Consider the following 230,686-nt stretch of genomic DNA (forward strand, 5'->3'; position numbering starts at 1 on the left):
CGACGATTTATGGTTTAACACTGCCTATAGTTAGTAATCACTAACATAGCCGACACGGGATGACCAATGACTGAACGATTGAACTTGGTAACTGGCGCCACTGGATTTACCGGCTCGTATGTCGTGCGTGACCTGGTCGCGAAGGGCCAGAAGGTCATCGCGACCGACCTGCCCAAGGCGTTCGAGGACGAGGCCCACCTGGAGGCGCTTCGCACCTACGGCGTCGACTTCGACCATCCCAACGTCGAGGTCATCCCGGCGAACCTGCTCGACAAAGAGACGCTCGCGCCGCTGTTCGATCACGACATCACGCACATTTTCCACGTCGCCTCACTGTACGACTACAGCGCCTCTTTGGAAATCCTGCGCAAGATCAACGTCGACGGCACCCGCAACTTCTTGGATTTTGCCCTCGAGCTCGACAACCTCGAGCGGTTCATCCACTGGAGCACCTGCGGGGTGTTCGGCAAGCCCTACACCGCCGCCGACGGCCACAAGGTCAACGTGCCGTTCGACGAGAACTCCCCGTCGCCCAAGACGATGCCCTACGGCGCCAAAGAGCCCGACAACACCCACTTGGTCAACGACTACTCGATCTCGAAGTGGGAGCAGGAGCAGATGGTCTGGAAGGAGCATCGCGACAACGGCCTGCCGGTGACGGTGGTGCGCCCTGCCCCGATCTACGGGCCGGGCAGCGACTACGGCCACGGCGGCATCATCCTGGCGATCGCCCAGGGCTGGGTGCCCGGTATCCCTGCGGATGCCAAGAACTACATCACCACTTCGGTCCACGTCGAAGATATAGCCGGGTTCGCGGTCTACGCCGCCGAGCACGACGACACGATCGGTGAGGACTACAACGTGGTCGACAACAGCATCATCAGCTACCACGAGTTCTTGCACTATATCGCGCTGTTGACGGGCCGCTCGCTCAAAGACATCCCGCTGCTCAAGCTCAAGAGCCTGCACCCGATCCTCGAAAAACTCGCCTACGGTTGGACCTGGCTCGAGCGCGCCTTCAGCGTGCCGCGCATCCGAGTCTTCGAGATCCAGTCGGCGACCTACATCAGCTCGAGCTACTGGCTGAGCAACCGAAAGAGCATCGAGGCGGGCTACGAGTACAAGTACCCGGACGTACGTGAGGGGTTGAAGGACACGGTGGCGTGGTTCCGCGAGATGGGTTGGCTGACCGACCCGAAGCGAACGTTGGTGGTCAGCCCGGGTGGGTCGAAGGCGAATAAGATTAGTGCGTAGGTGGAAGGTTGTTGAGGCCCCCCATCCGCCCTTCGCTTCGCTACGGGCACCTTCCCCCAGGGGAAGGGCTTTCCTTGCTACAACCAGATAAGTAGCTTTCCGCAGGGTAATCCCTTCCCCTGGGGGAAGGTGCCGAGCGCGTCGTACAGCGCGAGGCGGATGGGGGGCCTCACCAACCCACACGTCCCACTATTCCCGCCCCCGATGCCCCTTCATCAACTTCGTCACCCCGAACTTCTCCAACATCGTGTCGAGCACGCCCGTGGGCAGCGTGGCGCGCAGCAGCGGCGTAAGCTTGACCATGAACGGCTCGCGCACGTACAGCTCGTCGTTTTCGACCGCCTCGATGACCTTGTCGGCCACGAAATCGGGGTCGAGGATCGGCGACAAGATCGGCTCCTGGGCGCCGTCGAACATGCCCGTGTTGACCAAGCTCGGACAGATGATGCTGATGCCGATGTGGCTGATGCCCTGATCGCGGAACTCCTGGCGAATCGCCTCCGACAAGCCGATGACGAACCACTTGCTGGCGCAGTAGACCGCCTGGTCGGGCACGCCCAGCATGCCGGCGGCGCTGGCCATATTGACGATATGGCAGTCGCGACCGGCTTTGAGGTCGCCCATGAACTCTTTGGTCATCCAGTGCACCGCGTCGACGTTGACGCGCAGCATCAGGTCGTCGAGCTCGGGGGCGATATCTTCGTAGTGGCCGCCGGCGACCACCCCGGCGTTGTTGACCAGAATGTCGATGCGCCCCAGCCGGTCGAGCACCTCTTCACGAAGTGCCACGATGTGCTTGCGCTCGGCGAGGTCGCAGACGAACGGCTCGACGTCGAGCCCCTTGGCCCGCAACTGCTCGGCGGCCTCCTCGAGCGCCGGCTCGTTGATGTCGACCATGGCCACCCGGGCTCCGTGCTGGGCGAACTTCTCGGCCATGAGCAGGCCCATTCCCATCGCCGCGCCGGTCACCAACGTACGTTTGTTTCGGATGTCGGTCATAGTGTCTCCGCTATGTTGCTATCGAACTCCGCTAACGCCGGATAAGTTAGTAAACATTTACTTACTTGACCAGCCGATTCGGTACGGGAGCAAGGATTTGCTCGTGTCGGTGCGAGCAACTACACATCTACGACGATCAACCGGTCCCCCTCCTGCGGTTCGAAACGAAAGTCCCGCGGCGGATTCAGGTGCACGCCCTGCTCCAACTCGTCGCGTGGCTCAGCCAATTGATAACCAATCGCCACTCGCCCGACGCTCAGGCACGCCGCCTGACACTCGTCGAAGTCGACGTCGGGTTGGACGACCGTGTCGATGAAATCATCGAACGGGCGGAAGCTAATCTCGGAGCCGCCGTAGGTGAACAATTCCTCGTAGACCCAGGCGAGCGCGCGGCGCACGGAGACCTGTGAGAGGAGGTGGCTGACGATCTCTTGAGTGATGAGAATGTCGGCCGGCCGGTTGAGTTGCAACAGCGGCTGGTTGTCCTCGTCGTTGAGTTCGGCCAAAAACGCCACTTGTGCGTCGGGGGCCACCTCTTCGAGGTAACGGTTGATGAGCACGAACGCCATGACCGTCTCGGCATCGGACAACAGGGGGTCTTGGATAAATTCCGGGCTGAGCAGCGCGATATTGTCGAAGTGCTCGGCGCCGATCTGGCGCACCTCGTCGATGGAGTTGAGCCCCGATTGCACCGCGTCGACGGTCAAGTTGTCGAGGCGCGACTCCAGCGAGCGGAGCTGGGCGAGCACGTCACGGGTGTCGCGCTCGGTGACGATGGTGATGGCGAATTCTTCGCGGTGATAAGCGCCCAACTCGCCCAATAGCGGCCGAACCAGGTGGCTCCAGCCAATCAGGAGCACCTCGCGCGGCGCGCGCTCCCGGGCCTGACCGCCATCTTCGAGGCGTCTCGACGAAGCCACCTTGTCGAGTTGGGTGCGCAACTCCTCGCCGCGCCCGGCGGCGTAGCCGTGGCGAATGCTGCGAATGGTCGGGGCGATGCAAATCAACTCATCTCCGGCCTCCAGCGGCTCGTCGAGCTCCATGAGCCGAAGGCGCTCCTCCTTTTCGAACGGCCCCTCGAGCGCCTTCATGTACCCGATGGGAACCGCCTCCTTCATGCAGTGGATAACCTCGCGAAGCGGCTTGCCGGTCACGCCGAGTTCATCGGCCTCCACCAAATAGATCGACTCGCCGTACATGTCGGTCAACAGGTGCAAGTACACCTGCGAGAGGCCCGGCTGGCGGATCGACTGGCATAAGAGCCGGCTCATGAACTCGACGTTGGCGATCGCTTCGGTGCGGTGCCAGCCGACCGACTCGGCCAGCAACTTGTTGGCCGGCACGGCGATGTCGAGCACGACGTTGGGGAGCTCTTCCGGCGGCACGTCCTGAGCCTGGGCGCGCAGACTCATCAACACCTTGACCAGCGTCATGTCCGAGAAATGCCGGGGCGTCTCGAAATCGGCGTGCGACAACAAGATAATCGCCGAGGCCCGCGCAAAGTCGACGCGCTCGAGGCTCTCGGCCTCCAGCGGGTTGCCCGAGCGCACCAAGATCCGAGCTTCGTCACGCACCTCTTTGGGAAGCTTGGTGCGCAATTCGGTGAGCAGGTCGGGTTGATAATCGTTCGTCAGAATGACAATGGCCGGCAGACGGGCGCGACCCAAGCGAGTGATCACACGCTCCTCAGAGCGGATGAGCTCTTCGACGATGGCGTGAATGCGCGCGTGCCACCCGATGATCAAGATGTGCTGTCTCTCGAAGATCTGGCTTCGGCCCGACGCCAGATAGCTCATAAAGCGGCTCAACCCGTTGGTCATGATAGCGACCAGCGCGCCGAAGAAGAAAACGCCCCCCGAAACCGTCAAGACCGTCGAGACGATCCTTGGGAGTGTCCCCTCGTCGTCACCGAGATAGCCCGGGTCGGTCAGCCGTAAAAACGCCCACCATACAGATTTGGAGAAGTCCGTGAATTGGGGGCTGAACTCGAAGACGACCCAGCCGCCGGTCACCGACAAAATGACGAGAACCAGCGCCAAGGCGAGCAACTGATACGCCGCCCCCCGTTGAAAGAAGGTCTCGACAAAATAATAGAGGCGATTGAAAAGCCGTTTCATGACTCGATCATTAATCGAGCTATTGCGGCCACGCAACCTCAACAGTTGAAATGCGTTTTCAACAACTCGCCAACATCCTGCAAACGTTGACCTTTACAAAACTATAGTTCCAGCACCCTGAAATTGAAACTGATTTTCATTTACAAGCCATTGAAACTTCTTGGGTTTTCTCGAATCATAACCTTGACCCCGAGCCTCGTTTCCCTACAATCAACTTCGATGTGGCGACGCGCCACACTAAATGAAAAGACAACCTCAACTCGAGGAAGCTGAAAATGGCCACGAAAGAAGAATTCATCGACCGCCTCAACGACGCCCTCTCCTGGGAACTCGCGGGCATCATCCAATACATGCAGCACAGCGTGATGGTCACCGGACCGTTGCGCGAGAGCCTCGCCGACTTCTTCAGCGACGGCAGTGAAGAAGCGCGCGACCACGCTGAGGACGCTGGCAAGCGCATCGCAGCGCTGGGTGCGGTGCCGACCGTCGAGCCGGCCAAGATCCGCCAGGCCACCGACGTCGAGGGTATGCTCGAAGCCGCGCTGGCCCTCGAAGAAGACGCGCTCGCAGCCTGGGAAGACGCACTCGAAGCGTCCGACGCCGTCGCTCCGGGCTACGGCTTCTGGATCGAGGAGCAAATCGCCGAGGAGCAAGAGCACGTCGACGAGCTTCGCAAGATGACCAACAAGGTGTCGTTCTCCGACGCCGACGTCAGCGGTGGCGCCGAAAACGCCGGTTGATCGCCGCACCGTAGACACACCAAAAGCCCTGCACGGCCAACCGTGCAGGGCTTTTGTTTTTGCTCCTCTACTTCTTTACTCCTTCCCCTGTTTTACTCCTTCCCCTGTTTTACTCCTTCCCCTGTTTTACTTCTTCACTCTTTTTACTTCTTCACTCCTTTGCTCCTTCACTGCCCCTTTGCTCTTTCACTACCCCATTACGCATTACGCGGCGTGGTCGTCGTCACCCGCGGCTTCGTGCTGCGAAAGCGCTGCGGACGACGCACCCAGCCGATGATGGCGACTGCACAGAGCATGACGGCCGGCAACACGGCGTAAGCGGCTACGCCCAGCGCCACGTGGGTGTAAATCGCGCCGAGCATGATCACGGCGAGAACACCGGCGGCGTAAAACGCGGTGGTCGGGATGATTAGGAAGATCGCGCTGACGACCTCAGCGATGCCGACGCCCGTCTCGAACCAACCCGGGTAGCCCCACTCTTGGAAGCGCTCCGCGAAGAACGAGTAGCCACCGCCCAGCTTGGGTACGGCCGCAGCGATGAACAGGGCGGAGGTCAACATGGTCAGCGCCCAGACGCCCACCGTTTTCAGAGACCGGTGCGGTACGTCTTTTTGGCGGGCGATCAGGTCGGAAGGTGGCGAGTCCATAGGGTGCACCTCCAAATTCACTGCAAGAACGTTAGCCATTCAACTGCGTTGGTACTCAGTTGAATGATTAACGCCCTCCCCTGACTTTCAATCGCCCCGTCACTGCGGGTCAGTCGCGCTCGGCCGGCTCGCCGCGGCGCGGAAGTTCGCGATATCGCTCGAAGAGCTTGTGCTGGCGGTTGTTATCGAGGCTCGTCTCGGCGCCGTCGACGTAGAGCCGCTCGACCCGCGTCGACAACTCGAACGGATCGCCCGACCACACGACCAGGTCGGCGGCCTTGCCGACCTCGACGGTGCCGATATCGTCACGCCCCAACGCCCGCGCCGGCGCCGCGGTAATCGCCTCGAGGGCGTCGGTGTGGCTCATACCCGCGCGCACCGCGTTGCCCGCCGCCTGGCGCAGTTTACGCACGTTGTGGGTCGAAAACGTCGACAAGACGACCGGCACGCCGGCCTCGGCGAGCAGCGCGGCGTTGTCGGCCCGCGCCCCCAGCTTCTCGAAGCGCTCGGGCAGATTCAGCGTGGGCTCGACGACGACTGGCACCTTGCGCTCGGCAAGCTCGTCGGCCACCTGCCAGGCCTCCGCGCCGCCGACGATGATGGGCTTCAACCCCACCTCGTCGGCAAACTTCAACACCACGCGAATATCGCTGGCCCGGTTGACTCGAAACAGCACCGGCATGCCCTGCTCCAACGTGGCGCCGAGGTTTTCGAGGTCGAGCCGACTCGCCGCGAGCTTGCGTGAGCGATTCTGGTCGTACCCCTCTTTGTTGTCGCGATAGAAGACTACATCGTCGTACAACTCGCGCAGCGACTCCATCGCCGCGCCACGCGAACCACCGGCGGCCCGCGCCCCGCGCTCGCCGTGGTTGACGACCATGGCGACCGACGCGTCGTCGACGAACGCCGCCTGCTTGGCTCCGTTCTCGGCCCCGAGCCGCGCCCAGGCAGCCTTTCCGCTCACCAGCCCGCCGCCCGGGACGACCACCACGGAGGTGACCCCGCCGGTGCGCGTGATGGGAATCAATACGCTGTTGGGGTTGAATCCGTCGCTCACCGAAAACGCCGCGCGCACCGCATCTCCGCTGCCCGCGTGGTCGACCGTGCTGCCGGTCTGCCAGATCTCGACGACGCCCAGGCTCGTAAATGCGTCGACCAGCCCCGGCGTGATGACCTTACCGGTCACATCGACGACCTCGGCCCCTTCGGGCACTTTCGTGTCGGGCCCGCCGACCGCCGCGATCTTGCCGTCTTTGCCGACCACGATCACGGCGTCGTCGATGACCTCGCCCGCGACGGTGTGGACCTTGGCGCCGCGAAGCACAGTTTGACCGAGCGCCGTCTGATCGGGCGAAGTCTGCGCCGAGGCGCTCGTCCCCCAAAGGCACAGCGCCAAGACGATGAGCAGCGTTCGAATTTGTCCGTTAAGCAGTCGCATCACTGGACCTCCTCATCGTCCGCAGACGCATCGTCAGCAAATTGCCCCACCTCGAAGTCACTCCACGGCGCGGGGTCTTCGGCGCGGTCGTACTCACGCACGCCCTCGACCCACACCATGTCGGCCTCGGCGTAGACGCTGAAGGGATGCTTTGACCACAGCACGACATCGGCGCGCTTGCCCGCCTCGATCGTCCCGGTCGCCTCGTCGATGCCCAGCGCCCAGGCCGGGTTGGCGGTGATCCAGCGAAGCGCGTCGTCCTCGCTCAACTCCATACCCTCGTGCTTGGCCGCCCAGTAGGCCTTGGCGGCCTCCTGATTGAGCCGTTGGATATCGTTGGGCGAGTCGGAGTGAATGATGGCGCGGCCGCCGGCGGCGTGGATGAGCGCGGCGTTTTGCGGGATGCCGTCGTGCATCTCGACCTTGTAGCCCCACCAATCCGCCCAGGTCGACACGGCGACGTTCCATTCGGCGAGCACGTCGCGGATCTTGTACGCCTCCAGCGCGTGGTGGAACGAGCGAATCTCGAAGTCGAACTCGTCGGCGAGTTCGAGCACCTGGATCATCTCGTCGGCGCGGTAACAGTGGATGTGCACCAGGATATCGCCCTCCATGGCGCCGATGAGCGTCTCCATACCCAGGTCACGCGATGGCGGCTGCGGCTTCGACTTCGGATCGGGCTCTTTCGCGCTCTTCCAGCGCGCCAACGCCTCGCGGTACTTCTCGTACGCACGCCGGGTCTCCCGCGCCTTCTGCAGCGTCTGACGCCACACCGCCATGGTCCCCATGCGCGTCGACGGCATGCCGCCGCGGTCGCCATAGACGCGCTTGGGATTCTCCCCGCACGCCATCTTGAGCCCGTCGGGCGCCCCGTCGAAGTGCATCGCCTGGGCCGAAATCCCCGGATGCAACTCGAGCGTCACCGCCCGCCCGCCGATGATATTGGCCGAGCCGGGCAAGATCTGCAGCGCGGTGACGCCGCCGGCGAGCGCCTTCTGGAAGCCCGGATCTTGCGGCCAGGTACTGTGCGCGGCGTCCACCTGCGGGGTAGTCGGCGCGCTCGCCTCGTTGCCGTCGGAGTGCGCCTTCACGTAGGGCGTCGGATAGACACCCAGGTGCGAGTGAGTGTCGATGAGCCCGGGCGTGACAAACCGGCCGGTCCCGTCGATGACCTTCGCCCCCTCGGGCGCGTCGAGCTTTTCCTCGGAAACCCGAGCGATCTTGCCGTCTTCGAGCAGCAAAGAGCCGCCCTCGATGACCTCGCCCGTGGCGGTCATGATCGTCGCGCCCTCGATGAGCACGGTCTCGGGCTCGACCTCCACCGGGGTCAGATCACGCGGCTGCGCGTTCATGCCCTCGGGCCAGTCGATGTCCTCGGCGGTGAACTCGGGGGCCTTGTCGCCGGCCGAGCCCGTCGCACAACCGGCCAACAGCGCCGCGGCGAGCAAGAAGAGAAGGGATTTTGGATACTGCATGGTGGCTAATTGGCTCACACGTAGCGTAATTCGATTTGCAGCAGCAGGTCTTTGTTCGTGCTGCCAAGAGAGATGGCGAAGTCGATCGCCTCCGGTTCGCCGTCGAGCTCTCCGTCGAGCAGGGACTCGAGCTCGCCCGAGAACGCCTCGCCGGCGTCGAAGTCACGCTTCGCCCCACGCAGCGCCACGTAAATCATGCCCGGATCTCCGGCGTCAGCGCGCACGTCGTGGCCGCCGTAGGTCGGCCACTCGCTGCGAATACGCTCGGCGAGCTTTTCAGACAGATGCTTCAGGTGCTCTTGTTGTTCGTCGGCCATGGCTCCGGAGGGCGTACGTGGGATGTTCTTGCAGGGGTTATGGATAGTTGGTGGGGGTGGGGGTTGGCAAGGGGTGGAGATTGGAGTCCCTTGCTTTGCGTGGGGTCCCCATCGCTTCGCACACACCGCTCGGCACTTCCCCTTGCGCTGGAGGACGCGCCGGGGAAGGGGATTGCAGGAAAGGCAGGTGGTTCAGACGCGCAATCCTCCTCCCCGGGCCGTTTTTCAGGCGTGGGGAGGTGGGGGCGACGCGAAGCGAGCCCCCGGAGGGGACCTCTCAGTTGGCAAGGAATAACCCACTCATCCCCGACACGCCCGCCCCAAACTCTTGCCCGCCTTCGTCACCGGCGTCTCGTCCTCGACCTTGATCGACCCGCAGCTGTTGCTGCGAATCTTGGCGCCCCACTCGATGTGCAGGCCGGCCGCGCCGCTGTGGCGGCTGGTGACGTCGTTCATCGTCGCCGAGACCAGGCCGAAATAGTCGTCGAACATCAGGTTGGCGGGCTCGGCGCCCTTGAAGGTGCGCGGGCTGCCGCCATACTCGATGACGACGTGCTCGAAGACGTTCTCCACGCTGGAGGTGTCGACCAGGTGGATGCCTTTCCAGAAGCCGGGCTTTTTGCTGGCGCCGGTGAACGTGATCGGCGCCTCTTCGGTGCCGCGCGCGGTCAGCCGCGAGCGGTAGACCGACAGGCCGGCGCCCTCGGCAAAGGCGACCGTGGCGCCCGGGGAGATCGTCACGTGCGAGTCGTCGCGCAGCACCACGTCGCCGCGCACCACGTACCGGGCGTCGATCGCCGGCCAGGTCGACTCGACGCCGTCGAGCTTGGCTCCCAGGATTTCGACACGGCCCGGCCCCGCCTGCTCTCCCGAGGTGATCCCGTAGGTGGTCTGGTCGTCCAGATACCCCACCACTACCGGGTGCAGCAGCGCGGCGGCGCGCTCGTTGTCGACCAGCTTGTTGTTGCCGAAGTCGACGTCCATCTTCTCTTCGGCGTAAAACCCGTACGCGCCGCTGCGGGACAGTTCGACGTTATTCATCTTCAGGCGCACCTTGCCGTAGTAGTCGTCGAGCATCAGGTTGGCCGGCTCGACGCCCTTGTAGGTGGGGCTGGCCCCGCCGTAGCGCACCGCCACGTGCTCCAAGACGTTGTCGACGCTATTACTGTCGATGTAGCGAATGCCGCGCCAGTAGCCGGGCACTTCCTTGATGCCGGTGAAGACGACCGGGGCGTCCTTTTTGCCGCGCGCCGAAAACCGCGACCGGAACACCGACACGCCCGTGTTCTCGTGGAACTTGAAGACCGCCCCGGGCCCGATATCCACAAACGAGTTGCCCGTCAGGCTGATACTGCCGGTGACCTCGTAGGGTACCTTCAGCCCCGGCCAGCGCAGTGTCTGCTGGTCGAAGGTCGCCCCGGCCAGCTCGACGACGTCGCGCCCGTTGCCCGTAAAGTCGCTGCCGGTGTCGATCTGATCGACGAAGACCGGGTGCAGGTGCGCGGCACCCTTTTTGTTCTTCGTGAGGGTGTTGTTGGCGAATTTCGAGTGGATCTCCTCTTCGGCGTACAGCCCATAGCCGCCGCTGTGACGCATGGTCACGTCGCGCAGCACCACGTTGACCTTGCCGTAGTAGTCGTCGAGCATCAGGTTGGCCGGCTTGACCCCCTTGAAGCCCGGCGTCGCCCCGCCGTACTCGATGACCGCGTGCTCCACGACGTTCTCGGCGTGCGGAGAGTTCATAAACCGGATGCCCGACCAGGCGCCCGGCTCCTTGCGGTTGGCCGTAAAGATGATCGGCTGGTCTTTGGTCCCCCGCGCGATCAACCTGCCCTCGTGAACTGTCAGACCGGCGTCGTCGGCGAAGACCACCTTGACCCCCGGCTCGATCTCGAGGCGCACGTCGGTGCCCACGGTGATCTGCTCGGGCACCATGTAGCAGACGCCCGGGCCACTCTCGAGGCGCTGGCTCTTGTGCAGCATGCGGTTGGTCAACGTGGTGGTGCTTCGGCACTCCTCGACAGTGGCCGGCTGCTCGCCCTCGTCGCCGTCGTCGCCCCAACAGGCAGCAAGAAGCCCTGTTGCCAAGGCGATTGCGATCAATTTGGCTCGGTAGCTCATTTGGGCCTCCGTGTATCTAGCAACAGCTTTGAAATCTGAATCACAACCGAAACTCATACCCCACCAACGTCTCCGTCTGGTCGTAGGTCTCCCACTCCGACGAGTCTTGGTCGTTTCTCTGCGTCACGCTGATCATGAACCGGTGGTTGGGCGTGAGCATGTAGCGAAATCCGGCGGTGACCAGCCAGTGGGAGTCGGCGTTGAGGTCGCGCGGCTCCAGGTAGTCGCTCTTGTCGCCCAGGCCGCCGCCCACGTAGACCTGGGTGAGGTTGGAGATGAAGTAGAATCCGCGCAGAAACGCCGAGTGCGAGAGGTCGTCTTCGCTGAAGGTCAGGAAGTAGCGCGCCTCGAGCATGAACGGCTTGAAGTACAACTCGACGTTGGGGTTGAGCACCTCGTTGGGCTCGCTGGGAAACTGGATATGCCAGAAGCGGGCGCTGACCTTGAAGTGCTCGAATTTCCATCCCGGCTCCACAAACGCGTTCCACTCCGGCGAGAAAATCGGGCTGGGGCTGAAGCCGCCGCCGCCCTTGAAGTTCAGGCCCATGTCGAACTCGTAGTAGCCGTAGCCGTTGAAGCGCCAGTCGGACTCGCGCTCGTCGAAAAAGGGCCTGTGCATCCACTCCCAGGTGCCCATCAGCGTCAGGTTTTCGTTGAGCTCACTGCCCACCGCTCCGCGCAGCCGCCAGCCGTCGAGCCGGTTGATAACGCGGCTGTAGCCGTAGAAGACGTTCGTATACAGCTTCGGGTAGGCGCTCTCGGCGAAGGAATCGCGCGCCTTGCAGGCGTTGGTCGCCTCCGGGGCGATCTCGCACGACTTGCGCAGGTCGGCCAGCGCCTGGGAGTTGCGCCCCATCCCCTTGTAGGCCATCGCGCGCTTGTAGAGCACGATGGGGTTGTCGGGGTCCTTCTGGTCGTAGCGGTTGTACCACTTGACCGCCTGGGTGTACTGCTCGCCCCACAGGAGCACGTCGCCGCGAAGCCGCATGGCGTCGGGGCGGTCGTAGACCTGCTGTGGCAGCTCGCCGAGAAGCTTTTGGGCCTCCTCGGCGCGGTCGGTCCACGCCAAGAGGCGGGCCTTCAGCAACTTCAAGTCGGCGCTGTCGCTGTACTTGCTCAGCGCCTTGTTCGCCCAGTCGAGCGCCTCTTGGTGTCGCTCGCGTGCGGCCAGCGACCGGGCGAGCTCGACGTAGGCGTCGGCGTTTTCGGGCTGGTCTTCAATGCACTTGCGCGCGGTTTGCTCGGCCTCGTTAAAGCGCTTTTGCATGCGCAAGTAACGTGCTTCGGTGGCACAGCCGATCTCCGCGAAAACCTGCACGGGTACCGCAAGGGCCAAGACGATCGTGGTGATTGTCAGGATCCAACGCATGATGATCCCCCGTTGACCGGAAGGCGAAAAACAACTCTAGCCGGTCGTATCTAGAACTATCGATTCGAAGACGGGCGCGTTCTGACCGGTGGCCATCTCGCGGTCGAGAAACAGAAACCAAATGGTCGAGGCGGCCGCCGGGCGCGTCGAGAAACCGGGCACCTCCACATTGGAGTACGGCAGCCCGTTCTCCCCCCGGCAGCTCAGCGCCACGCCCGTGGCCACCACCTTTTGGGCGGTGTCCCGGTCGCCGAGCCGGTGGGCGGCTAGGCCCATGCTCATCGTCCCCTCGACGAAGATGTGCTCGGGCGCCTGCACCGGGTCGTAGCCGTCGACCGAGTCTTCGTAGGGCCGAAAGCCGTACAATTCGCCGGCGTCGGTCTCGAAGTGATCGAGGGCGTAGCGGTAACTCTGCACGGCGCGCTCGCGCTCGCCGGTCGACAAGAGCCACAGCGCCCCCCAGGCGCCGGCGGCGTCGAGCGCGCGGTTGTCGTTGAGCCGATCGCTGGCGACGGCCACCGCAAAGCGGCCCTCCTCGTCGAGCCACAGCACCTCGTTCATCCGCTCGGCCAGGCGCTCGGCGGTGCTCGGCTCCCAGCGCGCCAGCACAAAGTGGGCGTCGAACTGGTGCTCGGTGACCGCGTACTGCAGCGTGGGCCCCGGCGGGGCGTCGTACGGGGTGCTCGCCGAGTTGTAGCCCGCCGAGACGAGCCCGCGATCGAGGGTATTGCCCCCCAGGCGCATGCGCCGAAGGAAGTCGGCGCCGCGCCGCGCCGCGCGGATGGCCCGCGGCTGGCCGTAACGCTCGCCAAAATAGCCCAGCGCGTGCGCCGCCCAGGCGACCGTGCCATTGCGCACATAGCTTGCGTGGTAGTCGGCCGGGTATTTCGTGCCGAAGCTAAACCCCCAGCTTCCGTCGGGGTTTTGCAGGTAGATGAGCGTCTCGGCGATCCCGCTGGCCTTGGCCTGCTGGCCGCTCCATGCAAACCACAACAGCGCGAGCGCGTCGTCGTACACGAAGCTTCGCGACCCGAGGCTCCCCTCGGCGCGCGGATAGGAGAGCACGGCCAGCGCCTTCGACGGCCCGAGCGTGGCCGGGGCATACTCGACGACCTCCAAGAACTGGTTGGCTCGCTGGCGAGCGGCCTGGCGCACTTCCTCCACGTTGGCCTCCGTGGGCTTCGGGCATTCGACGGGCTTTTGCTCGGCGCGCTTGACGCTGGCGGTGTGGCACTGGCAGCCGAAGCCGACCGGGGCGACCACCAGGACGAAGAACGCCAGGAGCGCCCATCGACCGACCTGGCGAAAGCCAGTCCGCCGCAAGCCTCTATGTGGGACACGAGTGGCCATGGGCTACTCACCTCCGTCGGCCTGCAGCATCGCCGGCTCCAACTCGGGCGCTTTGTCGTCGCCGTCGTCGCCTGCGTCGTCGGCCTCGTCGTCGGAGTGGCGCTCGAAGCCCTTGCGGGTCATCTTGCCCCACGACTTCTCGCCGACCAGGTACTTGATGAGCCCGCGGATGCGGTACCACAGCGTCAGCTGGCGGTAGCCCAGGTTCTCGAGGACGGCGGCGGCCAGCAATTTGAGCCGCGGCTTGACGCCCTTGAACAGGTTGAAGCCCCAGTTGTCGATGACCAGCGCCTGAATCGACATCAGCGCGCCCAGCCAGAAGGCGACGACCAGGAACAAGAGCGCGAATTTGACGTCGACGAAGCCAAATGACACGCCGGCGACGAACCAGAAGTAGCCGAACATCTCGATGATCGGGCCGAACAGCTCGAACATCAGGTAAGCGGGGAACACGAACGTTCCCACAGGGCCGAATTTCGGGTTCAGGAACATCGACTTGTGCCGCCACATCGCGTCGGCCATGCCCCGGTGCCAGCGGTCGCGCTGGTTGCTCAGAAGCTCGAGGCTCTCGGGAGCCTCGGTGTAGGCGATGGGGTCGGAGATGTGGACGACCTGGCGCGGCGGATCTTCTTGTTGGACGTGGCGCTGCAGCTTGACCACAAGCTCCATGTCCTCGCCGACCGAGTCGGACTCGTAGCCGCCGACTTCGACGACCGCCTCGCGGCTAAACAGCCCGAAGGCGCCCGAGATGATGAGGTTGCCGCCCAGGCGGTTGAGTCCCATGCGGCCGAATAGAAAGCCGCGCAGGTACTCGACAATTTGGAAGCGGGCGACCCAGGAGTCGGGCACGCCGACCTCCTGCAAGACCCCCTGCTTGAACTTGCAGCCGTTGGCCAGGCGCACCGTGCCGCCCACGGCGACGACGCCCTGCGGGTCGTACAAATACGGCTCGACCATGCGCAAAAGCGCCTTGGGCGTGACGATGGTGTCGGCGTCCGCGCAGCAAATCAGCGGATAGCGCGACACGTTGATGCCCACGTTGAGCGCGTCGGCCTTGCCGCCGTTCTCCTTGTCGACCACGTACAGGCGCGCGTCCTTCTTGGACTGGTAGACCTGGCGCACCGGCTCGGTCTCGAGCTGGCGGCGCACGATCAAATCGACCGGCTCGAGGTCGAACTCCTCTTTGAGCCGCTCGAGGGTGGCGTCGGTGCTGCCGTCGTTGATGACGATGACCTGGTGCTGCGGGTACTCGAGCTGCAGAAACGCGCGCACCGAGTCGACGATCGTGGCCTCCTCGTTGAAGGCAGGCGCCAAGATCGAGATCGGCGGCGTACTCGTCTGCGAGAGCACCGACGCATCGAGTTCGGGTAATTGGGCGGCTTTTCGACGCGCGATCTCGAAAATCGAGAAAAAGATCAACAAGCCGTAAAAGCCATTGAGCCCAATGAAATAGCACAGAACAAAAACATCGACCCATTCTCTCATGCCGGAGCACCTCGCGTCTGGAGGAACAATCGGTAACGCTGTAGCTCTTGGCCGGCCGACTCGGCGGCGTAGCGGTCGTCGGAATGCTCGGCCACGTGACCCAGCCGCTCGAGGCCGGACTCGCCGATCTCGCGAAGGGCCATGGCCGCGTCTTGGCGCACCCAGAAGGCGCGGTCTTTGAGCGCCTCGGCCAACGGCTCGATCGCGGCGGTCTCACGCCGACGCCCCAGGGCTTTGGCGGCGCGCGCACGCACCTGCCAGGCCGGGTCGTCGAGCGCCTCGATGAGCCACTCGAGGCTCGATTCTTCGGGGAGGCTCGCCGCTGCGGCGCACGCGCCGATGCGCACCTCCATGTCGTCGGACTTGAAGGCTCGCTCGAGCGCGCCCAGCACCTCGCCCAGGCCCTGCTGGGCGGCGACCATCAACAAGATGCGCCGCACCCGGCCCGACTCGAATTGCTGCCAGCGGGTAAAGACGTAGCGCAGCTGCTCGGTCGACAACTCCTCGAGCACCGCGTGCACCGGCGCCTCCATCATGGGCGTGCTCAGATCGAGGTCTTTGAGGATGGCCACGATATCTTCGGGTTGGCCCACCCGCGCCAGGGTCTGCGCGGCGAGGATGCGCGACAGGTAGTCGCTGTCGGCCTGCTCGAGGAGCACCTCGCGGTCGGCCTCGGTGGCGACCACGTACAGCCGGCGCATCGCCTCGAGGCGCTTGCGCTCACTCATCGAGCGCGCCTGCTGGTGGTCGTCGGCGGCGTAGCCGAACTCGTGGTACAGCTCGACGAGGGTGTCGTGCGAGCGCCCGCGCGTCTGCAACAGGTAGTCGGCGACGAAATCGCGCACGAACTCGCGGGGGTGGTCCTGAGCGCGCTGCATCCACTGACGCAGCGCGTCGGGGTCCCCCAGCGCGTCGTAAAAGGGCTCTTCGAGCTCATCGAGGAAACGTTTGTGGGCGTACTCCTTGTGCAACTGGCGTCCCGACTGCACCCACAGCCATACGATCAGCGCTGCAACCAGCGCCATCTCGACAACAATGGCGATCATCAACCCCCGATACAGCGGATTTGCCCACAAAACGTTCCATAACTCCAAAACATACTCAGACATCAGTCCTCCCCTCAGTGGCCGCCATCAGAAACAACCAGCCGACTGCATTATTGACCGGCGGCCGGGCGAACCAGCCGCGCGATGCGTGCCACCAAAATGTCCGGGTTGACCGGCTTACTGACGAAGTCGTCGGCGCCCAACTCGAAAGCGCGCACCACCGACTCCTGTTGCCCTTCGGCGCTCAACACGACCATGTAGGGTCGCTTGGCCGCGGCGGCTCCCCCGAGCTCGCCGAGCAACTCGAATCCGTTCTTGAACGGAAGGTTTAAATCAAAGACCACCAAATCGAATTGACGTTTGGCCGCCCGGTCCAAGGCCTCGCGGCCGTCGTTGGCCTGGGTGACCGTCCAGCCGCGGCGCTCGAAGGCCGAGCGCAACACGCGGTGGATGATCTCCTCGTCGTCGACCACCAGCACCGACAACGCCGCGTCGTCGACGGGCGCGCCGGCGGCCGTGGCGGCCAGGCTCGGCCCGCTGCCTCCGTCGTTGTGCACCGCCGAGGCGGCCTGCCGAGGCAGACTCGGCGGGCCCGGCCGCGTCCGGTTCAGGCGCAATTGCGCGCCCACCCGTGCGACCAACTCCGAAGGCACCACCGGCTCGAGCACGAAATCGTCGATGCCCGCCTTGAACATGCGCCGGCGCATCTCCACGCTGCCATCGGCGGTGACCGCCACCAGCGGCACGGGTACCTCGGCGCGCCGGCGCAGCGTCTCGACAAATCGCTCGAGCGCGCCAGGCGCGGCCAAGCTGTCGGTGCTGCCGAGCACCAAGTCCGGCCGACGCGCCTCGAAGCGCTTCCACAGCGCCTCGGGGTGCTCGAACCGCTCGCATTGCGCGCCGACCTCGGCGAGGACCGACTCGAGTCGCTCCCCGCGCGTGTCCGCCCCCAAGACCCACACGAGTCGTCGCGACAGATCCTGCTGCATAAGTACTTCCCCGTTTGCATCGAAACCTTGCACTTGCGAAACATCACCACCCGGGCTGCATCGAACAACCTCAGTGACTTCTAACACCGGCCCACGCCCCATTTTCGCGTTCTACGCTGGACCAGACCGTCCCATGCCAACTCATTGAGCGCTCTTGCGAGGCGGTTAGAATTGGTCTCAGACGGATGAATCATCACTGAAGCCAACTGCTTTGGCCTTATCGGGGGCTGCTATGAAATCTAATCATTTCTGTGGTGCGTCCACGCACTGCGCTGGTTTTTCCACAGTTTTGATGGGTGGATCTTCAATGACGCGAAAACCTAATGAATGCGATCAGACGCCGGCTCGGCGCACTTCACCTCATCATCGGGCCAGCCGGTGGTGGATCAGCCTTGTAGTGCTGGTGCTGGTGGGACTGGTCGGCTGTGAGGACGTCAATCCCGACGACCCCTCGACCATCAACAACCAACCGGGCCAAACGGACGGGCCCGACGCCGGCCCCACCGCGCCGTCCGACCCGTGCGGGGGCGAACAGATCTGCGTGCTCAGCGACGAGCCGGAGACCTCCGGGCCGCGGGTGCCCTACTCGACCAACAGCGATTACGTGACCGTGCGCACCGGCTCGGGCTACCGGCCCATCTTCATGAAGGGCGTCAACCTGGGGGTGGGCGTGCCGGGCACCCGCGCCGGCCACCTGGCCGCCACTCGCGAGCAATACGCCAAGTGGTTCGACCAGATGACCGACATGGGCGTAAACACCCTGCGCATCTACACGCTGCACTACCCGCGCTTTTATGAGGCGCTGGCCGAACACAACCGGGAGAACCCCGACAATCCGCTGTACATCTTGCACGGCATCTGGCTGCACGAGGAGTTTGAGGGACTCGATTTGCTCGAAGACGGCTTTCGCAACAATATCCGCGAGATCGTCGACTGCACCCACGGCAACTGCCACATCAATCACCGCTACGGCAAAGCCTACGGCACCTACGAGACCGACATCTCCCAGTGGATCATGGCCTGGATCATCGGCCGGGAGGTCAACCCCGAGGAGATCGAGCTGACCAACGAGCATATGGACGGCCAGACGAGCTGGGAGGGGGCGCATGTGCGCGTCACCGACGCCCAACCCTCCGAGGTGTGGTGGGCCCAACAGGTCGACTACCTCATCGATTACGAGCTCAACGGCGGCGAGAACTCCAGCGGCTACAACCAGACGCGCCCCATCAGCGTGTCGAGTTGGCCGACGCTCGATCCGCTGAACCACCCCACCGAGACCGAAGACTTCTCCTCGGAGGACATCAACAGCTTCGACATGCTCGCCCTGGAGGCCAAAGACGCCCCGGGCGGCTTCTTCGCCACCTTCCACGCCTATCCGTACTACCCCGACTACATCGTCGACGACCCCGACTACCGCCAGTCGGCCGACGCCCAGGGGCCGAACTCGTATCTGGGGTATTTGACCGACCTGAAGAGCCACTACGCCGACATGCCCCTGTATATCGGTGAGACGGGCGTCTCCTCGAGCTGGGGCTCGGCGCACTGGGGTTACGAGAATATGGACCACGGCGGACACACCGAGGTCGAGCAGGGAGAAGTCGGCGCCCGACTCTTTCGCACCGTGCACGACACGAACTGTGCCGGCGGCGCACTCTTTGCCTGGATCGACGAGTGGTGGAAACCGACCTGGATCAGCGACCCGCGCGGCTCGGACGCCGAGCGCCGCCCGTTCTGGCACAACGTGACCGCCGCCGAGCAGAACTTCGGACTCATCGGCTTCGACGTCGCCGAGCCCGCCTGGGAAGACGGCGTGACCACCGAAGGCAGCGGCTTTGTCGAGAGCGCCACGGTCATCCACGACGTCGCCTATTTCCACGTGCGCCTGCAGACCAGCGGTAGACTGAGCAGCAACCAGAAGCTGATTATCGGCTTCGACACCTACGGAAGCGAGGCCAGCGGCCAGTTCGACGAGGAATTGGGCGAGTCGACCCTGCCCGTCTTCGGGGCGCTGGGCGAGGAGTCACGCAAAGTGGTCGACGTGAGCGTCCCCGCCGAGGGGCCGACCACCCAAAACCGCAACGAGTTCGCCCTGATGCTCGACGGCACCAACTCGGCCAACATGATGGTGACCACCGCCTACGATAGCTTCCGCATCTGGTACGGCGCCCGCTTCGCCAACGGCCAGTTGTTCCAGTCCACCCAGACCGACGGTGTGCCCTGGAAGCTGGTGCGCTGGCTCAACAGCCAGGAGCACGGGGTCAAAGACGAGCAGGGCAACCCCGACTCGGAGTTGTGGTTCGAGGAGACCGTCCACGAAATCGGCCGGCTCACGATCCGCCGCGCCGACGAGCAGGCGACCAGCCACGACGCGGTGGTCGTCCACGACGACCGCATCGACATTCGCATCCCGTGGACGCTGCTCAACGTGACCGACCCGAGCAAGCTCAAGGTGTTGCACGCCAGCCCCAACGCCATTCGCAAAAAGAGCCCGCAGCACGCCGAGACCCGGGGCATCGCCATCAGCGTCGCCGACGAGAACAGCGTGCTCTTCGAGACCGAGCGCTACCGCTGGGAGCCCTGGGGGGTCCACGAGGATATCAACGACATCTACGGCTATCCGGTCGACGAGGAGACCGGCACGATCGACTGGATCGAGTACGAGCGGGACAAGCCGGCGCTGTCGATCTTCGGGGATGCGTTGAAGGATTTGCCGTACTGGATGGATTGAGTGGAGTTGCGCGGAGTGTAGGCAATGGGTTGCCGGGGCGTCGCCCCGGCAACCCAAACACCTCAATTCCTCGCCTCCTTCACCCCGCCTCCCGTGAACAACAACCGCACCGCCGGCACCTCATCTTCGGCCACCTTCAGATAGTCGACGATGACGTCGCTGCTGACCCCACCGGCGCGTTTGATCATGTCGAGGTCATAGGGCTGATAGTCCCTGCGATACCGCGACGTGTTCGCCCGAATGACACTATCCCCGATGGCTCGCGCGTGCAGCGACAGGTACATCGCCACCGCGTAGTGCTCGTCTTGGAGCGCTCGGCGCGAAGCGGCCTGGTAGACGAGCGCTCGCCGGTATTTGTAACGCTGGCGTTGGCCGGTCAGCGCCACGCGATGCGCCGTGGTCAACACCGCCGCGGTCGCAAAGATCTCGCGCTGGACCACCGACAACTTGCCCTGCGGAAAGGTCTCGGCAAACGCCTTTTGCGCCACGTCCTCGAACGCCTCCTGAACGTCGAGCGCGGTCGAGGCCGTCTGTTCGACCTCGGGGGTCTGCAACGGCGCGTCCGCCACGTGCGGCCCATCCTCTCGCTCCGCTGCGTTATTCTCCGCTGCGGCGCCGGCCAAGCCCAATAACATCGTCCCGGCGAACGCCGCCCCCGATAGCCACTTGAGATAAGTGCGTCTCATCGTCTCCCCCTCTTTTCCAGGTCACTGCACGGTCACCATACATGTAAGAGTGTGTGCCCAAACATCTCACCAACGCACACACATGGCCGAAGATCGACACGGGGGGAGAAGAAGACAACGCATGGGGCGACGGGAATCAACGCACGCCGTGCATCCACTTTTTGAGGATCGGGGTCATCATCGCGCACACCACACCGACCACGATGGCGATAATCGCGATCGTCTGGAACACGTCGGTGTAGATGGGCAGCGTGTCGGCCGGGCCGAGTTCTTTGACGTCGACGCCCTCGGGCGGGCTGGCCAGCTTGGCGAAGAGCGCGGCGATATAGTGGGCGAACGAACTCGACAAAAACCAGGCGCCCATGACCGCGCCGACGAGCTTCTTGGGGGCCAGTTGCGTGACCTTAGAGAGGCCGACCGGAGACAGCGACAGCTCACCGGTGGTGTGCAACAGGTAGCCGAGCATCAAAAAGACGACCGGCACCAGCCCGTCATCGCCGGCGAAAGTGGCGCCGGCGACGATGACCGCAAAACCCAGCCCCAGTTGGATGAGACCGAGGCTGAACTTGATCGGCGTGGACGGCTCGAGGTTCTTCTTTTCGAGCTTCTGCCACATCCACGCAAAGACCGGGGCGAGCAGGATGATGTAGGCAGGGTTGACGCTCTGGAACCACGAGGCGGGGACTTCCCAGCCCAAGATCATCCGGTCGATATTGCGCTCGGCGTACAGCGTCAGCGAGCTTCCGGCCTGCTCGAAGAATGCCCAGAAGGTCGTGGTGAACAAAATGAGCACCAGGATGACGAAGATGCGGTCGCGCTGGACCCTGTCCGACTTGAACGCCACCACAAGCATCCCGGCGAGCACGACCAGGCCGAGCACGCCCAGCAACAAGCTCATGATCCCCTGGGCGGTGACCACGAAGGCGACCACGGGCACGGCCAAAAACGAGCCGATATAGATGGCGTGGGACATCTTGAGGCCGGGAAGCACGTTCTTCTCGAGCTTCTCGGGATCCTCCGGCTCGCCCATGCCGTACAGCAAGTCCTGAAAGTAGAGGAACAGGATCAGGCCGAGCGTCATGCCGACGCCGGCCAGCCCGAAGCCGTAGTGCCAGCCGTAGGTCTCGCCGAGATAACCGCAGGTCAACGGCGCCAAAAACGCGCCGATATTGATGCCCATGTAGAAGATGGTGAAGCCGCCGTCGCGCTTGGCGTCGTCGGCGTCCTCGTCGTCGTACAGCCGACCGACCAAGCTCGAGATATTGGGCTTGAAGAAGCCGTTGCCGAGGATCAACAGCGCCAAGGCCGAGTACAAAAACCAGGTGGTGTCGAGGGTAAACTCGAAGCCACCCAGAGCCACCTGCAGCATATTGTCGTCGAGCGGGGTCGCCGCCGAGCCCAGAAGCCAGGCCAGCGTCGACTGGTCGAAGGCCATGGCGAAGTGGCCAAAGACCATCAGCACCCCGCCGAGTACGATGGCGCGCTTGAAGCCGAGCAGGCGGTCGGCGATCAGCCCGCCGATGATAGGGGTGGCGTACACCAGCGCGCCGTAAGCGCCGTAGATGCCGTAGGAGAAATCGTCGCCGAACAACAACTCCTGGGTCATGTACAGAACCAGAAGCGCCCGCATACCGTAAAAGCTGAATCGCTCCCACAACTCGGTGAGAAACAACACGAAAAGGCCGGCCGGGTGGCCCAAGAATTGTTTGCGTTCTTCTGCTCGACTCGCGTCCGCCATGAGCGACCACTCCTAAAAAGGCTCGATTCCACAACCGGTTAGAACTCTCACCGGCCCTTGCGGCGTGCCTTCAAGTAGGGGATAAATCCGTGGTCGGCAAGCCTCGACTTGGGGTTTTGGCTCGAGCAAGGTATATCGAAGCCCTCCAATTTTTCATGACTCCGGCGAGCGCAGTTCGGTAAAGAGAGTCCGACGCGCACGCAGACGATCGACGACGACGAACCAGCGAGAAACCCATGACCCAACCATCCACCTCCGGTGAGCTTCCCAAAGACGGCCGCATGTCGCGATGGCTCAAGCGCATTGCCGATATCGGAAACCGCCTGCCCGACCCGCTCACATTTTTCGTGTTGTTGGCCCTGGCAGTGGTCGCAGCTTCGATCGTGTTCGACGGCATCGCGGTCGACGTGGTCCAGCGCGACGGCTCGACGCAGACCAAAGCCGTCGAGAGTCTGTTGAGCGTCGACGGCATCCGCTGGATGCTCTTGAGCGCCATCGACAACTTCATCGGCTTTGCGCCCCTGGGTCCGGTCCTGGTGGTCATGTTGGGTATCGGCGTGGCCGAGCGCACCGGCTTTATCACCATCGGGCTGAGGATGCTCATCCAGTCGGTGCCCAAGAGCCTGATCACCTCGACGCTGGTCTTCGCCGGCGTGATGAGCTCGATGGCCGCCGACGCAGGCTACGTGGTGCTCGTGCCCCTGGGCGCGGTGCTCTTTGCGGGCCTGGGCAGACATCCTCTGGCCGGCCTGGCGGCGGCGTTCGCCGGCGTCTCGGGCGGCTTCTCGGCCAACCTGCTCATCACCGGCCTCGACCCGATGCTCGCCCGGCTGACCGACCAGGCCGCGCACACCATCGACCCGGCCTACAGCGTCACCGCCGTGTCCAACTACTACTTCATGGTCGTCTCGACGGTGCTGGTGACCGTGGTCGGCACCTGGGTGACCACCAAGATCGTCGAGCCGATGCTCGGCGACTGGTCGCCCAAAGAGGCCGGCGGCGAGGTCGACACCGACGCCAAAGAGCCCACCGCCAAGGAAAAGCGCGCGTTCATGGTCTCGATGGCCACCGGCGCCATCTTGGCCGGCGCGATGAGCCTGCTCATCGCCTTTCCCGAAGCCCCGCTCCGCGAAGCCGTCGGCCCCGACGAGCCGGGCGTGAACATGCTCGCGCCCTTCTTCGAGGCGATCGAGCTCTTGATCATGGTGCTCTTCTTGGTCCCCGCCATCGTCTACGGTGTGCTGACCAAAAAGATCAAAAACGACAAGGACGTCGCCGAGATGGCCGGCGAGGCGATGGGCGCCATGGGTGTCTACATCGCGCTGGCGTTCGTCGCCGGCCAGTTCGTCGCCTACTTCAACCACTCGAATCTGGGGGTCGTCACCGCCGTCAAAGGCGCGCAGTTCCTCGAGGCGATGAACTTCACGGGCATCCCGCTGCTGCTCTCGTTCCTCGTCGTCTCGGCGCTCATGAACCTGTTCGTGGGGAGCGCGTCGGCCAAGTGGGCGTTCATGGCGCCGATTTTCGTGCCGATGATGATGATGATGGGCCTCTCGCCGGAGACCGTGCAGGCGACCTACCGTGTGGGTGACTCGATCACCAACATCATCACCCCGCTGATGCCGTACCTGCCGATCATCATCGTCTTCGCTCAGAAATACGACAAGAAGGCGGGCCTGGGCACGCTCATCGCGGCGATGCTGCCCTACTCGATTGCCTTCGGCATCGCCTGGACGTTGCTGCTGGTCGGCTGGATGCTGCTCGGCTTGCCGCTCGGCCCGGGCGCCGAACTCTTCTACGAGGCCGCAGCGAACGCGGCGCCCTGAGCCTATCCTGAGCCCATCGCGCGATGGCCGAGCCTATTGCGCGATGGCCAGGACCGGATCGCTGAACAGCGCGCGCGTCTTGCCGGTCTGAACCCTTTCGTTGGCTGCCCAGAACTGGGTTGACTCGCGGTAGTTGTCCTTTTCGAGCTTGAAGCGCGCAACGTCCATCGCCCGGATGAGCATCGCATAAGGCATGTCCGGCTCGCCGGTGAAGACTACGCGCGTCTCTTCGGGGTGAGCCTTTTTGAGCTGGGCCAACTGGTTGTAGAGGCCGCGGAAGTCGTAGGCCTGCATCGCTCCGTCGAGGACGCTCTTGGCGGCGTCGGGCTTGCCGGCGTCGTACAGGCGTTTGGCCTCGTCGAATTTGCCGGCGACATCGACCGAGGTATCGGCCAGGCAAATGGTCGGCCCTTCCGCGGGGCAGCCGTCGACGGCAGGCAGCCGCTCCTTGGCGGCCATCACCTCGAAGCCGGCGTTCGACAGCGCAACTGTGAGCTCGAGGGCCTCCTCGCCGTCGTTCGGCGCCGAGTGCGTTCCCGTGGCCAAGTCGGTCGACACGTTGATGACCCCGGCGCTCACGAAAATCACCGACAAGAGCAGCATCGGGATCAGAATGACCACCATGTTCATGAACGGGGCGAGATCCAAGTTGGACGATTGTTCTTGTTCGCGGCGGCGCTTGTTGTGCTGGCGTTGAGCCATTTTGTCCTCCTCGTGGGTCGTGTGAGCTTCACAAGGAGGGACAACGCCACACCGTAGTTGTTCCACACCGCCCGTCCACGCTGATTGCCAACGAGGTTGACGCGTAACGGATCGCGTGCACAAATCATCCAACCCCTAAACCCTAAACCCTAAACCCCCAAACCCCCATGAACATCTTCATCACCGCAGGAAACCGAGGCATCGGCCTCGAATTCGTCCGCCAACTGCTCGAGCGCGGCGACCACGTCACCACCACCGCGCGCAACCCCGGCGAAGCCGACGAACTCCAAGCACTCGCCGACGAGCACCCCGACCGCCTGCAAGTCCTCGAGCTCGACGTCACCGACCCCGAGACGGTCGCCGCTGCGGCCGAGGCGGTCGGTGAGCGTCCCATCGACCTGCTCATCAACAACGCCGGGCGCCTTTCGCGCGGCGGCAGCCCGGACGATTTCGACTTCGACCAGATCGAGGCCGACTTTCAGGTCAATACGGTGGGCACTCTGCGCGTGATCGAGGCGATGCTCCCGCACGTGCGCCGCAGCGAAGAGAACCCCAAAATCGTCAACGTGACATCGAAGATGGGCTCGATCAGCGACAACGGCAGCGGCGGATCCTACGCCTACCGCATGTCCAAGTGCGCGCTGAACATGGCGACGCGCTCATTGGCCGCCGACTTGGCCGACGACGGCATCGTCACCTTTGTGATGCATCCCGGATGGGTGCAAACCCGTATGGGCGGGCCGAACGCGCTGATCACCACCGAGAAGAGCGTGACCAATATGCTCGAGGTTATCGACGGAGCCGGCCCCGACGACAGCGGTGAATTCTACGAATGGAACGGCAACCGCGTTCCGTGGTGAGTTCACCGGGCTCGGTGACTTAACCGGGCTCGGTGACTCAACTGGGCTCGGTGACTTAACTAGGCGGGTCGAGTTGCCAGCGCTGCATGAGCGCCTAGTTTATTGAAGCGCCGCGCTTCGCTTTTTTTGACACATGTGGGAGCCATGACAAGGGACCACTCTCAATCCCGGGGGGAAGCCAACGAGACCCGACGCGCCGAGCACGCCGACTCCACTGTCTGGTTCGGCCAAGACAATGCTCGACGCGAGCAGGTGCTGTGCGATCTCATCGGCGAACTCCCCGATCTCGTCTTGTGTGTAGCGCCCGACGGAGACGGGCTCCTCTACGCAAACCACACGACCCTGCGCGTACTCGGCTATGACGCCCCGACCCTCGCCCAGTTGAACTTTGTCGACCTGCTGGCCGACGAGTCGGTCGAGGAGTTCGAGGAGCTGCGTGAGGGAGCGCTCAACGGAGCTAGCGTCGGCCCTGTGGAGCTGACGCTGGTCGATACCGACGCCAAGAAGCTGACCGTCGAGGCCAAGCTCAACTGCCGCTTCGAGGGCACCGAGCCCGCCTGGCTTCGGGTGGTACTGCGCGACCTGCGCACCGATATTCCCGAGATGGTCGTGCCCGATTTCGAAGGGGAGATAGAGGCCGAGCCGACCCCTCGCATCCTGGTGGTCGAGGATGACGACTTGTGCGCGCGCATGCTCGCCCGTCTGCTCGAGCGCGGCGGCTATGAGACCGAACGGGCGGCCACCGGCTCTCAGGCCATCGAAATGCTCGAAGAGGGGCACTACGACGCGATGACGCTCGATTTGATGCTGCCCGACCGTGACGGCGTCGACCTTCTCCACCAAATCCGCGCCGACGAGGAGCTCGCCCAGTTGCCGGTGATCATTGTCTCGGCGTCTGCCGACGAGGCGCGCCACCGACTCACCGGCGACGCCGCCAACGTTGCGGACTGGCTCAACAAACCCTTCGACGCCGCCTCGCTTCGCAACGCGCTGACCCGCGCGGTCGACGTCGGCGAAGGCGAACTTCCACGGGTGCTGCACGTCGAAGACGACAACGCCTTCTGCGAAGAAGTCCGTCAAACGCTGGCCGAGTTCGCCACCATCGACCGCGCCGCGACGCTGGCCGACGCGCGACGCATGCTCAAGGACAACGAGGATTATGACCTGGTGCTGCTCGACCTGACGCTGCCCGACGGGCTCGGCGCCGAGCTGCTGCCTTACCTGAACCGTCCGCGCGGCCGCTCCGTGCCGGTCATCTTGGTCTCGGCCACCGAGACCGTCGACGCGCTGGCCGCCCACGTGGCCGACACGCTCAACAAGTCGCACGCCACCCAGCGCCAGATCTTGGAGACCATCCGCGCCCACCTGCGCAAGTAGTCAGCGCCAATAGACATTGACGCAAGTGCCGTTGACATCGCCTCGCCAACACGCGATCACTCGGGCATCGACTCGATTACGTTGGAAAGCACGTTGGAGAAGACGATGTCTCGCGAGTATATCTCCCGCCTCTTTCGCCACGTTCACTCCGGTTCCGATCGCACCGCTTTCGCCCTGGGGGAGCGTCAGGTTTCTTGGGCCGAACTCGACGCCCTCTCGCGACGCTACGCCGCCGGGTTGAGCGCGCTGGGGCTCGAGCGCGGCGACCGCGTCGCCGTCATCGTCGAGACCTCCATCGACATGATCGTCGCCCTCCTCGGCCACTATCGGCTCGGCCTGGTCCACGTCCCCGTCAACACCGCCTATCGAGACGTCGAAGTGGGTCATATCCTGCGCGACTCAGGTGCGCGTGCCGTGCTCGTCGACGCGGGAACCCCGTCGCACGAAGTCCTGCGCGGGCTCGACGCCCCGCAGCCCCTCGCCCACCGCATTGTGCTCGGCGGCGAGGACCTCGACGAGGCCGAACTGGGCTTCGATGCACTGCTCGACACCGAGCCGCTGGTCGGCGAGCCGGTCCCCGAGGACGACGACCTGTCGCTGTTCATCTACACCTCGGGCACCACGGGCAAGAGCAAGGGCGTCGAGCACACCTACCGTTCGGTCGTCTCCAATATCGACAACTTGACCGGCCTCTGGCAGTGGTCGACCGACGACCGCCAGGTGCTCGCGCTGCCGCTCTTCCACGTCCACGGGCTGGGCATCGGCGTCCACGGCACACTCATTCGCGGGTGCACCACGACCCTGCACGAGGCGTTCGACGCCGAACGGGTCGCCGAGGCCGTGGGCGACGGTGCCACGATCTTCATGGGCGTTCCCACCATGCACACCCGGCTGGTGCGCCTGATGGACGCCGATCCTACGGTCGCCGAGAAGCTTTCGGGCGCGCGCCTGTTTACGTCGGGCTCGGCGGCGCTGCCAGTCGACATCTTCGAGAAGTTTCGCGACCACACCGGCCACGCCATTCTGGAGCGCTACGGCATGAGCGAGACCATGCTCACGCTGTCGAACCCCTACGAGGAGGAACGCCGCCCGGGCACCGTCGGCTTTCCGGTGCCGGGCTGTGAGGTCCGGGTGGTCGACGCCGACATGAACGACGTCACGCCCGAGCAAACCGGCCAGATCGTGGTGCGCGGCGACAGCGTCATGCGCGGCTACTGGAAGCAACCCGAGCGCACCGAAGAGGCCTTCGAGGACGGCTGGTTTCTGACCGGCGATGTCGCCACGGTGGACGAGGACGGATATATTTCGATTGTCGGACGTCAGTCGGTCGATATCATCAAGTCGGGCGGCTACAAGATCTCGGCGCGCGAGATCGAGCGCGTGCTGCGCCAAAACCCCAAGGTGCTCGAGGTGGCCGTCGTCGGCCTGCCCGACCCGGAGTGGGGCGAGAAGATCGCCGCGGCGGTCGTGCCCACCGACGAGGCGCGCGCCGGGGCCGACGAGGCGGCCTGGCTCGACGAGTTTGCAAGCCAGGTCGAGGACTCGCTGGCGAGCTATAAGAAGCCGCGCGCCCTGGCGATCATCGACCAGCTGCCGCGAAACGCGCTGGGCAAAGTTCAAAAGCATCGACTGGTGGAGCGTTTTTCGAAGTGATGGAGACCAGGACGTACCACAACAACCGCACCACGCTGGCAGGCGACGGCACCTCGCTTGCGTGGCGAAGCGAAGGTGATGGGCCCGCCATCGTCTTCGTCAACGGGTTCGCCACGTCGAACTCGTACTGGCTCTACCTCATCGAGCGCTTCCGCCGGCGCGGCCAATTGGTGACCTGGGACCTCAAAGGCCACGGCCGCTCCGGGCCGGCGCGCGACCTCGAGCAGGTCAGCATCGAGGGCTCGGTCGACGACATGCTGCGCGTCATGGACGCCGCCGGCGTCGAGAAAGCCACGCTCATCGGCTTCTCGATGGGTTGCCAGATCATCTTGGAGGCCTGGCGCCACGCCCCCGATCGTATCTCGGCGATCGTGCCCATCCTCGGCCCCTACGAGCGCCCCTTCGACACGGCCTTTCCGCGCGGAGTCGGGCGTATCGCCTTCGAGCTGTTCAAGCGCACCGGCTCGCGCCTCGGCGGCCTCGCCCTCAAGAGCGCCAGCCTGACGAGCCAACACCCGGTCTCCTACACCATCGCCAAGCTCGCCGGGCTGGTCGGCAAGAACGTGCGCTACCGCGACATGGAGCCCTTTTTCGAGCACCTCGCCGAGATCGACGGGCCCACCTGGGCCGCGCTCGGCGTGGCCGCCCAATCGCACTCGGCGCGCGACGTGCTGCCGACCATCGAAGTCCCCACGCTCATCGTCACCGGCGGCAAAGACTCGTTCGCCCCGCCGCGGCTGGGCCAAAAAATGCAGCGCCTCGTGCCCGACAGCGAGCTCTTGGTGGTCCCCAAGGCAGGCCACACCGGGCTGTTGGGTCATAATGAAGTCATCGAAGAAGAGGTCGAGCACTTCCTCGAACGCCACGGATTGATCACCGATGAGTAATCGCCACAAGACGTACGAAGAGACCATCGAGCGCATCAAAGCGATCTTGGAGGGCGAAGACGACTGGATCGCGGCCATGGCCACGGTCGCCTGCGAGTTGCACCACGCCTTCGACCACTACCACTGGACCGGCTTCTATCGACGTACCGGGCCCCAGATGCTCACCGTCGGCCCCTACCAAGGAGGCCACGGCTGCTTGCACATCGACTTCGCCCGCGGCGTCTGCGGCGCCGCCGCGCGCACCCAACAGACTCAGCTCGTCGACGACGTCCACCAGTTCCCCGGCCACATCGCCTGCTCGTCGACCACCCAGTCCGAGATCGTGGTGCCCGTGCTCACCCCCGACGGCGACGTCTTGGCCGTGCTCGACGTCGACTCCGACGACCCCGCCGCCTTCGACGAAGTCGACCGAGAGCACCTCGAGTCGCTTTGCGCCTGGCTCGGCCGCACGTTCAATCATCAACCCCGTCACCGCGGGTAAGCTCAGTCGAGGTGCGCTCCCGCGCCTCGACGCTGCGCACCCGCGGAAGGGTCGACGCTCGACCCCGTCCCGATCTGGACCATCCTTACTCCACCCCCGGGCATCTGTGCCCGCATCCTACTCCACTCGGGCCCTCCGGGGCGTCCAACGCGCCCCCTGACACCGTGTCGAACGTCTTCCGACGCGTTGGCACGCCCTGTGCACCACCAGAACACGACAAGTTAATCGAATGCTGCGATTTTCTTCGCCCTCCAACGGGCGGTATGCTAAGAACGACGTCGAATTCTGGACGAGAACGGAGAATCCCAATGAAGAAGTTGATGAATGCCACTGTCGCCCTTGGCTTGTTGCTGGTCTCCAGCAGCGCGGCCGCCGCGGTCTGCGTCGAGGTCGACGAAGAACGCGACAACCTGGCCCCCGCCGAGCGACAAGCGACCAAGACGATGGTCGAGCAGGCGCTCGAAGGCGAAGACCTGAACGTCGCGCGTGACAACTGCACGACAACCTACACCATCTACAGCCTGCGCCTGGGCAACTCGGTCACCGCCAATATCTCCGGCCCCGAGGGCTCGCGCACGCAGAAGGCGCACTCTCTCGAAGAGCTGCCCGAGACCTACAACCAGATCACCCGCGCGCTGATCTCCGGTGAAGAGGGACAGAACGCCGGCGTCGACCGCCACAATGTCACCAAGAAGCAGTCCGCGCCGCGCCGCGTACTCGCCGATAATATCTACTACCTGCGCCTGGGCTACGGCCTGGTGGCCGGCGGCGATATCGGCAACGGCCCCGCCTTCGGCTTCGGCTGGCGCTACGAGCTCGACCAGTTCGGCATCGACATCTCGGGCTTCAACTTCATGTTCGACAACACCGATGCGGATGACGGCTTGAACTGGAGCCTGCTGCGACTCGGCGGGCTGTACTTCTTCGACCCGGTCAACAACAGCACCCCGTACGCCGGCGCCGCGCTGAGCTACGGCTGGACCGGACTCTCCGAAGAGGTCGCCACCAACGACTACAACTTCTACAGCGGCAACGGCCTGCAGGGCGAGCTGACCGCCGGCTACGAGTTCCTGCGCGCCAGCACCATTCGCATGTTCGTCGAAGCCAACGCGGTGCTCCCCTTCTACACCGTCGACCGCACCTTCAACGACGACGAAGACTCGAAGTACGCCCCGACCTTCACCGTCTCGATCGGCCTGGGTTACGACCCCGACCCCAACCCGGTCATCGAAGTGTACGATTGAGCCTTAACTCGGCTCGAGCTGCTTTCCCCCGGTGACCGTCTTGGGTTGCCGGGGTTTTTTCTATTTGGGCGGACAAACTACGATTTGGGGGGTCGAATATCGACGGTGGTCGGTTGTTGTTTTTCGAGTCTGAACCACGGTTGCCCCCGCAACCCTCAAATTGTAGTTTGACTGCCCAAATAGACCGCCGATCATCCCACGCCCCCCTCAGCCCCAGACGAACCATGCGACAATATCTCGACTTGATGGCCCACGTGCTCGAGCACGGCACTGACAAGGGCGACCGCACCGGCACCGGCACCCGCAGCGTCTTCGGCTACCAGATGCGCTTCGACCTGCAGGAGGGCTTCCCGGCGGTGACCACCAAGAAGCTGCACTTCAAGTCGATCATCTACGAGCTGCTGTGGTTCCTCAAAGGCAGCACCAACGTGGGCTACCTGCAGGACAACGGCGTGCGTATCTGGAACGAGTGGGCCGGCGAGGACGGTGAGCTCGGCCCCATCTATGGCCACCAGTGGCGCAGCTGGCCGACCGCCGACGGCGGCCAGATCGACCAGATCAAAGGGGTCATCGACAATATCAAAAACAACCCCGACAGCCGCCGCCACATCGTCAGCGCTTGGAACGTCGGCCAGCTCGACGAGATGGCCCTGCCGCCGTGCCACATCCTCTTCCAGTTCTACGTGGCCAACGGCAAGCTGAGCTGCCAGCTGTACCAACGAAGCGCCGACATCTTCTTGGGTGTGCCCTTCAACATCGCCTCTTATGCGCTCCTGACCCACATGGTCGCCCAGGTCACCGGACTGGAGGTCGGCGACTTCATCCATACATTGGGTGATGCGCACCTGTACTCGAACCACCTCGAGCAGGCCGAAGAACAGCTCATCCGCAAGCCCTACGACCTGCCCGAGCTTCGCCTCAACCCGGACGTCACCGATATCGACGCGTTCGACTACGACGACATCGAGATCGTCGGCTACGAGTCGCACCCGCATATCAAGGCGCCGATTGCTGTTTGAGAGATGTGATTCCTTGCTTGTTGTCGGGGCCCCTCCGTCGGCTTCGCTTAACGCTTCGCCGACACCTCCCCGTGGCGTTCCGCACGGGGAGGAGCCCCTCGCCAAGCTGCCACTGGTCGATTCACGAAGAAGCACCTCCCCGCGTCGAAGACCGTGGGGAGGTGCCGAGCGCGCAGTACAGCGCGAGGCGGAGGGGCGCGACAACAAGCAACCACTTGCCAAACCAGGACCAACACCATGAAAATCTCACCTATCGTCGCGTGTGCATGGAACATGACCATCGGCAAGGACGGCGACCTGCCCTGGCACCTGCCCGCAGACCTGCGTTTTTTCAAGCAGACCACCATGGGCAAGCCCATGATCATGGGCCGGCGCACCTTCGAGACGCTGCCCGGCGCGCTCAAGGGCCGCCTCAACATCGTGCTCACCCGCCAAGAGGACTTCTCACCCGAGGGCGTCGAGGTGGCGCACTCGATCGACGAGGCGCTGGTGATCGCCCAGGAGGCCTATCCCGACGCCGACGAGGTCATGATCTTGGGCGGCGCGCGCGTCTACGGCGAGCTGTTGCCGATTGCCGACCGGCTCTATCTGACGGTTATCCACGACACGTTCGACGGCGACACGTTCTTTCCCGCCTTCGACATCGACGAGTGGGAGATCGCCTCGGTCGAGCATCACGACGCCGACCTGAAGAATAAGTATCCCTACAGTTTTTATCGGTTGGAGAGGGTGGCTCAGAAGCCGGTGCTGGCGGTCAGCCAGGAAGAGGCAGGAGAGTTGCCGGGGGTCTTGCGGCAGAGGTGACACCTCCCCGAGCCGGGGAGGTGCCGAAGCGAAGCGAAGGCGGAGGGGGGCGACGCGAAACTGCCCCCTTCCAGGCCCTTCAAGCTACACCTTACTCCCAAGCGTACTCAGCCGAAGCCATCGTCAGGAAGCCGCTGCCTCCGCCGATGAAGTTCGGGCCCTGAGTCAGGAAGTTGTTCGAGAACGAGCCGTCGAAGCGGAAGTTGCCCGCTTCGATGCCGATACCTGCGTTCCAACCGAAGCCGCCGGGGCCGCTGGCCGAGGTCTCGTTGTCGTTGTCCTCGCCGGGCACTTCTTGGCTGGTGCCGTCGACAACCCACAGGTACTGGGCGCCGCTGCGGAAGTAGAGCCAATCGGTCAGCTCGATGTCCGAGGCGATGTTGAAGCCGGGCAGGATCGCCTGGCTGGTACCCGAGGCGGGCACGTCGTCATCATCGACGTCGGCGTCGGAGCTGGCCGACGCGTAGCTGAGCACGCCGTAACCGGCGATCACGGTGCCATTGTCCTCACCGCCAACTTCCCAGACGGGACCGGCGCCACCCTGGATGATGAAGTTGCTCTGGCCCGAGGTGGTCGTCTCGTCACCGCCGATGGGGGTGGTGTCGATGCTGACGCTGTTGTAAGCGACGTCGCCCAAGAAGCCGAGCTCGAAGGGCTGGCCGAGGTCGGCATAACCACGCGCTTTGAGGCCAACACCAAAGGCGGTGCCTTCCAGCGGGGTGTCGTCGCCGACATCCTGGCCGCCCGTCGAGAACGCGATGCTCAGCGCGGTGTCGATGGTCATCGGACCGGTCATCGAGTAGCCGCCCTGAAGCAGCACGAAGGTCTCGGAGGCCGAAGTCTCGTCGGCGTCCGGGTCGGCCGGAGTGGTCGACTGAGCGCCACGGCCCAGAGCCAGGCGACCGCCTGCCAGACCGCCACCGACGTCAAAACCGGCGAACAGGTCGACGACCGTGCCCGAGTTCACACCCAGCTGACTGGCCAGCGGGCCGGTGGTGTCGCCGAGCGCGGCGAGGCCCGGGTTGCCCGAGGCGCTTCCGCCGTACGGGAAGATCTCGTTGCCCAGCAGGTCGCCGCGGTGCACGGCCACGCCCATGGCGGCGGTGTCGCTGCCCCAGAACAGGTACGCGTTGCCGGCGTTGGCGGCCGGACCGTAGTCGAAGCCGACCAGGTTGGTGTTGTTGACCGTCAACTGCGGCCAGATGAACACGTCGTCACGGTCTTCGATGAGGAGGTTTCCAGAGAGGCTGTCGCGACGAGCGGCCTCGGCGTCCTGGACGCCCACGAGGCTCAACACCACGACGGCCGCTGCGACATGAATTAGACTGCGGTAAGACTTCATACATCACCTACTTCTTGTTGGTCGTGTCGCGTACATTCAACAGCTGCGACACAGGTTTTAGTTGACATCCCCGCGCTGACGCGCAACACAGGATTTGTGGGCGAAGAACCCGGTCTATCCTGGTTCCTCGTCGCGCGCGCTATCTAGCTCCCCCACAAGAGCCCGGCACCGCCGGTGCCGTGGTAGACTTTGCCCCGTGTTCAAACACATAATTGCAAAGAACTCAAGAAAGCTATTTTCTTTTCACAAATTCTTCACACACGCCGCGCGGAGTTTGCGGAATGTGCTAGCGCGCCTGTTGCTTCTCAGGTGAGAGGTACGCAGAAGTACCCGAAATATTCATCGCCCATCGTCTCCGGTCGTTCGGACTGAGTGTCGCCCGTCGGCATTCGAGTCGAGCAACCCACGACGGAGGGACTCTTCGGCGGCGAGCGCATCGTGCGCTTGGCGCCGACCGAGGAAAGACTAAGAATTGCCGCAAGGAAGGCAGTATGAACGAACGCATCGAAGCTACGCCGAATATCGCCATTTTCGCCGACACCGAAAACGTCGCCATCGGCGTTCGCGAAGCCAAATACGGCGAGCTCGACATCGCCCTGGTCCTCGAGCGCCTGCTCGACAAGGGCAACATCATCCTCAAGAAGGCCTACTGCGACTGGTCGAATTACAAGCAGCTCAAAAAGCCGCTGCACGAAGCCGCCTTCGAACTCATCGAAGTCCCCCACGTCAGCTATTCGGGCAAGAACAGCGCCGACATCCGCATGGTCGTCGACGCCCTCGACGTCTGCTACAGCAACGACCACGTCGACCTGTTCGTCATCCTGACCGGCGACAGCGACTTCTCCCCGCTGGTGACCAAGCTGCGCGAGAACAACAAGCGCGTCATCGGCATCGGCGTCAAGCACACCTCGAGCGACCTGCTCATCGAGAACTGCGACGAGTACATCTACTACGACGACCTGGTGCGCGACAAAAAGAAGTCGAAGTCGAACAAGCGCTCCAAGGGCCGAAAGACCTCCGGCGGACGCTCGTCCAAAGGTGGGCGAAAGAGCAAAGGCAGCAATCAGAAGTCCGAGGGCGGCTCCAAAGAGGAGGCGCTCGAGATGGTCCTCGACCAGGTCGAGGCGCTGTTCCGCGAGCGCGACGCCAACGTGTGGGCCTCGCTGGTCAAGCAGACCCTCAAGCGCAAGCGGCCGAACTTCTCGGAGACCTTCTACGGCTACCGCAACTTCAGCCACCTGCTCGAAGACGCCGAAAAGAAGGGCCTGCTCGAGATCGAAAAGGACGAGAAGTCCGGCGGCTACATCATTCAGGCGTTCGGCCCGAAAGCTTGACCTTCGCATCACGCGCACTGCGCAACTGACGGGCTCGCTCGACGAGCTCGACGAATTCGAGGCGGTCGGAGTCTTCTCCGGCCACCTCTTTTGCCGTCTGCGCGATCGCCTCGAGGCTCAGGTACCTGCCCAGGGGCGACTCGCCAAGAATCTCGGCAAAGCCCACCACGCTCGCCGCAAACCGAAGGTCGACCGACGCCTTCGCGAAGCTCGGCTGCATCACCTCATCGCTCAACGACGCCTCGATCTCGAACGCCTCACTCTTGTCGGGGAGCTTGTAGCGCACCTTGACCGTGCCGAGCGGCTTTTTGGGCGCCTCGTCGACCAACTCGACCTCGTAGAGCACCGTCACCCGGTGCCCGGCGCCAATCTCGCCGGCGTCGGCCGCCGCGTCGTGCCAGTCGTCCTCGCTGAGCGTGCGGTTGACGTAGCCGATGCGCCGATAGCTCGAGACGACGGCGGGGTCGAACTCGACCTGCGCCTTCACGTCGCGCGCCACGACCACCAGCGTCGACAAGAGCCGCTCGCCGAACAGGCGTTTGGCCTCGTCTTTGTCGGAGATGTAGAAGCTGTTGCCGTCGCCGTTGTCGGCGAGTTGCTCCATGAGCCCGTCGCCGTAGTTGCTGCGGCCGAAGCCGACCGTCGACAGGGTCACCCCACGCTCGCTCTCCTCTTCGACGGCGGAGAGCAGCGCCCGGTGCGTCTGGGCGCCCACGTTCGGGTCGCCGTCCGAGAGCAACACGACGCGATTCTCCTTGCCCTCTTCGAAGCCCAGACGCGCCAGCTTGTAGGCGCGCCGAAACCCCGCCTCCAAGTCGGTCGCCCCGCCCGCGCGCATCGACTTGATGGCCGAGACGATCCCCGGCTTCTGGTCGGCCGACGCGCGTCCCAAGACCTGGTCGACCCGGTCGTTGTACTGCACGATCGCGATGGTGTCCTCGGGCCCCAGGTTGCGGGTCAACTCGATGAGCGCGCGTTTGACCAGACCGAGGCGGTCGCCGCCGCGCATCGACGAGGAGGTGTCGACCAGAAACGTCAGGTTGATGGGCCGCCGTGTCAGCTCGTTCTCGCGCTTGGCCTGCACGCCGATGCGCACGATCTTGTGCTTCTTGGTGCGCCAGAACGGGCTCGGCGCCCCCTCCACGGTCACCGCGAACGGCTTGTCGGTCGGATAGGGGTTGTCGTAGTCGAAGTAATTGACGAACTCCTCGACGCGCACCCGCTCGGCCGGCGGCAACTCGTCTTCCTGCAGGTATCGGCGCGCCAGAGTGTAGCTGCCGGTGTCGACGTCGAGCGCGAAGGTCGAGCGCGGCTCGTCTTTCGTCGACTTGATGGGGTTCTGGGCGGCTTGTTCGAGCGCATCGGTCTGGCTGGCCAGCTCTGTTTTTGCGGGCTCCTTTGGTGGGTCGGGAGCAGCGAAGTCGACAGTGGCCGAGCGCTGGGGAGGGCCGGGGACGATTCGAGGCGCGCGAGCCTCCTTCTCGGACGTGGCCTCGGCATTGGACTTGCTCGCGCCGGCCGACGGACGACTCGACCCGCGATAGACCCGAATGGAGGAGTCCAGCTTCCTGCGCACACGCCGCTTCACACGCGTCTTCCGCGCGCGGTTGATCACCTCGAGATCTTGGAGCACTTGCTTCATGCTCTTGCGCCGCACCGATCCGAACTCGTGGTCCCCCTCGGGCCGCATCGCGATGTCGAGTTCGCCGTAACTCGCCCCCAGCGCCAGCAGCTTGGCCTCCTGCTCGGTCACCTCGACGACCACGTTCGTCGGCTGGCCGTTTTGGCCCCCGGAGGCCGCCAGCACCCGGACGTTCTGCAGCAACGACATCGCCAGGCTCCCGACCACGTCTTGCTTCGAGTCCAGAGTCGACTTAGCCACCACGCGATCCCTCGAGGTCATGGGAAGGGTGACGTCGATGTCGATCCACGAGCCCGCCTCCAGATGGCGCGTGACCGCCGCGGGCAGCTCGACCGGCAGCGCCATCGCGCGCATCTCGGGCGCCAAGCGCCAGGCGACCGGCGCGTTCGAATCGGTTCGCGGACGAGGCTTGGCCTCCTGGCGCTTCTGTCGCTCCCGGTTGAACACCTCGAGGTCCATGAGCCCGCTCTTGAGCGACAGGCGGCTCACCGGGCTGATCTCGTCGTTCTTGGGATGCCGCAAGAGCAGCGACAGCTGCCCGCTGGCCTGTGTCACGCGCAACAGCTGGGCCTCCTCGCGCGTCGCCGCGACCGCCAAGGACCATGTCCCCGGCTTCTCGGCGACCGGCTCGGTACGCAGCACCCTGACGTTTTGCAGGATCGTCGTCGCCAGCCAGCCTCCGCCGGGCCGCGACGCCCCTGCAGCGTCCGCAATAATCGGGTCGGGCGGTTGGACCGAATAGACATCGACCGTCAACTGGATGTCGACGTCGTCACCGGCCCGCACCGTACCTCCGACGGCCTGGCGTGCGTCGAGCTCCAAGAAAATCGCGCGCTCGCCGCGAGGAAGCTGCACCTCGAGGGCGTGGGGCGCGGGCGCCGAGCCCATGCCCCCCTCCCACAACGCCTCCGGCGCACCCGCGCCCGACTGCAAAAACGCCCCGCCCGGCTCGACCTCGGTCTGGCCAGCGCCGCGCTCGCAGGCCACCAGCGAGAGAGCCGCTGCGAACGACACGATCCACTTCGACAGGTATCCACGATTCATCTCGACATCCTGCATCATTGATATTGTCCGCGCTCCCCCAGAGTAGCACGTCGACGCCTCGGTGGCACCCGCTGTGCCGCGCCACGACACGCCATCGGCAACGGAGCCGTAAGCCGTGACCGTGACCGTGACCGTCTTACCGTCCCGCACTTCTTAGTTGATGCGCCACGTTGACGGTCGGGGCGCGGTCGTCCCCGGCCGCCGGGGTCCGTCTCGGGCCCCGCACGTGTCCGAGCAGGGCGTGCGCCCTGCCGAAGACACGCAAGCTGGGGCGGTGACGCCCCAGGGCGGGCGAGGACGCCGCGCGCCCCGGGCTGGTTGTGCGTGCAGCAAGGTCGGGGCGCGGTCGTCCCCGGCCGCCGGGGTCCGTCTCGGGCCCCGCACGTGTCCGAGCAGGGCGTGCGCCCTGCCGAAGACACGCAAGCTGGGGCGGTGACGCCCCAGGGCGGGCGAGGACGCCGCGCGCCCCGGGCTAGTTGTGCGTGCAGCAAGGTCGGGGCGCGGTCGTCCCCGGCCGCCGGGGTCCGTCTCGGGCCCCGCACGTGTCCGAGCAGGGCGTGCGCCCTGCCGAAGACACGCAAGCTGGGGCGGTGACGCCCCAGGGCGGGCGAGGACGCCGCGCGCCCCGGGCTGGTTGTGCGTGCAGCAAGGTCGGGGCGCGGTCGTCCCCGGCCGCCGGGGTCCGTCTCGGGCCCCGCACGTGTTCGAGCAAGGCGTGTGCCTTGCCTCAGACACGCAAGCTGGGGCGGTGACGCCCTGTCAACGGACGGGCAAACTGATCGCGCTCAGTTCGGCCAAAGTGATCGCGATTTTCGGGCGGATGTCATGGGCGATTTCTCGTCGTTCTCCTCAAGGTGCTGGTTCGGCCAAAGTGATCGGGTTTAGGCCGTCTTGGCTCGGGCTTTCGACGGCGGGTTTCGATACGAGTGCCCGTCGAGCGTGACGACGTGGCAGTGGTGTAGCAGTCGGTCCATCGCCGAGCTGGCGAGCAGCGCGTCACCAAACATGGCGTACCACTCGTCGATGGCGCGGTTGGATGTGATCACGAGCGAGCCCTGCTCGTAGCGGCGGCGTATCAGCTCGTACAGGTCGACCGGCTCGTCCTGGGCCAGCGGACGCAGCCCAAGATCGTCGATGATCAGGAGGTCGACCGCGCACAGCTTGTACATCAGCTTGTCCCAGCTGCGGTCGGCGCGGGCTGCTCGAAGCTCGCTCAAAAGCTGATGTGCGGCGACATACCTGGTCTTGTAGCCGGCTCGACAGGCCCGGTGACCCAGCGCCTGGGCGATGTGCGACTTGCCCGTGCCGGCCGGGCCGACCAGGAGCACGTTTTCTTGGCGCTCGACAAAGCTTGTGGTGCCGAGCTCGATGATCCGCTCGCGTGGGATCTTGGGATTGAAGCTGAAATCGAAATCCTGAAGCGTTTTGTGGGCCTCGAAATCAGCCTGGCGAATCAAGCGCGTCAGCTTATTGGCATCGCGGCGCTCCACCTCGTCGTGGAGCAGTCGATAGACAAAGTCGACGTAGCCAAGCTTGTCGTCGACGGCCTGCTCGGCGCGAAGCTCCAGCGTATTGAGAAGCCCCGACAGCCGCAGGCGCTTGAGGATGGGGACCAGATCATCACGAGCGCTCATGGTAGACCTCCTCGGCCAGGGCCAGCTCCTCGAAATTTCGGGCAAAACGCGGGTGGGCGAGCTTGCCGTGCACGTAGACGGCCTGCGGGATGGCAGGCTCTAAGTCGATGCCCTCCACCAGAATCCGCTTGATGCCTTGATAGGTGTAGTTTCCGAAAGCGCGAGCCCTTCGGCAGGCGCCCTCGGCACGCTCGACGGGGAACTGCTCGAGGTACGACACGATCGCCTGGACTGCGCGCAGCTGATTGAAGACATCGTCGGCCCCGAAGACCTCCTCGACATATTCGCCGACGATCGGGCTCATCCGGTCAGCCTTGTCCTGCCACCACTGACGGCTTCGGTGGCGCAGATCGCGCCGCCCCTCAGGAAGGTGTGCCTCATGGGTGCTCTTTCTGGGACCGCTTCGCTTGTGCGAGGTGCACAGCTCGTCGTCATAGAAGATATCGACGCTTGCGCCTCGAGCTCGGATCCAGACGGTCTGGCCGATGAGCCGAAACGGCACCGAGTAGAGCCGGCGCTCGAATTCGACGTGGCTGTCGCGGTGGACCTTGGCCTTCTTCCAGACCACCGGCACAAAGGGCGTCGGCGGCAGTGCTTTAAGTGCTTCTGCCTCCTCAGCGTCGAAGTGCTCGCGGGGCACCCTGTGAGTGGTGCCGTGGACTCGCCGATTGGCAATCTGGTCGAGCCACAGGCTCAATTGCTCCTTGGCCTCGTCGAGCTTCTCGAGGGCGCGCGGCGCAAAGAAGTTTGATTTGACGTACTTGACCGCCGACTCGACTTTGCCCTTCTTTTCAGGGGCATACGGCGGGGTCGGGTCAATCATAAAGCCGTAGTGGCGAGCAAGCTCACGGTAGCTTCGGTTGAGCTCCGGTTTGTCCTTGAGCCCGAAATAGCAGCGCACAACCGCCGCTTTGAGATTGTCCGGCACCACCGTCTCGGGCACGCCGCCGAAGTACTCGAAGGCGTCGACGTGCAGGCGAAGCCAGGTGTCGACCTTTTGGTCGAAAACCAGGTCGACGTACATCAGACGGCTGAAGCCCAGGACCATCACGAAGGCATAAGCCTTTCTGACTTTGCCGCTCATCGGGTCGAAGAGTCGGCCGACATAGCCAAAGTCGACCTGGGCAATCTCTCCTGGCGCGGTCTCGACGCGAATGACCACATCTTGCGGACGTGGGCCTCTGTCGGCTTTGATGCGGGCGCACATGCGCTTGACGGCGGACAGGCTGCCGTCGAAATCGGCGTGCTCGAGCCGAAGCCTGTCCCAGATGGCTCGGGGTGAGCGCGTGCGCTCGTACATCTCTTCAATCTGTGCGCGCCACGGCTCGACCGTGGAGGTCTCCTGGGGCGGCGTGCTCGTCGGAAGGAGCTCTGCGACCGCCTGCTTGAGCTCGTCCAGTGGGATGATCTCGGAAGGCTCGCCTTTGAGCAATCCAGCCTCATCGAGCGCGTGGCGGTATTTGCGCTCGGTATTGGGACTCATCTTTAGAAGGCGGGCAATCTCGCGGCAGCCAACGCCCTCACGGTGCATCCGCACCAGGTCTTGTAATCGATGCATGTCGATCCTCTCATTGCTCATCGGGTCCTCCAGAGCAGGGGCTAAAGCCATCTGCTCTGCATTCTCCCAGTCTGAGCGTTTCAGGTCATCGACATCCGCCCGATTTTGCGATCACTTTGGCCGAACCAGGGCCGATCACTTTGGCCGAACCAGCCGTGGTCACTTTGGGCGAACCAGCTACGATCACTTACCCCGGTCTGTGACAGACGCCCCAGGGCGGGCGGGGACGCCGCGCGCCCCGACCCGGTTGTTCGCCTCCGCCATTTGTGTTGGATGGTGAGCCGCAACCGTAGCCGCAACCGTAGCCGCAACCGTAAGCCGTAACAGCAACCGCGCCCCAACCTTGCCCTGCCGCGCCCCTTTGGATACGGTGAACATTGTCAGTATCTTTTCACCGTGAACGGCTTACCAATCCAATGAAATCTGCCAATCTTTCTCGCCTGCTCGGGGTGCTCTTGTTGTGCGGCTCGAGCGTGCTGTGGGGCGGGTGCGCCCAGGGCACCAAGCCCCTGCCGGGCGAACTCGACAACGCAGACGCCGGCGCCGGCGACGCCACCATCGGCGAGGACGCCGGGTCTGCGGACACCGGCATCGCCCAAGACACCTCGTCGCCCGATACGGGCACACAATGCCCGCCGTCGGCCTGCCAAATCGGAGAGCGGGTGTGCACGAGCCAGACCGCCCTGGCCAACTGCATCGACGACGGCAACGGCTGCGGCGTGTTGAGCTCGCCGAGCTCCTGCAGCAGCAATCAGGTCTGCTCGGCCGGCCAGTGCGTCCAGGATACCGGCGCCTGCGTCGACTCCGACGGCGACGGCTACGGCGCCAACTGCTCATCGGGCCCCGACTGCAACGACGGCGACGACTCCATCCACCCCAACGCCTTCGAGGTCTGCGACGGCCGCGACAACGACTGCGACGGCCAATTCGACGAGGATCACCCGCAAAAGGGCCAGTCGTGCAGCGCCGGCCAGGGCGCCTGCGCCCAAAGCGGCACCTACGTGTGCAAGGCGGACGGCTCGGGCGTCGAGTGCAGCGCCTCGGCCGGGTCGGGCTCGACCGAACTCTGTGGCGACAACATCGACAACGACTGCGACGGCCAGACCGACGAGGGCTTCTCGAACGTGGGCCAGGCGTGCTCGTCGGGGTCGGGCTCCTGCTCGGTCAACGGCACCATCCGCTGCGACGCCAGCCGCACCGGCACCTTCTGCGACACCGGCGGCGGCAGCAGCTCGGGCGGCTCGATGGAGATCTGCGACGGCGTCGACAACGACTGCGACGGCCAGACCGACGAGGCGCTTTGCTACAGCTGCACCGAGGATAGCCAGGAGCCCAACCAGCGAAGCTTCGAGGGCACCGACCTGACCTACGCGCGCACGATCGATGAGCTCGTGTTGTGCGGCGACAGCACAAGCTTCGACGTCGACTGGTTCAACCTGGGCAACCACAACCCGGGTGACCAGGTCACCATCGAACTGACCCAGGAGACGGGCACCAACGCCGCCGGCTTCAACTACCCGAACCTCGACGTCGAGTTCTTCTGCGGCTCACAATGGTGCGGCTGGCTGGGCGGCGACGCGGCGACGACCTCGAAGACCTTCGACGGAAGCTGCGGCTGCGCCTCGGGCGACCGCTGGACGGTCCGGGTCTACCCGCAGTCGCAGACCAACCCTGCCCCGGCCACGCCCTACTCGATTCGACGCTATTGAACTCGATTCGACGCTACTGACCTCGTTCGACGCCCCGAGACCCGATGGAACGCAAGTCCTGGAAGAGCAAGACCCAGAACGGCATCATCGTCGTCATTTTGCTGCTGGTCGCCTACTTTGCGCTGACCGACGAACACGGCAAGTTCAGCGTGCCGAGCGCCGGCGGCCTGGCCGTCCAACGCGTCGGCGACGGGTTCGAGTCGATGATCACCGCGGTCGCCGAGACCACCAAAGAGAAGAACCGCGAGATGCAGCAGGTCCACGACAACTACGAAAGGCGCACCGCCGACCGTGTCGAAGACAACGGCGGCGAGGCGCCTTGAGTTCGCCCGTGGCGGCGGCGCGATTTCCCATCTGCGCGACGATGTCCTAGACTGAGGGCGTTCTTCACAAAGAGCCGTCATTCTCGGACCGTCAGTCATGCTCGAGCACCACAACAAGCTCCTCGCCACGTTCGCCCTCGTCTTCCTCGCCTCCGGCACCCTCAACTGCGGCAGTTGTGAGGACGGCGCCATCAACACCAACAACGGCCGCGACGCCACGCTGCTGCCCGACGCCGACGGGGGCCCCTCGGACGTCTCCGACGCCGAGCCGAGCGACGTGCCGCAGAGCGACGGCGACGGCTACGACGACGCCGAGAGTTGCCCCACCGAGTTGTGCGGCGGGGCGTGTTGCGCGTCGGGCGAGGAGTGTGTCGAAGACCAGTGCCTGCCGGCGTGCGGCGGCACGCGCTGCGGCGACGATCTGGGGTTGTGCTGCACCGGCGATCAGTTGTGCCTGGGCGGCGGATGCGTGCTGCCGGGCGACGCCTGCGAGCGCACCGAGCAGTGCCCCGTCGACGCCATCTGCGAGCCGACCATCGGCAAGTGCGTGCCGCGCGACGCGGTCGACGTGTGCGAGTTCGTCCCGCCCGTGGGCGAGTTCTCCCCCGAAGTCGACTGCGCCTGGCCGCCGCCCGATCTGCAGGTCAACTCCGGGCGCATCCACGTGGTCGTGACCCCGGTGGTGGGCAACCTGACCGACGACAACGGTGACGGGCTGACCAATACCGACGACATCCCCGACATCGCCTTTTTGTCGCGCAGCCCCGGCTGCTGCAACAAGCCGGCGACGCTTCGCATCATCAGCGGCGAGTGCAAGGCCGACGGCACGACCACCGAGATTGCCTCGCTCAACGGCGCCCAGATGATCAACGACGCGGCGCTGGCCCTGGGTGATTTGACCGGCAACGGCGTACCCGAGCTGGTGGCCATCAGCTACAAGGGCGCCCTGAACAACAACAATCGTCAGACCCCTGAAGGCGTGGTCGTGTGGACGCGCACCGGAGACGACGGCAGCGCCTGGGACGTCTTGTGGCGCAACCCCGACTACCCGACCGCAGGCGTGCACACCAACGGCGGCGCCGTCATCAACCTGGCCGACCTCGAGGGCGACGGCAAACCGGAGGTCATCGTGGGCAATGTCGTGCTCGACGGCCAGACCGGCGACCTCAAGTGGGACGGCGTGGTCACCAGCGGTGGCGACGGCGGCATCGGCAACAACGCCTTCCTCGGGCCGAGCTCGGCGGTGGGCGACATCGATCTGGACGGCAACCAGGAAGTCGCCGCCGGCAACACGCTGTACGACTACGACGGCACCGTGTTGTGGACCTACGATTATCCGGCCAACCCGCCTTCGGGCTGCCAGGGAAGCCTGCCGTGCGACGGCTTCAACGGCATGGCCAACTTCGACGCCGACCCCGAGGGCGAAGTCGTCATCGTGCGCCGCGGCGAGGTCTTCGTGATCAATCACGACGGCACCCTGCTGTGGCAAAAAGAGATCCCGTGGGAGGACTGCACCAAGAACGGCGAGCCCGGCAACGAATCCGGCCCGCCCACCGTCGCTGACTTCGACGGTGACGGCCGCCCCGAGATCGGCACCGCCGGCGCGGACTTCTACGCCGTGATGGACATGGACTGCGACCCCAACGCCGCCCCCGGCGGCAGCGTCCAGCAAAACTGCGATGCGACCTTCGAGGGTGCGCTGTGGGCCAAGCCCAACCAGGACTGCTCGAGCCGCGCGACCGCCTCGAGCGTGTTCGACTTCGAGGGCGACGGCAAAGCCGAGATGGTCTACGCCGACGAGAGCACCTTCCGCATCCGCGCGGGCGCCGACGGCGCGCTGCTGTACGAAGACACCACTCACAGCAGCAACACGCGTATCGAAATGCCGGTGGTCGCCGACGTCGACAATGACGGCAACTCCGAGGTTGTCATCCCCTCGGCCACGGACAAGGGTCTCAAGATCTGGGGAGATGCCGACGACAACTGGGTGCGCACCCGGCGCATCTGGAACCAGCACGGCTACTCGGTGACCAATATCACCGAGGACGGCCAGATCCCGTCGCCCCCGCAGGCCAACTGGCGAAACGGCCGGTTGAACAACTACCGCCAGAATATCCAACCCGGCGGCGTCTTCGACGCGCCCGACCTGGCCGTCGAGAATATCGGCCTGGGCGGCGCGTGCGCCGGCGCCGACACCACCGACGTCACCGTGACGGTGGCCAACCGCGGCGCGCTGGGTGAGCCGGCCGGCATCGTGGTGCACGTCATCGCCGAGCACAACGGCAGCAGCACCCCCATTGCCACTCTGCAAACGACCACCCGGCTGCTTCCCGGCCAGACCGAGACGTTGTCGACGCCGTGGGATATCCCCGACGGTTGGTGGCAAGACGGGTTCGTGCTGCGCGCAGTGATCGACCCGGACGGCCAGGTCAACGAGTGTGACGAGGCGAACAACGAGCTCGACGGCGACAGCGCCTCGCTGGCGGTCAGCTCGCCGGGCCTCGAAGTCCAGGCCCTCGAGGTCAACGACGCCACCTGCGGTACGACCTCCGAGGTGACCGTGGAGCTGACCGTGGAGAACGCCTCGTCGGAGACGATCGCCGCCGATGTGCCCATCTTGCTCGAGGCCGTGGCCAACAACACCACCGAGACGATCGGCACCCTGCGCACCCAGAGCGCGTTGGCGACCGGCGAAACCGAGCAGTTGAGCACCACCTGGAGCGTGCCCAGCACCCTCTTTGGCATCAACTTCGAGGTGATCGCCACGGTCGATGCAGACGGCGAAGTCTTCGAATGTGCTCAGAAAAATACCGCCACCACCCAGGCCAGCTGCATCCCCGGTGGATGAGCTGTCGACGCGATCGGCCGACGCCTCCAGCGGATTTTGTGATATCTGGTTTGTCAACCGCGCGTTTAGGCGCTATTTTCAAGGGCGGTGAAGTTGCCTGGTAGGAGATCCGGGCGTCGAACGCGTCGGGTCTCCTTGGTGGCATTTTTGATGAATGTCGTCTGTTCATGGAGTGACGGTTGGTGGTTCAACCTCGCTCGAACAGACCGAAAACCTCAGACCAAGGGTGAATTACAATCGCTAGGAGAAGCAGAGATTCCAGAGGTGGAAGTGATTCGTATCGGATCAATCATCAGGTTCGCGCCCGTGAAGTGCGCCTGATCGATCCCGACGGCGAGCAGATGGGCATCATGAGCGCCGACGACGCGCGTGAGAAAGCCGAGGAATTCGGCCTCGATCTGGTCGAGGTCGCTCCCAAGGCGCGCCCGCCGGTCTGCAAAATCATGGACTACGGGAAATTCAAGTACCAGCAGTCCAAGAAGAAGAAAAAGGCGACCGACAACGTCTCGCTCAAGACGCTGCGCATGCGCCCCAAGACCGAGCCGCACGACCTAAATACGAAGCTCAATCGCGCCTCGAGCTTTTTGAAGAAGGGCAACCAGGTCAAGTTCGTCGTCCAAATGCGCGGTCGCGAACGTCAGTTCACCGACCGCTGGGTCGAGCAACTCGAAGACATCATCGACGAGTTGCGCGAGAAGGTCGACCGCGACATCAAGGTGGTCAGCGCCCCCGAAAGTCAGGGCTGGCAGATCACCGCCGTGGTCGAACCGGCCTGATCGGCAAGTGATCGAGTGATCGAGTGGTCGAGTAATCGAGTGGACGCGGCGATGCATCTGCGTTAACCGCGTACCACGCTTACTCCCGCTCGATTACGTGCGCACGTTCGTATTGGTTGTCGACTCGCTCACTCGATCCCCGATCATCCATGCTAAAGACTCTCGCCGGGCGCCTGCTGCATTTCGCGTGGCGGGTCATCAAAGCCTTCCTCTCCAACCAGGGCATCCTGCTGGCTGGCGGCCTCGCCTACAACAGTCTGTTGTCGGCCATTCCGCTTGTAGCCGTCGTCGTGATGTCGCTGTCGTACTTTATCGAAGAGCAGCAACTGCTCGAGACGATCTCGGCCGAGCTCGTCCTGCTCATCCCCAGCCACGCCGACACGCTGACCCAGACGGTGCGCACACTGCTCGAGAACCGCTCGCTGATTAGCGGTCTGGGCATCGTGGTGCTGCTCTTCTTCAGCTCGATCGCGTTTCGTATGCTCGAAGAGGCGATCGCCAACATCTTCCACGTCCCCGACCACGTCGAGGGGCGAAGCTTCTGGATGTCGGCGCTCATCCCCTACGCCTATATCGTGGTCATCGGACTGGCCATCGTCGGGGTGACCGGCGTGACCGCCTTCTTCGAGACCTTCACCGACGCCAGCTTCATGATCCTCGGCTGGGAGCTCTCCTTGGCCAACCTTCCCGGGATCATCTTGTACGTCTCCGGCTTTGTGGGCATGGCGGCGCTGTTCACCTCGGTGTACGCGGTGCTGCCGGTCATCCAGATTCAGATCAAGCGCGCGGTCATCGGGGGCGTGATTGCGGCCATTTTGTGGGAGGTCGTGCGCCGCATTTTGGTGTGGTACTTCGCGAGCATTTCGCTCGTGAACGTCATCTACGGCTCGCTGGCCACGGTGATCGTGGTGCTGCTGGGCCTGGAGATTGGGGCGATCATTTTGCTTCTGGGGGCGCAGGTGATCGCCGAGCTGGAGCACAGCGCCGAGAACGGTGTCCCGTGGTACGTCGACCCCGAAGACAAAGGCGAGTCGGCTACTTCGTAGGCGCCTCTTTGGCGTCGGCGTCGGTCTTCGCCGCGTCCGTCCCGCCGTCTTTCTGCGCCTCATCCTTGGCCTCGAGCGCCGAAATCGCCTCGGCCAAGTCCTTTCGAATGCAACCGTAACAGTCGGACTGCTTGAAAGTACCGCAGCCACTTCGCGGCTGCCGGTCGTAATAGCGCAGCACCTCGAGCCCGCGCGGGTCGCCAGCCTCGACGAGGGCGTCGATCTGCTCGCGATGCGAGTCGCACCCGTGGGCAAACCGAAGCTCGATAGAGGCGCGGTTCCACTTGGGCAGCGCGTCGTAGCGCCCGCTGGTCTCGAGCGCTTCTTTGGCTCGACGTCGGACCGCGCTCGTATCGCCGAGTCGGGCGAGAGCGCTCAACCTGCGCGTACCGACTGCCTCGGGGAGTTGCTCGAGCAAGATCTGCTCGGAGAGTTCGACCTGCGCGTCGTTCTCGGAGGTGTAACGGGCGACGACGTCGTCCACCAAGCGGTCTTCGCTGGCGTAACGGCCGTCGAGCTCGAGCGCGGTGCGATAATTTTCGAGCGCCGCGGTCCAGTCGCCCACGATGGCGTTGGCGCGGCCTTGGAGAAACGACAGGTGGGCGCTGGGTCCGTGGCGCTCGTCGAGCTTGTCGAGACGCTCGACGGCCTTCGTGGCGTCGCCGGTGGCCAATACGCTGACGATATTCGAGGCGTCGATGTCAGCCAGGTAATGATCGCGCTCCTCGGTCAGGTTCTTGGCCTCTTGGATGCGCGCTTCGGGGGTCGACGCACCGCCCTCGGGCCACACCAAATAGACCACCGGCCCGACCAGAAGCCCCGCCAAGAGCACCGCAAACGCCCCCATGGCGACCCCGCGCACGACCGAGTTTTCGTTGACCCAGGTGCGCGCCTGCTCGATATGCGGGCGCACCTCGTGGGCGACCTGACGAAAGGCTTCCCCGCTGGTGTCGGCCGCATCGCGCGTAAAGGCCATCCAGCTCTGGGTGCCTCCAGTCTGCTTGATGGCCTCGAGCTCCTCGCGCACCTCTTGCGCCGACGACGGGCGCAACTCGGGCTCCTTGGCCATCAGCTTTTGGACGAGCCGGTCGAGCCGCTTGGGGATACGCGCCTCGGGGATGCGCTCGCGCACCGAAGGGGGCGCTTCGGTCATATGCATCGCCATGATCTGCGCGGGGTTCTTGGCGACGAAAGGCAGCGTGCCTGTGAGCATCTCGAAGAGCATGACCCCCAGGGTATACAGGTCGGCGCGATGGTCGATGTCCTCGGCCCCGGCGGCCTGCTCGGGCGACATATACATGGGCGTGCCGTACACCCGCCCGGCCTGGGTGAGCTTGGCGTCTTCCTCGTCGCCGAAGCGCACGCGGGCGACCCCGAAGTCCATGATTTTGACGAAGTCGTTGTCCTCGTCGCGCTTGACGAGCATGATATTTTCGGGCTTGAGGTCGCGGTGGACGACCCCGAGGCTGTGCGCCTGGTGCAGCGCGGCCAAGATCTGGTCGGCGATATGGATGGCGCGGCGCGGCTCGAAGCGCTCCACGCACACCAGCGTCTCGTCGAGGGTGTTGCCCTCCAGGTACTCCATGACCAGAAAAAAGCCACCCTCGGCCATCTCGCCGAAGTCAGTCGCCACACACACGTTTTGGTGGTCGATATGCGCCGCGGCTTGGGCTTCACGGCGAAACCGCTCGACGGCTTCACCGTGGCCCACCACGTCCGGGTGGAGCACTTTGACCGCCACGGTCTTCTTCATCAGGGTGTGCTCGGCCCGGTAGACCGTGCCCATGCCCCCTGCACCGAGGCAGCCCTCGATGAGGTAGCGATCGGAGAGCACGCGACCGGTCAAGTCGCCGTCGTAGCGCGGCGGATTGACCGGCACGACCTCACTCGACTCCTCACTGAGTCCGGCCTGCTTGGTGGCTGTAGGCTGTTCGGAAGACATGCAAGATTCCCAGAGGTGTCAACACTCTCAAAGAAGCTACACAAGATTGGCGCACAGGTGAACCGGAATCCCGTTATTTGAAACGCTTCGGGTCGATCTCGTACTTGTCCACCCGAAGCCCCATCACCCGCTCGCTGACGCCGAGTTGGCGCGCGGCAGCGGCCATGTTGCCCCGGGTCGACTTGAGCGCGTCGAGCACCAACTCTCGCTCGAGGTTGTCGAGCGCGGTCTGCAGGTCGCCTTTGAACTCGGTGCCCGTCGCCTCGGCCGTCTGCAGGCTCGGCGGAAGGTGGTGGCCGTGGATGACCCCGTCGGTGCTCATGAGCACGGCGCGCTCCACGCAGTTCTCCAACTCCCGCACATTGCCCGGCCAGTGGTAGGCGAGCAGCATGTCGATGGCCGGCGTCGAGATGCGGCGCACCTCGGTGTCGTGCGTCTTCGAGTACTTCTCCACGAAATGATCGGCCAGCAACATGATGTCCGACTTGCGCTCGCGCAGCGAGGGCATGTGAATCGGAAAGACGTTGAGCCGGTAGTACAAATCCTGGCGAAACTTGTCTTCGGCGATGCGCTTCTCCAGGTCGCGGCTGGTCGCGGCGATGACGCGCACGTCGACCTCGATGGTCTCGGCGCCGCCGACACGCTCGAAGGTATGCTCCTGGAGCACGCGCAAGAGCTTGACCTGCATCGTGGGTGACAATTCGCCGACCTCATCGAGAAAGATCGTGCCGCCGTCGGCCAACTCGAAGCGTCCCTTGCGGCTCTTGACCGCCCCGGTAAACGCGCCCTTTTCGTGGCCGAACAACTCGCTCTCGATGAGATTCTCGGGCAGCGCGCCGCAGTTGACCTTGATAAACGGCTTATCGGCCCGGTCGCTGTTGTAGTGCACCGCGTTGGCAATAAGCTCCTTGCCGGTGCCACTCTCGCCCAGAATCAGCACCGTGGTGTGGCTCTCGGCGACCTGGCGGATCATGTCGAAGACCTGCAGCATCTTCTTCGACTTGCCGATGATATTCTCCGGCTGGAACCGATCGCGAAGCCGGCGCTGCAGGCGCGTATTCTCCTCGACGAGGCGTTGGCGCTCCTCTTCGGCCGCTTGGCGAAGGCGCACGGCCTGCGCGATCATCGAGGCGACAATCGACATCAGGCGCGCCTCTTTGACGAGCACCCTTCGACCCACGTGCGGCCGGTCACAGCTGAGCGTGCCGATCACTTCGGTCTCCTGACGAATCGGCACGCACAGATACGACACGTCCTCGGCTCGCGCGCGGCTCTCGGGTCCGGTGCGGTTCAAGAAGGCATCCGAGTCGGCGATCCGCTCGACAATCTGCGGCTCGCCGGTCTCGACCACCTGACCGGTGATCCCCTCGCCGATGCGAAACCTCCCGCGGGTCTGCTCACTCTCGGAGAGCCCGTACGACTCTTCGGTCACGATCTCCTGCGTCTCGCGATTCAAGAGCGTCAGCGCCGCGCGCGTCATCTGCGTCTGCTCGACGAGGTGGCGCACGACCGTCCCCAAGACCTTCTTGAGATTGAGGCTGCGGTCGAGTTCCTGGCTGATATCGAATAGCAGCGTCAGCTCGCGTAACGATTGGGGTTCTTTGTTCATAGCCTCTCAAAGTTGCTCGGTTCGATTTTGGGACGCGTCACGAGCCCATTCCTACAAAAATGTAGGATCCACCACCCGCCGCGCCGTGCCCTTCACGCCTCGATTCAACCAAGAACGCACGAAAAAAGCCGGCCCGCCCTCCCCGAATCCTACATTTTCGTAGGCTCGGTGGCCATATCCTACAAAAATGTAGGCTCCTTCACCAGCTTCGTCTTGTCACTCGAGGAGGGGCGAAGAAACTTTCGCCTTCTGCCGCCCCACACGACCCGATCTGCAAGAAATTCGCTGATATTTCGCGCCACTGGCATGGCCGTTGCTCATGGGCTCTGGCGAGGTGGCACAAGCGTGTCGCCGTTTATGTACTGTCGATTCTCGACATCAAACACCGAACGCTCAACCGACCGACAAAACCATGAATCTACTAAACAAACCGACCGCAACGCGGAGATTATTCGCCCTGATTGGTTTTCTCGCACTCCTCGCGGTGCCCGGCGCGGCGTTCGCTGCCGACGGCCAATCTCAAGCGCTGACCAGCGACGACGTGCTGTTTTACGTCAATAATACTTGGATGCTGGTGGCGACCATCCTGGTCTTCATTATGCACATGGGATTCTCGGCACTCGAGTCGGGATTTACCCGCGCCAAGAATACTGTGAATATCCTCTTCAAGAATGTCGGCATTTTGGCCATTGGCATTCTGACGTACGCGCTTGTTGGATTCAGCCTGATGTATCCGGGCGCGGAGGCCGCCGGCGGCGTCTTCGGGTTTGCAGGCTTTGGCGTCGATCCGGGCGCCGAGGGGCTCACAGCAGCCTACAACCCGGGTTACACCTACTGGACCGACTTCATCTTCCAGGCCATGTTCGCCGCCACCGCGGCCACGATCGTGTCCGGCGCAGTCGCCGAGCGTATCAAACTCAAGCCGTTTTTGCTCTTCTCGGCGCTCTACGTGGCGGTGGTCTACCCCATCGTGGGTATGTGGCACTGGGGAGGCGGCTGGCTCGCCGAGCTCGGCTTCTACGACTTCGCCGGCTCGACCATCGTACACTCGGTGGGCGGCTGGGCGGCCGTGGCCGGCGTGATGGTCCTCGGCCCCCGCCTGGGCAAGTACACCGACGACAAGATCAACGATATCAAGGGGCATAACCTGCCATTGGCCGCGCTGGGGGTCTTTCTGCTGTGGTTTGGCTGGTTTGGATTCAACGGTGGCTCAGTGCTCTCGGCCGACCCGGCGGCGGTCTCCACAGTCTTCGTGACCACAAGCTTCGCCGCGGCGGCAGGCATCGCCGGCGCGATGGTGACCTCCTGGATCGTGCAGGACAAGCCCGACTTGGGCATGGTGCTAAACGGCGCGCTCGCCGGGCTGGTGGGCATCACCGCCGGCGCCGACGTCATCAGCGCCTTCGACTCGATCATCGTCGGCGGCGTCAGCGGCGTCATGGTCGTCCTGGCGGTGCTGGGCATCGACCGCATCAAGCTCGACGACCCGGTGGGCGCCATCGCCGTCCACCTCGTGTGCGGCATCTGGGGCACGCTGGCCGTCGGCATCTTCGCCCCCGGCCAAGCCTTCTTGCCCCAGCTCATCGGCGTGGCCGCCACCGCCGCCTTCTGCTTTAGCACCAGCTTCGCCCTCTTTACGGCCATCAAAGCGGTGATGGGCCTTCGGGTCGACGAACAAGAAGAGCTCGAGGGGCTCGACATCGGCGAGCACGGCATGGAGGCCTACGCCGGCTTCCAGTTCGAGCCGCAGCCCGCCCTCGAGGTGCCGCGCCGGCCGGTGCACGAGCCGCAGCCCGCGCTGGCGCCGCTCGGCACCACCGCACAGGCCCCGGCAGGCGAATAAAGACCCCTTCGGAGGCAGACCAGGAAGGTCTGGAACCAGCGCTGCAAGCGCGGGCTCCGAAATCAGGATCCCGGTGAGATTCCGGGTACACAAGCGCCGGCTGACGTGACGGGGAAAACCTTGGTTGGTTCGTACAAGAACCGCAGGGGTCAAGTCAGCCGGCGCTTTTTTGCGTCTAATTACAAGGACGTAAGACGCGTGGCTTTTGAGAAGCGTCTGGCGTGACGAACCTCCACGACAGTTGCAACCGTTCTTGGCTCTTGGTTCTTGGTAACGACGTCGAGACATCGACCAAGAACCAAGACCTAACCACCAAGAACACGTGCATACTTGCCAGGCGATTCAACAGCCATGGAGCGACTCTTAAGATACAAGCGTCACGTGCCTGTGCTTAGGCAGGATACCGTCTTTGGATGAAGTCTACAAAGTACTGCACGGTCACGTCGCGGTCGTGGGCGATTTCGCGCGCGCAGTCACCGATCGAGATCAACCCCTGAACACTGCCATCGCGCACGACCGGCAGGTGTCGGCAACGCTTCTCGGTCATCAAAAAGAGACACTGGCGCATGTTGAACCCGGCCTCGATGACCACGACCTGCTTGGTCATGATTTCGTAGACGAAGGTGGTCTTCGACGAACGACCCTCCAACGCGACCTTGGTCAAGTAGTCACGCTCGGTCATGATCCCGACCATCTCGCCGCCGTCATCTGTGACGACGAGCGAGCCGATATTTAGATCGACCATCTTCTGGATGGCGTCGAACACGGTCGCCCCCTGTTCGATCGTATGGATAAACCAACCTTTTTGATTGAGTACGTCCCCGACTAAGCTGTCCATGTAGGCCCTCCCACGGCCACTGGTAGATGAGTGTCGCATGTTCGCGTACTTCATCTCCCCCGCGCACACGCACAGCGTTCAAAGTTAAGAACAGGTTGAAGCCGGTAAACCCTAGAAGAAGCTAGGGATTTGCAAGCTGCGCCCCGGAAACGGGCGAGGCAGGCTGCTTTGTCAGCTCGTCCGGCAAGGGCTCGCCGGTCAGGGATTTGAGGAAGGCGACGACATCGTCGATCTCTTGGTCGCTCAAGCCCAACGGCACAAGCATCTCTTCGCGGTGGCCCAGCTGAACTCGCTCGTCGAGCAGCGAATAAAACCGCACCACTTCCTCGAGCGTCTCGAAGTGACCACCGTGCATGTACGGCGCGGTCAGCTCGACGTTTCGCAGCGTCGGCGTCTTGAATTGACCGTGGTCTTCGGAGGTGCGTGTCAAAAACTCGATCCACTGGCCGCGCTTGCCGTCGATCTTGTCGCTGTAGGCTCCGGTGGCGTTGAACTCGCTCTTGGAGACTTTGGTCACCCCGTCCCAGCGCCCTTCGTCTTTGTCGAGCCAATCGCGCGGGCCCAGACCGAGGTTGTGGAAGGTGCCGTCGGTAAAATTTGGCCCCGTGTGGCACTGCACGCAGTTGCCCTTGCCCAGGAACAAGTCGAGGCCACGCTTCTGCGACTCGGAGAGGGCGGCCATCTTGGCCTCGTCACCTTCGCTCAGCCCCTCGACGAAGGTGTCGAACGGAGCATCCTTGCGCACGAGCTTCGTCTGGTAGGCCGCCATCGCCTTGGTCACGTTGGTCAACACGCGGTTGACCGCCTGACGGTCTTCGGGCGCCATCGCCTGCCAGGCTCGATCATGAGCATGCTCGGGCTCGGCGGGCACCGGGCGAGCCTCCTTGGGAAAGCGCTCGGCATCGGACATGTCGGGCAACTCGCCAAAGATCGCCTCGTAGGCGCGGCGAAGCTCGGCGTCGGCGTAGATCAAATGGGCCAGTCCGGTGCGGGTAAAGCCCATCTCCACCGGGCTCTCGAGCGGCCCGACGGCCTGCGCCCACAGGCTGTCTGTGCTCCCGTCCCAGTTGTACCAATGGTGGTAAGCGGCGTTGAGCAGGCTCGGCGGATGGCGCGGGGTGCCCGCGATGCCGTGGCCCAACGTGGCGGCGACGCTAAACCCGTGGTCGGGCTCGTGACAGCTCGCGCAGCTGATCTTGTTGTTTTGAGACAGACGCGTATCGAAGAAGAGGAACTGCCCGAGGGTCGCCGCGCGCTCGTCGCCGACCACCGCGTTGGTCTCGTCGACCGGCGGCTCGCCCAGCGGTGAGAGGCGTTCGATGAGCTTCTTCTCACGCTCGGAGAAGACACCCACGACAGAGTCGGCCGAAGCGCTCGAGGCAGATCGTTCGGCCTCGGGCGCTTTGTCACACGCCACACTCGAGCTGAGCGCAGCCGCCACGCCGACGATCCCCAGATATGTTGCTACTCGCGACAGCATTGGACGTCGAATTTCGCCTGGTCAATCGTGCCATCTTTGTTGAGCACCGTCTCGACGAGCCAGTACCCATGCTCACCCTCGCCCTGCATGTGGAATTTCATGCCGGTGACGGTGAAGCTACCGTCTTCGTTCTTGGCGACCTTGGGCTCGGTCTTCATCCCGTGCTTGTGCGCGGGCATCGTCGCACGCACCTGGTCGAGCTCAACGCCTTCGACGAGCTTCTCGGCCTTCTCGGTTTCGTAGACCTTCACGTCGAGCTCGAAGAGCTCTTGGAACGGGATCGGATTGGGCTTCGGCGTGACAACCACATAAAAGTTTCCGCCCTCGGTCTTCCCCTTCATCGTCTGATCGGCGGGGATGTCAGTCTGCGAAGCGCCCTCTTCTTGCTCTTCGGCGGGTTCGGCCTTTTCGTCACCTTCAGCCTCTGCGGTCTTCTCGGCAGCTTCGGTCGCCTCGTCCGCAGGCTGTTCGGCCTGCTCGGCGTCCTGCTTCTCACACGCCGTCGCCAACGCGACGAGCAGTAGGCACAAGATGGTCAATTGCTTCTTCATAAGACGTCCTCGTCGAGGCAAAAACTGCGTGTCATCACAACAACAAGTCATCGCGCCGGATCTTTCCCGACGCCGGTGGCGCTAACATAGCAGGATGGGGGTGGGATTCAATGGAGGTGATCGGTTTTTGGCACCCCGCCACAAAGCTGGTAACATTCGCGTCACCAACACGTCACAACACTGCCACCTCGGTCCAAGCGCCATGAAACCGACCCTTTCGCTCCGACCTCGCCTCCTCCTTGGCTCCGTAGCCATCGCGACTGTCGCGATGCTCACGATGGGAGCCACCTGTGGCTCCGACTCCAACGAGAATTTCCCGCTGATTGACGCAGGCGGCGACGTCAAAAGCGATATCGGTGATACGAGTCCGTCGACTCGAGTCGCGGTGCCCATCGCGCTGGACGACTACCTCGAGGACAATGAGTCGACCGATACCGTCAAGGTCTACCAGGTCGAGTCGAACGACGAACTCGCCGACGGTCCGGTCACCGAGGCGCGCGTAGGCGACTGGGTGCTCGAGAACGGCCGCGTCAAACTGTTCGTCGAGGGGACCGATCGAGCGATGAGCCCTTGCCCGTGGGGCGGCAATATCGTCGACGCCCAGTACAAACGCGACGATGGCACTTGGACCGACGACGTGACCGGCGAGATTTGTCTGATGGTCAACGTCGGCCAGACCTTCGCGCCCGAGGAGTTCGAGGTGCTGCGTGACGGCTCCGACGGCGGGCCGGCGGTGCTGGCCGTCAGCGGCCGCCTGGAACTGCTCGACTTTCTCAACATCAGCGCGATGGCCAACGACTACGCGCCCGGTATCCTCGACCGCGTCGCCCTCGATCCCGACAAGATCGTGCCTGCCAAGTTGACCCGGTATCTGATCTTGCACCCCGGCGACACCGGCGTGCGTGTGGTGACTGCGCTTCGAAACGACGGCGAGGAGACCGCCCACATGGCCGTCGGCCACCTGATGCGAGGCGGTGCTCACGGCAATTATTTCAACCCGCTCAACAGCCTTGGCGGCTGGGGCTACCGCTCGCTGGGGGCCGATAACCTCAACGGCGACACCCTCCCCTTTGTCGCCTACGCCGGCCCCGAAGGCGGCTACGCCTACCTGCCCAAGCCCGACCCGAACCTGCGCCCCTCCGCCGAAGCGTTGCCTCGCGGTGGCGTGCAGGTCTCCATCTCGGGCGTGACCGTGTCGCTCTTGGGCCGCGACAGCGTCCTGCAAACCCTGCTCGCCAGCGAGTCGCGCATCAAAACACTCGAGGGGCTCTACCACCTCGAGCCCCAGGAGATCGGCATCGTCGAGCACTGGGAGTTCTTCGGTGACGACAAGCTCAACTCGATGGTCGACCCCATCTACGATCGGCTCCAAATCGAGCGCGGCACTATCGCGGGTAGAGTCACCGACTCGACTGGTCAGCCGGTCGCGGGTGCCCTGGTCACTGCGATCGACGCCGAGGATCGCGGCATGAACCAGACGCGCACCAACGCCGACGGCGAGTACGAAATGACCGTGCCCACGGGCGCCTACACGGTGCGGGCCCGTCTCGACGGGCGAGTGAGCCGCGAAGCTCCTTCGCTGAGCATCGCCCACACCCAAAGAGGCGACGCCGATCTGGTCTTGAAGGATCCGGCACGTATCGAGGTGAACGTGCGTACGCCCGCCGACGAGCCGACCCCGGCACGCGTGATGGTCACCTGCGTGGACACCTGCCCCGACATGCCGACCTCTCAGGAGCGCGACGTCTCCCTCGACTCGCTCCCCTCGAACGTCTCGCGGATCGTGTCGGTCGGCGTCGACGGCCAGGCGAGCATCGAGCTTCCCGCCGGCGAGTACCGCGTGGCGGTCACCCGCGGCATGGAGTGGTCGATCTGGCCGCACAACGCCGCCGACGATGGCGGCTACCTGGTCGACCTCGCCGAGGGCGAGTCGATCGCGCTCGACGCCGAAATCGCCCGTGTGGTCGACACCTCCGGCGCAATCTCGGCCGATTTTCACGTCCACGGCGTCACCTCGCCCGACAGCATCGTGCGAAAGCACAACCGTGTGAAGAACTTCATGGGTGAGGGCGTCGACGTGCTCATCAGCACCGACCACGACTTCATCAGCGACTACGGACCCGAGATCGCCCGGCAAGGCGCCGGCCACGAGATCACCAGCGTCGTCGGAGCCGAAATCACCACCCCGCACTTGGGTCACTTCAACGCCTTCCCGCTGGTACGCGACCCCGCTCACCGCCGTGGCGGCGCGCTCGACTGGGCGCGCGGCACCGACTACGACATGACGCCCGCGGAGGTCTTCAAGTGGGTGGACGAGCAGGACGGAAACCCCGACAACGCCCAGGTCAAACAGATCAACCACCCCGGCAGCACCATCCCGCCGCTCAAAGCCGACGTGCTGCGCGGCATCACCCTGGCCGACCCGGAGACCAAGCGCCTCGATCCCAGCCTGACGGGCTCGGGAGGACAAGACACCGGGCTGTGGTCGGACGACTTTTCGGCCATCGAGATGATGAACGGGCACAGCATGGGCCGCGTCTGGACGGTGATGCGCTGGTGGCTGTCGATGGTCAGCCGCGGCTTCTCGCCGACCGCCACCGCGGTCACCGACACCCACAAGCTCTACTCCGACCTGGGCGGAAGCCCGCGGACCTTCGTCTTCGTCGGCGACGACCACGACACCCCGCAGACCTTCGACGCCCAAGCCTTCGCCGCCGCCTCGAATAACAACCGCGCCATCGGCACCAACGGGCCCTTCTTTCGCGTCGAGCTCGAAAACTCGAGCGGTGAGACCGCCACGCTCGGCGAGACGCTGGCGGCGGACGACGGGCAAGTGACCGCCCGGATCACCATCGACGTCCCCGAGTGGATGCAGGTCGACACCATCGACGTCTACAGCAACCTGCCGGCCGACGCGATCGTCACCGCCCCCGGCGGCTCGATCGACGATCCCATCGCGCCGACCTCGTCGCACCCGTTCACCTTCGAGCAGAGCGATCTGGTCGAGGTCGCGTCGGGCGACCACACGCACAGCCACTGGACCAAAACCGTCGACATCCCGCTCGATATCTCCGCAGACGCCTACGTCGTCTTCGTGGTGCGCGGCAGCAACCACATGTATCCGGTCATCCCCAGCACCGGCGTGATGCCCTTTGCCTTCTCGAACCCGGTCTTCGTCGACGCCGACGGTAACGGCTACGACAACCCGCCACTCGAAGCGCTGGCCCAGACGCCGCTGGAGCCTATGATGTTGCAGAAAGCAGCGCCCGCGCCTTTCGAAGGCCAACTGACCCCCGAAGAGCTGGGCGGGTTCATCGAGAAGTATGGCCACAAGCACTGAGGCTGACGCCATGACCAGATTGATCCCCATCGTCTCGTGCGCACTCCTTCTGTTGACCATGGGTTTGACCAGCTGCGCGAGCACCGCCGGCCAGACGGGCGCCGACGAGTACCGTTGTCCCGAAGGTCGCGAGTTGGATACGTTCTGCGCCAACCTGGTGCGCTATGCGCGCGACCCGGATACCGGCCACTGTTGCCGCTACGAATCCCAGTGTGCCGCGCCGACCGGCTGGAAGACCTTCGCGTCCCAGTCGGCCTGCGAGGGCGCCGGAGATGACGACTGATCCCTTTTGCACACCATTGGATTTGCCATGATGCGACTCTGCGCGACGTTGCTCCTGACCGCCACCCTCGCCCTGCTCTCCTTCGGCTGCGACAAGAAACCTCAAAAGCCTCAAACCGAGCAGCCTGCCGAGACGGGCACCGAACAGCCCGTGACCGACGAAGAGCAGCCCGGCAAAGAAGAACCCGGCGAGACAGCCCCGCAAGCTGACGCCGGCGCCGACGGGGAAGCCGACACCGGCGAAACGGCCGAGTGCCCCCAGCCTCGCCAAGCGCAGGGGATGTGCGCCCAGGTCATCACATGGGCCAAGAACCCGGACACCGGCGCTTGCTGCCAATACGCCACTCCCTGCGAAGCCCCGCAGAATTGGCAGACCTTCAATAACGAGCAAAACTGCCAGCAGGCAGGCGGACAGACTCCGTAAGAGCCAAACCCTCCAGGTCAGGTCTGGTCTGGTCTGAAAAAAACAACGGCAAGCCATCACTCCTGTTGGTTATTTGCTATAATTGCCAGATTGCCTACCATTTGGTAGAGAGAATAAAACCAAGTGGTAGGCAGCATGTCCAACGCACCAAAAAATACCCCCGACGTACGTACCCAGATTCTACATGTGGCGACGCAACTCTTTGCGCGCAACGGCTTCGACGGCACCCCGCTCCAGGCGATCTCCGACGAGGTGGGAATCGCCAAACCGTCGCTCCTGTACCACTTTCCATCCAAAGAGGAGCTGCGTCGGGCGGTGCTCGACGGGGTGATGTCGCACTGGAATGAGGTGATCCCGAAGTTGCTGCAGGCGGCGACGACCGGCGAGCATCGCTTCGAGTCGCTCATCAACGAGATCGTGGTCTTCTTCAACGAAGATCCGGACCGTGCGCGCCTGTTGGTGCGCGAAATGCTCGACCGTCCCGACGAGATGAAGCTTCTGTTCCAGCAGACTCTGGGACCGTGGATGAAGATCTTGTCCGACTATATCCGGCGCGGCCAGGAAGAAGGCATCATCCACGCCGACCTCGATCCGGAAGCCTACATTTTGCAGATCATCCAACTGGTGGTGGGCACGATCGCCATCGGCGACGTCGTCGAGTCTTTGCTCGACGCGTTGTCCGACGAGCGCTCTCCGCACCGACGCCAGGTCGACGAAGTCATACGAATCGCGCGCTCGAGTCTCTTCATCGAGCCCGACCCACCCGACCAAAACCCCTCGAACCCCGACCCCTAACGACGAGACGACCCATGGGAAACTTCTACAAAGACAACGACGATCTTCGGTTTTATATCGAAAAGTGGATCGACTGGGAGCCGCTCGTCCGGTTGACCGAGCACGACTACAACTACGAGTACGGCTTTCAGAACGCCGACGAGGCAGTCGACTTTTACAAGAACGTGCTCGAGATGATCGGGCGCTTCGTGGCCGAGGAGATCGACCCGTATGTGGCCGAAATGGAGCGCGAGGGGCCCAAGCTGGTCGACGGGGAGGTGATCTTCCCGGAGCGTTTCGACGAGATCTTCGAGCAGATCAAGCAGCTCGACCTGCACGGCATGTGCGTGCCCAGAGAACTCGGCGGCATGAATATGCCGCTGCTGGTCTACATGTTCCAGACCGAGATGATGGCGCGCTCGGACGTCTCGATCGCCGCCCACCACGGCTTCCACGGCGGTATCGCCATGGCGCTTCTGGTCTACTCGATCATGGAGGGCACCACCGAGTTCGACGAGGAGACCGGCCACATCACCAGCACGCGCTTCGGCGATGAGATCTCCGAGATCATCACCGGCCAAGCGTGGGGTTCGATGGACATCACCGAGCCGGACGCCGGCAGCGACATGGCCGCCCTTCGCACCCGTGCCGAGCAGGACGAGGACGGCAACTGGTACGTCACCGGCACCAAGATCTTCATCACCTCCGGCCACGGCAAATACCACGTGGTCATCGCCAAGACCGAGGAAGAGGACGAGGATGCCGGCGCCTACGCCGGCCTCGCCAAGCTTTCGACCTTCTTGGTGCCCACCTGGGTGGAGGATGAGGACGGCAACAAAAAGCGCGTGGCCACCGTCGAGCGCATCGAGGAGAAGCTGGGCCACCACCTGTCGTCGACCTGCGTGATGAACTTCGAGAAGACGCCCGCCTACCTCATCGGCGAGCGCGGCGAGGGCTTCAAGCAGATGCTCTTGCTGATGAACAACGCGCGTATCGGCATCAGCTTCGAGTCGATCGGGCTGTGCGAGTCGGCCTACCGGATGTCCAAAGCCTACGCCGAAGAGCGCGAGAGCATGGGCAAGACGATCGATCGCCACGAGATGATCGCCGATTACCTCGAGGAGATGCAGACCGATATCCAAGGCATGCGCGCGTTGGTCGTCGAGGCAGCCTTCCACGAGGAGATCGCCCAGAAATACCAGATCATGGCCGAGATGTCCGAAGATCCGGTCGAGGCCAAGGAAGCGCGCGCGAAGTACAAAAAGCACCAGTGGGAGGCTCGCGAGATCACGCCGTTGGTCAAGTACTTGGCCGCCGAGAAGGCCGTCGAGATGTCCCAGCGCGCCATCCAGATCCATGGTGGCGTGGGCTACACGACCGAGTATGGCGCCGAGAAGCTGCTGCGCGACGCCATGGTCATGCCCATCTACGAGGGCACCAGCCAGATCCAGGCGCTCATGGCGATGAAAGACACGATGAGCTCGATCATGCGCAACCCGCAGGAGTTCGTCAAAATGCTCGCCCAGAAACGCTGGCAGAGCCTGTCGGCGCGCGACCCGCTCGAGCGGCGCCTCGCCAAGCTCGAGAGTCTGCTGTTGAGCGCCGAGCAGCATCTGGTGACCAAGACCGCGGTCGATAAGTTCAGGTCGCTGTCGGGCGTGCCGATCTTCGATTGGCCTCAGGAGTTGACCCGCGAGTGGAATCCCAAGCGTGATTTCGCGTACGCCATGCTCCACGCCGAGCGGCTCACCAAATTGTTGACCGACGTCAAGATCTGCCAGCTGTTGTTCGAGCAGGCTCGGGAGTACCCGGAGCGACGCGATGTCTTTGTGCGCTATCTCGAGCGCGCCGAGCCCCGTTGCCGCTTTTTGTACGACGAGATCACCACCACAGGGGACCGACTGGTCTCCAAGCTGCACCCGGAACAGCAATTGGAGGGCGCGGCCGAGTAGAGCTCGACGAGCAGCATTCGAGGGGCGTCTTCAGAAAGATTCTAAAAAGTGTTTGACAGACGCTCACTCTTTGCTAAAGTGGGTCTTGCCTTCGGAGGACGGTCGCACGTAATTCCCCCCAGACCGTTAGCCAAGTACGTGTCCTATGGCTACGCATACGTCCTCTGAAGGCATTTTTCTTTTCTTGCAGTTCTCCCCGTCCGGGGAGGTGCCGAGCGTAGTTTGCGAGGCGGAGGGGTGGTCAACAATCGACTCACTCCGAGATTGAGACCATGTCTTCATCACTCCAGCATCCCAACGACAATCGACCGCACCGACCAACAGCACTCGCGATACTTGCTGCTGCGTTGAACGCCGTTGCGCCTGATCGACTATTGCGCGAAGCGTTATCATTCGACGAACAGACTCTGCGTTGCGGCGAGCAGATCTACGATCTCGACGCGTACGAGCGGGTCGTGGTGATTGGCGCCGGCAAGGCGAGCGCGCCGATGGCCCGAGCGCTCGAGCAGATGCTCGCCGACCGCATCGACGAGAGCTTCGTGGTGGTGCGCGAGGGGTACACGGTGCCGACCGAGCGAATCGAGATCTTCGAAGCGGCGCATCCGATGCCCGACGAGCGCTCTCGAGAGGGTGCGGCGCGCGTCCTCGAGATCGCGCGTGCGGCCGGTCCGAGCGATCTGGTGATCTGCCTGCTATCCGGGGGTGGATCCTCGCTTCTGCTTGCGCCGGCCGACGGGCTCACCCTCGACGACCTGCAGCAGACGACCGACGTGCTGGTAGGAAGTGGCGCCGACATCACCGCGATCAACACCATTCGCAAGCACTGCTCGAAGCTCAAAGGTGGCAGGCTGGCCGAGGCGATCGCCCCGGCGACGTCGCTCACCCTGGTCCTGTCGGACGTCGTCGGCAATCCGCTCGACGCGATCGCGTCGGGGCCGACGGTGCCCGACGCATCGACGTACGAAAACGCTTGGCAGGTCGTGGAGCGCTTCGAGCTCGAAGACAAGCTCCCCGATGCGGTCGTCGCGCACCTTCGCGCCGGCGTCGCCGGTGAGCGCGACGAGACGCCCAAGCGGGGAAGCCAAGCCTTCGAGAAGACGACGGTGGCTGTCATCGGCGACTGCGCCACCGCCGCCGAAGCCGCGCTCGAGCAGGCGCGAGAGGAAGGATTCGACGCGGCAATACTGACGACGACGCTGGAGGGCGAAGCGCGCGAGGTCGGCGTGGTCTGTGCCTCGCTCGCCCGCGAGGTGCGAGATCATCACCGGCCCATCGAGCCGCCGGCGTGCTTGATTCTGGCCGGAGAGACCACGGTCACCCTGCAAGGCGACGGAACCGGCGGACGAAATCAAGAACTCGCGCTGTCGGCGGCTCACGCGCTTGCCGGCGAAGCCGACATCTTAGTCGCGACCCTCGCGACCGACGGCACCGACGGCCCCACCGACGCAGCCGGCGCCATCATCGACGGCGAGACCGTCGGTCGTGGCCGACGCAAAGACCTCGACGCCGTCGATCACCTCCGGCGAAACGACGCGTATCCATTTTTGGAGGCGACCGGCGAGCTCATCCTCACCGGTCCGACCAACACCAACGTCAACGATCTGGTGTGCTTGCTCGTTACGGCCCTTTCTCCTTCGGACCCGACGCCTTGACCTCGTCGGGCTTGGGAAATCCAGGCCGAGTGATCTCCTGGTCGCGCTCGGGCCGAATCTGCTCCTCGACAGGCTCGACCATGACCGGCTCGCCCTTTCTGGCCGACTCGTAGATCGCCTCGATGATCTGCACGTCGGCCATGCCCTCGTAGCCGTCCGGCTCGGGGTGTTTGTTGTCCAACACGCAATCGGCGAAGTAGATGAGCTCGGGGCCGAACTGGTCGCGCTTGGGGAAGGTGTGCGACTGGGTATCCTCGTCGGCGGTCAGCTCGTACTTGATATGCGTGGCGTAGCCGAACGCCGGCTCCATGACCAACTCGCCGTCGGTGCCCACCAGGCGAAACGTATCGGTCTTGGCCGACCCGAAGCTCGACGTGAACGTGGCCAACCGATGCCCCGGAAACCGTAAGATCGCGCTCGTCATCTCGTCGCAGTCCGCGAAGCGCGGATCGTCGGAGCTCTCCGACCAGGCGCTGACCTCGAACGGCTCGCCCCGAAACAGAAACCGAGCCGCGTTGATGCAGTAGATCCCCATGTCGTAGACGCTGCCGCCCCCCTTCTCGATGGGGTTGAGCCGAATATCGCCCTCGACGACATCTTGAGTGAAAGTCGCATCGAAGAACCTCAGGTCGCCGAGCTTCCCCTGTTGGACCAGCTCGACCGCCTCGAGGTTGCCCGCCTCGAAATGCAGCCGGTAGGCGATCATCAGCTTGACGTCGTTTCGCTCGCACGCCTCGATCATCTCGCGGCACTCTTCGGCGGTGACCGCCATCGGCTTCTCGCACAACACGTGAACGCCGGCCTCGGCCGCCTGAACGGTAAAGTCGCGATGCAAGTGATTGGGCACCGCAATATAGACCGCGTCGACGAGCCCCTCCTCGAGAAACTCCTCGTAGTCGTCGTAGTGCACACTGTACTCGACGCCGTACTTGTCGCCGAGCTCGTCGAGCTTGTCCTGGTCGCCCGAGACCAACGCCGTCAGCTCGCAGTTGTCGGCGTTCTCGAATGCGGGCAGCACCGCCGCCTGGGTGATATGACCCAACCCGACGACTGCATAGTGGATGGTGTCACGGCCTCTTGTTGTCGATTGACTCATTTGCTCCTCCTCGCGCGCTTGGCATGAAACGAAATGCGTTCCCGTGCCAAATGTGAACACGAAGTGGAGTGCGGTCTCGGAGCCTCCCGTTCAGCCGCCCTCGTCGAACTCGAGCAGCCGCCCGTGGCGCCGAAGCTGGGCGAGGCTCTCCAGCAGGCGTGTCTCGACCCAGCGGCCCTGGTCGGGCCCGAGCCCGCCGGCGGTCACGAGTTCGTCGCCGCCGGCCTCGACGAGCAAGACCCCTTCGTCGCTCGTTTCAACACGCTCCAGCCCGGCGAGGTCTCCTTTGGCGAGGGTGCGGCCCTCTTCGATCAACTCGTAGGTCTGCGGGGTCAGCAGCAGCCGACGCTCGGCGCGCCGGTAGAAGAGCCGCGCGCTGACGAGGCCGAACGCCAACAAGAAGAGCACCGAGCCGATCTTGGCCGGCCAGGCCATCGGGATGACCAACACGAGCGTAATCACCACGACCAGCCCGAGCGCCGTGTACTCGGGCCGAAGCGTGGGCATGCCGCTGCGGAAGGTCATCTCGACGCGCTCGGGCATCAAGTCGAGCACCACGTGGCCGGGCGCTCGCTCCAGCCCCTCGTCGATCCGGCTCACGGTGGCGAGCGCGACGTCGAAGCGAAGCCTCGGCGTCGCCCTATGCTCCACGAGCACGGTCTCTTTGTGGCGGCTGAGCCACGCCTCCTCGCCTGCATCGGTTCGCGCCAGGGCGTGGTCGGCAGGCTCGCCGCCACGAAGCCTGCGCAGATAAGAGAGCGCCTCTTTGGCTGACTCGAAACGGTCCTCGGCCACCGGCTCCAACAGCCGGTCGATGAAGTCCCGCACGGAGCGCTCCACACGCACCTGCTCGTGGAACTGCAGCCGATTGCGCTGCATGTCGAACTCGGCCGGATGCCTGCCGCTGAGCAGATGCACCGCCGTCGCCCCCAGCGCGTACAGATCCGAGGCCGGTTGCGCGCGACCCATGAGTTGTTCGGGAGGCAGGTAGCCGGTCGTGCCGACGACGGTCGAGCCGCCGAGTTCGTCGGGCAGCACGCTCTGGACGGCGCCGAAGTCGACCAAGACGAGGTCTCCCGAGCTCCCCTGCACGATATTGGCGGGCTTGATGTCACGGTGGACGACGGGAGGGTTTTGAGCGTGCAGGTAGCTCAAGATCTCCAGGACCCCCTCGAGGATGTCGAGCAACTCGTCCTCGTCGAACCGGCGGCCCTCCTCGATCAAGTCGGCCAGCGAGGTGCCTGCGACGTACTCCTCGACGATAAAAAAGCGCGTCTGGCCGGTGTCCGGAAGATCCACGTGAAACGCGTCGACGTACGCCGGGATGCGCGGGTGGTCGAGCGAAGCCAGCACCCGCCCCTCGCGCTCGAACAACTCGACGGTCTTCCAATCGGGCGCTCGAGACAATTCGAGCTCCTTGACGGTGACCACCTGGCTGGTCTGGCTGTCGTAGGCCAGCCACGTTCGGCCTTGCCCGCCGCGCCCGATCGGCTCGAGCAGCTCGTAGCGCCCGGCGATCAATTCGCCCACACGCGCCTCGGCGCCCCTCTCCGCCCCGGTGCGCGCGGCCTTGTTTTCGTCCTCGGGCTCCACCTGTCATACTCCTGACGCAATTGCTCGAAACGCCGGCTTCGTGCTATCCAACGTAGCCACACAAAGCCACTACAATCGTGAGGTCGAACGATGAATGTTGCAATCGTCACAGGCGCCTCGTCCGGGCTCGGGTGGGAGTACGCCAAGCAGTTGGCGCCACGCCGAGAGGTCGACGAGGTGTGGTTGGTCGCGCGTCGCCGGGACCGGCTCGAAGAGCTGGCCGGCAAGCTTATCGGTGCCGAGGGGCGCATCTTTGCGATGGATCTGACCGACGCCGAGCAGACCCGGGAGCTGTTCGAGACCCTCGAGCGTGAACAGCCCAATGTCGCCTGGCTGGTCAACAACGCGGGCTTCGGGGCCATCGGGCCCTTCGAGGATATCGACGTCGACACCCACCTGACGATGATCGACCTCAACGTGCGCGCGCTCACCGAGCTAACCCAGCGCGCCCTCCCCTATTGTGTGCCCGGATCGCGCATTGTGCAGGTCGCCAGCAGCGCGGGCTTTGCGCCGCTGGGCAACTTCGCCGTCTACGCGGCGACCAAGGCCTATGTGCTTAACTTCGCCAACGCCTTGGCCGCCGAATTGGCGCCCAAAAATATCACTGTGACCGCCGTATGCCCCGGCCCGGTCGACACCGAGTTCTCCTCGGTGGCTCACCTCGACGGCGACGACAAGGCGCCCGAGTTTATCTACGCCAAGCCCGGCGACGTGGTGCGCAAGTCGATCGCCGACGCCCGCAAAGGCAAGCTCAACTCCGTGTACGGCGCGACGATGAAGGCCTGGTCGGCCCTCAGCGGCCTGGTGCCCCGACGGCTCAGCGCTTGGACCACCTCTCTCTATCGCGGGTAGCCAGCGACCGCAGCCAGATATCTGCATGCAAGAACACGCACGAAAAGAGCAGCTCTTCGAACTGCAAAAGGCCTGGGCGGTTGCGCTCAGCGGCAGGCCGCGCATCGTCTTTGTGGACGGCCCCGACGCCGTCGGCAAGCGCGCGCTGGTCAACTCCTTTCTGGACATGATCCGCGACCAGAAGACCACCGACAAGCGGCCCCTGGTCGGCCGCGGCTCCTGCTTCGAGATCGGCGGGTGGAGCGAACCGCTGCGGGTCGCCTGGGATGGGCTCGCAGGTCTGCTCGAGGGGCGCGCCAGCGAGTCGGCAGGCGTCGATTTCGGCTGCCTGTCGGCCGTCTCCGAGCTCTCGGCGGTCGTCCCCGACGCCCACATCTCGCGGGTGGGGACCAGCTTGGCGTCGGTGGTCTGCGATGACAGCGGCCACGTGCGCATCCCCCGCGACAAGTATCTGGCTTCGCCCGAAATCCTGATTCGCGACAGCTTGCTAACGCTGGCCTCGGAGTACCCGGTCGCGCTCTTTTTGGACGAACTCGAGCTCGCCGACGCGGCCACGCTGACACTCTTGGCTAACCTGGTCGACGTGCTCTGGGAGCAAGACCAGCCGTTCTATTTCATGCTCGTGCTGGCCCATCAGCCCGAGCTGGCCCGAAGCCGCGGGGTGCTCGAGCGCCTCGAGGACCATCTCGAGCGCCACGATCGCCCCAACAACCGCATCATCGCCCGCGTCTCGCTCAAGGGCGAGCAGACCGACGTGCTCGAGGTGCTCGACGAGCTCGACGAACTCGCCCACGAAGTGCTGTCGGTCGCCAGCCTCCAGGGCCGCCGCTTCAGCGCGGCGACGGTCGCCTCGGCCACCGGTCACGACGAGCTTGCTGTGATGCGCACAGCCACACGGCTGTGCGAGCGCGGCATCTTGCGCACGGCCAACGGCCCGGCGCCCTTCGACTACTTCGGCCACGGCGTCTTCGAATTTGCCAGCCCTCGGGTCGCCGCCGCCGTTCGGCGCCGCGTGAGCGTCGAGGAGCGGCGTTTGTTGCACGGGCGGATCGCCAATCACCTGCTCTTGCAGCGCAGCAAGCTTCGCGACGGGCGCGAGCGGCTCGACTCGAGCTCGGCGGACCGCCCCGATAGCCTATTGACCGACAAATTCGCCCGCGACGCCGACAAGCTCGACGCCGCGCTGCGCTCGCTCAACCTGATGCTCGCCGAGCACCTCGTAGGCGCCGAGCGATGGATGGAGGCGCCGCGCTTTTTGGCCGACACGGCGCGCGAACTCGAGAAGCCGGCGCGCCAAAACGACTTCGAGGAGGCCGAGCAGGCTCGCCAGACGGTGTGGCTGACGCACCTGGCCGAGCAGACGCTCCTCTCCTTGATGCGCGTCCAGCCGCGAAACGAGCCCGCAGATACCATGCGCGCCGCCTTCGACGTGGCGACCATCGCGGCGACCTGCCGCACGCGCATGGGGTGCTACGCGACCGCCCTGTCCCTGCTCGAACGCGCCCTCGAGTTCGCACGGTGGATGGAGGATCGCGAGCTCGAAATTCGTGCGCTCGGCCGCAAGCTCGGCGCGCTCTATCGCTCCGGACAACACGACCGGGCCCGCGCACTCTTCGAAGAAGTCCTCGACCAGTACAAGGTCGACGCCACCCCGTGGCATATCATCGAGGTCTTTCGCACCTTCCAGCAGTGGGAACACCCCGACGTCAGCGTGCGCCGACTCGAGGCGCTCGCCGAGACCTTCGAGCAGCTCGGCCGACAAGAAATCGCCGACGCGGCCTATACGCTGGTGCTGCGCGCTCACGCCGAGATGCTCTTCGAGCGATTCGAGACCGGCGAACTCGGCCACAGCGACTTGGCTGACGTGATCGCAGAGGCGGAGAAACATGGCTTCGGGGGAGAATCTCGGAGCATCCTGCTCGAGAAATTCGAAGAGGGCGTTCGCGAGGAGCTGGTCCGCCACGGCTGGTTCCATCTGCAGTCGCGCGAGCGCTTGGCCTTGGTGCGCGCGGCGATCGAGCTTCTCGAGCGCAGCCGGCGCATGCGCGAGCTCTTCGAGCTGTGCCGCAGCACCTCGCGCACGGAAAATGACACCACGACCGCTGACCGCGCCAAGATAGGCTACGCGCGGGTCTTCGCCCTGTGGCGTGCACGCGCCCAGACGGTTCTGGAGACGTGGGACGCCGCGGCCACCGGAGAGGAGCCCGCTCACGACGAAAAGCCGATCGCGAACCTGCGCCGAGAACTCCTCACCGGCAGGCTCGACCACAACACCTACTTCACGGCGCTGCGCGAGGGCATCGACGCAGCCGACCGTCAGAAGATGCGCCGCGAGGCGATCGCGCTGCGCAGTCGGCTCGCCGCCGAGGGCACCATCAAACGCGACAAGGCCGAACGCATCCTCGCCGAGGTCGAGCAGTTGGTCTCCCACGCCGACGACGAGAGCCTCAAGCTCTACGTGATGGCCACGCGGCTGCGCATGGCCCGCGGCGACGCAGACACCCTCGAGGCCCTGGACAAACGCGCCGAGGCGACGGCGGCCAAGTACTACGCGCGCGCCGCCGATGACGATCGCATCTGGTTGGCGTCGATCGCCGCCGAGATCGCCGAGACGAGCGGCCGCGACCGTGATCGCGATGCCTGGTTCAAGCACCAGGTGCGCACCCTGGGACGAGCGCGTCCCGACGCGCCCCCGGCGCCCTTCGAGCCGCTCGACCTCGTCGAAGCGGCCCGCGAGGCGCGCTCGCCGCTGCCCGACGCCCCCTCGGTGCGAAGCCTCATCGAGGCGGCGCGAGACGCGCACGCCGACGGAGATTTCGACCTCGCCATCGAAAAGCTCGACGCAGCGCGAACCCGTGCGCCGATGGCCCCCGAGGCCTGGCCGGCCGCCCGTGAGCTCGAGGAGGAGTTGTCACTCGCATGGGAGGCCAAGGCATCGAATGACGCCGACGCCGAGGCGATGACTCGCGCGATCGACGCGCTGTCGCGCTCGGTCGACTACTCGCGCAAGCTGGGCCAGTTCGACGTCGCCGTCGAATCCCTGGGGCGCGCCGTCCAGCTCGCCCGAAGAAACCAGACCGAAGTTTTCTGGGACCTGCACGCCGAGCTCCGCGCCATGGCCCTGGAGTTGGGAAGCGTCGACCAGGTCGACCGCGCCTTCGACATCTCCTTCGACCTGCTCGCACGCTCCCAACGCCGCCCCGTCTTCGGTGAGAGCGAGCCGCTGGAGCTCGAGGACGCGCTCGAAGAGTTCGTCGCCAACAACACGCGCATGCTTCGCCGCATCGGCGCCGGCAGCCTGTTATCGAAGTGGGACGCGATGCTCGCCCAAGTCATCGAACAGACCAAACAAATCCCCGGCCCCTGAATCGGCCGATTTGCACCCAAACACGCGAATATGACCAACCTTCAAAACGACCTGACCCGCCCCATCGAAATTTGGGTCGACGCCGTCGACTCTACCGACATCCTCGGCGCCCCAGAAGACTTTCTGGTCGGCTATGGAGCCGTCTGCCGCGCCATCGCCCGACTGCTCGAAACGGGCGACGCCGCCTACGCCCCGAGCCTCTTCACCGCACTGGCGGCCTGCGAGTTCGTGATGGCCGAACACCCATCGTGGACGAAAAAGGTGGGCTTGCCTCCGCTGCAGCCGCTCTCCGGCGACTGGCTCGAGTTGCTCGACGACGGCTCGGCCGAGTTGCGCCTCGCCGCCTCGCTCAGCTCGCTACACCCGGCCGGCTTGGCGTCGGACGGCGAGCGCATCCGCCCGCTCCGCACGCACCTCGAACCGATCGACTACCGCGACGAAGCCGCCTCGGTGCGCTGGGACTTCAAGGCGACCGACGAGGTCGTCTGGGACAAAGAGCCCGACGTCGACGGGCTCAACGCCATCTTCGCCCGGCGTCTCAAGCTGTGGGACGGCCTGCCGGCCGACTTCGGCCGCGGCGCCATCACCGCGCGCCTCGCCGACATCGACGCTTTTTTGCGCGGCGAGACCGACGAGGCCAAGCTCTCGCGGCTCTGCTTCTCTCTGTCGCTCGTCGACACCTGGCGGCTGTCGGACGACCCGTTCGAGGACGAGGCGGACGAGACAGACGTCGACCCCGCCTATGCCCTGCTACGACTCACCTACGCGGGCCGCCCGCTGGGTCCCGAGGTCCCGCTCAACCGCGACATCCACCTGCTCGCCGACCGCGGCGACCTCGACACGGCCCGAGAGTTCGCCGGCGCTCACCTACGCAAACACGGCTACACGATCGGCCGCGACGACTTCACGAACGAGCTCGACGCACGCCGCGTTGCCGCCGCGTTGCTCTTCCCGCTCAGCCTCGAAGACCGCACACGCTTGGCCCAGTCGGTCGACTTGTCCGCCTGACGGCCATCACCTCTCAAAACCCGCCCGCAACCCTCGCTTGCGAGAGCTGGAAGCACTCGCTCCGACAGCGCGCGATTCGTTCGGTGCGGGGGCATCTTGCCCTCGTCCGCGAGAGCTGGAAGCACTCGCTCCGAAAGCGCGCGATTCGTTCGGTGCGGGGGCATCTTGCCCTCGTCTGCGAGAGCTGGAAGCACTCGCTCCGAAAGCTCAACTCAACCCCAACAGCTCCGGCAACACCCTCTGCACGCCCTCCTGGGCGTCCGCCGGCGTCGCGCCGAACGAAATGACGTCGAGCTTGCCCTTCTTGGCGAGCGGACCGCAGTTGTAGAAGACGAACCGGCCCTCGCCGGTCTCCGGGTCGAAGAGTTCGTCGCCGACCGCCTCGAGAATATGCGGCAGGCCGACGCCGACGAGTTCGGGGTGGACGTAGTCTTGGGCGATATACGGTGGGCGGGCGCCGTTGACGAGGCGGTCGACCAGGTGCATGGGGGTGCTAGTGCCGCCCCAGCGACCGTTGCATTCGGTGACGCGGATGTCGAAGTCGCCCTCCGGATCTCCGACGACGATGAAGTCGAACGAGCAGCGGCCGACGTAGCCGAACTCCTGGAAGATCGTGGCCAGCACGAACGAGGCCTCGGCGAGTTGGCGGTTGACCTCGTCGGGCAAGGTCGAGGGGCGACTGCCGACGAAGACGCGCTCGGGGCCGCTCAAGATCTGTTGGTAGACGCCGTCGAGGCGTACCTCGCCGACATCGGCCGGTGGGATCCACATCTGGGTCGACGGGGACTCGTCGGTCTGGGCCCACTCGACGACGAGGACCTCTTCGCCCTCGTCCCACTCGGTCTTGGTCAAAAACTGGCGCACTTGCCGGTCGAGCTCGATGGGCTCGACGCGGCGGATCATCGCGCTCTCGAAGACGATATTGCCCATCGCCGAGGCGCAACGTGTGCGCTTCAAGCCGACCATGTGGTGGCGCTCGGCGAGCTCGATGAGCCGGCGGACCATCGCCTCAGGCGCGGTCTCTTGGTGGGTTTCGACGTTCCAAGCGCCGTCGGCGACGCGGTCGATAACCCCGGCGAGCGCGCCCTTGTCGTTGGCGATCCACAGCGCGGGGGGAGGCGGGCCGGTCACGCTGGCGTCGACGCCCCGCTCCGAGAGCTTCTCGGCGAGCGTCCAGACCGCCTCGATCGACATATACGGCTCGATGACCACCCCGCCTCGCTCGGCGGCCCACTCGGCGATCCGGTCGAGGTTGTGGCCATAGGCACACGCCTCGGCAATCGTCATCGGGCCGCTGACGGGCTTGGCTTGAAAGAAGTCGGGCTCGCCCAACCCGAGTTTTTGCTGGCAATACGCCTCGTAGCCCTCGACGGGGCTCGTCACCGCCACGAACAGGTCACCGGTCTCGGCGCGCACGCGGGCTCGGTGCTGGTACTCTTCGACACCCGGGATGTCGGCGACGAACGGAATGCCGGAGACGTCTTCCAGGTGCAAGACGGGGCGTTCGTCGCGCACACCGTCGTGGCGATAGGGGCTGTACGGGGCGAGGGCCGCGTCCAAGTCGAACTCGTCGTAGAGCTCACGGGCGACCTTGCGGGCGTGCTCGAGGGTCTCGGATGAGAGGAGCTCGCTAGCGAAAACTTCTTTCATGATAGTCCGTACGTCTATTAGTCTGGAGTTTCGCCGAATTTGTCGGCGTTTTCTTCGGTGCGAGGGCATCTTGCCCTCGTAAATTGGGCCGAAGGTAGGCCGTTTCAGGCCGCCTTGCGAGCCCCATCGGCCCCTGGCGGCGCGTGTCGGGCCAGTTGAGTTGTCTGTTTTTCGTAAACCCGGTCGTCAGACCGGGTTTGCCATAATTGTTCTTGCTCCATCTGGCGGTGAAATGCCTGGAGCATGTCGACGAAACTGATTGTCACTTTGTGCGGATACCACGGGGCCAGATAGCGCGCCCACCATATGTCTTTGAGCGGCTGACCATGGTCGAGATACCACAGCACCACAAAGCTGTAGCACAGCATTCCGAATGGAACCGTGCGCTCCGAGGCGATCGGCCGCCGCTCGATAGGAGCCTTGGGCCCGTGGATCGTCGAATCTGCAGGTTCGTCTCCTTGAGCGAATCCGTTTTGGACCTCCTCGATGCCCATGTACTGCTTGCAGTCACGGTAGCAGCTCTCCAGCGACCACCGCAGGCTCTGCGGAATCAGGACTTTGGGGCCCGAGCAGCCCGGCCGGCTTCGAAAGTAGTAGTTATCTTCGAGTCGTCCGCTCGGATCGCGAGTGATGACGACGGTCAGCACGCGATCCTTCCCGGCGCTCTTCCACTGAGCCTCAAATGTTTTGATCCAAAGCTGCAGTTGTTGACCATAGATGTAAAGGATTTGCTCTTTCCACGGCAGCTGGGGATCCTCAGCGAGCTCGGCCAACGATGGGAGCCGCTTGCCCCAGATGCGTCGGCGTCCCGGCCCCGGCGTTTGCTCGACCTTGGCATCAAAGAGAGCTGCATTGGCTTTGAATCGGCCGACCATCTCCATGTTATCGTCCAGGGCCGAAAAAACGGTCCTGTTGACGTAGTCGTTGTCGCCCACGACGACAAAATGGGCCTCGAGCCACCAGCTTCTCAAGACTGCGAGCATCTCGGCAAAAAGCTGGGGGCGGCTGCAATAGGCCTCAGGCGGACACAGCTTACGGGTGCGGTGCAGACGAAACAGCAACGGAACGGCGATGCCGCCGCTGTGCATGAAACCGACCGGGACCCAAACTGCCAGCGTCACAAATTGAAGACCCCAGCAGAATGCCGACTTGCGCACCCTCTTGCCGGTGAGGGTCGAGCGCATCGGGTCTCGATGGATTCCGGCGCCCATCACAAAGGGCCCAGTGCGCCGGCAAACAGTATCATCCACAAGCACATACACCGTTTGTCCGAGTCGGGCCTTCAAAGCCAACGCCAGCAGATGGCCGAGCTCATCCAGGCTCCATTTGGCCCGCGAAAAGAACCGATAGAATATCGAGAAATGTTTGGGCTCACCGTCCGGTTTCATCCTCAGCCCCGGCATAAAACGGCCGGCGCGCAACAGGTTACTGATGCATCGCCTAGATTCACATCGGATCCAGGCCAACATCAGGTAACTAAAGTTGTCGTAAGTCGGGGTGCTGAAGGCCGGTCGAAACATCTCGATGAGGGCTTTGATAGAGGCCATTGTCGAGCCAGGGCTTGGACGGTTGGACTGCTTGGTGTACGCAACCCTAGCAACCACCTCCAAGCCCTTCTTATTTTCATTTCGACCACTTATGCCACGTACCTACTAATCGCTGAGCATACTAGACGCGCCAACTCAAGGAGTGCCGCCTGAAAAGATGGCGAAACTCCAGATTAGTGCAGACAAACAACAATTTGGGGGTCGTTCGATTCGCCTCTTTCGCTCGTTCGAACGACCCTCAAATTGTTGTTTGTATCCTTCATTGGATTTTGAATCGAAACGGCGTGGTCAAGACTTTGACGCGCCCGTCGCCGGTCTCGGGGAACGTCCACGACTCGACGCGTTTGACGATGCATGATTCTACGTCCTTGGCGTCGACTGTCGACTCGACCACGTCGGCGTTGGCGACGTTGCCTTCGGCCGCGATGACCATGCGCACCTTGACGCCGCCGCCGAAGTCGGGGTCGCGCAGCAGCCCCTTCTCGAAGCAGGCGGTGATCTCGTCGTTGTGCGAGGCGATGATGCGCCGGGCGCCCGCCTGGGTGAGCACGGGCAGGAGCGCGCTGCTTCCCTTGTCGGATTTCGTCGTCTTGTTTCGCCCAGTCGTCTTGTTTCGCCCAGTCGTCTTGTTTCGCCCAGTCGTCTTGTTTCGCCCAGTCGTCTTGTTTCGCCCAGTCGTCTTGTTTCGCCCAGTCGTCTTGTTTCGCGCCGTCTTTTTGCGGACGCGCTCTTTGGGTCGTGCCTTCTTGTCGACGAGTGCGCGTGCCCTCTCCCGGTGCGCTTCGGCGCCGGCGCCGATCGCACGGTGAAGCCGCTCGGCGGCAATCCCCAGAGCGACGAGCCTATTCGGGTCGGCTTGCGCGGCGGGCTCATCCTCCGAACCTTTCTCGGCGGTGGCGGTGGCTTCGGGTGCGTCAGTCGCACCACTATCGTCGTCCTGCGTGACCACGTACGCGCCTCCACCGACCGCCAATGCCAACGCCACAACCACCCACAGGCCCACCCGGCTCGAGCCTTTCTCGGCGCCCGACTCGGCCACTGGCTCGGCGAATTCGACGGCCTCGGCGGTGTCGGTGGACATCGGCGTGAGCATGTCATCCGTCGAGGCGCGCTCGACCTCCTCGAGGTCGACGAGCGGCTGGCCGCCGTCGGCAGCGAGCGACTCGAACGGGAGCGTTTGGGCCAAAGAATCGGCCTCGGCGGGCGTCATCTGCTCGACGGGGATCGCGTCGAGCGCTTCGGCGGACAGCCGGCCGAGCTCGGCCTCGAGCGCTTGGCGAACTTCGAGCGCCTCCTGGAACCGGTCGTCGGGCTGCTTTTCGAGCAGCCGCATGATGATCGCCTCGACCCCCTCGGGCACCGAGATCCCTATTTGGCTGGGCGGCTCGGCTTCCGAGTTAACGTGCGCCAGCAGCGTCTTGAGCGGGGTCTCGCCGCCGAAGGGAGGTTTGCCGGAGACGAGCTCATAGAGGATGACGCCCAGCGAGTAGAGGTCGGAGCGCGGGTCGACGTCGGCGCTCTGGCACTGCTCCGGGCTCATATACGCCGGGGTCCCGAAGATCTGGCCGGTGCGCGTCACCGAGGTGCTCTCGGCGTCGAGGTTCTTGGCGATGCCGTAGTCGAGCACCTTGACGAAGATTTCGTCGCCGGGCACGTCGACCAAAAAGATATTGTCGGGTTTGAGGTCGCGGTGGACGATATTGGCCCGGTGGGCCGCCGCCAGCGCCGAGCAGACTTGGACGCCGATGGTCAACGCGTCGCCAAGCGGCAATGCTCCGTGGTACAAGACCTCGCCGAGCTCGCGCCCCTCCAAGAACTCCATCGCCAGGTAGAGGACGTGGTCGTCTTTATCCTGGCCGAAATCGTAGATCGTCACGCAGTGCGGGTGGTTGAGCGTCGAGGCGACGTTGGCCTCGCGGAAAAAGCGCTCGACGTACTCCTCGGTGTCGGCGAGCGCGCCGCGCAGTGTCTTGACGGCGACGGTGCGCCCCACGCTGGTCTGCTGGCCGCGATAGACCGCGCCCATACCGCCTTCGCCGATCTTCTCCTCGATGAGCCAGCGCCCGTCGAGCACCCGCCCGAGCATCTTGTCGCCGGCGTCCGACTCGGTGTGGATATGGCGCAGCTCGGTGCCGTCTTCCGGGCAGAACTCAAGCTCTGCGTCGTACCTCCCCAGGCATTTCGGGCAGATTCTCATCCGTTACACATCGTCAATTCATGGAGCGCTGCCCGAATTGTCAGCTATTTGCTCGAAAATGTCACCCCTACCCCAGCGCCACATCCAAGATCATCATGACCGTGAATCCGACCATCAGCGCGTTGGTCGCCAGGTCGGCGTTACCGCTCAATTGCGCTTCGGGCACGAGCTCTTCGACGACGACGTAGACCATCGCGCCGGCGGCGAAGCTGAGCGCATAGGGGAGCGCCGGGCGCGCCGACATCACAAAGAGCGCGCCGAGCACCCCGGCCACCGGTTCGACGATGGCCGAGAGTTGGCCGTACCAGAACGACTTGAGCCGCGAGACGCCCTCACGCCGCAGCGGCATGGCCACAGCGACGCCCTCGGGGAAATTCTGCAAGCCGATGCCGATCGCCAGCGCCACCGCACCGCCGATGCTCGCCTCGGGAATTCCATGGGCCGCCGCACCGAAGGCCACGCCCACGGCCAAGCCTTCGGGGATATTATGGAGCGTGATGGCCAACACGAGCAGCGTGGCGCGCCGCCAGGTAGTTTGCGGACCCTCGGCCTCCTCGATCGGAAGACCCGGGTGCAGGTGCGGCAGTACCTTGTCGACGCCCCACAAAAAGAGGCCGCCGGCCATGAAGCCAATCGCCGGCGGCACCCACGGGGTCATCCCCTGACGCGTCGCCATGTCGATGGCCGGCGCCAGCAGCGACCAGAAACTCGCCGCGAGCATCACCCCCGCGGCAAAGCCGAGCATCGCGTCGAGCACCTTCTGGTTGACCGAGCGGGTCAAGAAGACGGTCGCCGCCCCCAGCGCGGTCACTACCCAGGTGAAGGTGGTGCCGAAGAAGGCCTGCGTGACGGGGGTGTACTGCTCGATCCATTCAAACATTTGGAAGGGTTACTTAGGGTTACTTGGGGTTACTTAGGGTTACTTAGGGTTACTTGGGGTTACTTAGGGTTACTTAGGGTTACTTGGGGTTACTTAGGGTTACTTGGGGGTATTGGTTCGTGTGGGTGAGTCAGGTGTCCTTGGCGGCTTTCTGCTGATAGAGCGCAATCGCTATCGTGCTGCCGACGATCAGAAGTGCGCCGATGACACTAAGAACAGTGGGAAACTCGTCGAAGAAAAACATGCCCCAGACAAAGGCGAAGACAACTTGAAGGTAGCTTACGGCGGTCGCGCGTCCAGCTTCTTCGAGGTGCAAGCCCTTGGTCATGGCCACTTGAGCGATATGAGTAACGATGCCGATGGCCAGCAAGACGCCAAGCTCCCACCACGTGGGTATGATCGCGTCGGGCAGCGCAGTCGGGATGGAGGCGGGCGTGGCGATGAGCGGGAAGTAGAAGACGACCACCAGCGCGTGCTCGCTCTCGCGCAGCTTGCGCACGATGACGTAGGAAATCGCCGCGAAGACCGCCCCGGCCAGCGCCACGCCCACGTCGAATGGGTCGAGGCGAGAGGCCCCGCCGAAGATGAACGAAGGTTGGGCGATGAGCACCACGCCCCCCAGGCTGAGCACCACCCCGAGCAGGTCGACCTTCTTGAGGCGCTCGCCCAAGAACACAGCCGCCAAGAGGGCCGTGAACACCGGGTTGGAGTACATGATCAGCGTGGCGTCGGCCAACGGCAGGTGCGTCACCCCGTAGTAGAAGCAACTCAGCGCCATGAAGCCCGTAAAGCCGCGCACCACCAGCCACTTTTTGTTGTTGCCCCACGGATTGACCCCGGCGCGCTTGAGCATCCACCAGGCGAAGATGAGCACCAGCAGGCTTCGAAAGAAGACGATCTCCTGGCTCGGCAGTCGCTCCCCAGCCACCTTGACCAACAGGCCCATGATGCTGAAGAAGAACGCACTGATGGCCATGTATGTTAGCCCGGAGACTTCTTTCGACTTCATGGGGCTCCTTCTTCGTTCACGCCGCAATCCTCTCTCGCTCGATCTCTCCTAACACTTGACGCAACAAACGCCACCTTCTACTAAACCCATCCCAGACCTTTCCGTCCACTGGAGACATAGGCCATGGCAGAGAAGACCCCGCTCGTTTCGATTATCATGGGCAGCCAGTCCGACTGGCCCACGATGCGCCACGCCGCCGATATCCTCGAGGAGCTCGGCGTCCCTTTTGAAAAGCGCATCATCTCTGCCCACCGCACCCCCGATCGCCTCGTCGAGTTCGCCAAGGGCGCGCGTGAGCGCGGCCTGAAGGTCGTCATCGCCGGAGCCGGCGGTGCGGCGCACCTGCCGGGCATGTGCGCGTCGATGACCACGCTGCCGGTGTTCGGCGTGCCGGTCAAAAGCCGCGTGCTCAACGGTGTCGACAGCCTGCTCTCCATTGTGCAGATGCCCAAAGGCGTGCCCGTGGGTACATTGGCCATTGGACGCTCCGGAGCCATCAACGCCGCGCTCTTGGCCACCTCGGTCGTCGCCCTCGAAGACGACGAGCTCGCCGGGCGCCTCGAGCAGTTCCGCGCCGCCCAGACCGCCGCGGTCGGCGAAGAGCCGGTCGACGAAGACTAGCGATGGCCCCGAGCCAGCGATTGCCCAGAGGAGGTTGTTGTGACTGAGCAGACCTCGAACGCCAAACGCATCCCCACCGGCAGCACCATCGGCATGCTCGGCGCCGGCCAGCTCGGCCGCATGACCGCCATGGCCGCCGCCCCGCTGGGCTACGAGTTGCACGTCTTCACCCCCAAAGCAGAAAGCCCCACCGCCCAGGTGTGCTCGAAGGTCACCGTCGCCGACTGGGACGACAAAGAGGCGCTGGCTGACTTCGCCAAGAGCGTCGACGTCATCACCTACGAGTGGGAGAATATCCCCGTCGACACGCTCGAGTACCTCGAGGACTTCGGCGACGTCTTTCCGTCTCCGCATATCCTCAAAATCGCGCAGGACCGCCTGGCCGAAAAGCGCTTCGTCAACGACGCCGGCGTGCCCACCGCGCCGTTTGCCGAGGTGGAGACCTTCGACGAGTTGAAAGAGGCCGTCGACGATATCGGCACCCCGTGCGTGGTCAAGTCGGCGCGCTTTGGCTACGACGGCAAGGGTCAGGCGACCATCGAGACGCCCGACGACCTCGAGGAGGCCTGGCGCACCATCGGCGAGCGCCGCGCGATCGTCGAAGGCTTCGTCGACTACGTGTGCGAGATGTCGGTCATCATCGCCCGCTCGCCATCGGGCCAGCTCGCCGTGTACGACCCGGTGCTCAACCACCACGTCGATCATGTCCTCGACACCACTGAAGCCCCCTCCCCGGCCGATGCAGCCGTCTGCGAGCGCGCCGTCGACATCGCACGCACGCTGGGCGAGGCCTTCGACTTGGTCGGCATCCTCGCCGTCGAGCTCTTCTTGACGCGCGACGACGACCTTCTGGTCAACGAGGTCGCCCCCCGGCCCCACAACTCGGGCCACTGGACCATCGACGCGTGTCACACCAGCCAATTCGAGCAGTTCGTGCGCGCCGTGTGCGACCTGCCGCTCGGTTCGCCCAAGCGCCACTCGGACGCGGTCATGAAGAACCTGCTCGGGCCCATCGGCGACCGATGGCTCGAGGCGCTCGAAGATCCGGAGGCCAACTTGCACCTGTACGGCAAGACGGAGGCGTACCCGGGGCGCAAGATGGGGCATGTGACGCGGCTGCGGCCCCTCTCGGACGCAGAGTATGCGTTTCTGGGTGAGCATAAATAGACGCGTCTCGACTTGCCCCCCCTCCCCCGCGTCGGGGAGGTGCCCGCAGCGAAGCGAAGGGCGGAGGGGGCCACAACAACCCACTCCCCCTCTTACCCGCCGTTAATATCCTAACTGGCAGCATTCTTGCACTACATGTCGCACCGTTAACACCCACACACTCTCGTGGTGGAAATGATGCGACTAAAATTGTTCTCGATGCTGGCAGCTCTCTTGATGTTGTCGGCCGCGTGCGGCGGCGATGATTCGAACCAAGGCGGGTTCGATCTGAGCGACGACACCGACCTCAACGGCGAAGACGCCGGAGAATTCGACGTCGGCCCGGCCGACGCCGAGCCTAACGGCGCCGACCTCGGCGCGGCGTGCATGGCCAATGGCGACTGCGCCGACGGACGCTGCGTGACCGGCGATCCGTTCGACGGCGGCTACTGCACCACCACCGACGGCTGCCAGTTCGACACCGACTGCCCCAACGGCAGCTCGTGCACGTCGAGCCCTCAGGGCGCTATCTGCGCCGAGCGCTGCGGCTCGGACGACGAGTGCCGCGAGGGTTATACCTGCCAAGACTCGCTAGCCAGCCCCTACGATGTCTGCTTGCCGTACATCGAGCCCACCGGCCTCGACGACGGGGAGGCGTGTCGAAGCGACGACGAGTGCCGAGGCGGCACCTGCATCCCGCACCCGCGCTGGCCCGACGGCTACTGCACCACCCTCGACTGCGAGACCCAGGACGACTGCGCACGCGGCGACTACGACAACCGTTGCCTGCGCGGCGGGCAGAACTACAACCTGTGCGTGCGCATGTGCGGCAGCAACGAAGACTGCCGCGAAGGCTACGTCTGTGAGCTCATCGGCGGCGGCGAAGGATTCTGCGCCCCCGACCGCAGCGTGCAGCTCGGCCTCGACAACACCGACGAGTACCCCTACGAGATCACCTGCGGCCTTGCCTCGCAAGACGGCACCCTGAGCATCGACTACGAGATCGCTGCGGACACCGTCTCGTACATGATCACCCCGATTGCCCGCGACGGCCAAAACCTACTGCCCGACAGCATCACGCTGCCCGACGGGAGCGCCGTGACGTTCAACGGAGCGAACGGATTCCAGACGATTCCGGCCCAGCTGTTCGGCTTCGTCAACCCGCTGGTGATGCCCGCCATCGAAGCGTTCTCCGACCAGCTTCAGTCCGGCGCGCATACCCTGGCGCTCGAGACGAACTCGCAAGACATGTGCTACTACCTGCTCGAGGAGAGCACCTTCGGCACCACGATCGACTTCAACATCTATATTGTCGGCGTGCCCGGCCTCGACGCGAGCAGCGCGGCCAACGAGCCGGCCATGCAAGAGACGCTGCAGTGGTTCGAGACCATCTATCAGCAGGCCGGCATCGAAATCGGCGAGGTCCGCTTCCACGACGTCACCGGCGATGACGCCGATGCCTACCGCATCATTCGCAGCGAGGCCGACCTGCAGAACCTGGTCGCCACCTCCAAGAAGCCCGAAGGCGGCTACGACGGGGTCCTCAGCGCCAATATCTTCTTCGTCGAGAGCATGCAGCTCGGCGGCGTGGGCGGCGGACGCGGCGCCATCGGGGTCTCGCAGGGACTTCCGGGCGCGGCCGCGCTCCACGGCACGCCGTCGTCGGGCGTGGTCTTCACCTCCGAGTATATGGGCCAGCGCTTCCAGGACCGCGACGGCCAAGTCGTCGACGGCAACAAGCTCACCGGCATCGTGCTCGCCCACGAAATCGGCCACTACCTGGGGCTCTTCCACACCAGCGAGCAGTTCGGTCAGGGCTACGACCCGCTCGACGACACGCCGCAGTGCACCAGCGGCTTCCCGGACGACTGCCCCGACATCGACAACCTGATGTTCCCGCTGGCCGGCATCTCGCACACCGAGGTGACCGCCCAGCAGACCCACGTCATCAAAGCCAACCCGCTTACGAAGGACTGACGCGATGAAGACTTTGCTCAAGACAATTGTTCTCGCGCTCACGCTTACGGTCGCGTCGACCGCCTTCGCTCAGCAGGCGCCGTCTGGCAGCGATGCGGCCGGCGATGGGACCGACCAGGCAGCCTCGCCGAACAGCCCGGTGCCGTTTCCGTTCGACGGCAACGAAGCCGAGTTCGAGCGCGCCAAGCTGTTGCTGTCGGGCTACCACGGCCTGCCTCCGAAGGAGACCTTCGAGGAGACGCTCGACCAGCCCAAACTGGTCGTCACGGCGATCGCGCTCGACAAGAACGCGTTCTCGATGCACCGCAAGCACGCTCTGGCGGCGCTGGGATACTGGGCCGATGCGGGCGTGCTGCGCATCTACACCCAGCTTCTGCAAGACGACGGGCTCCGCGAGGCGATCCATCACAAGCTGATCTTGCTCCTCGCCAAGCACTTCCCCGGCGAAGCTCTGGGTCACATCGAGCCGTACCTGAGCCACGACGACCTGCAGTTTCGGCTCACCGCCATCGAGGCGATTCGCCGCATCCCCGGCGACAAGGCTGTCGAGGCGCTGCGCGTGGCCAAGAAGTCGGAGACGAACAAGGTCGCCCTCGAGCGACTCGAGAAGTATACGCGCATCGTGCGTTGACAGGGCGTAGGCCTTCCAGAGTTGAAACGCCTGCAATCCTGCACCACACTTTCAATTCTTGAAGCGTGCATAACATTCGGGTGACTCTCACGACTAAAGTCGTTTTCTGAGCACGTGAGGCGCACCCATGGCTTCGTCGCAGCACGACATCGTTGCATCCGACCGCCCACGGGTGGTCATCCTCGGGGCGGGCTTCGCGGGGCTCAACGCCGCGCGCAAGCTCGCCAAGAAGGACGTCGACGTCTTTATCGTCGACCGCAACAACTACCACCTCTTCCAACCCCTGCTCTACCAGGTCGCCACCGCCGGTCTCGACCCGAGCGACATCTCGATGCCGGTGCGCGCGGTGCTCGGCAAATACAAGAATACGCGCGTCGTCATGAACGAGGTGCGCGCGGTCGACCGCCAGAACAAAAAGGTCATTCTGGAGCGTGGCGAACTCCCCTACGATTTTCTGATCGTCGCTACAGGCGCCGAGACCAAGTATTTCGGCCCCGACTCTTGGGAGAAGAACTCCACGCCGCTCAAAACCGTCGAAGACGCCCTCGAACTTCGGCGCAAAATCCTTACGTCCTTCGAGATGGCCGAGCAGGCCAACGACCCGGACGAGAGGAGCGAGTGTCTCACCTTCGTCATCATCGGCGCCGGGCCCACCGGCGTGGAAATGGCCGGCGCCATTCGCGAGATCGCCGCCGAGGTGATGCGCCGCGACTTTCGCACCATCGACCCTGAAGACACCCGCGTCGTGCTCATCGACGCGCAGCCTCACGTGCTTCCGACCTACCCCGAGGAGCTCTCCGAGAAGGCGCGCAAGGAAGTCGAGCGCCGCGGTGTCGAAGTAATGGTCAACTCGCCGGTCGACGATATCGGCGAAAACACGGTCACCGTGGGCGACGAGACCATCCGCACGCACACGGTCATCTGGGCCGCCGGCGTGGCGACTGGCTCGGTGATGAACACGCTCGACACCGAACTCGACCGCATGGGCCGCGCGCGCATCGACGCCAACCTGACGCTGCCTGACGACCCACACGTCTTCGTGGTCGGCGACGCTGCCAACTTCACCCACGATCTGGACGAAGCGCTGCCCGGCCTCGCCCCAGTAGCCATCCAGATGGGCAAACACGCCGCCAAGAATATCCTGCGGCGCGTGCGCGGAGACGACTACGAGCCGTTCAAGTATTTCGACAAGGGCCAGATGTCGACGATCGGCCGCGCCGCGGCGGTGGTCGACTTCGGCAAGATCAAGGCCGTGGGGTTCTTCGCCTGGGTCCTATGGCTCTTCGTGCACCTGATGTACCTCGTCGGCTTCAAAAACCGCGTCGTGGTGCTCATCGAGTGGGCTTACTCGTACCTCGCCTTCAAGCGCGGCTCGCGCATCATCATCGGGGAGCCGGAGCACGATCATCCCGAAGAGTTGGCCTTCCCCGGCGTCGAGTCGGCGCATCAACACAGCACGGCGCAGTAGGTTCTGCGGAGCGATTCCATCGAGCCATCGAGCGCGAAGCCAATTCCTCTCGCTGCTCACCGGCGAGAACACCGGCAAACTCTCCGAAACTCGCTTTTCATCGCCACGTAGAGGCCTCCACGAGGCGTTGGCACCCATCCGGGCGTGCTTGCGAAAATTTCGCGATTATGCTTAAAGCCCCTCACAACGCGGCATATGAGGGATTGAGTGGCACATAGCCTGATTCTGGGCTAGAGTGAACTTCGTGCTTATTCAAAGTAGTAGCTCGATGTACCCCCGCAGAGGCTAGCAGCGATGGGTCAACAGAACGTCAATGATCGAGCCAGCGAAGAAGAGCGTCGACGCTTTATGCGTCGGCTGCTCCGTGATGTTCGCGCGCTCGAGCAAATGCTCGAAGATGGGATGTTCGAGACCGGGATTCGGCGCATCGGCGCCGAGCAGGAGATGTTCCTGGTCGACGAGCATTATCGCCCGGCAACCCGCTCCCTCGAGATTCTCGAGGAGCTCGACGACGAGCAGTTCACGACCGAACTCGGCCTATTCAACATCGAGTTCAACGCCAAACCGAACGAGTTTGGCGGCGATTGCCTAAGCAAGCTCGAGCGCCAATTGACCGATGCGGTCGACAAAGCGCGTCGGGCCGCCGGCAAATTCGGCGCCGACATCGCGCTGACCGGCATCTTGCCGACGATGAAAAAGTCGGACCTGGGCATGGCGAATATGACGCCGATGCCGCGCTACAAGGCGCTGAACAACTCGATGACCGCGCTGCGCGGCAAAGCCTACGACTTCCATATCAAGGGCATCGACGAGTTCATCGTCCAGCACGACAATGTGATGCTGGAGGCGTGCAACACCAGCTTCCAGGTCCACTTCCAGGTCGCCCCGGACGAGTTTGCCCGCCTGTATAATATCGCCCAGGCCGTCGCCGGCCCGGTGCTGGCGGTGGCGACCAACTCGCCGATGCTCTTCGGCAAGCGGCTTTGGAAAGAGACGCGCATCGCGCTGTTCCAGCAGTCGGTCGACACACGCTCGCCGGGCACTCACATGCGTGAGATGCAACCGCGGGTGAGCTTCGGCCACAAGTGGATCGAGGATTCCGTCCTCGAGATTTACCGCGACGACATCTCGCGCTTCCGCCTGCTCTTTAGCGGCGGCGAAGCCGAAGACCCCTTCGAAGCCATCGAAGCAGGTCGCGCGCCGAAGCTGTCGGCGCTTCGTCTGCACACGGGCACCGTCTACCGGTGGAACCGCGCCTGTTACGGCATCTCGGACGGCAAGCCGCACCTGCGCATCGAAAATCGCGTGCTGCCGTCGGGTCCCACCCCCGCCGACGAAGTCGCCAACGCTGCGTTCTGGTTCGGCCTGATGAGCGGCCTCGTCGCCAAGTATGGCGACATCACCGAGCACCTGGAGTTCGTCGAGGCCAAGAACAACTTCTTCTCGGCGGCCCGCCACGGCCTGGCCGGCTCGATGACCTGGGTCGACGGCGAGCGCGAGCACACCCCGAATCTGGTGCTCGACAAATTGCTACCCTTGGCCGAGACCGGCCTTCGGCGAAGCGGCGTCGACGAAGACGACATCGCCCGCTATCTGGGCATCATCGAGAGGCGAGTGCGCGTCGAGCAGACCGGCGCCGATTGGATGCTCGACTCGTTCAACTCGATGGAGGAGACCAACAGCATCGCCGAGCGGCTCACCGCGCTGACCAAGACGCTGGTCGAAAACCAGCGCCAGGGCATCCTGGGCCACGAGTGGCAGTACGCCTGCACTCCCGAAGAGGCGTCCTGGGAGGATCACTACCAGTATGTGGGCCAGTACATGTCGACCGACCTGTTCACGGTCAACGAAGATGAAATCATCGACATGGTCGCCGCGGTCATGGAGTGGAAGCACGTGCGCCACGTGCCCGTCGAGGATAACGACCACCGCCTGGTGGGTCTGGTGACCCGTCGCGCCTTCTTGCGGCTCTTGGCCAAGGGCGTCCCCTCGGAGGACTCGTCGATTCCGGTGCGTGACATCATGACCACGGACCTGATCACCGTCACCCCCGAGACGACGACCATCGAGGCGATCCAGCTGATGCGCGAGCACACCATCTCGTCGCTGCCGGTCGTCGACGACGGCAAGCTCGTCGGCATGGTCACCGAGCGTGATTTCATGGCCATCGCCCGTGACTTGCTCGAGGAGCGCCTCGCCGCGCGTGCTCAAAACGGCGACGGGCGTGGAGAGGGGCGTGGCAACGGCCACGACCAAGAACTCACCGAAGAATTGTCGGAGCTATCGGACGGCGGCGTCGACGAGGTCGAGCATAACGAACGCCCGGTTCAGCCACCGGGAGAATAAAACGCGAACGCGCCGTAGCCGGTCACCGGACCGGTTACGGCGTCTGTCACTGCAGCATCCGCGGACGTGCTTCGCGCGAGAGTCGTTGCCTTCCACCCTGCCTCGTTCGCCACACGCAACAACCCACGAATGGCGACGCGACCGGCGCTGTGCTCGCGACTGATTGACTCGGGCACAAGCGTCTCGATGGCCGCTTGTGTCTGGGCATCGAGCGTGTGGGCCTGCTCGGGCTCGACGTCGTGGCTCATATTGGCGCAGATGACGATGAGCGTTGCCGGATCATCGACAAACGTCGAGAGCACCTCGGCGACCTCTTCGTCGGTCGCATCCCCCACCAGCACCGGCACGATCATTGTCTTTTTCAAAACCTGACGCACGAAGGGAAGCTGCGCTTCGATCGACTCCTCGGGGTCGAAGGCCGGCTCGATGGCGCGCACCTGCTCGAGGCGCGCGATGGACTCGACCGCCTCGCGGTCGGAGACCACCGGGCCCATCGGTGTATCGAAGCCGTCGTAGCCGGTGACCGCCAAGCCGCGAAAAGGCACCAGGCGCGACGAGCCGAGGAGCACGATGCGCTCGATGCCCTCGGCACCGGCCACCCGAGCCCACGCCCGCGCCATGACCTCGCCGGCGAAATCAAACTCGGCGTGAGGCACGATGAGCGCGCGCGGGGCCTCGTCGCCTGCCTCGGCCCCCGACAGCAGACGCTCGATCGCTGCTCGCAGCTCAGCTTTGCCGGCCGGATAGAGCATGCCGGCAAATTGGGGCTCGCGAAGCGTCAAGTCATTGCGCCCGAAAAGCTTGTCGAAAAATCCCATCGTCTCGCCTTGGGTGGGCTCGTGTCTTTTAGTCTAGCGCTTTCTGGCCAACGTCAGCCCATCACCAATGGGCACGAGGCTGACGGTGACGCGCTCGTCGTCGGCCACATGGGCGTTGAACTCGCGGATGGCGACCGTGCTCTCTTCCTGGTCGGACGCGTCGATGACGCTTCCGCCCCACAGCGTATTGTCGACGCCGATGAGTCCGCCGACACGCACCAGTTCGAGGCAACGCTCGTAATAGGCGATGTAATTTTCTTTGTCGGCGTCGATATAGGCGAAGTCGAACGAGCCGCCCTGCCCGTCCTCGATGAGCCCATCGAGGGTCTCGAGCGCCGGGGCGATGCGCACGTCGATCTTGTCGGCGACGCCTGCCTGCTCCCAATACTTGCGGCCGATATCGACCCACTCTTCGCTGATATCACACGCCACGAGTTCGCCGACGTCCGGGAGCACCGAGGCCACACACATCGCGCTGTAGCCGGTGAACGTGCCCACCTCGATGGTGCGCTTGGCGCCGACCAGCTCGGCCAACAGGCGCATGAACTGGCCCTGCTCGGGCGAGGTCTGCATGTTGGCGTACTCCATCTTGGCGGTCTCTTCGCGAAGCTCGCGGAAGGGCGCGCTTTCGTGCACGGAGACGGACAACAGGTAATCGTGGAGGGCGTCGTCGAGTTGTAGAGTTTTGGCGGACATGGGTGGTTTTGTGGTTTTGGGGTCTTGGGGTCTTGGGGTTTGGGGTCTTGGGAGTGTTAGCACTTGTGTGGAGCTTTGCAACTACCTACCCCCGCTGCCCCTCAAAAATCTGAGACCCCGCACGACGCCCGTGTCACCCAAGCCCGGAGCAGAAATGCTCCGATCGGCTCTAACAGGCGCCTCGACGGGCTCCTTGGAGCTGTACCCGCGGCTGGCACACATGCTGCATCTCCAACTCGACGTAATACGACAACATGCTTTATGCTGACGATGCTCGACTACATTTTTGCCGACAGGGGACCCAAGATGATGAAGCCGAAGACCTCACGCCACCTGGTGGCGGCCGCTGCATGCGCGAGCATGATGGCAGCCGGGATCACCGCCTACTCGCCCAGCGCGCAAGCCTGCGGTGGGCTGTTCTGCAACAATCAGCAGCCGGTCAACCAGGCTGCCGAACGCATCATCTTTAGCGACAACGCCGACGATACCGTCACCGCGCTCGTCCAGATCATGTACCAGGGCCCCAGCGAGAAGTTCGCATGGGTCTTGCCGGTGCCTGGTGAGCCCGATGTGAGCGTCTCGTCGACCGCGGCATTCGACCGATTGCAGACGGCGACGAACCCATCGTACCGGATGAACACGACCGTCGAGGGCACCTGTGACACCCGCGGCGGCGGCTTCTTCGGCTCGGACGACGCCACCGCCGAGGCGGGCGGTATGAACAACGCGAACCGGAATCCCGAAGACGACGGCGTGACCGTCGTCAACAGCGGTCACGTAGGCCCCTACGACTACACCACCATCTCGGTCGACCCGGGCAACGAGAATCCCACCCAGGTCGCCCTCGATTGGCTCGAACAGAACAACTACGACGTCAGCGCTCTGGGCGAGCAGACGATCACGCCGTACCTCGAAGACGGCATGAACCTGTTGGCCTTCCGGCTGTCGAAGAATGCCGACACCGGCGATATCCGCCCGGTGCGCATCACCTACGACGCCGAGCTTCCGATGATCCCCATCAAGCTCACCGCCGTGGCCGCCAACGACGACATGGGCGTGATGGTGTGGGTGCTCTCCGATGAGCGCGCCATCCCGTCGAACTACAAGTCGCTTCGCCTCAACGAGGCGGCCATCGACTGGTTCAACCCCAACAACAACTACAACGACATCATCAACCGCGCGGCCGACGAAGCCGGCGGCCAGGGTTTCGTCACCGAGCTGGCCTGGCCGACCGACCGCACGCTGCCGCCGCCCAACCAATTCTCTAACGGTCAAGACCTCGCCGATGTAATCTTCAGCGAGAACGAAGAGCGTTTTTGGGAAGATCGAATCAAGAACACCGACTGGACCGGCAACGAATTCGGCCTCCTCCAGCAGTCGTCGCGCTACGCCGCCTTCGACGGCTACCTCGAAGTCCTTGAGGCGACCGTGCCGGTGCCCTCGCGTTTGACCACCGAAGAGTTCGCACAGTGCCCCAGTTGCTACCAAAGCGAGATGGGCGGCGAAGACGGCGAGATCGACAACTTCGATCCGCAAACGTTCATCACCCAGCTCGAGCTCAACGTCATCAAGCCGATGATCGAAACTCAGGAGCTGGTCACCTCTCGCCCCTACATTACCAGGCTCTACACCACGATGTCGGCCGGCGACATGACCCTCGATCCGGTCTTCGACTTCAATGACAGCCTGGGGGACCACTCCAACGCCCACGTCGCCGAGCGCATCATCGAATGCGGTGACGAGGACTACACCCGCAACGAGGCGCCCTGGCGCGTCGAGCTGCCCCAGGGCGACATCGTCTTCGGCTCGGGTAGCACTTGGCCCGTCTCCAGCGAGGACATGCCCGCGACCCGCGCCATCGTCCAGGACCGCAACTCCGGCGACGGTGAAGTGGTCGTCGACAACGCCCCCGAGATCGACAGCTTCATCGAGCGCCATAACCAACGCGTCACCGACGAGTTCTCCGGTGGCGGCTGCCAGACCGCCCACCCCGCGTCGGTCTCTCTGGCGCGCAACATGTCGCTGGCGCTGATGTTTGGCGCGTTTGGATTGTTGCTGATTCGAGTGCGTCGACGAGAAGAGTAGAGAAGAGCAAGGCGTAACATCTTTGTCGCCCCGCCCGTCCCGTGCCTCGTAACATGAGGCGGGCGGAGGCGACACAACCCCATGCTTTTCACCTCCCCTCCCCCGCCTCAACCCCATTCCTCAAGTTTTCTTTTCTGTATACACCACGTCTGCAGACAAACTTCTACCCAAAGTTGCTCTTCCGACGATTTTTCAGCATACTGGTCACAGAACCTTTACTGGGACCACAATTTTCTGACTCGCTCCGTATTCGACATCGTCGAGCGGAGCCGTTGTGTCGACGGGAGTAGCTGATGTTCTCGAGATTTCTTCGTGTGTCGATGATGGTGCTCTTTGCCATCGTCATCGGATCGTTTGCCGGCTGTGGGTGTGAAGACGAAGCCCCGAGCGACAAGAATCCCATCACCGACACCGACGGGGGTGACACCAGCCCGACCGACGCCACAGACTCGGCCGGCGATGTCGCCCAAGATGGCAGCAGCCAGGACACGAGCACCGACACCTCCGACGACGACACCGACCAAACCGACGGCGGACAAAACGACACCGGCCAAACGGACTCGGGCGGCGGCTGCGGCCTCAACGGCACCAGCTGCACCGACAACGCCGATTGCTGCTCGGACATCTGCAACGCCAACGGCATCTGCTCGGTCACCCCGGGCACCTGCGACCCCGCTGGTGAGTCGTGCGTGAGCGGCGCGTCGTGCTGCTCGGGTCGCTGCAGCGACAGCGGCGTGTGCCTGTCGGGCGTGGGCGGCTGCGGTTTCGAAGGCGACTCATGCTCGACCGCGGCCGATTGCTGCTCGCTCAGCTGCACGAATGGAAGCTGTGACTCCGGCAGCGTGTGCACCTCGGCCGGCGAGAGTTGCTCGGCCGACTCGGACTGCTGCAGCAACGCTTGTGGCGCAGACGGCACCTGCCAGGCCGGCCCCCAGTGCCTGACCGCCGGCGAAAAATGCGCCGACGACGCCGGCTGCTGCTCGAAGGCCTGCGAGCCGTTCGGCACCGACGGCGAGAACCGTTGCATCACCGGCGGACTCTGCCAGACCGAAGGTGAGGTTTGCGGCGAGGACAGCGACTGCTGCAACCAACAGTGCGACAACGGCTACTGCCGCAAGCTCAGCGGCGTGGGCATCGTCAGCTGCCGCATGGTCGGCGAGGCCTGCGAGAACCCCTCCGATTGCTGCTCGTACTCGTGCATCGGCGACGGCACCGGCTTCAAGAGCTGCCAATATCTGGGCGGCTGTCGCCCCTACGGCGAACTGTGCACCACCGATAGCCAGTGCTGCAGCAACGCCGGCGGCTGCCCGGGCACCGGCCAAGAGAACGACGTGGCCACCTGCAACATCTTCACCACGGTCGACGGCACCGATTACGGCCGCTGCGGCCTCGTCCAGGGCCCCAAACCCGCCGGCGAAGTCTGCGACAGCCGCTTCTCGGGCACCCACGACTGCTGCGGCGGCCAGACTTCGTGTCAGGCCACCGTCCTCGGCATCGAGCGTTGCTACGGCCCCACCCCCGACCAATGCATCGGCGACGGCCAATCGTGCGCCTTCGGTGAGCAGTGCTGCAGCGGCCTGTGCGCCCCTGACGCCAACGGCGACCTTGTCTGCTCTGGCTCGAGCTGCACCGACCGCGGCGGCGCTTGCACCACCGACGGCGAATGTTGCGGCGGCAACTGCAACGCCGACGGCGTCTGCGGACCCGACGCCTGCGTGGCCGACGGCCAGAGCTGCACCGGCGACGCCGAGTGCTGCTCGGCCTTCTGCGACCCGAACACCGACCAGTGCGCCAGCTGCCTGTCGAACGGCAATAGCTGCTCGACCGACTCGGAGTGCTGCTCGAGCTACTGCGACCCGACGAGCAACCAGTGCGCCGACCGCCCGGTCGACCAGTGCACCGAAAACGGCCAGGCCTGCACCCGCGGAAGCGAGTGCTGCTCGGGCGTGTGCAACAGCAACAACGTGTGCGGCACCGCCTGCCTGTCCAACGGCCAGAGCTGCACGGCGAACACCGATTGCTGCTCGACCTTCTGCGACCCGAACACCTTCACCTGCGGCGAGGACACCAGCACCTGCGCCGGCTCGGCGGAGACCTGTTCCGACGATACCGACTGCTGCAGTGGTCTGGTGTGCGGATTCGGGTATTGCGTGATTCCCGAATAACCCTCTTTCCGGGGAGGCCTCGCCTCGCGAGGCTTCCCCTTTACACTCCCCTTCCCCGGCCCTAGGTTCGTCCCACCTGCTTGTTGATTTGAACTTTGGTGGAGAAAGTCTATGCGAGTCGGAATCCTCACCGGCGGTGGTGATTGCCCGGGCCTCAACGCGGTTATTCGTTCGGTAGCCAAGAGCTTGATGCTCCAATGCGACGCCGAGGTCATCGGCATCGAAGAAGGCTTTTTGGGTCTCATCGAACGACGAACCCGCGAGCTGAGCTACAAGGATGTCAGCGGCATCCTCGCCCGCGGCGGCACCGTGCTGGGCACCCACAATAAGGCCAATCCCTTTTCGTACTTCGAGCGTGACGGCGAGGACGTCTCCGACGAGGTCATGGAGTACTACGAGGAGCTCGACCTCGACGCCATCGTGGCCCTGGGCGGTGACGGCACCATGTCGATCTGCCACCGACTCCAAGAGATGGGCATGAACATCGTGGGCGTGCCCAAGACGATCGACAACGACATCGTCGCCACCGACCGCACCTTTGGCTTCGACACCGCCGTGTCCATCGCCACCGACGCCATCGACCGGCTGCAGACCACTGGCCAGAGCCACAAGCGGGTGATGATCCTGGAGACGATGGGTCGCTATGCCGGCTGGATCGCCCTGCACGCAGGCATCGCCGGCGGCGCCGACGTCATCTTGTTGCCCGAGCTTCCGTTCAGCGTCGAGGAGGTCGCCCGCGTGGTCAAAGAGCGCGCCGACCGCCAGCGCTTTACGATCGTCTGTGTCGCCGAGGGCGCCAAGACCGCCGAGGGCGACATGGTCGTCAAAGAACGCATCGAGGAGAGCCCCGATCCCATCCGCCTGGGCGGCATCGCCAACTGGCTCAAGGAGGAGCTCAAGCCGATGGTCGACAGCGAAATCCGCACCGTCGTGCTCGGCCATATTCAACGCGGCGGCTCGCCGACGGCCTTCGACCGCATCCTGGCGACGAACTTCGGGGCGATGGCCGCCTCGCTGGTCGCCAAAGAGCAATACGGACGCATGGTCGCGCTGCGTGACCAGCACCTGACGAGCGTCGAACTCGAGAAGGTCGCCAACAAGACGCGCACGGTGCCCGAAGACGCCATGGGCATTTTGGCCGCGTTCTCGGTGGGCACCTCGCTGGGCGTGCCCGGCATGAAGCTCGACCCGTCGCAGATCCAAGACTACAAGAAAATCAGCTAGTATCGCTTATGGGCATCACATCAAAGCTGCCGCTATCAGAACGACTCCGGAAGGGCGCCGGCGCGCTCGTGGTCGACAATTTCTTTCGCGGTCTGTCGGTCGTCGGAAAGCTCGACCCACGCAATGATCCCGAAGAGCACGGCGTGCGCGTGCTCACCGACGTGCCCTACCACCACAGCGGCGATGCGGCTCATCACCTCGACGTGTTCGTCCCCCAAGACTTCGACGGGCCGCGCCCAATCGTGTTGTACGTGCATGGCGGCGGCTTTCGCATCCTGTCGAAGGACACCCACTTTGGCATGGCGCTACAATTTGCCAAGCGGGGCTATCTGGTCTTCAACATCAACTACCGACTCGCCCCGCGCCACCCCTTTCCGGCCGCCATCGAGGACGCCTGTCGGGCCTACCGGTGGGTGGTCGAAAACGCGCACAGCTTCGATGGTGACCTCGACCGAGTCGTGTTGGCGGGAGAATCTGCCGGCGGGAATCTGGTATGCGGGCTGACGATCGCGGCGCATTACGAGCGCGACGAGCCGTGGGCGCGCAGCGTCTTCGAGACCGGGGTGACCCCGACGGTGACCGCGCCGGCCTGCGGCATGCTGCAGGTCTCCGACGTCGAGCGCTACACCGCTCAGGACCGGGTCAACTGGTTCGTGCGTGACCGCCTCGAAGAAGTCTCACACAACTACCTGCCGCCCGACCGGATCGACGGCTCGCCGATCCTCGACTTTGCCGATCCCCTGCTCCACTTCGAGCGCGGGGACTCACCGACGCGCCAGTTGCCCGCCTTCTTTTTGCCGGTGGGCACCAAAGACATCTTGCTCGACGACACCCGCCGCCTGGCCCGCGCGCTCGACGCGCTCGGCGCTCCCCATTCGAGCCACTACTACCCGGGTGAAATCCACGCATTTCACGCGCTCGTATGGCGTCCACAAGCGCGTAAATGTTGGCGGCAGAAATTCGCGTTTCTCGAGGAGCACGTAGGCCGCTGAGCTCAGTTGCCCATCGTCCCCGACGGTGTGTTGATCTCGGGCTCGGGCGGCACGTCGACCTCTTCGTCGGCGGGCGCCTCCCCGTCGGCCGGCGGCACCTCGATGGTGGTGGTGCCGATATCCTCACCCTGCTCGTCGCGATAGCGAATCTCGTAGGTTCCCGGCTCGAGCTCGCCCTCCTCGGTCAGCGGAACCGCCGAGCGAAACTCCACAAACGAACTCTCGCGCTCGATGGCCGCCTCGGTCTCGGTGAACGCACGCTCGACGATGAGCTCGCCGTCGCGGCGCACCTCGACGGTCCAGGCGGTGGGGTTCGAAAAGGTCCCCGCGGGAGTGTTGACCACCGTGACGACGTACGGATTGCGAAAGCGCGCCTCCTCGGGCAGCGTCGTCGGCCCGAACGGCTGCACGCAGGTGCGGATATTCATGTTGAAGGCCGACAGGTCCTGCTCGGAGCACTGGGGTGGACCGCGTCGGGCATAGCGCTCGTCGTCGCCGGTGTCGGGAGAGGTCGCGCAGGCGGTCAGCCCGGCGGTGAGCAGGAGAGTCGAAATGGTGAAAAAGCGGCGCATGCCCATAGGTACCTCGTGGGAAAAAATCAGGTGCACGAGTAACGTGTGAACCGCCCGGCCCGGTTCAAGTCTTTCGGCGCAGCGTCAAAAGCGTGATCTCCGAGGGCACGCCGAGGCGAAGCGGCGGCCCCCAGTAGCCGGTGCCGCGGCTGACGTAGATCTTCATGTCCTCGTAGTCGTTCAGCCCGCGGGTAAACGGGTGCGCGAGCCCCACAAAGAGGCTCCACGGCCAGAACTGCCCGCCGTGAGTGTGCCCCGAAAGCTGCAGGTCGAAGCCTGCCTTGGCCGCCTCCCAGACGCTCTTGGGTTGGTGGGCCAGAAGCAGCCGAAAGTCCGCCTCGGGAGCGCCCTCGAGCGCCTTGTGCGGATCGGAGGTGTGACCGTCGACGCGCGCGCCGGCGCGGTAATCGGTCACTCCGCCGACCAGAAGTCGCGCCCCGTCGACCTCGACCACTCGATGCGAGTTGATCAGCGGCTGCATCCCGCAGCGCTCCACCTCGTCGCACCAGGCGGGCCCGTCCCAATAATACTCGTGGTTGCCGGGCACGAAATACGCGCCCAGCGGGGCCTGTAGGTCGCGGATGGGCGCGACGTCGTTTCGCATATCGTCGACATAGCCGTCGACCATGTCGCCGGTCAGGGCGATGAGGTCGGGCTCGAGGCCGTTGACGCGGTCGACCACCGCTTGCAGGTAGTCGCGCTTGATGGTCGGGCCCACGTGGATGTCGCTGATCTGGGCGATACGCAGCCCGTCGAGCTGGGGCGCCAGCCCCTCGACGGCCACGTCGACCTCGACGACCTCGGCGAGTTTTCGCGCTTCGTGGTAGCCCAGCCCGGTGCCCGACGCGGCCACGCCGACGATGCTCGCGTTGACCGTGTGGCGAAACAGTTCGCGGCGGCTCGGATCTTCGGGGCCGTCATCCGACGTGGCTCGACTCGCGGCCGGCGGTATCACCCAGCGGCGCATGGCGCCGAAGGTCAGCAGCCCCAAGTCACGCGCGACCACCAAAAAGAGCAGCAGCGCGAACGAGCCCATCGCCAGATAGGCCACCCACTGTAAGACCCCGGCCATCGCCATCTCCGGCGCGGTGCGCCTCAAAATGGAGGCCGCCAAGGTCACCGCGAAGCTCGCTGCCAGCAGTCCCCAGAGCACGCGTTTTGCCTTCTTCGATCGCAAAAAGCGCGCGAGGCTCCAGCCCGCATATACATGCGCGCCGCCCCAGATCAGACTCGCCACCGTTCCAAAAATGATCATCCGCCACATAAGCTCACCTTATCGGACCAACGCCCAAACCACCACGGCCCACGCAGTTGCCCCCTGCTTACGAAAACCGTATCCTTCCGGCAACACACGTTTCAACTCTATGAGATGCGTCCAGACCCCGCATCGTTACACTGCAGATTTGCCCCGATGTCATTCGTGTCCAAATTAGCGAAGCGCAGCCGTGGGGCCCGGATGTAGAAGTGACTGAATCGCGATTCAGTCGCTCCCTTTACACAACCGGGGGCCTTCGTGTATTTGTTCCTCTGTACGGGCTTTGACGCAGCGCGTCATTGTGCAGTCGGGCCCGGTTTGTGGATTGCTGATTCATTACGACTCATCACGCTAATTGCCCAATTTGCAGGAGCTCGTGTCCAATGAGTAATACCACCCTTGAACTTCCGGAGGGCGTCCAGGTCACCGCCGAGGTGACCGACGCTCACGCCGAGATACTAACCCAAGAGGCGCTCGAGTTTGTCGCCACGCTCCAGCGCGAATTCAACTCGCGGCGGCTCGAGCTTCTCGAGAAGCGCGACGAGCGCGACGCTCGCATCCAACAGGGCGAGCAGCCTGACTTTTTGGAATCGACCCGCGAAATTCGCGAGGGCGACTGGAAAGTCGGCCCCATCCCCGAAGATCTGCAAAAACGCAACGTCGAGATCACCGGCCCGGTCGACCGTAAGATGGTCATCAATGCGCTCAACTCGGGCGCCGACGTCTTCATGGCCGACTTCGAGGACTCGAACTCGCCGACCTGGGACAACAACGTGCTGGGTCAGCGCAACCTGCGCGATGCGGTGCGCGGCGACATCGAGTACGACCACCCGACCAAAGACAAAGTCTACAAGCTCGAAGACAACCCAGCGACTCTGCTGGTGCGTCCGCGCGGCTGGCACCTGGTCGAAAAGCACGTGACCGTCGACGGCGAGCCGATCAGCGCCTCGCTGTTCGACTTCGGCCTGTACTTCTTCCACAACGCTCAGGCGCTACTGGACAACGGCACCGGCCCGTACTTCTACCTGCCCAAGCTCGAGAGCCACCTCGAGGCGCGGCTGTGGAACGACGTGTTCTGCCACGCCCAGGACGCTGTGGGCATCGACCGCGGCACCATCAAGGCGACCGTTCTCATCGAGAATATCCTGGCCGCCTTCGAGATGGACGAGATCCTGTACGAGATCAAAGAGCACGCCGCCGGCCACAATGCCGGGCGTTGGGACTATATCTTCAGCGTCATCAAGAAGTTTCGTAACGACGGCGACTTTCTGCTCCCCGACCGCGCGCAAGTCACCATGGGCGTGCCGTTCATGAAGGCGTATGCCGAGCTTCTGGTCAAGACGTGCCACAAGCGCGGCGCCCACGCCATCGGCGGCATGGCCTCGTTCATCCCCAGTCGCAAGGACGAAGAGGTCAACAAAAAGGCGTTCCGCAAAGTCAAAGAAGACAAGGAGCGCGAAGTCAGCCAGGGCTATGACGGCACCTGGGTGGCCCACCCCGACCTCGTCCCGGTCGCTCGCGCGCCCTTCGACAAAAAGCTCGAAGGCCGCCCGCACCAAAAAGACGTGATGCGCGAAGACGTGACCGCGTCGGCCGCCGACCTTCTGAACACCGACATCGAAGGTGGCCAGATCACCGAAGAGGGTCTGCGTCTGAACATCAACGTGGGCATCCAGTACATCGCCTCGTGGCTTGGCGGCCAGGGGGCGGCGGCCATCTACAACCTGATGGAGGATGCAGCGACCGCCGAAATCTCCCGCTCACAAGTTTGGCAGTGGATCCACCACCCCGACGCTCGATTGAGCGACGGACGGGAAGTCACCGCCGAGCTCTACAAGGAGATCGTCCCCGAAGAACTCGAGAAAATCGAGGAACTTTGGGGCGAGTATTACGACCCGGAGCGGTTCGAGCTTGCCCGCAAGCTCTTCGATCGCTTGAGCTTGGAAGACGAGTTTATCGACTTCCTGACGCTCATCGCCTACGACCACTTGGATTGAGTCGAGGCGCACCGAGGCAGCAAATCGTGCGCGCCTTCGGGCGCGCCGATAACACCGGCTTTTGTATGACCGGATGTTTGAAACTCATGTTCAGGCTCGCGTGTGGGAGCACGTGTGTCGACCAAGGAGAGACTGATGACGAAGCATCAAGGAGCTTCCGCCCAGGAACTCGAAGAACAGTGGAGCAGCGACCCGCGTTGGGAGGGCATCAAACGCCCCTACGGCGGTGAGCAAGTAGTCAAGCTGCGTGGCTCGGTCCAAATCGAGCATACGCTGGCAAAAATCGGTGCCGAAAAATTGTGGCACCGCTTCAAGAATGAGGCCCCGGTGCGAGCGCTCAGCGCGCTGACCGGCAACCAGGCGGTTCAGGAGGTCCAGGCCGGCCTCAAAGCAGTCTACGTCAGCGGTTGGCAAACCGCCGGCGACGCCAACACCGCCGGTGAAATGTACCCCGACCAGAGCCTCTACCCGGTCGACAGCGTCCCCAAACTTGTCAGTCGCATCAACAAGGCCCTGCAGCGCTCCGACCAGATCGAGTCGCTCAACGGCGGTGGCGAAACCGATTGGTTTGCCCCCATCGTGGCCGACGCCGAAGCCGGCTTTGGCGGCAACCTCAACGCCTTCGAACTGATGAAGGCGATGATCGCCTCAGGCGCCGCAGGTGTGCACTTCGAAGACCAGCTCGCCTCGGCCAAGAAATGTGGCCACATGGGCGGCAAGGTGCTCGTGCCGGCAAGTGAGTTCCGCAACAAGCTCGTCGCGGCTCGCCTCGCCTCCGACGTGTGTGGTGTTCCCACGCTTCTGGTCGCCCGCACCGACGCCGACTCGGCTGACCTGCTGACCAACAACGTCGACCCGCTCGACGAGAAGTTCATCACCGGCGACCGCACCTCCGAGGGCTTCTATCGGGTGGACGGCGGCCTCGAGTACGCCATCGAGCGTGCGCTGGCCTACGCCCCTTACGCCGACCTGCTGTGGTGCGAGACCAAGACGCCGGATGTCGGCGAGGCGCGTGAGTTCGCCCAGGCGATCCACGAGAAGTATCCCAACAAGATGCTCGCCTACAACTGCTCGCCGTCGTTCAACTGGAAGCGTCACTTGGATGACAAAACCATCCGCACCTTCCAGGACCAGCTCGGCGACTTGGGCTACGTGCTCCAGTTCGTCACCCTGTCGGGCTTCCACGCCCTGAACACGGCAATGTTCGAGCTGGCGCTCGACTACAAAGAGCGCGGCATGGCCGCTTACTCGCAGCTCCAGCAGAAGGAGTTCGAGCTCGAAAAATCCGACAAGTACCGCGCCATCAAGCACCAGAGCTTCGTGGGCGCCGGCTACTTCGACGAAGTTCAGATGACGGTGACCGGCGGCGAAAGCGAGACGGTGGCCCTCAAAGGTTCGACTGAGGAGGAGCAGTTCGATTGAACTGACATGGCTCAGTGACGCGCGGGCGCCAGGGAAGGCGCTCGCGCACCTTGACGAAAAGCCCCGCCGGTTCACGCCGGCGGGGCTTTTCGCGTTTTGTGACGCCGGACAGCAGGGTGTCGTAGCGAGCCTCTCGAGCCTCGAAACCCCGCGCAAAACCTTCGCCAAACCGCGCGATTCTCGCAAATCTTGCGCGCCGAAAACGGTGCAATCACGGCGTGCACCACCGCTCGGAGGGGTGCGCGACTGGTATCAGTTGTGCATGCAAAGACCAGCGAGTCACGACGTCCGACTCCAGGAGATTCTCATGAGCGCCACATCTTCGACTCGACACGTCCACTTCGACGGTCACTCCCAAAGCGCGACCGAGGCACCGCCCTGGTCGCTCTACACACTGATGACCCTCGTCGCCTTCCAAGCGATCAGCGGCATCGCCGGCGGCCTGGGGCTGATGCTCAACCCGACAGGCGCCCCGCTGGGCATCCCGCAGGCGTGGTTGGCCGGCTCTCCCTTTGCCGACTACATGGTTCCCGGCGTCATCCTGTTTGCTGTGCTGGGCGTCTTTCCGACCGTCGTCGCCGTCGCTCTCTACTACCGGGTCAAATGGGCGTTTCTGGCGACATTGGCGGTGGGCCTCGGCCTCACGATCTGGATTGGCGTCGAGATCGCCATCATCGGCTATCACGTCGAGCCTCCGCTGCAGGCCATCTACGGCATGCTCGGCATCCTGATCACCGCGCTGGCGCTCAACCCCAAGATTCGCGAGCATTTGGTTCGCTGACCGGTTGACGCCAACGGCGCTTTTGGGTTTGTTGGGCCCATGAAGAAACGACCCAACATCGTTGTACTCGACGGCTACACCCTCAACCCCGGCGACGTCCCCTGGTCGCCGGTCGAAGCACTCGCCGACCTCACCGTCTACGACCGCACCCCCGACGACCAAGTCCTCGAGCGTGCGCGCCACGCCGATATCCTGCTGACCAACAAGACGCCGGTCTCCGGCGAACTCATCGACCAGCTCGACCGGCTCGCGTTCATCTCGGTGCTCGCCACCGGCTACGACGTCGTCGACGTCGAGGCCGCCAAGGAGCGCGGCATCCCGGTGTCGAACGTCCCCGAGTACGGCACCGACTCGGTCGCCCAACACACGTTTGCGCTGATTTTGGAGCTCACGAATCACGTCGCGCTGCACCACGCAGCGGTGCGCAAGGGCGCTTGGCAAGAGAGCGGCGACTTTTGCTTCTGGCGAAAGCCGGTCGTCGAACTCGCCGGCAAGACGCTCGGCATCGTCGGCCTGGGCAAGATCGGCCGGCGCGTCGCCCAAATGGGCCACGCGTTCGGCATGCGGGTGGTCGGCTCCTCTCGAAGCCAGAAAGACGCCCTGCCCTACGACGATTTCTCCTGGCTCGATACCAACGAGCTCTTCGCCACGAGCGACGTCGTCAGCCTGCACTGCCCGCTCACTGACAAGACCGAGCGTATGGTCGACGCAGACCTGCTCGCCTCGATGAAAGAGAGCGCCTTTTTGGTCAACACCGCCCGCGGCGCCCTCGTCGACCAAGAAGCGCTCGCCGACGCCCTTCGCACAGGCGAACTCGCCGGCGCAGCCGTCGACGTCGTCGACCGAGAGCCCATCGTCGACGCCAACCCTCTGCTCGACGCGCCCAACTGCATCATCACGCCTCATATGGCGTGGGCGAGCGTCGAGGCGCGCCGCCGGCTGATGCGCATGACCGCCGACAACGTCGAGGCGTTCCTGGCCGGTGAGCCGCGAAACGTGGTGAACGCTCAGTAGATTACAATTTGCTCGCCCCGCCAAGTAAGGCATCACTTTTTGAATCGGCCCTTCCCCCTTGTTACACTGCCCCCGATTTCTGAAATTCACTGACTTTTCCGGGGAAACCGATGCCGCTGAATATTCGAAACCGCCTGGCGATTTGCGCCATGACCGCCTGCGCGTTCGCAGGCATCACAGCCGCCGCACCGCAGACCGCCGAAGCCTGTGGCGGCTTCTTCTGCAACTCGCAGCAGCCGGTCAACCAGCAGGCCGAGCGGATCATCTTCTCGCAGAACACCGACGGCACCGTCAGCGCCGTGGTCCAGATCATGTATCAGGGCCCGGCCAGCGAATTTGCCTGGCTGCTGCCGGTTAGCGGCTCGCCCGAGGTGAGCGTGTCGTCGAACGCCGCCTTCCAGCGGCTGCAAAACGCCACCGCGCCGACCTACCGGCTCAATACGACCATCGAGGGTGACTGCGCTCAGCCCGATTGGGACAACGCCGGCGGCGGCGTCGACGCCGGAACGAGCGCTGATGCCGGCGCCGGCGGCGGTGGCGGCGGCGTGACCGTGGTCAACCAGGGCGCCGTCGGCCCCTACAACTACACCACGATTTCGGTCGACTCGGGGACGTCCGACCCAGCCCAGGCGGCCATCGATTGGCTCACGCAGAACAACTACGACGTGACCAATATCGGCGCCGACCTCATTCGGCCGTACCTCGAAGACGGCATGAATATCATCGCCTTCAAGCTGACCAAGTCGAAGGACGCCGGCGATATTCGCCCGGTTAAGCTCACCTACCCGGCCGAGCTGCCGATGATCCCCATCAAGCTGACCGCCGTGGCCGCCAACGACGACATGGGCGTGCTGGTGTGGGTCCTGGGCGAGTCGCGCGCCATCGCCAGCAACTACCGCTCGCTGGTGCTCAACGACGCGCTCATCAACTGGTTCAACCCCACCTCGAACTACGACGACGTGGTCACCCAGGCCGCCAACGAGGCCAACGGCCAGGGCTTCGTGACCGAGTATGCCGACGGGGCGACCAACGTCGACGGCGTCATCTTCTCCGACGGGGAGTTCGTCAACTGGAGCAACATCAACGACCCGAGCCAGTGGCAGGACGACCACGGCGAGCTCATCATGGAGGTGCTGCGCAGCTACGGCACCTTCGACGGCTTCAACCTCGTCGTCGACGAGACCGTGCCGCTGCCGTCTGGCTCGACGACCCAAGACTTTCTGAACTGCCCGAGCTGCGTCTTTAACGGAAGCTCCGGCGGCTCGGACGCGGGCTTCGGCACGCTGCCCGCCCAGATCGACGGCTTCAGCCCCGACGCCTTCTTGAGCGCGGTCGAAGAGCACGTCATCACCCCGATGCAGGAGACCGAGGCGCTCGTCGACTCGCGCCCCTACATCACCCGCATGTACACCACCATGTCGGCCGGCGACATGACCCTCGACCCGGTCTTCGACTTCAACGACACCCTCGGCAATGTGAGCAACCAGCACGTCGCCGACCGCACGATTTACTGCTCCCAGGCGGTCACCGTCCGCGAAGCTCCCTGGAAAGCCGTGCTCCCCAGCGGCGAAGAGGTCCACGGCCAAGGGGCGAGTTGGCCGCTGAGCGCCGACGACGGCCTGCCGGCCAACCGCCAGGTGCGCCAAGAGCACAACACCGGCAGCGGCGACACCATCGAGGACAACACCGACTCGATCGCGACCACCATCGCCGAGCACAACGCCACGGTCTCGCTCGACCCGGGCGAGGTGGACAATGGCGGCGATGCGGCAGGAGGTGATGTCGGCGCCGCTAGCGATGCCGGCGCGGGCGCGGGCGGCGACAGCGATAGCGGCTGCTCTGCGACGGGCACGGGCGTGCCTGTCGGGGGTGCGTTGGCTGTGGCGCTGTTGCTGGGAGTGGCGAGGTTGCGAAGGAGAGAGGTTGGGTAAAGTAATCCCCTGCTTTTTGAGCGGGCCCCACCGCCTCGCAAACTGCGCGAGGCACCTCCCCTTGCGCTGGAAAGCGCGCTGGGGAGGGGGATTGCAGGCAGCGGCCCGGGTTCAGAGGAGCAATCCCCCTCCCCGGGCCGTTGTTCAGGCCGCGGGGAGGTGTCGGCGAAGCGTAGCTGAGCCGACGGAGGGGCCCTGCCAACAAGCAAGGGATCCCAACCCCAATCTCAAATCCTCACCACCACCTTCCCAAAGTGCTTGCCCGCCTTCATATACTCCAACGCCTCCCTCGCCTCGCCGAACTCGAAGACCCGGTCGACCACCGGGCGCATCTCGTTGACCTCGATGGCGCGCACCATATTCTCGAGCATCTCGCGGCTGCCCACGAAGATGCCCTGCACGCGAATATTGTGCATCAGGATCGGGATGACGTTTAGCTTCTGGGCCACCCCGCTCAACACCCCGATGACGCTGACCTGCCCGCCGTAGCGCACCGCCGTGAGCGATTGCTGCAGGGTGCCCGCCCCGCCCACCTCGATGATGTGGTCGGCGCCGCGGCCGCCGGTCAGCTTGCGCACGACTTTGCCCCACTTCTCTTCGTCGCGATAATTGATGCCGTGCGAGGCGCCCATCTGGGCGACGCGCTCGAGCTTCTCGTTGGAGCTCGAGGTCATGATCACCTCGGCCCCCAGAAGCTGGGCGAATTGCAGCCCGAACATCGACACGCCGCCGGTGCCCTGGCAGACGACCACGTCGCCCGCTTTGACGTCGCCGTGCTCGGCGAGCGCGTTCCAGGCAGTCAACGCCGCGCACGGCAGCGTGGCCGCCTCCTCGAAGCTCAGGTGCTCGGGGATGGGCACCACGCCCTTTTGGTCGACGAGCACGTACTCGGCGATGGCCCCGTCGAGCGGGCCGCCCAGCGTGCTCTTGAACCTGGCGCGGCTCGGCTCCCCGGCGATCCAGTCCTGGGCGAAGATCGGCATGACCCGGTCGCCCACCTCGACGCGCTCGACGCCCTCGCCGACCTCAGCCACCTCGCCGGCGCCGTCGGAGAACGGGATCAGCGGCAGGGGTTGGCGGGGATTGTATTGCCCCTCGATCATCAAGATGTCGCGGAAATTCGGCGAGGCGGCCTTCATGCGCACGAGCACCTGGCCGGGGCCCGGGGTCGGGTCGGGACGCTCGACTTGCTTGAAGTTATCGAGTCCGAAGTCGTCTTGGATTTGGTAGGCTTTCATTGGGCTAGGGGTTTAGGGCTAGGGGTTTGGGGGTTTGGTCTTGAGGCTCGTGTGTTGGAAGTGGTAGCCAACTACACGCTCATTCGCAACAACAAGGAGAAACCACGTGTCTAATTCTAGCCACTCGCCTCGCCTACTGATTCTGGGCGGCACCCGCTTTCTCGGCCCGCATATGGTCGACGAGGCCAAGCGTCGCGGCTGGCGCGTCACGCTGTTCAACCGCGGCAAGAGCAACCCCGACCTGTTCGACAACGTCGAGCAGCTGCGCGGCGACCGCGCCGAGGGCGACCTGGCCGCGCTCGAAGGCCGCGAGTTCGACGCGGTCATCGACACCTCGGCGTATTACCCGCGGGCGGTGCGCGAGGTCCTCGAGGTGCTCGACGGCCACGTCGACCACTACGCGTTCATCTCGACGATCTCGGTGTACGCCGACTTCAGCAGCCTGGGCCTCGACGAGGAGAGCGAGCTTGCCACCCTCGACGACCCGACGACCGAAGAGGTCACCGCCGAGACCTACGGCGGGCTCAAAGTCCTGTGCGAAGAGGCCGCCCGCGAGCACTTCTCGGGCCGGCTCACGATCATCCGCCCGGGCATCGTCGCCGGCCCGCGCGACCACACCGACCGGTTCACCTACTGGCCGGTGCGCACCGCGCGCGGCGGCAAGATGGCCGTGCCCGGCTCGCCCAAAGACCCGGTCCAATATATCGACGTGCGCGACCTGGCCCGCTGGACGGTCGACACGCTGGCCGCCGAGACCACCGGCACCTTCAACGCCGTCGTCCCCGACGGCATGGTCACCATGGACGACCTCATCGACACCTGCCGCGAAATCGTCGACGATCCCGCCGAGCCCGTTTGGGTATCAGAGGACGTGATCGCCGCCCAGGACGACCCCGCGAGCTTCCCCATGTGGGCGCCCCCGAGCGGCGACCACCGAGGCATCTTCACGATCAGCTCCGAGCGGGCCATCAAGGCCGGCATGGCCCTGCGCTCGGTCGAAGAGACCGTCGAGGGAACCCTCGAGTGGTTCGAGTCGCTCCCCGACGAGCGCCGCCAAAACCTCGAAGCGGGCCCCACGCCCGCCCAAGAACAAGCGCTGCTCGACGCGCTCTCCTAAGACAGATCTCACCACGGAGAACACAGGGGACACGGAGAAGGGACGTATTGGTTAACTCAGTGTCCCCCGTGTTCTCCGTGGTGAATCCCCCGACATCGCAGAACCCATGAACAGTGACGATTTTCGCAAATACGCCCACCAACTGGTCGATTGGATGGCCGATTACCTCGAGACGGTCGGCGAGCGCCGGGTGGTGCCCGACGTCGAGCCGGGCGAGATTCGCGAGCAGATCCCGGGCGCCCCGCCCGAGGAGGCCGAGCCGTTCGAGCGGGTGTTTGCGGACTTCCAGGACGTCATCGTCCCCGGCATGACCCACTGGAATCACCCGGGGTGGTTCGCCTACTTCCCGGCCAATCACAGCCCGCCGTCGATCCTGGGCGAGATGCTCACCGCGACCATCGGGGCGCAGTGCATGTCGTGGCAGACCTCGCCGGCGGCGACCGAGCTCGAGCAGGTCGTCATGGGGTGGCTGTCGCAGATGTTGGGGCTGCCCGACGGGTTCACGGGCGTGATTCAGGACACCGCGTCGACCTCGACGCTGGTGGCGCTTCTGACCGCGCGCGAGAAGGCGACCGGCCACGGGTTCGGCAAGAGCGGCAGCGCGGCCGAGGGCGCCGACAAGCTCGTCGTCTACGCGTCGAGCGAGGCGCACTCGTCGATCGCCAAGGGCGTCAAGCTCGCCGGGTTCGGCCTCGAGAACCTGCGCGGCGTGCCCGTCGACGAGACCTTCGCGATGCGGCCGGACCAGTTGCGCGAGATGATCGAAGCCGACCTGGCCGACGGGCTCGTGCCCGCGTGCGTCGTCTCGACGGTGGGCACGACCTCGTCGACCGCCATCGACCCGGTGCGCGCCATCGGCGAAATCTGCCAAAAACATGGTGTCTGGCACCATGTCGACGCCGCCTACGCGGGCTCGGCGGCCGTCCTGCCCGAAAAACGCGACATCCTCGACGGCATGGAGCTCGTCGACAGCTTCGTGTTCAACCCGCACAAATGGCTGCTCACCAACTTCGACTGCTCGGCCTACTTCGTGCGCGACGTCGACGAGCTGCTGCACACCTGCCAACGCCAGGCCGAATACCTCAAGACCGACTTCGACGAAGACGCGCCCAACTTCCGCGACTGGGGCATCCCGCTGGGCCGCCGCTTCCGCGCGCTCAAGCTGTGGTTCGTGATTCGCACCTACGGCGTCGAGGGCCTGCGCCAGATGATCCGCGCCCATATCGACATGGCCCAGACCTTCCGCGGCTGGGTCGAGGACGACCCACGCTTCGAGCCGCTGGCGCCCTCGCCGTTCGGCCTCGTCTGCTTCCGCTACCACCCGCCCGAGCTCGACGCGTCCGACCCATCCGCGGAAGCCGAACTCGACCGCCTCAACGAGAAGCTCCTGCGCGAGGTCAACGCCGACGGCCGCGTCCACCTCACCCACACCCGCCTCGCCGGCCGCTACACCCTGCGCATGGCCATAGGCCAATGGCAAACCACCCTCGACGACGTCGAACTCGCGTGGCGCTTGATCTGTGAGAAGGTGGACTTGGTTGCAGGGGAGAGCTAACCGTAAAGGTCGCGACTAGTTCGGTGCGTGGGCATCTTGCCCTCGCCTGCTTAATCGGTGCGTGGGCATCTTGCCCCTCGTCTGCGAGCGCTGGAAGCACCCGCACCGATTGAGGGTTCGGTGCGTGGGCATCTTGCCCTCGCCTGCTTAATCGGTGCGTGGGCATCTTGCCCTCACCTGCTTAATCGGTGCGTGGGCATCTTGCCCTCGCCTGCTTAATCGGTGCGTGGGCATCTTGCCCTCGCCTGCGAGCGCTGGAAGCACCCGCACCGATTGAGGGTTCGGTGCGTGGGCATCTTGCCCTCGTCTGCGAGCGCTGGAAGCACTCGCTCCGATTGGCGGCCAACGCCCATGCTCAGCGCACGTCCCGGTAGTACACCCGCCCGTTCTGCTCGTCGGTCCACACCACAAACTCCTCGGTCGCCACGATCCCGCCGGCGCGCGTCCACGGCGTGACCTCGCTGAACGCGTCGTCCTCGCCATAGGTGTACCGAATGATCGTGTTGCGCACTGGAAAGTAAGCCGTCGCTCCCACGGTCGCCATGCGCGCGTGGTGCGGCGGCGGGGTGTAGGTCGGGCAGTCGCCCGAACCCTCCTGAAGGTCGATGCGACACAGCGCCAGCGCGTTATTCGGGAAGCTTCGGTAGCGAAGGTCGAACCATAGCCAGCCCTCGGCGTCGACGTGGATGTGCTGGGTGTAGAAATACTGCATGTTGTCGCCAAGCCCGATGCTGTCCTTGTCGATCATGACCTGGGCGCCCTCGGCTCCGCTCGTGTCGATATACGACAGCGTGGTCTCGGCGGCGCTCCCCTTCGTGCTGTAAAAAATCGTGGGACCGACCAACTCGACGCCGGACGGACCCACCAGATCTGTGAGCACGTCTTCGACGGTGTCAGACACCGTGTCGTAGCGGCGCAGCGTGGTTTCGGAGAGCCACACCACGTGAGTTTCGTTGGCGGTGAGCGCGCGGGGATCGACCTGGGCGTCGGCGAGTGTGGTGCTCGTGCCGTCGTTCGGATCGACCTGCACGATCGTCTCGGCGCCCGGGTCGGCGACGAAAAGCGAGGCGCCGTCGGTGACCATCTCGGTGGGCGTGTTCAGGCCCTCGTAGACCGAGGCGACGGTCCAGTCGGTCGGGTCGATGCTCACGATGCTGCCCGCGCCGCGGTCGAGGACGTACCACTGGCCGCCTGCTGCGACGATGGGGCCGGGCTCGAGGAGGCCCTCGGTGACAACTGCGGGAAGCTCGGCGGCGGGAGCCAGGGGGCGGTCGGTCTGCCGGCGGTTTTCGTCGGCGGGCGCGCTCAACTCGCCGCGCACCGCGCCGTCCGGGGGAGCAGCGAGGTCGGCGTCCCAGGCGCAGCGAAAGCCGATATTGCGCGAGCGGCGCTCGGGGTTGGCGCCCCAGCGCGCCTTCGTGCGGCGCCAGCGCCCGCTCGACAGGTGTCCGCCGCCGCGCACCACGCGCAGCGTACCGGCCTCCGCGTCGGTCGGCTGGGGGCCGGTGGGGTTCGTCTGCGCGGCGCCGTCCTCGGCGTAGCGCGCGTACGGGTCGGCAACCCACTCGGCGACGTTGCCCGCCATGTCGAAGACGCCCTCGGGCGTCTGCCCGGCCGCCAGGCTGCCCACGTCGAGCACGCCCTGCTGGCAAAACGAGGCCCCGGCGAAGTAATTGGCGGCCTCGCAGCCAGCGCCCTCGTCACCCCACGGAAACTCGCGGTTGTCGGTCCCGGCGGCCGCATACTCCCACTCCGCCTCGGTGGGCAGGCGCTTTCCGGCCCACTTGCAGTAGTGATCGGCAGCTTGCCAGGTCACGAAGCGCACCGGCTCGTTCGCGGTGCCCTCGACGGGCAAATAGCCCCCGTCGACCTTCTCGATGTGCTGGTTGGGATGCCAGTGATAGTCGCCGGCCGCCCATGTCAAAAAGAGGGCGAACTCGGCGACCGTGACCTCGTGCCGGTCGAGGGAGAAGGCGTCGACGGTCACCTCGTGGGCGGGCTGCTCGTTGACGAACCAGCGGTCGCCGTAGCGGCCGAGCTCCTCGTCGGTGCTCGTGCCCATGGTGAACGTGCCCCCTTCGAGCGCGACCATCGTCGACGGGTGGACCTCGGGGGCCTGGGCTTGCTTGTCGGCCTGCTTGTTGGCGGCGTGTGCGGCGCCCGCGCTCAGCAGCAGCGCGCTGAAGGCGATGGTCGTGGTCATGCTCGTCGTAAGAGACGTCTTCATTGGTCACTCCCGGGCAGGGGACGCTCGGACAAAAAGTCCCACCACTGCTGGTTGAGCTGGGATTGCCAGCGGTGAGCGACGTTTTCGAGGCGGTGGTACACGAGGTTCTCGCCGCGCTGCCAGCCGAGGCTTTCGAGGCGCTCGACGATGGCGTCGGCGGCGTGCATGCCTTGGGCGCAGCTGCGACCAGGCGCCGCCGCGCAAGTGCCCCCGGGGCGGCAGTCGATGCACACGTCGTCATCTTGGACCCCGTGGATGAAGACGAGCGGGACCTGGCGGCCGTCCCACGCGCTCAAGCGCTCGTCGAGGTAGCCGAACTCGGTGAAGCCCGACTGGACGACCGCGCCGGCGATGAGGTCGGAGAGCTCGATGGCCCCGATAAACGCCATCGCCGCCCCGCGCGAGTGCCCGCTCAGGTAGATGCGGCGCCGGTCGACGTTGTAGTCGGCGCCGACCTCGTCGATGATCTGGCGCAAAAACTGGAAGTCGGGGTTCTCGTCGGTCGCGTTCGCCCAGTCCCAATCCGTCCACCACGCCCAGCGGCCCTGGCGAAACTCCTGGCCGGCGTACACCACGATGAAGGCGTTGAGGTCGGCGGTGCGCGTCAGATCGGTGTGCGGGGCCATCACACGGTGCCCGACACGGTGCCCGGGCATGTTGATGACCAGCGGATAGGCCCGGGCCGGATCATAGAATCGCGGGACGTCGACGCGGTAGTGGCGCTGCACCTCGCCGACGTCCTCGAGCCCGCTGGGCACCGGCGTGGTCCGGTCGACGAAGCCCGTCACCGGCTGGTCGCCGGCCGACGGGTCCGGGGCGGCGTAGGCCGGCTCGGCCGACTCCTCGCGGTGCGCACAGGCCGCCGCGAACAAGTACAGCGCCTCGCCGCTCTCACACGCCGCCACGCAATCGGCCGAGTCGGTGCCGAGCGCACAATTGGCCGGCTCGTCACAGGTGCCGTCGTTGGCAAACTCGCACGAATTCGCCGGGTCGGGCTTCTGCTTGTCGTCCCCGCAACCGGCGACGACGCCTGCGGCCAGGGCGACGAGCAGGGCCAGTTTCGCAATCGCTTTCATGATCTTGTCCGAGAAGGTGCCTCACGCGCCTATAAGTAAGCGCTTACTTACTTTAGGTATGGGTGAAATGCAAGTGTTGGTGTGGGGGGCTAACCGGGAAGGGCGCAAAGGTCACAAAGGGAAAGGCTGAGTGCAATCACGGAGGGCTGTCGTCAATCCGTGCGAGTGCTTCCAGCTCTCGCTTACGAGGGCAAGATGCCCACGCACCGAACTCTCAATCGGTGCGGGTGCTTCCAGCTCTCGCTCACGAGGGCAAGATGCCCACGCACCGAACAACACGAGGGCAAGATGCCCACGCACCGAACAAAACGAGGGCAAGATGCCCACGCACCGAACAACACGAGGGCAAGATGCCCCCGCACCGAGCAACACGAGGGCAAGATGCCCCCGCACCGAGCAACACGAGGGCAAGATGCCCACGCACCGAACCCTCAATCGTGCGAGTGCTTCCGTGAATGTACTTATTGACCGTAAAAGAGAAAGGCAGCGCCGGCGACATCGCGCGCATCGTGCATGCCGGACATCGTCACGAGCACGTCGGGGCGGCCATCGGCGTCGATATCGCCGGCGGGGCTGACCGAGAAGCCCAACGAGGCTTCCTTGTTGGGGCCCACGAAATCGCGCGCCCATTCGCCCATCTCGACCGATTGACCCTCGAGTTGCGCGGCTTCTTCGGAACCGTAGACCAGGTGCACCGCCCCGGCCCGTCGCATCGAGGCTGCATCTTCAGCCACCAACGGGGCGCCGACGAGCACGTCGTCGAATCCGTCGCCGTCGAGGTCGCCCACCGCGGCGAGCGCGCTGCCTGCTTGGCCACGGTCGGCGGTGCCTTGTAGGCGCACCGACGCATCGGCGATGGGCACCAAGCTGCCCGCGGTGCCCAACGTCGAGCCGCCGAACACGACATAGACCGCGCCGGACTCGTCAGCACCGTCAGGGCCGCCGACGAGCGGCTCGCCCACCAAAAGGTCGCGGGCGCCGTCGCCGTCGAGGTCGCCGGCGGGCGAAACGGCCGCGCCGAGGCTTCCGGCCGATCGGCTGTCGGGAGGGGTCAGGTGGACGGCGACGTCGCCGATCTCGAAGGTCTCGTCCGTCCAGGTGCTGTTGCCGTAGACCACGTAGGCCGCGCCCGCGTCGGCGGCGGCCAGCGGCGCGCCGACGACCAGGTCGCCCAGGCCGTCGCCGTTGATATCTCCCACTCCGGCCAACGAGCGCCCGGCGCCCTCGTCATTCGTGCCGAGCAAGCGCACGTCCGCGCCTTCGCTGGGGCCCAGGTACATGCGGTCGGTTGGGACTGGACGCCCGAAGATGATGTGGACACGCCCATCCTCCACGCCGACGCCCCCGCCGCGGCCTTCGGAGACGACCATGTCGTCGAGCCCGTCCCCGTTGAGGTCGGGGGCGATGTCGACCGCGTAGCCGAGCCTGTCTTCGATCCGCTCGTAGTACTCGCCATCGGGCCCATCTCGCAGAAGGTCGCCGCGCAAGCCGGCGCCGCCGAGGAAGAGGAGCGCGCGCCCCTTGTCGCCATTCCAGCCGGGCTGGCCCACGAGCAGGTCGTCGACGCCGTCGCCGTTGACGTCTCCCGACGCGTCGACGGCAAGCCCGCGGTCGCCGTATTGGGGTACCTCGAGTGTCGCGACGGCCGAGTTCAGGTCGACGGCGCCCTGCAGCGCGGCCGAGCCGTCGATGACCCACAACGCGAACGTCGCGTCTCGGTGGCCGGTGATGACGATATCGTCGCGCCCGTCGCCGGTCAGATCGCCGCCGCCGGCGACGCGCCACGGAACAGTCCCGCCGCAACAGGATTGCGTGGGCCCGAAAAAGGAGGCATCGGCAAAGTCGACGGAGAGTTGGTAGTCGCAGGCGTCTTGGACGCCGTCGGCGTCGCGGTCGCGTTGGTGGGGGTTGGCGCGATTGGGGCAGCCGTCTTCCGAATCGATGACGCCGTCGCCGTCGGTGTCGACGCCGCAGCCTTCGTCGCAGGTGTCGGTCTCAGACGTGTCACTCGCGTCGGCCACGTCCGGCGCGACGTCGTTCGCGGTGTCGGACACGGTGTCAGACACCGTGTCGGCGGCGTCTCGGCCGGTGTCAGGGGGCGTGTCTGCGCTGGTATCGGACGCATCGACAGGCGCTTCTTCGGCGAGCAGGCAGATGCGGCTTCCAAAGGCGACGCCTCCGGTCGACACGCACTCGTAGCCCGGTTGGCAGTCGGCGTCGGCCTCGCATGCTTGGCCGGCAGGCGAGCTACACGCGCTCGCAGCGAATAGCGCTGCCACTCCGAAAGCACACGCCACGATATGTCGGGACGCGCCTATCCACCTACTGCTCGACATCGAACCCACTCCCGCAACCAACACATATTCAAACACTCAAAACACAAAAAATCGTCGACCCGCCCGGCGCCTACCACCGAAGCACGCCGCGCACCGCCGGTCCGCCGGAGCCCCAGCCGACCTCGGTGCTCACGGTGGCGGCCTCGTCGCCCTCTCCCTGGGTCTCGATCGCCCACAGGGCGACGCCGCCGCCCAACAGGACCGCGCCCGCCGAATAGAGCACGACGGTGCGCACCTGGGCGCTGTCGGCTTCGCTCTTGAGCGTCTGGGCGCGCTGGCGGTCGCCGCTGTTATTGGCCGCCACGAACTCCTCGGCGCGCGATTGGGCGCTGTAGTCGGAGGCGATGCCCCCGACCAGAAGCGCGGCGCCCACGCCCATCGAACCGTAGGCGGCGTAGGTCATCCAGGGCGTCTCGCCGCCGCTGTCGGCCACGGGAGGGGCTTCGACCTGCTGCTCTTGCGCCTCTTCGAGCGCGACCTTCTCTTCGACGAGCTTGCCCGGCTCGAGCGTGACGTTGACGGTCTTTTCGGCATATCCGTTCGCGCTGACGACCAACTCGAACGCCCCCGGCGTCACCTTGCGGCGAAGCGGACACGTCAGGGTGTTCTCGCCGACCTGCACCGTGGCGTTGGGCGGCGTACACTCGAGGCTGAGGGTGGCGAACGGCTTGCAATCGTCGGCGCTCTTGAGCTGCTCGACGACCTCGACGCGCACGTCGTCCGGCAGCTTGGGCCGGGCGAGGACATCGGTGTAGGCGTCCTTGGCCTTCTGACAGGCGCCCGTCTGCTGGTGCAGCTTTCCGATATTGAAGGCGAGCTTGGGGTGGTCGAGGATCTGGCGGGCCTCTTCGAACTTGTCGAGGGCCTGCCACGGTTGGCCATCGTCGCGCAGCTGCGAGCCTTGCTTGACCAACTGCTTGAAGGTTTGGAGCTCTTCCTTGGAAGGCTTGGCGGCACGCGCCACCTGGGGGAACAGCCCGACGGCGACCACGCTCAGCGCCAGTGAGGTTCTACAGATACTCGTCCAAAAACTCATCGACGTTTTCCTCGCCTTCTTTCTTCGGCTTTGGCTTGTTGGCGGGTTTCTGACGCGTGCTGGGCGCCGGCTTGTTGACTCGCTGCGGGCGCTTCTCGACCTGCGGCTTCGGCTCGGGTTTGGGCAGCGCGGCCAGCTCGACAGTTTGCGTCTTGTCCGAGTCGGCGGTCACTTCGAGGCTGGACGTCTCGAAGCCCTCTTTTTCGAAGCGCAGCGTCATCGGCAACGCGCCCGGCTCGAAAGAGTGGTCGAGCGGCGTCTGTCCGAGAGGCTCGTCACCAGCGTAAACGGTCGCCCCGGAGGGCGTGCTCTCGATGCTGAATTCGACCGGCGCAGGTAGCACAGGCTCGTCGTTTTCGGCCTCGGCGCCCTCTTCGGCGCCCGCTTCGCCCAGCGCCGGAGCTTGTTCGTCGTCGTCGACCGCAATAGCCTCCGGCGCGGGAGCTTTCGCCTCTTCGCCTTCGACCGCGGTCTGGCTTCCCAACTCGATGGGGGCCTGCTCGCCGTCGGACGAGCTCGTCGCGAAATACGCGGCGCCCGCGCCGGCGGCCAACACGACGGCAGCGACGACAACCCACAGCGCCTTGCCTTTGCTCTTTTCGTCGGTGGCCGCCGTGCCGGGCATCGTGTCTTGGATATAATTCGGCGCGCGCAGCTCCGGCTCCGGAGTGGGGCTCTTGGGCGACGGGAACGGCGTGACGAGCGTGGCGTCATTCTCGATGTCGTGGGCCGGCGGCTGGCCGAGCGCCGGCGAGGAATGCTCACCGGTCGGCGGCGTCTGATTGGCCTGCGGCAGACTGCTGCTCGAATCCTGCTGGTGGCTCGGCGAGTGGGTCGGCAGCTCGGCGGTCGGCGGCTTGCTTCCGGGGAACGCGCCCGACTGGGGGCGGAGTAACTCGCCGACCTGCGTGGGACGTAGCCGCAAGTCAGCGGGAAGCCGGTCGACGATCGCCTCGAGCGCCTCGAACATCTGGTCGGCGTTCTGGTAGCGCTGGGCGGGCTCTTTGTGCGTCGCCCGAAGGATGACCTCGCCGAGCGGCGTCGCCGCGATCCGGCGGGGCACCTGTACGTGGCGCTGCATCTGCATCATCAACGTCTGCGCGGTCGTCGTGCCGCTGAAGGCGCGCCGGCCGGTGAGCATCTCGAGCAAGATCAGCCCGACGGCGTACACGTCGGCAGCCTTTTGAGGCGTGGGATCGTGCAGGTACTCGGGGGCGACGTAGGCGGCGGTGCCGCAGATCGAGCCGGTCGCCGTCAGGTCCGAGCCGCCCTCCTCGAGGGATTTGGCGATGCCGAAATCGAGGATTTTGACCTGGTCTTGGCCGCGGCGGTCCTGGGTGAGAAAGATATTGCTCGGCTTGAGGTCGCGGTGGACGAAATCCTGCTCGTGCGCTTCGCCGAGCCCGTCGAGCACCTGCATGGTGACTTCGACGGCGCGGCCGAGCGGCAGCGGCCCCTCCTGCGCGATGACCTCTTTGAGGTCGGCGCCCTCCAACAGCTCCATGACCACGTAGATCAGCCCGTTTTCGGCCTCTCCGAAGTCGTACAGGCGGATGGTGTTGGGGTGGTTGAGCATCTGGGCCAGGCGCACCTCGCGCTCGAAGCGAGCCACGACGTGGTCTTCCTGGGCGATATGCGGGTGCAAGATCTTGATGGCGACCTCGCGCCCCATGCGCAGGTGTTTGGCGCGCAAAATGACGCCCATGCCGCCGGTGGCGAGCACCTGCCTGATCTCGTAGCGCCCCTCGAGGACGTCCCCGACGCGCGGCATTTGAAACCGACCAAGTTGTGTCTGACCAGCACTCATGGGCTCGCCGAGGTGCGGGCGACCGGCGCTGTCCGAGCGCGTGGGGCCGCCGTGGAAGAGGCGTCAACTTTCAAACTGCAAGCGAGGCTAGCATATCCGCGCGTGTGAGGCCAGTTTTGGCGTCGAGCGCCGCCGTATCTAGCCCACCGAGGTGTCTATTTGCCCCACAGCAGTCTCCGCCGTTCAAAGGCCGTAGAAGAGAAAGACCGCGCCGGCGTCTCGGGCGTCGGTGTCGAAGCCGGGCGCGCTCATGAGCAGCTCGGATTGACCGTCGCCATCGAGGTCGCCGGCGGTGGAGACCGAATAGCCGAGCCGATGGCCGGGGCCGCCGCCCACGAACGCCACGCCGGCCAGGTCGACGGGAAACGCGTTGCCGATCAATTGCTTGGCGTCGCGGTGGCCGTGGACGACGAAGGCGGCGCCGACTTGCTCCTGGGCGACCTGGTGCTTGTCGGCGCCGAGGAGTACGTCTGCGATGCCGTCGGCGTCGACGTCGCCGGCGGCGGCGACGCTGATGCCCAGGCGTGATTGTGACTGCGTGCCTTCGATGCGAATGCCCAGCGGGTCGACGTCCTGAGCAGCGCCGGCGCCGGGCAGCGCGGAGGAGCCGAAGACCACATAGACTGCTCCGACCGTCGCTTGGCCGCTCGCGTCGAGCGCCTGCGGGGCGCCCACCACAAAGTCGCCGATGCCGTCGGCGTCGACATCGCCCGCGTGAGCGACGGACGCGCCAAACTTTTCGGGTTGGCCGCTCGACGGGCGCAACCGCACGCCGACGTCGGCCAATTGGCCACTCTGAGCGCCGAGTGAGGCGGAACCGCGCACCAAGTAGACGCCGCCGGTGGCCGTGTTGCTCGACTCGGCGGGCGCGCCCACGAGCAGATCGTCGATGCCGTCGCCGTCGAGGTCGCCGCCAGACGACAACGCGACACCGGCGGCGTCCGCCGCCGCACCGACCAGGGTCACGTCGGCATCGCCGGGAAGCTGCAGAGCACCGGGCAGCGAGGGTGCGCCGAAGATGATGTGGATGCGCCCCGTCCCGGCGTTGTGGCCCGGTTCACCGATGACCAAGTCGTCGAAGCCGTCGTCGTTGAGGTCGCCGGCGGCTGCGACGGCCATGCCCGCCTCGGCGCCCGAGGACTGACCGTTGATTTCGACGTCGGCGTCGGTCGGGAGAGCCTTGCCGGTTCCTCCGCTCCCGCCTCCGTAGATGAGGTAGGCCGCTCCCTTGTTGTCGATGGTGGGGTTGCCGATGAGCAGGTCGGCCACGCCGTCGCCGTTGACGTCTCCGGGGTGAGCGAGCGCGCGACCGGTGCTGGTCGAGCCACCGCCGACGAAAAAGGACGTCCACGCCGCGTTCAACTCGAGGGCGCCCGTGGGCTGGGAGGCGCCGTCGAACACATAGACGGAGGAGAGAAAGTTGCCGTTGCCCGAGAAACTGAAATAGAAGTGGCCGCTGATGATCGGGTCGGGCACTCCGTCGCCGGTGATATCGGCGCCTCCGACGACTCGCCAGTTGTAGGCCCTCGGCGAGTCGATGGTCGAGGCCCCGTGGAGGTGGGCGTCGCTGTGGGCCACGCGAAGCTCGGTGTCACACGCGTCGCCGATGGCGTCGGCGTCGCGGTCGGTCTGCAGCGGATTGTGACGCTGGGGGCAGTTGTCGTCGGCGTTGGCCAGACCGTCGTCGTCGATGTCTGGGTCGCACAAGTCCCCGACGCCGTCGCCGTCGTGGTCGCCCTGGTCGGGGTTCGCCAACTGCGGGCAATTGTCGGCGCCGTCGTCGACGCCGTCACCATCGTCATCGGCGTCGCACAGGTCGCCTTCGCCGTCACCGTCGAGGTCGAGCTGGTCGGGGTTGGCTACCGCCGGGCAATTGTCCTGGGCGTTGGGCAGGTCGTCGTCATCGATGTCGTCGTCGCACGCATCGCCGGCGCCGTCATCATCGGTGTCGAGCTGGTCGGGGTTGGCGACCGTGGGACAATTGTCGGAGGCGTCGAGGATGCCGTCGTCGTCCGGGTCGTGATCGACGACGTCTTCCTGGCAACCGGCGTCGGCGCACGCGTCGACGTCGCCGGCATCGGCATTGGCGTCGAGGCTCACGTCGGTGCTCGCGTCCGACCCAGCGTCGGCGGACGCACCATCGGCGCCACCGACGTCGCCGGCATCGGCCCCACCTGCGGCCTCGAGGAGGCAGATTTTCGCCCCGAAGAGCACGCCTCCGGTCGACGCGCATTGGTAGCCGGCCTGACAGTCGGCGTCGGTCTGGCAGCTCTGGCCTTGAGTATCACCTGCGCAACCAGCGCCCACCAACAGCGCCGCCACAGCGAGCGCGAGCACCGTCCACCACCCCAGCCTTACCGCAACGTGCATGCCCATCATCACCCAACTCGTGGCGTCTGCGTCAATTTGATGTGATACGTCACGGTAGCACTGCAGCGCGCAGACGGTCAAATTTGCCCCACACCCGAGCCCCCTCGCACGGGTGTCCGACACGATCGGGGCCCTGCCGCGCAATAATTTCGCCCACGTCCACCCCGCCTGCAAAATTTGCAGGAAGACTGCGCCCTCCTCAGCCGTCATACCCTTGGCCAGGGGGTGACCCGCGTCGATTTTCAAAAAAATCGGCAAAATATGCGGATTGGATCCTAAATTGCACCCAAGTCACGGCAGAGGCGTCTTTGCCCCGGCGTAGTCGGACGCTCGCCGCGCGCTCGCCTCGTAGTTCTACCTCTCGTACGTACCACCAAGATCATGATGACGCTCATCCACCTTCTGATGTTCGGTTTTCTCGTCGGCGCCGGCCTGTGCGCAGCTCACTTTTCACTGCGCCGCGTGGCCGAAAAGCACGACGTCCAGTGCCCCTGGGGCCGCTTCGTGAACACGACCGGCCACGCCGTGCGGCTTGCAGCCATGGGCGGCGGCGCATACGTTCTCGCCAGCGTCGGTTGGGTCGCCGTTCCGGCCGCTCTGGGTGGATTCCTGCTGACGCGCCCGGCACTTGCGCCCGTAAGAATTTCCGACGACTAGGCAAGCCATGCAGCCTCCACGTACTGAACATGGCACTGTGCTATCAGTGCGTGGAAGTGTGGTCGATGCGCGCTTCCCTGCGCACCTGCCCGACGTGCGCGAAATCGTGACGACCGAGGATGGCCAGGTGCGCCTGGAGGTCCTGTCGCACGTCGACGGGCAGACCGTGCGCGCCATCGCGATGACGCCCACCGGCGGGCTTCGCCGGGGCAGCGCGCTCGTGGCCACCGACTCTCCTATCCGCGTCCCCGTGGGCCCGCGGGTCCTCGGGCGCATGTTCGACGTCTTCGGCGAGCCCGTCGACGGCGGCGAGCCCCTCGACGACCTCGAACAACGGGCCATCTACGGCCGCTCGGTGCCCCTCGCCGAGCAACGAACCACCACCGAAATCTTCGAGACCGGCATCAAAGCACTCGACGTGCTCGCCCCCCTCGAGCGCGGCGGCAAGGCCGGGCTCTTCGGCGGCGCCGGGGTCGGCAAGACCGTGCTGATCACCGAGCTCATCCACAACGTGGCCAGCGAGCACTCCGGGGTGAGTCTCTTTTGCGGTATCGGCGAGCGCAATCGCGAAGCCGAGGAGATTTACCGCGAGATGAAGGACGCCGGGGTGCTCGACAAGACGGTGCTGCTATTCGGCCAGATGGACACGCCCCCGGGCGTGCGTTTTCGCGTGGGCCACACCGCGCTGACGATGGCCGAGTATTTTCGCGACGAGCGCCACCAAGACGTGCTGCTGCTCATCGACAATATCTTCCGTTTTATCCAAGCCGGCTCGGAGGTCAGCGGCCTGATGGGCCACCTACCCTCGCGCGTCGGCTATCAGCCCACTCTGGCCACCGAGCTCGCCGAACTCGAGGAGCGCATCACCTCGACCGCGCGCGGCGCGATCACCTCGGTTCAGGCGGTCTACGTGCCCGCCGACGATTTCACCGACCCGGCGGTGGTCCACACCTTCGGCCACCTCTCCTCGTTGGTCGTCCTGTCCAGAAAACGCGCCAGCGAGGGCCTGTACCCGGCGGTCGACCCGCTCGAGTCGAACTCCAAGATGCTCGCCCCGCATATCGTCGGAGAGCGCCACTACCGCATCGCCCGGCGCATTCGAAAGACGCTGGCGGAGTACGAGGAGCTCAAGGACATCATCGCCATGCTCGGCATGGAGGAGCTGTCCCAGCAAGACCGGCTGACGGTGGCGCGCGCCCGGCGCCTGGATCGATTTTTGACCCAGCCGTTCTTCACGACCGAGCAGTTCACCGGCAAAGAGGGGCGGTTCGTGCCGCTCGCCGAGGCGCTCGACGGCTGTGAGCGTATCTTGGACGACGAGTTCATCGACTACCCGGAGAGCGCGCTCTACCTCATCGGCGGAGTCGACGAGGCGAAGCGCCCGCAGGCCCCTATCGAGGAGGACAAGCTCGAGCAGGACAAGCTCGAGGAGGCTGCCGAATGATCCGCCTTCGAATCGCGCTGCCCCACCAGGTCTTGGTCGACGAGGCCGCCCGGAAGGTGATTTGCGAAGCGCCCAACGGCTCGTTTTGCCTGTTGCCGCGCCATATCGACTTCACCTCCGCCCTCGTGCCCGGCATTTTGACCTGGGTCGACGAGGCCGGCGCCGAGATGTTCGCCGCGGTCGACCAGGGAATCGTGGTCAAGGTGGGGGCGGACGTACGTGTGTCGGTACGACGCGCGGTGGTCGACGACGACCTCGAAACGCTGAACCAGACGGTGCGTCGGCAATATCGCACTCTGGACGAGAACGAGCGCGACGCACGCGCGGCCGCCGCGCAGCTCGAGGCAGGCTTCGTGCGTCGGTTTCTCGAGCTCAAAGAGCGGAGTTGAGCGTGGACGAGACCGGCCCACATAACGAACGGCTGCCCGACGAGGTGCGAAAAAAGGTCGAGAAGAAGCTCGACGCACGACGCACCGAAAAGCGCAGTCTCTGGCACGGACTCGGACTCTTCGGCCTCGTTGGCTGGGCCGTGGCGCTCCCGACGGTCGCCATGGTCGCGCTGGGGGTTTGGCTCGATCGCACGCTCGACGACGACTATTCGTGGACCCTGGCTTTGCTACTGGCCGGGGTATTTTTGGGATGTATGAACGCCTGGTACTGGGTGTCCAAAGAGAGCAAGGCAGAATGATGACACAGATCTTGATCGGACTCGCAGCCGGCCTGCTGCTCGGCGCCGCCTATTTCGGCGGCCTCTGGTGGACGGTCAATCGCGTCGTCGAAGACGGCAAAGCGTGGAAGCTCTTGGCGAGTTTCGTAGCACGCGGGGTGCTCCTCCTCGTGGGATTTTTCGCCGTGTTGCAGGTCGGTCTGGCCGCCCTGGGCGCCGCGCTGGTCGCCTTCTTGGGCGTGCGCATCGCCACCACGCGCAAAATGCGCCCCGCCGCTCCGACGACCTAAGCCCCCACCGGCCACCTCATGGAACTCACACCCGACAGCATCGTGTATGCGCGCTGGGGCTTCTTCGAGCTCAACGCCACGATTGTGTTCGGCTGGGTAGTCAGCGCGATCTTGGTCGTGGGTTCGTGGTTGATCACGCGCAACCTGTCGCGCGGGGCCGAGATCCCGCGCTGGCAGAACCTTCTCGAGGTGCTCGTCGACCAGATTCGCACCCAGCTCGCCGAGATCACCCGTGGCAGCGGGACTCGGTATCTGCCGTTTGTGGGGACGCTCTTCTTGTTCATCGGCATGAGCAACCTGCTGCTCATCGTCCCGTTTTATCAGGCGCCGACCGCGTCGCTGTCGACGACGACGGCGCTGGCGTTGTGCGTCTTCGTGGCCGTGCCGTTTTACGGCATCGTCCAACGTGGCCTGTGGGGATATCTGAAGAGCTACGCCCAGCCGTCGATCTTCATGCTGCCGTTCAACATCATCGGCGACTTCTCGCGCACCGTCGCCCTGGCCGTGCGCCTATTCGGCAATATCATGAGCGGCACGCTCATCGCCGCCATCTTGCTGGCGCTGGCCCCGCTCTTTTTCCCGGTGCTGATGAATGCACTCGGGCTGCTTACTGGAATGATTCAAGCCTATATTTTCGCTGTTTTGGCTGCCGTCTACATCGCGTCGGCCACGCAGGCTCAACCGTCGGCCGAGGGGCCGCAAGGAACCACCCATGACTGAAATGAGCACCATCGCGATGGTCTCCATCATCACCGCCGGGCTGACCATGGCGATCGGCTCGGTGGGCCCGGCGCTGGGCGAAGCCCGCGCGCTGGCCCAGGCGCTGAGCGCCATCGCCCAGCAACCCGACGAGTCGAACACGATCACGCGCACGCTCTTCGTGGGCCTGGCGATGGTCGAGTCGACCGCCATCTACTGCTTCGTGGTGGCGATGATTCTGATCTTCGCCAATCCATTCTGGACCGCGGTCGCGGGCGGATAAAATGGAAATCGATTGGTTCACAACCGCCGCGCAGGTCGTCAACTTCCTGGTGCTCGTGTGGCTGCTCAAGCGCTTTCTCTACAAGCCCGTCATCGACGCGATGGACGCGCGTGAGGAACGCATTGCCGGGCGCCTCGAGCAGGCCGAGAAGCGTGAGGAGGAGGCGTCCGAGGAGGCCCAACACCTCGAGGCCGAGCGCGATTCGTTCGCCCGCCAACAAAAGGAGCGGATGGATGCGCTCGAGCGTGAGCTCGCCGAGGAGCGAAAGCGCCTGCTCGAGGAGGCGCGCGAGGAGGTCGCGGCGGCCAAGCAGGAGTGGCTCGACGCCCTCGAGCGCGACCAAGAGGGGCTTCTTCGCGAGTTTCGCCAGCGCGCTGAGACGCGGCTGTTTGGCATCTTGCGCCACGTGTTGGCCGACGTGGCCGACAGTGACCTCGAGGAGCGCACCATCTCGGTATTTCTCGAGCGGTTTGCCTCCCTCGAGGAGGCCGAGCGCCTCGCCCTGACGCCGACGGGGCACGACGGCGCCCCGAAGGTGCACGTGCGCACGGCCTTCGAGCTCGACGACGCGCAGCGAGCGCACCTCCGAGACGCGCTCAAACGGTCTCTGACACCCGATTTGGAGGTCGATTTCGGCGAAGACGAGGCGTTGATTGCCGGCATCGAACTTCGCCTCGACGGGCGTAAATTCGGCTGGAGTTTGAGCGATTATCTCGACGGGCTCGAAGAGGAGTTGTGGACCGAGGTGCGCGAGCTCGCGCCGAGCGGCAGCCACAACGACCCCGGCGCGCACAGGAGGGTGTCGTGACCGACCACGTCGACAATCCGACGCGTGCGCTTGCGGGAGCGCTCGACCGCACTCTGGCCAGACTCGACCGCGCCGTCGATCGCCATCGACCCGGCCTGCGGGTGCGGGAATTCGGCACCGTGCGCTCGGTCGATCACGGCATCGCCAAGGTGAGCGGGCTTCCGCGAGTGGCCTACGAAGAGATGGTCACCTTCGAGACCGGCGAGATGGGCTTGGCCCTGGACCTCGGCGAGCACGAGGTGGGGGTGGTCGTACTCGGCGACGACGCCAAGATCCGCGCCGGCATCGAGGTCGAACGCACCGGACGGGTGCTGCAGGTGCCGGTCGGAGAGGCGCTGTTGGGACGCGTGGTCAACCCGCTCGGCGAGCCGCTCGATCGACACGAGCCGGTCCACGCGGCCGCCTTTCGCCCCGTCGAGCGACCCGCGCCCGAAATCCTGGAGCGCGCCCCGGTGACCACGCCGCTGCAGACCGGCATCGTCGCCGTCGACGCGATGGTCCCCATCGGGCGCGGCCAGCGCGAACTCATCGTCGGCGACCGCCAGACCGGCAAGACCGCTATCGCCATCGACACGATCTTGAATCAACGCGACAAGGACGTGCTGTGCGTCTACTGCGCCATCGGCCAGCGAAACGCGTCGGTCGCCCACGCCATCAGCGAGCTCCGCGAGCGCGGCGCGCTCGACTACACGGTGGTCGTCGTCGCCGAGTCCGAAGACCCGCCCGGCCTGCAGTTTATCGCCCCATACGCAGCGACCTCCATCGCCGAGTATTTCATGCGGAATGGCCGCGACGTGCTCGTGGTCTACGACGACCTGACCCAGCACGCCCGCGCCTACCGTGAAATCTCGCTTCTGATGCGCCGCCCGCCGGGGCGTGAGGCGTTTCCGGGCGATATTTTCTACCTGCACTCGCGGCTTCTGGAGCGCGCCACGCACCTTCGCGACGAGCACGGCGGCGGCTCGCTGACCGCGCTGCCGATCATCGAGACCGAAGCCGAGAATATCTCGGCGTATATCCCGACGAACTTGATCTCGATCACCGACGGGCAGATTTACCTGTCGCCCAAGCTCTTCCACAAAGACATCGTCCCGGCCGTCGACGTGGGGCGGTCGGTGTCGCGCGTAGGCGGCAAGACGCAGCTGCCGGCGTTTCGGGCGGTCGCCAGTGAGCTTCGCCTGGCCTACTCCCAGTTCGAGGAGCTCGAGACGTTCTCGCGCTTCGGCACGCGCCTCGACGAGGATACCCGACGCACCCTCGAGCACGGCCGGCGTGTGCGTGAAGTGCTCAAGCAGCCCCAGTACCAGCCGCAGAGCGCCGCCGAGCAAGTCATCGTGCTGGTCGCCGCCAGCGAGAATCTTTTCGACGACATCCCCGTCGAAGACGTCCAGCACGCTGCCCGCCAGGTCCGCGACACCGTGCCGGGCGAGCTGCCCTACATCGTGCGCAAAATCAAAGCCGGCGAAAAACTCCAACCAGAGGACAGAGCCCAAATCATCGACCTCGTCCAAAACATCATCACCCTAAACCCCTAACCCCTAAACTCCTAAACCCCTAAACCCTAGCCCTAGCCCATGCCCAACCACCAACAACTCCACGGCCGCATCGAAAGCGCCGACGAGCTCTTGACGGTCGTCAAGACGATGAAGTCGATGGCAGCGGTCAATATCCACCAGTACGAGCAGGCCGTGCAGGCGCTGGCCGACTACGACCGTACGGTGTTGATGGGGTTGCGGGTGCTGTTGTTCCGCCGCCCGGAGATGGCCGAGCAGGCGCGCGCGGCCCGCGTGGAGCGCACCGGCGCGGTCGTCTTCGGCTCCGATCAGGGCATGTGCGGGGCGTTCAACGAGCGGGTGGCGAGTTTCACACGCGAAACGCTCCACGCCGACGGTGACGGTGACAGTGACCGTGTGCGGGTCTTGTCGGTGGGTCACCGGGCGCGTGTGCGCCTCGAGGATGTCGACTTGGCCCCTCGTGTTCACTTCGACGTGCCAGGCTCTGTGGGCGCGGTCACCGATCTGGTCCACGACCTGCTCGTCGAGCTGTCGCGTTGGCGCGAGGAGGAGGATGTCGACCGGGTGCTCGTCTTCTATAACCGGCCGGCGGCTTCGGGCGCCTTCGAGCCGGCGGTGCGCCACCTGCTTCCGCTCGACCGGCGCTGGCTCGAGCGGCTGGCAGATTCTGCCGAAAAATGGCCCACGCGTCAGCTTCCGACCTTTACGATGGACGCTGATTCGTTATTCTCTGCGCTCATCCAAGAGTATTTATTCAGCGCGCTGTACCGCGCGTGTGCCGACTCGCTGGCCAGCGAGAACGCCAGTCGGCTCACCTCGATGCATGCGGCCCAGCGCAATATCGAAGACCTGCTCGACGAGCTGCGCGCCGATTATCGGCGTACACGCCAGTCGGCTATCACCGAGGAACTACTCGACATCATCGGGGGCTACGAAGCCCTGAGGGAAAGTGAGGATCATAAATGACCGAATTGATTGGATGGTTTGAAGACATCGGCATCGAAGACGTCCCCAAAGTCGGCGGCAAGAATGCCTCGCTGGGCGAGATGTATCGCGAGCTCGTCCCCGAAGGGGTCGCCGTGCCGCCCGGGTTTGCCGTCACTGCCGACGCGTACCGCTATTTTCTCGAGGAGACGGGCGTCGGCGAGCGTATCTACGAGATTTTGGAGGGTCTCGACACCCACGACATCGCCGAGCTTCGAAAGCGCGGCCAGAAAATCCGCCACACGATCACCCGCGCGGAGTTTCCCAAAGACCTCCAGCAGGCCATCGTCGACGCCTACGACCAGTTGAGCGAGGAGGCCGGCTTCGAGCTCGACGTGGCCGTGCGCAGCAGCGCGACCGCCGAAGACCTCCCCGAGTCGAGCTTTGCGGGCCAGCAGGAGTCGTATCTCAACGTGCAGGGCCACGCGGCGCTCTTGCACACCTGCAAGCTCTGCTACGCCTCGCTCTTCACCGACCGCGCGATCTCGTACCGGGTCGACCGCGGCTTCGACCACCGGCAGGTGGCCCTGTCGGTCGGCGTCCAGCAGATGGTGCGCTCTGATTTGGCCAGCGCAGGGGTGGCGTTTTCCATCGACACCGAGAGCGGCTTTGAAGACGCCGTCTTCATCAACGCCTCGTACGGCCTGGGCGAGAGCGTGGTCAAAGGCACGGTCAACCCCGACGAGTACTACGTCTTCAAGCCGACGCTCAAAGAGGGCTTCGAGCCGATCCTCGAGAAGAACCTGGGCTCCAAGGAGTTCAAGCTCGTCTACGCTCAAGGCGGCACCCGAAGCACGCGCCCGGTGCCCGTGGGGCGGCACGACCGCCAGCGTTACGCGCTGTCCGACGAGGACATCCTCATCGTCGCTCGCTGGGTGGCCATCATCGAGGACCACTACACCGAGAAGGCAGGCAAGCCGATGCCGATGGACGTCGAGTGGGCCAAGGACGGGCGCACCGGCGAGCTGTTCATCGTCCAGGCGCGCCCCGAGACGGTTCAGTCGCAGAAGCGTCGCGACGTGCTCGAGACCTACCGGCTGACCGGCGACGAAGGACCGGGCGAGGCGCTGGTGACCGGCCGCGCCATCGGCGCCAAGATCGTCTCCGGGCCGGTCCAGCTGGTGTCGAGCATCGAGGAGATCGAAGAGTTCGAGGAGGGCTCGATTCTGGTCACCAGCACGACCGACCCGGACTGGGAGCCGATCATGAAGAAGGCCGCGGCCATCGTCACCGACCGTGGCGGCCGCACCTCGCACGCAGCCATCGTCAGCCGCGAGATGGGCGTGCCGGCCATCGTCGGCACGATCGACGGCAGCCAGCGACTCGAGGACGGCCGGACCGTCACCATCAGTTGCGCCGAGGGCGAGGAAGGCAAGGTCTACGACGGCCAGCTCAAGTACGAAGTCGAGACGGTCGACCTGCGCGGGCTCGAGCGCCCCGAGACCAAGATCATGATGAACGTCGCCAACCCGTCGGAGGCGTTCCGCCTGTCGCGCATCCCCAACGACGGCGTGGGACTGGCGCGCGAGGAGTTCATCATCAACTCCTTTATCGGCATCCACCCCTTGGCGCTGCTCAACTTCGACGCCATCGAAGACGAGGAACTCAAAGACGAGATCGCCCAGCGCACCGTTCAATACGAAGACAAGGCCGAGTTCTTCGTCGACCGGCTCGCCCAAGGCATCGCGATGATCGGAGCCGGGTTCTATCCCAACGACGTCATCGTGCGGCTGAGCGACTTCAAGTCGAACGAATACGCTGCGCTGCTTGGCGGCGAGCTATTCGAGCCCACCGAGAACAACCCGATGCTCGGCTTCCGGGGCGCGTCTCGCTACTACGACGAGCGCTACAAAGACGCCTTTGCCCTCGAATGCCGCGCGCTCAAAAAGGTGCGCGACGAGATGGGCTTGAGAAACGTCAAAGTGATGGTGCCGTTTTGCCGCACGGTCGAAGAGGGACGCAAAGTCCAAGAGGTTATGGCCGAACACGGCCTCAAGCGCGGTGAGAATGGGCTGGAGATCTACGTGATGTGCGAGATCCCGAGCAACGTCATCTTGGCCGAAAAGTTCGCCGAGATCTTCGACGGCTTCTCCATCGGCTCGAACGACCTGACTCAGCTCACCCTGGGCGTCGACCGCGACTCCGAGATCATCGCGCACCTCTTCGACGAGCGCGACGAGGCGGTCAAAGAGATGGTGCACGAGGTCATCGAGCGCGCCCACAAGCACGGGCGCAAGGTCGGTATTTGCGGCCAAGCCCCCAGCGACTACCCGGAGTTTGCCCGCTTCTTGGTCGACGAGGGCATCGACAGTATTTCGCTCAACCCGGACGTCGTGCTGAAGACGACGCTCGATATTCTGGAGGCCGAAAAGGGTTAATCGCCATTCTCCGGCTCGAGCTTCTCGTCGAGCTGCATGTCGACCTGGCGCTTGGTCTGGTTCCACTCTTTTTTGATGCCGGCCAAGCGCTTTTCGAGACCCGAGGGGAGTTCCTCGGCGGTATCTGCGTCGACTTTGGCGAGGTCATCTTTGAAGATGTCGAGGCGGGTGCGCGCCGACTTCATCTTGGCGATGGTGTCGGGGTCGACCTTTTTGTCGGCCCCGACGACGCGATTCTCGTAAGCGAGCAACTCGCGATCGATCTCGCTGACGACGTCACTGGGACTCCCCTCGATGGGTTGGTCGGGATTCTCTCCGGGGATCCCCTCGGGTCGGTCGCCCGTCTCCTCACGCGCCTCCTCGATGTTCTCGCTGACCTCGCCGAGATCCTCGTCAGGCGGCTGAGGTGGGTCGCAGGCAAGAAGGCCGACGACGGTCCAGCAGGCCAACAACAGCAACTTCAGGCTCAGTCGAATCATGGCTCACCCCGTGGTGTGGGGACTGTGAACTGCTCCACGGTCGAATCACGACACACCACGGGGAGACTTCAAGGGCACACGCCTACTGCACCGTCGCCTCGGCCCGGCCTACCAACTCGGGCGTCACGTCAGCCTGATCGTAGTACTGCTCGAACACACGCGTGGGCTTCGCCTCGCTCTCGAAGATTTCGGCGGCAAATCGCGCGCCCAGAACCTGATAGACGAGCTCGGCTTCGACGGTGAAGGCGTCGGTGGTGTCGTCGACGGCGACCGTGTAGGTCACCTCGTCGGTACCGGCCAGATACGTCGAGTCGGAGCCGACGCCCACCGGCGCCACGCGGTCGATATCGGCGAAGGTCGACGACCACCCTTTGGGCAGCAGTCGGTTGTCCTTGTAGTACTGCGCCGCCCGAAGCAACACGTAGGTTGGATTGCCGTCGGGATCGGCCATCACCGGCTCGTAGATCTGGACCTGGTCGGCGCTGTCGATCTGGTCGTGGTGCGGCTCGATGGGCCCATCGACCGTCTCGATGGCCAGCACCTCACCGTCGCCGCCCAGAATCCGCCCGCGGGTATCCCACGCGCCCGACTCGAACACGGCGTTGCCCTGGGCGTCACGTACGGTTACGTGCAGCCAGGCGCGCCGGCTCGGAAAGCTGGTGGGGAACTTGTGGCCGGCGAGGTTCTCGAGGGCAACGCTGATGCTCAGCCCGTCGGCGGTCTTCTGGGCGCTTTTGATGCTCACCGAGGCGGTGCGATTCCGGAGTTGGTCGCGCACCTTGGCGATGAGCGCGTCGAACTGCTCGGCGGAGGCCTGCGGCTGCAGCGCGTCGGCGTGGTCGCGCAAGATACCGGGCACCAGGGTATTTCCGCCGATGAACAAGTGACGGCCTACCGGCTGTCGCGCGCTCGTGGGAGGGAACGTACCGCCGGGCGGGCGCCGGGCGATCTCGGTGCTGATGGTGTTGCCTTCATCGTCCGTCTGAGGCACGTGGCACGACTGGCAACTCGCCGGGGTGGCGCCGCCGTCGGTGTTGTACGCCGAGTTGAGCCATTCGCTGTAGGGGGCCTGCTCGGCGAACTTGTCACCGGTGGGGTGGCCCTGGGCGGTCAGCGCATCGGTGGTCAAGTTATGACACGTGGCGCACATCTCCGACTCGAGGACGTGATTGCCCTGCACCGGCTCGAAGCCGCTGCGGTTGATCATCGGGTTGGAGAAGGGGTTGGCGAACGGACCATAGGCAATCTGGTCGGGGTTTATCACGAACCCGCCGCTAAAGCTCTCCTCTTGGCCGAAGTTATCGGGCTCGATCTTGTGGCAGGTCGTGCACGAGACGCCGTCGAGGCCGAGCAGAGCGCGAGCATCGGAATCGTGCAGCATCTCGATCTTGGCCGTGTTTCCGGCCGCATGCGCCGCGGTGTAGGCCTGCGGGGCGTGGCAGTTCATGCACTTGTCCTCGATGGCCTCTTTGGCTGCCGGCGTAGCCTCAACTTCGTGGGCGACCATCCCGCGCCAGAATGGATCACGCGCGGAGTTGGCCATCATCGAGGCGCTCCACAAGTCGTACATGCCGATGGGGTCGCCGCTCGAATCGCGCATCGCATCGGTCTGCGGGTCGTTGCTGTGGCAATCGGCGCAGTTGAGCGCCGTCGAAAACCCCGACTCGACCACCGAGCGCGACGCGGCCAGGTGGATCTCATCGACCGGAGCGGTCCCACCATCGGTGTCCGGGGCGGTTTGCGTGTCGGTGTCAGGGGCCGTGTCGGTCTCAGCCGCATCCGTCTCAGAAGAGGTGTCGAAACCACGATCGGGCTGATGCTTTTGCGTTCCCGGGCCGCTACAGGCGGTCGCGGCCGAGACAAGTACGAGCACGATGCATAATGAGAGTTGTTTCATTATAGTCTCTCCGGGCCCTGGTGGCTTCGCCGACCTCGACAGGTGGCGAAGGATTGCAACGCGCGTTGCAACACCGGTGGGCAATCATGAAACAGCAGCGCCTCGAGATGTTACTCGAGAGCAGCAGCCGAAGGTACGGAGGTAGACCGTGCAAATTGTGGACCGACTCGTCGATCGCACCGTCGCCTTCGTCACGGGCATCCCCAAGATGTACTACGAAGGATGGGGCGACCCCGATCTGCTCGAATCGCTGGTGGAGTATGCGCGCAAGCTGGGACCGCCGGCCGACATCGACGTCACGTGGCGCGAGGGCAAGCGCCGCTGGGACGGCACTTATCTGTTCGAAGGTTGGTTCACCTCGCCGGCCAAAAAGCTCCCGCTGCCTCCGGAAGCCCGCACCGCCTATTTCCAGATGCTTCTGCCGCCCAAGCCTTTCGGCGGCGGCGCTCCGTCGATGTGCATCCATCTGGCCGGTACCGGCGATGCGACCTACCTGGGCCGACGTCTTCTTGCGCGCCCCCTGCTCAAAGAGCGCATCGGCGCGATCGTGCTGCAAAACCCGTTTTACGGCCCCCGAAGACCCCACTGGCAACGCGGCACCCGGCTGAGGCGCATGACCGACCAGTTGATGATGAACCTCGCCACGGTCGAAGAGACCCGCGCGCTGCTCAAGTGGCTGCGCGATGACGGCTACACCAAATTGGGCGTAACCGGCTACAGCATGGGCGGATTTATGGCCGGATTTGCCGCGCAGACCGTGCCATTTCCGATCGCGGCGATTCCGTGCGCGGCCGGCGACACCGCGGTCGCCCCGCTCATCGACAGTCCGCTGCGCAATATCTGTGATTGGGAGAGCTTGGCCGAGGAGGCCGGCAGCGCCGATCATGCCGAGATGCTGATGCGCCAGACGCTCTCGTCGCTGGCGCTGAGCGAGCACGGCACCCCGGTGGCGCCCGAAGCGGCGATTATCGTGGGGGCGCGCGCCGACGAGTTCGTCCCGCCCTCCGAGCCGCTCGAACTGCATCGACACTGGTCGGGCTCGGAGCTTCGCTGGATCAACGGCGGGCATACCACCGGCTGGCTGCTCAACCCGGGTCCGATCCGTCAGGCGATCGTCGACGCGTTCAGGCGTCTCGAGGAGATTCTGTAGGCAGGATCACCCGCACGGTAGTCCCCTCCCCGGGCGCGGTGTCGATCTCGACGGTGCCGCCCAGGCTGCGCACGGTATTCTGCACGATCGTCAGGCCCAGCCCGGTGCCTTCCCCCTCGTCGCGGGTACTGTAGAACGGATCGAAGGCGCGCGAGAGCACGTCAGCGGGCATACCGGGGCCATTATCGGCGATCTCGACGATGATGAAGGCCTCGCCACTCGCGCGGGTGGTCACGCGCACCTCTTTGGGCTCGCGCTCGCTCTGCTCGAGCGCAAAGAGGGCGTTGTTGAGTAGGTTGATGAAGACTTCGGCGAGTTGTGCGCGATTGGCGTTGACGCATGGAATATCCCCTCCGTCATGCACAACCCGAACGTGCGGTTGCTGGTGGCGGAACACCAGACTCACGGAGGTCTTGAGGAGTCGCTCGACGTCGATGGCGACTTGCTCTCCGCTTTGGCGGTCCACGAAGGTGTCCAGATCACTTACGATGCGCCCGATGCGCTTGATTCCGTCGGCCGTGTCGGTGAGCGCCTCGAGCATGTCCGTCAGCTTCTCTTTGCTGAGCGACTCGGCTTCGCCGTCGAGCATGCGCCGCAGATCGCGCAGAACGAAGTCGACGTTGGCCTTCGCGTAGGCCAACGGGTTGTTGATTTCGTGGGCGACGCCACCGGCCAGCGTGCCCACCGCGATTTTGCGGTCGAGTTGCATGGCGCGCACCAGCAACTCCTGCTTTTTGCTCACGTCTCGGCCAATGAACACGAAGCTTGGCTTGCCTTCGAACTCCATCGGCCGCACGTGCAGTTCGACCAGGATGCTCGAGCCGTCGCGGCGCAACAGACGCTCCTCGACCGGCGCGGTCTTTTGACCCGTTCTTGCCATCGTCGCCAATCGCTCGGTGGCCATGGCCCGATCGTCGGGATGGACGATCTCCAACACGGGTGTGTCGGTGAGTTCGTCGGCCGTCTCGTAGCCCAGATAACGAACCATCGTGGGATTCACGTAGACGAATTTGCCATCGCGGTGAATGCCCACCGCATCGGGCATATGCTCGATGAGCTTGCGCAGGTGCTCTTGGCTGCGCTCGAGCTTGGCTCTAATCTCGTCGAACTCGGTGACATCGCGCACCGAGGCGAGCACGCTGCGCTCGCCGTCGATTTCGACCGGACTCAGGCTGATATGGGTCGGAAAGAGTTGCCCGTCCTTGCGGCGGGCTTGAAGCGACGGGCGCAAGCTCATCGGTCGCACCGATGGCTCACGCATATAGTCTTCACGGTAGTGGCGATGGGCCTCGGCGAGTTCATCTGGAAGCAACAACTCGACGGGTTGATCGATCAATTCTTCGCGCGGAAAGCCAAAGAGGCGCTCGGCTTGAGCCGAGGCGTATCGAATGCGCCCGTCGGGGCCGACAACAAAGAGCGCGTCCGGTGAGGCATCGAGAAAGTACTTCCAGTGAGACTCGAGAGACACTGCTACGACCCGGTGAGGCGAGAAAATCAAAAGGACGGCACGCCAGCTTTGCATTCTCGGCGAATCCTGCCCTCCAGTAAAGGATGCGAACCGTGAAGCTATCGTGACGAATTTTCTTTGCGGTGCGTCGCCCACAATGTCACGATAAACGTTAGATCTAAGTGCAGTTGATTTGGAGTCGTTCATGGAATCGCCAGCGGGTAGACAGCCGCAAGACCCGCCCCCTCAACCCGACGAAGTCGACCGCGAGCTGAACTTCTTTCACGAGGTGCATGTCATCCGTGGGGCCATCTTGTTGTTGGCCTTCGGCATGGGCGTCGCGATCCTCAATTATGCCAGCGTCATCTTGATCCCGGTGGTCCTGGCCGTCTTTTTGGCCTACGTGCTCAACCCGTTCGTGAGCGCGCTGATGCGACTGCGCATCCCGCGCACCGAGATTTTCATGCCCCGCGGCCTCGCCTCCCTCATCGTGGTCATTTTCGCGGTGGGGTTGACCGTGGCGCTGGGCATCCTCATCGGCGACCAATTCGGCTCGTTTGCGGCTGACATCGCGCGCTACGAAGATCAGATCGCCGACAACGTCAAGAACCTGCAGACTCGGCTCCAGGAATGGCAGGGGCGTATCGAAGGGTACATGGAGCCGATTCGACGCTCCCAGCTCCCCGGAGAGGCGAGCGGTGTGGCCGGCGCCGGGGCCGTCGCCCCGCCCGATGCCTCCCCGCTACCTGTGGAGAGCCAGAAATCGCTGCTCGAGCAGACTAGCGAGCTGTGGCTGCGTGCTTCATCGTATATCGCCGGGGGGCTGAGTGGGCTGCTGGGATTTTTGGCCCAGGCGCTCACCTGCATCTTCGTGATGCTCTTCATGCTCATCGAGGCGCCGTCGATCCGCCACAAGCTCATCAACATCATGGGGACGACCGATCAGCGCCGCGACATGGTTCTGGAGGTGCTCTACAACGTCAACCGGGACGTGCAGCGCTACTTGTTCAACCGGTTCGCCACCAACTCGGTGCTCGCCCTGGTGGCGATGCTCTGCTACTGGGTCTACGGGCTCAACTACGTGCTCTTGTTGGGGATTTTGGCGGGTCTTTTCAACTTCGTGCCCTATGTCGGCCCGGTCGTCGGCTCGGTGTTTCCTGCCCTGGTCGCCTACATCCAATTTGGCACCATCGAGTCGGTGTTCTGGGTCCTCGTCATCTATACGGCGCTGACTGGCATCGAGGGAAATATCCTCACGCCGGTGGTACTCGGGCGCCACCTCAAGCTCAACAGTCTGGCGGTGATACTGGGGCTGGTGTTCTGGGGCTGGCTGTGGGGAGCGATCGGGATGCTGCTGGCGATTCCCATCATGGCCGCCATCAAGGCGGTGGCCCTGCATGTCGACGATATGCGCCCCATTGCCGAGTTGTTGCGGGCGGATTGAGCGCTACCAGAACGCCCGCCAGTAGTCGCCGGCGAAGTAGCCGGCAGCGGCGAGGGCGGCCAACAGGACAAGCCAGAGGACGACCCCCTGGCGCAGCGCCTTGCTGGCTCGCTCTTCCTCCCAGCGCTTGCGCGGCTCGACGCGTTGAATCGCGAAGGTGACGACTCCGGCGAGGTTGATGCAGATGGTGTTGATCACCGACAACAGCAAGGGCCCGACGGCCAGGGCCAAATAGCCCGCCCCCACGAGCATGCCGAAGCTCACGAGCGGAGGCACCAGCGCCACGGCGATCATCACGCCCACCACCCCGCCGGGCTTGACCCCCGTAAATGACAAGGTCCCGGCGATGCCGGCGCTGGCGGCTACGACCACGTCGAGCACGCCGATCTGGATACGGAGGCTCTGCATCTCGGCGCTCGGCTCGAAGGGCATCACCACCCCGAAGCCGATGGAGACGACCACCGCCACCAGTGAGCCCAACAGGCCGACTTTGATGGCGCGTTTGCCCAATTTCAGGTCGGCCATCGCGGTCGCAAGCGCCAATGCGATGGCAGGGCTGAGCAGCGGAGCGATGATCATCGCGGCGATGACCATGATGATGTCGTCGCGGTAGATCCCCACCGCGGCCACGACGGCGGACACCGCGATCATCGTGACGTAAGGCCACGATATGCTCATGCCGTGGGTGACGTCGTCGTACAACTCCTCGATGTTGATCGGGGCCTTGTCGTCGGAGGCGGGGGCGAGTCTCTCGCCCGACTCCGCCAGACCATCGACCTCTTCTTCGGGGTGGGGAATCGCCGCCTCGATGTTGAAGACGATGATCCGAAAGCCTTCTTCGAGCGAGAAGTTGTCTTCGAGGGCGTCGACGATGGCCTCGACTTGGTCGCCAAACGCCAAGATATGCCAGATCTGGCGGCCGTTGGCCGGCTTCATGCTGTACTTTTCGACCAACGGGATTTCGGCGAGCGTCTCAGACACTTCTTCGGTGCGGTCGCCCGGCAGCCGGATTTCGATTAACCGAAGTGGCATAGTCACATGTCGCCGGACTCACGATTGCGCACCTGGGGCTCCTCGGGTGGAGGACCTCCTCCCACCGCGGCGTCCTCTGTGGCTTCGCCCTGAGGCGGATTGACCGTGCCTAGCGCTGCTTCGAAGGCTTGCTGCAGGTATTCGGTCGCCTGCTGGAGCGTGTTCTGCGTGGCCGTCTGTCCCTGCGCCGACTCTGCCTGCTCGGCCGCCTGCATCTGGTCTTCGAGCCGCCACTCACGCTCCAACTCGGCCACACTCTTCGATTCCTTCCCCTCGGTGGGTGGAGCCGGATAGCGCTGTCGATTGGGATGCTCCCACGGATTCTCGTCGTCGCATCCGCAAAGGCCTCCCCCTGCAATGAGCGCGGTGATCGCCGCCACCAGGACGATCGGCCAGCGATGAGTTGTCAAATGCATCAAATGCTCCCCCTCGAGCAGCTTCCGGCTACCGGCCGTCGAAGATGCTCCGCCATACGTTACCTCTCTGACAAAGAGAACCACGAGCGAGCAACGAGCAACCGGGGAGTCAGCGCGGTGTGCACGATCTTACGGATCACAACTTGCAACACGTGTCCGAACACCTGATGTCCGACCTGCCTCACGCTCACATGAATCAGGAGAGTGGTGATGTCTGTGGAACACATCCCAACGCTTACCACCCCGGCCTCGGCGCTGACGCCACCGCAAGTATGGCGAGCGTCCGCCGACATACTGCGGGGTTGGGTGGTGCGCGGCCTGTTCGCCGCGCAAGTCCGCGATCGGCTCGACCGGTTGGAGCGCCAACACCGCGAGAGCGGCACGGTGCTGCTTGTGCTCGACCCGACGACGACATCTCTCGACGGCCTACCGCTGTCGAGGGTGATGGAGGCATATTTGGGCGAAGTCGGCCGCCATACGCCTCCTTGCGAGGAGACTCTGCGCTTGGCGCAGATGCTCTTCGGCGAGCGGGGCAACGACGGCCTGACCGCGAACCGACGCAACCAGTTCTTGGCGCGCCTCTGGACGTTGTTGGCGCGCCGGGTGCCGGCCACGCTTGTGGTGTTGCACGCCGACCGACTCGGCGAGCCGGCTGCGGGCCAGCTGGCCAATTTCGTCAGGCGCGTCTTCTCGGATCCCATCGCCAGCCTCGCCCCCCAAGTCAACGGCGGCTACCGTGTCGCGGGCACCGTGGTCTTTGTCGGTGAACCTCGCGGGCTCGGCCTGCCACTCGAGCAGCTTGGCTTCGAGACGGTCGACGCACAGGCTCAGGCCCCCTCGCAGCTCCGCGCCTACTTGAGGCAACCCGAAGTGCTCGAGCGCTTGGTGCAGTCGACCGCAGGCAGTGTCTCGCGGCTCCGTACGCTGCTCGACGAGCTGCCCGACAAGGTCGAAGACTTGCTCATGCACCGCTTCGAGCGCCTCGATGCGTCCCTACGCGACATCCTCGAGGTGCTCGCGCTGGCCTGCAGGCCCGTGCTTTCGACCCACTTCGACGATGCTGCGGCGCGCCGGCTCGTCGACGAGGGTTTCGTGCGCCGCCAGGTCGACGGCGCGCGCGTCCGGCTCTTTATCGACGAGCCCGACTTCCGCAGTCGGCTCGACCGACAGCTCGAAGAGCAGCGCCGGGCGGTGATTCACCGCCGACTCGGTGCGATGTGCCGCAAGGAGGGCGACGTGGGCACGGCCCTCTATCACGCCCTCCATACCGACGATGCCACGCAGGTGGTCGACGAGGCGCTGGACGTTGTAGGTGAGCTTGTCGCACGCGGCGACGTCGAGGAGGCGCGGCCGCTGTTGGATGCGGCCCAACGGGCGGCCGGCGGCGACCGAGCCGTGCGCGCCACGCGACTTATGGTCGAACTCGAGCGAGCCGCGGGCAACCCGTCGCACGCGCTCGCTCGGCTCGACGAGGTGATGGGGCGCGGCGATGAAGGCGCGTCGGCCGACCTGGAGTTGCTCCGCGGTGAGTTGCTCTTGGCCACGGGCGACCATGGGGCAGCAACGCAGGCCTACGCCGTGGCTGCCGAGCAGATACCGCACGCTCGAATCGGCTTGGCCGAGGCGCTCTACTTGGCCGGAAAGCAGGCCGATGCCTCGGCGCTGGCCTACGAACTGCTGGCGGAACTCGACCGCGAGGAGAACGATCGTCACGAGGACATCGTTCGGGTGCGTAATCTGTGCGGCAAGTTGGCGATTTTCGATGAGGACTACGCGACAGCGCGTCTGCACTTCGAACGCGCGGTCGAGCTCGCCCGTCGCCATGGCCTGCGGGCCGCTGAGTGCCGTGCGCAGGCGAACCTGGGCATCGTCGCCATGCAGACAGGAGCGAGCGAGGAAGCGCGGGACTGGTTGGCCAAAGCGGTCGAAAGCTCCCAGGGAAACCCGCAGGTCGACCGGGCCGGGTTATTGCTCAACCTGGGCATGCTCGAGCAGCGTCAGGGGCGCTTCGATGCCTCCATCGAGCGGTATGTCGAGGCGATCGAATGGGCCGACCAGGCTGCTGCGGCGGCCGTGTATTATACGGCGGCCTACAACCTGGCCTCGCTCTACCAAGATATCGGAGCCTTCGATCGAGCGTTGACCTCGCTGGAGCATATCGACGGCGAGCCGCAGGGGACACCTCCGCTGCGCATCGCTGCGTGGGTGGCGACGGCGCGCGCAGGCATCTACTTCGAGATGGGCGATTACCGCCGTGCCGTACGCGCCATCGAGCGAGCGCGCGACCGGTTCGAGGATGTCGACCATCTGGCGCTTCACGGCGTCAAAGAGCGACTGCAGGCGGCGATCGCGCATGCCGAGCTCGGCCAAAATGAGGCCGCGCGCGCCATCGTTGAGGGGCTCGATCAGCCTGTCGAGGCGCGAAACGCGGGGCTGCACAAGCTGGCTCGGGCACTGTCGGGCCAAGATGACGGAGAGCACGCCGAGGCCCTGGAGCTCGCCGCCGCCGCGCTGCACGACTTCGACCGCGCCGGCTATCATCACGGGTACTGTCGTGCGGCGGCCATGCTGGTAAGATTGCACGAGGCCGGCGGACGTCTGGACGACGCCTACGAGGTGCTCGACGAGGTCACCGGTCGCATTCACGGCCGCGCCGACACGGTGCCCGACACCTTTCGCGACGATTATTTCGACCAGCCGATCCATCGTCGGCTGCTCGGTTGGACGCGTACACTTCGCTCGCACGACGCGGCGCCGTCTGCCGCCAATGCCGGCGAGCTGCCGTCATCGCGCGTGCTCGCCATCGCCCACGAGATTCTGGATGGCAAGACGTCGCTGAGAGAGCAGCAAAGGCGGCTCGAACACGAGTGCATCCGTGCGGCGCTCGAGCGCACCGAGGGCAATATCACCCGCGCCGCCGAGCTGTTACAGCTGAATCGGTCGAGGTTGAGCCAGATCATCAACGCCGACGAGGACCTCTCGGCGCTCAAACAGCGTCTGAAGGGATAGACTCTTCGCCGGCGGACAGTCGGCAGTAACGAACGGATAGAGCGACATGAAGAACACGACTGCGAAGAAGAACATGATGGCGAAGTCAAGCACGATGGCCAAGACAAGCGCGATTGCAAAAATGGTGGCGCTCCTGGGGCTTTCGGTCGCGCTGTTCGGTTGCGGCAATCTGGCCGATCCGGTCGACGCCGAGCCGCCCGCCGAGGAGCTGCGCGAAGCGCCCGAAGCCGTGCGCACGGCCGAGCAGGGCCTCGACTTCGAGGCGGGTCTCGACTTCGACCACGCCGCGCCGGTGATTCGACACGTGCGTCGCTGCGACGAGTGCGAGAGCATGCGCATCTTGCACGTCAAGAGCGAGGACGACGGCGAAGACGAGGGCCAGAAGAAGAAGAGCGCGCGCGACATGCTCGACGAGATTGCCGACGGCAATCCCGTCCCCTTCCCGCTCGATGAGAAGAAGCCGCTCTTCGACTGAGTCCACTGCCAGGCAGGCTTCACTGTTCGTCGGGCCCCCTCCCCTGCGCACCTTCTCGCGCCCGAGCGTACGCCGCGTTGCGCCTCGTTGTAGATATCCGACTCGTGTCTACGATGCAGGTATCCCCTTCAGCTTGTTCAGGTTGGGTACACGCAACGTGAAGCCACACCATGGCGCAACTGTTCGATCAAACGGCGGATACCTACCTGCGGCTGGCTCTGCTGGCCGTATTGCTGTTCTTGATCGGACTCGCCACCGTGATGAGCACCTACGGCGAGCCGCGATATATCACCGCGGTGGGCTGGGCGCCCGACCAGCCGGTGCCGTTTAGCCACGCCCACCATGTCGATGGACTGGGGATCGACTGCCGCTATTGCCACAGCACCGTCGCACGCAGCTCCTCAGCGGGTTTTCCTGCCACGCACACCTGCATGAGCTGTCACTCGCAGGTGTGGACGCAGGCCGACGCCCTCGAGCCGGTGCGCCAGAGCTACGAACGCGGCGAGCCGCTTCGCTGGCGGCGGGTGTACGACCTGCCCGAATTCGTCTTCTTCAAGCACAACGTCCACGTCTCCGCCGGGGTGGGCTGCGAGACCTGCCACGGGCGCGTCGACCAAATGCCGCTGACCCGCCAGGCGACCAGCCTGCAGATGGAGTGGTGTCTGGAGTGCCACCGGCAGCCCGAGAAGTTCATCCGGCCTCGAGACGAGGTCTACACCATGGGATGGCAGCCGCCCAAAGACCGCGAGAAGATGGGGCGCAGACTCGTCGAGGAGTACGGAATCGACACCGAGATTCTGACCAACTGCTCTATCTGCCACCACTGACACGCCTATGGCCGACGAGAAGCACAGCCTCGAAGCGATGCGCCAGCGGCTCGAAGAGCGCGCCGAGGACGACCGTCTGTGGCAGACCCTCGCCGAGCTCGACACGCCCGAAAAGCTGCAGCAGTGGGCCAAAGACGAGTTTCCCGAAGGCGCTTTCGAATGGCCCGAGGGCGCCAGCCGCCGCCAGTTTTTGCAATTGATGGGCGCCTCGCTGGTCATGGCCGGCGCCGCCGGGTGCGCCCGCGAGCCCGAAGGCGACGTCGTCCCCTACGTCAAGCAGCCCGAGCAAGTCGTCCCCGGCGAGCCGCTCTGCTTCGCCTCGGCGTTTCTGCTCGATGGCTTCGCCAACGGCGTGCTCGTCGAGAGCCACGCCGGCCGCCCCACCAAGGTCGAGGGCAATGCGCTCCATCCGACCAGTCTGGGCTCGGCCGACGCCTTCGCGCAGGCGTCCACTTGGAGCCTGTACGACCCGGAGCGCTCGCAGGCCGTCCTCGAGCACACCGAGGACGCCCCGCTCGAGCGCACCTGGACCAACTTTACCAGTCAGCTTCGCGCCCACCTCGGCGCCAAGGCCACCACGAAGGGCCAAGGCGTGCGCGTCCTGACCGAGACGGTCACCTCGCCGACGCTCGCCGGGCAGCTCGACGCGTTTCTCGAGGAGTACCCCGAGGCGAGTTGGCACCACTGGTCGCCGATCAACCGCGACAACATGCGCGAGGGGACCGAGCGCGCCTTCGGCCGCGTACTCCACCCGCGCTACCACTTCGACAAGGCCGACCTCATCTTGGCGGTCGACTCCGACTTTCTGCACCGCGGCCCAGGCCGACTGCGCTACGCCCACGACTGGGCCGAGCGACGCAAGGCCACAAAGCCCGACCCGAAGATGAACCGCATGTACGCCGTCGAGGCGACCTTCACGGTCACCGGCTCGATGGCCGACAACCGGCTGCGCATGGACCCGCGGCGCATCGAAGGCTTTTTGCGCGCCGTTGCCCGCCGACTCGGCGTGCCCACGGCAGACGACGGCTTCGAGCCGACGCCGCGCGAGCAGCGCTGGGTCGAGCAAGTCGCCCGAGACTTGCGCGCCAACCGCGGCGCCTCGGTGGTCGTCCCCGGCCTGCAACAACCGCCGGCGGTCCACGCCCTCGCCCACGCCATCAACGCCGCGCTCGACAACGTCGGCACCACGGTCACCTACTCCGTGCCGGTCGCCGCCCAACCCGAGGCCCAACTCGACTCACTTCGCCAGCTGGCCCGCGACATCGACGCCGGCGAGGTCGACACGTTGGTCATCCTCGGCGGAAACCCCGTCTACAACGCGCCGGCCGACCTCGCGCTCGGCGAACTCCTCCAAAAGATCGACTTCAGCGTCCACCTGAGCACCTACTTCGACGAGACCTCCGAGCAGTGCCGCTGGCACGTGCCGCGGGCCCATACGCTCGAGGCTTGGACCGACGCGCGGGCCAACGACGGCACCATCACTATCCTGCAGCCGCTCATCGAGCCGCTCTACAAGGGGAAATCGACCCACGAGATGCTCGACGCGATGCTCGGCAACACCCGCCGCGGCCACGTCATCTTGATGGAGCGCTGGCGCGAGCGTTTCGGCGAAGACCGATTCCCCCGACTGTGGCGTCGCTCCCTGCACGACGGAATGGTGCCAGACACCGTGTTCGGCCCCGAGAGCGTGACGGTACGGGGCGGTTTCGACGTGGTGAGCCGACGGACCACGGACGACGGACTGACCGTGATCTTTGCGCCCGACCCGAGCGTGTGGGACGGCCGATTCGCCAATATCGGGATGCTCCAGGAGCTCCCCAAGCCGTTGAGCTCCCTGACGTGGGACAACGCGGCGCTCATCTCGCCGAAGACCTCCGCCCGCCTGGGCCTCGAGAACGAGGACGTGGTCGAGCTCACCTACCGCGAGCGCACCGTCGAGGCGCCCGTGTGGGTGATGCCGGGCCACGCCGACGGGTGCGTCACCGTCCGGCTCGGTTACGGAAAGAAGGCCGGCGGCTCACTCGAAAAGGGCCGCGGCTTCAACGCCTATGCACTTCGCACCTCCGAGGCGCTCTGGTTCGACGGCGGGCTCGAGCTCCGAAAGACCGAGCGCACCTACCCGCTCGCCGCGACACAGGGCCACCACCGCATGTACGGCCGCCCCATCGTCCGACACGCCACGCTCGACGAGTTTCGCGAGGAGCGCGCGCCCGCCCAGAACGAGGATGAGGAGCACTCGCTCTACCCCGAGTACGAGTACGACAGCTACGCCTGGGGCATGAGCATCGACCAGACCTTGTGCATCGGCTGCGGGGCGTGCGTGGCGGCGTGTCAGGCCGAAAACAATATCCCCATCGTGGGCAAAGAGCAGGTGCGCATGGCCCGCGAGATGCACTGGATTCGCGTCGACACCTACTACGAAGGCTCGGCCGACGAGCCCAACGCCTACCACCAGCCGGTGCCCTGCATGCACTGCGAAAAGGCGCCGTGCGAGCTCGTCTGCCCGGTCGAGGCCACCAGCCACAGCGCCGAAGGCCTCAACGAGATGACCTACAACCGGTGCATCGGCACGCGCTACTGCTCCAATAACTGCCCCTACAAGGTGCGCCGGTTCAACTTCCTCGACTACACCCACGAGGAAAAAGAGAAGATGGAGGCGGTGCTCGACCTCAAATACAACCCCGACGTCACCGTCCGGAGCCGCGGGGTCATGGAGAAGTGCACCTACTGCGTCCAGCGCATCAACGCCGCGCGCGTCGAAGCCAAGACCCAAGACCGACGCATCCGAGACGGCGAGATCGAAACCGCCTGCCAGGAAGCTTGCCCCACTCAGGCCATCGTCTTCGGCGACACCAACGACCCGAACACCCGAGTCGCCAAGCTCAAGGCACAGCCCCACGACTACGCGCTGCTCGACGAACTGAATACCCGACCGCGCACCACCTACTTGACCGCCATCACCAACCCGAATCCGAAGCTGCGACCATGACCACCGACGTCCCACATCGCAGTGACGAGCGCCCCCACGACGCCGATCCCGTGCTGGCGCCGGGGCAGAGCTACTCGAAGGTCTCCGACGATTTCGTGCGCCTGACGCTCCGAGAGGCGGGTTGGGGCGTCATCGTGGGCTTCGGCGCGGGCTTCTTGCTCATGATGGTGCTCCTGATGGCGCTCACCTACCTGTTCGCCACGGGTATCGGCATCTACGGCAACAATATCCCGGTGGCCTGGGCCTTTCCCATCGTCGCCTTCGTGTGGTGGATCGGCATCGGCCACGCCGGCACGTTCATCTCGGCCTTTTTGCTCCTGATGCGCCAAGATTGGCGCTCGTCGATCAATCGCTTTGCCGAGGCGATGACCCTCTTCGCGGTGGCGTGCGCCGGGCTGATGCCCCTCATTCACCTGGGCCGCCCGTGGGTCTTCTACTGGCTCTTCCCCTACCCCGACACGATGGGATTGTGGCCGCAGTGGCGAAGCCCGCTGGTGTGGGACGTCTTTGCCGTGACCACCTACGCGCTCGTCTCGCTGATGTTCTGGTTTATGGGCGCCGTCCCCGACTTCGCCACGCTGCGCGACCGCGCGAAGACCACCTGGGTCAAGAAGGTCTACGGGGTGCTCGCCCTGGGCTGGCGAGGCTCGTCGAAGCACTGGAAACGCTACCAGAAAGCCTACCTGCTCGTGGGCGCTCTGGCGGTGCCGCTGGTCATCTCGGTGCACTCGATTGTGGGCCTCGACTTCGCCATCGGCGTCATGCCCGGCTGGCACGGCACGATCTTTCCGCCCTACTTCGTCGCCGGCGCGCTCTACTCGGGCTTTGCGATGGTGCTCACCCTGGCCATCCCGCTTCGCCACTTCTACGGGCTGCACGACTACGTGACGAAGCGCCACCTGGAGAATTGCGCCAAGCTGATGCTGCTGACCGGCCTCATCGTCAGCTACGGGTATATCTTCGACTACTTTTTCATCTGGTACAGCGGCAGCGAATACGAAATCCAGATGCTCCACGACCGCATGTTCGGCCCCTACGCCTGGCAGTTCTGGGTGATGACGGCCTGCAACGTCGGGATCATCCAGCTCGTCTGGTTCAAACGAGTCCGCCGCAGCATCGCCGCGCTGTTCGTCATCTCGCTCTTCGTCAACGTCGGCATGTGGCTCGAGCGCTATATCATCGTGCTCACCAGCCTCAGCCGCGATTATCTGCCGGGCCAGTGGCATATCTTCAACTCGACGGCGTGGGACTGGGCGACCTTTATCGGCACCCTGGGGCTCTTCGCCTCGCTGTGGTTCCTCTTCATTCGCTTCGTGCCCGTGAGCGTGATGTTCGAGCTGCGCGAGCTCGTCGAGAAGCAGGACAAGGGCGAGCTCGAGTATCAAGAGCGCTTGTCACGCGAGGAAACACGCGAGGAGGCACGCGGTGACTGACTCGGCGACACTCTACGGCCTGATGGTCGAGTTCGACTCGCCCGAAGCCCTCAAAGACGCCGCCCGGCGTGTGCGCGACGAGGGCTTCGAGGAGGTCGAGGCGTTCACGCCCATGCCCGTCGAGGGCCTGGACGACATCCTGGGCCACGACGACAAGTGGATCGCCGCGCTCGTCCTCGCCGGAGCGCTCTTCGGCGCCACGCTCGCCTTCGGCATGCAAACCTACTCGTGGGTGTGGGACTACCCCATCAATATCGGCGGGAGGCCGATGTTTAGCTGGCCGTCGTTTATCCCGATCACCTTCGAGCTCGGCGTGCTCTTCGCCGCCCTCGCCGGCTTCCTGGGCATGCTGCTGCTCAACCGGCTGCCCAAGCTGCACCACCCGACCTTCGAGGTCCCCGGCTTCGACCGCGTCACCTCCGACCGCTTCTTTTTGATGGTGAGCGCCGACGACGGGCGCTTCGATCGCCACCGCACAGCCGATTTTCTGGACTCGCTCGGCGGCCTCGCCGTCTCGGAGGTGCCGTCATGAGTCATAAGACCGAATCCAAGAACGAAGACAAGGACGAAAGCAGCGTGAAGAGACTGCTCCGATGGGCGTTTCGCTTTGCCGTGGTCGGCTTTGTGGCGGGCGCGCCGCTGGGGGTCATCGTCGCCGTGTCGTCGATCCCGGGCTGCCCACGGATGCGCGAGCAAGCCAGGCTCAAGCCCTACGAGCAGAGCGACTTCTTCGACGACCACAGCTCCCTTCGCCACCCGCCGCAGGGCACCGTCGCACGCGGGTCGCAGGTGCTCGACCCGGAGTTTTATTACGGCCGAAAAACACTGCCCGACCTGCGCCCCCAGTCGGCTCCGGCGGGGACGGCGGCCGAAGAGAGCCCGACCGCGCAGACGCCCGAGGCGCCGGCGGCCCAGCGAGGGCAGGCGACCCAAGACTACGTCACCGACCTGCCCATCGAGGTCACCCGCCAGACCTTCGAGACGGGGCGCGAGCAATACGGCGTCTACTGCGTGCCGTGTCACGGCGAGGCCGGCTACGGCAACGGTGTAGTCACCCGCAGCGGCTACCCCGAGCCGCCGAGCTTTCACACCGAGCGGCTGCGAGGGGTGGCGGCGGGCTACATCTTCGACGTCATCACCAACGGCTTCGGCCAGATGTATAGCTACGGCGCGAGGCTCGAGCCCGCCCAGCGTTGGGCGGTCATCGCCTATATCCGCGCGCTCCAGTACAGCCAGAACGCCCCGGCCGAGCAGTTGGGCCCTCAAGATCTAGAGCAACTAGACCTGGAGAGACTCGAGGAGGCGAGCCCATGAGCAGCCCATCTCGCCAGGCAGACGCGTCCCCACAGGCACATAAGCTCATCGGACGGCTCAAACTCGTCGGCGCAGCCATGGGCCTCCTGGGCATTGTGGGCGCCGTCATCGGCGCGCTGGTCGACTACAAGGCGTTCATCGAGACGTACCTGTTCGCCTTCGTCTTCTGGCTGGCCCTCCCACTCGGCGGGCTCTTCTTGCTGATGGTCCACCACCTCGTCCGCGGGCGCTGGGGCGCCATCTTGCGCCGCCCGCTCGAAGCTGCGGCCCTCACAGCGCCGCTCTTCCTGCTTCTATTTGTCCCCATCGCGCTCAGCCCACAGTCGCTCTATCCGTGGTCGATTCCCGAGATCGTCCAGGCGAGTGAGGTGCTCCGTCACAAAGACCTCTACCTGAACGTGCCCTTCTTCTTGGTCCGCGCGGCGGCCTTCCTCGGCATCTGGACGCTGTTGGCGTTCGTGCTGCGACGCTGGTCGCTCGCGCAGGAAAACACAAAGAACCCCGGCGCGTACCGAGAGTACCGCACCAAACTGCGTATCCTGAGCGCGCTCGGCCTCGTGGCGCTCGTGCTCACCGACTCCTTCGCGATGATCGACTGGGTGCAGTCGCTCGAGCCCGAGTGGTACTCGTCGATCTACCCGATGATGACCATCGTGGGCCAACTGCTCACGGCGATGACCTTCTTCTGCCTGCTCGTCCTCGGCCTGCGAAAGACCGACGCGCTCTCCGAGTTCGTCGACGCCGACCGCCTCAACGATCTCGGCAACCTGCTGCTCGTCTTCGTCGTCCTGTGGGCCTACACCGAGTTCGTCCAGCTCGTCATCATCTGGTCGGGCAACACCCACCACAAGATTCCCTGGTACCTGGCGCGCTCGGCCGGCGGCTGGGCCTGGGTCATCGCCGCGGTCGTCGCCCTGCAGTTCTTCGTACCGCTCTTCGCCCTCTTCTTCCGCAAGGTCAAACGCAGCCCGAAGCTATTCATCGGCCTGTGCGCGCTCATCTTCGTGATGCGCTTGGCCGACGTCTACTGGCTCGTCCTGCCCGCTTTTTACGACCACGAGTTCGTGCTCCTGTGGCAAGCGTTTGCCAACTGGGCGGCCATCGGAGGCCTGTGGCTCTTCGCCTTCGCGTGGCTTCTGGGGCGAAAGCCGCTCATGACGCGCAGCTCCAAGGAGCTCTTTCCGGAGTGGCGCAAAGCACATGGGGGCAGATGATGAGCGACGAGACCACCGACACCCAAAAGCAGCCGCCGCACGGCGAGCATCCCTACCACGAGGAAGAAGACGTCAACGTCTCGGCAATCGCCTGGACGACCGTCGGCCTCTTCGTGGTGCTCGTCATCACCGGGTTTGTGGTGGCGGGAACTCGCGGATGCTACGGCGCCGAGCACCCGAACCGCGCTCACCCCGGCCAGCAGGCCAGCTCGCGCTTCGAACAAGTCGAAGAGACGCGGCCGCTCAAAAAGCAGCTCGAGCCAGGCGTCGAAATCCACCCTCGCCGCGTGCTCGAGCGGGTCCGATCGCAAAACGAGGCGCGCCTGAACAAGTACAAGTGGCTCGACCCGCAGCGCGAGCGCGCCCAGATTCCCATCGACCGGGCCATCGAACTCGTCGAGGAGCACGGACTCCCGCAGGCGTCTCCACAACAGGCGTCTCCACAAGAGGAGGAATCATCGCCATGAGACCACCTCCCCACATCGTCGCCGTCTGGCTGGCAACGCTCGTCGTCTTGGCGCTCGCCGTCGTGGCGCTCGCCGCGCCCGCTTGGGCCGCGTCGCCACCGAAGAGTGCCCTCGACCAACCCAGCGCGATCGACAGGGCCGGGCTGCAGCAAAAGCTCGACAGCCAGGTCCCCACAGACCTGACCTTTCGCAACTCGAAAGGCGAGCGCGTCGAGCTCGGCCGCTACTTCGACGGCGAGCGCCCGGTGATCTTGGCGCTCGGCTACGTCGACTGCCCGCACCTTTGCAGCCTCGTCCACGAGGAGATGATCAAGAGCCTCGAGAAGATCTCGCTCGACATGGGCGAGGACTACCGGGTGCTGTCGGTGAGCATCGACCCCGACGAGCCGCTCGACCTGACCCAGTCGGCGCGCCAGCGCTACCTGCAGATGTACGGACGAGACGGCGCGAGCGACGGCTGGCACTCATTGGTCGGTGACAAGCCCTCCATCGCGCGCTTGGCCGAAAGCGTCGGCTTCGACTACGCCTACGACGCCGAAAAGGACCAGTACGCCCACCCGGGCGCCATCATGGTGCTCACGCCCGACGGTTCGGTCTCGCGCTACTTCTTCGGCGTCGACTACCCACCGAACGACGTCAAACTCGGGCTGCTCGACGCCTCCGAGGGCTCGGTCGGCTCGCCGGTCGACCGGGTGCTCATGCGCTGTTTCCACTACGACCCGAAGACCGGCAAATACAGCGTGGCGATCATGAACGTGATGCGCCTGGCCGGCGGCGCGACCGTGCTTGTGCTCGCGCTGGGCATGCTCGTCGCCTTTCGCCGTCGACGCAGGGGGGCTTGAGCCATGTGGGACTTTCCATTCTTTCCAGATCAGGCCTCGACGGTCGCCCCCGAGGTCGACGCGGTCTACTTCGTGCTGATCGGGCTGGCCGGCTTCTTCATGCTCATCATCGCCGGCGCGGCGCTCTTCTTTCTAATTCGATACCGCAAGGGCTCCGACGCCGACCGCTCCAACCCGGTGACCAACAACTGGAAGCTCGAGGCGTTCTGGATCGGCGTGCCGTTTTTGATGGCGATGGGCGTCTTCTTCTGGGGCGCCCAGAAATACTTCGAGATCCAGGAGATCCCCGACGACGCCGTCGAGGTCTTCGTGCTCGGCAAGCAGTGGATGTGGAAGGTCCAGCACCCGCAGGGCAAGCGCGAGATCGACGAGCTGCACGTGCCGGTCAACCGCCCGGTGATGCTGCGGCTCGCCTCCCAGGACGTCATCCACAGCTTCTTCGTGCCCGAATTTCGCATCAAGCAGGACGTCGTGCCCGGCCGCTACACCACCGTGTGGTTCGAGGCGACCAAGCCCGGCCGCTACAGGCTGATGTGCGCCGAGTATTGCGGCACGGGCCACTCACGCATGCGCGGCGAAGTCGTGGTCATGAGCCAGGCCGATTACGCCGCCTGGCTCGAGGGCGGCGAGACCGAAGAGACACTCGCCCAGCGCGGCGAAAAGATCTTCAACCGCGCCGGCTGCTCGGGATGCCACGCGACCGACTCCGCGTCGCGCGCGCCGATGCTGACCGGCCTATACGGCCAACGCGTCCAGCTCGAGTCAGGCGAGACGGTCGTCGCCGACGAAGCCTACCTGCGCGACTCGATCCTGCTGCCCCAAAAGCACATCGTGGCGGGCTACGAAGCCATCATGCCGTCGTACCAGGGCCAGTTGAGCGAGGCGGAGGTGTTCGCGCTGGTCGAATACATCAAGTCGTTAGGGAGGGAGAGTGAACCGTAGGCCGTGCAGGTCAGCGACGCCCTCTATTAGCGGCTAAGGCCATTAGGGAGTCGCGTATCGGCAAGCCGTGCAGACGCGCGACTCATTAATGGCCCAAGCCCCTAATCTGGAGTTTCGCCATCTTTTCAGGCGGCACTCCTTGAGTTGGCGCGTCTAGTATGCTCAGCGATTAGTAGGTACGTGGCATAAGTGGTCGAAATGAAAATAAGAAGGGCTTGGAGGTGGTTGCTAGGGTTGCGTACACCAAGCAGTCCAACCGTCCAAGCCCTGGCTCGACAATGGCCTCTATCAAAGCCCTCATCGAGATGTTTCGACCGGCCTTCAGCACCCCGACTTACGACAACTTTAGTTACCTGATGTTGGCCTGGATCCGATGTGAATCTAGGCGATGCATCAGTAACCTGTTGCGCGCCGGCCGTTTTATGCCGGGGCTGAGGATGAAACCGGACGGTGAGCCCAAACATTTCTCGATATTCTATCGGTTCTTTTCGCGGGCCAAATGGAGCCTGGATGAGCTCGGCCATCTGCTGGCGTTGGCTTTGAAGGCCCGACTCGGACAAACGGTGTATGTGCTTGTGGATGATACTGTTTGCCGGCGCACTGGGCCCTTTGTGATGGGCGCCGGAATCCATCGAGACCCGATGCGCTCGACCCTCACCGGCAAGAGGGTGCGCAAGTCGGCATTCTGCTGGGGTCTTCAATTTGTGACGCTGGCAGTTTGGGTCCCGGTCGGTTTCATGCACAGCGGCGGCATCGCCGTTCCGTTGCTGTTTCGTCTGCACCGCACCCGTAAGCTGTGTCCGCCTGAGGCCTATTGCAGCCGCCCCCAGCTTTTTGCCGAGATGCTCGCAGTCTTGAGAAGCTGGTGGCTCGAGGCCCATTTTGTCGTCGTGGGCGACAACGACTACGTCAACAGGACCGTTTTTTCGGCCCTGGACGATAACATGGAGATGGTCGGCCGATTCAAAGCCAATGCAGCTCTCTTTGATGCCAAGGTCGAGCAAACGCCGGGGCCGGGACGCCGACGCATCTGGGGCAAGCGGCTCCCATCGTTGGCCGAGCTCGCTGAGGATCCCCAGCTGCCGTGGAAAGAGCAAATCCTTTACATCTATGGTCAACAACTGCAGCTTTGGATCAAAACATTTGAGGCTCAGTGGAAGAGCGCCGGGAAGGATCGCGTGCTGACCGTCGTCATCACTCGCGATCCGAGCGGACGACTCGAAGATAACTACTACTTTCGAAGCCGGCCGGGCTGCTCGGGCCCCAAAGTCCTGATTCCGCAGAGCCTGCGGTGGTCGCTGGAGAGCTGCTACCGTGACTGCAAGCAGTACATGGGCATCGAGGAGGTCCAAAACGGATTCGCTCAAGGAGACGAACCTGCAGATTCGACGATCCACGGGCCCAAGGCTCCTATCGAGCGGCGGCCGATCGCCTCGGAGCGCACGGTTCCATTCGGAATGCTGTGCTACAGCTTTGTGGTGCTGTGGTATCTCGACCATGGTCAGCCGCTCAAAGACATATGGTGGGCGCGCTATCTGGCCCCGTGGTATCCGCACAAAGTGACAATCAGTTTCGTCGACATGCTCCAGGCATTTCACCGCCAGATGGAGCAAGAACAATTATGGCAAACCCGGTCTGACGACCGGGTTTACGAAAAACAGACAACTCAACTGGCCCGACACGCGCCGCCAGGGGCCGATGGGGCTCGCAAGGCGGCCTGAAACGGCCTACCTTCGGCCCAATTTACGAGGGCAAGATGCCCTCGCACCGAAGAAAACGCCGACAAATTCGGCGAAACTCCAGCCTAATAGATGGCGCCCCAACCCAGCAAGGCCACCAACACCGCCAAGAAACAACCCATGACTGACACCCACAAAAACTACCTCACCCACCAAACATCCATCTGGTCGTGGCTGACCACCACCGACCACAAGCGCATCGCCATCTTGTACTTGGTGACGCTGCTCTTCTTCTTTCTCGTGGGCGGCGCGGCGGCCACCCTGATCCGCCTCGAGCTTGCCACGCCCGCAGGCGACGTGGTCCAGGCGGACACCTACAACCGGCTGTTCACCATCCACGGCACGGTGATGGTGTGGTTCTTTCTGATCCCGTCGATCCCGACGACGCTGGGCAACTTCTTGGTCCCGCTGATGATCGGCGCCGACGACCTGGCCTTCCCGCGGCTCAACCTGGCGAGTTGGTACGTCTTCGTGTTCGGCGGGCTCTTTACCCTGGCGGCGATCATCCTGGGCGGCGTCGACACCGGCTGGACCTTTTACACGCCCTACAGCTCGACCTACGCCAACTCGGCGGTGATCACGGTGATGGTCGGCGTGGCCATCGTGGGGTTCTCGTCGATCATGACCGCCATCAACTTCATCGTGACCATCCACACGATGCGCGCGCCGGGGATGGGCTGGTTTCGCATGCCGCTCTTTTTGTGGGCGAACTACGCCACCTCCATCATCATGGTGCTGGCCACGCCCGTGCTCACCATCACGCTGGCGCTGGTGGGCCTGGAGCGCATCTTCGGCATCGGCATCTTCGACCCCACGCTGGGCGGCGACCCGCTCTTGTTCCAGCACCTGTTCTGGTTCTACTCCCACCCGGCGGTCTACATCATGATCTTGCCGGGCATGGGCGTGATCAGCGAACTCATCACGGCGTACTCGCGAAAGCCGATTTTCGGCTACAAGGCCATCGCGTTCGCCAGCATCGCCATCGCGATCCTGGGCTTTTTGGTGTGGGGCCACCACATGTTCGTGGCCGGCCAGTCGGTGTACGCGAGCATGATGTTCTCGATCCTGAGCTATATGGTCGCCATCCCGTCGGCCATCAAGGTCTTCAACTGGACCGCCACGCTCTACAAGGGCCAGATCAGCCTCAAGACCCCAATGCTCTACGCGCTCGGCTTTATCGGGCTCTTTACGTTCGGCGGGCTCACCGGGCTCTTCGTCGCGGCGCTGGCGGTCGACGTGCACGTGCACGACACCTACTTCGTGGTCGCCCACTTCCACTACATCATGGTCGGCGGCATGGTCACCGCGTTCATGGGCGGGCTGCACTACTGGTGGCCCAAGATCACCGGGCGGATGTACCCCGAGTTTTTGGGCCAGATTTCGGCGATCAACATCTTTTTGGGCTTCAACCTGACCTTCTTCCCGCAGTTCATCCTCGGCTACCTGGGCATGCCGCGGCGCTACCACGAGTATCCGGCGGAGTTTCAGGAGCTCAACGTCGCCTCGACGCTGGGGGCCTCGATCTTGGCGGTCGGCTATATTCTGCCCATCGCGTACCTGATCTGGTCGCTACGCTACGGCAAAAAGGCCCCCAAGAACCCGTGGAAGGCCACGGGCTTGGAGTGGGAGGCGGCAGACTCGCCGCCCATCGCCGAGAACTTCGACGAGAAGCCGAAGGTGACCAAGAAGCCGTACCACTACGACCCGACCGAGGACGTAGAGGAGGCCTATGTCTGAGTCGACCCGAGACACGCCGGCCCACCAATTCGAGAGCCTCGACCAGCAGCACCACGCGGCCACGCTGGGCATGTGGATCTTCTTGTCGAGCGAGATCATGCTCTTCGGCGGGATGTTCGTGGGCTACACCGTCTACCGAATCCTCTACGGCGAGACCTTCCAGAAGGTCGGCGCGGAGCTGAACCTGCTGCTCGGCAGCGTCAACACCGTCATCCTGATCACCAGCAGCTTCACGATCGCCGTGGCCGTCCACGCCGCCAAAGACGCGCGCCAGAAGCTCACGCGCCTGATGCTCGCCGCGACCGCCTCGCTCGGCTCGGTCTTCCTGCTCATCAAGGGCTACGAGTGGTACGAGGAGCTCCACAAAAACCTCGTCCCCTTCGAGGGGATGCCCTTCGCCTTCTCGGGCGCCGACGTCGGGGCGGCCAAGATCTTCATGAGCTTTTACTTCGCCATGACCGGCTTTCACTTTTTGCACCTGCTCATCGGCGTGGGCCTGGTCAGCTGGATGCTCCTGCTGAGCTTTCGCGGCAAGATCTCGAAGAAAAAGCCCAACAATCTCGAGATGACCGGGCTCTACTGGCACCTGGTCGACGTCATCTGGGTCTTCATCTACCCGCTCTTCTACCTGGTGGGACCATGAGCGAGACCGACACAACGCAACAGCCCGAGGGGAGCTACACCGAACTCACCGTCGTCTACGCAGCGCTTCTCGTCCTGCTGGGGCTGACGATCGTGCTCTCGTTCGTCGGGCTCGGCTCGACGCTCGCCCTGGTCGTCGCACTGGGGCTCGCGGCCGCCAAGACGGGGCTGATCATGTGGTACTTCATGCACCTAAAGTACCGGGTGAGCCTGGTGTGGCTCTTCGCGGTGGCGGGGATGGTGTGGCTGCTGGTGCTCTTCGGGCTCACGTTGAGTGATTATGTGACGCGGTGGTGGGTGTTGTTCGAGGGCTGAGTACGAATTGCAGGCATTGCCGGTTCGTGGCGATGCCCCCTACAGCGGCAAACTCAAATAACCGTCGAAGGAGATTCGCCCGCCATCTTGCTCGTCTCCGTACGAGCCTTCGACCATCAAGTTGAGCTCCACGCCCAGCCGCGCGCCGTTGTCGAAGTTGATCGCATGCCCGTACATCATGCCCATCGTATAGCTCGACGTGGGGGTGTAGGCCTCGAACTCGTCCCCCCATGGCTCGCGACGAACAAAGCTTCGACCGTCGTCGAAGACGTACGAGACGCCGTTGATGAGCCCGAAGGTCGTGTCGAAGATCTCGTCACGCCCCATGGTGAGGACAGCCCCGCCCTCCACGCTGCCGAAAGAGGCACCATAGTCGACCCAACCGCCGCCGAGTCCGCCCACGAGCGCGAACCACTCGACGTTGAACGGCTCCCATCGCAACAAGAAGCGTCCGCTATATTGGCGCGGATCGGCCTGACCAATTCGCGGGTCGCCTTCTTCGTATCTTGGCCCGGAGTCATCTAAATGGGAGACGCCGGCGGTCGAAAAGGCTAGCCCCAGGGCCAGCTTATGATTCACCGCAGACGTGTAGCGTAGATCCGGGACCACCGCGGCCTCGCCATAGAGGCTGTTCAAACCGACACCGACTGACACCGCCCGGGTATAACCCTCCTTGTGAGCGGCCAAAGAACGCAACGTCGTCGGCGGACGCGCCCCCACCGAACAGCCCGACAACACAACGACGGCAGCTAGGCTCGTCACGAGCGCACCAACAGTGATTCCCCAGCGATCTGACATGACTCGACTCGCAAGACTTGGTCTAGAAACGAAGTGACCTCACGGAGGTGGGCTATTCTGTCAGCGATAGAGATGCGATGCAAAAGAGGAGCCCACGCACGCCGTCACGGCGTAAAAGCCTCGCCTCGCCCCAGTTCGGCCTTTTTCCAAATGTAAAAGCCTCGCCTCGCCCCAATTCGGCCTTTTCCAAACGTAAAAGCCTCGCCTCGCGAGCGTCGATGCCTCTTTGCAGCGTAAAAGCCTCGCCTCGCGAGCGTCGATGCCTCTTTGCAGCGTAAAAGCCTCCCCTCGCGCCCGGCGAGGCTTTGCGCTTGGCAGGAGCGTGTCCGTCTCGCCCGGCGAGGCTTTGCGGTTGGCGAGAGCACGTCGATCTCGCGCGGCGAGGCTTTGCGGTTGACAGGAGCATGTCCGTCTCGCCCGGCGAGGCTTTTACGTTGGCGAGAGCACGTCGATCTCGCGCGGCGAGGCTTTGCGGTTGACAGGAGCATGTCCGTCTCGCCCGGCGAGGCTTTTACGTTGGCGAGAGCATGTCCGTCTCGCCCGGCGAGGCTTTGCAGTTGGCGAGAGCATGTCCGTCTTGTCCGGCGAGGCATTGCCGGTTCGTGGCGATGCCCCCGGGGCGCCTCCGCACCCCGGCCCCCGCGCGGAGCGGCGGGGGCCTATATGGTCGGCTTATCAGAAGTGGTTCAGTACTGAATTCGCCTCTGAACCACTCCTGCCAGGGCAACCAAATTCACCCCCGTTGCCTCGCACGGGGGTGACGGCGCGGAGGCGCCGGGGGGCATCGCCGCGCATCGGCAATGCCATCAAAAAAGAGCCCACGCACCGAATTGACGAGGGCAAGATGCCCTCGCACCGAGGTTGTGCGGCTACTCCAACTCGCTCACGCTCAACCGATAGCTGTCGTACGTCGCCGGCACCGTCGCCAGCAGCGCGAACGCGCGCGTTTCGCCGGGCAGGAGCGCCGGGGCCGACGAGCTGACGACGTAGGTCTCCTCGGAGGTCAGGTCCTCCTTGCTGATGAGCTTGTCGACCTTCAACAGCTCGCCGCCGGCGTCGTAGAAACGCGCGCGGACCTTCAGCAGCTTGACCGGGCGGCCGCTGTTGTTGGTGACCTCGTAGAAGCCGCGAAAGTGGAGCATCCCCTTTTTGAGGATGCTCTTTGTGTCGGACAACTGGCGCAGCCCGAAGGAGAGCTCGAAGCCCGAGGGTGTCCCATCCTCGAAGGTCGCCTCGACCGGCTCGGTCGGCGGATAGGCGCCGTTGCTCGGAAAGCCTTCGGCCGACTGGATCGTGAGCGTGGCGCGCTCGACGCTCGGGGCGGCCTCTTTCAACAGGTAAAACGGGTGGGTCTGGCCGGCGCGCAGCGTCGCGTGGTGGCTCTCGAGGATGCCGCGGCCGGGCAGCTCGGCGACGACGTTCGCGTCGGCGTCGAGCAGCTGCAGGCTGGCGTCGACCTTCTCGAACTCGCGATCGGCCGGCGCCTTCAGCAGGGCGCGCACGTTGTAGAACGCGCTCTCGGGGTAGACGTCGAGCTTCGAGGAGCGAACCTCGAGCGTCAGGCCACTGTTGGCGTTGTCGACGACCTCGATGGGCAACTGGCGCGTGCCGGTGGTCGACTTCGAGCCGGTCGGCTGACCCGACTGCGTCGCATTCGTCGCGGGCGCATACGCCGCGTTGGCAGGCGTCGGGCCCCCGGGCCCCGGGGCCGGTTCGGGCGTGCCCAACGTCAGCCACGCGCCGACGCCTACGCCCAGCATCACGACCACCGCCGCCACGGCGATCGCCCACTGGCGCGCCTCGCCGGCCTTGGAGGTGCGCGGGCCGACGTCGTCGATGGCGTTGAGCAGCTCGTAGCCCGCCTGGAAGTTCGGGTCGATGTCGAGCAACTGGCGCGCGATGGTCTCGGCGCGCTCGACGTCGGCGCGGTCGCCCGACTTGCGGAAGCGCTCGAAAAGCGTGTGGGCGAGCTCCGAGCGCGCCTGCATATGCGCCGGCAGCAACACGATCGCTTCGTCGAACTCGGCGACTGCGTCGTCCAAGCGGCCGTAGCCGCGGAAGTTGCGCGCGCGCTCGAGGTGCTCGAGCCCCTCCTGGCGCGCGGCGTCGAGGTCTTGTTCGCTCAGCCCGATCTCGAGGCCGATCTCGTGGACTTCATCCTCGCTGAGCGCCCGGCCGCGCTCGTTGCTCAGGCGCATGACGCGCACGAGGAAGGCTTGGAGTTGGTCGTCGCTCTGGAAGGTCATGCTCGAGTCCTGCTTGGGTGGTTTGGTGGGGGGAGTTTAGCAGGTGAGGTCCAAGGCAGCCATATTCACCCCCGTTGCCTCGCCCGGGGGTGACGGCGCGGAGGCGCCGGGGGGGCATCGTCGCGAATCGGCAATGCCTACAAAAACAAAAGCCCGGAACCCCAAAGGGCCCCGGGCTTCGCAAAGGGTCACATCACTGCGTTGCTCTCCCCTCCTCCTTATTCGCTGTCGAAGTCGTCAAAATCGGGCAACTGCCCGATGGGCCCGGCCTGGCCCTCCATGAAGTTCGAGCAGGCGTCCGGCGTCAGGCTGAACACGCGCACCACGCCGCCGATATCGTAGAAGTCGATCTGGCCGACCAGCGCGTAGACGTCGCAGTTGGCGATGAGCGGGTTGTAGTCGATGAAGACGTCGCGGGCGACGAACTCGAGCTCGGGCATCGAGATGCTCTCCAGGGCGAGGTTGCGCTGGATGCGCAGCGACTGGCCGATTTGGACGAGCTGCGGAGCAGCCAAGGACTGCAACTCCTGGTTGTAGCGCACGCGCACGCTGCCGACCGAGTGGACGAGGCTGTCGAGGCTCAGCTCGCGCAGGCTGTCGTTGTTCTCGACGTTGATCTGCGCGCCGAGCCACTCGACCGACGACAGGTCGGCCGTCAGCAGATCATCGACCCCGCCGAGGACCGTCTGGTCGCCAATCGCCTCGACGTTGCCCAGTCCGAGGCCGGTCAAGGTGGGCTGGTCGAAGACGTGCAGCACCGTGCCGATGACCTCGAGTTCCGGCAGGTTGGCGCTGGCAAGCACAGGGTTCTCCTCGACGACCAGGCCGAAGCCGATAAAGCGCAGGTTCGACAGCGCGTCGAGGCTCGTCAGGCTGCTGTTTTGGGCCACGCTGACCCATTCGCTCACGAAGCGAAGCCCGCTCAGCGCGCTCAGGTCGGTGATGTCGGAGCTCTCGCGCACAAATAGCCCGCCGCGAATCGACAGGCACTCCGCGCCGGCAAATTCGGCCAGGTCGGCCTGCTCGTCAACAAACACGTCCCCCTCGACGATGCGACACTCGGAGGTTTCACCGAAGTCGAGCTCACACTCCTGCGGGCCGTTGCGCGTGGCGAAGGGCTGGGCGCCGATATCGAAGATCCCCACCGAGTCGACGAGTCCCTGGATGGTGCACGTCGACAGGCTCTCGTTGCCGATGAACTGCAGCGGGCCGCCGATAAAGTCGAGCGAGCCGAGCATCAGGGTGGTCAGCGAATCGTTGAGGCGAAATTCGAGGGTGCTCTCGACCGAGGCGAGGTTGGGCGCGCCGAACATTTCGAGCTGGTTGTTGACCTCGATGAGCGCAAAGCCCATCAGGCGCTTGAGCGCCGGAAAGCGCGCGGCGGTCAGCTCTTCCATGTGCTGGATGATGAACGCGTCTCCCACGTAGGCCAGCGACGCGAAGGTCACCTCCTGCAGCGGGCTCGTCGCCAGGATGAACTCGGCGCCCACCGACTGCAGGCTCGACGCGTCGAGCTGCGTGAGGCTCGGGTTGTCGAAGATGTGGAAGTTGCGGGTGACGTAGCTCAAGCTGGGCACGTTGATCGACTCGAGCGCGTCGTTGCCCTCGACGACGAACGTCTGGCCCACAAAGATCAGGTTCTGCAGCCCGTCGAGGCTCTGCAGCCCGGTGTTCTCGCCGATGGCCACCCCGTCGCGCACGAAGCGAAGCCCGCTCAGTTCGCTCAAGTCCTGCACGTCGGTGGTGTTCCGCACCACCAGGCTGCCGTGAATGGCTAGACACTCGGTGCCGGCAAACGCCTGCAAGTCCGCCGGTGTGTCGATGATTACGCTGGTGTCGATGATCTCACATGCCTGATCCGGGGCCGTGTGGCCCACGCCTCTTTCGGCCTCGGTGATATCACCCGGCGCGGTCGCCTCACTACACCCCGCCAGGGCGAGTAAAATAAACACTCCCAATGCTCGCCGAATAAAGTGCGTCCGCATACGTCCTCCCTTTACCCAAGGATCGCGATACCGAGAGCACCAGCGAGATAAACCAGGCCACACCGCCGGCCCAACAGCGTCGGGTGCTCCCCCCAAACGAGACTTCAGTTGCTACAAACTCATCGTATTCACCGCTCGGGTTTCGCCAGCCCCCCTGCTGTAGCTCCTTGCCTTCTTCTGAGACGGGTGGTGGGGCGCAGAAGCGCTTGAATGGCCGACGAGAGGGCCGTCGTCCTTCGCGAGCAAAGATCGAGATTTTTCGTTTATTTGCAGGGACTTGCGGGGAACGCAAGCCTTCGTTCGGCTGCGTAGCTTCTCGAGGCCCCCCATCCGCCTCGCGCTGTACGGCACGCGAGGCACCTTCCCCGAGGGGAAGGGATGCCCCTGCGAATAGCCGCGTGGTTCAGGCGCGCTAAGGCATCCCTTCCCCCGGGGGAAGGTGTCTGGCGCGTTTTATAGCGCCAGACGGATGGGGGGCGTCATCAAGCTATGCCTTGCTGTTCGAAACAGCGCCAGACGAACGGGGGCACCGAAAAGCAAACACGTCGCAAACCGCAGCGTTACACCAACACAGTCTCCCCCACCCCCTCCAACTCCCCCGTCTGCACCCGCCACAGCCGCGCATAGAGCCCATCGTCGGCCACCAGGGCCTCGTGGCGGCCCTGCTCGACGATATGGCCGTCGTCGAGCACAACGATGAAGTCGGCGTTACGCACCGTCGACAGCCGGTGGGCGATGATCAGCGTGGTGCGGTCTTCGGTGACCTTGTTCAGCGAGCGCTGGATGGCCGCTTCGGTCTCGTTGTCGACCGCGCTGGTGGCCTCGTCGAAGATGAGAATAGGCGGGTCTTTGAGGAGCGCGCGCGCAATCGACAGGCGCTGGCGCTGCCCGCCGCTCAACGTCTCGCCGCGCTCGCCGACGACCGTGTCGTAGCCGTCGGGGAGTTGGCGGATGAACTCGTCGGCCTCGGCGGCCCGGGCAGCCTCTTCGACCTGGGCGTCGGTGGCGTCGAAGGTGCCGTAGGCGATGTTCTCGCGCACGGTGCCGTGGAACAAAAAGACGCTCTGGCTGACCAAGCCGATGGCGCCGCGAAGGTCGCTCATCTGGAGCTGCGAGATGTCGGCGCCGTCGATGGTGATGCGGCCCGCCTGCGGCTCGTAGAAGCGCAAAAGCAAGTTGATGAGCGTCGTCTTGCCCGAGCCGGTCGCCCCGACGATGCCGACGGTCGCCCCGGCGGGGATGTCGAGGTCGAAGCCCTCCAGAATCGGCTCGCGCTCGGGATAGGCGAAGGTGACGTCGTCGAGGACGAGCGCGCCGTCGACGTCGGCGGGGGCGAGCGCCCTGTCGCCGTCGTCGATGTGAATGGGCGTCTCGAGCAGGTTCATCACCCGGTTCGTCGAGGCCATCGCGCGCTGGTACTGGTCGAAGGTCTGGCCCAGGCGCGTCAGCGGCCACAAGAGCCGCTGGGTCAAAAAGACAAGCACGCTGTAGGTGCCCACCGCCAGCGCGTCTTCGAGCACGAGGTGGCCGCCGTACACCAGCGTGGCCACGAAGCCGACCACGATGACCATGCGGATGAGCGGCGAGAACGCCGAGCTGAGCTTGATCGCCTTCTGGTTGGCCTGACGATAGGCGTCGCTCTCGGCGGCGATGCGCTCCTTTTCGTAGTCCTCGGTCGTAAAGCTCTTGATGGTGGCGATGCCCGACAGGTTGTTGGCGAGCTGGCCGTTGAGCAGGCCGACGCGCTCGCGCACCTCGGCGTAGCGCGGGGCCAAGAGCTTCTGGAACTTGAACGACCCCCACAAGATGAACGGGATGGGAAGCATCGCCATCCACGCCACGCCGGGCGCCAAGGCAAAGAAGGCGATGGAGACGACCACCGCGGTGGTCATGACCTTGATGAGGTCGTTGGCGCCAGTGTCCAAAAAGCGCTCGAGCTGGTTGATGTCGTCGTTGAGGATCGACATCAGCCCGCCGCTCGACTGCTCGTGGAAATAGGCGAGCTCGAGCTCCTGGATGTGGCCATAGGCCTCGAGGCGAAGCTCGTGCTGGATGGACTGGGCGAGGTTTCGCCACAGCCAGGAGTGGGCGTACTGAAAGGCCGACTCGAGCCCCCAGACCACCACCGTGGCCGCGGCTAGCACGATCAACTGGTCGAAGACGTCGACCACGCCCAGCGAGGCAATGAGCGAGTCCTCCCTCTCGACCACCACGTCGACCGCCGCGCCGATGAGCGCCGGCGGCGCCAGGTCGAAGATCTTGTTGAGGATGGAGGCGCCCACCGCCATCCAGACGCGTCGGCGCTGGCCCTTGGCGTACGAGAAGAGGCGTTTGAGGGGGTGGCGATTGTCTTCGGGTGGCTGCGACACGATGGTGGTTGGGTTGAGGGCGAGTTTGTTTAGATGCAGGCGGTTCAGGGCTCGAAACGCCATCTACATAGGCAATTAAGGACATAAGGGTTGCGAATCGTGAATCACTTCCGGCTCGCTGCCCCTATGTCCTTAATTGCTCATGTAGAGGGAGTTGCGCCTCTGCAAGGCCCACTCTCCTCTGCAAGGCCTACACAACCGACATACCCCACCCCAGCCCGATTGCAAGAAAACGCCCCCCTTTCAAAGCCCTCGCAGTGTTTAGGCTTAGAGGTGACATCACCGTCACCCGAACGTGTCACGCTCCCATCGACCACACTTGTTATGGATGTTCGCAAGACCGTCCGCGAAATCGACTACAAAGCGATGCTTCGCCGCCCGGAGACACGCATCGGCGGCGCCCTGCTGGTCATGGTGGCGAGCATCTGGGCGTTCGTCGAGATCGCCGACGCGGTCAACGAACGGGAGACCTCGGCCTTCGACCGCGCGATCATGCTGGCGATGCGCGAGGGGCCGAACAACGCCGAGATTGCCGGGCCCTTCTTCGTCGAGAAATTCGCCAAGGACCTGACCACTCTGGGCGGCTATCCATTCGTGGTGCTGCTGACGTTTATCGTCATCGGCTATCTGGTGCTCAACCGCCACATTCGCCACGCCGTCGAGGTGACCCTGTCGGTCGCCGGCGGTGCGGCGATCGTGATGGGGCTCAAGGAGCTGTTCGGACGCGCGCGCCCCGAAATCGTCCCGCCGATGTACGAGGTGGCCACCTGGAGCTTTCCCAGCGGCCACTCGTCGACCGCGGCGGTCGTCTTTTTGACGCTGGGGATTTTGATCGCGCGGTTTGTGACCCGCAAGCGACTCACCCTGTACGTCATCGGCGTCGCCTTCTTGCTGACGTTCATCGTCGGTTGGTCGCGCGTGGCCCTGGGGGTCCACTACCCCACCGACGTGCTCGCCGGCTGGGCGATGGGGCTGACGTGGGCGCTCTTTAGCTGGCTGGTGGTTAACTTCTGGGAGAACTGGAAGTCGCGGCCCGTGCGGGCGCGTCGCGAAGCCGAGATGTACGAAGATACCGAAGCCGAAGTCACTCACATGCCTCGTGAAACTGGGGAGCAACCCACATGAGACAAGTCATCGTGAAGCAATGGTTCGAATCGGAAGGCGGCTACGGGCGCACACCGCGCTACTCGCTGCACCCGGACGCCGACGCCTGCCGCACCTTCGCCGAAGACCACCAGAGCGACCGGTTGCACCCGGACGGAAAGGCATTTGGCGCCGAGGTCGACGACGACGTCTACGAAGAGCTCGAGTCGTCGGGCGCCGGCATCTGGTTTAGCGGACGGGTGCGCATGGACGGCAAGGACGTCGAGCTGGGCAAGTCCAAAAACTAGTTCTGTAGCCCCTCATTCTCCAGCGGGGAGATCGCGGTCGCATCGACGACCACCGGCAAGGTGATCTCGAAGCGGCTGCCCCGCCCTTTGCCGTCGCTGTGGGCGCAGACTGTGCCGCCGTGCATTTCGATAAGGCGGCGCACCAGCGTCAGGCCCAGGCCCAACCCACCGTGAGATCGGTCGATGGAGGTGTTCGACTGGCGAAACAGGTCGAAGACGTGCGGCAGCATATTCGGGTCGATGCCGGCCCCGTCGTCTTCGACCGCGATGGTCAAATCGTGCCCGCTGCCCTCGACCTCCAGCCTGATATGCCCGCCTTCGTCGGTGAACTTGGTGGCGTTGTGCAACAGGTTCGAGATGACCTGAATGATCCGGGTCTTATCGACGTCGATGGTGAGCCCGTCCACAGGCACGACCACCTCGAGTGACTGGTGGCGCCCTTCGACCAGCGGCTCGATGGTCTCGACGGCCCCGTCGATGATCTCTTCGAGCTTCCAGTGCTCGCGATCGATGTCGATGCGCCCCTGGCTGATCCGCGCCACGTCGAGCAGGTCGTCGACCAGCGCGCTCAGTTGGGTGACCTGCCGGTCGATGACGTCGCGCACCCAAGCCAAACGGTCGGGCGAAATCTCGTCACCCTGCATCTCGAGCATGTCGGCGACAGTGGCCAGCGGCGCCAGCGGGTTGCGCAGCTCGTGGCCGAGCATCGCCAAAAACTCGTCTTTGAGCCGGCTCTCGGCGCGCAACTGCGCGGCCTGCTCCTCGACCAGATGACGAGCCTCGACCAATTCGGTGACGTCCCATCCAAACGCGGCCACGCCGTCGATGTTGCCGTCGAGGTCATGAGTCGGCAGGTAGACGAAGGTCAGATAGTGAGTCTGTAACTCATCAGTCTCCGGGTCGAGAATCGGCACAGGCGCCTCTTCGGCGAAAAAGGGCTCACCGGTCTCGTAGACGCGGTCGAGCATGTCGAGTTGCTCTCTGATATTGTCGCGCTCGAACACCTCATACACCGTCTTCCCGACGATCGGACGCCCCTTGAGCAGCAAATTGTGGGCCGGATTGTTCAGCGTATAGACATGCTCGGGCCCCTCCATGATGGCGATGAAGGCGGGCGCGTTCATGAACAGCTCGTGAATCTGGCGGCGCGAACGCTCGGCCATCTCCTGCTCGAAGACGGCACCGGCCAACTGGGCGTCGACGCGGGCCAGAATCTCGCGCGCCGACCCGGTCTCGAAGACCACGTCGTCGGCGCCACAACGCAGCGCCAACTCCCGAGACTTTTGACTGCCGCTTCGCGCACTGGCGATGACCCGCGGCACCCTTCCCTCCAGCTCGGTGCACAGGTGGCGCACCAACGCGACCGATTCAGGCACCGACGAGTAGATGCCCACGAGCACGACGTCCGGCTCGAACTCGGCGACCAGGTCGCGAGCGGCTTCGAGGTCGTCGGTGGCGCGCACCTCCCCTTTGAGCGCGCACAATTGCTCCAAGTACAACCGCCAGTCGGTGTTGGACTCGACGATCAAGATGCGCGCCTTCGAATCCTGTCGGCTGTCTGAACGTGGATTGGTATGCTTGCCGTCGGCGCGCTCGAGCAGCACTGCCTCGGTGACCTCTTCGACACGGTGTAAGATCCCGATCACCTCCCCGTTGTCGTCGAGGAGCGGAAGATTACGCGGGCTCCACCAACGTTCCGCCAGTTCGCCCCCTTCGGCACTACTCCGATGGATATCGTAGCGATACGCCCCGATGCTGTCCGGGCTCCCCTCTTTCGCCACCCGCTCGAAAGACGCTCTGAGCGCCTTGACGTTCGTGGAGTGAGGATCTTGTTCGTTGACTGGAAAGACTTCGGCGAATCCGTGCCCAACGACTTCATCAGGGGAGCGCCCCGCGCACCGCTCGTAGGCTTCATTGACCGCCAGAAAAGTGTACCTCGGCGCGTCGGGAGCCAACACGGCACACGGCTCGGGTATTGCTTGGAAGACGTGTTGGAAAATCTCGTTGTCTGAGAGTACTTCGCTCATCAAACCTCCTTTCAGCCATGTCGGACCTTCCAAAAACATCGGCCACGCTGCTCGCCTTCCAGCAAAGTTACCTCAAGGCGACAAAACTAACCACCGCGCCGACATACCGCGTCACGACAGGCCAATTGTAGGCCAGCAGAACAAAGCGCCTCGATGTCCGCGGGTAGACGACAGCCCGGAGAGGTCGGCAACTCCTTTTAGGCTCTCGCCGGGGAGTTTTGGACGGAAGTGAGCACTTCTTGGATGGCCGCGCGCGCCGCCGGCTTGACCAGATGATGATCGAAGCCGGCCTCCATGGCTCGCTTCAGATCTTCGTCTTGGCCGTATCCGGTCACCGCGACCATCGTCGCATCTTCGAAGCGCGCGTCGTTGCGTAAGTTGCAGGCCACCTGATAGCCGTCGACCTTGGGCAAACCGATGTCCAGAAACAAGACTTGCGGCTCGAAATCGTCGGCCACGTCGAGGGCTTCGGCGCCGTCATAAGCAACTTCGACGTTGTTGCCGTGCGCCGAGATCAGAAGGGCGAGCGCTTCGGCGGCGTCGCGATTGTCGTCGACGACCAACACGCGCATCGACTCGCCTCGCTCCTCGGATTGCCGCGTTGGCGCGTCTCCAGCAATGGGCGCATCGACGACCACCGGCATCTCGACCCTAAAACAACTGCCGTGGCCAGTCCCCTCGCTCGACGCACGCACCTGACCGCCGTGCATCTCGACGAGGCGTCGCACCAGCGTCAGGCCCAGCCCCAATCCACCCAAGGAGCGGTCCAATGACGTCTCGGATTGCTTGAACAGGGTAAAGACGTGCGGCAACAAATCGGGATCGATGCCCTGGCCGTTGTCGCAGACCTCGATGACCAGGTGAGGAGCGTCGACATGCGTCTCCAGCGTGATCTCGCCCCCCGTCTGGGTATATTTGCTGGCATTATTGAGCAGGTTCGCCACCACTTGGGTGAGCCGCACGGGATCGACCTCGAGGTTGACGGTCGCGTCGGGCAAGAGGACGTCGAGGGACTGCTCCTTGCGGTTGATCAACGGCCGGCAAGACTCGACCGCCCCCGAGACGATGCTCTGCAGCGTACATTCATCGAGTTGTAGGTCGATCTGGGCACGTTCGATGCGTGCTACGTCGAGCAAATCGTCGACCAGACGCGTCATCTGAGACAATTGACGTTCGATCAAGTCCATGCCCCAGTGCAGTTGCTCTTCGTCGAGGCCCTCCTCTCCGCCCCTCATCACTTCTAGCGCCATGCCGATGGGCGCCAGCGGATTTCGCAATTCGTGGCCGAGCATGGCCAAGAACTCGTCTTTGTGACGATTCTCGCGCTCGGCGCGCGCCGCCTGCGCCTCGACGGCCTGACGAGCGGCTACGAGTTCGGTTACTTCAAAGCCAAAGACGGCCACGCCTTCGATCTCGCCCTGCAGGTTGTAGTTGGGTAGGTAAGCAAACGTCGCGTGAATGGCGCCCGGTTGACCGGTGTCCTCGTCCCGCAGCACGATCTCCTGCTCGTAAAAAACGCGCGGCTTGCCCGTTTGATAGACGCTGTCGAGCACGGCGATGAACTTGTCGATCTCCTGCTCGGGAAACACCTCCGAGACGGTGCGCCCGATGAGTTCGCGGTGGCCGATAAGCTCGTAGTAGGCCGGATTGGCCATCGTGAAGGTGTGGCTGGGGCCCTCGACCATGCAGATGAACGCCGGCGCCTTCATGAACATGTCGTGGAACTGCCGGCGGGTCTTCTGCTCGAGCGAACGGCGTAAATCCGCCACGACCGTATGCGCAGTGTCCGTGCCGTTGCGCCAGTCTTGCTGCCGCTCTTGGACGATGTATTCGGTCACATCTTCGACGCGATGGAGCAGGTGGGACACGCCGCCCTGATCATCGCCAATCGGAATCGAGCGGGTGGTCCAGTAGCGCTCCTCGAAGGACTCGCCGCTGTCTTCGGGCCGGCGTAGATCATAGCGAAGGGGTCCGGTCGAGCACATCTCACCGGTCTCGAGCGACTCGGCGAGGTTGCGGCGGACTTGCTCACGCCCCGCGGTGCGGTGGGTATCTTCGTAGGCGTCGAAGATCTCGAAGAGCCCCTGCCCGATGAGTTGGTCGCGGGTGGTGCGCGTCGCCTCCAAGTAGGCGTCGCTGGCCGCCAGCACGGTAAACCGCGGGGCATCCGTGGCAATCACACACACCATCTCGGGAGACGCCTCGAGCAGGTGACGGTAGTCGAGACTTTCCCTTTGACTCGTTGGCATGCCAGATCCTGCTCCGGTTCAATAGGATGCTGCGAGATCTCGAAGAGACGCACACGCGTGGCTTATTTACAACACCGCTCCTGTTGTACAGGCATCGGCGGGCTGTTGTAAATTGTCCACGCTTTTGGCTCTCGCAACTCGACACCTCTACTTTTTGCCCCTGTACTCCGGTAGACCTCGTCTATGGACAACCTCGCCCACTCCCTCGTCGGCGCCGCTTTGGCCGAAGCGGGGCTCAAAAAGAAGACGCCGCTGGCGACCGCGACGCTCATCATCGGCGCCAATTTTCCCGACGTGGACGCCGTGGCCATGGTCATCGGCTCGGACTTCTCGTTGTGGTTTCGCCGTGGCTGGACCCACGGGGTGCTCGCCTGGGTGGTGTTGCCCCCAATCTTGGCGATGCTCATGCTCGGCTGGGACAAGTGGATACGCCGGCGACGAAATCCCGACGCCGAGCCGGTCCACGTGGGATGGCTGGTGGGCCTGTCGTATCTGGGCGTGTTGACCCATCCCTTCTTAGACTGGCTCAACACCTACGGCGTGCGCCTTTTGATGCCGTTCGACGGGCAGTGGTTCTACGGCGACAGCCTCTTCATCGTCGACCCGTGGCTGTGGCTCCTATGCGCCAGCGCGGTGGTCTTGGCCCGCTCGCAGTCCAAATTGAGCATCGCCGCCTGGGGCGTACTCGGCGCGGCGACCAGCGCGATGATCTTCGGCTATGGCGGCATCCCAGTGCTGGTCAAAGTAGTGTGGGGGTTGGGCGTGGGAACGATTGTGGCCATGCGTGTGGCCGGCTGGCTCGAAGATCGCACCCGGCAGTTGGCTGCCGTGGCGCTCGGGCTGGCCTCGCTCTACATCGCCGCGATGGTGTCGGGGACCGTGTATACCCGCTCACTGGCCACCGACGCCTTCGCCGAGCGCGGCGTCGAGGTCGACCAGATCTTGTCCGGTCCGGTGCCCGGCAATCCGCTGGTGCGCGAGGGGCTGGTGCGCGGCGGCGGGGAGTATCGCTACTTCCAGATCGACCCGCTGGCCGACACCACGTTCGTCGAGCCCCAACCGGGCGTGCCCGTCGAGGAACCCGGCCCGGTCGTCAAAGCGGCGCTCGCCGCCCCGGAAGTGCGCGGCTTTCGCAACTGGATGCGCTTTCCGAGTTGGGAGGTCGAAAAGCTCGACGACGGCTGGCGGGTCATCCTGCGCGACCTGCGCTACGCCGAGCCCGACGAGTACGAGGAGGGCTTCGGCGTGGCGATCGTCGAGCTCGACGAAGAGTTGAACCCTCGCCTCTCCGAAAAGGCTCCGTGAGCGCCATCAACTTTCCTCGAGCAAGTCATCGAGCACCAGGTCGAGTAGCCAGTGAAGGTGCTGTCGCCGCTCTTCGAAGCTCTCGGGGCCCATCGGATCGCCCTGCCACCCCGGCTCGAGCGCCGGCGCGTAGGTGAAGTAGTTGACCACCGCCCCCACGAACGTCAGGTAGAGCTGGCGCGCCGCGCGCGGCCCTTTCTCGGGCGACAACTCCGAGAGCGCCTCGATCGTCCAGTTATAAATCGGCGCGAACGTGCGCTTGATTGCCTCTCGGCGCTCGTTGTCACTCGCCAAAATCCCCTGGATCAACCGCGAATAGCGCGCGTTCTCCTGCATGAACGACCAGTAGTTGTCGATCAGCCGGTGCATCCGCTCGCGGGCGCCCCCTTTCATATCGAGCGCGTCGCTGAGCCACTCACGATGCAGATCCCAGTAAGTATTTAGAACTGCTTCGAAAAGTTCTTCTTTGCTGCTGAAATAATAAAAGACCGAGGCCTTGTTGACGCCTGCGTGACGAGCGACGTCTCGGATGCTGACTCCGTCGTATCCATATTGGCAGAATAACTCGTCGGCAGCCTGAAAAATACGCGTTCGGGTGTCGGTAGTTTCTTCTGCCATGTTGAGTGACCTCGACGAGAGAAAGAGGGATGGCGCTGCTCTGTTAATCGTCTCACGACGGAAAAAATGCAAGGGCAGTTCGGCGTATTCTCGTCACACGCAAACAAAGTCGTAGCAGTAACCAGGAAAGCCATGAGCAGTATTGAGCGCTTTTCGGCGTGTGTCGTTGTTGTCGTCTGTCTACTTTTCAGCCACCCGACGGTGGCGTCCGCACAGGATTTCGAAGATCCCCGCGGGCGTCCAGCCGGCTCGGTCTGGTCGCCGTCGTGGGAGCAACCCGACTGGTTCGACGCCGCGCTGACCGGCGGTCTGTTCGCCGGCGGTGCGGCCATCCAATTCGGCCTCGGCGCCCCCACACGACCGCGCTGGATCGGCCCGGTGCTCGCCGACGGCTTCATGCGCGACAGCCTGCTGGCGACCAGCGCCAACGGGCTCTCCCTAGCAGGGGGAGCCAGCGATATCCTGCTGTATTCGCTGATCGCCTCGCCGCTGCTCGTCCAACCCGGCTTGGCCTGGATGGGTCTGGGGGACGCGAACGCGGCCGCCAACTTGGCGCTGATCAATGCTCAAGCGCTCGGGGTGACCTTTTTCTCGACCGTGGCGCTCAAGCACACCATCGGCCGCCAACGCCCGCCCATCGGCGCCTGTTGGGATGATCCGAACGCCAGCCCGACTTGCAAGGAACGCGACACGCTCAGCTTCCCGAGCGGACACACCAGCATGGCCTTTGCCGGCGCCGGATTGGTTTGTCTCAACCACGAGGTCCTCTCGCCGCTGGGCGGCGGCTGGGACCGCGCCGCGTGTTACACGGCGCTGAGCGCCGCCACCGCCACCGGCGTGCTGCGCATGGTGGCCAACAAGCACTACCTGACCGACGTGGTCGCCGGCGCCGCGCTCGGCCTAACCGCCGGCTATCTGCTCCCCAAGTGGCTCTACTTCGGCTTCGGCGACGCCGAGGACGGCGTGCTCGGCGAGCACGATGCCAGCGTCACCCCTTCGGTCGGCGAGGTCAACGGGGTCAACTTCAGCTTTACGTGGTGAGCGCCCCCCGTTGTAGAACATCCCAGCGTGAATAGCTTCAGAGGCACCAAAGCTTTGAATGTATGTCTCCGAGTAAAGGGCTGGATGTGTCTGCCAGAAGACTGCATGCACTTGTCGTAGTGCTGATGTGCGTGACCACTGTCGGTGTCGCAATCCCGGCTGCAGCTCAAGGTGGGGGAGGTGACTCCGGCGAGCGCGTATCAGCAGCCAGCGTCGACGCCGACGACATCGACTCCGAGGAGCCGGTGCCGGTCATGGACAACTTTACCGTCGGCGAGCTGGTGCTCACCGGCAGCTTCGCGGTCACCGCCGCGGTCATCGGGTATTGGGGCGAGCATATCGTCGGCTTTCCCGACGAGAGCATGAAGCCGCCCGAGCCGGGGAGCCTCGATTGGGAGGCCTCCTACGAACTGCGACCCGACGCCGACCTCGAAAAGCCCTTCTTGGGGGGCGTACCCGACGTGATGGCCGACCCCTTCTCGATCGTGGGCGCGGGGGTCTACTACGGCTTCGGCGCCGCCGGCACCTGGTTTACCGACGCCGACTGGATTCCCGACACACGCCACGAGTTTCTGGCCTACGCCGGCGCGGCCACCTGGACGCAAATTTTCGTTCAGGGATTGAAGTTCTCGTTCGGCCGAAAGCGCCCCTACGTGGTCCGCCGGTGCAACCCGCCTGAAGATCCGTGCGGCAAGTACGGCATCCCGCCCGAGCGCAACGTCGACCCCAACCGCCAGGATATCCTGGCGTTTCCGGGCGGTCATACGGCCTCGACCGCGGCCACGCTCAGCTTCGTGTATCTCGATCTGTCCGACTACCTCGTCTACGACGCGCTGGCCGACTCGTCGGACTCCACGCGTTTTTGGGTCGGGCGCGTCCTGCCCTTCATTCCCACTTACGGTCTGATCGCCCTGAGCTTCTACGACCGACTCTACGAGCAGCAGCACTGGCTCTCCGACCAGGTCGTGGGCACCATCGCCGGCCTGACGGCCGGAAACGTGTTCTATTTGCTCCACTTCGACGACACCGGCGCCCCGCGTCGCGAAAACCGCGATGCCGACGACGGAGACGACGTCATCAGCGACAGCACCGTCATGCCCGTGCTCATGCAGGACGGTCAGGTCGGCGCCGGCTGGGGATTTCGCTGGTAACCGCCCACAAATACAGCACCAGCGGCACGCCGCCGTTGGCTGCGCGCTCCAGCGCCATGAACCCCTTGTCCCAGCCGCCAAACACAATCCGGCTGCACGCGGTCACCACTCCCCAGAAAGCCATCCACAACAAGACCCAGCGCCACTTTCGCGCCACGATCACGAGGACGGCCAACGAGACGTCCATCAGGCCGATGGCCGTGAGCATTCGACGAGCCACCGGCTCGGCCAGCTCGTAGTTGAGCAATTTGTCCGAGGCGACGAGCAGATAGTCGACAAAGCGCGGATGATGGTAGAGCGCCTCGAGGCCATGGATCAGGAACGTCGACGCGAGGGCGATGCGCAGCAGCCACCTGATGGTCTTCTGGACACGCTCGGCGTCGACGCGCAAAGGCTGGATCAGAAAGGCGAGCGCCAGCGGCGCCATGTAGCGCACCGCGTGGGCGCCGAGCGCCCAATCGGTAAACGCCGCCCCGCCGCGGTAGGTGTGACCGGCGGCGAGCAGCATGAACCATCCGGCGACCAGAAGCGGAACCACGCGGCTCCGCGTGACCAAGACGGCCGCCGCCGAAGCCACCATGAACCAGAAGCCGACCTGCTCGACGAGCAACGCCACCGACTCGGAGACGCCCCACTCGAAGAAGAGCGTGCCCCCCACGTTAGTCATGTTGAGCGTGGCCCCCCACGCAGCGCCCAGGCACTGCAGAGCCACGATGCCCCGCAGCGTCCAGAGGACAGCCTCAGAGACAGCCGTCGAGGCTGTCGATGGGTGGGATTGTGGAGACGAAGGCCGCGCAGAGAACGCGCGTTCGACAACAGAGACCAACGAGGCCACACGGACTCCTACTTCGGATGACGACTCAAACCTAGTGGCAGCCCCAAGAGCTGGGGCGTTCGCCACTAGTAAGCCGTCAGGCCTCGCCGCTATTCCCCGCAGCGGCCTGTGCGTAACGGCGAGCGTTACTGCTCTTGCTCGACGACGCTGGCGTCCTCGATGTAGTCGAGGCGCGGAAAGTTCTTCTTGAGGTACGGAAGCCCCTCTTCCATGGCGAGCTTCTGGTTGGGACCGGTGGGCGGTCCGCCGCCGTAGCCACTATACAGCTTGTCGACGACCTCCATGCCCTCGACGACCTTACCCACCGGGGTGAAGTCCTGCTGGTCGAGCGCCGAGTTGTCCCCGTAGTTGATGAACATGTGCGTGGTGCGCGTGGTCGGGTCGCTCTTGGGGCGCATGCCGGGCCGCTCGGGCGCCTTGGAGCGCTGGGCGAACGAGACGAACCCGCGAGTGTTCGACTTTTTGACCGGGTCGGCCTCGATGGTCGCTTCTTTCCACGCCTCGTTGACCTTCGGGTGATTGTGGATGCCGAACTGCGCCATGAAGTTGGGCATCACCCGAAAGAACGCGATGCCATCGTAATAGCCCGACTTGATGAGGTTGTAGGCGCGATCGGCTCCGTTGGGCGCCCAGTCGCGGCGAAACTCGATGACAAAGTCGCCCTTGGTCGTCTCGAACTTCGCCTTGAAGGTCTCGGGCGCCTTCTCGTCAAGCTTCGACGGGTCCATGAGCTTCGGATCGGGCTCGCCGAGCTCGACCTCTTCGGCCTTCTCTTCGTCGGCCGCGGCAGCCTGCTCCTGTTCGGCCGGCTCTTCGGGCTCTTCAGTCTCCTCGGCTTTGTCGGCCTCCGCCTTCTGCTCGGCCGCGGCTTTCTCCTCGGCCTGCTCCGCCTTCTTGTCGCAGCCCGCCAGCACGACCAGCGCCGCCAAGAGCAGCACCAACCACTTCGTCGTTCTCATCGATTTGCCTCACATGTGGGTAAAAACAACATTCGGGCGGGATTATAACAAAACGATCGTGTGTGGCTATTGGCCTCGATCACTCCTCATGCGTATCACTCAACGGGCGGTCGCTGCCCGGCTTGCCGCCGGCGAGCGTCTGCTCGTCTTCGTCGGTCGACTCGTGGCCGGTGGCGATTTTGGTCTCGCCGTAGGGATTTTCCTGAGCGGCGATGGAGTCCGGCTGCCCCTCGACGGGCTTCGATTCGCTCACCGGCTTCTCGCTGCCAGGCTTGCCGCGCGCAAGGGTGCGCTCGTTGGCCTTGGCGGTGTGTTCGAGGGGACGCTCCGGCGCTGCGGCGCCCTCGTGGGGGTTGACGAAGAGCTCTTCGTACTCTTCGGGCAGCCGCCTGCGAATACGCTTGGCGACCTCCGGGCTGACCGACCGCGACAACACCCGCCCGACCACCTGCGCCGTCTCGCGCGCCAAGCCTCCGTTGAGCCGCTCCTCTTGGCCCACGCGCTGATAAAACATCTCGAGGTTATAGTCCCGATTGGGCTTCCGCGTGCAAAGCGCAGCGCGCAGCGCCTCGGGCAACTCCTCGGCCAAGGCCTCTCGGTCCGTGTCGACGAGCACCTCGCCGAGCACACAGAGAACGGCCTGAGCGACACTCTCGGCGCGCTCCGCCGATTCGAATCCTCCACGGTGACAAATGCTGTCGAGAAACGCGTCGTAAGTCATCTGCATTTTTGTTTCCTCTTGGCTGTGGCTCATGGTCCAGCAGGAAAGTGCTGCCAATTGAGCAAAAAGCAAGCCCGTCGAGTTTTTGGTTCTTGGTTCTTGGTTCTTGGTTTCTAGATTCTCTGTGCTGTCTTGAATGTGCGAAGGCCCTGCCACAACGCAAATGAGCTCCAACTCCAGCAAGGCCTCCACGGGACCAAGAACCAAAAACCAAGAACCAAGAACCGCTCATCAGGCTGCCACTTCCAGCAACCCAACAGCCACAACACCCCCAAAGCATGCCATGGAATCCACACTTTCGAGCGTCGACACTGCCTGGTACCGCCTCGACTCGCCCAACGATCCGGCCGATATCATCGGCGTGCTCATCTTCGACGGCCAAGTCGACTACGACCGCTTGCGCGCGACCATCGAGACCCGCTTCTTGCACTTCGAGCGGTTTCGCCAACGCATCGACGACTCGGGCATCGGGAGGCCACAATGGCGCGACGATCCCGAGTTCTCTCTCGACGACCACCTCCAACGCATCGAGCTCCCCGAGCCCGCCGACCGCGCTGCGCTGCAGGACAAGATCGGCGAGTTGATGAACTCGCCGCTCGACAAGCGTAAACCCCTGTGGCGCATCTATCTGGTCGACAACTACGAGGAGGGCTCGGCGCTCATCGCTCAGTTGCACCACTGCATGGGCGACGGGTTTGCGCTCGCCCATGTCTTGTTGCGACTCGCCGACCACGACCCGGACGCGCCCTGGCCGTCGCACTCCGACATCGAGGAAGTTCGCGCCGGCGAAGACGTCCACGAGCACCGCTGGTTTCGCGACGTGGTGCTCGACAAGGTCGAGGATTTGGCCAAGCACCCGTCCCATGCGACCGATATGGCCAAGAAGGTCCAGAAGACCGCCTCCGCGCTCGGCCACCTGGTCATGATGCCCTTCGACCCGCCGACTATGCTCAAACGCGAGCCCACCGGCCAAAGACGCGTCTCCTGGTCCGATGGCATCTCGTTGCAGCGCGTCAAAGACATCGCCCACGGCTTCGGCGGCACCGTCAACGACGTGCTCATGGCCGCGCTCACCGGCGCCTACCGCCGCTATCTGATCGAGCGCGGCGACAACGTCGACGACCGCGACATTCGCGCGCTCGTGCCGGTCAACCTGCGCCCGGTGCGCCGCGTCGAGGACATGCCCGACGAACTCGGCAACCACTTCGGCCTGGTCTTCTTGACGCTGCCGGTCACCGAGGCGACCGCCGCCGGGCGCCTGCGTCGGGTCAAAGAGTGCATGGACGAGCTCAAAAAGAGCCCCGAGGCCTTCATCCTCTTCGAGGTCTTCAACCTCGCCGGGCACACCCCCGAGATGGTCGAGCACCTGGTCGCCGACACCTTCGGCAAAAAGGCCTCCACGGTCGTCACCAACGTCCCCGGCCCCCGCGAGCCACTGTATCTGGGTGGCCGCGAGGTCACCGACCTGATGTTCTGGGCGCCCCACCCCGCCCGGTTGGGAAGCAATGCGAGCATCATCAGCTACAACGGCGTGGTCCGTGTGGGCGTGCGCGGCGACGAGAATGTGCTGCCCGATCCCGAAAAGGTGGTGGGGTATTTTGACGAGGAGTTCGATGGTTTGGAGAATATGTCGGATCGCAAGCCGTAGCTTGATGGCGCCCCAACCGACCCCAAGGCAAGCCTTGGGGCTGCACCGGCGAAGGCTCCGCTCGGGGCAAGCCCCGGCTCCGCTTTTCGCTACGCGATCAACTGGCCCAAACGGAGCGGCCGCTTGCTGCCCGCGGAGTTCGCCGCGCTGTTTGCGGCGCCCGTTCAGCCCCGCGGGCTTGCCCCGGGGTTTGGCGGCCAGCAACCATATACCTTGTTGACATCCGCCAGCCCGGTACCTACCGTCCGTCACGTCAATAGTCGCCAGGGGTGCTGCACCAGCAGCTGAGATTATACCCTGAGAACCTGAACCAGTTAGCACTGGCGGAGGGAGCGCGACGCACACGAGTGGAGATCTCTGTATCTCTGTGTACCCGCAGTCTCTCTGCGGCCGCATGCTCGTGTTTCCTCCGCCGCAACTTTCCCACGCGGAGGAATGATGACCGACGGACAACCCACCAATTTCGCCGAAGCCTATCCCAACTCGACCAAAGTCTACGTCGACGACCGGCTGCGCGTGCCGTTTCGCCAGGTCAACCTCTCCGGAGGTGAGGAGCCGGTGCGTATCTACGACGCCAGCGGCCCGCAGGACGTCGACGTGCGCCAGGGCCTGCCGCAAAAGCGCCGCGACTGGATCTTGGCGCGCGGCGACGTCGAGGAGTTCGAGCGTGAGCACACGCCCGACGAAGCCAAAGACCTCATCCCCGAGGCGATGCACCGCACCGTGCTCCGCGGCACCGGCCCGGTGACCCAGCTGCACTACGCGCGCAAAGGCGAAATCACCCCCGAAATGGAGTTCATCGCCCTTCGCGAGGGCGTCGAGCCGGAGTTCGTGCGCAAGGAGGTCGCCGAGGGCCGCGCGATCATCCCGAGCAACGTCAACCACCCCGAGAGCGAACCGATGATCATCGGGCGCGCCTTTCACGTGAAGGTCAACGCCAATATCGGCAACTCGGCGGTCACCTCATCCATCGAAGAAGAAGTCGAGAAGCTGCAGTGGGCCACGCTGTGGGGCGCCGACACGCTCATGGACCTGTCCACCGGCGACAATATCCACGCCACCCGCGAGTGGATCTTGCGCAACTCGCCGATTCCCATCGGCACCGTGCCCATCTACGAGGCGCTCGAGCGCGTGGGCGGCAAGCCCGAGGACCTCAACTGGGAGGTCTTCAAGCAGGTGATCATCGAGCAGGCCGAGCAAGGCGTCGACTACTTCACCATCCACGCCGGCGTACTGCTTCGGTTCATCCAGCTCACCCAGGACCGGGTGACCGGCATCGTCTCGCGCGGCGGCTCCATCATCGCCAAGTGGTGCATGGCCCACCACGAAGAGAATTTTTTGTACACGCACTTCGAAGAGCTCTGCGAGATCATGGCCCGCTACGACGTCGCCTTCTCGCTGGGCGACGGCCTGCGCCCCGGCTCCATCGCCGACGCCAACGACGAGGCGCAGTTTGCCGAGCTCAAGGTTCAGGGTGAGCTCAACCGCATCGCCTGGAAGCACGACGTGCAGGTGATGAACGAGGGTCCCGGTCACGTGCCGATGCACCTCATCAAGGAGAATATGGAGAAGCAGCTCGAGTGGTGTGACGAGGCGCCGTTTTACACCCTCGGGCCCCTGACCACCGACATCGCCCCGGGCTACGACCACATCACCAGCGCCATCGGCGCGGCGATGATCGGTTGGTTCGGCACGGCGATGATCTGCTACGTCACTCCCAAAGAGCACCTGGGACTGCCGAACAAGCAGGACGTCAAAGACGGGCTCATCGCCTACAAGATCGCCGCCCACGCCGCCGACCTGGCCAAGGGGCACCCGCGCGCCCGCCGGTGGGACGACGCGCTCTCCAAGGCGCGCTTCGAGTTCCGCTGGGAAGACCAGTTCAACCTGGCGCTCGACCCGTACACCGCCCGCGCCTACCACGACGAGACACTGCCCGCCTCGGGCGCCAAGGTCGCCCACTTCTGCTCGATGTGCGGGCCGAAATTCTGCTCGATGAAGATCTCGGCCGAGATCAGCGACTTCGCCAAGCAGGAGGGCATGGAGCAGATGGCCAAGGAGTTTCGCGACAAGGGTGGCGAGATTTATGTGGAAGAAGGAGAGTAATCAGATCCTCGCCCCGAACTGCCAGGTGTCGTCGGCCGGCTCGTCGCCGCGCACCGCCTCCAGCGTGCGCTTGGCCTCGAATTGGGTCAGCCAATCGGGGTCATCGCGCATCGCCTCGAAGGTGGGCGTCATCTGGCGCACAAGCGCCCCCAGGTTCTGGAACGCGCGCAGCGCCGCCCGTCGCACCTCCGGGTGCTCGTCCTCCAGGGCGTGAGCCAGCGTCGGGAGTTCTTCGAGCGCGGCATCGCCCATGCGCCCCAGCGCAAAGAGCGCCGTGGAGCGCGTGGGCGCTTCGGGAGCTTTGACCAGCTCGGCGAGCCGGGGCACCGCGTCGGCGGCCGTCGTGCCCATCCACCCGATGGCGGCGGCAGCGCCGCGGCACACCGCCGCCGAGTTGTCCTCCAGGGCATACTCGAGCGCGCGCAACGCCGGACGGTAGCGGCGGTCCCCCGAAGCCAAGAAGATCCCCAGGCACAGGGCGGCGGTCTGGCGAATCCGCGAGCAGTCGACGAAGAGCGAGCGCTTGAGGTTGGCCAGCGCATCGTCGGGGTCGGGGCCGATGGCAACCAACGCATCGGCGATGGCGCGGCGTACCGCCTCGTTGCGGTCGCCGAACCGCTCGAAGAGCCGCTCGCTGGCCGGCCGAGCGTGGGCGCCGAGCCCCTCGATGATGCGCGCTGCGTGCAGACGCTCGCGGCTCTTGCCCTCCCTCAGATGCACACACACTTTGTCGAGCGCGAGCTGAGAAATGCGCTCGAGAAGATGGTCCGATTGGGTCGGCACCAGCGAACCGTCGGCGCCCTCGGGGTGCGGGTCGACCAACTCCTGGACCACCTCGCGCAAAGCAGCGAGGGCCGCCGAACGCACCGTCGGACTGTCGTCGTCGAGCAGGCGCAGGACCTCGTCGACCGCTTCGTCGCCCAGCACTTGTCCCGCCGCCCGCACCGCCGAGGCCCGCACTCGAAAGTCGAGGTGGTACAACATCTCGTAAATCGCCTGCCTGGCCGGATGTGCTTCTTCGCCCAGCAGTGTCAGGTCGTCGAGCGCTCGCTCCAGGGTGGCGATGTCGGTGCTTCGGGCCAGCGTGGCGGCCAAATCTTGCGGATCGCGGCGCAACCTGCGCCAAATATGCATGACTCCGCACCACTCCGAATGCGTCATCTGCACGCCCATCTTGGCGGGCAGGCGCCCAAACGGCCACCAGTCGGGCACCCCACTCTGGCGCTCCAAGTGGTCGAGAATCGCCGCGCGCAGCCACTCGGGCTCGATACGATCCCAGTGGCCGCCCGTGCTGTACAGGTGCCGGTAGCAAACCGGTGCGACCTCGCGCTCGTAGATCTCGGTCAACTCGGCGTGGCTAAAGCCCGACTCTTTGAGCACGTGCGCGATCTGGCGCTGTCGCTCCTCCCCAAGCTCCCCGTCGACGAATAACTTCGACAAGGCCTGCCACACCGGCAGACGGCGATCGACGTCGAACATGGCTCCCCCTTAAAGCTGATGCTGCTAATACGTCTCCCCTGCAGTTGAATGTACTTCCGAGGCAGAAACGGACAATGGGAGGAGCAGAATGAGGAGGGGGGGAGGCCGGGAGCCGGAACCGCGTTCGGCCCCGGCTCCCAGATTTAGCTCAGCCGATCAGCGTCACCACGACTCCGTCCCCATCCTCGATGCCGGCCGCGCCGAGCATCTCTTCGGGGAACTCCACGCGCCCCTGATGGGTCGAATCGGCGTCGTCCACACGCGCCTGGATCGACTTGAGGCCGCCATGCCAGAAGCCTCGAGCAGCCACGTGGATCAGGTCGCCGGGCTCGGTGCCCAGCTCGTCGCGGTCGATGGGATGCATGCGCACGAAGATCTCGTCGGTGCCCTCCACACGGCGGGCCTCCTCGGCCACGGCCTGCAGCTTGAGCTCGATCTTCGCGCCGCCCTCTTTGGGCTCGGCGTCGCCGGCCTTGAACGCGCGGATGGCGTCCTCTTCGGGGCCGGCGACCAGAAGCGGGCTCTTCTCTTCTTTCTCACGGAACACCAGCACGCCGATGACCGCCAGCGTGCTGCAGACGACCACGCCGTAGAAGGCGCGCATGTACTTGTAGGCTTTCATGCCCTCGCCGCCCGGCTCGACGCCCTGCGAGAACGGGGCGATGACGTCGGGGAAGAAGAGCGAGACGATGACCGCCACCACACCGCCGACCAGGGTCAGCAGCGCCGCCTTCTGGTTGTAGCGCGACCAGACCGCGCCCAACACCAGCGTGACCGCCATGGGCGGGACCACCGCGGCCACGAAGGTGGCGTGGGCCAGGTAGATGGAGTCGAACGTGGCGAAAAGCGGCACCAACACGATGCCGATGACCGCGGTCACCAGCGTCGCCCAGCGCGCCATGCGCAGGTCCTCGGCGTCGGCGTGATGCGGCTTGGCGAAGTAGGGGCGCCAGATATCGTTGACCACGATGGCCGACACCGCCGTCAACAGCGTATCGGCGGTCGACATCAGCGCCGCAGTAAGCGTCGCCATGACCAGCCCGAAGATGCCCGGGGCGGCCAGAATCGAGCTGACGATGACGAAAACGTTGTCCGGCGAGGTGTCCGCGGCGATGTCGCCCGTCGAGACCATTGCCTGACCGATCCAACCCACGCCCGACACCGCAATGGCGGCCAGCGGCATGACCACCAGGATGACCAGGGCGACCGCCTTGCGGCCCTCTTTGACCGAGCGCGCCGACATAAAGCGCATCAGCATGCCCTGGTTCATGAAGTAAAACGCCACGCCGCCGACCATCGCGTCCTGCCAGAAACGGCCCATCGTGTGGAAGCCGTCGGGCTCGGTCAGAGGCGCCAGGCCCGCCCGGTGCGGCCCGGGAAGGTGCTCCCAAAACAGCCCGAAGCCGCCCACGTAGTCGATGCCCACCAGGAACAGGCCCAGACCGACCGCCAGCAGGATAAAGCCCTGCATCAAGTCGGTCATGATGACCGAGGTCTGCCCACCGACGGTCACGTACAACGCCGTACAGATGGCCGCCCCGCAGGCCGAATAGAAGATGCTGTAGCCGGTCAGCGCGTGCAGCGCGGTGCCCAGCGTGTAGAAGTTGATGCCCACGTAGCCGATCAGATAGACCAGCAAGATGAAGGTCGCCGCCGCCCGGGCCTTGTGCCCGAAACGCCGCTCGAAGTACTCGGGCACCGATTGGATGCGCCCGTAGTAGATGATCGGCAGCCACACGAGCATCCACAGCGGCATCCAGAACCAGTCGTTCAGGTAGCTCATCGAGCTCGACAGCCCGAAGCTAAAGCCCGCCGAGGCGTATTTGACAAACGAATACGCCCCGATGGTCGTGGCCACACACGACATCGCCAATAGCCACCCAGAGAAGCGCCTGCCCCCGAAAAAATAATCGGAGCTGGTCTTCGTGAACTTGGCGAAGTAGGCGCCGGCGCCGACGATGCCGGCAAAATAGATGAACACCACCGCGATGTCGGCGGTCGTGCCGATGGTGCCCTCCGCGCCGCGGGCGTCTCCGGCCACGGGGAAGGCGCCGACCGAGCCGGCGGCCTGCAACAGTCCGTGCAGGAGCAGGTAGAAGGCAAAGCCGCCCAACAACAGCGGCAACATCCGGCCCGGCTTACTCAACGCCCCCTTTCGCCAGGCGATGAACAACCCGGAAAAGAAGACCAGACCACCGATGCCGTACACATAAAAATAGGGATACCAAAGTTCCACGATACTGCTTCCGTAAGTTGCGGGACTGCCAAATAGACGCCCGATGATATCGCATCGTGAACAGTGCGCAACTCAATCGCAGAACTGTATTTTTCACCGCGGGGCCCCACGGAGATCACGGGGAACATCTTTTGTTTCTTCCCCGTGTCCCCTGTGTCCCCCGTGGTGATTTTCCTAGCTCGGTTGGCCTAGACCTCCCGCTCGAGGCGAGGGATCTGGATTTTGAGGCCGGGGAACATCTCGTCGGGATCTTCGAGGATGGAGTCGTTGGCGTCCCAGATGCGGCGCCACTGGCTCTCGTCGTCGTAGAATTTTAACGAGATCGACTCCAGCGTGTCACCTTTTTGGACGGTGTAGGTCTGATGCTCCGGCGTCTGCCGAAACTGCGGCTGGGCGCTCTCGGATTGGTTGGGGTCGAAGACGTTGGGATCGTGCTCTTTCTTATGCTCTCGGCGCTCTTCGCTCATGGTGTCCCTCCAGGTGTAGTCGAAGCGTGGACGCGCGATTCGTCACACACACAACCTGACCACACCTGGCGAGGAGTGAAACGGCGTGTTTCACCACGGGGGGCACGGAGCTCACGGTGAAGGCCTTTTGTCTTTTCCCCGTGTCCCGGTGCCCCCCGTGGTGAACACCTGACGTCAACTCGCGTGACGCTCCGGCTGCACCCGCCGGAGCGTGCGAAGCTTCTTGACGAACATGTCGAGCCAGGGCTCGTCTTCGGCGCAGACCTCGCAGCGGTAGCAAAACCGGCGCGCCGTGCCCCGGGCGATGTCGGCCGAGTCGAGCCCGACCGTGCGTCGGTCGGCGACGCGAACGCGCAGTCGGCAGCGCTCGCGCACGCTCGACACGAGCGCGACGACCTCGACCTCCTCGTCCTCGCCCAGGTCGTAGGCCCCCAGCAGTGAAAAATTGGCCTCGCCCCATGCTTGCTTCCCTGCTCGCAGGTGGCGAAAGAAATCCGTCTCGTCGGCGAACCGACAGATAACCGTGCGCATTGATGCTCCTTGCCGTCCGTGGCGTCGGTGCAACTGGCTAATCAGCAGAATCGTTGTCGCGGTGGTGCGTTCTGCGCCCAGTATGCCCGGTGGCCGCCGGCTGGCAAATTTTTTCCTGATGATCCCGCCCGTGCAGCAAGCAGCCGTTGCGGAGCGGGGGCTTGCCCCCAGCGGAGCACATCGCCCGTGCAGCCCCAAGGCTTGCCTTGGGGTAAACCGTGCAATGCCTGAACTCGGTTCAACTCGCATCGTCCCAAAGTGGCAACCCCTCCACATTCCGTTTGCACCGCATCGACAAGACGGCATGTCGCAAAACCGAACACATGATGGTTATTGGCGATCAAAACCCCGGGACCAGCCCCGGGGCTGCACGGGCGCCCCAGACAACGGGGCGAGCTCCGCGGGCAGCAAGCAGCCGCTTCGCAACAACATCTCGAACCGCCCCAACGGAACTTCCACCGCCCTCGCGTGTCCAACCCATGAAGCCAATGGAAAACCCGTGATGCCGAGGACTCCCCATGCGCCCCACCCTGTTCAAGTACTTGCTGATTGCCTGCGCCCTCTCCTTTGCCGCCTGCGAGGCCGAGGAGCCCAAGACGATGGACGTGCCCGACAAGGCCGAGGAACCCGACCGGTTCGTGCAGATGATGGCCCAGCCGGACGAGGCCCAAGCCGAGGAGGCCGAAGAGGCCAAAGAAGGCGAAGAGGCCGCAGTCCCCACTCCTGAAGCAGACGAAGCGCAAGCCCAACCGGCCGTGGGTCCCGCATCGACAAAGGCCGGCGAGGACATGGCCGGCGTCGAGAAAGTCTTCGAGAAGAAAGACTCCAACCTCTGGAATGGAAAGTCGGACGCCAAGGTAGGTTCGGACGCCATCACCGCGCTGGGCTCGCTCGACGGCGAGGGCGGCTCAGCCCGAGGCTTAGGTGGCCTGGGCATCTCCGGTGCCGGGCGCGGAGGCGGCGGTATCGCCTCGAAGGGCGTGGTAGGAAGCGGCGAGGGGTACGGGCGCATCCAGGGCTTGGGCTCGGTGAGCACCGGGGGCGGCAAGGGCTACGGCTCGGCGAGCGTGGGTCGCAAGGTCAAGGCGCGCAAGGTGTACCCCAACCTCGCGCCGGCTCCCGAGCCCAACACTGCCCAACGCAACACCGAAAGCTACGCCAACCACGGAGTCAACCAGATGACCGACACGGCCAAAGACGCTAAGTCGACGTTCGCCATCGACGTCGACACCGGCGCCTACACCATCGCGCGCCGCAAGCTGCAAAACGGTCAGGTGCCGCCCGAGGCGTCGGTGCGCGTCGAGGAGTTCGTCAACTATTTCCGCTACAGCTACCCCGACCCCGACTCGGGCGCCTTCGCCGTACACATGGAGGCCGCACCGAGCCCGTTCCTCGCCGAGGACGAGGGCAAGACCCGCAAGATCCTGCGCGTGGGCGTGCAGGGGAAACGCGTCACCAAGACGACCCGAAAGCCGGTCCACCTGACCTTCTTGGTCGACGTGTCGGGGTCGATGTCCAGCCCCGACAAGCTCGGGCTGGCCCAGAAGTCGCTCGAGATTCTGACCAACAACCTGCGCCAGGGTGATTCGGTGGCCATCGCCACCTACGCCGGCCGCGTCGCCAAGATCCTCGACCCGACCGGCCTGGAGAACAAAGGGCGCATCCTCACGGCCATCGAGAGCCTCAAATCGGGCGGCTCGACCGCCATGAACTCCGGCCTCGAGATCGCCTACAAACTCGCCCTGGCCAACTTCCAGAAAGACCACGTCAACCGCGTCATCGTGCTCAGCGACGGCGACGCCAACGTCGGCCCGAGCTCGCACCAGGCTATCTTGAAGCGCATCGAGCACTTCGTCGACGAGGGCGTGACCCTGTCGACCATCGGCTTCGGCATGGGCAACTACAAAGACACGCTCATGGAGCAACTCGCCAACAAGGGCAACGGCAACTACTACTACATCGACACCGCCAAAGAAGCGCGCAAGGTCTTCGGCGAGCAGCTCGACGGCACGCTGCAGGTCATCGCCAAGGATGTGAAGATTCAGGTGGAGTTCGACAAGGAGGCGGTCAAATCGTACCGGCTCATCGGCTACGAAAACCGTGACATCGCCGACAAGGACTTCCGCAACGACAAGGTCGACGCCGGCGAGATCGGCGCCGGACACACGGTCACCGCGCTGTACGAGATGGTGCTGACCGACAAGGCCAAAGACGCCAAGAAGCTTGCGACGGTGCGCATCCGCGCCAAAAAACCCGACGGCGCCAAGGCGAGCGAGCAAGCCTTCCTGCTCACCCACGGCGACCTGAAGGACTCGATTCGAAAGGCCAGCAAGGACTTTCAATTCGCCGCCGCCGTGGCCGGCTTCGCCGAGTTGTTGCGCGGCAGCAAGTACGCCAACGCGCTCAACTACGACCTGATCCACGAGATCGCTAAGTCGGGCACGTCGGCCGGCCAACAAGACCGCCAGGAATTCTTGAAGTTGGTCGAGAAGGCCAAGAGCCTGCAGAAGGGGTGAATGTTCGTCGGGTCGCATGCGTCTGACCGAACGAGCGATAACACAGACGAAGCGACCCGACTCCATCATGACCGACACGACGATGCCACCCCGGCGCCTCGGGCTACTCGCGCTCGGAGCAACCCTCCTCGCCGCCTGCGCGAGCTCACCCGACACGCACGACGCCCGTCGGTCCTCCGAGACCGAGACGCTCGCCAAGGCCGCCAAGGTCGTCCACCAACAACTCGACTTCACCCATCGCAACGCGCGGGTCTACGGCACCTTCGGCGAGTCGGGGACCGTCATCGGGCCGCAAGGCGCGCTGATCGACCCATTGTCAGGTGTCGTGCGCAAGCGGCTCCCCGGAAGCTCCATCGCCCTCGGCCCCGACGGCCGACACGCCTGCATGCGCAAGAGCGAGCAGGACATCGGCGTCTACGACACCGTTGCGGAGCGCTGGCTGTGGACGCAGCCCATCGAGAACGCCGGGCGAGCGCTCGTCTCGAAAGATGCCTGTGCGTTTCCCGTCTCGGACGAATGGCGCAGACTGCGCCGCTGGCGAGTCTTCGACTTGAAGTCGGGCGAAGCAAGACCTGCCCTCGAGCCGAGCCGCCCGGCCCGCTACCCCGGGTCGGCCGCGTCATTTCGCTACTCGCCCGACGGGCGCTGGCTGGTCGTCTCGGCGCCGCCGGCGGAGGCATCGGCCTCCGAGCACCCCGACGTGCGCTCGTTTCGCCCCTGGCTCCACCGCATCATCGACCTCGAGGACTTCTCGGTCGTGCGCACCGAGCGAGCGCGTTGCCTGACGTGGACCACGAAGGGCGCGACCGCGTGCGCCGAGACCGTCGGCTACGAGCCCTACCGCCGCTACGTCGCCCCACTGCCCGACGGAAAGCACGTCCTCATCGAGCAACGCACCCAGCTCGTCACGCTACCCGACGACGGCAGCCAGGACCTCGAGCGACGCTACGTCTCTCGCGAGATCGCCACCGTCGAGCGCGGCTCCGGTGCGCGCAAAGCGCTGCTCGATCCGGTCGCGCGCAAAGGCATCTCGATCGCCCAAAGCCACGGCATGCCCGTCGTCGCCTCTGCCGACGGACACGTGCTCTACTGGCACAACGACGCAGGCGTCTTTCGCTGGCGATGGAAGCGCGGCGAGCGGCCCGAGCAACTGTCGGACGCGCCGATGACGTTTCGGTATTACTGGCAGTATATGCGGCTTTTGGGCCCCGAGCTCTCCCCGCAGGGCAACTACCTGGGCTTTATCGACCCCTCCAGCCGGCTCCACCGCATCCGTCTGTCGGACGACACCGCGCTGCCTGTGGTCGCGCTTCCGACCACCGCGCCGGGTAACTCGACGCCGATTTGGCGATACGCCATCGACGACGACGGCAGCGTCGCGGTGTTGGTCGATGATAAGGAGAATAACAAGAACACCCGCGGGCTCTTCGTCGCCGGCCCCGACGAGGACAAGCTCACGCGCGTGTCGAAATGGAAGATGATCGCCGACATGCCCGCCGAAATGCAGTGGGTCCGACGCGACGACGAGCGACGTCTGGTGGTGCTCGACGGCAAATACGGCCTGTACGTCTTCGACCCCGACGGGTGGACGTTCGCCCATTACGCGCCCCGCAAGCCGACCTACAGCGTCTACGAGGCCCTCGCCGTCGCCCCGAACTCCACGGCCGTCTCGTTCGCGAGCACGGGCACGGGCAGCGACGACAAAGACTCCGGGCGAGGCATCTGGGTCACCGACCTCTTCGATCTCGAGGGCGCCGAGCGCCTCGATTACCCCGAAAACTGGCGAAATTACCGTCCTCGGTGGTCGCCCACCGGCGAGCGACGCTCGCTGTTCTACGATCCCCAGTCCGACAGCCACGTCCTGCGCGACGACACGTCCGACGCCGCCGCGACTCGCGTGTTATCCGAAATCGTCGGCTCTCTCCCCCTCGTGCGCACCCCACAGAGCGAGCTCTTTTTGGTGCAACGTCACGGCGAGCCGGCTCTCAGCCTGCTCGACCGAGACGGCCACACCCGGCTGACCTTCGGCCTCGTCGCCGACGGCCCCTACGCCTACACCCCCGAAGGAAGCTACTTCTGCGAGGGTCGAGGCTGCGAGATGTTTCGATGTATGTTGGGAGACGCCAAGGCGGTCGAGCCGAACCAATGCCACGCCGTCGTCACCGACGACTTCACAGCCGTGCTCCCCCGCCCCGCTCACTCCCCGTACAAATAGTCGTACATCTTCCGCATCGCCCGGGTCTTGACGTAATCGACCAACCACAGCCCGCCGAGCTCGTCGAAGGGCTGCTGCTCACGCGCCGCCACGATATTCTCGGCGGCGCGCCGGTCGAGGCTGACGGCTTCATCGAGCGTCTCGAACGAGGCGGTATTCGCCAGCTCCAGAATCCGGTTGGCCACTGGCTGGCACGAGGCGAGGACGCGGCCGTCGGCGTCGAGCTCCTCGGGGCAGCGCCCGTCGACGTACAGGTAGTCGTATAGCTTGCGCACGCCCTGCTCCTCCAAGTACCGCATCGCTTTGAGGTCGGCGAGCGTGTGGAACGGCTGGCGGTCGCGGTGGGCGAGGATGTCGTCGACGGCGCGGGTGTCGAGGCGAGCCCAGTCGTCCAAGATCTCGGCGCTGGCGGTATTCGCCAGCTCGACGATCTGGTGTTCGACGGGCACGCAGTCCTCGCGCACGTGGCCGTCGGCGTCGAGCTCCTCGTCGCAGCGCGCGAGCTTTTCGTAGTCGGGATAGAAGAACGCCGCGCCCTCCTTGTCCGTCTCGGTCAGCGTCAACGACCAATCGCCCTCACCGTTGCACTGCGGGTAGTGCATCACGGAGCTTGCGTCGTAGCCGGTGATCGGCCGGTAGTTATCGTCCTCGAAGCACCAGCTGTAGTTGGCCTCCGGGCGAGTATGCTCGTGGCGAAACCCGAGCACGTGGCCCAACTCGTGGCGTAGCACGCCCTCGAGGGTCAGGTTCTGGGCGAGTTCGTCGTTGCCGGTGAGCGCGTCGTCCATCGAGGCGACGTTGATGCGCACCTGGCGCTCCTTGGTCTCGTAATTCGGAAAGAAAGCACGCGCGAAATACGGGGCGTCGGCGGACGGCGGCGTCAGCACGGGAAAGAGCACCCGGTCGGTGCCCATATCACAGTCGGCGTCGGCCTCGGGCACGTGGCGAAACTCGGCGTGCGCGTGCTCCTGCCAAGCTGCAGCCGCGCCGGCCATCGCCTCGATGACCTCGGCTTTGCGGTCACCAAAGGCGTCGGAGACGCAGTAGGTCAGCTCGAATCGCTGCGCGCGGGGCCACCGGGCGTCCACGCCGTCTTCGTGCTGGACGCTCAGCGCGCTGCGGCTGCCGACCACGCGCGCCTCGTAGTAGGCGCGCAGGCCATCTCGGCCGCCGGCGATGGGCAGGTCGCCTTCGACGATGCACACGTCGGTATCCGGCTCGCAATAGATCTGCTCGGCGAACTCCTCGAACGACGGCGTCTCCCCGGTATTGCCCCACCAGTCGCCCTTGCCGCCAAAGTCGTCGTCGGTCTCGGTTTCGGCCGGCTGGGCGTCCTGGGCCTCACCGCAGGCGGTGGGGAGCAGCAACAGGGCGCAGATCAAGCAGAGGTGGGTCGATTTCATGGCGCGGTTCCAAACATGATTCAATGCAGACGTCGCGGCCAAGCTACCGAGTCACTCCAAAGCGCGCAACTGCGGTGAGAAGCCGTGCAGGAAGAGTCTCTGAGCTTCGCAGCCGCTGCAGACGTCTCTCGCGAAAATCTCTGACCTTCGCAGCCGCTGCAGACGTCTCCGAGAAAAATCTCTCGCCTTCGCAGCCGCTGCAGACGTCTCTCGCGAAAATCTCTGACCTTCGCAGCCGCTGCAGACGTCTCCGAGAAAAATCTCTGACTTTCGCAACTGCTGCAGACGTCTCCGAGAAAAATATCTGACCTTCGCAGCGGCTGCGCTGGCCTCCGAGGCTGCAAAATCGGGCGCGCAGCGGCTGCGCTGGCGACGCTGTTTCCCTTGAACAGCGCGTCGAGGCCGCGGTCGAGGTCACTGCCGCGGGGCGACACGGTCGTCTGCGGAGCGCCTTATATATTTTCTGTTAAAGAAAGAACGCAGGTGTGTCGTTGTGCCAAGGGACTCGTACGCAACTCGTGGGCATCATGGCGGCCCACTGCAGGAGAATCGCATGCCTCGACAATTCGCGTTCGCCACTCCCGCCTCCGACGAAGAGCGTCTCGGCCTCATGGATCGTTGGGGAATCGGCCAACTCGAGGACGCCCCCATCTTCAATCAGATCGCCGAGGCCGCCGCGGCTATCTGCGATACGCCCATCGCCCTCGTCTCGTTCATCGACCGCGCCGAGCACTGCAATCTTGGGTCGGTGGGCACCGACCCGCACCGATTTGCGCGCGAGTTGTCGATTTGCAACCACGTGGTCAAAAGCCCGCGCGTGCTCATTGTGGAGGACCTGCGCGAAGACGAGCGCTTCGCGCACCTGCCGTCGGTGGCCAATCCCGACGGGATCCGGTTCTACGCGGGCATCCCGCTGATGATCGACAACCGCGCGGCCGTCGGCGTGCTCTGCGTCGTCGACACCAAGCCGCGCCGGCTGATGCTCCAGGAGCGCGCCGGCCTCATGGACCTGGTTCGCCAGGCCGAACTTCATCTGAATCGCCACGTCGCCGAGCAGGAGTCTGCAGCATCCGACACCGCGGAGGCCCCCTCCCAGGACGCCCGTCCGCTCTTCGAGCGCAAGCTACGACTGGGACAACTGATGCTCTCGGCCCTGGCCGAGCAGCTCGGCTTTTTGAGAGGCGACGCCGAGTACCTGAGCACCCACGACGGCGACCGGCGACAGAAGAGCGGCGTCTTTCGCCAGCTCTACCAGACCCTCGACGAGCTCGAAGACCTCGTCGAGAGCACAAAATGTTTGCTCGCCGACCCATCGGCAAAGGTAGCCAACGTCCAGCCGGTTTCGTTCGGACAGCTCGTCTCGGACGTCACGCGCACCTTCGCGAAGCGACTCGAGACGCACGGACTGCGCCTATCGGTGACCAACCGCGCACTCGACGACCGGGTCGCGGGTCAACCCGCGCTGCTGCACGACCTGATCACACGCGTCTTCGAGGTGACGCTGCGTAGCGCACCACAAGATACGAGCGTCGACATCGACATCGACATCGACCGCGACGGCGACAAGCTCGTCTGGACGGTGCGATCCCACGGCGACTGGACGGCGTCGCACGAGACGTGCGCGATGATCGTGGAGAGCCACGACGGCACGATCGAGACGCAAAAGGAGGGAGACGACCGGCGACGGCTGCGTGTGCGTCTGCCGTCGGTGGGAAGGGGCTAACACGGTGTCTGACACCGTGTATCGCGGACACGCCGAAGCGCCGAGGCGCTGCGCTGATGCGCTGACACGCTGAAGCGCCGAGCCCGCTGAATGCATGATCCGCTGCACGCGGAAGCGCTGAAGATTCATCTGAGGTTCGCTGTACCCGCTGCAGAAGGCTGCCTACCACCGCACGTCGACACACCGCAGCGACGTCGTTCTGCAGCGCCCTCCGCGTCGTTCAGATGAATCTTCAGCGCCTCAGCGTTCCGCGCATCAATACTCCCGCGCCTCCGCGCCTCCGCACCTCCGGGTTTCCGCGCCTCCGCGGTCGCGGTCGAGGGGACCAACACGGTGTCTGACACCGTGTTTGTGGTCACTCGATGTCATACTTCTTCTGATACCGATACAGCGTGCGCACGCTCACGCCGAGGGCCTCGGCGGCCCTCTCCTTGTCGCCGCCGGCGCGGCGCAGGGCTTCGACGACCTCGGCGCGGCCGGCTTTGGGCTTGCGGCCGAGCTTGCTCGTGCGGCTGGTCGTTCGACTCGGCCGCCGCCCTTCCCGTCCGTCGTCCGCCTCCCGAATCCGCAACAAGGGCGCGACATCGCGCTCGCCGAGTTCACAGCCGTCGGCCAGCGCGCACGCCGCGCGCAGCGTGTTTTCGAGCTCGCGGACGTTGCCCTTCCAGTGTGCCTGCGACAAAAGCCGCGCGGCCTCGGGCACCAGCCTGTACGACTCGCCGCTCGATTCGCCGATGCGGTCGAGGAGCTTGCGGGCGATGAGCGGGATATCCTCGCGGCGGTCGCGCAGGGGCGGCACTTCGACGACGAAGGCCGCCAGCCGGTAGTACAGGTCCTCGCGAAAGCTCCCCTCTTCGACCATCTCCTCGAGGCTTCGGTGGGTCGCGCAGACCACGCGCACGTCGACCGGCTCGGCCTCGGTCGCGCCGACACGGCGTACCTTGCGCTCCTGGAGCACGCGCAGCAGCTTGACCTGCATCGACGCGGGCATCTCGCCGACCTCGTCCAAGAAGATCGTGCCGCCGTTGGCGGCGTGGAAGAAGCCCTCGCGGTCGGACTGCGCGCCGGTAAACGCCCCTTTGACGTGGCCGAACATCTCCGACTCCATCAAGCTCTCGCTGACCGCGCCGCAGTTGAACGCCACGAACGGGCCGTTGCTGCGCGGGCTCGCCGCGTGCAGCGCCTCGGCGACGAGCTCCTTACCCACGCCCGACTCGCCGTGGACGACCACCGGGATATCGCTCTTGGCGACGCGCTCGACCTGCACGAGCACGTCCTCCATGGCGCGCGAGGCGAACGCGATATGCTCGAAGGTCGAGCGCGTCGGGCTCGTCAGGCGCTGGCGCTCGACCTCCTCGGTGAGCTCGCCGACGCGGTCGCGAAGCTCGCCGAGCATCACCTCGCGCTCGGCCAAGAGTTCGTCGAGGCGCTCTTTGGCCTGGGCCAACTCCCGCCGTTCGCGCTCGAGCTCGTCGAGGCGGCGCACGTTGGTAATCGCCAGGGCGAGTTGGTGGCCGAACGCCTCCATCATCCGGGTCACCTCGCCCTCGAAAATGCCCGGCTGGAAGCGATGGTCGAGGTATAGCGCGCCGAGGAGCCCGCCGGAGTCGCGAATCGGCACGCACAGGACGCTCGTCAGGCTCAGGTCGACGACCGACAGCGCCTGCTCGAAGCGCGTGTCGTCCTGGGCGTTGACGGTGACCACCGTCTGGCCGGTGCTGGCGGCCTCCTCGGCCACGGTCAGACTCACCTCCAAATGTGGCTCGGGGATGGGTTGGGCGTGGGCGTCGCGGCTGGCGACGATGCGAAAGTCGCCCACTCGTGCTCGATCGGGGTCGCGCAGCAAGATAAAGCCGCGCTCGGCGCCGCTCAGGCTCAGCGCGATGTCGAGCGCCTTCGGGGTGAGCCTGGCGAGGTCGTCGCTGTGGAGGATGACCTCGTTGAGCGACAGCATCCGGTAGAAGCGCTCCAAAATCGCGTCCGACTCCGGGGCGTGGCGCGCGCGCCGACGACTCTGCCAGATGCCGCGAGCGTCCTGCTCGGGCCGCGCCGGTCGGCTCGACGACGCCGGCGACGCGGGGGGGTCGTCCGCGACGTCTACGTCGTCGACCTCGAGGGAGGGCAACTGGGCGAAGAAATCGTCGCGAAGCTCACGGGTGAGCCCCATCGCGATGGCGTTCTTCGACTTGAGCGCGATCTCGGCGACCTCCTCCATCAAATCGCCCAGCCCCTCGCGCTCGAGCAGCCGCCACAGGTACGGGCTCTGGCGCAGCACGAGCTTGTGGTTGCCCGCCTCGGCCGTCTGCAACAGGCTTCGGCGAAAGAGCTCGATGCCCGCCATCACGCCGACCGAGCCGCCCTCTTCCCACTGAAGGCGCGCGCGAAGCATGCCGTGGTAGCCCTCCAAGCCGGTCAGCTCGTGCCCCTCGATGAGGCTGCGCGCCTCGTCGATGAACTCGTGGGAGCGCACGAGATCCTCCTTGAGCAGACACGCCTCGGCGCTGTGCAGCAAGAGCTCGGCGCGCGAGAACGCCGACACGGGCAGCGACGCGTCGCCAAGCGCGGCCTCGTAGCTCGCCAGGGCTTGGGCGAGGTCGCCCTCGGCCAGGTGAATCTCGCCCTGCATCGAGTAGCAGAGCACCAGGACCGAGCCGAGTTCGTGCTCGAGGGCGACCTCCCAGGCATCGTCGAGGGAGGCGCGCGCCTCGGGAAGCCGGCCCAGCGCCTGCTCGATATTGGCCTGATTGGCGTATAGCAGCGCGCGGGTCGACGGGCGCGTCGACGGCTGGGCCAGGCGCACCCCGCGGGCGTAATACTCGCGGGCGATGCCCAAGCGCCCCTGACGATGGTAGGCGGTGCCCACGTTGAGCAGGTAGATGGGGAGTTCGGCGTCGAGGCCGGCGCCTTCGATGATCTCGAGGGCGCGCCGGTAGGCGTCGGTCGCCTCGTCGAGCCGGTCGTGGCGGGTGAGCCCGAGGGCGCGGTAGGCGTGGCAGCGCGCCCGCAGCACCGGGGCGACCCCGGGGTGTTCGAGGCGCTCGTGCAGGTCCTCGAGCGCGGCGATGGCGTCGCGATCGCCGTAGATGGCGCCGGCGGCGTGGAGCACGAGTTCGAGGTGGGCGCGCAGCGCCTCTGTCCCGTCCGCCGGAAGCTTCGCGGCGAGCTCTAGGCCTTTGTTGGCGAATGCCTTGGCATCGTCGAACTGGCCGGACGACAGGCTGAGCTGGGCTTGCCACAGACGGCAGCGCGCGAGCTCGAGGGGCGCGTCTTCGGCCGACAGCGTGTCGGCGACGGACGATAGCCGCGCGAGCCCGTCGGCGTGACGGCCTTGATTATGCGCCAAGCGGGCGAAGGCGACGGTGGCGTCGCAAACGAGGCCCGAAGCGCCCATCTCGGCCATCGCGTCGATTTCTGCAACGAGCGCGCGTTCGAGCTCGTGGACGTGCCGCGGGCTCGCCACACCGCGCAGAATGACGTCGGTCCACGCCTCGAGCACCTCGCGCGCCTGCTCGTCGTTCAGAACGACGCGCTGGGCGTAGACTTCTGCGCAGCACTCGGCGGCCTGGCCGAAGGCGCCGCGCTCGACGAGCGAGTCGTAGCGCTCCTGCCAGCGGCCCGCCGACAGCGGCGCGCGGAACACGCCGCTGTCGCGAATGGAGACCGTATCGGGCTCGAAGGGAGCGCCGACGCGTTGGTTGATGAGCTGGACGAGCCGGTCGGGGCGGCCCTGGGCGCGGTCGACCAGCCCCTTCCAGTGGCCGCCGGCGATGTCGCGCACCTCGGTGCGCAGGGTCTTTGCGCGCCAACTCCCCCAGACCGATGGATCTTCGGCCGGCGTGAGCAGCGCGACCGCTGCGTCGGCCTCCACCGGGCTCGCTCCGAGCACGCAGCGAAGCCGCGCGGGCTGCTCGAGCACGAAGCTCCACCAACGCCGAACGTCGGGGCCGGCGGCCTCGAAATCCTCCCAAACGACCGTCAGTCCGGTCTCGGGCAACGCATCAATGAGCGCCTCGGCGAAGACCTCGAAGGTGTGGAGTTGGTCGCCGCGGCCCGCTTCACGGGCGAGGTGCTCGTGCACGTCCGGGTCTTGGCAGACCTTTTCGACCAACGCGTAGGCGAGGTTCCAGGGGTCGGCGTCGCTGTCGGGGGCACGAGTTTCGTCGAGCGGCGCGTCGAGCTGTGCCCCGCGCACGAAAATCACCCGCTCGCCGGCCAGCTCGAGGCGTCGCGCGACCTGGCGTAGCGCGGGCCGAGCGAAGAGCTTGCGGTCGCGGTCGACGACGACCACGGTGGGCTTTTCCTCGAGCGCCTCGAGCGCGGCGGTGGCGGTGGCGTCGACCTCGCCGGGAAGCGGTCGGACCGCCGGCAGGTCGATTTGGCCGCCGGCGTCGATGAGCGCGTCGATGAGTGACTGCAGCGAGGGGCGAAGCTCGGCGTCCTTGGCGAGCATGCGCGTGACGACGCCGGCGAGCCGGCCGTCGATTCTGTCGGGCAGCGTAGGGCGACGGTGGCGATGCGCCTGCGCCCATTGCGCGAGGCTATCGGCCTGCAGCGGCCATTCGCGCGAGGCGAGCCAGCAGACGAACGCGCCGAGGGCGTACACGTCGCTCTCGACGGTGGCCGCCGCGCCCTGCCATCGCTCGGGCGCCATGAGCGGCGCGCTGCCGGCGACGTGGCCGCGGTCATCCGAGGTGGTCGCCACCAGGGGCACGTCGATGAGCCACATCTTCGCGTCGTCGTCGTAGACCACGTTCGCCGGCTGCAGGTCGCCGTGGACGAGCCCGTGCTCGTGCAATTCGCGCACTGTATAGGCGAGCTGCAAGGCGACCGACATCCCGTCCGTGCCGACGAGGCCTTCGACCTCGTGAAGCGTGGTGCCAGGCACCCAATCGCGCACGGCCACCAACCAATGTCCCTCGGCGAGCGCGAGCTCGCGGCGCTCCGACTCACGCAGGTACCGAAAGTGGCGCCATCGAGGCACACACGCGACCTCGGCGACCTGCGCGCCGGCCGCGATCTCGTCGAGCAGCCGCCCGTGCGCCCCCGTAAATCGATCCGACAGACGCACCAAGCGCACCACGCAGCCCGCCCCGTCGCCATCGGGCACATGCCAACTGAGCCCGTCGGCCTGGTAGCTGAGCGGACGGGCGTTTTCGAGGAGGTGCTCGAGGTTCATGGAAATCCGTGGTCAGAAATTTGCGCCCTCTTATGACAGAACTTTCTGTCATGACTGTCAAACTATTTCTGACACTTATGTCATTCTGTCACCAACATGGTGTCAGACACCGTGTTGGGGCGCGACGAACCCACCACTTAACCCCTAATTTCCAACAGCTTATCAATTTTACGAAAATATCTCGCACCTGCTGGCACACCCATTGCTTTACAGAAACCCGAGCCCGCAACCACCGCGTTGCCCTGTCGCTGACTCGAATCTGAAGGAGCTGAAAATGATGTGCTCGAATAAGAAAAGTGGACAATCGCTCATCTGGTTGGTTTGCATCGTCGCCCTCGTCGCCGCGACCGCCTGCGGAGACCAGAGCTCGACCGAGCAAGAGGAGACCGAGGAGTTTCGCGCCGCGCTCGTCTCCGAAGGCGACATCATGCTGAGCTACGAGGGAGAAGAGGAAGGGACGCGCTCGAGCGCGCTCAACGGCGAAGTCAGCGGCATCGCCGCGCTGACGGCCGAGACGGTCGTCAAGACCAACGCCTTTTTGGGAGGGCATATCGGGATGATGCGCGCCATCGTCAGCCTGCCGCCTACCACCGCCGAAGAGGACCGGCGCACCTGGGAGGGCACCCACGACGGCTATTTCCTGCGCGTCGAGGTCGAACGCAGCGACGCGCCGCGGGGCACGCGCTTCGACTATTCGCTGACCGCCCGCCCCGCCGACGACAGCGCCCACGAGATGCTGACCATCTTCGACGGCCACGTCGTGCGCATCGAGACGCGCCCGCACTTCGACAAACAAGGCTGGGGCATCGTGCGCTACCACTTCGACCACGCCAACACCCTCGACCCCGCCCAGCAGATCGACGGCAAGGTGCGCCTGGCGTTTCGCCGCGTCGGTAACGTGCGCCAGGTGCGCGCACACTTCGTCGGCGTGCAGACGCCCCGCGACCCCAACTTCCCCGACGCCGCCGCCTATGACTACGTCTTGCTCCCCAACCGCGCCGGGCGCATGAAGTGGTTCGCCAAGGCTGACTTCAACCAAGACGGCGGTCAGCCGCTCGAAGGCATCGCGGTGCACTCGTACTGGCGAGGCGACCTGAGCGGCGCGGGCGTTGCCCTGGCCACCGGCGGCACCCTCGAGGTCGACTTCCTGCGCTCGGCCCAATGCTGGGACGACCAGCTGCACAAAGCCTACGAGCACCTGAGCTGGCCCGAAGGTCACACCGAAAAGGGCGACCGCGCCAGCTGCGTGCAGAATACCGACGACCTCGAGCCGCCGGCCGTCGAGGAGAACCTGGCCGACGAAGATCCCGCGATTCCGGCCGCTCACCCGGCCGAAGAGTCGGGTGAGTGAGCCTCCGGTCCCTGCGCCTCCCGGTCCACCCGGCCGGGAGGCGCTCCTGTCGTCAAAGCTGCATTTGAACACCACAGCATTTATAGTCGTCCAAGCCGGTGACTGAGTCCGTAACCGAGACAAGCTCATGCCCCTCGCAACTCCCAAGCTCGCTATGTCCCCGAGCCTCGTGCTTCTGGCGCTCGTCTCGTCGCTGGCGTTGTCATGCGGCCCGACCACCATCGAGCCGGTGCCCGATATCCCCCAGACGGTCGACTACGACACGGTCAAAATCGACTACGCCGGCCAAGATGGCGTCGAGCAGCCCCAAGCGGGGACATTGACCGGCGCGCTGGTCGGCGAGTCGTCGGGCCTGGCCGAGTTCACCCGCAAGACGGTCTTTGGCACCAACGAGATCATGTACGGGGTATTCGAGCTCATCGACCGGATCACCGCGTACCCGGCGCGCCAGCCCCAGGAGGGCCGCTGGGTCTGGGAGACCCCGCCGCGCGCCGACGACTACCTCTACCTTCAAATCGACGCGGTCGACGCCGAGACCTTCAGCTACTCGCTGCGCTGGGGCAACAGCGCCCAGGACAACCGCGAGATCTTCTCGGGGTGGTTTACCCCCTTCGAGACTGCCGACTCACCGGACGACGCTCGACAAGACCAGCAAGGCGAGGGGCTGCTGTACCTGGACTTCGACGCCTTCCACGCCTACGACCCGACCTCCTTCGAGGGCAAGATGGCCATCGCCTTTCGGGCGCGAAACGGGGTGCGCCAGGTGCGCGTGGGCTTCGACCAGTTCACCAATGGCGACAACGAGCCGCTCAACGCCATCTACCGCTATGTGCAGCTCCCCTCGGGACGTGGCCGGCTGGTCTTCTTCGGGCGAGGTGATTTTGGCGAAGACGGCGAGCCTCACGAGTTTTTCAGCGTCGACGCGGCCTGGCTGCCCGACGCCCAGGGGCGCGTGGCCGCGCGCATCGAAGGAGGCACCCTCTCCCAGCCGGTGGTGGTGCGCCAGTGTTGGGACGCGAGCGAGACGATCGTTTGGGAGGAGAGCCAGCCGACGCGACCGCTGCACGACGGCGGCTCGCCGGACGCCTGCGCTGCCACCCTGCGCGCGTTGACGATCGACCCGCCCACCTACGAGCCGCCCAACGGCCGCGACCCCGAGGTGCCCGAGGCACATCCCAGCGAATAGGGTCATCGCAGTCATCGAGAACACCTTGGCGAAGGGTGTTCGGCCCGCGCAGTCGGCTGACTCGTTGACGCCTCCGGGGACGCGTGCATCTTTGGCCCACGAGGCAGTTAATCGAATCATGTCAAACCGGAGCTTCTCATGAATCTGTCGAACCCGTTTAGCAGTGACAACCGCCGCGACCGCTACGATCAACTCATCGATCGCGTGGGTCTGCAGCGCAAGACCTCCAACGATAACACCCTGGCTGCCATCGGCCTTTTTGCCATGGGTCTGGGACTGGGGGCGACGCTGGGCATGCTGTTTGCGCCCAAAGAGGGGCGTGAAATTCGCCAGCAAGCCAAGGAGAAGCTGCCAGGCATTCGCAGCGGCAGTAGCATCGAGTCTCAAGAGCGCATTTACGAACAGCGCACCTGATCGAACCCCGTGTTCGACAATCAAGGCCGCCGAAGCTGTCTCACGGCTCCGGCGGCCTTTTTTTCGTTGGTAATGCTGTGCTTTCGCTGTTTTGCCCTATGCTCCCGCTTGGTCCCGTGTTGGATGGATGCTCACCATGGCCCGACTCCTCGACGCACTCCGTCTGCATCGGCTCTTTCACCGCGGCTTGATGCTGCTCGCCTGTGTCACCGTGCTGTTCGCCAACGCGGAAGCCAGCGCTGGAGACTCCAAGAGCGTCGACTGCCGCTACGAGCCGTCCGAGGTCGTCGAGCCTGACGTGGTCCTCGAAGGCGGCTTCTTACCGACCAGTGATGTGTTCCGCCCACTTCTGGCCGACGTCAAAGAGCCGCGCTTTGCCGCGGCCATCCAACGCGTCAGCTTCGACCCGGGCATCCTGTCGACCCAGACCACCGGCCAAGGCATCTGGGCGGGGGTGGTCAGCTTCGGCAGCATCTTGGGGCTGTACGGCTGGCGCTCCGAACAATCGTGCGACGGCGTCCAGATCAGCCTGGCGGGCGGGGTCTTCTCGCAGTTCAACCTCGACGCCCCGTCGGTGCCGCTGATCAACTCCGACTTCATCATCGGCGTGCCCGTGACCTTTCGCAGCGGCCGCTTCTCGGGGCGAGTGCACCTGTATCACCAGAGCAGCCACCTGGGCGACGAGTTCATCCTGTTCAACCCCCAGGTCGAGCGCATCGACCTGGGCTACGAGATTGTCGATGTGGTGCTCTCACTGCAGGACCACTGGTGGCGGGTGTATGGGGGCGGCGGCTACATCATCCACTCGCAGACCGACGACTTCGCGCGCGGCAAAGCGCAGGCCGGCATCGAGTTTCGCGCTTACGACTGGCAGGTGAGCCTGTTCGACGACGACCAGATCGAGCCGGTGCTCGGCCTGGACGCCACCTCATTCGCCGAGCGCGACTGGGGCATCACCTTCAGCGCCAAGGGCGGCCTGTCGGCCAGCGCCAACCACAGCACGCGGCACATCCGTGTGATGGCGGTCTTTATGCGTGGATTTTATCCATTCGGCCAGTTCTTCGACGACGACCAACTCACCAACTACGGGCTCGAAGCCCAGTTCGAATACTGATCCGAGTGCGGAGTGGCTCGCCCACCGAGCCGGTTCGAAGGCGACGCGATCAATTTGGGGCTTTGCGCACCAGGCGCTCCAAGATCGGCGCGGCCTTCGAGCGCAATTGCGACCAGCGCTCTTTGAGCGCGGCCAGGCGCCGCTCGACGCCCTTGGCCGCTTCGTCGCCAAAGGTGGGATGGTCCGGACGGCGCGGTGGCGCCTCCGGGCTGCGGTTATGGCGGATGTAGGTACCCATGCAAAATAATTTAAGCACTCGACGGCCTCGAAAAACCCCTCGGGCGGCCTCGACGTGCGGTTTTTCGAGCAAGCCTTTGGATTTTAAGGGGTTTTTTGCACTCTTCTTGGAAGGTCGAGCCACTCGAGGGCGTTAACATCCCCGAAGCTGGTCGGAAGGCCTTTGGCACACGGGGTCGAGCAAGCAGAACCCCGCAACGTGCCAGCAAGCAAAAGAACCTTCAGGCTGGCGGGCCCTCGTAAGCAGCGAGGCCCATGGGGGCTGTCGTACTCGAAGAGATTCTTGGGTCGAGCAGCCGTAAGCAAGCAATGCACATCGACTCTAGCAGCAAGCAGAGAGGTATCATCATGGCGACCGGTTCGGTTAAGTGGTTCAACAACGCAAAGGGTTACGGTTTCATCAACGTCGAGGGAACCGACGAAGACATCTTCGTGCACTACAGCCAAATCCTCGAAGAGGGATTCAAGACGCTGCAGGCCGACGAGCCGGTGCAGTTCGAGCTGCACCGCGGCCCCAAGGGCCTGCACGCCTCCAACGTCGAGCGCGTCGATAAGAACCAGTAACTCCAGCAACACATGTGGTATGCCGTAAACCTTTGCGGCGAACCGACACTGCCGGCCGGGGGATTCCCCCCGGCCTTTTTATACCCACTGCCCTCCACCCTTCACAAACCACTGAAAAGCAAGTAGAATCGGTTGCGACCTAAGTCATCTGACTTGTGATACAGATGCGCTTTGCCTCACCGTAGCTTTGTGCCGTGCTCATGCGATCGATTCTTTGCTGCTTGCTCTCCGCCCACCCGTTTCACCTCTTCTCGAAGGCCCTGCTGACGGCGCTGATCACCGTGGTGGTCTGTGGCTGCGGACCCAACGAACAAGACCTGGTCTTCGACGTGACCTACGACCCGTGCTTGCCGCTGGTGGTCGAGCCGGTCGGGGATTTGCGCGACAGTGAGCTCGAGGCGGTCGACCAGGCGCTGGCCATGTGGAACGCCGCCGGCCCGCTGCAGCTGACGCGTGAAGACCTGGCCGACGCCCCTCGCCTGCCAATTTTTTTCCAACGGGGCGCGCCGTTCGTCAACGGCTACTACGATGACGAGCTGGGCGAAGTGATCATCAACCGCAGCTTGGCCGACTCCCGCCAACGCACCATTACCATCGCCCACGAGTTGGGCCACGCCTTCGGCCTGCGCCACGTCGACCCCGCCAAGCGCCGCTCGCTGATGAACGCGGGCAACTTGGAGACTCCCCTGACCGAGCGCGACGTCGAGGCGGTTATCCAGCGCTGGCAGGGCTGCCCCCAATAGCTTGGCCGCCGGTTGCGGCGAAGCCGCACCTGCTCTTCGTGCCGGCCCACGCCTTTTGTTTGGTTGACCTCCCTGCCCAAGATTTTAACTTTCGGATTGAAACCGCCGCAGGAGATACGCGGCGATGTGAAGAGGCTTTCGACTCTTACGGCATCGTCCGTTCAGGGGGACACTCAAGTAAAAGTAGTACACACATGACGTGCTGTCGCGCTCGCCGGTCAGCAGTGCTTCGAAGACGTATCGAAACGACGTATCGACATTGAGTGAGAAAGTCTCCACTTGGCGAGCAAGACATCAGCAAAGGGAGTCACATCATGAAGAATACCAAGTTGTTAGGACTCGTATTCGCAGCGGCAACGCTTCTGGTGGCCGGACCTGTGGCCGCCCAAGACTACGGGGAGGACGAAGAGATGGCCGAGCCCGTCGAGATCGACGAGCCGTATGAGGAGCCTGAACCGCTGGTTCAGGACGACCGGGCCGACACGCTGACTCCGTTCGGCATGGGCGTTCAGATTGGTGGTGGCGCCGTTGGCTTTACCGACGGTGACTTCAACGACTTCGTCGACGTCGGCGGTGGCTGGGAGGGTCGCATCCTGCTCGGCACCCGCACGCTGCTCGGCTTCGAGGCGGCCTATATCGGTAGCGCCAACGACATCGACACCTTCGGCGTCGAAGACGACGCCATCCTGCTGTCCAACGGTGTTGAAGGTGCTTTCCGCCTCAACCTCGCGACCACCCGCGTCAAGCCCTACATTCTGGCAGGCGCCGGCTGGAAGCACTATGAGGTCGAGAACACCGACGTCAACACCTCGAGCCTGCAGGACGCTGACGACGTCATCGAGTTTCCGCTCGGTGCCGGTCTGAGCTACAGCTACAATCGTTTCATCGCCGACGTGCGCGGAACCTTCCGCCCGGCGATCGACAACGAGATGCTGCGCTCGGAGGTCGCCAACGACGAAAACGAACTCCATAACTGGAGAGCCGGTGCCAACGTCGGCTTCGAATTCTAAACTTAACGACCACTGACACACAAAAAGACCCGCTCAGCCAAGTGCTGAGCGGGTCTTTTTTTTCACCTCGAGCGCTGCCAGGCAACGCCGGTCGAGATGATTACTCTTCGCCGCCGAAGAAGGTCGGCACATCTTCGCGGGCGTCCTCGTCGCCCTTCTTGATGGCCTGGATCTCCTGACGAGCTTCGTGGAAAGCCTTCTTGGCCTGCAGGAAAGCCTTGCGCACGCGGGTCGCAGCGGCCTTGTTGGTGCCGGCATAGGCCTGCTGGATGTCGCCGTTCTCTTCGGCTTCTTTGAGGGCCTTCATCGCTTCAATGTACTGTTCGGCTGCCATTGTCATACCTCCATTCAAGGCTTGGTTTGCGTGGTGGTCATTACATGAATTGTCGTAATCTTCAAGCGTTTCATCGCACGATTCAGGCATTTTCTCAAGACCCAAACCACATCACGATAATCACGCCATGGCTAGAGGATCGCACGCTCGACCCTCGAAACTACCCGTCGGCGGGATAGCAGACATTGGCGGCACATAACAAGCCCTCACAACAGTCGGCGCTGGTGCTGCACGTCTCTGTCAGCTCTCGGCACCTTTCGGGGGGCGGTGGTGAGCACACCAAGTCCCCACCCTCATCGGGTAGGCACTCGCCACTACAACATTCTCCCCCCACACTGCAACCCTCACCGTCCTGTCGGCACGCCTGTGGGGCCCAGTAGGCGGCGATATTCATCGACTGGGTGTTTTGTCCGGGCAGCCAATACCCCACTTCAGACGGGTCCTGGCCGGGGTCGGGGTTCTTTTTGACCGCCGACACCCAGATTTGCTGTCGCGACGCCCCTTGTGTGCCTGCCTGAGCGTTGCCGTAATCCCTGCGAGACAGGTAGCTGAGCCAGAAGTAGTCCTCGGTCTCGAACGGCGAGAAGTTCGGCTGGAAGGTGTCTGCAGCACTCGGCCCACCCGAGGCATGGTCCAGGCGGACCACCCCGGAGCCATCGCGACGCATCATATACAGCGCGGCCTGCTTGTCCTCACTGCGCGAGCCGGTGCCGTGGGCGAACGCGATCCACTGCGAATCGGGGCTCCAAGTCGGGTAACTGGCGGCCTGGCCCGCGGGCTGGGCGTTCGGGATGTCGGTGCCGGCGCGAAGGGTCTGCGGCGCACCGAAGCTGTCGGGGCCGGTCACCGGCAAGACGGCCACGTCGCCGGTGGTGTTGGCGCCGCCCCACGCGTTCACGTTGTTGATGTAGGCGATCAGGCTGCCGTCGGGCGACCAGGACGGGTGCGTGACTCCTCCGCCGGGAAGCGCTCCGCTCTGGGGCGGGACGACTTGGCCGGTGAACGGGTCCATCAACGCCATTTTGCCGTTCGCGCCGCCCTCGGTCTGCGTGACCATCAGCCGCGTGTCGTCGGGATTCCAGGTCGAGAACCACCAGCGTGTGCCGTTGTTCGGGTCGACGGGGAACTCGCTGGGCGGCGGATTGCCGCTCAGGTCCTGCGTGAGATCGAAGACCGTCCCGATATTGTCGCCGCCGCCCAGGCGCCCGACCATGTAGCGGCCGCTGTTGGACACCGAGTGGCAGCCCACACAGCGGGTGCCCGTGCCGTCGTCCGGCGGGGTCGGCATGAACTGCTCGGGGGTGCCCGTGCCGTCCTTGATGCGTACGATACGCCCTGCGCCGATATCCCAGTAGTACACCGAGCCGGCCACGGTGCCTTTGGCAAAGCGCATACGCACCGGGGTGCCTCCGATCACGTCGCCGCTGGCGGCTTCCAGGCGTGTCACGGCGATACTCATCGGCTCGTCTTGCTCCGTCTGCGCCATCGCACGCCAAGCGTCGGCGTCGGCCAGCCAGTGGTTGCCAAAGCTCGGGCCGGTATGCTTGACGTAGCTGACGACCTCGGCGCTCGGCTTGACCAGCCGGATCTGGAAGATGTCGTCCTGAACTCCGTTGGTCCACTGGATATCGGCCGGGTAGACATTCTCGGGCATGACCGCCCCGTCGAGCGGATAGACCACCGTGGACGCACGCGTCGGGTCGGTGACCTGGGCCCCCTGGAAGCTCTGGGCGACGTCGTCGGGCAGTCCGTCGGCCACGAGTGTACGCTTGACGAAGACCCGCACGGTGGCCGTGGCCGGGGGAATACCCGCCGTCGCGTCGACCGCCGTGGCCGTCACCTGCGTCTCGCCACCGAGGATACCGTGGGCTACGAAGTTGCCGTTGGCCGCGTCGATATAACCGATCTTCTCGTCGGCCACCGAAAACTCGACGTCGCCGCCAAATGGCTCGGTGTGGCCGTCGGCAAAGGTGGCGACCACCGCGAAATCATGCTGCGGCTGCGAGCCGTTCTCCGAGAGCAAGTCGACGCTGGCCGGCTCGATCTGAATCGCGGTCAGCGGGCCGTGATCACCGGTGTCGCCGCTGCCACCTCCGTCGTCCGGACCGCCCGTGTCCCACGAGCACTCACTGCCTGTGCAGTCGCCCGTATCCGACTCGGTTTGGGAACCAATAGTGGTACGCCCGTCGTCGCATCCGAGACCGACGAGCGACAGACAAATGAAAAGAGATAAGACCCTTGGCAAGTTCGAGGCGGCCATCAAACGCTCCAGTAGAAATGTCACGTTACCGATGGGCCACACTATAGCAGAACGCTGGTGCCGTTGCAGTGGCAACAAAAAACCCCGGCCGCCAAGCATGCGGCCGAGGTTCTCGTGACTCTAGAGCGCAGAGAGGTGTTGCAAGCAGAAGAGCTCTAGAGCGGTGCAGGTGTGTGCAAGCAAAAGGAGGCGGTCACCTGCGCCCGCCGTGTAGGCGAGGGGTTAGCTCGCCAGACGGATATGTCCGGTTTGTTGTTCCACCAGGTAGGCGTAGTAGCCGTCCTGCGCCATCAACTCGGCGTGCGTGCCGCTCTCGGCGATGCGGCCGTCGCGCAGCACCAGGATGCGGTCGGCGCGCACCACCGTCGACAGCCGGTGTGCGATGATAAAGGCGGTGCGGTTCACCAACAGCTTGTCGAGCGCGCGCTGGACGAGAGCCTCCGATTCGGCGTCGAGCGCCGACGTGGCTTCGTCGAGCACCATCACCGGCGGGTTCTTGATGAGCGCGCGCGCAATGGAGATGCGTTGGCATTCGCCAGCCGACAGTCGGCTGCCCGACTCACCGACGACCGTGTCGTAGCCGTTGGGCAGCTTGACGATAAAGTCGTGCGCGTAGGCTGCCTTGGCCGCCTCGATGACCTCCTCGCGCGTCGCCTCGGGGCGGCCGTAGGCGATGTTGTTGGCGATGGTGTCGCGAAACAGCATCGAGTCTTGCAGAACCATGCCCATCTGATGGCGCACCTTGCGCTGCTCGAGGTCTCGCAAATCGTGACCGTCGATGCGCACCGAACCAGCGACCGGATCGTGCAGGCGCTGTAGAAGACTCATCATCGTCGACTTGCCGGCACCGCTCGGGCCCACCAAGGCGATCGTCTCACCGCGCTCGACGCGAAGGTCGATGCCCTCGAGGACCATCTCGCCGTCGTCTTCGTAGCGGAAGTGTACGTTATCGAAGGCAATGTCGCCCTGAATCTCGCCCGGATCAATCGCGTTGGGGCTATCCGGCACCGGATCCTCACCGTCGAGGATGGTGAAGACCTCGTCGACGGCCGCCGCGGCCTTGCGCACCGTCTCGTGCACGCCCGTCAGGCCCTGGACGGGGCCGAAGAGGCCGTGGATATAGCCCATGAACGCCACCAGCGTACCGACGGTGACCTCACCGTTGATCGCCAGCCAAGCGCCCACACCGATGGCCGAGATACGCGCGCCGGTGACCACCAGGTTCGAGGCCACGCCCACGCTGGTGTCGAAGCCCACGCCACGCACCACCACGTCATTGGCGTCGTCGACGTGGCGCAGAAAGCGCTCCTTCTCGTGATCTTCCATGGCGAAGCTGCGCACCAACGACAGGCTGCGCAGCACTTCGTTGAAGCGTCCGTAAATCGTCGCCCACTTGTTGAGCAGCTTGCGCTCGCGGCGAGTCTGGGTGGGCGCGGCCCACGCCGAGATGATGGCCGGCAGCGGGACAAACGCCATGACGACGAAAAAGAGGCGCCAGTCGAGCTTGATCATCGCCACGGCGGCAAACACCAAATAAGCGATGGCCGGCAGGACCTGAAACGAGATCTGGCTGACGGCATTGACGAAGCCGTCGATCCCTTTCTGCAGCCGCGTGAGCACCGCGCCGGTGCCTTCATCGCTGCAATAACTCGACGGCAGCCGCTGCAGGCTGTCGACCGACTCCTCGAGGAGCGCGTACTGAATCCCAATGCGCGTGCGCCACGTCAGCCAGTTGCTGAAACCCTGGCACGCTTCGCTGACGAGGGTGATACCTACCAACAGGCCCAGCCCCCACATCACCGCCTCGACGGTGCCGCCCTCGCTCAACTGGTCGAAGATATGCTTCATGACCAGGGGCTGCGCGGCACCGACGACGGCCACGATCATGGTCAACGCGAGAATGAATACGATGGACTTGCGGTGTGGACGCGCAAAAGAGAGTGCGCGCCGGAGCCTCGCCCAGTGATCTGACTTCTTACTACCACTCACGGCTGGCGTTCTCCGTTCCTCGAGGTAAATTCGCGAACTTTGGACACGGCAAAACCCGACATTTCGCCAGGCAAACCAGGCACTTACGGCACTCCAGCACCGCGTATCGTACACCCTGTCGAATCCACCAAGGAGCGGGTCTATTCCGTTGTGGCTAAAAAATTTTACTGTCACGGTGAAACTCTACCGGCAGCATCTTCCGTTATCGTCGATCAGCACGAGCGTGGCACGGTTCTGGCACTCTAATTTGGGTGTGAACGCGCATGGGCTGGCGCGCTCGGATTCAAAGTCGTTTTACCGGCGGCATTTTTGCACTTCCGAGCTCTAACGCGCAGGTTTTGCGCCCAAGCAGTTCAGAGTTGTCCCCTCTACTGTGGCGGGCTTATGGAGACGCAAGAAAACAACTCCACCGATGAGCAGACCGAGACGGCAGCCTCACGCCGACACCTGACCCTGAGCGGTCAACTGATGGTGCTCGTCGCCGTTTTGGCGCTGGGACCTCTCTTGGTCACCAACTACATCGGCTATCAACGCACCAAGGACGTTCTTGCGGAGATGACCCACCAGGCGTTGAACAACGCGGTGAGTCTGGCGGCTACGGAGACCACTGACTTTATCAGCGAGCGAAAGAAGCTGCTCTCGTCATTGGTCGCCGGCAACCTCCATCTGTCGCAGGCCTCAGACGAGGCCGCCCGGCTGATCGCGGAAGAGCCGAGCCGACTCAACGCAACGCTGACGCCGCTCGAGCGTCACCTCGAGGCCAAGGCCGAGTCCACCGATGCACAAGCGCGTTTTTATGTGCTCTCCCCTGAGGGGCAAGTGCTCGGCTCATCGGAGGGCGTCCAGCCGCGCGGGATGTGGCGTCGCGACGATCTTTGTCTCGAGTTGGCCGAACAGCCAAGCCGGCTGGCCATCCATCACGAGAGCGATTCGGTGCTGTACGTGGCCGAACCACTCGACTCGTCGAGCCAGAGCAGCAAAGGGGCCGCGTCTGCCCCGATTCTCTGCGCGCGCTTCGACTTTGCCATGGCCAGCCGACTGCGCGAGCTGAGCCACTCGCAAGCACCGGTCGAGCGCTTTCGGATCATCAACGAATCCGGCGAAGTACTCATCGACACCGAAGGCGCCATGGATTCAGATGACAGCGCCATGGCAGTGCTCTTCGAACAACTCGACGAGCAGGACCCCCGGTACGGGACCTACGACAGTGCCGAGCACGGCACCGTCTTCGCCGCAGTCGCGCCCATCAGCAGCACCGACTGGATGGTCACCGCCGAAGTCCCCAGCGCAAAGGCGATGGCCATGCTCGAAGATCTCAAACGCCGCGTCTTCTGGATGGGCTCCGGCTTCGTGGCGATCGTGCTGCTCGGCATGTTCTTGATGGTGCGCACCACCATCGATCCCCTGCGCGACCTGGTCGAGGCCACCAAGAAGATGGCGCGTGGGGAGTTGGCGCAGACGGTCGCCACACGCGGACCGCGTGAGGTGGCCCATCTGGCCTCGGTCTTCAACAAAATGAGCCGCCAAGTCTCCGATCTACACCACAACCTCGAAGAGCGCGTCGACCAACGCACCGCCGAGCTGCACCAAAACCAGGCTTTCTCACAGATCCTGTTCAATTCGATGCACGAGAACCTGATGGTGATCGACCGCGACTTTCGTGTCATCAAAGCCAACGATGCCGCCCGGCGCACCTACGGCGACGAGTTGGTTGGCAAGCTGTGCCACGTCGCCTTCCAAGCGAGTGACTGTGAGGACGAAAATTGCCCGCTGCGACGCGCCCTGGAGAGCGGCGAACCGGTCGAAGAGGAGCGGGTTCACCTCAACCAGACCAGCCCCGAGATCATGCACACGCAGGTCTTCCCACTACCGGCGCCCACCGGCCAGCCGCCAAACCAGGTGCTCATGGTCACTCGCCCGATCACCGACGAGAAACAAGAACTCGCCTCGACCGCGGCCGACGAGAAGGTCTCGGCCTACGCACTCATGGCGGCCAGCGTCGCCCACGAGATCGGCAACCCGCTGTCGTCCATCAGCGCGCAGTTGCAATTGGCCAAGCGAAAGAAAGATCCCGAATTCACCGAAAAGGTCATCGACATCATCGACGGACAGGTCTCGCGCATCGACAAGCTGTTGCGCGACATGACCGCCTTTTCGAGCCGACAGTCCAACCACGCCACCTTCGTGTACTGGAACCAGGTCATCGAGGATGTGGTGCGATTGCTCCGCCACGGCCCCCACGGCCGCTTTGTCAGCTTCGAACTCGACCTGGCCGACGAGCTTCCGGCGGCCTACGCCGCCCCCGAGCGCTGCTTCCAAGTGCTCCTCAACCTGGGCCTCAACGCGCTCGACGCCATGGAAGGTCGCGGGACGTTGACCATCGAGACCTGGCTCGACGGCGAGGACATCGTGATCCGAACCAGCGACACCGGCCCGGGCATCGCGGACGACGTCGAGGAGCATATCTTCGAGCCCTACTTTTCGACCAAAGACCCACACAAGGGCAGCGGGCTGGGGCTCTTTATCAGCAAGCGCATCGTCGAGCAGATGGACGGCGTACTCGAATACAAGGCCGTCGAGGGTGGTGGCGCGAGCTTCATCATTCGCGTCCCCGTGGCCACCCGAGCCCGCGTGCGCGCCTGAGACCAGCCCACCTCACCGCCCCCAGCGGCGCTTGTGGCGTTGAAAGCGTGCCACGGTTCTGACATCATGGCGCGCCCAATGGCCTGTACCCCGCCCTCATCTGTGACGTCAGGAAATTTTATGCCAGCGGTCGACCAACTCGCCATCCTTCAAAAGACCTGGGATGGCCTCAAGCATCTGCCCGGAGGCGGCCTTATCATGGGCCGGATCGTCGGCCGACTCGCCCCGTACACCGGCACCATCAAGCCCGAGGTCGTCGAGCTTCGGCGCGGCTATGGTTGCGTGCAGATGAAAGATCGCAAGAAGGTGCGCAATCACCTGCAGTCGATCCACGCCATTGCGCTGATGAATTTGGCTGAAGCCTGCTCGGGCCTGGCGTTCACCTATTCGCTGCCGGAGCGCACCCGCGCCATCCTGACCGGCCTCGAAATCGAGTACGTCAAGAAGGCGCGCGGCACGCTGACCGCCGAGTGCTACTGCATGATTCCCGAGACCAACGAGCGCTCGGAGTACGAGCTCGAAGTTGTCACCCGCGACGCCTCCGGCGACGTGGTCACTCGGGCCAACGCCCACTGGCTCGTTGGCCCGCTGGACAAATAGACCGCGCGTTATTTTTTCGGCTTCGTGCCGATGACGATATATTGCTTGGGCAATGTCTCGTCGGCGATCTTGGCCTCGAATCCAGCCAAGCGTAGCTCCTCGGCGACCTGCTCGGGCGCCAGGCGCATCTCTTTGGGTGGCCCCTGCGTGGCCTCTTTGGTGTAATCGACCACCGCCAACTTGCCGCCCGGGGTCAGCGCTTCGTATAGCTTGCGCCCGTATGCTGCTCGCTTGGGGATGTGGTGCCAGGTGTTGACCGTCAGAATGCGGTCGACCGACTCGGACTCCAGCCCAGGATCATCGACAGCGACCTTCCGAGCCTCCACGTTCTCCAGGCCTCGTTCACCGGCGAGTTCGGAGATGAAGTCGACCATGCTCTGCTCGATGTCGAGCGCGACCACTTTGCCGTCCGGGCCCACCTCGCTGGCCAACGGCTCGACAAAATAACCGGTGCCGGCCCCGAGGTCGACGACAGTCATCCCCTCGCCGAGCTCCATGACCTGGGCAACTTCCCCGGGTTTTTGCCACTCGTCACGGGCCGGGTCGTTCCAGTTCTCCGCCCATTTCTCGGGATTCTCGAAGCGATGACCGTGGGGCTCGGCGCCGTGGCCGTGCCCTTCGCCATGCTTCTCCGATTGATGCTTCTCCGCTTGGTGCTCGCCTGAAGCATGCGCCTCCTCGTTCGCCTCGACGAATTGCGTCTGCTCTTCGACCTTATCCGACGCGTCGGTCTCACGCGTCTGCTCCCCGGCGCCCGAGCAGCCAATCGAACCAGCCAGCAGCACGACCACCAAACCTGTCGACCAAGCGTTTCCAAATACTTTCATCAGCCACCTCATCCAGTCAGCGATTACGTTCGAGATACGACAGCCTGCCGTACCACATGTCAGTACGACAGGTATCGTTTCAACGATTCGCCGCCGGCGCAACAGCCATCACGTGCCTTCGGCCTGCCCCATCGCCTCTTGCTGGCGCTTCTTCATCTCCTCGGGGCCGACGTCTTCGACCTTGGAAGCAAAGGTCCACTTGTGCCCGTAGGGATCGACCACCGAGCCCATGCGGTCGCCCCAGAACATGTCGGCCGGTGGCATCGTAACCTCGGCGCCGGCCTCCACCGCCCGCGCGAAGGCCGCGTCGGCGTCCTCGACGTACAGCCACAGGCCCACCGGAGAGCCGCCGAGCGCCTGCGGGCCGTGCGCCCCCTGTTCGGGGTACTCGTCGTTGAGCATCACGATCGAATCGCCGATCTGGATCTCGGCGTGCCAGACGCTCCCTTCGGGCCCCGGCGCGCGCATGCGCTCCACGGCGCCCAGGGCGTCCTTGTAGAACTCGAGCGCCTCCGCGCAGTCGCGCACCGTCAGGCTCGGGGTGATGGTGTGGTAGCCATCTGGGATCGGATTTACGGGCTCAGTCATCGTCATTCTCCTCACAAGTTCGAAACCAACCACCCACTGAACGCATGTACAGCGATCTAATCAGATCATACGGGTCGGTCAAGCCCCGCGCAGAAAAATTTCGACGATGAACTCCGCGTCGTCTCAGGGCGACTCGATATAAAACTCGATCGCTTTTCGAACCGTGACCGACTCGGCATCGGGCGCCGGGAGGGCCCAGCCGCGCACCGCGTCGGCGACGCAGCTGCCGGCCACCTCGCCGACCGAATTGTCGACGACGCGAACCTGCTCGGCATAGCCCGCTGGAGGCACGACGAATTGCAGCGTCAGCGCCCCTTCGGCGCTGCCGTTGGCGCGCAGCTCTTGGCGGTAGCACGCCAGCACCACCTCGGTGCGCGCGTCGAACAACTCGTCGATCTCGGCGGCGTCGAGCTGCCCCGGGCCGACCACCTGGGCGGCCTCGGCCATCGACGCGTCGACGTCGGCCTCGAGGCGCTCGTCAGCTCTGGGCTTTGGCTCCTCGGGATCGACGATCGTGTGTGGATATTCGACCCACTCCCTGAGTTCGTACTCGGTGGGTTGGATACACGAGGCGAGTCCCAGCGCCAGCACGACGCCGAGCAACGATGGGATCAGTCTTCGATGCAGCATACGGCCCCCCGAAATGCGAGTGACGATCCACGGACGCAGTGGTCCCTTGTGATCGCAAGTTAAGCACGGGAGGCGAAGAGACGGGAGAATTGAGCGGGCCCCACCGGTCTCGCAAATAACGCTCGACCACCTCCCCATGGCCTGCAAGACGGCCTGGGGAGGGGGATTGCCGCACAGGAAAACACGTCGAGGGAGCAATCCTCCTCCCCGAGGCGTCATTCAGCCTGCGGGGAGGTGTCGGCGAAGCGTAGCTGAGCCGACGGTGGGGCCTCTTCGGCAAGCAAGGCGGTTTAGTTCGACGACTTCACCGGTCGGAACGGATGGACGAAGCGTGCGAGCGCGTCCGCGCTGCGGGTCGACACCCATACGGTGCCCTGGCCGCGGAATTCACACACGTAGCCCTCGCCGCCGCCGAAGAAGCTCTTCAGGCCACCCACCGAGCGCAGGTCGTAGTCGAGCCCGCCGGTGAACGCGACGATGTGGTTGTTGTCGACGATATAGCCGCCGGGGCCGACTTCGACGGCGTGGATGCCGCCGTAGCTTCCTACGAACAGCGGGCCGGTGCCGTCGGCGCGCACCATGAACATGCTCGTGCCGCTGAAGAAGCCCTTGCCGCCCTGCCACTTGGTGTCCAGGTCGATGTCGGGGCCGCAGGCCACGAAGTTATCCGAGCTCATGAACACCGGCTCGGTGCCGTCCATGTCGAAGGTCATCAGGTCGCCCGAGCCGGGAGGGGCAAACCAGATGGTCTCGCCGGCGCTCGAGGCGGTAAACGTGTTCTGAAAGAGGCTCTCGCCGCCCAGAAGCTTGCGCTTGGCCGCGCCCATCAGGCCGCCGCGCATCTCGGTCTTCATCTGCAGTTCGGTCGACTTGGCCACCATGGCGCTGGCCTCGAGCACGATCTGCTCGCCAGTCTGCTCGAACTCGACCTTGGCGATGGCGAAATTCGGATTGGAAAGGATTTCGTATTTCATCTGTATCTCGTGTCTGGCTGAATGGACAGACGTCCGAAGTCTTGATTGCGCGGTTTAGGCGTTTCGGGGCGGAAGCATATCCCCGACGGCCCGGCCGAACTCGATCGGCTGGCGCGTCTGGAGCCACACCCGGCCCTGTCCGCTGATCTCGAAGACCTTGCCCTCGCCCGAGAGCAGAGAGCCAAGCCAGCTCGACGATGCCTTCTTCAGGTTCAACTGCAGCGTGGAGTCCCAGGCGACCAGGTGACCGTTGTCGATGACGATGGAGCCGTCGACCTGCATCTCTTCGATGCCGCCAAAGGCGCCGATGACCACCTGCTGACCGGGTGCGGTCGGGGTCGCTTCGAGCACGAACAAGCCCTCGCCGCCAAAGAAGGTCTTAGCGCCGCCCATCTTCGCCTCGATGTCCACCCCGGGGGTGTTGGCGATATAGGCGCCCGACTGCATGGTGATGCCCGTCTGGGGGACTTCCTCGACGAAGATGTCGCCGGTCAGTGCCTGAGCCAAGAGCACCTCACCGGGGCCGCCGGCGGCAGTGAAGGTGTTGGTGAAGAACGACTCGCCGCTGAGCATCTGCTTGGCGGCGCTGGCGATTTTCCCCAGCAGGCCGCCCTTCTTTTGCTTGGACGACTCGCGCATGCCGGTCGACATGCTCACGTTGGTGCTCATGCCGATCATCGCGCCCGGCTCGGCGACGACCTGCTCGCCGTTCTCCAAGCTGACGCACGCGATGCTGTTGGTGGGACGATATTTGATCTCGATATTCATCGATAAACCTCAATTCTTTGCATCTAACGAAAGCGTGACACAAAAGCGTCGGCGTCACGCAAGCCCCAAAGGCTCCGTCAGCTCACTCAGTTGGGAAGCATGGGCGTGAGCCATTCGGCCAGCGCCGAACGGTTACGTGTCTGGATATAGACGGTGCCCTGGCCGCGAAACTCCTTGACCAAACCTTCGCCCGAGGCGAACAGCCCGGTGAGTCCGCCGCCGACGCTCTTGGTCTTTTTCTCCAGCGACCCCTCGTAGGCGACAATATGGCCGTCGTCGACCACGTAGCTGCCGTTGACCTCGATCTGCTGGATGCCCCCGTAGCTGTTGAACCACAGATCCCCGGTGCCGGTGGCCACCAGCTTGAAGGTGCTCTTCCATGGAATCAGCAGGCCCTTGAGCCCGCCGAACTTGACCGCAATCTGCACGTCTCCGCTGGAGGCCAGATACGCGCCCTTGGCCAGGTTGATCGTCTCGCCGTTGAGCCGGCGGTGGTGGATATCGCCCATATACGTCGGCGAGACCCACACCTGGCCGCCCTGGGCGGCGTTGTAGTGGTTGAACATGATCGACTCGCCCCCGAAGAACTTCTTGGCCAAGGCAAAGAAGAAGGTGATCAGCTTGGCGAAAAAGCCGGTCTTGTCGTCGGCGCTCATCTTGGCTTGGAGATCGATGTCGCGCGACATGGCGATCATGGCACCCGGCTCGGACACAAACTTTTCACCCGGCTCGAGATCGACGCGGAGCATCGAGAACCCGGGTTTGTGAGTGACTTCGTGCTGCATTACACATGCCTCCAGGAGGGGGTCGGTGACGAAAAAAGTGCTGCTTTTTGGTTGTTCGAGAACGCAATCACCATACGCCCCTCCCCTTGATTGAGCAAGCGCTGTGATTACTGGAGCTTCCACCCGGCCACCACAGTTGCCACCACGGAAGCTCCAGTTGCCACCAGCGATCCTGCTTTCACGGGCGCTCCATGCGCCTGTGCGCTTGGCGCGTGTCTTGCAGCTGTTTCACCCACGTCACTGAATTTTTATCAAATGGTCCCACGACGCATCATTGAGGAAATTGAAATGAGCAAGACCGACAAAGTTTTGACAGTCCTGTCCGGCGTGATGGGCGCGCTGGTACTGCTGAGCATCTTGGCCTGTGGTGGCAGCGGCGGAGGCGGTGAAGAGCCGTCGCCGACCTCGAGCTTCGACGACTGCGGCGGCATCCAAGGGCTGACCTGCCAGGAGCCCGGCGAAGTGTGCATCTTCGAGCAGTCCCAAAATTGCGGACGCTGGGATCAGATGGGCACCTGCCAGCTGCCGCCCGAGATCTGCACCCGCGAGTACATGCCGGTGTGCGGCTGCGACGGCCAGACCTACAACAACGAGTGTGAAGCACGCGGCGCCGGCGTGTCGGTCGAGTCTCAGGGCGAGTGCCCGACCACCGGCCAAGACTGCGGCGGACGCCTGGGCAACACGTGCGCAGCCGACGAGCTGTGCGTCTACGAAGAGACCGCTCAATGTGGTTGGGCCGATGCTACCGGCACCTGCCAGCCCCAGCCGACCTTCTGCACCGAGAACTACGCTCCGGTGTGCGGCTGCGACGGCCAGACCTACTCCAACGAGTGCAAGGCCCACGCGGCGGGCACCTCGGTGCTGCACACCGGCACCTGCCAGACCAACGGCTGCTCGAGCAACGCCGACTGCGCTCCCGACGACTTCTGCGCCTTCGACGACGCCGCCCAGTGTGGCGCCAGCGGCCAGGGCACCTGCACCTCGCGCCCCGATTACTGCACCCAGCACTACGATCCGGTGTGCGGCTGCGACGGGCGTACCTACTCCAACTCGTGCATGGCCGCCAACCAAGGCGCCTCCATCGCCCACGACGGCCCCTGCTCGACCAACCAGTAACTCCCAGCGCGCTTAGCTGGAGCGCCCCCCCCGGCGCGGTTGCACTCGTCGGGGTGGCTCGGTAGAATCCACCGAGTCATCCCGACACGATTTTTCCGAGTGTAGTGCCGCAGCTCCGGGACCCGGACACCACGGCCCTACCGACCCCAACCGGGCCGAGTTCGATGACCGACAAAAAACCGTCACCTGACCAGGGCACAACCGGGCTGGGTGTCCAAGCCCTCGGACTGGCCGTTTTGGCCTTTATCGTGGGTGCCACGGTAACCCGCTTCGAGACCTTCCCCTATCCGCAGCTGCTCGAGGCCCCCTTCGAGGCCCTGCAAGCTCACGGCGAGCAGATCCAACTGGGCACGCTCCCCAAGACCGAAGCCAACTTCTGGGCGCCCGCGCGCACCGACCAAACCGGCGTGACCGTCTACGAAAAAGGCGAGGCCTTCGAGGGCTACACGCTGTATACCTCCGGGCACAACCACGGCGCTCAGCTCATCGACATGCAGGGCAAGGTGCTCCACGAGTGGGAGGTCCCCTTCGACAAGGCGTGGTCGGACCCGCCGCACCTCTCCTCGCCGATGGACGCGCGCTTTATCTACTGGCGAGACGCCCACATCTTCCCCAACGGGGACGTCATCACCCAGTATTACGCGGCCGGCGACACCCCGTACGGCTACGGGATGATCAAGGTCGACAAAGACTCCAATATCCTGTGGCGCTACGCCGACAACGCCCACCACGACCTATTCGTGGCCGACGACGACACCATCTGGACGATCGGCCAGGCGTTCCGCGACACCGACGAGCGCCCCGTGCAGGGCGCGCCGCAGCTCGAGCCCAAGGTGCTCGAAGACTTCATCATCCAGCTCTCCCCGGAGGGCAAAGAAATCTTGCGCATCCCCGTGTTCGAGGCGCTGGCGGACACGCCCTACGAGCATATGCTCAGCTTCTACACCAATTTCCGGGCCGAAGACGCGCCCTGGGACCCGCTGCACACCAACTCCATCGAGATCGTCGGCCGCGAATTCGCCAGCCATCACGACTTCGCCGAGCCGGGCATGGTGCTCATCTCCATCCGCTCGATGGACGCGCTGGTTCTGGTCGATCTGGAGACCGAAAAGGCGGTGTGGGCCACCCGCGGCTTCTGGCTGCACCAGCACGACCCCGACGCGCTTCCCAACGGGCGCATCCAGCTATTCGACAACCGCGGCCACGTCGGCCACGGCGGCGGCTCGCGCATCATCGAGTTCGATCCCCGAAACAACGCGATGACCTGGGTGTACGCCGGCGACGAGGAGAACTACTTTTACAGCAAGATTCGCTCGAAGCAGCAGCAACTGCCCAACGGCAACCTGCTCATCAGCTCCCACGAGCCCGGGCGCATCTTCGAGGTCACCCGCGATAAAAAGATCGTCTGGGAGTTCTTCAGCCCCCACCGCCACGAGGAGGACGGCACCGAGTACGTCGCTGCCGTCAGCGGCGTGATGCGCGTGCCCAAAGACTACCTCGACTTTAGAATGACCGGCCCCAAAACGACCGACAACAACGCCGACAAGCAAGCCCAGACCGAGTGACCACCATGGACGTATTTAGTTTCACCGGCGCAGCCCTCCTGACGAGCGTGGTCGCCTATATCGGCCCCGGCCCCGGCTTGAGCATGCTCACCGCCCTGCTCGGCCTGCTGGGCACGGTGCTTCTCGCTATCGTGGCGGTGTTCTTCCAGCCGCTTCGCATTCTGTGGCGCAAGATGCGCAACGGGTCGAGCGACGCGGACGCCGACGCGGCCGACGACGAGCAGGCCGAAGACGCGGCCGGCGAGGGTGAAGACGACGCCGACGAGGTCCGCTCGGATGCTTGATGCGCTGTTCTCACCGGTCGACTCGCTGTTGAGCTTCATGCCGTTTTGGTTGCGCGTGAGCACCTGGGGACTGGTGCTCGGCGCGGCCACCATGCTCGTCTACAAGTGGTTGTCTCCTCAGGAAAAGATCGCCGACATCGCCCAGCGCGCCGCCGACGCCCGCCGAAAGATGCAAGCCTACAAGGGCGACGACATGTCCGAAGTGATGGGCCTGGTCAAGCGCTCGCTGGCGCTCTCTTTCGAGCAGATGAAGTTCGTGCTCGGCCCCACCCTGGTGGCCGCCGCGCCGGTGCTGCTGGCGATGTATTGGATGGAGGGCGCCTGGGAGGGAAAAGAGGCGCTCGCCTGGGGCCCCGAGCTCGTGCGCACCTGGCATACGACCTTTCTGGCGGCGATGAGCGTGTCGGCTCTCGGCCTCAAGCTGGGCCTGGGAATCAAGTAGTATGGCCTACGACGCCTTCCACGTGCCCCTGAGCCGCCACCTGACCTCCGGGATGGTGCACGCCACCCGCTGGCTGTGGCGCTGGATGGGCAACCTCGAGACCAAGATGCTCGCCGACCAGCTCGACGCGCAGACCATCGAGGCGCCCGTCTATATCACCGGGCTGGCGCGCGCGGGCACGACCATCCTGCTCGAGATCATCGCCCGCCACCCCCACGTCGCCACCCACCAGTACCGCGACTTTCCGTTTATCTACACGCCCTTTTGGTGGCACCAGACGCTGCAGCAAAACGCGCCCAAGCAGCTCGAATCCGCCGAGCGCGCCCACGGCGACCGCCTCGAGGTGACCCCCGAGAGTCCCGAGGCGATGGAAGAGATGCTGTGGATGGCCTTTTTCGACGGCCTGCACGACCCGTCGCAGTCGAACGTGCTCGACGCCGACACCACAAACGAAAAATTCGAGCGCTTCTACCGCGACCACATCCGAAAGCTGCTGCTCGCCGAGGGCAAGACACGCTACGCCGCCAAGGGCAACTACAACGTCACCCGCCTCGAGTACCTGCTCGCGCTCTTCCCCGATGCGCGGTTCATCGTGCCGGTGCGCCGGCCGCAAAACCAAGTCGCCTCGCTCCGAAAGCAGCACAAGCTCTTCACGAAGGCCGCCCGAGAACACCCGCGTTCGGTCGCCCACCTGCAGCGCGTCGGCCACTACGAGTTCGGCGCCGACCGCCGCGCCATCAACGCCGGCGACCGCAAGCTGGTCGCGTCTGTGGAAAGCCTGTGGAAAACCGACACCTCGGCGGACCAGGTGCGCGGCTGGGCCCGCTACTGGGCGCACCTGTACGGCTATTTGGCCGACCGCCTCGACGCCAACCCCAAGCTTCGCGACGCCGTGCACCTGGTGCGCTACGAAGATCTCTGCTCGAACACCGAACGAGAACTGCACGCCCTGCTCGATCACGCCCAACTGACCGACTCCCAAGACGCCATCGTCGCCCACTACGCCGAGCGTATCTCGGCGCCGAGTTATTATTCGCCGGATTTTTCGGATGAAGAACGGGCCGCGATCGACGAGGAGACGGCGGAAGTGGCGGGGTGGTTTGGGTATTGAGAGGGTTCGAGCGAGTAGGCCTTGCAGATGCGTAGCCTCAACCCCTCCCCCCTACGGGGACCTCCCCTAACGGCAAACTGAGCCGTTGGGGAGGGAATGGCTGCTCAGTCGACCGCGTGTGGTTTGTGATATCAGCCTCAGCAATCTCGCCCCCCATTTGACCAACCATTCGCCCGCAACGCCAACGACGCAAGGGCAAAACCGGCAAAACGGAACACCATTTAGAAAGGCACTCAATCTTCCCGCTATAGCCTAAGTATTAGGTTGCCTCGTAAAGCCCAAAGCCACCATCCAGCAACCAAACTCGGTCGAACTGCGAGTCCAGAATCTCTCGCTCAAAGGCCTCATGGTCTACCTCAACCATGGAGGCAGTGGAGTTCTCGACGTGCGAATACCATGCGTGTACGAGAAGCCAACATTCGTCACACCGGTGGAGATAGCGCTTTGTTAGCTTCTTCTCTTTCTTCTTGAACTGCCTGCTTTCGCCCAAGCTGGTTGGCGTAACAGTTGGAAGAAATCCACCAGTTACCGTCGGATATTCGAGTCCGTCCGGCGCGATCGCAAAACGAACGCGATCAATGTATTGAGGAAATGACTTCAACTTTCCAACGAGTTGAACTTTCCACTCAGGAAGCAACCCGCTTGGACAGGAAGACGAGAGTCCAGCGCTCTGTACTAGCTCCATTTTCGCTTTGACCTCATAGATGTCACTCACGTCAAACGAAGCCAAGTTGATGTCGAGAGGCGGAACCTTGGGAAGGTGTTCCAAGATAGCTATTAACTCGGCAGTAAGTGCATCAACAGGCAGCCATCGTGCGGATGTACTCCAATCAACCTCAACTACGAGATTTGCGCCGAAACGTTGTCTATACCAAGCACGAACCGTCTTCCGAATTTGAGCTTTTGCAACATCAAGCTCTAACCGTTTCTGATCAGTTAGGCTCGTGACCTCAATCCCGAGTACGGAACCGTCTCTTCGCTTTATGAGAAAGTCAGGTGATTCTGTTGCCTGTATCGGATGTTTCCATTGCGCCGTAAGCGATAGCGGAAGTTGTTGATAAAGATGCGATACCGCCCATAGCTCGTCCTGCGCAGCTTCGCCTGTATTTGCGATTGTAGGCGCGTGCCTCACACACCACACGATTGGCTCAGTACCTTCGACACAGTCTCGCACCAACCACTGAGAAACCCCTCCATTAAGTTGCTGGCATTTCAGATGAACGACACTGCCTTTGTCCGGAAGGTCTCGCCCTTCAGCAAAGTCGACTTCGGCAATAGTCTCACCTGTCTTTTCTTCTAAGAAACGCACTTTCATTTTGCTGTCTCTACTTCAAAGTCCTCCGCCATCCCGGCGGTGGGGGGACGTCATCGCAACGCCCGCACATAAAGTGTCCCGCACCAGTAACGTTAGGCCAAACACTACTGAAAGCTCGTTCAGACGCCAACAACAGATGCTTCAAGCCCAATTGAGTCTCGGCAGCATTATCATTATCACTGCTCATCTTTAATTTTCGCCTTAACCTCGCGCCAAGAACGGGTGTCGCTGGGGTCCTTTCGATGCGCCTCGAGACGCATATCTAGTTCAGCGCGCTGCTCGTCGCTGATGCCCACGCCTTCGTGTTCCAGTGCCTTACCGGCGCTTATCCTTCTGTTCTTCTCGTCGCTCATTGCTGGCGTAGACTCCTGCTAAATCACCGTCACGATAAGCTTCGCGCTCACAATACCCGAAATCCCTCACAGGCTACGCAAAACGTGACAAAATCTTCGAGCCACGCTCGATGGACGGAGTAATTCTTCCACGTCTCGTTGTCTTGGTAGAGCGTGCCGTCGTCGGGTTCGTTGGTAATCGTACCGTCGTACAAGATGCGACCGCCTTTGGGAATATGAGGGAGCAACTCCTCACGGATACGGCGACCAACCTCTTCAGCCTGCGCTGCAGTGAGCTTGCCTCCACAAGCGTTCGCGCTCAGACGCTCGAGCATCTCGTCATCGAGCTCGATGATCGCGTCAATGAGCCGCAGCGTGGGACGCCAATTCCACCAGTTGCAGGAAAGATCGTGGTCTTCGTTTTCGAGATCTTCAAGGATTACACCCATCGGTTTCCTCGTCCTGAATCATCTTCCAGTGCGCTTCCTCAATGGCAGGCGACACTCTCCACCATCAATCCGCCGCCCCAAAGAGTTGCAAACCCACCACGCCCGCCACGATCAACCCGATGCAAACCAATCGCGCCACCTCGCGCGATTCGTCGAACAGCAGCATCCCCAAGATCGCCACGCCCGCGGCGCCGATGCCGGTCCACACGGCGTAGGCGGTGCCGAGTGCACGGATCTGGAAATCCGTAGGCACCTCGGCGGCTGGCTTCGACGACGCCTTTGTGAGGCTCCTCGGTGATGCGTATCACCCTCGTCGCCTCACTTCGGCTTCCCCGAAGCCAGCTCGCCGAGGTTCCCTGAGCCTACCCAGCCCTCCGAGGGCAAGGAGACGTGCGCAGGCGATGCAGCGCATCGTCGAGCAAACGTCGACGCTGGCATCGGGGGGCTGGTCGGCTCAGGTGCGTACGCATTTCCAGATCCGTGCACTAGGGGATCTCGCGCATCGCGCGGCCGAGCAGGAACAGGCTGACGCCCATCGCCGCGACCGTGCCTACCGACGGCCACAGGCGCGTGAACCCGTCGGAGTATTTGAGGCCGATGGCCCAGCCACACTCGAAGAGGCCGGCGACGACCAAGAGAATCCAGGAGCTTGTCAAATCATCCTCGGTGGGGAGCAGTCGCGCTACCACAACACGCCGTCTTCGGCCGGGGCTTCCTGGGGCAGCGCCTCGCGCTCCTCGTCGGCCTCCAGACCACGCGTGGTAGCGTCTTCGGCATGAATGAGCCGTTCGATGACGGCGACCCAGGCGGCGACTTTTTCGACGTAAAACGAGACGGTGTCGTCGGCGCCCGCCCCGTCGCGGGTGTGAATTCGGATAAGCTCGCGCCCGGTCACGCCGTTACGGCGACTGGGCACGCGCTCGACGCCGCGCAGGTGACTGACGGGAATCTGAATCTTCTCGCGGGAGTGCCACCACACGAAGAGGAGGCCCGCTTTGGTGAGCGCCAAGCAGCCGTTGCCGCGTGTCTGTAGCATTCCTTCGGAGGCGACGCCGTCGAACAGGGCCGAGGTGTCGCAGAGCAAGATATTGTCTTCGCCCAAGAGCTCGCGCACCTCGGCTGCGGCCCCGTCGCGTTTGCGGTGTGACCAGCGCAGCACCAACGGGATGAGGGCGAAGAACGCGATCGTGACGCCGATCATGATGATGTCGAAGGTACCCATACCCATGCAGCGAGCGTAGCGCAGTTGTAAGCGAAGCGAAACAAATGGGAATCGATGCGGCCTCAGCTCGCCTTTTCGACGTCGGCGGACTTCGCCGCGATCTTACTCATCGCCCGCTCCGCCAGCGCGGTGATCGTCAGCGAGGGGTTGACGCCCGGGTTGGCCGAGATGGCCGAGCCGTCGATGACGTATAGGCCGTCGTAGCCGTGCACGCGGTGGTCGGCGTCGATGACGCCCTCTTCGGCGGTGGCGCCCATGCACGCGCCGCCCAGAATGTGGGCGGTGCTCGGGGTGCCCATGAGCGTCTCGGTCAGCAGGCCCATGGCCACGCCGCCGACCTTCTCGGCCCAGCGCTCGGCGAGCTCGGTCGCCTCTTCCATGAACGCCGCCGGGGCCTTGTCGGGGTCATCGAGCTTAGAGACGAGGCCCTTGCGAAAGCCGGTGTAGACGCTTCGGCCGAGCCTGAACGACAGCGTGCTCTCGAGGGTGCGCATATACAAGAGGATCTGGGTGCGCCGGGCCCAGTCGCTGGTCAGCAGCGCCTTCGTCCAGCGCCAGGGCTGGCGCAAAAAGCCCGCCGCGGCGCCGGCGAGCCGGCTGATCGGGTTGGAGCCGGGCGCGTGCGGGAGCCCCATGAGCCGGAAAAAGCCCGAGCCCTTGCCGTAGCGCACTGGCTCGAGGTGGCTGTGCTCGTCGGTGTGCAAAATGGAGGTAATCGCTACGCCTTGCGAGAGGTCCTCGTCGGTGTCGGGCTGGATGATGCCCAAGAGCGCCTCGTTATTCGTGCGCACCGAGTCGCCCACGCGCGGCGACAGGTTCGGCAGCGCGTCGGGGTCTTGGCGAAGCTGCAGCAACAGCGGCACCGTGCCCATCACGCCGCCCGAAAAGACCACCTTGTCGGCGGTGAAGGTGCGCGCGGGCTTCGAGCGGTCGAGCGAGGGGCGCGTCTCCACGACATACCCGCCGCCGTCGCGCGGGCGCACCGAGGTGACCTCGGTCTCCGCCTCGATGGTCAGCCCGCGACGCTCGGCGAGCCACAGGTAGTTGTGGTCGAGGCTATTTTTGGCGTTATAGCGACACCCGGTCATGCACGCGCCGCACTCGATGCAGCCGGTGCGCGTGGGACCCTCGCCGTCGAAGTACGGGTCGTCGACCTCCTCGCCGGGCTCGCCGAAGTAGACGGCCACGGTGGTGTTGTCGAAGTGCTCCGAGCGGCCCATATCCTCGGCGATCTCCTCGAGCACGTCCTCGGCGGGGCTGCGGTTGGGGTATTTGGTCGCCCCGAGCATGCGCCGGGCGGTCTCGTAGTGCGGCTCGAGCTCGTCTTTCCAGCCGTCGCTCAGGTGCGACCACGACTCGGCGGCGAAAAAGTCGTCGCTCGGCGTCGGCAGCGTGTTCGCGTACACCAGCGAGCCGCCGCCCACGCCCACGCCGTGCAGCACCGTGACGTGCTGCATGAACGACATCTGGAACAGCCCCTTCATGCCCACTTCGGGCTTCCACATCCAACGGGGCAGGTCCCAGTTGGTCTTCGGGTAGTCGTCGGCCTCGAAGCGCCGCCCCTTCTCGATCGTCAAGACCTTGTAGCCCTTCTCGACCAGCCGCAGCGCCGAGACGCTCCCACCAAAGCCCGAACCGACGATGATCCAATCCCAGTGTTGCTCGTCTGTTTGCATATCTCTCTCGCAGCTCGTCCCAGCAGCCATTGTCGATAAGAACAGTCGGCATTGTACACGTATGCCTGCTGAGCGGAAGCCGCATGCTCGACGAGCCTTCGCGTCGCCTCTGTGCTACGCTCGACGCCGCACGCCCCCAACCAACCTGCTCGACCGGTGTCAGGCCCATGATCTGTACGACGCCCCGCACAACCGCGCTCCTCGTCGCGCTCGTTCTGACCGCCAGCTTCTTCGTCCCCTCGTCGGTCTCGGCTTGCCTGCACGCCATGCGTGAGACGGTGGCGCAGGGCTCGAAGACGACCGAGTTGACCCAACGCGGCCAAAAGGCGCTCATCTACCACGACGGCGAGGTCGAGCACCTGGTCATGGACGTCTCCTATGCGAGCGACGAGCCGCTCGAGAAGCTCGCCTGGATCTTGCCGCTGCCGGCGGTGCCGACCGACTACGGCACGGTCGACCCCGGCTTCATCGACGAGGTGCACGGCTTTTTCAACCCGCGTTGGGTCAGAGAGAAGCCCCTGCGACGCCTCGGGCTCAAGAGCGCCGGACGCGGGCGAGGCGGCTCGCGCAGCACGACGAAAGCCCTCGAGCTTCTGCCCGCCCAGAAGACCGGCCCCTTCGAAATCCAGCCCATCAAGGTGCGCGGCTCGCTCGGCCAAGAGAAGCTGCAGCAGTGGATGGTCGACAACGGCTTCCAACGCATCCCCCACCAAAACCTCGACTACTACATCACGCGCAAGTGGATGTTCTTGGCGATCAAGGCGCTGCCGGCCGAGGGCGAACAGACGCTCCCCAAAGACGGCGAGCTTCCCCCGCTTCGCGTCAGCTTTCCCTACGAGCGCGCGGTCTATCCGATGAAGCTCAGCGCCGGCATGGGTAACCCGCAGGTCACGCTATATGTGTTGCAATCGGAGCCGTTCGCCGACGCGACCTTCGAGGGCGTCGAGGGGCGCGGCTTCCAGATGGCGAAGGCCGGCGGGAAGAACGGATTCGTGATGTCCAACGCGCAGTTCCAACACGCCGACGCCCCCGAGGCGTTGCAGACATTCTTGGGCGACGTCGCCGGCACAGGCGCCGGTGAGGCGTGGGCGCAGGTGCTGTATCACTCGAAGAGCTGGCGAGGCCGGCGCCACCCGTTGAATTGGAAGGAAGACCTGTCGTTTCCCATCAGCCCCAAAGAGCCGCTGATGGGCCTCGAAGAGGAGCCGTCTGCGCCCGAAGCGCCCCGGTCGCCGACTGCGAATCAAGAACCCCAGCCGGATGAAGCCCAGCCGGATGAAGCCCAGCCGAATGAACTCCAGCAGGAAGAACCGCAACAAGCCGCCGTGGTCCCGTCGAAGCCGCCCGCGACCGACGCCGGCGAGTCGGCCGGCTCGAGCTGTGAATGCGCCTCGACCTCCGGGACCTCGACGCCGGATGCCCCGGTCGCCTACCTCGGCCTGGCCATCTCCCTGGTGGGCTTGCTTTGGTGGAGACGACCCCGCAAGCGCGGTACGTGAGTCGACTCAGTCCTCGTCTTCTTCGCCGTTGTCGTGGTCCAGGAGCTCTTGGCCGATGTAGACGATATCGTCGTTGAGATACACGCGCGTGTCGGCAGGCGGGTTCATCTGCAAGATCCCCTGGTGCAGCACGCCCACGACCAGCACGCCGCGCTCCTCGTGCATGCGCCGGCGCACCTCGCGAAACTGCAGCTCCTCGGTGCCGAACAACTCGACGGGCAGATCCGCCGTATAGACGTTTTGCTTGGAGGCGAGCAAAAGGTCGCTCATGGCCACGCCCACCCCGGGGTTGCCGGCGGTGTGGGCGATGATGCTGTAGGCCATCAGCGCGCTGGGGATGACCTCGTCGGCGCCGGCGACCTTGGCGTGGCTGATATTCTCCGGGTCCAGAATCTCGGCGACGATATGCAGCGGGCGCGAGCGCTTGTGCTCGAAGCTGCGCTCGAGGCTGCGAATGGTGAAGATGGTCAACACGGTAGACGCATCCCTGGCCTGCGAGCGCGCCGGGCCCACCGACTGGTCGGCGACCACGATGACGGTGCGCGCAAACAACAGGCGCACCTTGTCGTACTCCTCCTCTTTGGTGAAGTCGCCGTGCACGAAGATATACTCCTGGTGCAAAGCCTCGGGCCGGTCGCGCGGGGCCATCAGGATCACCGGGGGGAGCTCTTCGCCGTGCTCCTGCCTCATCTGTTGCAGGAGCATGGGAACGTCGTCGTTCCAGCCGACGATGACGATGTGGTCCGAAATCGAAGACATACGTACCTGCTCGAGTCGCAAGGGAAGAAGGTGGCCGACCAGCGTCGAGCTGATCACACCGGCAAAGAGCGCGATGACGAACATGCCCATGAGCATCAGGCCCGCGCCGATGATGCGCCCGCCGCTGGTGGCCGGGGTGATATCACCGAAGCCGACCGTCGACACCGTCACGATCGCCCACCACAGGGTGTCGTCGATTCCCTGGATCTGCTCGTTGATGCCGAACTCGGCGAAAAAGAGCATCACCGCGCTCAAAAAGATGGTGCCGAACACAAAGCTGATGGACACGCCGAACAACAAGGAGTTGTCGCGCACTGCCAGCATCAACGTCTGGATGGGGCGCGCGTAGCGAAACAGCTTGACCGAGCGCAGCAAGCGCAACAGGCGCAAGATGCGCAGCGAGCGCAAGAAGGGAAAGATCGGCAGCAGGGCCACCAGGTCGATGAGCCCCCACACGCTGAAGATGAACTTGAGCCTGGAGATGATCCAGTACTTGGCCTTCTGCAGCCAGGTCAGCTTGATCGCCTTGGGCTTCCAGCCGCGGATGACCCACAGCCGGGCGATATACTCGACGAAAAAGATCCCCAGAATGGACTGGTCGGTGATGAGCATCCACCGCGGCATCTGCTGGCCGGGCAGGTAGAGCACCTCGTAGACGAGCATGCCGAAGCTCAACAAGATCAGCATCGTGATGAACCCCAGAAAGCCGCGGTAGCGCGGGTCGTCGGGGTCATTCAGAATGCGCCAGACTGTTCTCTTGAGCGACATCACGTATCCAATACTGCCAAATCCAAACAAGCGGGCCGATTGTCGGGGGCATCGGGTCGAGTTTCAATCTTTTTTACTCAATCCGATTGTGCAGCGGCGCAATTGCTTCGCCAGACCGAAGGGGTGCGCAAATTTCTCGACGACCATCGCCGCGCCCCGTGCCCGAGAAGGCCGCCCGACGTTGGCATAGATTCTGCTGTCGTTTCGTGGGACCAACACGGTGTCTGACACCATGTCTGCGGACACCATGTTCGCGCGCGCTCCGTTTCGTCATATCCACCGGAAAACCATGCGAATTCTCGCCGCCGTCGCCATCATCATCGTCATCGCAGCCGCCGTCTCCCTGTGGGTGCGCTCGAACTTCTTGCGCTCCCTCGACGCGCGCATGCAAGCCGTCAAAGACACCGATGCGGCCAAGGTCGGCGAACTCGAGCGCCTGCCCCCGCTGGTGCGTCGATACGTCGAGCGAAGCGGCGTCGAAAGGGGCGAGACGTACCGCTACGTCCACCTCACCCAGTCGGGCGACATGAAGCTCGCCCAGGACGGCGACTGGATGCCCTTCACGGCCGAGCAGTGGTTCGCCGTCTCCCGCCCGGCCTTTTTGTGGAAGCCCCAGATGCCCATGCCCGTGGGCTCCATCTTGGGCTCCGACTGGCTCGACGGCGACCAGGGCGGCCTGCAGATGCGCCTGCTGGGCGTCGTCCCCGTCGCCAACGTCGAGGGCCCCGTCGTCGCCGAGGGCGAGCTCGCCCGCTACCTGGCCGAGTTGCCCTGGAACCCGGCCGCGATCGCGACCAACGACGCGATCACCTGGACCCAGGACGACGACCGCCACGCCACGGCCACCATCACCGCCGGCGACCTCTCCACGAAGGCGACCTTCTCCTTCAATGAGGCCGGCGACATCACCGGCGTGCTCTCCCCGGGCCGCCCACGCGGCGAAGGCGACGACGTCGAGCGCCTGCCCTGGGGCGGCGACTTCGGGGAATACGTCGAGTTTGACGGCATCCGCGTTCCGGCGACAGGGGACGTGTTTTGGGAGGAAGCCGACGGGCGATTTGTCTATTGGAGGGGGAAGATCGAGTCGTACGAGTTGGAGTAGTGGGATTATGTCCCCGTGAGTTTCACAAAGCCCTCATTCTCGCGGCGACGGCTTCTGTGAGTTTCGCAAAGCCCTCATTCTCGCCGCGACGGCTTCTTTGGGTTTCACAAAGCCCCAAAACTCGCGTGGCGCCCTTTCGTGAGTTTCACAAAGCCCCAAAACTCGCGTAGCGCCCTTTCGTGAGTTTCACAAAGCCCCAAAACTCGCGTAGCGCCCTTTCGTGAGTTTCACAAAGCCCTCATTCTCGCGGCGACGGCTTCTGTGAGTTTCACGAAGCCCCAAAACTCGCGTGGCGCCCCTTTGTGAGTTTCACGAAGCCCTTATTCTCGCGCGGCGGCCCTTTGTGAATTTCACGAAGCCCCTATTCTCGCGTGGCGGCCCTTTGTGAATTTCACGAAGCCCCCCAGCTCCGGTCGCGCTACGCGCTCCCTGCGCAGGGGGCTATCGAATTGGGGATTCTGCCCTTCGGGCTCCAGAAGGCGGGCAAGATTGCCTCGAGCAGGGCCTGCGCCTACTCGACTCCTTGGCAACTCGCCTCAAAAGCCACGCATGGCCAGACGTGCGAGGCCGCCATACGGCAAGCCCGTAGGGCGTAATCCCCTCTTTGATAGCCCCCTGCGAAGCGTAGCGGAGCTGGGGGACTGAGGGATCCATTACAAGGACTACTCGACCGCCCTCGCACGTTGCCTCCTTGCCGCGAGCCTCTCGCACGTTACAATTCCAACCAACCTCCTCTTCACCGAACGCCATCTCAGCACCGAACGCCATGGCCGCCAACGATCACGACAACCCATCCGACGGGCCCCGCCGGCCGGAGCAGTCCGAAGAGTCGGGCTGGCGTCCCACCCGGCGCACGTTTTTGTGGCTCGGGGCGGGCACCGCCGCCGGGGCGCTCTTGCTCGG

The 230,686-nt window shown here is 64.4% G+C and carries 179 protein-coding genes, 2 pseudogenes and 1 riboswitch (1 of these 182 cut by a window edge); of the genes and pseudogenes, 100 read left to right on the forward strand and 81 right to left on the reverse strand.

The window, feature by feature from the left end; genetic code table 11:
* Positions 1-66 precede the first annotated feature (66 nt).
* Positions 67-1,254, forward strand: coding sequence for an NAD-dependent epimerase/dehydratase family protein (locus FIV42_RS06175; RefSeq protein ID WP_141196829.1), 1,188 nt, complete (start codon positions 67-69; stop codon positions 1,252-1,254).
* A gap of 189 nt (positions 1,255-1,443) precedes the next feature.
* Here FIV42_RS06175 and FIV42_RS06180 read toward each other — a convergent pair whose 3' ends face one another.
* Positions 1,444-2,253 carry an SDR family NAD(P)-dependent oxidoreductase gene (locus FIV42_RS06180; RefSeq protein WP_141196830.1) on the reverse strand — a complete coding sequence of 270 codons (810 nt, stop codon included), beginning with the start codon at positions 2,251-2,253 and terminating at the stop codon, positions 1,444-1,446.
* 119 nt (positions 2,254-2,372) lie between these two features.
* The gene (locus FIV42_RS06185) at positions 2,373-4,370 is read right to left on the reverse strand and encodes a CASTOR/POLLUX-related putative ion channel (protein ID WP_141196831.1); all 1,998 of its coding nucleotides are present in this window, start codon (positions 4,368-4,370) and stop codon (positions 2,373-2,375) included.
* A 275-nt stretch (positions 4,371-4,645) separates the two neighbouring features.
* Here FIV42_RS06185 and FIV42_RS06190 point away from each other — a divergent pair, with 275 nt between their 5' ends.
* Positions 4,646-5,110: a ferritin-like domain-containing protein gene (locus FIV42_RS06190; RefSeq protein WP_141196832.1), complete on the forward strand. Its 465-nt coding sequence runs from the start codon at positions 4,646-4,648 to the stop codon at positions 5,108-5,110.
* A gap of 197 nt (positions 5,111-5,307) precedes the next feature.
* On the opposite strand, the gene FIV42_RS06195 is transcribed toward FIV42_RS06190, so the two are convergent.
* The 10 genes from FIV42_RS06195 to FIV42_RS06240 form a co-directional block, all read right to left on the reverse strand.
* Positions 5,308-5,757 carry a DoxX family protein gene (locus FIV42_RS06195; RefSeq protein ID WP_168210458.1) on the reverse strand — a complete coding sequence of 150 codons (450 nt, stop codon included), beginning with the start codon at positions 5,755-5,757 and terminating at the stop codon, positions 5,308-5,310.
* 109 nt (positions 5,758-5,866) lie between these two features.
* Positions 5,867-7,195: an amidohydrolase family protein gene (locus FIV42_RS06200; RefSeq protein WP_141196834.1), complete on the reverse strand. Its 1,329-nt coding sequence runs from the start codon at positions 7,193-7,195 to the stop codon at positions 5,867-5,869.
* On the reverse strand, positions 7,195-8,670 hold the full coding sequence (locus FIV42_RS06205; protein ID WP_222615392.1) for an amidohydrolase: 1,476 nt from the start codon (positions 8,668-8,670) through the stop codon (positions 7,195-7,197). The genes FIV42_RS06200 and FIV42_RS06205 overlap by 1 nt, the downstream gene beginning before the upstream one ends.
* A gap of 14 nt (positions 8,671-8,684) precedes the next feature.
* Positions 8,685-8,987 carry a hypothetical protein gene (locus FIV42_RS06210; protein ID WP_141196835.1) on the reverse strand — a complete coding sequence of 101 codons (303 nt, stop codon included), beginning with the start codon at positions 8,985-8,987 and terminating at the stop codon, positions 8,685-8,687.
* A 300-nt stretch (positions 8,988-9,287) separates the two neighbouring features.
* Positions 9,288-11,108 carry a hypothetical protein gene (locus FIV42_RS06215; protein ID WP_141196836.1) on the reverse strand — a complete coding sequence of 607 codons (1,821 nt, stop codon included), beginning with the start codon at positions 11,106-11,108 and terminating at the stop codon, positions 9,288-9,290.
* Positions 11,109-11,148: 40 nt separating this feature from the next.
* Positions 11,149-12,477 carry a tetratricopeptide repeat protein gene (locus FIV42_RS06220; protein WP_141196837.1) on the reverse strand — a complete coding sequence of 443 codons (1,329 nt, stop codon included), beginning with the start codon at positions 12,475-12,477 and terminating at the stop codon, positions 11,149-11,151.
* Between the two features lie 36 nt (positions 12,478-12,513).
* Complete coding sequence (locus FIV42_RS06225; RefSeq protein WP_141196838.1) at positions 12,514-13,827, reverse strand: hypothetical protein; 1,314 nt, start codon at positions 13,825-13,827, stop codon at positions 12,514-12,516.
* A 3-nt stretch (positions 13,828-13,830) separates the two neighbouring features.
* Positions 13,831-15,312, reverse strand: coding sequence for a glycosyltransferase family 2 protein (locus tag FIV42_RS06230; protein WP_141196839.1), 1,482 nt, complete (start codon positions 15,310-15,312; stop codon positions 13,831-13,833).
* A complete protein-coding gene (locus FIV42_RS06235) occupies positions 15,309-16,421 on the reverse strand; it encodes a HEAT repeat domain-containing protein (protein WP_141196840.1) in 1,113 nt (370 codons plus the stop codon). The genes FIV42_RS06230 and FIV42_RS06235 overlap by 4 nt, the downstream gene beginning before the upstream one ends.
* Before the next feature lie 47 nt (positions 16,422-16,468).
* Positions 16,469-17,347: a response regulator gene (locus FIV42_RS06240; protein ID WP_168210459.1), complete on the reverse strand. Its 879-nt coding sequence runs from the start codon at positions 17,345-17,347 to the stop codon at positions 16,469-16,471.
* A 307-nt stretch (positions 17,348-17,654) separates the two neighbouring features.
* Here FIV42_RS06240 and FIV42_RS06245 point away from each other — a divergent pair, with 307 nt between their 5' ends.
* Complete coding sequence (locus tag FIV42_RS06245) at positions 17,655-20,075, forward strand: hypothetical protein (RefSeq protein ID WP_141196842.1); 2,421 nt, start codon at positions 17,655-17,657, stop codon at positions 20,073-20,075.
* Between the two features lie 62 nt (positions 20,076-20,137).
* Here FIV42_RS06245 and FIV42_RS06250 read toward each other — a convergent pair whose 3' ends face one another.
* Together FIV42_RS06250 and FIV42_RS06255 are read right to left on the reverse strand one after the other, a co-directional pair.
* Entirely contained in the window at positions 20,138-20,761 is a 624-nt protein-coding gene (locus tag FIV42_RS06250) for a hypothetical protein (protein WP_141196843.1), read from the reverse strand.
* Between the two features lie 136 nt (positions 20,762-20,897).
* Positions 20,898-22,499 carry a peptide MFS transporter gene (locus FIV42_RS06255; RefSeq protein ID WP_141196844.1) on the reverse strand — a complete coding sequence of 534 codons (1,602 nt, stop codon included), beginning with the start codon at positions 22,497-22,499 and terminating at the stop codon, positions 20,898-20,900.
* A gap of 236 nt (positions 22,500-22,735) precedes the next feature.
* Between FIV42_RS06255 and FIV42_RS06260 the strand changes: the two genes are divergently transcribed.
* On the forward strand, positions 22,736-24,325 hold the full coding sequence (locus FIV42_RS06260; RefSeq protein WP_222615393.1) for an AbgT family transporter: 1,590 nt from the start codon (positions 22,736-22,738) through the stop codon (positions 24,323-24,325).
* 33 nt (positions 24,326-24,358) lie between these two features.
* Here the strand turns inward: FIV42_RS06260 and FIV42_RS06265 are convergent, their stop codons facing one another.
* Complete coding sequence (locus tag FIV42_RS06265) at positions 24,359-25,027, reverse strand: ExbD/TolR family protein (protein ID WP_141196845.1); 669 nt, start codon at positions 25,025-25,027, stop codon at positions 24,359-24,361.
* 167 nt (positions 25,028-25,194) lie between these two features.
* On the opposite strand from FIV42_RS06265, the gene FIV42_RS06270 reads away from it, so the two are divergent.
* The 8 genes from FIV42_RS06270 (at position 25,195) to FIV42_RS06305 (ending at position 33,352) form a co-directional block, all read left to right on the forward strand.
* Positions 25,195-25,887 carry an SDR family oxidoreductase gene (locus FIV42_RS06270; protein ID WP_141196846.1) on the forward strand — a complete coding sequence of 231 codons (693 nt, stop codon included), beginning with the start codon at positions 25,195-25,197 and terminating at the stop codon, positions 25,885-25,887.
* A 144-nt stretch (positions 25,888-26,031) separates the two neighbouring features.
* Complete coding sequence (locus FIV42_RS06275) at positions 26,032-27,264, forward strand: response regulator (RefSeq protein WP_141196847.1); 1,233 nt, start codon at positions 26,032-26,034, stop codon at positions 27,262-27,264.
* A gap of 105 nt (positions 27,265-27,369) precedes the next feature.
* Positions 27,370-28,917, forward strand: a complete 1,548-nt coding sequence (locus FIV42_RS06280; RefSeq protein ID WP_141196848.1) for a class I adenylate-forming enzyme family protein — start codon at positions 27,370-27,372, stop codon at positions 28,915-28,917.
* Positions 28,917-29,804 (forward strand): alpha/beta fold hydrolase, encoded by an 888-nt coding sequence (locus FIV42_RS06285; protein ID WP_141196849.1) that lies wholly within the window; start codon positions 28,917-28,919, stop codon positions 29,802-29,804. The genes FIV42_RS06280 and FIV42_RS06285 overlap by 1 nt, the downstream gene beginning before the upstream one ends.
* On the forward strand, positions 29,797-30,285 hold the full coding sequence (locus FIV42_RS06290; RefSeq protein ID WP_141196850.1) for a GAF domain-containing protein: 489 nt from the start codon (positions 29,797-29,799) through the stop codon (positions 30,283-30,285). Before FIV42_RS06285 ends, FIV42_RS06290 begins: the two co-directional genes overlap by 8 nt.
* A 308-nt stretch (positions 30,286-30,593) precedes the next feature.
* Positions 30,594-31,529: a porin family protein gene (locus FIV42_RS06295; RefSeq protein ID WP_141196851.1), complete on the forward strand. Its 936-nt coding sequence runs from the start codon at positions 30,594-30,596 to the stop codon at positions 31,527-31,529.
* A gap of 224 nt (positions 31,530-31,753) precedes the next feature.
* Positions 31,754-32,548, forward strand: a complete 795-nt coding sequence (locus FIV42_RS06300; RefSeq protein ID WP_141196852.1) for a thymidylate synthase — start codon at positions 31,754-31,756, stop codon at positions 32,546-32,548.
* 237 nt (positions 32,549-32,785) lie between these two features.
* A complete protein-coding gene (locus tag FIV42_RS06305) occupies positions 32,786-33,352 on the forward strand; it encodes a dihydrofolate reductase (RefSeq protein ID WP_141196853.1) in 567 nt (188 codons plus the stop codon).
* Between the two features lie 91 nt (positions 33,353-33,443).
* Here the strand turns inward: FIV42_RS06305 and FIV42_RS06310 are convergent, their stop codons facing one another.
* Positions 33,444-34,694: a hypothetical protein gene (locus tag FIV42_RS06310; protein WP_141196854.1), complete on the reverse strand. Its 1,251-nt coding sequence runs from the start codon at positions 34,692-34,694 to the stop codon at positions 33,444-33,446.
* A 491-nt stretch (positions 34,695-35,185) separates the two neighbouring features.
* Between FIV42_RS06310 and FIV42_RS06315 the strand changes: the two genes are divergently transcribed.
* Positions 35,186-36,028 (forward strand): NYN domain-containing protein, encoded by an 843-nt coding sequence (locus FIV42_RS06315; RefSeq protein ID WP_141196855.1) that lies wholly within the window; start codon positions 35,186-35,188, stop codon positions 36,026-36,028.
* Here the strand turns inward: FIV42_RS06315 and FIV42_RS06320 are convergent.
* From FIV42_RS06320 to istA, 3 genes are all read right to left on the reverse strand, one after another.
* Complete coding sequence (locus FIV42_RS06320) at positions 36,000-38,714, reverse strand: RcpC/CpaB family pilus assembly protein (RefSeq protein ID WP_168210460.1); 2,715 nt, start codon at positions 38,712-38,714, stop codon at positions 36,000-36,002. The genes FIV42_RS06315 and FIV42_RS06320 overlap by 29 nt on opposite strands.
* An 881-nt stretch (positions 38,715-39,595) precedes the next feature.
* The gene (gene istB / locus FIV42_RS06325; protein ID WP_141195814.1) at positions 39,596-40,348 is read right to left on the reverse strand and encodes an IS21-like element helper ATPase IstB; all 753 of its coding nucleotides are present in this window, start codon (positions 40,346-40,348) and stop codon (positions 39,596-39,598) included.
* The gene (istA, locus tag FIV42_RS06330) at positions 40,335-41,906 is read right to left on the reverse strand and encodes an IS21 family transposase (RefSeq protein WP_168210300.1); all 1,572 of its coding nucleotides are present in this window, start codon (positions 41,904-41,906) and stop codon (positions 40,335-40,337) included. The genes istB and istA overlap by 14 nt, the downstream gene beginning before the upstream one ends.
* Before the next feature lie 416 nt (positions 41,907-42,322).
* Between istA and FIV42_RS06335 the strand changes: the two genes are divergently transcribed.
* The 5 genes from FIV42_RS06335 (at position 42,323) to FIV42_RS06355 (ending at position 48,608) form a co-directional block, all read left to right on the forward strand.
* Complete coding sequence (locus FIV42_RS06335; RefSeq protein WP_141196857.1) at positions 42,323-43,615, forward strand: putative metal-binding motif-containing protein; 1,293 nt, start codon at positions 42,323-42,325, stop codon at positions 43,613-43,615.
* Positions 43,616-43,659: 44 nt separating this feature from the next.
* Complete coding sequence (locus tag FIV42_RS06340; protein ID WP_141196858.1) at positions 43,660-43,938, forward strand: hypothetical protein; 279 nt, start codon at positions 43,660-43,662, stop codon at positions 43,936-43,938.
* Positions 43,939-44,035: 97 nt separating this feature from the next.
* Complete coding sequence (locus FIV42_RS06345; RefSeq protein WP_141196859.1) at positions 44,036-46,786, forward strand: CARDB domain-containing protein; 2,751 nt, start codon at positions 44,036-44,038, stop codon at positions 46,784-46,786.
* Positions 46,787-47,070: 284 nt separating this feature from the next.
* Positions 47,071-47,562 (forward strand): translation initiation factor IF-3, encoded by a 492-nt coding sequence (gene infC / locus FIV42_RS06350; protein WP_141196860.1) that lies wholly within the window; start codon positions 47,071-47,073, stop codon positions 47,560-47,562.
* A 149-nt stretch (positions 47,563-47,711) separates the two neighbouring features.
* Positions 47,712-48,608: a YihY/virulence factor BrkB family protein gene (locus tag FIV42_RS06355; RefSeq protein WP_141196861.1), complete on the forward strand. Its 897-nt coding sequence runs from the start codon at positions 47,712-47,714 to the stop codon at positions 48,606-48,608.
* On the opposite strand, the gene FIV42_RS06360 is transcribed toward FIV42_RS06355, so the two are convergent.
* Together FIV42_RS06360 and FIV42_RS06365 are read right to left on the reverse strand one after the other, a co-directional pair.
* Positions 48,598-50,550 (reverse strand): serine/threonine-protein kinase, encoded by a 1,953-nt coding sequence (locus tag FIV42_RS06360; protein WP_141196862.1) that lies wholly within the window; start codon positions 50,548-50,550, stop codon positions 48,598-48,600. The two genes, FIV42_RS06355 and FIV42_RS06360, sit on opposite strands and share 11 nt — an antisense overlap.
* A gap of 73 nt (positions 50,551-50,623) precedes the next feature.
* Positions 50,624-52,159 (reverse strand): sigma-54 interaction domain-containing protein, encoded by a 1,536-nt coding sequence (locus FIV42_RS06365; RefSeq protein ID WP_141196863.1) that lies wholly within the window; start codon positions 52,157-52,159, stop codon positions 50,624-50,626.
* Between the two features lie 412 nt (positions 52,160-52,571).
* On the opposite strand from FIV42_RS06365, the gene FIV42_RS06370 reads away from it, so the two are divergent.
* Positions 52,572-54,002 (forward strand): ammonium transporter, encoded by a 1,431-nt coding sequence (locus tag FIV42_RS06370; protein WP_141196864.1) that lies wholly within the window; start codon positions 52,572-52,574, stop codon positions 54,000-54,002.
* Positions 54,003-54,393: 391 nt separating this feature from the next.
* On the opposite strand, the gene FIV42_RS06375 is transcribed toward FIV42_RS06370, so the two are convergent.
* The 3 genes from FIV42_RS06375 to FIV42_RS06385 all read right to left on the reverse strand — a co-directional run bounded on the left by FIV42_RS06375 (position 54,394) and on the right by FIV42_RS06385 (position 56,871).
* Positions 54,394-54,840: a CBS domain-containing protein gene (locus FIV42_RS06375; protein WP_168210461.1), complete on the reverse strand. Its 447-nt coding sequence runs from the start codon at positions 54,838-54,840 to the stop codon at positions 54,394-54,396.
* 121 nt (positions 54,841-54,961) lie between these two features.
* Positions 54,962-56,320 carry a cytochrome-c peroxidase gene (locus tag FIV42_RS06380; protein ID WP_141196866.1) on the reverse strand — a complete coding sequence of 453 codons (1,359 nt, stop codon included), beginning with the start codon at positions 56,318-56,320 and terminating at the stop codon, positions 54,962-54,964.
* A complete protein-coding gene (locus FIV42_RS06385; protein WP_141196867.1) occupies positions 56,305-56,871 on the reverse strand; it encodes a hypothetical protein in 567 nt (188 codons plus the stop codon). The genes FIV42_RS06380 and FIV42_RS06385 overlap by 16 nt, the downstream gene beginning before the upstream one ends.
* 268 nt (positions 56,872-57,139) lie before the next feature.
* Between FIV42_RS06385 and FIV42_RS06390 the strand changes: the two genes are divergently transcribed.
* From FIV42_RS06390 to FIV42_RS06415, 6 genes are all read left to right on the forward strand, one after another.
* Positions 57,140-60,211 (forward strand): CehA/McbA family metallohydrolase, encoded by a 3,072-nt coding sequence (locus tag FIV42_RS06390; protein WP_168210462.1) that lies wholly within the window; start codon positions 57,140-57,142, stop codon positions 60,209-60,211.
* A 10-nt stretch (positions 60,212-60,221) separates the two neighbouring features.
* Positions 60,222-60,494 carry a hypothetical protein gene (locus FIV42_RS06395; RefSeq protein WP_141196869.1) on the forward strand — a complete coding sequence of 91 codons (273 nt, stop codon included), beginning with the start codon at positions 60,222-60,224 and terminating at the stop codon, positions 60,492-60,494.
* A 27-nt stretch (positions 60,495-60,521) separates the two neighbouring features.
* Positions 60,522-60,917 carry a hypothetical protein gene (locus FIV42_RS06400; RefSeq protein ID WP_141196870.1) on the forward strand — a complete coding sequence of 132 codons (396 nt, stop codon included), beginning with the start codon at positions 60,522-60,524 and terminating at the stop codon, positions 60,915-60,917.
* Between the two features lie 135 nt (positions 60,918-61,052).
* Entirely contained in the window at positions 61,053-61,712 is a 660-nt protein-coding gene (locus FIV42_RS06405; protein WP_141196871.1) for a TetR/AcrR family transcriptional regulator, read from the forward strand.
* 14 nt (positions 61,713-61,726) lie between these two features.
* Positions 61,727-63,643 (forward strand): acyl-CoA dehydrogenase family protein, encoded by a 1,917-nt coding sequence (locus FIV42_RS06410; protein ID WP_141196872.1) that lies wholly within the window; start codon positions 61,727-61,729, stop codon positions 63,641-63,643.
* Positions 63,644-63,915: 272 nt separating this feature from the next.
* Positions 63,916-65,295, forward strand: a complete 1,380-nt coding sequence (locus FIV42_RS06415; RefSeq protein WP_141196873.1) for a glycerate kinase type-2 family protein — start codon at positions 63,916-63,918, stop codon at positions 65,293-65,295.
* Here FIV42_RS06415 and FIV42_RS06420 read toward each other — a convergent pair.
* Together FIV42_RS06420 and FIV42_RS06425 are read right to left on the reverse strand one after the other, a co-directional pair.
* Positions 65,261-66,391: a Gfo/Idh/MocA family protein gene (locus tag FIV42_RS06420; protein WP_141196874.1), complete on the reverse strand. Its 1,131-nt coding sequence runs from the start codon at positions 66,389-66,391 to the stop codon at positions 65,261-65,263. The genes FIV42_RS06415 and FIV42_RS06420 overlap by 35 nt on opposite strands.
* 90 nt (positions 66,392-66,481) lie before the next feature.
* Positions 66,482-67,984, reverse strand: coding sequence for a serine/threonine protein kinase (locus FIV42_RS06425; RefSeq protein ID WP_141196875.1), 1,503 nt, complete (start codon positions 67,982-67,984; stop codon positions 66,482-66,484).
* 90 nt (positions 67,985-68,074) lie between these two features.
* Between FIV42_RS06425 and FIV42_RS06430 the strand changes: the two genes are divergently transcribed.
* From FIV42_RS06430 to FIV42_RS06440, 3 genes are read left to right on the forward strand one after another with little or no spacing between them, the layout of a single operon-like run.
* The gene (locus FIV42_RS06430) at positions 68,075-68,836 is read left to right on the forward strand and encodes an SDR family NAD(P)-dependent oxidoreductase (protein ID WP_141196876.1); all 762 of its coding nucleotides are present in this window, start codon (positions 68,075-68,077) and stop codon (positions 68,834-68,836) included.
* Between the two features lie 25 nt (positions 68,837-68,861).
* Positions 68,862-72,203, forward strand: a complete 3,342-nt coding sequence (locus FIV42_RS06435; RefSeq protein ID WP_141196877.1) for an AAA family ATPase — start codon at positions 68,862-68,864, stop codon at positions 72,201-72,203.
* Between the two features lie 30 nt (positions 72,204-72,233).
* A complete protein-coding gene (locus tag FIV42_RS06440) occupies positions 72,234-73,211 on the forward strand; it encodes a hypothetical protein (RefSeq protein ID WP_141196878.1) in 978 nt (325 codons plus the stop codon).
* 207 nt (positions 73,212-73,418) lie between these two features.
* On the opposite strand, the gene FIV42_RS06445 is transcribed toward FIV42_RS06440, so the two are convergent.
* The 5 genes from FIV42_RS06445 to FIV42_RS06465 all read right to left on the reverse strand — a co-directional run bounded on the left by FIV42_RS06445 (position 73,419) and on the right by FIV42_RS06465 (position 80,494).
* Complete coding sequence (locus tag FIV42_RS06445; protein ID WP_141196879.1) at positions 73,419-74,861, reverse strand: preATP grasp domain-containing protein; 1,443 nt, start codon at positions 74,859-74,861, stop codon at positions 73,419-73,421.
* Between the two features lie 104 nt (positions 74,862-74,965).
* Positions 74,966-76,408, reverse strand: a complete 1,443-nt coding sequence (locus FIV42_RS06450) for an IS701 family transposase (RefSeq protein WP_146983763.1) — start codon at positions 76,406-76,408, stop codon at positions 74,966-74,968.
* A 259-nt stretch (positions 76,409-76,667) separates the two neighbouring features.
* A complete protein-coding gene (locus FIV42_RS06455) occupies positions 76,668-78,605 on the reverse strand; it encodes a protein kinase domain-containing protein (protein WP_141196880.1) in 1,938 nt (645 codons plus the stop codon).
* Positions 78,606-78,672: 67 nt separating this feature from the next.
* Positions 78,673-79,485 (reverse strand): ZIP family metal transporter, encoded by an 813-nt coding sequence (locus FIV42_RS06460; RefSeq protein WP_141196881.1) that lies wholly within the window; start codon positions 79,483-79,485, stop codon positions 78,673-78,675.
* 130 nt (positions 79,486-79,615) lie between these two features.
* Positions 79,616-80,494, reverse strand: coding sequence for a DMT family transporter (locus FIV42_RS06465; protein ID WP_222615395.1), 879 nt, complete (start codon positions 80,492-80,494; stop codon positions 79,616-79,618).
* A gap of 123 nt (positions 80,495-80,617) precedes the next feature.
* Between FIV42_RS06465 and purE the strand changes: the two genes are divergently transcribed.
* The 6 genes from purE to FIV42_RS06495 all read left to right on the forward strand — a co-directional run bounded on the left by purE (position 80,618) and on the right by FIV42_RS06495 (position 88,683).
* Positions 80,618-81,115, forward strand: coding sequence for a 5-(carboxyamino)imidazole ribonucleotide mutase (gene purE, locus FIV42_RS06470; RefSeq protein ID WP_141196882.1), 498 nt, complete (start codon positions 80,618-80,620; stop codon positions 81,113-81,115).
* Between the two features lie 39 nt (positions 81,116-81,154).
* Positions 81,155-82,282 (forward strand): 5-(carboxyamino)imidazole ribonucleotide synthase, encoded by a 1,128-nt coding sequence (locus tag FIV42_RS06475; RefSeq protein ID WP_222615396.1) that lies wholly within the window; start codon positions 81,155-81,157, stop codon positions 82,280-82,282.
* 177 nt (positions 82,283-82,459) lie between these two features.
* On the forward strand, positions 82,460-84,238 hold the full coding sequence (locus FIV42_RS06480; RefSeq protein WP_141196883.1) for a zinc metalloprotease: 1,779 nt from the start codon (positions 82,460-82,462) through the stop codon (positions 84,236-84,238).
* Between the two features lie 4 nt (positions 84,239-84,242).
* On the forward strand, positions 84,243-84,869 hold the full coding sequence (locus tag FIV42_RS06485; protein WP_141196884.1) for a HEAT repeat domain-containing protein: 627 nt from the start codon (positions 84,243-84,245) through the stop codon (positions 84,867-84,869).
* Positions 84,870-84,996: 127 nt separating this feature from the next.
* Positions 84,997-86,337 (forward strand): NAD(P)/FAD-dependent oxidoreductase, encoded by a 1,341-nt coding sequence (locus FIV42_RS06490; protein ID WP_141196885.1) that lies wholly within the window; start codon positions 84,997-84,999, stop codon positions 86,335-86,337.
* 294 nt (positions 86,338-86,631) lie between these two features.
* Positions 86,632-88,683, forward strand: coding sequence for a CBS domain-containing protein (locus FIV42_RS06495; RefSeq protein ID WP_141196886.1), 2,052 nt, complete (start codon positions 86,632-86,634; stop codon positions 88,681-88,683).
* On the opposite strand, the gene amrB is transcribed toward FIV42_RS06495, so the two are convergent.
* On the reverse strand, positions 88,665-89,501 hold the full coding sequence (gene amrB, locus FIV42_RS06500) for an AmmeMemoRadiSam system protein B (RefSeq protein ID WP_141196887.1): 837 nt from the start codon (positions 89,499-89,501) through the stop codon (positions 88,665-88,667). The two genes, FIV42_RS06495 and amrB, sit on opposite strands and share 19 nt — an antisense overlap.
* Positions 89,502-89,534: 33 nt before the next feature.
* Entirely contained in the window at positions 89,535-90,197 is a 663-nt protein-coding gene (locus FIV42_RS06505; RefSeq protein ID WP_141196888.1) for a class I SAM-dependent methyltransferase, read from the reverse strand.
* Between the two features lie 261 nt (positions 90,198-90,458).
* On the opposite strand from FIV42_RS06505, the gene FIV42_RS06510 reads away from it, so the two are divergent.
* The 4 genes from FIV42_RS06510 to FIV42_RS06525 all read left to right on the forward strand — a co-directional run bounded on the left by FIV42_RS06510 (position 90,459) and on the right by FIV42_RS06525 (position 96,663).
* Entirely contained in the window at positions 90,459-92,282 is a 1,824-nt protein-coding gene (locus FIV42_RS06510) for a DUF2330 domain-containing protein (RefSeq protein WP_141196889.1), read from the forward strand.
* 293 nt (positions 92,283-92,575) lie between these two features.
* On the forward strand, positions 92,576-94,447 hold the full coding sequence (locus FIV42_RS06515; RefSeq protein ID WP_141196890.1) for a hypothetical protein: 1,872 nt from the start codon (positions 92,576-92,578) through the stop codon (positions 94,445-94,447).
* 111 nt (positions 94,448-94,558) lie between these two features.
* Positions 94,559-95,671, forward strand: a complete 1,113-nt coding sequence (locus FIV42_RS06520; RefSeq protein WP_141196891.1) for a 6-phosphofructokinase — start codon at positions 94,559-94,561, stop codon at positions 95,669-95,671.
* An 8-nt stretch (positions 95,672-95,679) separates the two neighbouring features.
* Positions 95,680-96,663 (forward strand): alpha/beta hydrolase, encoded by a 984-nt coding sequence (locus FIV42_RS06525; RefSeq protein ID WP_141196892.1) that lies wholly within the window; start codon positions 95,680-95,682, stop codon positions 96,661-96,663.
* 2 nt (positions 96,664-96,665) lie between these two features.
* Here FIV42_RS06525 and FIV42_RS06530 read toward each other — a convergent pair whose 3' ends face one another.
* Together FIV42_RS06530 and FIV42_RS06535 are read right to left on the reverse strand one after the other, a co-directional pair.
* Complete coding sequence (locus FIV42_RS06530) at positions 96,666-97,241, reverse strand: hypothetical protein (protein WP_141196893.1); 576 nt, start codon at positions 97,239-97,241, stop codon at positions 96,666-96,668.
* A gap of 58 nt (positions 97,242-97,299) precedes the next feature.
* Positions 97,300-98,499: a metallophosphoesterase gene (locus FIV42_RS06535; protein ID WP_141196894.1), complete on the reverse strand. Its 1,200-nt coding sequence runs from the start codon at positions 98,497-98,499 to the stop codon at positions 97,300-97,302.
* A gap of 374 nt (positions 98,500-98,873) precedes the next feature.
* On the opposite strand from FIV42_RS06535, the gene aceB reads away from it, so the two are divergent.
* The 5 genes from aceB (at position 98,874) to FIV42_RS30580 (ending at position 105,635) form a co-directional block, all read left to right on the forward strand.
* The gene (aceB, locus tag FIV42_RS06540) at positions 98,874-100,487 is read left to right on the forward strand and encodes a malate synthase A (RefSeq protein WP_141196895.1); all 1,614 of its coding nucleotides are present in this window, start codon (positions 98,874-98,876) and stop codon (positions 100,485-100,487) included.
* Between the two features lie 135 nt (positions 100,488-100,622).
* Entirely contained in the window at positions 100,623-101,909 is a 1,287-nt protein-coding gene (aceA, locus tag FIV42_RS06545) for an isocitrate lyase (protein WP_141196896.1), read from the forward strand.
* Between the two features lie 307 nt (positions 101,910-102,216).
* On the forward strand, positions 102,217-102,690 hold the full coding sequence (locus FIV42_RS06550) for a hypothetical protein (protein WP_141196897.1): 474 nt from the start codon (positions 102,217-102,219) through the stop codon (positions 102,688-102,690).
* Positions 102,691-102,729: 39 nt separating this feature from the next.
* Complete coding sequence (locus tag FIV42_RS06555) at positions 102,730-103,704, forward strand: D-2-hydroxyacid dehydrogenase (protein ID WP_141196898.1); 975 nt, start codon at positions 102,730-102,732, stop codon at positions 103,702-103,704.
* Positions 103,705-103,814: 110 nt separating this feature from the next.
* Positions 103,815-105,635: a DUF2330 domain-containing protein gene (locus tag FIV42_RS30580; RefSeq protein ID WP_141196899.1), complete on the forward strand. Its 1,821-nt coding sequence runs from the start codon at positions 103,815-103,817 to the stop codon at positions 105,633-105,635.
* A 227-nt stretch (positions 105,636-105,862) separates the two neighbouring features.
* Here the strand turns inward: FIV42_RS30580 and FIV42_RS06565 are convergent, their stop codons facing one another.
* The gene (locus tag FIV42_RS06565; protein WP_141196900.1) at positions 105,863-106,873 is read right to left on the reverse strand and encodes a zinc-dependent alcohol dehydrogenase family protein; all 1,011 of its coding nucleotides are present in this window, start codon (positions 106,871-106,873) and stop codon (positions 105,863-105,865) included.
* A gap of 106 nt (positions 106,874-106,979) precedes the next feature.
* Here FIV42_RS06565 and FIV42_RS06570 point away from each other — a divergent pair, with 106 nt between their 5' ends.
* Both FIV42_RS06570 and FIV42_RS06575 read left to right on the forward strand, forming a co-directional pair.
* Entirely contained in the window at positions 106,980-107,990 is a 1,011-nt protein-coding gene (locus FIV42_RS06570) for an NAD-dependent epimerase/dehydratase family protein (protein ID WP_141196901.1), read from the forward strand.
* Positions 107,991-108,096: 106 nt separating this feature from the next.
* Positions 108,097-109,545, forward strand: coding sequence for a pyridoxal phosphate-dependent decarboxylase family protein (locus FIV42_RS06575; protein ID WP_141196902.1), 1,449 nt, complete (start codon positions 108,097-108,099; stop codon positions 109,543-109,545).
* 355 nt (positions 109,546-109,900) lie between these two features.
* On the opposite strand, the gene FIV42_RS06580 is transcribed toward FIV42_RS06575, so the two are convergent.
* The 6 genes from FIV42_RS06580 to FIV42_RS31395 form a co-directional block, all read right to left on the reverse strand.
* Positions 109,901-111,772, reverse strand: a complete 1,872-nt coding sequence (locus tag FIV42_RS06580) for an SUMF1/EgtB/PvdO family nonheme iron enzyme (RefSeq protein WP_141196903.1) — start codon at positions 111,770-111,772, stop codon at positions 109,901-109,903.
* Positions 111,769-112,848, reverse strand: coding sequence for an alpha/beta hydrolase family esterase (locus FIV42_RS06585; RefSeq protein WP_141196904.1), 1,080 nt, complete (start codon positions 112,846-112,848; stop codon positions 111,769-111,771). The genes FIV42_RS06580 and FIV42_RS06585 overlap by 4 nt, the downstream gene beginning before the upstream one ends.
* A 461-nt stretch (positions 112,849-113,309) precedes the next feature.
* On the reverse strand, positions 113,310-115,127 hold the full coding sequence (locus FIV42_RS06590) for a VCBS repeat-containing protein (RefSeq protein WP_168210463.1): 1,818 nt from the start codon (positions 115,125-115,127) through the stop codon (positions 113,310-113,312).
* Between the two features lie 127 nt (positions 115,128-115,254).
* Complete coding sequence (locus FIV42_RS06595) at positions 115,255-116,220, reverse strand: PEGA domain-containing protein (protein ID WP_141196906.1); 966 nt, start codon at positions 116,218-116,220, stop codon at positions 115,255-115,257.
* Complete coding sequence (locus FIV42_RS06600) at positions 116,195-117,991, reverse strand: serine/threonine-protein kinase (protein ID WP_168210464.1); 1,797 nt, start codon at positions 117,989-117,991, stop codon at positions 116,195-116,197. Before FIV42_RS06600 ends, FIV42_RS06595 begins: the two co-directional genes overlap by 26 nt.
* A gap of 219 nt (positions 117,992-118,210) precedes the next feature.
* Entirely contained in the window at positions 118,211-120,403 is a 2,193-nt protein-coding gene (locus tag FIV42_RS31395) for an integrin alpha (RefSeq protein WP_168210465.1), read from the reverse strand.
* 378 nt (positions 120,404-120,781) lie between these two features.
* Here FIV42_RS31395 and FIV42_RS06610 point away from each other — a divergent pair, with 378 nt between their 5' ends.
* The 11 genes from FIV42_RS06610 to ppsA are packed head-to-tail and all read left to right on the forward strand — an operon-like array spanning position 120,782 to position 130,121.
* A complete protein-coding gene (locus tag FIV42_RS06610; RefSeq protein ID WP_168210466.1) occupies positions 120,782-121,054 on the forward strand; it encodes a hypothetical protein in 273 nt (90 codons plus the stop codon).
* A 7-nt stretch (positions 121,055-121,061) separates the two neighbouring features.
* Positions 121,062-122,498 carry a F0F1 ATP synthase subunit beta gene (gene atpD, locus FIV42_RS06615; protein ID WP_141196910.1) on the forward strand — a complete coding sequence of 479 codons (1,437 nt, stop codon included), beginning with the start codon at positions 121,062-121,064 and terminating at the stop codon, positions 122,496-122,498.
* The gene (locus FIV42_RS06620) at positions 122,495-122,887 is read left to right on the forward strand and encodes a F0F1 ATP synthase subunit epsilon (protein ID WP_222615397.1); all 393 of its coding nucleotides are present in this window, start codon (positions 122,495-122,497) and stop codon (positions 122,885-122,887) included. The genes atpD and FIV42_RS06620 overlap by 4 nt, the downstream gene beginning before the upstream one ends.
* A 2-nt stretch (positions 122,888-122,889) precedes the next feature.
* On the forward strand, positions 122,890-123,186 hold the full coding sequence (locus tag FIV42_RS06625; RefSeq protein ID WP_222615398.1) for an AtpZ/AtpI family protein: 297 nt from the start codon (positions 122,890-122,892) through the stop codon (positions 123,184-123,186).
* Positions 123,186-123,455 (forward strand): N-ATPase subunit AtpR, encoded by a 270-nt coding sequence (locus FIV42_RS06630; RefSeq protein WP_168210467.1) that lies wholly within the window; start codon positions 123,186-123,188, stop codon positions 123,453-123,455. The genes FIV42_RS06625 and FIV42_RS06630 overlap by 1 nt, the downstream gene beginning before the upstream one ends.
* A gap of 18 nt (positions 123,456-123,473) precedes the next feature.
* Positions 123,474-124,175, forward strand: coding sequence for a F0F1 ATP synthase subunit A (locus FIV42_RS06635; RefSeq protein WP_141196913.1), 702 nt, complete (start codon positions 123,474-123,476; stop codon positions 124,173-124,175).
* Positions 124,168-124,437 carry a F0F1 ATP synthase subunit C gene (locus FIV42_RS06640; protein WP_141196914.1) on the forward strand — a complete coding sequence of 90 codons (270 nt, stop codon included), beginning with the start codon at positions 124,168-124,170 and terminating at the stop codon, positions 124,435-124,437. Before FIV42_RS06635 ends, FIV42_RS06640 begins: the two co-directional genes overlap by 8 nt.
* 1 nt (position 124,438) lies before the next feature.
* Entirely contained in the window at positions 124,439-125,245 is an 807-nt protein-coding gene (locus FIV42_RS06645; protein WP_141196915.1) for a F0F1 ATP synthase subunit delta, read from the forward strand.
* A complete protein-coding gene (locus tag FIV42_RS06650) occupies positions 125,242-126,780 on the forward strand; it encodes an alternate F1F0 ATPase, F1 subunit alpha (RefSeq protein ID WP_174769491.1) in 1,539 nt (512 codons plus the stop codon). Before FIV42_RS06645 ends, FIV42_RS06650 begins: the two co-directional genes overlap by 4 nt.
* Before the next feature lie 39 nt (positions 126,781-126,819).
* Positions 126,820-127,725: a F0F1 ATP synthase subunit gamma gene (locus FIV42_RS06655; protein WP_141196916.1), complete on the forward strand. Its 906-nt coding sequence runs from the start codon at positions 126,820-126,822 to the stop codon at positions 127,723-127,725.
* Positions 127,722-130,121: a phosphoenolpyruvate synthase gene (gene ppsA / locus FIV42_RS06660; RefSeq protein ID WP_141196917.1), complete on the forward strand. Its 2,400-nt coding sequence runs from the start codon at positions 127,722-127,724 to the stop codon at positions 130,119-130,121. The genes FIV42_RS06655 and ppsA overlap by 4 nt, the downstream gene beginning before the upstream one ends.
* Here ppsA and FIV42_RS06665 read toward each other — a convergent pair.
* Positions 130,118-130,600 carry a hypothetical protein gene (locus FIV42_RS06665; RefSeq protein WP_141196918.1) on the reverse strand — a complete coding sequence of 161 codons (483 nt, stop codon included), beginning with the start codon at positions 130,598-130,600 and terminating at the stop codon, positions 130,118-130,120. The two genes, ppsA and FIV42_RS06665, sit on opposite strands and share 4 nt — an antisense overlap.
* Positions 130,601-130,682: 82 nt before the next feature.
* The gene (locus FIV42_RS06670) at positions 130,683-132,497 is read right to left on the reverse strand and encodes a multiheme c-type cytochrome (RefSeq protein WP_141196919.1); all 1,815 of its coding nucleotides are present in this window, start codon (positions 132,495-132,497) and stop codon (positions 130,683-130,685) included.
* A 148-nt stretch (positions 132,498-132,645) separates the two neighbouring features.
* Here FIV42_RS06670 and FIV42_RS06675 point away from each other — a divergent pair, with 148 nt between their 5' ends.
* Entirely contained in the window at positions 132,646-133,647 is a 1,002-nt protein-coding gene (locus tag FIV42_RS06675; RefSeq protein ID WP_141196920.1) for an alpha/beta hydrolase family protein, read from the forward strand.
* Here the strand turns inward: FIV42_RS06675 and FIV42_RS06680 are convergent.
* Positions 133,622-135,115: a PAS domain S-box protein gene (locus tag FIV42_RS06680; protein ID WP_168210468.1), complete on the reverse strand. Its 1,494-nt coding sequence runs from the start codon at positions 135,113-135,115 to the stop codon at positions 133,622-133,624. The genes FIV42_RS06675 and FIV42_RS06680 overlap by 26 nt on opposite strands.
* 184 nt (positions 135,116-135,299) lie before the next feature.
* On the opposite strand from FIV42_RS06680, the gene FIV42_RS06685 reads away from it, so the two are divergent.
* Positions 135,300-136,538: an AI-2E family transporter gene (locus FIV42_RS06685; protein WP_141196922.1), complete on the forward strand. Its 1,239-nt coding sequence runs from the start codon at positions 135,300-135,302 to the stop codon at positions 136,536-136,538.
* Positions 136,539-136,541: 3 nt separating this feature from the next.
* On the opposite strand, the gene FIV42_RS06690 is transcribed toward FIV42_RS06685, so the two are convergent.
* Positions 136,542-137,570 carry a TIGR00341 family protein gene (locus tag FIV42_RS06690; RefSeq protein WP_141196923.1) on the reverse strand — a complete coding sequence of 343 codons (1,029 nt, stop codon included), beginning with the start codon at positions 137,568-137,570 and terminating at the stop codon, positions 136,542-136,544.
* 2 nt (positions 137,571-137,572) lie between these two features.
* Complete coding sequence (locus FIV42_RS06695) at positions 137,573-137,986, reverse strand: hypothetical protein (protein WP_141196924.1); 414 nt, start codon at positions 137,984-137,986, stop codon at positions 137,573-137,575.
* Between the two features lie 210 nt (positions 137,987-138,196).
* Here FIV42_RS06695 and FIV42_RS06700 point away from each other — a divergent pair, with 210 nt between their 5' ends.
* The 15 genes from FIV42_RS06700 to FIV42_RS06770 all read left to right on the forward strand — a co-directional run bounded on the left by FIV42_RS06700 (position 138,197) and on the right by FIV42_RS06770 (position 155,931).
* Positions 138,197-140,995 (forward strand): helix-turn-helix domain-containing protein, encoded by a 2,799-nt coding sequence (locus FIV42_RS06700; RefSeq protein WP_141196925.1) that lies wholly within the window; start codon positions 138,197-138,199, stop codon positions 140,993-140,995.
* A gap of 76 nt (positions 140,996-141,071) precedes the next feature.
* Positions 141,072-141,470 (forward strand): hypothetical protein, encoded by a 399-nt coding sequence (locus FIV42_RS06705; protein WP_141196926.1) that lies wholly within the window; start codon positions 141,072-141,074, stop codon positions 141,468-141,470.
* 170 nt (positions 141,471-141,640) lie between these two features.
* Positions 141,641-142,297: a cytochrome c3 family protein gene (locus FIV42_RS06710; RefSeq protein WP_141196927.1), complete on the forward strand. Its 657-nt coding sequence runs from the start codon at positions 141,641-141,643 to the stop codon at positions 142,295-142,297.
* Between the two features lie 7 nt (positions 142,298-142,304).
* Complete coding sequence (locus FIV42_RS06715) at positions 142,305-145,286, forward strand: TAT-variant-translocated molybdopterin oxidoreductase (RefSeq protein ID WP_141196928.1); 2,982 nt, start codon at positions 142,305-142,307, stop codon at positions 145,284-145,286.
* Positions 145,283-146,719 (forward strand): NrfD/PsrC family molybdoenzyme membrane anchor subunit, encoded by a 1,437-nt coding sequence (gene nrfD / locus FIV42_RS06720; protein ID WP_141196929.1) that lies wholly within the window; start codon positions 145,283-145,285, stop codon positions 146,717-146,719. Before FIV42_RS06715 ends, nrfD begins: the two co-directional genes overlap by 4 nt.
* On the forward strand, positions 146,712-147,251 hold the full coding sequence (locus FIV42_RS06725; protein ID WP_222615399.1) for a DUF3341 domain-containing protein: 540 nt from the start codon (positions 146,712-146,714) through the stop codon (positions 147,249-147,251). Before nrfD ends, FIV42_RS06725 begins: the two co-directional genes overlap by 8 nt.
* Positions 147,248-148,033, forward strand: a complete 786-nt coding sequence (locus FIV42_RS06730; RefSeq protein ID WP_141196930.1) for a c-type cytochrome — start codon at positions 147,248-147,250, stop codon at positions 148,031-148,033. Before FIV42_RS06725 ends, FIV42_RS06730 begins: the two co-directional genes overlap by 4 nt.
* Positions 148,030-149,247, forward strand: a complete 1,218-nt coding sequence (locus FIV42_RS06735) for a hypothetical protein (RefSeq protein WP_141196931.1) — start codon at positions 148,030-148,032, stop codon at positions 149,245-149,247. Before FIV42_RS06730 ends, FIV42_RS06735 begins: the two co-directional genes overlap by 4 nt.
* Entirely contained in the window at positions 149,247-149,714 is a 468-nt protein-coding gene (locus FIV42_RS06740; RefSeq protein ID WP_141196932.1) for a hypothetical protein, read from the forward strand. Before FIV42_RS06735 ends, FIV42_RS06740 begins: the two co-directional genes overlap by 1 nt.
* Positions 149,711-150,556 carry an SCO family protein gene (locus FIV42_RS06745; protein ID WP_141196933.1) on the forward strand — a complete coding sequence of 282 codons (846 nt, stop codon included), beginning with the start codon at positions 149,711-149,713 and terminating at the stop codon, positions 150,554-150,556. Before FIV42_RS06740 ends, FIV42_RS06745 begins: the two co-directional genes overlap by 4 nt.
* A 3-nt stretch (positions 150,557-150,559) precedes the next feature.
* Positions 150,560-151,498 carry a cytochrome c oxidase subunit II gene (coxB, locus tag FIV42_RS06750; protein ID WP_141196934.1) on the forward strand — a complete coding sequence of 313 codons (939 nt, stop codon included), beginning with the start codon at positions 150,560-150,562 and terminating at the stop codon, positions 151,496-151,498.
* Between the two features lie 278 nt (positions 151,499-151,776).
* Positions 151,777-153,219, forward strand: a complete 1,443-nt coding sequence (locus FIV42_RS06755; protein ID WP_146983763.1) for an IS701 family transposase — start codon at positions 151,777-151,779, stop codon at positions 153,217-153,219.
* A 138-nt stretch (positions 153,220-153,357) separates the two neighbouring features.
* Positions 153,358-154,974, forward strand: coding sequence for a cytochrome c oxidase subunit I (ctaD, locus tag FIV42_RS06760; protein ID WP_141196935.1), 1,617 nt, complete (start codon positions 153,358-153,360; stop codon positions 154,972-154,974).
* Complete coding sequence (locus tag FIV42_RS06765; protein ID WP_141196936.1) at positions 154,967-155,617, forward strand: cytochrome c oxidase subunit 3 family protein; 651 nt, start codon at positions 154,967-154,969, stop codon at positions 155,615-155,617. Before ctaD ends, FIV42_RS06765 begins: the two co-directional genes overlap by 8 nt.
* Positions 155,614-155,931 carry a cytochrome C oxidase subunit IV family protein gene (locus tag FIV42_RS06770; RefSeq protein WP_141196937.1) on the forward strand — a complete coding sequence of 106 codons (318 nt, stop codon included), beginning with the start codon at positions 155,614-155,616 and terminating at the stop codon, positions 155,929-155,931. Before FIV42_RS06765 ends, FIV42_RS06770 begins: the two co-directional genes overlap by 4 nt.
* A gap of 39 nt (positions 155,932-155,970) precedes the next feature.
* Here the strand turns inward: FIV42_RS06770 and FIV42_RS06775 are convergent, their stop codons facing one another.
* The 4 genes from FIV42_RS06775 to FIV42_RS06790 all read right to left on the reverse strand — a co-directional run bounded on the left by FIV42_RS06775 (position 155,971) and on the right by FIV42_RS06790 (position 163,392).
* The gene (locus tag FIV42_RS06775; RefSeq protein WP_141196938.1) at positions 155,971-156,567 is read right to left on the reverse strand and encodes a hypothetical protein; all 597 of its coding nucleotides are present in this window, start codon (positions 156,565-156,567) and stop codon (positions 155,971-155,973) included.
* A 1,031-nt stretch (positions 156,568-157,598) separates the two neighbouring features.
* Positions 157,599-158,975 carry a hypothetical protein gene (locus tag FIV42_RS06780; protein WP_141196939.1) on the reverse strand — a complete coding sequence of 459 codons (1,377 nt, stop codon included), beginning with the start codon at positions 158,973-158,975 and terminating at the stop codon, positions 157,599-157,601.
* Positions 158,976-159,193: 218 nt separating this feature from the next.
* Positions 159,194-160,927, reverse strand: a complete 1,734-nt coding sequence (locus tag FIV42_RS06785; protein ID WP_168210469.1) for a receptor L domain-containing protein — start codon at positions 160,925-160,927, stop codon at positions 159,194-159,196.
* Between the two features lie 593 nt (positions 160,928-161,520).
* Entirely contained in the window at positions 161,521-163,392 is a 1,872-nt protein-coding gene (locus FIV42_RS06790; protein WP_141196941.1) for an ABC transporter ATP-binding protein, read from the reverse strand.
* A gap of 261 nt (positions 163,393-163,653) precedes the next feature.
* Here FIV42_RS06790 and FIV42_RS06795 point away from each other — a divergent pair, with 261 nt between their 5' ends.
* The gene (locus FIV42_RS06795; protein WP_168210470.1) at positions 163,654-164,454 is read left to right on the forward strand and encodes a phosphatase PAP2 family protein; all 801 of its coding nucleotides are present in this window, start codon (positions 163,654-163,656) and stop codon (positions 164,452-164,454) included.
* Positions 164,451-164,720 carry a hypothetical protein gene (locus FIV42_RS06800; RefSeq protein WP_141196943.1) on the forward strand — a complete coding sequence of 90 codons (270 nt, stop codon included), beginning with the start codon at positions 164,451-164,453 and terminating at the stop codon, positions 164,718-164,720. The genes FIV42_RS06795 and FIV42_RS06800 overlap by 4 nt, the downstream gene beginning before the upstream one ends.
* On the opposite strand, the gene FIV42_RS06805 is transcribed toward FIV42_RS06800, so the two are convergent.
* Together FIV42_RS06805 and FIV42_RS06810 are read right to left on the reverse strand one after the other, a co-directional pair.
* Positions 164,717-166,747: a PAS domain-containing sensor histidine kinase gene (locus FIV42_RS06805; RefSeq protein WP_168210471.1), complete on the reverse strand. Its 2,031-nt coding sequence runs from the start codon at positions 166,745-166,747 to the stop codon at positions 164,717-164,719. The two genes, FIV42_RS06800 and FIV42_RS06805, sit on opposite strands and share 4 nt — an antisense overlap.
* A gap of 197 nt (positions 166,748-166,944) precedes the next feature.
* Entirely contained in the window at positions 166,945-168,996 is a 2,052-nt protein-coding gene (locus tag FIV42_RS06810) for a PAS domain-containing hybrid sensor histidine kinase/response regulator (RefSeq protein ID WP_141196945.1), read from the reverse strand.
* A 183-nt stretch (positions 168,997-169,179) separates the two neighbouring features.
* Between FIV42_RS06810 and FIV42_RS06815 the strand changes: the two genes are divergently transcribed.
* A complete protein-coding gene (locus FIV42_RS06815; RefSeq protein ID WP_141196946.1) occupies positions 169,180-170,301 on the forward strand; it encodes a metal-dependent hydrolase in 1,122 nt (373 codons plus the stop codon).
* 6 nt (positions 170,302-170,307) lie between these two features.
* Here the strand turns inward: FIV42_RS06815 and FIV42_RS06820 are convergent, their stop codons facing one another.
* A complete protein-coding gene (locus FIV42_RS06820; protein WP_141196947.1) occupies positions 170,308-170,919 on the reverse strand; it encodes a TetR/AcrR family transcriptional regulator in 612 nt (203 codons plus the stop codon).
* A gap of 132 nt (positions 170,920-171,051) precedes the next feature.
* Here FIV42_RS06820 and FIV42_RS06825 point away from each other — a divergent pair, with 132 nt between their 5' ends.
* A complete protein-coding gene (locus FIV42_RS06825) occupies positions 171,052-171,960 on the forward strand; it encodes a phosphatase PAP2 family protein (protein WP_168210472.1) in 909 nt (302 codons plus the stop codon).
* 131 nt (positions 171,961-172,091) lie between these two features.
* Positions 172,092-173,111 (forward strand): phosphatase PAP2 family protein, encoded by a 1,020-nt coding sequence (locus FIV42_RS06830; RefSeq protein WP_141196949.1) that lies wholly within the window; start codon positions 172,092-172,094, stop codon positions 173,109-173,111.
* On the opposite strand, the gene FIV42_RS06835 is transcribed toward FIV42_RS06830, so the two are convergent.
* The 3 genes from FIV42_RS06835 to FIV42_RS06845 form a co-directional block, all read right to left on the reverse strand.
* Positions 173,065-173,823 (reverse strand): DoxX-like family protein, encoded by a 759-nt coding sequence (locus FIV42_RS06835; RefSeq protein ID WP_141196950.1) that lies wholly within the window; start codon positions 173,821-173,823, stop codon positions 173,065-173,067. The two genes, FIV42_RS06830 and FIV42_RS06835, sit on opposite strands and share 47 nt — an antisense overlap.
* 248 nt (positions 173,824-174,071) lie before the next feature.
* Positions 174,072-174,905: a peptidylprolyl isomerase gene (locus tag FIV42_RS06840; protein WP_222615400.1), complete on the reverse strand. Its 834-nt coding sequence runs from the start codon at positions 174,903-174,905 to the stop codon at positions 174,072-174,074.
* Positions 174,906-174,984: 79 nt separating this feature from the next.
* Positions 174,985-175,632: a DUF2267 domain-containing protein gene (locus FIV42_RS06845; protein ID WP_168210473.1), complete on the reverse strand. Its 648-nt coding sequence runs from the start codon at positions 175,630-175,632 to the stop codon at positions 174,985-174,987.
* Between the two features lie 277 nt (positions 175,633-175,909).
* Between FIV42_RS06845 and FIV42_RS06850 the strand changes: the two genes are divergently transcribed.
* The gene (locus FIV42_RS06850; protein WP_168210474.1) at positions 175,910-177,274 is read left to right on the forward strand and encodes a WS/DGAT/MGAT family O-acyltransferase; all 1,365 of its coding nucleotides are present in this window, start codon (positions 175,910-175,912) and stop codon (positions 177,272-177,274) included.
* Between the two features lie 255 nt (positions 177,275-177,529).
* A riboswitch (TPP riboswitch) is annotated at positions 177,530-177,624 on the forward strand.
* Between the two features lie 85 nt (positions 177,625-177,709).
* Entirely contained in the window at positions 177,710-179,380 is a 1,671-nt protein-coding gene (gene thiC / locus FIV42_RS06855) for a phosphomethylpyrimidine synthase ThiC (RefSeq protein ID WP_141196953.1), read from the forward strand.
* Here thiC and FIV42_RS06860 read toward each other — a convergent pair whose 3' ends face one another.
* The 4 genes from FIV42_RS06860 to FIV42_RS06875 all read right to left on the reverse strand — a co-directional run bounded on the left by FIV42_RS06860 (position 179,381) and on the right by FIV42_RS06875 (position 184,093).
* Positions 179,381-180,859 carry a DUF7079 family protein gene (locus tag FIV42_RS06860; RefSeq protein ID WP_141196954.1) on the reverse strand — a complete coding sequence of 493 codons (1,479 nt, stop codon included), beginning with the start codon at positions 180,857-180,859 and terminating at the stop codon, positions 179,381-179,383.
* Between the two features lie 148 nt (positions 180,860-181,007).
* Complete coding sequence (locus tag FIV42_RS06865; protein ID WP_141196955.1) at positions 181,008-183,095, reverse strand: sodium:solute symporter family transporter; 2,088 nt, start codon at positions 183,093-183,095, stop codon at positions 181,008-181,010.
* A 188-nt stretch (positions 183,096-183,283) separates the two neighbouring features.
* Positions 183,284-183,562, reverse strand: coding sequence for a LysM peptidoglycan-binding domain-containing protein (locus tag FIV42_RS06870; protein WP_141196956.1), 279 nt, complete (start codon positions 183,560-183,562; stop codon positions 183,284-183,286).
* 174 nt (positions 183,563-183,736) lie between these two features.
* On the reverse strand, positions 183,737-184,093 hold the full coding sequence (locus FIV42_RS06875; protein ID WP_141196957.1) for an NADH-quinone oxidoreductase subunit C: 357 nt from the start codon (positions 184,091-184,093) through the stop codon (positions 183,737-183,739).
* A gap of 518 nt (positions 184,094-184,611) precedes the next feature.
* On the opposite strand from FIV42_RS06875, the gene FIV42_RS06880 reads away from it, so the two are divergent.
* Together FIV42_RS06880 and FIV42_RS06885 are read left to right on the forward strand one after the other, a co-directional pair.
* The gene (locus tag FIV42_RS06880; protein WP_141196958.1) at positions 184,612-186,609 is read left to right on the forward strand and encodes a vWA domain-containing protein; all 1,998 of its coding nucleotides are present in this window, start codon (positions 184,612-184,614) and stop codon (positions 186,607-186,609) included.
* Between the two features lie 67 nt (positions 186,610-186,676).
* Positions 186,677-188,824: a hypothetical protein gene (locus FIV42_RS06885; protein ID WP_141196959.1), complete on the forward strand. Its 2,148-nt coding sequence runs from the start codon at positions 186,677-186,679 to the stop codon at positions 188,822-188,824.
* On the opposite strand, the gene FIV42_RS06890 is transcribed toward FIV42_RS06885, so the two are convergent.
* Positions 188,806-190,227 (reverse strand): matrixin family metalloprotease, encoded by a 1,422-nt coding sequence (locus tag FIV42_RS06890; protein WP_141196960.1) that lies wholly within the window; start codon positions 190,225-190,227, stop codon positions 188,806-188,808. The two genes, FIV42_RS06885 and FIV42_RS06890, sit on opposite strands and share 19 nt — an antisense overlap.
* Before the next feature lie 553 nt (positions 190,228-190,780).
* Here FIV42_RS06890 and FIV42_RS06895 point away from each other — a divergent pair.
* A complete protein-coding gene (locus FIV42_RS06895; RefSeq protein WP_141196961.1) occupies positions 190,781-191,950 on the forward strand; it encodes a GAF domain-containing protein in 1,170 nt (389 codons plus the stop codon).
* A 355-nt stretch (positions 191,951-192,305) separates the two neighbouring features.
* On the opposite strand, the gene FIV42_RS06900 is transcribed toward FIV42_RS06895, so the two are convergent.
* Positions 192,306-197,126, reverse strand: a complete 4,821-nt coding sequence (locus tag FIV42_RS06900; protein WP_141196962.1) for a sigma 54-interacting transcriptional regulator — start codon at positions 197,124-197,126, stop codon at positions 192,306-192,308.
* A 274-nt stretch (positions 197,127-197,400) separates the two neighbouring features.
* Between FIV42_RS06900 and FIV42_RS06905 the strand changes: the two genes are divergently transcribed.
* The 4 genes from FIV42_RS06905 to FIV42_RS06920 all read left to right on the forward strand — a co-directional run bounded on the left by FIV42_RS06905 (position 197,401) and on the right by FIV42_RS06920 (position 201,191).
* Positions 197,401-198,477: a hypothetical protein gene (locus tag FIV42_RS06905; RefSeq protein ID WP_141196963.1), complete on the forward strand. Its 1,077-nt coding sequence runs from the start codon at positions 197,401-197,403 to the stop codon at positions 198,475-198,477.
* Positions 198,478-198,604: 127 nt separating this feature from the next.
* On the forward strand, positions 198,605-199,663 hold the full coding sequence (locus tag FIV42_RS06910) for a hypothetical protein (protein WP_141196964.1): 1,059 nt from the start codon (positions 198,605-198,607) through the stop codon (positions 199,661-199,663).
* Between the two features lie 138 nt (positions 199,664-199,801).
* Positions 199,802-200,077: a YtxH domain-containing protein gene (locus FIV42_RS06915; RefSeq protein ID WP_141196965.1), complete on the forward strand. Its 276-nt coding sequence runs from the start codon at positions 199,802-199,804 to the stop codon at positions 200,075-200,077.
* 136 nt (positions 200,078-200,213) lie between these two features.
* A complete protein-coding gene (locus tag FIV42_RS06920) occupies positions 200,214-201,191 on the forward strand; it encodes a DUF1207 domain-containing protein (protein ID WP_168210475.1) in 978 nt (325 codons plus the stop codon).
* Between the two features lie 49 nt (positions 201,192-201,240).
* On the opposite strand, the gene FIV42_RS06925 is transcribed toward FIV42_RS06920, so the two are convergent.
* On the reverse strand, positions 201,241-201,447 hold the full coding sequence (locus FIV42_RS06925) for a hypothetical protein (RefSeq protein ID WP_141196967.1): 207 nt from the start codon (positions 201,445-201,447) through the stop codon (positions 201,241-201,243).
* 329 nt (positions 201,448-201,776) lie between these two features.
* On the opposite strand from FIV42_RS06925, the gene FIV42_RS06930 reads away from it, so the two are divergent.
* The 3 genes from FIV42_RS06930 (at position 201,777) to FIV42_RS06940 (ending at position 203,745) form a co-directional block, all read left to right on the forward strand.
* Positions 201,777-201,992, forward strand: a complete 216-nt coding sequence (locus FIV42_RS06930; RefSeq protein WP_141196968.1) for a cold shock domain-containing protein — start codon at positions 201,777-201,779, stop codon at positions 201,990-201,992.
* Positions 201,993-202,192: 200 nt separating this feature from the next.
* Entirely contained in the window at positions 202,193-202,735 is a 543-nt protein-coding gene (locus FIV42_RS06935; protein WP_141196969.1) for a zinc metalloprotease, read from the forward strand.
* A gap of 314 nt (positions 202,736-203,049) precedes the next feature.
* Positions 203,050-203,745, forward strand: a complete 696-nt coding sequence (locus FIV42_RS06940; RefSeq protein WP_141196970.1) for an outer membrane protein — start codon at positions 203,050-203,052, stop codon at positions 203,743-203,745.
* Between the two features lie 100 nt (positions 203,746-203,845).
* Here FIV42_RS06940 and FIV42_RS06945 read toward each other — a convergent pair whose 3' ends face one another.
* From FIV42_RS06945 to FIV42_RS06955, 3 genes are all read right to left on the reverse strand, one after another.
* Positions 203,846-204,079 carry a hypothetical protein gene (locus tag FIV42_RS06945; protein ID WP_222615401.1) on the reverse strand — a complete coding sequence of 78 codons (234 nt, stop codon included), beginning with the start codon at positions 204,077-204,079 and terminating at the stop codon, positions 203,846-203,848.
* Positions 204,080-204,239: 160 nt separating this feature from the next.
* On the reverse strand, positions 204,240-206,339 hold the full coding sequence (locus FIV42_RS06950) for a PD40 domain-containing protein (protein WP_168210476.1): 2,100 nt from the start codon (positions 206,337-206,339) through the stop codon (positions 204,240-204,242).
* Positions 206,340-206,561: 222 nt separating this feature from the next.
* The gene (locus tag FIV42_RS06955) at positions 206,562-208,328 is read right to left on the reverse strand and encodes an ABC transporter ATP-binding protein (protein WP_281285799.1); all 1,767 of its coding nucleotides are present in this window, start codon (positions 208,326-208,328) and stop codon (positions 206,562-206,564) included.
* A gap of 384 nt (positions 208,329-208,712) precedes the next feature.
* Between FIV42_RS06955 and FIV42_RS06960 the strand changes: the two genes are divergently transcribed.
* Together FIV42_RS06960 and FIV42_RS06965 are read left to right on the forward strand one after the other, a co-directional pair.
* Entirely contained in the window at positions 208,713-210,971 is a 2,259-nt protein-coding gene (locus FIV42_RS06960) for an ATP-binding protein (RefSeq protein ID WP_141196973.1), read from the forward strand.
* A gap of 120 nt (positions 210,972-211,091) precedes the next feature.
* Entirely contained in the window at positions 211,092-211,571 is a 480-nt protein-coding gene (locus FIV42_RS06965) for a DUF4442 domain-containing protein (RefSeq protein WP_168210477.1), read from the forward strand.
* Between the two features lie 8 nt (positions 211,572-211,579).
* On the opposite strand, the gene FIV42_RS06970 is transcribed toward FIV42_RS06965, so the two are convergent.
* The 6 genes from FIV42_RS06970 to FIV42_RS06995 all read right to left on the reverse strand — a co-directional run bounded on the left by FIV42_RS06970 (position 211,580) and on the right by FIV42_RS06995 (position 216,143).
* Positions 211,580-212,398, reverse strand: a complete 819-nt coding sequence (locus FIV42_RS06970; protein ID WP_168210478.1) for a class I SAM-dependent methyltransferase — start codon at positions 212,396-212,398, stop codon at positions 211,580-211,582.
* 108 nt (positions 212,399-212,506) lie between these two features.
* Positions 212,507-212,986 (reverse strand): VOC family protein, encoded by a 480-nt coding sequence (locus FIV42_RS06975; RefSeq protein ID WP_141196976.1) that lies wholly within the window; start codon positions 212,984-212,986, stop codon positions 212,507-212,509.
* Between the two features lie 123 nt (positions 212,987-213,109).
* A complete protein-coding gene (locus FIV42_RS06980; protein WP_168210479.1) occupies positions 213,110-213,616 on the reverse strand; it encodes an AgmX/PglI C-terminal domain-containing protein in 507 nt (168 codons plus the stop codon).
* 290 nt (positions 213,617-213,906) lie between these two features.
* A complete protein-coding gene (locus FIV42_RS06985) occupies positions 213,907-214,590 on the reverse strand; it encodes a TIGR00266 family protein (protein WP_141196978.1) in 684 nt (227 codons plus the stop codon).
* Between the two features lie 54 nt (positions 214,591-214,644).
* Positions 214,645-215,358, reverse strand: a complete 714-nt coding sequence (locus FIV42_RS06990) for a TIGR00266 family protein (protein WP_141196979.1) — start codon at positions 215,356-215,358, stop codon at positions 214,645-214,647.
* A gap of 86 nt (positions 215,359-215,444) precedes the next feature.
* Positions 215,445-216,143, reverse strand: coding sequence for a TIGR00266 family protein (locus tag FIV42_RS06995; RefSeq protein WP_141196980.1), 699 nt, complete (start codon positions 216,141-216,143; stop codon positions 215,445-215,447).
* A gap of 288 nt (positions 216,144-216,431) precedes the next feature.
* On the opposite strand from FIV42_RS06995, the gene FIV42_RS30665 reads away from it, so the two are divergent.
* From FIV42_RS30665 to FIV42_RS07025, 5 genes are all read left to right on the forward strand, one after another.
* Positions 216,432-217,259 carry a Kazal-type serine protease inhibitor family protein gene (locus FIV42_RS30665; protein ID WP_222615402.1) on the forward strand — a complete coding sequence of 276 codons (828 nt, stop codon included), beginning with the start codon at positions 216,432-216,434 and terminating at the stop codon, positions 217,257-217,259.
* Positions 217,260-217,423: 164 nt separating this feature from the next.
* Positions 217,424-218,824, forward strand: a complete 1,401-nt coding sequence (locus tag FIV42_RS07010) for an arylsulfotransferase family protein (RefSeq protein ID WP_141196981.1) — start codon at positions 217,424-217,426, stop codon at positions 218,822-218,824.
* 5 nt (positions 218,825-218,829) lie between these two features.
* Complete coding sequence (locus FIV42_RS07015; RefSeq protein WP_141196982.1) at positions 218,830-219,108, forward strand: hypothetical protein; 279 nt, start codon at positions 218,830-218,832, stop codon at positions 219,106-219,108.
* Complete coding sequence (locus tag FIV42_RS07020) at positions 219,101-219,550, forward strand: hypothetical protein (RefSeq protein WP_141196983.1); 450 nt, start codon at positions 219,101-219,103, stop codon at positions 219,548-219,550. The genes FIV42_RS07015 and FIV42_RS07020 overlap by 8 nt, the downstream gene beginning before the upstream one ends.
* Before the next feature lies 1 nt (position 219,551).
* Positions 219,552-220,661: a sulfotransferase gene (locus tag FIV42_RS07025; protein WP_222615403.1), complete on the forward strand. Its 1,110-nt coding sequence runs from the start codon at positions 219,552-219,554 to the stop codon at positions 220,659-220,661.
* Between the two features lie 259 nt (positions 220,662-220,920).
* Here the strand turns inward: FIV42_RS07025 and FIV42_RS07030 are convergent, their stop codons facing one another.
* The 7 genes and pseudogenes from FIV42_RS07030 to FIV42_RS07060 all read right to left on the reverse strand — a co-directional run bounded on the left by FIV42_RS07030 (position 220,921) and on the right by FIV42_RS07060 (position 225,655).
* Complete coding sequence (locus FIV42_RS07030; RefSeq protein WP_141196984.1) at positions 220,921-221,976, reverse strand: hypothetical protein; 1,056 nt, start codon at positions 221,974-221,976, stop codon at positions 220,921-220,923.
* A 176-nt stretch (positions 221,977-222,152) separates the two neighbouring features.
* Positions 222,153-222,329 carry an addiction module protein gene (locus tag FIV42_RS07035; protein WP_141196985.1) on the reverse strand — a complete coding sequence of 59 codons (177 nt, stop codon included), beginning with the start codon at positions 222,327-222,329 and terminating at the stop codon, positions 222,153-222,155.
* Positions 222,330-222,376: 47 nt separating this feature from the next.
* A complete protein-coding gene (locus FIV42_RS07040) occupies positions 222,377-222,757 on the reverse strand; it encodes a hypothetical protein (protein ID WP_141196986.1) in 381 nt (126 codons plus the stop codon).
* A 64-nt stretch (positions 222,758-222,821) separates the two neighbouring features.
* Positions 222,822-222,983 (reverse strand): annotated as a pseudogene (locus FIV42_RS07045) (DMT family transporter); the annotation flags it as partial.
* A gap of 262 nt (positions 222,984-223,245) precedes the next feature.
* Positions 223,246-223,413 (reverse strand): annotated as a pseudogene (locus tag FIV42_RS07050) (DMT family transporter); the annotation flags it as partial.
* Positions 223,414-223,439: 26 nt separating this feature from the next.
* Positions 223,440-223,979, reverse strand: coding sequence for a hypothetical protein (locus FIV42_RS07055; RefSeq protein WP_141196989.1), 540 nt, complete (start codon positions 223,977-223,979; stop codon positions 223,440-223,442).
* Between the two features lie 62 nt (positions 223,980-224,041).
* The gene (locus FIV42_RS07060) at positions 224,042-225,655 is read right to left on the reverse strand and encodes a GMC oxidoreductase (protein ID WP_141196990.1); all 1,614 of its coding nucleotides are present in this window, start codon (positions 225,653-225,655) and stop codon (positions 224,042-224,044) included.
* A gap of 167 nt (positions 225,656-225,822) precedes the next feature.
* Here FIV42_RS07060 and FIV42_RS07065 point away from each other — a divergent pair, with 167 nt between their 5' ends.
* Positions 225,823-227,154: a DUF2330 domain-containing protein gene (locus tag FIV42_RS07065; RefSeq protein ID WP_168210480.1), complete on the forward strand. Its 1,332-nt coding sequence runs from the start codon at positions 225,823-225,825 to the stop codon at positions 227,152-227,154.
* 6 nt (positions 227,155-227,160) lie between these two features.
* On the opposite strand, the gene FIV42_RS07070 is transcribed toward FIV42_RS07065, so the two are convergent.
* Positions 227,161-228,681: an ion transporter gene (locus FIV42_RS07070; protein ID WP_141196992.1), complete on the reverse strand. Its 1,521-nt coding sequence runs from the start codon at positions 228,679-228,681 to the stop codon at positions 227,161-227,163.
* 289 nt (positions 228,682-228,970) lie between these two features.
* Here FIV42_RS07070 and FIV42_RS07075 point away from each other — a divergent pair, with 289 nt between their 5' ends.
* The gene (locus tag FIV42_RS07075; RefSeq protein WP_141196993.1) at positions 228,971-229,783 is read left to right on the forward strand and encodes a DUF6544 family protein; all 813 of its coding nucleotides are present in this window, start codon (positions 228,971-228,973) and stop codon (positions 229,781-229,783) included.
* Positions 229,784-230,549: 766 nt separating this feature from the next.
* Positions 230,550-230,686: the start of a gluconate 2-dehydrogenase subunit 3 family protein gene (locus FIV42_RS07080; protein WP_141196994.1), read on the forward strand. Its footprint extends 523 nt past the window's final position; the window shows 137 of its 660 coding nt (coding positions 1-137); its start codon is at positions 230,550-230,552; its stop codon lies off the right edge, out of view.

Origin of the sequence: Persicimonas caeni (genome assembly GCF_006517175.1) — a bacterium.
Taxonomy (GTDB): domain Bacteria; phylum Myxococcota_A; class Bradymonadia; order Bradymonadales; family Bradymonadaceae; genus Persicimonas; species Persicimonas caeni.

Bases quoted from the DNA above. Each gene is read 5' to 3' on its own strand.
- FIV42_RS07060 (WP_141196990.1), bottom strand. From the start codon at position 225,655: ATGCAAACAGACGAGCAACACTGGGATTGGATCATCGTCGGTTCGGGC.
- FIV42_RS06755 (WP_146983763.1), top strand. From the start codon at position 151,777: ATGGCCTCTATCAAAGCCCTCATCGAGATGTTTCGACCGGCCTTCAGC.
- aceA (WP_141196896.1), top strand. From the start codon at position 100,623: ATGACGAAGCATCAAGGAGCTTCCGCCCAGGAACTCGAAGAACAGTGG.
- FIV42_RS06445 (WP_141196879.1), bottom strand. From the start codon at position 74,861: ATGAAAGAAGTTTTCGCTAGCGAGCTCCTCTCATCCGAGACCCTCGAG.
- purE (WP_141196882.1), top strand. From the start codon at position 80,618: ATGGCAGAGAAGACCCCGCTCGTTTCGATTATCATGGGCAGCCAGTCC.
- nrfD (WP_141196929.1), top strand. From the start codon at position 145,283: ATGACCACCGACGTCCCACATCGCAGTGACGAGCGCCCCCACGACGCC.
- FIV42_RS06220 (WP_141196837.1), bottom strand. From the start codon at position 12,477: ATGCGTTGGATCCTGACAATCACCACGATCGTCTTGGCCCTTGCGGTA.
- FIV42_RS06990 (WP_141196979.1), bottom strand. From the start codon at position 215,358: ATGAATATCGAGATCAAATATCGTCCCACCAACAGCATCGCGTGCGTC.
- FIV42_RS07010 (WP_141196981.1), top strand. From the start codon at position 217,424: ATGACCGACAAAAAACCGTCACCTGACCAGGGCACAACCGGGCTGGGT.
- FIV42_RS06935 (WP_141196969.1), top strand. From the start codon at position 202,193: ATGCGATCGATTCTTTGCTGCTTGCTCTCCGCCCACCCGTTTCACCTC.
- FIV42_RS06945 (WP_222615401.1), bottom strand. From the start codon at position 204,079: ATGGCAGCCGAACAGTACATTGAAGCGATGAAGGCCCTCAAAGAAGCC.
- FIV42_RS06400 (WP_141196870.1), top strand. From the start codon at position 60,522: ATGATGCGACTCTGCGCGACGTTGCTCCTGACCGCCACCCTCGCCCTG.
- FIV42_RS06410 (WP_141196872.1), top strand. From the start codon at position 61,727: ATGGGAAACTTCTACAAAGACAACGACGATCTTCGGTTTTATATCGAA.
- FIV42_RS06300 (WP_141196852.1), top strand. From the start codon at position 31,754: ATGCGACAATATCTCGACTTGATGGCCCACGTGCTCGAGCACGGCACT.
- FIV42_RS06205 (WP_222615392.1), bottom strand. From the start codon at position 8,670: ATGCAGTATCCAAAATCCCTTCTCTTCTTGCTCGCCGCGGCGCTGTTG.
- FIV42_RS06385 (WP_141196867.1), bottom strand. From the start codon at position 56,871: ATGAAGAAGCAATTGACCATCTTGTGCCTACTGCTCGTCGCGTTGGCG.
- FIV42_RS06700 (WP_141196925.1), top strand. From the start codon at position 138,197: ATGTCTGTGGAACACATCCCAACGCTTACCACCCCGGCCTCGGCGCTG.
- FIV42_RS06200 (WP_141196834.1), bottom strand. From the start codon at position 7,195: ATGCGACTGCTTAACGGACAAATTCGAACGCTGCTCATCGTCTTGGCG.
- FIV42_RS06805 (WP_168210471.1), bottom strand. From the start codon at position 166,747: ATGAGCGAAGTACTCTCAGACAACGAGATTTTCCAACACGTCTTCCAA.
- FIV42_RS06730 (WP_141196930.1), top strand. From the start codon at position 147,248: ATGAGTCATAAGACCGAATCCAAGAACGAAGACAAGGACGAAAGCAGC.
- FIV42_RS06740 (WP_141196932.1), top strand. From the start codon at position 149,247: ATGAGCGACGAGACCACCGACACCCAAAAGCAGCCGCCGCACGGCGAG.
- FIV42_RS06390 (WP_168210462.1), top strand. From the start codon at position 57,140: ATGCTCACGATGGGAGCCACCTGTGGCTCCGACTCCAACGAGAATTTC.
- ctaD (WP_141196935.1), top strand. From the start codon at position 153,358: ATGACTGACACCCACAAAAACTACCTCACCCACCAAACATCCATCTGG.
- FIV42_RS06670 (WP_141196919.1), bottom strand. From the start codon at position 132,497: ATGAAACAACTCTCATTATGCATCGTGCTCGTACTTGTCTCGGCCGCG.
- FIV42_RS06995 (WP_141196980.1), bottom strand. From the start codon at position 216,143: ATGCAGCACGAAGTCACTCACAAACCCGGGTTCTCGATGCTCCGCGTC.
- FIV42_RS07035 (WP_141196985.1), bottom strand. From the start codon at position 222,329: ATGAGCGACGAGAAGAACAGAAGGATAAGCGCCGGTAAGGCACTGGAA.
- FIV42_RS06370 (WP_141196864.1), top strand. From the start codon at position 52,572: ATGAATCTACTAAACAAACCGACCGCAACGCGGAGATTATTCGCCCTG.
- FIV42_RS06815 (WP_141196946.1), top strand. From the start codon at position 169,180: ATGGACAACCTCGCCCACTCCCTCGTCGGCGCCGCTTTGGCCGAAGCG.
- FIV42_RS06225 (WP_141196838.1), bottom strand. From the start codon at position 13,827: ATGGCCACTCGTGTCCCACATAGAGGCTTGCGGCGGACTGGCTTTCGC.
- FIV42_RS06435 (WP_141196877.1), top strand. From the start codon at position 68,862: ATGCAAGAACACGCACGAAAAGAGCAGCTCTTCGAACTGCAAAAGGCC.
- FIV42_RS06505 (WP_141196888.1), bottom strand. From the start codon at position 90,197: ATGTCCGCCAAAACTCTACAACTCGACGACGCCCTCCACGATTACCTG.
- FIV42_RS06665 (WP_141196918.1), bottom strand. From the start codon at position 130,600: ATGATTCGACTGAGCCTGAAGTTGCTGTTGTTGGCCTGCTGGACCGTC.
- FIV42_RS06860 (WP_141196954.1), bottom strand. From the start codon at position 180,859: ATGTTCGACGTCGATCGCCGTCTGCCGGTGTGGCAGGCCTTGTCGAAG.
- FIV42_RS06825 (WP_168210472.1), top strand. From the start codon at position 171,052: ATGAGCAGTATTGAGCGCTTTTCGGCGTGTGTCGTTGTTGTCGTCTGT.
- FIV42_RS06430 (WP_141196876.1), top strand. From the start codon at position 68,075: ATGAATGTTGCAATCGTCACAGGCGCCTCGTCCGGGCTCGGGTGGGAG.
- FIV42_RS06345 (WP_141196859.1), top strand. From the start codon at position 44,036: ATGCTCGAGCACCACAACAAGCTCCTCGCCACGTTCGCCCTCGTCTTC.
- FIV42_RS06975 (WP_141196976.1), bottom strand. From the start codon at position 212,986: ATGACTGAGCCCGTAAATCCGATCCCAGATGGCTACCACACCATCACC.
- FIV42_RS06745 (WP_141196933.1), top strand. From the start codon at position 149,711: ATGAGACCACCTCCCCACATCGTCGCCGTCTGGCTGGCAACGCTCGTC.
- FIV42_RS06230 (WP_141196839.1), bottom strand. From the start codon at position 15,312: ATGAGAGAATGGGTCGATGTTTTTGTTCTGTGCTATTTCATTGGGCTC.
- FIV42_RS30665 (WP_222615402.1), top strand. From the start codon at position 216,432: ATGAGCAAGACCGACAAAGTTTTGACAGTCCTGTCCGGCGTGATGGGC.
- FIV42_RS06940 (WP_141196970.1), top strand. From the start codon at position 203,050: ATGAAGAATACCAAGTTGTTAGGACTCGTATTCGCAGCGGCAACGCTT.
- FIV42_RS06895 (WP_141196961.1), top strand. From the start codon at position 190,781: ATGCCTCGACAATTCGCGTTCGCCACTCCCGCCTCCGACGAAGAGCGT.
- FIV42_RS07040 (WP_141196986.1), bottom strand. From the start codon at position 222,757: ATGGGTGTAATCCTTGAAGATCTCGAAAACGAAGACCACGATCTTTCC.
- amrB (WP_141196887.1), bottom strand. From the start codon at position 89,501: ATGGGATTTTTCGACAAGCTTTTCGGGCGCAATGACTTGACGCTTCGC.
- FIV42_RS06655 (WP_141196916.1), top strand. From the start codon at position 126,820: ATGCCCAACCACCAACAACTCCACGGCCGCATCGAAAGCGCCGACGAG.
- FIV42_RS06780 (WP_141196939.1), bottom strand. From the start codon at position 158,975: ATGACCTTCCAGAGCGACGACCAACTCCAAGCCTTCCTCGTGCGCGTC.
- FIV42_RS06275 (WP_141196847.1), top strand. From the start codon at position 26,032: ATGACAAGGGACCACTCTCAATCCCGGGGGGAAGCCAACGAGACCCGA.
- FIV42_RS06685 (WP_141196922.1), top strand. From the start codon at position 135,300: ATGGAATCGCCAGCGGGTAGACAGCCGCAAGACCCGCCCCCTCAACCC.
- FIV42_RS06930 (WP_141196968.1), top strand. From the start codon at position 201,777: ATGGCGACCGGTTCGGTTAAGTGGTTCAACAACGCAAAGGGTTACGGT.
- FIV42_RS06360 (WP_141196862.1), bottom strand. From the start codon at position 50,550: ATGTCTTCCGAACAGCCTACAGCCACCAAGCAGGCCGGACTCAGTGAG.
- FIV42_RS06565 (WP_141196900.1), bottom strand. From the start codon at position 106,873: ATGAAAGCCTACCAAATCCAAGACGACTTCGGACTCGATAACTTCAAG.
- FIV42_RS06535 (WP_141196894.1), bottom strand. From the start codon at position 98,499: ATGTGGCGGATGATCATTTTTGGAACGGTGGCGAGTCTGATCTGGGGC.
- FIV42_RS06635 (WP_141196913.1), top strand. From the start codon at position 123,474: ATGGAACTCACACCCGACAGCATCGTGTATGCGCGCTGGGGCTTCTTC.
- FIV42_RS06295 (WP_141196851.1), top strand. From the start codon at position 30,594: ATGAAGAAGTTGATGAATGCCACTGTCGCCCTTGGCTTGTTGCTGGTC.
- FIV42_RS06820 (WP_141196947.1), bottom strand. From the start codon at position 170,919: ATGGCAGAAGAAACTACCGACACCCGAACGCGTATTTTTCAGGCTGCC.
- FIV42_RS06380 (WP_141196866.1), bottom strand. From the start codon at position 56,320: ATGCTGTCGCGAGTAGCAACATATCTGGGGATCGTCGGCGTGGCGGCT.
- FIV42_RS06520 (WP_141196891.1), top strand. From the start codon at position 94,559: ATGCGAGTCGGAATCCTCACCGGCGGTGGTGATTGCCCGGGCCTCAAC.
- FIV42_RS06515 (WP_141196890.1), top strand. From the start codon at position 92,576: ATGTTCTCGAGATTTCTTCGTGTGTCGATGATGGTGCTCTTTGCCATC.
- FIV42_RS06900 (WP_141196962.1), bottom strand. From the start codon at position 197,126: ATGAACCTCGAGCACCTCCTCGAAAACGCCCGTCCGCTCAGCTACCAG.
- FIV42_RS07075 (WP_141196993.1), top strand. From the start codon at position 228,971: ATGCGAATTCTCGCCGCCGTCGCCATCATCATCGTCATCGCAGCCGCC.
- FIV42_RS06420 (WP_141196874.1), bottom strand. From the start codon at position 66,391: ATGAGTCAATCGACAACAAGAGGCCGTGACACCATCCACTATGCAGTC.
- FIV42_RS06610 (WP_168210466.1), top strand. From the start codon at position 120,782: ATGACGCTCATCCACCTTCTGATGTTCGGTTTTCTCGTCGGCGCCGGC.
- FIV42_RS06210 (WP_141196835.1), bottom strand. From the start codon at position 8,987: ATGGCCGACGAACAACAAGAGCACCTGAAGCATCTGTCTGAAAAGCTC.
- FIV42_RS06310 (WP_141196854.1), bottom strand. From the start codon at position 34,694: ATGAAGTCTTACCGCAGTCTAATTCATGTCGCAGCGGCCGTCGTGGTG.
- FIV42_RS06595 (WP_141196906.1), bottom strand. From the start codon at position 116,220: ATGAGTTTTTGGACGAGTATCTGTAGAACCTCACTGGCGCTGAGCGTG.
- FIV42_RS06240 (WP_168210459.1), bottom strand. From the start codon at position 17,347: ATGCAGCAGGATCTGTCGCGACGACTCGTGTGGGTCTTGGGGGCGGAC.
- FIV42_RS06195 (WP_168210458.1), bottom strand. From the start codon at position 5,757: ATGGACTCGCCACCTTCCGACCTGATCGCCCGCCAAAAAGACGTACCG.
- FIV42_RS06525 (WP_141196892.1), top strand. From the start codon at position 95,680: ATGGGCATCACATCAAAGCTGCCGCTATCAGAACGACTCCGGAAGGGC.
- FIV42_RS06190 (WP_141196832.1), top strand. From the start codon at position 4,646: ATGGCCACGAAAGAAGAATTCATCGACCGCCTCAACGACGCCCTCTCC.
- FIV42_RS06550 (WP_141196897.1), top strand. From the start codon at position 102,217: ATGAGCGCCACATCTTCGACTCGACACGTCCACTTCGACGGTCACTCC.
- FIV42_RS06180 (WP_141196830.1), bottom strand. From the start codon at position 2,253: ATGACCGACATCCGAAACAAACGTACGTTGGTGACCGGCGCGGCGATG.
- atpD (WP_141196910.1), top strand. From the start codon at position 121,062: ATGCAGCCTCCACGTACTGAACATGGCACTGTGCTATCAGTGCGTGGA.
- FIV42_RS06715 (WP_141196928.1), top strand. From the start codon at position 142,305: ATGGCCGACGAGAAGCACAGCCTCGAAGCGATGCGCCAGCGGCTCGAA.
- istB (WP_141195814.1), bottom strand. From the start codon at position 40,348: ATGAGCGCTCGTGATGATCTGGTCCCCATCCTCAAGCGCCTGCGGCTG.
- FIV42_RS06840 (WP_222615400.1), bottom strand. From the start codon at position 174,905: ATGAGAACGACGAAGTGGTTGGTGCTGCTCTTGGCGGCGCTGGTCGTG.
- FIV42_RS06305 (WP_141196853.1), top strand. From the start codon at position 32,786: ATGAAAATCTCACCTATCGTCGCGTGTGCATGGAACATGACCATCGGC.
- thiC (WP_141196953.1), top strand. From the start codon at position 177,710: ATGATGACCGACGGACAACCCACCAATTTCGCCGAAGCCTATCCCAAC.
- FIV42_RS31395 (WP_168210465.1), bottom strand. From the start codon at position 120,403: ATGGGCATGCACGTTGCGGTAAGGCTGGGGTGGTGGACGGTGCTCGCG.
- FIV42_RS07015 (WP_141196982.1), top strand. From the start codon at position 218,830: ATGGACGTATTTAGTTTCACCGGCGCAGCCCTCCTGACGAGCGTGGTC.
- FIV42_RS06905 (WP_141196963.1), top strand. From the start codon at position 197,401: ATGATGTGCTCGAATAAGAAAAGTGGACAATCGCTCATCTGGTTGGTT.
- coxB (WP_141196934.1), top strand. From the start codon at position 150,560: ATGTGGGACTTTCCATTCTTTCCAGATCAGGCCTCGACGGTCGCCCCC.
- FIV42_RS06215 (WP_141196836.1), bottom strand. From the start codon at position 11,108: ATGAGCTACCGAGCCAAATTGATCGCAATCGCCTTGGCAACAGGGCTT.
- FIV42_RS06265 (WP_141196845.1), bottom strand. From the start codon at position 25,027: ATGGCTCAACGCCAGCACAACAAGCGCCGCCGCGAACAAGAACAATCG.
- FIV42_RS06710 (WP_141196927.1), top strand. From the start codon at position 141,641: ATGGCGCAACTGTTCGATCAAACGGCGGATACCTACCTGCGGCTGGCT.
- FIV42_RS06495 (WP_141196886.1), top strand. From the start codon at position 86,632: ATGGGTCAACAGAACGTCAATGATCGAGCCAGCGAAGAAGAGCGTCGA.
- FIV42_RS06765 (WP_141196936.1), top strand. From the start codon at position 154,967: ATGTCTGAGTCGACCCGAGACACGCCGGCCCACCAATTCGAGAGCCTC.
- FIV42_RS06920 (WP_168210475.1), top strand. From the start codon at position 200,214: ATGGCCCGACTCCTCGACGCACTCCGTCTGCATCGGCTCTTTCACCGC.
- FIV42_RS06175 (WP_141196829.1), top strand. From the start codon at position 67: ATGACTGAACGATTGAACTTGGTAACTGGCGCCACTGGATTTACCGGC.
- aceB (WP_141196895.1), top strand. From the start codon at position 98,874: ATGAGTAATACCACCCTTGAACTTCCGGAGGGCGTCCAGGTCACCGCC.
- FIV42_RS06960 (WP_141196973.1), top strand. From the start codon at position 208,713: ATGGAGACGCAAGAAAACAACTCCACCGATGAGCAGACCGAGACGGCA.
- FIV42_RS06460 (WP_141196881.1), bottom strand. From the start codon at position 79,485: ATGTTTGAATGGATCGAGCAGTACACCCCCGTCACGCAGGCCTTCTTC.
- FIV42_RS06355 (WP_141196861.1), top strand. From the start codon at position 47,712: ATGCTAAAGACTCTCGCCGGGCGCCTGCTGCATTTCGCGTGGCGGGTC.
- FIV42_RS06395 (WP_141196869.1), top strand. From the start codon at position 60,222: ATGACCAGATTGATCCCCATCGTCTCGTGCGCACTCCTTCTGTTGACC.
- FIV42_RS06490 (WP_141196885.1), top strand. From the start codon at position 84,997: ATGGCTTCGTCGCAGCACGACATCGTTGCATCCGACCGCCCACGGGTG.
- FIV42_RS06235 (WP_141196840.1), bottom strand. From the start codon at position 16,421: ATGTCTGAGTATGTTTTGGAGTTATGGAACGTTTTGTGGGCAAATCCG.
- FIV42_RS07065 (WP_168210480.1), top strand. From the start codon at position 225,823: ATGATCTGTACGACGCCCCGCACAACCGCGCTCCTCGTCGCGCTCGTT.
- FIV42_RS07070 (WP_141196992.1), bottom strand. From the start codon at position 228,681: ATGTCGCTCAAGAGAACAGTCTGGCGCATTCTGAATGACCCCGACGAC.
- FIV42_RS06795 (WP_168210470.1), top strand. From the start codon at position 163,654: ATGGATGTTCGCAAGACCGTCCGCGAAATCGACTACAAAGCGATGCTT.
- FIV42_RS06415 (WP_141196873.1), top strand. From the start codon at position 63,916: ATGTCTTCATCACTCCAGCATCCCAACGACAATCGACCGCACCGACCA.
- FIV42_RS06455 (WP_141196880.1), bottom strand. From the start codon at position 78,605: ATGAGAATCTGCCCGAAATGCCTGGGGAGGTACGACGCAGAGCTTGAG.
- FIV42_RS06980 (WP_168210479.1), bottom strand. From the start codon at position 213,616: ATGCTGCATCGAAGACTGATCCCATCGTTGCTCGGCGTCGTGCTGGCG.
- FIV42_RS06340 (WP_141196858.1), top strand. From the start codon at position 43,660: ATGGAACGCAAGTCCTGGAAGAGCAAGACCCAGAACGGCATCATCGTC.
- FIV42_RS06965 (WP_168210477.1), top strand. From the start codon at position 211,092: ATGCCAGCGGTCGACCAACTCGCCATCCTTCAAAAGACCTGGGATGGC.
- FIV42_RS06870 (WP_141196956.1), bottom strand. From the start codon at position 183,562: ATGAGCGAAGAGCGCCGAGAGCATAAGAAAGAGCACGATCCCAACGTC.
- FIV42_RS06260 (WP_222615393.1), top strand. From the start codon at position 22,736: ATGACCCAACCATCCACCTCCGGTGAGCTTCCCAAAGACGGCCGCATG.
- FIV42_RS06510 (WP_141196889.1), top strand. From the start codon at position 90,459: ATGCTGACGATGCTCGACTACATTTTTGCCGACAGGGGACCCAAGATG.
- FIV42_RS06910 (WP_141196964.1), top strand. From the start codon at position 198,605: ATGCCCCTCGCAACTCCCAAGCTCGCTATGTCCCCGAGCCTCGTGCTT.
- FIV42_RS07020 (WP_141196983.1), top strand. From the start codon at position 219,101: ATGCTTGATGCGCTGTTCTCACCGGTCGACTCGCTGTTGAGCTTCATG.
- ppsA (WP_141196917.1), top strand. From the start codon at position 127,722: ATGACCGAATTGATTGGATGGTTTGAAGACATCGGCATCGAAGACGTC.
- FIV42_RS06770 (WP_141196937.1), top strand. From the start codon at position 155,614: ATGAGCGAGACCGACACAACGCAACAGCCCGAGGGGAGCTACACCGAA.
- FIV42_RS06915 (WP_141196965.1), top strand. From the start codon at position 199,802: ATGAATCTGTCGAACCCGTTTAGCAGTGACAACCGCCGCGACCGCTAC.
- FIV42_RS06705 (WP_141196926.1), top strand. From the start codon at position 141,072: ATGGCGAAGTCAAGCACGATGGCCAAGACAAGCGCGATTGCAAAAATG.
- FIV42_RS06885 (WP_141196959.1), top strand. From the start codon at position 186,677: ATGACCGACACGACGATGCCACCCCGGCGCCTCGGGCTACTCGCGCTC.
- FIV42_RS06480 (WP_141196883.1), top strand. From the start codon at position 82,460: ATGCGACTAAAATTGTTCTCGATGCTGGCAGCTCTCTTGATGTTGTCG.
- FIV42_RS07055 (WP_141196989.1), bottom strand. From the start codon at position 223,979: ATGGGTACCTTCGACATCATCATGATCGGCGTCACGATCGCGTTCTTC.
- FIV42_RS06580 (WP_141196903.1), bottom strand. From the start codon at position 111,772: ATGAAGACGTCTCTTACGACGAGCATGACCACGACCATCGCCTTCAGC.
- FIV42_RS06850 (WP_168210474.1), top strand. From the start codon at position 175,910: ATGGAATCCACACTTTCGAGCGTCGACACTGCCTGGTACCGCCTCGAC.
- FIV42_RS06530 (WP_141196893.1), bottom strand. From the start codon at position 97,241: ATGGGCATGCGCCGCTTTTTCACCATTTCGACTCTCCTGCTCACCGCC.
- FIV42_RS06810 (WP_141196945.1), bottom strand. From the start codon at position 168,996: ATGCCAACGAGTCAAAGGGAAAGTCTCGACTACCGTCACCTGCTCGAG.
- FIV42_RS06630 (WP_168210467.1), top strand. From the start codon at position 123,186: ATGACACAGATCTTGATCGGACTCGCAGCCGGCCTGCTGCTCGGCGCC.
- FIV42_RS06280 (WP_141196848.1), top strand. From the start codon at position 27,370: ATGTCTCGCGAGTATATCTCCCGCCTCTTTCGCCACGTTCACTCCGGT.
- FIV42_RS06985 (WP_141196978.1), bottom strand. From the start codon at position 214,590: ATGAAATACGAAATCCTTTCCAATCCGAATTTCGCCATCGCCAAGGTC.
- FIV42_RS06645 (WP_141196915.1), top strand. From the start codon at position 124,439: ATGGAAATCGATTGGTTCACAACCGCCGCGCAGGTCGTCAACTTCCTG.
- FIV42_RS06880 (WP_141196958.1), top strand. From the start codon at position 184,612: ATGCGCCCCACCCTGTTCAAGTACTTGCTGATTGCCTGCGCCCTCTCC.
- istA (WP_168210300.1), bottom strand. From the start codon at position 41,906: ATGCATCGATTACAAGACCTGGTGCGGATGCACCGTGAGGGCGTTGGC.
- FIV42_RS06555 (WP_141196898.1), top strand. From the start codon at position 102,730: ATGAAGAAACGACCCAACATCGTTGTACTCGACGGCTACACCCTCAAC.
- FIV42_RS06620 (WP_222615397.1), top strand. From the start codon at position 122,495: ATGATCCGCCTTCGAATCGCGCTGCCCCACCAGGTCTTGGTCGACGAG.
- FIV42_RS06585 (WP_141196904.1), bottom strand. From the start codon at position 112,848: ATGAAAGCGATTGCGAAACTGGCCCTGCTCGTCGCCCTGGCCGCAGGC.
- FIV42_RS06335 (WP_141196857.1), top strand. From the start codon at position 42,323: ATGAAATCTGCCAATCTTTCTCGCCTGCTCGGGGTGCTCTTGTTGTGC.
- FIV42_RS06735 (WP_141196931.1), top strand. From the start codon at position 148,030: ATGAGCAGCCCATCTCGCCAGGCAGACGCGTCCCCACAGGCACATAAG.
- FIV42_RS06690 (WP_141196923.1), bottom strand. From the start codon at position 137,570: ATGCCACTTCGGTTAATCGAAATCCGGCTGCCGGGCGACCGCACCGAA.
- FIV42_RS06800 (WP_141196943.1), top strand. From the start codon at position 164,451: ATGAGACAAGTCATCGTGAAGCAATGGTTCGAATCGGAAGGCGGCTAC.
- FIV42_RS30580 (WP_141196899.1), top strand. From the start codon at position 103,815: ATGCCGCTGAATATTCGAAACCGCCTGGCGATTTGCGCCATGACCGCC.
- FIV42_RS06375 (WP_168210461.1), bottom strand. From the start codon at position 54,840: ATGGACAGCTTAGTCGGGGACGTACTCAATCAAAAAGGTTGGTTTATC.
- FIV42_RS07025 (WP_222615403.1), top strand. From the start codon at position 219,552: ATGGCCTACGACGCCTTCCACGTGCCCCTGAGCCGCCACCTGACCTCC.
- FIV42_RS06315 (WP_141196855.1), top strand. From the start codon at position 35,186: ATGAACGAACGCATCGAAGCTACGCCGAATATCGCCATTTTCGCCGAC.
- FIV42_RS07030 (WP_141196984.1), bottom strand. From the start codon at position 221,976: ATGAAAGTGCGTTTCTTAGAAGAAAAGACAGGTGAGACTATTGCCGAA.
- FIV42_RS06450 (WP_146983763.1), bottom strand. From the start codon at position 76,408: ATGGCCTCTATCAAAGCCCTCATCGAGATGTTTCGACCGGCCTTCAGC.
- FIV42_RS06575 (WP_141196902.1), top strand. From the start codon at position 108,097: ATGAACAGTGACGATTTTCGCAAATACGCCCACCAACTGGTCGATTGG.
- FIV42_RS06695 (WP_141196924.1), bottom strand. From the start codon at position 137,986: ATGCATTTGACAACTCATCGCTGGCCGATCGTCCTGGTGGCGGCGATC.
- FIV42_RS06465 (WP_222615395.1), bottom strand. From the start codon at position 80,494: ATGAAGTCGAAAGAAGTCTCCGGGCTAACATACATGGCCATCAGTGCG.
- FIV42_RS06790 (WP_141196941.1), bottom strand. From the start codon at position 163,392: ATGGCGTTTCGAGCCCTGAACCGCCTGCATCTAAACAAACTCGCCCTC.
- FIV42_RS06290 (WP_141196850.1), top strand. From the start codon at position 29,797: ATGAGTAATCGCCACAAGACGTACGAAGAGACCATCGAGCGCATCAAA.
- FIV42_RS06950 (WP_168210476.1), bottom strand. From the start codon at position 206,339: ATGGCCGCCTCGAACTTGCCAAGGGTCTTATCTCTTTTCATTTGTCTG.
- FIV42_RS06890 (WP_141196960.1), bottom strand. From the start codon at position 190,227: ATGAAATCGACCCACCTCTGCTTGATCTGCGCCCTGTTGCTGCTCCCC.
- FIV42_RS06640 (WP_141196914.1), top strand. From the start codon at position 124,168: ATGACTGAAATGAGCACCATCGCGATGGTCTCCATCATCACCGCCGGG.
- FIV42_RS06365 (WP_141196863.1), bottom strand. From the start codon at position 52,159: ATGAACAAAGAACCCCAATCGTTACGCGAGCTGACGCTGCTATTCGAT.
- FIV42_RS06440 (WP_141196878.1), top strand. From the start codon at position 72,234: ATGACCAACCTTCAAAACGACCTGACCCGCCCCATCGAAATTTGGGTC.
- FIV42_RS06970 (WP_168210478.1), bottom strand. From the start codon at position 212,398: ATGAAAGTATTTGGAAACGCTTGGTCGACAGGTTTGGTGGTCGTGCTG.
- FIV42_RS06250 (WP_141196843.1), bottom strand. From the start codon at position 20,761: ATGAGACGCACTTATCTCAAGTGGCTATCGGGGGCGGCGTTCGCCGGG.
- FIV42_RS06255 (WP_141196844.1), bottom strand. From the start codon at position 22,499: ATGGCGGACGCGAGTCGAGCAGAAGAACGCAAACAATTCTTGGGCCAC.
- FIV42_RS06405 (WP_141196871.1), top strand. From the start codon at position 61,053: ATGTCCAACGCACCAAAAAATACCCCCGACGTACGTACCCAGATTCTA.
- FIV42_RS06245 (WP_141196842.1), top strand. From the start codon at position 17,655: ATGACGCGAAAACCTAATGAATGCGATCAGACGCCGGCTCGGCGCACT.
- FIV42_RS06600 (WP_168210464.1), bottom strand. From the start codon at position 117,991: ATGCCGCGCGTCGGGGACGTCCTCGAGGGGCGCTACGAGATCAGGCAG.
- FIV42_RS06185 (WP_141196831.1), bottom strand. From the start codon at position 4,370: ATGAAACGGCTTTTCAATCGCCTCTATTATTTTGTCGAGACCTTCTTT.
- FIV42_RS06320 (WP_168210460.1), bottom strand. From the start codon at position 38,714: ATGAATCGTGGATACCTGTCGAAGTGGATCGTGTCGTTCGCAGCGGCT.
- FIV42_RS06845 (WP_168210473.1), bottom strand. From the start codon at position 175,632: ATGCAGATGACTTACGACGCGTTTCTCGACAGCATTTGTCACCGTGGA.
- FIV42_RS06875 (WP_141196957.1), bottom strand. From the start codon at position 184,093: ATGCGCACGGTTATCTGTCGGTTCGCCGACGAGACGGATTTCTTTCGC.
- FIV42_RS06285 (WP_141196849.1), top strand. From the start codon at position 28,917: ATGGAGACCAGGACGTACCACAACAACCGCACCACGCTGGCAGGCGAC.
- FIV42_RS06485 (WP_141196884.1), top strand. From the start codon at position 84,243: ATGAAGACTTTGCTCAAGACAATTGTTCTCGCGCTCACGCTTACGGTC.
- FIV42_RS06270 (WP_141196846.1), top strand. From the start codon at position 25,195: ATGAACATCTTCATCACCGCAGGAAACCGAGGCATCGGCCTCGAATTC.